The following is a 230,686-nucleotide window of genomic DNA, read 5'->3' as shown; positions in this document are numbered from 1 at the left end:
GATATCCAAAACGGCGATATGCCTACGAAGATGGACATGAAGATGAAGCACAAGATTAAACTGCTGGAAGCAATCGTGAACAGATGCGTATTTCCCTTCTTATCCGCGAGCTTGCCCCCCTGTCTTCCCAGAATGGAGGAAGCGATCGCAGCAGGAACCATCGCGAACCCGATCCAAGCGGAATCCAAGTGGTAGACGTCCGCGAACAAAATCGGAGTTAAGAAGTATAACGATATCCCGATACAATGGATAAGAAATACTAACACAAGAGCAGTCGTATATTTCGTGTTGCGGAACAATTGGGGTTGAATGAACGCTTCATGAGCCGTACGGATGCGTAAGACGAAGAGGATCAAGGCCACTGCGCCTATCATCAACAACCAGAACGTCTTGTTCGTGATGCCGAGCAGCAGGGTTGAGACGGATACCGCGAGTAGCACGCCGCCAGGCCAATCAAATGTAGTCGATTTACTTTTCGGCTCGAACTCTAAATGTTTGCGATAGATCGGAAGCAATACCAAGATGAGCAGTGAGGGAAGGAACAACCATCTCCAGTTCGCAACACTGACGAGAACTGCTGCAATCACAGGGGCGAGAGCACCACCCAGCGCGATCCCAACGGCTGTCATAGCTATAGCAGAACCCCGCTTCTCCGGCGCAAAGTATCGAATCGGTATCATCAAAGCCATCGCAGGAATAGCCGCAGCGCCTGCAGATTGCAAGCAACGTCCTAGAAGTGCGACCCAGAAGACTTGAGAGACAAGACCAATCAGCGACCCAATCGCAAATAAAGTTAATCCAAACGTCATGAGCGTCTTCAGTTGAAACCGATCAGACAGTTTCCCATACGTTACCGTGCCAAAAGCATATATGAGCGTATAGGCGGTTGTGAGCCAGCTTACTTCTGCGATTGATAATTGGAACTCCTGACTGATCTGCGGAAGTACGACATTGAACATGATGGCACTCATGGAGGAAATCATAACGGTGAACATTAACAAACGCATTAAGATGGAACCTTTCTCCTGACGCGAATCGAATGTCATAGGAATCACTCCTTGGATAATATAAAATGAATGCAAGTACACACTTGCATACTACTCGGAAAAAAAACTAGGGCGTTAAAGCCCTAGCGAATAGCCGCGTACTCTCCTCGATAAACTCTTCCAGCACATGAGTACTAAGCCAGCTGTTAAATGCACCATAATGCATCCACATGAATGATAATGCCTGTAATTCCGGATTCGTGATCATTACCTTCCCTTCATTAGACATCTCCATTAGATAGTCCGTCAGAAGTTTCTTGAGCTGCTGCGGATGTCGGTCCGCCTCTTCACTAACCCCCTCTGGAAGGCTGCTGCCGCCCTTCTGTGCAATTAAGATGAGTTTACGATTCTGGTTCATGATCTGATGATATGTTCTACCAATCAATAGAAGATCTGTATGCAAATCACCGACCAGACGATCGTGGAACAGCTTCGTCATTTCCTCCGCGTAATGATTGCGCTTCAGCGCAGCTTCCAGCAAATTCCCTTTCGTGCCGAAGTGGCGAAATACGGTCACTTCATTCACGCCTGCAACCTGAGCTATTTCCTTGGTTGATGTCCCGTCATACCCTTTCTCAGCCATTAGATCAATCGCTGCCTGGAGTATTTTATCACTTGTGCTACGATTATTCGTCATTTGATCTGCCCACCTTGAATGCAAGTACTTACTTACATTTTTATCTTATGCCATTCTTTCACAATTGTCAATAACAGGAAGAGCCCCTCTTATCATCCAAGAAGTTTTTATCGAAACGTTTGCTTTTTACCAATCCTTATGATATATTACTTACTCCTTTCATACGGAACCAATAAATCTTAGGAGGTAACTGAAAATGGAAGACACTTTTCAAAGTGCCTATCAAGACGAACTCCGTCAGCTCGAAATTGCCCAAGCGCAAATCGATGGGCAGCTGGCCAAACTACGTAATACACCGGTCTATACCGGAAGTGATTTTACGGAACAAGTGTTAGAGGACACGAGAGAGCAAAGACGTCAGCGGCTAAGTCGCGCAGAGAACGAACCGTATTTCGGACGTCTGGATTTCCAGACAGGAAATTCATCAGCCCCCTCTCCTCTCTACATTGGCAAAGTCGGTGTCAATCACGGCGAAGATCAGGAGATCGAACAGGAGAATCCGCTCGTAGTCGATTGGCGCGCGCCGATCGCCAGCCTCTTCTACTCCTTCACGGGCGGTCTTGGACCCGCATCGTATGAAGCGCCCGACGGAACCATCGAAGGCCTTGTCTATCTCAAACGAAATCTTGTCATTCGCAAAAGAATACTTCAGCGCGTTGTTGATACCTATGTCCGCGATAGCGATAATGATCAACCTGCTGTATCCGATGAATTCCTGCTCTATCGGCTGGGTGAGAACAAAGATAACCGCTTGCGTGATATCGTCTCCACCATTCAAGCCGAACAGGATCAGATCATCCGGGCAGCGAAAAATACCGCATTAATGATCCAAGGGGTAGCCGGTAGTGGAAAAACAACCGTCGCCCTGCACCGTCTTGCCTTCCTACTCTATCAATACCAAGAACAAATACGAGCAGAACGTATGATTATATTCGCACCGAACCAAATGTTCTTGAATTATATCTCAGATGTATTACCAGAACTAGGCGTCGGGAACATCCAGCAGAACACATACGCGGATTGGGCCATGAACTTGCTTGATTTAGATGCAAAGCTGCTCCCGCCATCCGATATGTGGTCGATCTGGTTCGAGTCGCTTGATAACCGGCCAGTGCTCAATGATGATGTATCTGGTCGTTACAAAGGATCGATCCGATTCCGGGATTGGATCGATCAATCCCTTGAACAACTCGGGACAATTAGCGTGCCTGAGACCGATTTTGAAGCCTGGGACGGCAAACTCCTCCCGCTTCAGACCATTCATCAATGGTTCTTTGAAGAATATAAGCATTATGCATTAGCCAAACGTAAAGAACGCGTGCTCGCGAGAATCAATCGCTGGATTGAGATGGAGCTCAAGCCGATTACGAATAAGGTGAGGCTGAAGGATTTCAAGCAAAAGTCCAGCCAACGCCTCAAGGCGTATACGAAAAAATGGCCGGAATTTAACGCCTTTGCGATTTACAAAAGTTTGTTCCAGCAGGGTAAACGAGGCGACATCTTTCCTTCTGACCGGTTCGAATCCATTCCAGCGGGTGTCGTGAAGCAGACAAATGCGACGCTCAAAAATGGCGAAATTCGCCATGAGGATCTTGCAGGATTGCTCTATATCCATGTGAAATTGCACGATATTGAGAGTAGCTCGCGATTTGACCACATCGTCATTGATGAAGCGCAGGATTTCTCACCGTTCCAAGTGGCTGTACTCGATCTATTCGTGCGGAATCATTCGTTTACCATCCTTGGAGATCTATCACAGGGCATTCACGCCTACCAAGGCATTCATGAATGGCGTGAGATGCAATCCTTATTCGAAGCCCCTGATACGGCATATTTCGCATTAACGCGCAGCTATCGATCGACGATGGAGATTATTGATTTTGCGAATGGCGTATTGAAGCATGGTGTGCAGACCGACCTGCTCGCGGAACCTGTCTTCCGCAGCGGTCATCAAGTACAAGTAAAATCCGTCGCACCTGAAGAGGAAGTCTCCTTCATTCAGAAGGCTATCGAGCAATTCCATCAATCGGAATATAATACGACGGCACTGCTCACACGCACGTTAGAAGAAGCTAAAGTACTCTACACAAAGCTCGAAACAAGCGGCGTGAACGTCAACCTGATCGATGGCAGTAAGAGTGAGTATCTGGGAGGTATTTCTGTCCTTCCCGTCTATCTATCCAAAGGGTTAGAATTCGACGCTGTACTACTCATGGATGTCGATTCGCATCACTACCGGGAAGGCGCCATGGATGCGAAGCTTCTCTACGTCGGTTGTACCCGTGCATTGCATGAGTTATGGGTCCTTTACCACGGCGAATTGACACCGTTTATTACGAACTAACATCCTTCATCATGGGAAAAGGCTGCACTATTGTCATAATCGACAATGGTGCAGCCTTTTTTTGCCGTATAGCCAATGTGTCTATTACTTAATAATCTGAGACGCAACTGCCGAAAGGTCAGAGATGTCAATTTTGCCGTCATGGTCCAAGTCATATTGCTTCACTTGCTGCCAGTCTAGGCTTGCTGTTGTCTTGCCATAATGTGCTGCGATTATCGCGAGGTCACCGATACTAACTTTTCCATCATGGTTCACGTCCGGTGAACTTGGTCCTGAAATTGGTGTGACTTGCACGTTAATAGTCGAAAGACTTGCTTCAAGCTCTTGACCATTTTCATCCGCTAACACGGTTTTGTTGACGGCTACTTTTGCCGATGCAGCTTGATCAACTGGTTTGGCCTTAAATGTCATCTCGAGCACGTCGGTATCTCCCGAGATTCCTTTGTCAGCTCCCATACTTGCAAGAATGAACCTTACTGTTCCTGGGGTTTTGGATGCATTTGGTATGAGATGAAGGTTAGATTGCAAAGACTTTGCATCCACGTATTCAAGCAAGCTCGCATCATACTGAATCGTCACATCTTCAGCATAGACGCTCTTGGTAACGCGATTAATAGCTAGCTTCACCGTGAACGGTTGCCCTTCCTCTACAGCATCCTTGCTTGCTGCTAGGGCTGTTATGTGATTCGCTTCAGGTACATTTTTCGATTTGTCGAGCTCGGTTTTGGCTTCTTTCAACTGCTGAATTGCAGCTTGAACCTCTGCCTGCGTAACGGTTCTAGTCTTAATTACAAGCTCAGCTGCGTTAATCTTCGTTGTGTACATATTCATCGCGCTTGCAGGATACTGTCCCGGATTCGTCCCGACGACAGACGTATCACTTGCCAATTGTCTGGCAGACTGAATGTCGTTATACAACGTATTCATTTCCTCGATAGACATTCGCTGCGCCAGTTCATTATAGAGCATTTGTACTTGCTCCGGATAAATCGCATAGCTGTATAATCTCGCGACGCTCACATCGCCATCTAATACATAGTTCCCGCGATTATTTGCTTCAGGATCAGCACCAATCGCAAATTGGATATCTGATTGAGCAATCGTGCCCGTCGCTGCCATCGAACCAACTTGAGTGCCATTTAGGAAGAGGAGGATTTGAGCACCGTCATAGGTCGCGACAAGATTATGAATTTTGTTCGGCTCCAATTGAACGCCTAGACGCTTATAGCTGCCGCCGATGTGTGCCCATAACTCCATTTTCCCAGTCGTTGTTGATTCAAATATCATACCGGAGCTCTGCGTATTTCCGAATACATCTTGGTTGCGCGTGGAGTTCAACTTGAATAAGGATTCTAGCGTAAATTGATTCTTCACATTCTTGATCGAGCTGCTGACCGGAATACTGAAATATTCATCGGTTGTACCGTTCATACGGGCAACATACTTCTTAAATTCAGAGCTATAGACAATCTTAGCGCTGCTGCCCGTTGTTGTCGCGTTGTTCTGTGCTGGTGAACGATCCTTCCCTGTGCCATCGATAAAGTCAATATCGATGACATCCGCAACCGGCTTCTCAATTACAGGTTTGTTCCCTGTTGTCGCCTCCACTTGAAGTGGTGCGTCGCTACGGTTGTTGAAGGAATCAATCGCTGTGACCTCAATCCGATATTTAGTCTCCGGCTGAAGTCCGCTAATATCGAACGATAGCTGCGTCGGCGCCGGATCGTCATATTGCTGGGCGAACGCGAGGAACGATTGCACCGTCCCTCCAGTTGCCACGTTAATCGCTTTCACCTCATAGGAACGAACGAACAAGTTATCTGTCGCTTGATTGAAGGTTACACGCATTTGCTTCGGACCGATGCTGGATGGATCAATCGTGGCTTTAGCCGATGCAGGAAATGAAGGCTTGATTTTGTCCCGGTCATCCGTATACGTGAATTGATTTTTCACGGCTGGATACTTGACGACCCAATCGTCCCCTGTCCAAGCATTGGTATGGAAATCTCTCCGTTTGATGTGTACTTCGTTATCAAGCACTTCAACGACAAGCCCTTGTGTGATCTCATCACTCGGATGAATACCCTGAATTTTGCCTGGCTCTAATTCTGGATAACGTACTGCAGCCGTACCGACTGCTGTGAAATCGCGTTGGTTGATAGAGCCTGGATCATCTAGAACGTAATGGGAATGTCCTGAGAATGTGATGACTTGCGGATATTTCGCAATCGTATTGTACAGCTTCGTTGCATTCTGTTTATGTCCCCATAAATCACTGCCGTAGACCGTATTCGTAATCGGTTGATGCAAGAACACGAAGATGGGTTTGTTAGGATCTGCCTCCTCTGCGAGTTTCGTATCAAGCCAATTTAGCTGAGCATCAGAGAGCGTACCATCCCGCGTACCATCCTCGCTCCCCAGAATAATGAAATGATAACCGTTGATCCACTGGTCATAATAGATGCCGCTCATACCCGTCTTGTCTTTAAAGCGCTGCTGCATCGCACCTGCTGATCCATTGATATAATCATGATTCCCAATGGTGAAGAGTGACACTGCATTCGGGACTTTCAAGTTGTTGTAATTGCTCATTAACGTGTCATATTGAGCAACCGTCCCACTGTCCGTAATATCGCCAACTGCTGCTAACGCGTCATAGTTCGGCGCAATGGCCTTCAGCTGGTTCAATACCATCTGCCATTTCGGAACATCCTTCGGTGTATGACCGATATGAATGTCACTTAGCACCGGAAAAACAAGATTCTTACCGTCTGGACGTTTCGTAGTGGTGTGGGACGCTGCTTCCGCAGCATCCCCTTGACCCACACCCACCCAAATGGTAAATAATTGAAGAACCATCGCAGCTATAAGTAACTTCGACATCACTTGTGAAATCCCGAAGCGACTCGGTTTGATGTCCATTGCCTAACTTCCTCCCCAATTCAAATTTGGCTTACTTCAGAATCAGACTCGCTACTTCTGCCAGATCAAGAATATCGATGACACCGTCTTTCTTCAGATCCATATGTTTAATCTTCTCCCAATCTGGGCTTGCTGTCGTCTTACCGTAGTTCAGCGCCATCAATGCAAGGTCACCGATCGACACTTTGCCGTCATGGTTAAAGTCGCCTGGGATGCCTTGCGGTACCGTTACAATTTGAATTTGGAAAGATGATGGTGTCGCACTAACCTCTGCTCCTGTTGCATCACCCAGCACTACATTAACCAAGCTGATGTTCGCCGTTCGATCTTGCTCCGTACTCTTTGCTCGGAACGTTATCTCCAAGACTTGTGCATCGCCTTTAATCGCTTTGCCTGGGCCTTCGCTTGCAATAATGTAATGCAATTTACCATTAATATCTGATTTTTGTAGAAGATTCAAACCATCTTTCACAGGATTTACGGCTACCACTTCAAGTGCACTTGTATCGTAAGTCAATGCAAGCTCTTGTGCATAGACGTCGGTTGTTACACCGTTTAAGCCAACGCGAACTTTAAAGTCCTTACCAGCTTGAACTGTGCTATCCCCTGTAAGGGATGTCGCAGGGCTTGTCGGAGCCGCAGGATTCACATGTACATCTGCTGTTGCTGTTTTGCCGCCAAAGCTTGCTGTGATAGCTGTATCGCCTACGGCAATCCCTTTCAGACTACCGCTAGTCAGCGTAGCAATGGTTGGCTGAGCAACTGTCCATTGGACTTGCGCGGTAACCTCTTTGCTCGATCCATCTGCATATTTCGCCGTCACTTGAACGGAAGTCGACTCATTAACTTTGACCGTATATCTCGATGCGTTCAATGCGATCGATTGAAGCTCCGCTTGGGAATCAGAAGAACGATAGACATTGAGCTCTGCTACGGAAGCGAAGTCACCGACACCTTCCGTCGCTTCGAGCTTCACAAACTTGGCTTTGACAGGGGCGAAGTTGATCTCTTTTAACAGATTGTTCCTCAGCCATTTGCCGCTTCCAACCTTCGTATAGTTCACACCATCTTCACTGACATATAAATTATAGGCCAAAATTGTACCGTTGCTCGCCTCTGGTCGCGGTAAGTAGTCGACTTTACTGATCGTATACGTACCCCCAAGCTCAATCATCAAAGATTGCGGCAGTGGATCCACGTTATACCATTTCGTGTGCCAATGCGTCTCAGAATCACCGTCGATCGCATACTTCGGATCATTCTCGCCTGCTTCGAAGCTTGTTGCCGTTGCTGTCATTTGAGACTGTGGTATTTTCACCAAATTCTCTTGTCCTTTCACGGTCACTTCGCTCGTTGCTTTGAAATTACCGTCCGTCGTTGTTACGGTAATAGTCGCCGTACCTTGACCTTTCGCTGTCACGACACCTTGCGCATCGACCATGGCAATGGAAGGATCACTGCTGCTCCATGTTACGGTCTTAATCGATGCATCTACTGGGGCAACCGTCGCTATGAGTGTTGCTGAAGCTCCTAGCACATCCATGCTAAGCGTCGGTTTATCCAAAGTAACGCCAGTTACCTTGGTAATGCCGCCAAGCGAATAGCCGAATAGCTTAAATTCCGAAATACTCGCTTTCGCTGCCGCATCTGGCAAGCCAGTAATCGTAATACGCGCGTACCTTCCGCGGCTGGCGAAGTTGTCTTTTACCACCGCACCCGCTTCCGTATTTGCTGTACGATTCGCAACTTGAATCCAATTCGATGTATTGTCTTCACGAACTTCAATTTTGTAATGATAAGCCTTCGTGCTGGATTCGAACGAGGTCTCAGAGCCTTGGATCGAATACATTTTACCGAAATCCACTGTTAACGTATGACCTGTCAGATTATCTGCTGCAGACCATCTCGTCTCCAGCTTGCCATCATTCGCATGGCTCGCAGGAAAAGCAGGATCACTGCTATCTGCCGAGATCGCTTTGCCTTCGGAAATGTTCGAGATCACAATTTCCGCTTTCGGCGCGTCATAGACATCGATTTCTGAAGCGGATGCGAAGCCTCCTACCGCCTGAACTGCCTCTAGCTTCGCGTACCGAGCTAGCGTTGGAGCGAACTTGATATATTTCTTCGCGCTATTCCGTACCCAATCCCCGCTGCTCACATTGGTGTAATTCGTTCCGTCTGTACTTAGGTACAAGTTGTATTTCGTGAATGTCCCGTTACCTGCATCCGTTCGTGGTGCGTATCGTACTTGGCTGATTTCATGGATCGATCCTAGGTCAATGACAATGGACTGAGGGAGTTTATCCGAACCATCCCATTTCGTATGCCAGACGGTACTTGAGTTACCATCAATCGCTTTGGAAGCCTCACTACCCGATTGGAAGCTTGCAGCGGTTGCTTTCATCTCCGATTTCTTAATCGGCGTAGGCGCCGGCTTGGTCGGATCACGATAGACGTTCGCTTCCGCGATTGTCGCGAATCCGTTCACACCCTTCAAGGCTTCAATCTTAACGTACTGTGCTTCCACGGTATCGAATGCAACGGTCTTCTCTTCCTTATCCTCATTCCATTGCCCGCTCGTCACCAGCGAATAATTCGTGCCATCCAAGCTGCTGTACAGCTTATATTCCGTAATGATGCCGTTTGTACCACCATATTGACGTGGAAGAACTTTGACCCGGTTAATAAAATGATTCGACCCTAGGTTCAACGTAATGGATTGTGGCAATGCAGCTGATCCCGTGAGATTTGTGCTCCAGATGGATTCACGGCTTGCATCCAGTACATTGGACGCAGGTGTCGAGCTGTCCGCATTCGAAGCCGTTGCTATGATATCTTCTTGCGGAATCCGGCTCGGATCTGTATCTTCCTGAGGGATCTCAATGACAACCGCGTCTTTCAGCGGCGTTGTATCCGCGACGAAACCTGTCGTGCGCAGTTCGAATCCTAGATTTGTCGGTAATTCTTCCGTCTTGACATACAGGATGCCGCCTTTGTCTGCTGCATCGAAGAACCAGCCGCTAGCAGCAGCATCCCATGCGGATTTGCTCGCCAATTCATTTAATGGTTTACCGCTTAACGATACGTTGCCCGGCTTATTATGCATATGAATGGTAAATTGATTTTTACGAGCTTCCAGCTTGCCCTTGTAATCACCAACTGTCGCGCCGACTTGAATGACAAGTTCGCCTGTTCCTATCTCTGGCGCAATCGATTTGATGAGAGTCTCTGCATATTTGCCCTGACGATGCTCTCTCGTCACGCCATCATCTTCATACATCTTAAAGCTGGATGTTTTGTACGGATAGATGTCATACGTAATCGGATTTGGCGGCACTTGACCGTCATAGAGCGATTCTGGATACATCGGAATAATCGCGCCCGCTTTGACTAACAACGGCAATTTGTTCAGTGGCGCTGCGTATTCATCGAGCATTTTGGAGCCGTAATGTTCTGCCCCGCTCCAATAATCAATCCATTTTCCTTTCGGCAAATAAATGCCATTACGCAACGTTGTATCGGTATATACAGGCGCAACCAAGAAGTTCTCACCCGACATGAATTGATACTGGGTTAATGTATTCTTCGTATTCGGATCATTCGGAAACTCGTACACCATACCGCGCATCAGCGGAGCTCCCGATACGTACGATTCGTGTAAATACGTATAGAAGTACGGCGTGAGACGTTGACGTAATTTCAAGTAGTCTCGGTTATAGCTCGTGTAGGGTTCGCCCCATACCCAAGGCTGTTTGTCCTTCTCAGCCCAGCCTGACATATTCATCAGGATCGGCGTGAATACTTTCCATTGCAAATCACGCACATGTGTCTTCGCGCTACCACCGAAGATGCCATCAATATCCCCTGTCGAGTAAGCCATACCGGATAAGCCTGCACCAATCATCGAAGGGATGTGGAATCGGATGAACTCCCAATCGCCAGCCTGGTCGCCTGACCAGACGGTGGAATACCGCTGTGTACCAGCCCAACCGGCAATGGACCATACATAACCGCGATCATTCGAATTGTTCTCGGTGCCTTGGTAAGCTTGCTTCGAGCCATTTAACGCAAAATCATGGCCTGAACCTACCCATGCGACGTCCAATTTGTTCAGACGCGTGCCATGAACACCGACTTCGGTAGCAATCTGATCGACACCCTGTTGTGTCCAGAGCCCTGTATAGAAGCCTAGCTCATGCAGCTTCTGTACCGTCTCCGTCAAATTGACGTAACCGCAGCCATAGCCATCATTCGGGAGAATCCACGCGCCTGGCATGTCGTTATCGCGATAAGCCTTAGCAACTTTAAGCACATCAAGGGTCGTATCCGGTGCCTTGTTATAACAATCGGCATCGCCGAGTCCCATCCCCCATCTCGGAATCAGCGACGGCTTCCCGGTTAGATCCGTATAACCATTCAGAATATCCCGCATAGTCTCCCCGTAGAAGTAATACGCATCGAACCGATTCTCATTATGTGTCAAACTTAGCGGGCTTCCAAAATCGTAGGAGCCTTCACGGAACGTATTCCGCAGCATACCGTATCCATTGGTGCTTAAGTAGAATGGAGATGGATTGGATACTGTCCCATCGCCCCATCCGCCGAAGTTATTACCAATCTTGATTGTCTTATCCCGGTGCGAGAAGTAGCCATTCTGCATCCCGCCACCATAGAAATATTCATCTGCTCCTCTAGAAAGCTTCTGCGTGGTGGAAGTTCCTGTATAGTTCAGGCTTGCTTGCTCTTCCCATACCAAGGTCGCATTGTCTGCCTTATACATCGCGAATTTCAGCGGACTCTTGTATGCGCGCAGGACAAACTTACCGCTTTTCATCTTGTAGTAGGCGCCTTCATCGGACCAAGTCACATTCGTCGGACCAAAGTCATTCTTAATTACAATCGGTTCTAGCGGCGTACCGCCGTTCTTGCCTGGCGCATCGGTAAAGCTTCCATTCACGCCTAGCCAAATCCGAACCATATCATCGCGATAGAAGATCGCTCTTACTTTGTCATTCCCGCTCGTAATCGTAAAGGTCATGTCATCGGTTTTCTCGAACTTCGTTATGTCGCCGATAGCGGCTGCATGCGACGTCTCTTGGCTCATCAGGAACATGGTAAAGGCGATCATCACCGTAAACGTGGTTAATAGTAGAAATTTAAGATTTCTCAAGATACATTTTGCCTCCTTTAGCAGATCAATCAGGTTCCATGCCAGAATCTTCTTCGGTATGCGATGAGATCATTGGGTGCAATCCATAACTATAGGCTGAATGAAGGGAAATGCTCGAGAGTATGCGTACATCAATCAAAAATGTGATTGTAAGCGGTTGCGGGGATCATTAGAAGGAATAGACATCGATTTTTAGTTTCACTGTTATCGTCATTCGGCTATTGTGTTAATCAGGCTGGGCAACAACACAGGCGCACCTTGCGCGACTTCATTCCCTCCTTTCGATTACTCAGGCATCTGTCACAATTCGAAGATACAATTTGTATCTCTTATCACTATGATAGTGGACGAAACCGTTTTTTCCTAGACAAAATTTTGACTTTTTAAATTGTTTATTTGATTTATTCTTGCAGAATAGATACATCATGTATCAAAAAGTTAGAAATGCTTGTTCAGAAGGATTGGCAACCCTTGCATCTGCATATAGTGGAATGTAGTCTTGTTGTAAAAAGTGGAACAATCTTTGATGGAGGAAGATACATATGGTTATTACGCCCCAAGTGCCGAATCTACCCTTCGAGATTCGGGATGGCGTCAAGCATTTCGAATTAATTGCAGAACCTGTAGAGCTTGAGATATTGCCTGGAATTCGTCTGCGTGGACTTGGCTATAATGGGTCGATTCCTGGACCTACGATCCTTGTCTACCCGGGAGATGAAGTACAAATTCGTGTCTCTAATCTGTTAAGTGAGGGTACGAGCGTCCATTGGCATGGTCTGGATATCCCGAATATGATGGATGGCGTGCCTTGCATTGAACCTTCTCCACTAATACCGCCGTATTACTCTTTCACCTATAAATTCACTGTCCAGAATCCGCCCGGTACCCATATGTATCACTCCCATTACAATGCGATTCCTCAAGAAATGGGTGGAATGGGTGGTGCTTTTATTATTCTGGACCCACCAGGTCATGGTCTCGCCGTAGACCGAGATTATTTCATCATGCTGCATGAGTTCCACTTGAGCGGGATGCCGAAATTCGAACTAAACCCTGGGGTGTACGATATCAATCCTTACACGGACTCGTTCAACTTCTTCACGATGAACGGACGCAGCTTCCCGCATACCGAACCACTCCCAGTGAAACACGGGGATCGCGTTCGCATTCGCCTTGGCAATCTCGGTATGAATGCGCACCCCATCCATCTTCACGGGCATCAATTCGATGTTATCGCATCGGATGGCAATCCCATCGGCTGGGAGCACCAACGGATCAAGAATACGATTAACGTAGCATCAGGCGAGACCTACGACATTATGTTTCAAGCAAATAATCCGGGGATATGGCCCTTTCATTGCCACATCCCGCATCATATGGCGAATAACTTCACGAAGCCTGCTGGGGGAATGTTTACGACGATTGTGTATGGTGGGTAATAATTGGATCCCTCTTGGAGAAATTATTATTGTACAGCGACGATGAATTGGGGGCAATCATGATCCGAAAAACTTTTATTGTTTATGTAGTCATTTTTCTACTTGTACTTAACTTGCAATCCCAAGCAATTGCTTCAAAAATTGAGCCAAAACAGGATTCAAGACAATTACAATTTCAGGATATGCTCGTCCTTTTCCTGCTACCGCATATGAATGACAAACTCAGAGAGGTGTATGCCAAAGATTTAAAAGCATCACCAGAATTGTACCCTTATTTTGTTAACGTCTCACAAGTTGAACGCGTGAATGGTTTTCGTGGGTTCGATTTTCTCATTACACTTCATGCTATCCCTACCGTAGGCCCCCATATCCCCGTCGGCGAAGATCTATTCACATTCGAGATTACACCAGGTGTTGTGGTTAAGCTTGTTAATTTCAAACACTTAAAAGGTCCTAATAAGATGGACTTCCCTCCAAATTATCAAGACCTGTTACGATAATGATTAAGGAATTTGTATAACTCTAATTCTGCGCTTCCAACCATGCACGATAGAATTCATGAACACTGCCATAACGTTCGGAACGCTCTGGTGATGCTGCCTTGCGAGCTACGTGGTATAGAGCCTCGGATGCTCTCCAATCGCGAAGCTCGCGCCCACCTTCATCCGCTAGGAACACAAACGCCGCAGCTCCCATGGTGTACACATTCGTTAGGTGGTCGATTTGACTCCCTCGTACAAATTCCTCTGGCGCCATGAAACGACTTGAGCCAAACAACCTGTCCATCTCGAGTATGAAAGGCCCCTTTGTGTAACAATCAAAATCACAGAGGTGTAGTTCATCCCGATCAAAATCATAAATCATGCCTCCATCATAAAAATCAACGGCTACATACCCTTTTTGCTCCAAATAAGCATGCACATCATAGATCGTATTCAGTGCTGCGATCACTTTCGACAGCGGCAGCTGTCTGAACCGAAAATGTGGGGATTCCGGCTGATTCCGTCCTTCTTTTCCTGGAAATGCAGGTGTACCAAGCACTTCGCCGTCGATCCATTCATAGACAAGCGCAAATCCCAGGTCCGTCGTGAACGAATTCAACAACTTCGGCATCTGGGGATGGGCCACTTCCTGGTGGATGGCTTCCGCATTTTTCATGTATCCAATAGCTTCTCGATTCTCCGAATATTTGACGAACCAATTCTGCTCAGCAGCCTGAACGCCATAGGAAATACAACCAGAATCTTGCTGGTCAAATACGGTGAAAATGTTCCCGATACTTGATAAATAAGTGACAAGATCCTTCTCGATTTTCTCTACCGTCAATAATGGACAATCCTTTACGTTCATTGCTTTCCCTCCCATGCGATTTTCACCGCCAGCTCCATACATTTATCCTGGGCAAAAAATAGCAGCCACGAACATATCACATGTCCATAGCTGCTAAGACTTTCAACCCTTATTCGCCTACTGTGTTACTAAGCAATGACCTTCTCCAAATTCGTAATCGGCAGACCCGGCACAGGCTCGAAGCCTCCAATTTCAACAAATCCTTCCGAAAGATAAAGCTGAATCGCTGGAACATTCTTGGAGCCCGTCGCGACGATGAACTTCTTGAATTGTGTATGTTCTTGCAGAACATATTGTAATAATCTTCTTCCGATCCCTTTACGGAAATGATTCGGATGTACGATTAACCGATGGATGTCGAGTGCGCCATCCTCTATTTTATATGCAATCGCACCTGCCAATTCCCCGTCTTCACGCCATCCATAGAAGGTCTCCCCGCACGACATGATGGATTCAACCGTATCCCGCAGTGCCGGTATCGCATCCGATCCGATGATTTCCGCTTCCACGCGATATGCTGGCAATTGAAGTGCTAATATTTCCTCTGCCACGGCTTGGTTGTTAAGTTGTAATTCTTGCATCATAAATAACGTCCTCCAGTCGCTTCTTACCCCAATTGATAACTTCTATTCGCTTGGAAAATGTGAACGCAGCTTGTCCGGCACGGATGTGCTCTGCCGAGTCGCCAGATCCATGATGACACAAGTGACGCGTGCGTCTGCACAGACCAATTGATCGCTATTGATGATCGTCTGATCAAAGACGTAGCTGGATCTTCCTACCTTGACGGGCTTGGTCACGACCTGCAATGCATCGTGTTCGTGACATTCACGCCGGAAGTTCATATTGATGTTCACGATTGAGGTCATGATTCCTTGGGAATGAAACGATTCCAGTGGAAAGTGAATCAACTCATACCAAGCTTTTCGTCCCCGTTCCATGAATTCAACATATCTCACATGATTAAGATGACCATTCAGATCAATATCAGATGAATGAACGGTAATATCCAACAGTGATTCCATAAGTTCCCTCCACATGAATCAGTCTAACGTATCATACCCGATGGAAATGAAACATTCAATAGACCCTACGAGAAAAAAATAAAGCGTTCCTTAATCCTCAAAAAGAGACAATTGGTACGGTGGCGGACCAGGCATTTCCGGCAAATCCATCCCCAAGGCCTCCATCAGCTGCAGAGCGTTATCGGCCGCATCCCCGCCAGAATTGTTGTTAAAGATCATCCAACAGGTTTTCGTCGATTCGAGTAAATTAATGATGTTCCCTTTCCATTCCAACAGCTCCTGCGCGTTATAGCGGTACAAATATCTGACCTCACGCCAATTGGGCTGACCACTGGAATGCCAGCCAGAAGCGTTCCGTCCATGGAAACGAACAATCGTACAGTCCTCACTCGTTGGCTCTAACACCATCGGAACCGACCCTTCACCGACCTGAGGTTCATCGCATATGGAATGAATCCAACCTTCATCACGCATAAATTGAAGGGTCTTATCCCGCGTCTCTCCTTGGAACCAGCTCTGATGCCGAAATTCCAGCGCGACCGGCAGCCCGTCCATCCAATCACGGGTTCTGCGCAGAATATCCACATGCTTCCGCTCGCAGCCGAACCAAGGTGGATACTGAAATAGTACCGCCCTCAGCTTTCCCGCCCGCAGGAGCTCCTCCGCTGATTCCCGGAATACTTGGAACATTGTTTTTGGATCTGAGAAAGGAATTTTGCCACGCGTATGTCCCGTCATGCCTTGATAGGCTTTCACGATGAATCCAAAAGTCTCGGGCGTCTGTTCGATCCATTTCAGCATCCTGTCTGGAGTAGGGATAGCATAAAATGAGCTATCCAGCTCCACGATGGGAAATCGGCTGCTGTAAATCTTCAGCTTCTCTCCCGATTTGCTGCCGCTTGGATAGATATCGTCATGGTCACCCCAGCCTGCAAGTCCGATTTGTATTCGTTGTTCTATCTCTTCACGTCGCATGATCCATCGTCTCCATTATGTCTATTGCATCCAATGTACCATTGGGCAGATAAGCTCTTCAACCCTGCACCCTGCAATAGTTAATCTGTACAAAAAAAGTCCGCTGTGATAACAGCAGACTCTTTAATAGATACGCGGTACATGCTTAATCCGAATATCCGCTTCACATGTTATATCCATTTGGGAATAGGCTTTGCGCCAATCTAACGCCTTCCATGCCGTATAACTCATTTGATTCCGAACATACTGGCCTATGCCGATCGGATCAAGCTCCAATTGCTGCAATAACTTCAACATCGCTTGGACTTCGGTCTCGAATTGTTTCTTCAGCCTTTTCTCTAGTTTGATCTGCTCGGACCCGATGTTCAGATCCACATTCGGCACATAATCATTGATTTCTCCATAAATCTGAAGCTTGATCGTTGCTCGCATATGCCGGGGATCTTGCGTCTGAACTCTAATTTTACGGAGATTCCTGATATGCTCGAGCCCTATGTTCATTTTCGAGTTTCCTTGCTTCTGATTTCCACTCGGATTTTCCAGATTTAGTTGTAGCGATGCGCCCGAGAACCCACCGCTCAGTATAAATAGATACTGGGATAACACCGGCTCTAAATGATACTTCATTTGACCGTACCGAAAAATCGCAAGCCCATCCTGTACAATTTCATCCTTCTCGATCTTAATCATCGGTACAAATGGATCCACGCCATCATCATAGAAATCTCGCATGAAGGTGTGTATATTGACCTCCTGCACGCCATAATTTTGAATAAGCCGTTCCATCGCTCTGGAGATATATTCTCTGGCGATCGGATCCTTCGTGAGACGATTGGTAAAGATATCTTCTGCTCGCCCTTTCACGATGAGCAATTTAACTCTTGCACCTATCGATGCATTATTAAAAAAGCTTTTTACGACTAATTCTATATTTTTCTTTGCTAATTTCTCGCCGAACAGAATGCTTCTTATTTGCCCGCTCCCCACATAAAAATCAGTCTGACGCGTCAAATTAATCATCGCTTCCTGGAAATTGTGAGCCGCTGCAGATAATGTTTTATTGCGATCGGTCTCCGATCTTCGCGGAATAGACACGCTCACACGGAACATATCCCCTCCTTCGGCCGCCTGATCAATCGCAACCGAATTCACGAATCCTACTTGACCTATAATATGTTGATCTTTTTTGCACCCTGCACAGAACGATAGTACCAAGACGACAAGCACCCACCGAACCTGCTTCATGGTTGCTGTACCCTCGGTTTTCTCAGACGAAGCAACAGCACTAACAGGATCGGAATGCCAAAACTCAAACAGATTTCAATGATAAACAAGATATCCATCCACCGCATCAATGTCCTTCCCAAAATTGGAACCAGCGAGATCACATAAGAGAAGATGACAATCCATGTCGCTAAAAGCTTCGATTTGCGCTTCGAATAGATTCGTTCCATACATTGAAGCGCCCCCCATAAATACATCACGACAGTAAGAATAAGCTTCGGCAAATAGAGACTGAATAAGAGAAGATCAATCCGCTCAACGAATGGCAATTGAAAATAAGAGAATAGATACACCGTCGGCGTAGTGATATTAGCTAGTTCCTGTGCATTGTAGAACCCGAATGAAACAATGGTAAGCGTTAAATAGATCGCAGTCGTATAGAGATTTCCTAAATACATCGCTTTGAACAATTTCGTTTTCGGCTGGGTTTCCAGGTTCTCAGCGCTCTGCTGTGATGCGGATGATACAAAAGGAAACAGCAGCATGCATAGCTCAAATCCAATAAAGGCGCTATAGATTTGGAAACTGTATTTCAGCGTAGAGCTCCCGCCCTGAAATATAAATGGCGTGTACCGAACGAGATCGATTTCTTGAATGCTGAATAACAAAAAAACAATGACCCATACAGTAAGACCAAAAAAGATAGTCGAGGCTTTAACGATGTTATAAATTCCTTTGGTTACCAATTGCAATGCCAGAAGAAGCATGATCCCTACCAGGATATAATTGGGTGTCATGTGCAGTATATTATCTTGAATCAACAACACGAACTCCTTCAATACGATCGCTGCGATTGCGCACCAGAGCACAACGACAATCATGTAGAACGGGATGGCAAATCCACGAGAAACGCGTGATTCAACGATATCGAACACGGATGCGCCATGGCCTGCCCGGTACAGCCAAGAGATCACAAAGATATTCAGCATCACGATCGCGGACATGAACAGGATACTGATCCACCCATTCGTTCCATATCCGGCGGCTGCGTAATTGGGGAGGTAGAACACAACGATTCCCGATTGGATGTTATAGACCAAGATCGAGATATGTATGGGATGGACCTTTTCTTGCGTCCGACGTTTATTCACGCGAGAATCGACCTCATTTTTTATTTTTTTGATAAGGGGAGCGCATGAAAGTGTATTTCCAAGTCTTCGGATAGGCAGGAGCTAGCGGATAGAGATAGGGCGTATTTAGACTCGTTAAGCCAGCAAGATGATTGACCAGGAATATGACGCTGACGAATATCCCGAAATTACCGAACAATGCGGCAAGTATGATAAAGAGAAATCGGAAGGAACGGAATGCAATTGACATCGTGTAATTCGGCAGTACCAGGGAAGCGAGTGTGGATCCTGCTATAGTGATAACCAAAATATTGCTCGTGAATCCTGCCGCGACGGATGCCTCTCCGAGGACAATACCGCCTACGATGCCAAGTGTCTGACCGATGCGGATTGGCAGCCTAATGCCAGCTTCACGTAGAAATTCGATCGTCAATTCCAGGATCAACGCTTCAATCACTGGGGGAAACGGCACTTTACTCCTGGATTCCGATAAACTAATGAGTAGTTCCTGCGGAACCATCTCATAATGGTATGTCGTAATCGCGACATATAACGCCGTTCCTAAGAGCGTGACGATCACCGCCAAATAGCGGAAAAACCGGATAATTATCGCGTAGATCCACCTCTGGCCGTAATCATCCGGCGACTCCAGGAAATCAAAGAACTGGCTTGGCGCGCTGAACGCATTCGGACTACCTTCGAGCAAACCAACAATTTTGCCTTCCAGTAGCTTCGAGATCACGACATCTGGGCGTTGGGTTATATGGAATTGCGGGAACATCGATATTTGATCGTCTTCGATGTATTGCACGAGAATGTGCGTATCCTGAATGCTGTCGGTCTGAATCTCTTCAATGCGTTGATCCAGCTCCGAGAGCCAATCCTGGTTCACATGATCTTCCAAATAAGCAATAACCATCTTGGATTTCGCCTGTGAACCGATCACATAAGACTTGAACTTCAAGGTCGGATTCTTCAACCTTCTTCGAATTAAAGATATGTTCGTATTTAGCGACTCCACGAAAGCATCGTTCGGCCCGGCAACCACCATTTCGGACGGAGATACACTGATGCTTCGGTATTCCGGCCCATATTCGCTGATGACATACGCTAGCTGCTGATAGAAAATCGCGACATGTCCATCTAGAATCTTCGCCACGATATCTTCGCCCGATTCCAATGCGACAAATTGTTCGCGCTTCATGAGGTCATTGACTTCACTCTCTTTAATGTTGCTGAGCGGCACAATAACCTCACGATACATCGCGCTATTATCGATGAGTACACTGGAATAGATGATCTCCAAGCTAATCTCAGGAAAGGTCCGATGAACAATGTCTTCGCTGTCTTCAAACATCCGTTTCGTATAGTCAAGCAGAGGCATTACCGACGGATTCTGCCCCGAAAGATCGTTCATGCCACCCCCTCCCTTTCGCTTCCTATTCCTTCACCCAAGCCATCTTCATATCCATCTGCTGAATACATTCCATTGTATCGAACGCATCATTCGCCAGCAGTGGAGATACGGGATACATATCCATGCGTGTATCCTCATGCGGTCTGAGATAGGATCTAAGATTATTGACACCGCGCAAGTTAGGATCCAGCCAAGCTTCCATTCCCTCTTCATCCAGAATTGCTGGCATGCGGGAATCGAATTCACGTACCGTCGTATTCGCATTTGTCATCAACAATGTGCAGGTTCTGACCTCTACACCTCGTGTATCCCGCCAGTTCTCATACAGCCCAGCAACGCCGAAAATTCCACGATTCTTCATGACGACCCGAATCGGGTAGCTTCTTTTACCAACTGTTCTCCAATAGTAAAATCCGTTGCACGGGATGATGCATCTTCGACGATCGATCATTTTCGGATAAGCGGGGTTCCGATGAACGGCGTCGATATCTGCATTGATCGCGTCCTTTCCCCAGAAAGGAAATAGACCCCAGCGACTTTGATCTAATCTGCGTTCGTTCCCCTCCCGCATTATGATGGCCATATCCTGTGTAGGCGCAATATTGTACCGTTTACGGTAGTAAGTTAATACGGTATCGATCTTAAAATATTCCTGTACTTCATTCAAATCGGCGCTTAACGAAAATCGTCTGCACATGGGCCACACCATCCTTTTGAAGCATATTTTTACCAATTAACCCTAAATTATTCCACAAAAAAAAGACCGCTTATGCGCTGGGAAATCCCTTGACGCACAAGCGGTAAATGGAGTTTGGATGATGTTAAAACCAATTGCAGTTCAATCGCTAGCGATTAAATACTTAGAACTTGCTTCAATTGCGTGGTGTTAAAGCCGAGGATTTTCTCCTCACCAACAACCGTTACCGGCACGGCGCGCATACCAAGGTTGAACAGTTCTTCCATGTATGCTTCGTTCGTGTCCACGTTGCGTTCTTCGAAAGCAACATTGTTCTCCTCCAGGTATTTCTTCACCTGTACACAGTGTGGACAATAGTTACGCGAGTAGACAATGACGTTGTTATCTGCCATGTTCAAATACACTCCTTTTTGATTAATTTATTAAAATAGGTGTTCAAAAATCGACTTATTAGCACCGAGAAGGTTGCTTGAAAACGAAGAAGGAGGAGCGGAGTTTAGGCAAAACCTAAATGAGCACGTGAAATGTTTCCATTGGAAACATACTACGTAAGCATATGCTCTTCGAGTTTGAATGCAAGATTCGATGTCGAGTAACCTCTCAGTATTTCATCGTGATCATAAGGTGATTTTTGAACTTCAGTGTGCTTCTAAGAAACGTTCGCATTCTAGGGCCGCCATACATCCACTGCCTGCAGCTGTGATCGCTTGACGATACTTCGTATCTTGGACATCGCCACAAGCGAAGATCCCTGGGATATTCGTCTCGGTTGTTCCCGGCTTCACGACAATATAGCCATGGTCATCCGTAGTAACTTGCCCACCTAGGAATTTCGTATTCGGCGTATGACCGATCGTCACGAATAGACCTTCCGTTTCGATAATTTCCTCTTGACCGGTCTCATTGTTACGAACTTTCAATCCTGTAACACCTTGATCCCAAGCAACCACTTCAAGCGGTGTACGGTTCAGCGACCACCGGATTTTCGGATTCTGACGCGCACGATCCTGCATAATCTTCGAGGCACGAAGCTCATCACGACGATTCACAACCTCAACTTCCGAGGCAAAACGCGTCAAGAAGTTCGCCTCTTCCATGGCAGAATCCCCGCCACCTACGACGATAATCTTCTTATTGCGGAAGAAGAATCCGTCGCAAGTCGCACAGGTGCTCACACCGCGGCCAACGTTTTCTTTTTCACCAGGAATGCCAAGATATTTCGCTGAAGCCCCTGTCGAAATAATGAGTGTCTCTGCGGAAATTTGTCCGATCCCTTCCACCGTTAACGTGAATGGACGTACGGATGTATCCACATTCGTCACCCATCCTGTACGGAACTCCGCACCGAAGCGCTCCGCTTGCTTACGCATATTGTCCATCAATTCTGGACCTTGGATACCCTCTGGAAAACCGGGGAAGTTCTCCACTTCCGTCGTGGTCGTCAACTGTCCCCCTGGTTCCGGTCCTTCGATCACGAGCGGATTCAAATTCGCACGAGCCAAATAGATAGCTGCTGTGAGTCCCGATGGTCCCGTCCCGATTACAATAGATTTATACGTTGTCATGAATACATTCCCCCTGTTATCCTCGAATTTGGATTAGAATCTTGCCGCTAATTTCACTGCTGCTTCTAGACCTTCTGCTACAATCGCTGCACTACGATCTGGGAATTGATTATGTCCTTCGATCACAAGTTTCTCAATATTTGTCACGCCGAACAAATTCATGTTATATTCCATGAACTTAAGGGCCATTTCTTCATGCATACGTGGTCCTTCCGAATATACGCCGCCGCTCGCATTTAGAAGCGCAACCTTCTTATCACCTACAAGCCCTACAGGACCTTGTGCTGTATAGCGGAATGTTTTGCCTGCTTGGTTCAAGTAGTCAATGTACGTGTGAAGTACTGCTGGGACGGACATATTCCATAGCGGGAATGCGAATACGACTTTATCTGCGGATAAGAATTGGTCTAAGTACTTGTTCACCGTAGCTGCGCCAGTTTGCTCTTCAGGAGTTGTCTCGAAGCCGTTAGCTGTTTTGAACATACCATTCATGATTGTTGCGTTGTAATATGGCATATTCTCAGCGAATAGATCTAGTTCCATAATTTCATGCGATGGATTTGCTTCTTTATAGCTCGATAAGAATGCATTGTACATTTGCACACTCACCGCTTGTTCTGCTGTACGATCATTTGCTTTTACGAATAATACCTTACTCATTGATGTAACCTCCGGTATATGTTGTTGATGTCTTGTTAACTTATGTACTTATGATAACATCAGAATGACAATCTTCCCTCAGCACATCGGATGAACTTGGACTACAAAAAAAGCCCAACAAAATGTTGGGCATTTCTACGACTTTGGTCGTAGATGGTCTTATGCTATTGGCCTGTCAAACCGTGCTTGATGGCGATAATCGCAGCCTGCGTACGTGCCGTCAATCCCAGCTTGCTCAGAATATTGCTCACGTGGGTCTTCACGGTTTTCTCGGTGATATGAAACGCGGCAGCGATCTCCTTGTTGCTCTTACCAAGCGCAATCCATTCTAATACTTCCTTCTCGCGCGGGGTAAGAACATCCAAGTTGCTATCCAATTCATCCTCTTGGACTGGTGCGGCCGGTTTCTCCACAAGATGGGACATCAGTTGTTCCGTTACGCGCGGATGCAACTGCGCCTGTCCCTGATATACACCACGAATCGCTTGAGCCAGCTCATCCGGCTGGATGTCTTTCAGTAAATAACCGTTCGCTCCTGCTTGGATGGCAGGCAGCACATGGTCATGATCTGAGAAAGATGTCAGTACAATAACCTTAATATTCGGATGTTTGACCCGAATTTGCTGTGTCGCCTCAATTCCTGTCATTCCTGGCATGAGAAGATCCATAAGGACGACATCCGGCTGCAGCGTCTCGATCTGCTCAATCGCCGATTGTCCGCTCGTTGCTTCACCTACTACTTCTATATCTGGTTGGGTCATCAGATAATACTGAAGCCCGCGTATGACGATCGCATGATCATCTACAATAAGCACTTTGATGCTCATTCGGTCCGACTCCCCTCTCACTTATGATTCGGTATCAATACCCGAATCGTCGTTCCTTCGCCTTTACGGCTATCTACTACTAATGTACCTCCGAGCGATTCAGCACGTTCGCGCATCGTCCGCATCCCGAGCGTACTGGTTCCATCGATCTTCAGCGGCGAGAATCCATCCCCTTGATCCGAAATTTCCATACAGACGAGCTGCTGCTGTTGTTTCAAATTAATCTGAACCTGCGGGTGTCCAGCATACTTCCGGGTGTTATTGAGCGCTTCTTGCCCAATGCGGAACAGCGCTTCTTCAACGCGGCTCGAGAGATCGAGCATCCCTTCGACACAATTGATCACAACGAGGCCTTGTGCCTTGCCGTATCGGTATAATCCTGTTAAGAGTCCTTGTTCTAGGCCTACCGGACGTAATTGTAAGATTAATGAGCGCATTTCGGTCAGCGCACTCTGCGTTAGATCCTGCATATCTTTCACCGCACGTTTCACCATCTCTGGCGGATTCTCGAGCATGGCCTCCATCCCGCGAGCCGTAAATTGGAGCGAGAACAACATTTGTGATACCGAATCATGCAGATCGCGCGCAAGTCGGTTCCGCTCTTCCCACTTCAGCAGATCAAGCTGTTGTTGATGGAGTCTGGCATTCTCGTATGCTAGTGTAATATGACCTGAGAGCGCTTCGAGCAGCTCCACATCGACCTCATCGAAGTTTCGGCATTGTGAGCCAGCGAAAATAACCCCTATCGGCTTATCTCGGAACTGCAGCGGTACGGCTATCGTCATACGAATGTCTTTCGATATCGCATGGTCCTTATGTTGTTCCTTCGGTTTGCGTCTCCATTGCTGCGTCTCTCCTGAGAGGAAGGCAAGTCCTGCTTCGCTCGCTTGCTTGATCGTATAGAGCTTACGTCGATGTTGGACTTTTCCGTCCTGCCATGAGGTCCGTCTGGAGAGCCCTCCATTCTCCTCCATGAAGAAGGCCGCGTAGTCACAGCCTAGTTGCTCGCCGATCCATCGTGTTACAAGATCCGGGATTTGCTCGGTAATGAGCAGCTTACCCAGGTCGCGGGCCAATTCCCCTAGCTTCGAATACAAGTCAGCTCTCTTCTGCTGCGATTGATATAATAACGTTCGCTCTACAGCGGTTCCTACCTGAAAAGCAATAGATTCCATTAACGTTAATTCTTCTTGGCTAAAATGCTCTTTACCTGCTGCCGCAACATTCAAGATCCCGAATCGCCGGTTCCCCGCCGTCAAAGGGATGGTTGCGTGATGCGTAATCCCTTCGGTATCGCCATATTTGTAAGCAACCGCCTGATCAAGCCGTTGACAATAAATCGTATTTACAGCTGCTTTCAGCTTCCCATTCCAGTACCCATCTAGACACCAGCATGACCCCGTCGTTAATAGCTTACGATCATCGGCCTCAAGCGCTTCGGGCAGCTGAAAGTTTGCAGGGCAAGAATAATAATCCGAGCAATCTTCAGCGAGAAAAATCCATCCTGCATGCATATCCGTTAATTCAACCAGTTTACGAAGAACCGAATTTAATAGAATTTCCAGATCATTGGTCTGATTAATCGTCTCTGCAATGGATTTAATGACGAGCAGCTCATGCACTTTGAATTCTTTGCTCATCTTAACCACCAAACCCGAACCCGAAGGAGAAGACGCTAAGCAACAAACCGATAACAAGTGTAAGGACTAAGATGACAACAAATGCAATAACAAGTGCTAAAATTACATTCAGAAGCGCCATCCAGCCCGAAAATTTCTGAACTTCACTGAGTGTTAGAATATAGACAACAACAGCCCAGAACGACAAGATAATTTCAATAGAAGAAAAAACAATCAGCAGCAGCTTCAAATTTGGATTCGCATCCATCATTGGTGTCACTGTCGTGAACATCTCGTGCCCGAAGATCAGCAGTTCTGGAATCCAGAGCACACCCACACAGATGAGGATAACGTTCGACCAAGCCGTTGCTGTGAGCACCTCATGAAAAGAAGCTTGCCCACCAACCCACTTGCCAGTGAATGACATAATCCAGCTAATGAGGTACAGACTAATTAATCCACCAATGAATCCAAAAATAAGACTCATGAGAATAATCGTCGCCGTTCCCATATGATCGCCCAAGCTTCGGGTTGTCGCTTGATCTAATGCGCGTAGAATACCGCTAACGCCTGCGAGTATCAGGATGTTTCTTCTGGAGTCCTTGCCGCTTAGAATGTCACGGATGACTTGTCTTGGCCGTGTCCAAATATGAAGCCAAGGATTTAGCCTTTCATTCGTCACTTCATAATCCCCCTGTAGCTTATGTATTGATTCAGCTAGAATGATGATGAATCCTTATTAATTTACCATAATCATGCCCAGAATAACATGATAGACAACAACACTCCGAATCCAAATGGACTCGGAGTGTGTAAGTGACAATCACATCATTAGAATTCAATACCTATTACAGCGGGGACGCCTTCTTCATAATAATGTTTGACCGGCTGCATTTCGCTGACTAAATCGGCAATCGCAATGATCTCTGGACGTGCTGAGCGACCGGTAATAACAACATGCATCCCAGCAGGACGGTTCTGGATCATGTCGAGCACTTCGTCAAGTGGCAATACATCATCAATTGGAAAACTGGTAATGGCAAGTGCATTGTTCAGTTCATCGAGAACCACAACATCATACAAGCCCGATTGAATCGCTTCTTTCGCCGCAGCCAGAGCTGTCTTGAACGCTTCGCGGTGCTCTTCCGGCGTCTTCGTCCAAGTAAATCCAATACCCAACTGCCGTACTTCAACACCGAGCTTCTCGAGCGCGATTTGCTCCCCGTAGGAGCGCTGTGGGCTTTTAATAAATTGAAGAATTAGGGCTTTGTAGCCACGACCTACTGCACGAACACATAGTCCAACAGCTGCTGTCGTCTTTCCTTTTCCATCCCCAGTATAAACAAGCGTAAATCCCCGTTCTATTTTCCGAGGCATGCGCATCTCCTCCTTAATCGTTCATCTAAGCCTGCTGCACCTTGAATGCACAGCACCTTGATGCATCACGTATTCAATTCTCATTCATCGTACCATTTGGTTAGAAATATTGTCCATCTTATAGCTGACTGTCATAGACTCCGTTCGAATTATGCCTCTACTCTCTGCTTCGACCTCGGGTTTCGCACCTGTATGCCAACGATCCACTTTCCATAAGGGATTCGACTTATCATGACGGTTAATAACACGGAAGTTCCTGCTGCAATCCCCATCACAATCAACATTCGCGCCGTGACGGATAGTTCCAGCAATAGGTAACGATCCACGATATAGCCTAGTCGAAGCGTGACCGCATGGGCCAGATAAGCCCCATAGGAGTACATCCCGATCCAAGTCAATAGTCGATTGATGTGAGCAGTAGATTGACGTGTGCAAATGATGGCGAGATGATACACCGCAAGAATGGAACTCATTAATAATACAGCCATTAGCGGCCTCAGCAAAAATACTTGATAGAAATTGAATTTGATCCCTTGCGATGTCTGAAAAGCCCCAACAGAGATATAGACATAATATCCGGACAATCCGATGAATACGGTCCAATAGATGAATTTATACCTCTCAAGGATTCGTTTCCATTGTTCAAAATGCAGCCCAGCTGCTGCGCCCATCACGAAATAAAAATAATAATAAAGTGCGTTCCGATCTGCATATTTGTTGAAAAGATCTGTAATTACGGGGATCGGATGCAGCTTCGTCCACTGCCCTAAATCAGACACATGTCCCATAAGAACAATATATAACACGCCTGCCAACATCAGAGCAGCGACTCCTCGCCAACCCATCAGCTTCGCGTGAAGCCAGCGAATCGCGATTCTCCATAAGGGGAACAACAGATAGAACTGCATGACCATCACGACGTACCAGAGATGATAGCTAGCTTTACCCGTGAAGCCCATTTGCAGGAACCGCCACAGATCATTCCACCCATAGGTGGAAACATAATAGATCGCAGACCATATCAAATAGGGTAGAATAATATCGCTAAAGCGTTTCTTGATAAAATCTCCATAGTTAAAATCGTCTTTATCATTGTAGAACAAGACAAGGCCCGTAATGAATACGAACACGGGCACTGCAAATTTAGCAAGCACGAGGAGAATAGTCATCATCACGCCATCCTCGAGCTGCATCTCAGGAACCGCTGCATAGTGGGCGACAGCATGCTGCATGACAACAGCAAGAAAGGCCAGCCCACGCAACGATTGAATCTCTAATATCTTCGGTTTTCGATTCATATGGACTCCTTACCAAATAACTGATAACGTATTACGGTTGAACCTTCGATGGACCAATATTGGCAACCCACTTCACGACCGCTTGCACCACTTGCGTACGTTGTTCTTCCGGTGTGATCGTAGCTAGTCCATCCCCTTTTTGAGGACCATAATCCCCGAATTGCGCATGATTTCCACCCTCGACCGTCAGGGTCTGAGTTGTCTTCGGGAGATTGGAACGATAACGGTTATAAGTATCTTGATCTAATACTTGATCATGAGAAGCAAGGATCGAGAGTACAGGCAAGGTTTGTGGTTGATCCGAATAGGCCCCTAGGAAGAATAAGCCCTTCACGTTACTTGGTTTCGACGCGGTATACCGTGCTGCGTATGTACCTCCCATGGAATGACCGCCAATAACAAAGGGCTGATCAGGGAAACGATTCATTAGAAGATTCGCACGATTCTCCCCCAATTGAGCAAGATTTAGTGGCATTCTAACGATGATCGTCCGGTACCCGAGTGTTGCAAAATCTCTTGCCAGCGGCGCGTAGCTCTCGGGCTCTACCTTTGCACCTGGAAAGAAAATAATCCCGACTTGTTGGATGGGTTCGTAAGCAGGTTCAATGGTTATTCCATAAGAATCAGTTGTGACTTTAATGGTATTATTCCCTTGCATCGCTTGAACTGCCGATGGAGCAGGCTTATACGGCCAGAGATACCAAGCTGCCGTTCCGAGCAGAAATAAGAACACAACGGACAAGGCGAGTATGATCTTCTTCGTTCTTTTTTGCATTCCATCATCCTCCTCCTATAAAGCCCTTCCAATTATCATAACAAAAGAACGCTGCCTGTGCATCTTTCAGCGGCAGGACAGCGTTCTTCTTAATCAGTATACCGTTATGAAATAGCTTGTACCGCTTGCAGCCATGCTCTAGCAATCAATCCGTTACCCGCTACCGATGGATGAACTCCATCTTCAGCCCAATACGCTGGAGGCGTCTGCGTGGAATGTTGGGCGAATATGCCATCGAGTGGAATATAAATCGCTTCAAATTCTGCTGCTAGATCACGCACAGCTTGAATCTTAGGATCCAAATCTTCGCGCCATGTTCTGCGATCCTCAGGAACCGGTAATACAAAAGGCTCACAGATGATTAACTTCGCACCGAGACGCTCTTTCGTTTGACGCAAAAGATCACGGTAGCCATCCTTGAATCGCTCAACTGATGTCGGATCATTAGAATCATATCGTCTCCATACATCATTGATCCCGATTAGGATCGATACCCAGTTCGGCTTGAGATCGATACAATCCTCCTGCCAACGGGATTGCAGGTCGACAACACGATTGCCGCTTATCCCACGATTGTAGAACTGAACACGTTGATTCGGGTAAAGTGCGTTGAACATGCCAGCTACCATGTTCGCGTACCCATTTCCCAAATCTTTCGAATTACGATAATCGCGACCGCAATCAGTCACACTATCCCCTTGAAAAAGCACCACTTCTCCTGCTTGAATCAAAGTCATTGCTAGAATCTCCTCTCTAGGTTTAGACCAAGTCCGCATACCCCGGATCCTCTGCGAATGTCTCATGGCGATGACGGCGTGCTACACCTGCCTCATAGGCAGCATGGCTTACCGCATCACGAACTTTCGCAGCAACCTCGGAATTGAATACGCTTGGAATGATATATTGTTCATTCAGTTCTTCATCCGTAACGACAGAAGCAATCGCATAGGCAGCAGCCAGCTTCATACTCTCCGTCACACGAGAAGCTCTACAATCGAGCACACCTCGGAACATGCCAGGGAAACAGAGCACGTTATTGATTTGGTTCGGATAATCAGATCTTCCCGTAGCCATGACGCGAACATAAGGCTCTGCAATTTCTGGAGATATCTCAGGCGTTGGATTCGCCATCGCGAACACGATTGGATCCGCTGCCATGTTCTTCACATCTTCAAGCTTCAGAACATTCGGTCCAGATACCCCGATAAAGACGTCTGCGCCTTGAATGACTTCACACAGCTGCCCTTGAACAAGATTCGGGTTCGTTATGGCCGCATATGCACCAAACACACTATCTTCCTCATAATCCCCTCGTACAATTGCACCCGTCTTGTCAACACCAATTACGTTCACGGCACCCGCAGCGAGTAATATTTTCGTACAAGCAATACCGGCTGCACCAATGCCACAGACAACAATTTTACACTCTTCTAACCTCTTACCGGCAATTTTCAGCGCATTGATTAGACCTGCAAGGAGGACGACAGCCGTGCCGTGCTGATCATCATGAAATACAGGGATGTCCAATTCCTCAATCAAACGTTGTTCAATTTCGAAGCAGCGCGGTGATGCGATATCCTCGAGATTGATTCCACCGAACGATGGCGCGATGGCCTTCACGATTTGAATAATCTCTTCTGTATCCTGTGTATTCAGACAGATCGGGAACGCATCCACATTCGCCATTTGCTTGAATAACATGGCTTTCCCTTCCATGACAGGCATGGCTGCTTCAGGCCCAATATTACCAAGTCCTAGAACCGCGGAACCGTCTGATACAACAGCAACCGTGTTGCGTTTGATCGTGAGCGAATGCGCTTTCAAAGGATCTTCATGAATCGCCATACAAACTCTTGCAACACCTGGTGTATATACGCGGGATAGATCCGCGCGGTTCTTAATTGGCATTTTCGGAAGCGTCTCAATCTTACCTCCCAAATGCATTAGGAAGATTTGATCAGATATATTAATAATGCGTGTGCCTCGTAGTCTTTTCAACCCTTTTTCAATCGCATTTTGCTGAGCGTCATCCCCAATTTGAATGGTGATATCTCTTGTTGTTGTCTTCTTGGTTGATTTCACAACGTCAATCGCAACGATATCCCCTCCCGCTTCTGTGATCAGCGTTGCAACTTTTCCGAACGTAACAAGTTCCTTATCCATTTCGAGACGTAAAATAATTGTTGTACTCCCACTGATTGAACTGGACATTGATCATTTCCTCCACCGGTATACGACTTGAAATCATAGACATGCTCCGATCAATAACATAACGTGAATTGTTAAATTATACAAGGGTAAATTCGTAAGATTTCATCAAACAAAATGCCTCCCTAAGGAGGCATTTCACTTCACGCATATTAAAAGCAAGTAACCACTTTATAGAGGTCTGCTCTTCGGAATAAAGTTCGCAATGACGGATTTCAATTCAGTATCTTCAACGTAATCATCGGTCTTCTCGCCCATATCGAATTTCTTCACCCGGATCGTGTAGGGATCATGTGGGACAATCGAACGAAAACTATAACTTTCCGGATCTTCCACAGTTACTTCCAAATCGATATCTTTAAACATCTGAACCAGATCATGGATCGACGGCTTCTGCCCTGGCTCCACATCAACAATCCCCCGAAGCGGACTCACTTTATCTTTGCGAACAAGTTCAAAATGCACGATGCATTCCATATGTAGTTCACCCCTATCCTTATCTATGATGTATTATAACCACAACCGAACATATCACCCTGTGATATTGATCACATTTTACTCTGAAATTGAAGGAAATGAACCGGTATGTTACCTATTGACCCTGACATTAATGTTAGGGTTTATAATCAAGTTATCATCCCGTACAACAATCATCGAAGAAAGGAGCCCTGACCATTGCAAATCGGTGAATTAGCAAAAAGCACGGGAGTCAGCATTCGATCCTTACGCTACTACGAGCAGCAGGGGCTGATCGCTGCAGATCGTCAAGAGAATGGGTACCGGACCTATAACCCGCTTATGATCGAGAAAGTAAATACGATTAAGTTCTATCTAAGCCTTGGCTTTACAACAGAACAGATCGCCAGCTTCTTGCACTGTGTCATGATGAACAAAGAATCCTTCTGCAGTCAGATTGTACCCATCTATCGCCAAAAGCTTGCAGAGATCGAAGATCAAATACAACTGTTGAGTCAGATCAGAGCAAATCTACTGGATCGCATTGAAGCGGTCACAGACGAAAATCCTAACCTATTGGAGTGTGAATCCCATGTCCATAATGACATTAAATCAAGATAACCTGAATCAAATCCTTACACCTACCGGTGTGACGCTCGTCGAATTCGGCGCTCCATGGTGCCCTCCATGTAAAGCTCTTCTCCCAATCTTGGATGAACTCGATCAAGAACTCGGTTCGAACGTATCGATTATCAAGATCAATGTCGATGATTCTCCGGAATCCAGTTCACAATATCAAATTATGTCCCTTCCTACCGTCATGATCTTCAAGGATGGAGTCCCGCAAGATAAGCTCGTAGGACTACGGCCCAAATCCGTCTATCTTGAAAAGATGAAGCAGCATATTAGCTAATTCATTATCTCTTCCAGCGTGTTGATCAATGCTTGCATTTCCTCATCTGTCCCTATACTCACCCGCAAGTATTGATCAATGCGAGGCTGGTTAAAATAACGCACCAAGATTCCTCGTTCTCTTAACGACTGGAATAAGCTGCTAGCCATATGATCAGGATGTGTAATAAATACGAAATTCGCTAGGGATTCTGGCACAAGGAACCCAAGATCTCTCAGTTTATTAACCGTCCATGTTCTTGTCGTAATGACCTTCGCATTCATCGCTGCGAAATATTCCTGATCTTTAAAAGATGCTTCAGCCCCAGCAAGAGCTAGTCGATCAAGGGTATAGGAATTGAACGAATTCTTAATTCGGTTCAACCCTTCAATTAATTCAGGGTGTCCTATCGCATACCCTACACGCAGTCCGGCGAGGGAACGTGATTTCGAGCAAGTCTGAATGACTAGAACATTAGGAAACTCATCGACAAGTTTCACCGCAGATTCCCCGCCAAAATCAATATATGCTTCATCAATCATGACGACTTGATCAGGATTATGCTCGAGAACAGAACGCAAATGCTCCACAGGAACAAACGTCGACGTGGGTGCATTCGGATTCGCGATGACAATACCGCCCTCACTGCCATAGAATCGCTCAAGCGGCAGGTTGAAATCTGCATCCAGCGGAATTCGATCTACGGTAAGTCCATATAGCTTGGCATAGACCTGATAGAAGCTGTATGTAATATCAGCGAACCGGATGGCGCTTTCCGGACTGAAGAATGCTGCAAATGCGAATCCAAGGATCTCATCCGATCCATTGCCTACGAATACTTGATTAGGCGATACAGCATAATAGTCTGCAATCGTTCGAATCAGTGCATCACTGGTTGGATCGGGATATAACCGCAAGTCATCATTTGCCACCTCTTGTATGGCATTCAAGACACGCGGTGACGGTGGATAAGGATTCTCGTTCGTATTTAATTTAATATACGTCTTATCCTTGGGCTGCTCCCCTGGCACATACGGTGTTAAAGATGTCGTCACCTGATTCCAATACTTACTCATTTCATGATCCTCCCATGGATATTGTAACTTCTTGCCCAAGGTAGCGAAGGTGCTTGTGTCATGGTATGCTGTGATAAACGTCTGTGCCAAGCCATAGCCCTGCATGTAAGGAGCGTTGATGATGACCCCTAATTCAAAGGCAGTAATTCTATTTGACGGTGTATGCAATTTCTGCAATAACAGTGTTCAATTTATTATTCGTAGAGATCGAGAAGCATACTTCTCCTTCGTCTCTCTTCAGAGCGAGACGGGTGCACAGCTACTCCGCGAACATTCTTATACCAATGACTTGAACAGTGTCGTCGTGATCGACCAAGGACGGCTGTATACGAAATCTGACGCAGCATTGCAGATCATATGGCATTTTCACGGCTTGTGGCGAATGGCTCGCATCCTTCGATGGGTGCCTCGTCTAGTAAGGGATCACGCATATGACATCATAGCCAAAAATCGATACCGTTGGTTCGGTACACGTGAGAGCTGCATGCTACCTTCACCAGAAATACGATCACGTTTCCTGGATTAGTCGATTGATTGACCTACAGCATCTTCCGGAAACCTTGAACAGCGTCCAATGCGTATCCTAAAGATGCATAGAATTGGTGCGCTTCTTTACGGTAGGCACTCGATACGAACATGATATATCCGCATTCATTTGCATTTGCTATTTTTTCGATCGCAAGCATCAATTTCTTACCTACGCCATGTCCTTGGAATCGGGAGGAAACAATGACATTCTCCACGACCATGAACGGTTTGCAGGACCCTACAAGATCATGGCATAGAATGCCCATGACCGTTCCGGCTAATACGCCATCCACTTTATAGCCAAGCAAATGGTATGCCTCATTTCCACGCATCTTCTGGTAAACAGCTTCCACCTGCGCCAAATTGCTTCCTTCACCAATTAATTCTTCATAGAGTGCTTGGAGTTCTGGTAAATCTTCTGTAACAATCGGTTGAATCATAGCCTTTTTCACTTCCATTTCAATTCTTCATCTTGTTCGGTATTGTACTATCATAACACTTCCAGAATCACCATGAAACCACAAAACCTCTAACCCACCCTTGGTTCAAGGATGAGTTAGAGGTTCAATGTGTAAAACTATTAATTAGTCGTTGCCAACTTACTTATGCGTATTGAAGCTTCATGTATTTTGTTGTCTCACAGCTTTCTTGCTCTTCTTCCGCAGCCATACCTGCCCAGCAAACTCTGCACTGCTCTTCTGTTGTACATTTCGATGCATCATCGCACATATAGCAAAATCTCATATAGTTTTGTGTCATTTCATCCGTGAAGTTCGCGTTTTTCATATTCGTCAACTCCCTTTCGTTTATGACACCACTATATCATAAGGAACTCCAATAGTTTGTGATAATATTCACATTATATATCTCTGATTGCGATATTTATGATTTTAACCTTTCGATCTCTGCTTTAAGCTGGCGAATCTCGCCAATATAATCCTCGGACTCGCTCTCCGATGGATCCATCAGCTTCTGTGTTAGCACGAGCTCCAATCGCTGCAGGCGATCTTGGTCTTCACGATTCAACCCGCCATGCGTTCGCGTATTCCGATGAGCAATAAACTCTTCGTACGTTCCATCGAACAATTGGACCTCACCCGCTTCGAGCCGACAGATTCGATTCGCCAATTGCCCAATTAGATATCGATCATGAGATACGATGACAATCGCGCCCGGATACTCTCGGAATGCTTCTTCGATCTTTTCCTGCGTCGCAATATCCAAATAATTGGTCGGCTCATCCAGTACCAGCATATGCGCATCACTAAAATATAATTTGATGAACGCAACCCTGCACCGTTCGCCCATGCTAAGGTCTTTAATCTGTTTAAATACGTCATCCCTCGAGAATAAGAAGCAGCCTAATATAGTTCTGGCATAGGTTTGCGTCATATTCGGAAGCACCAGTAAGCTGTCTAAGATCGTCATCTCTTCTTCCAGATTCTCGAGCTCTTGCGAGAAATAGCCAATCTTAAGCTGAGGATGATGCTTCACGTATCCTTCGGTAGGCGAGAGTTCGCCGATCATTACTTTTAACAGTGTAGATTTTCCTGCACCATTGGCTCCCATCACCGCAATCCGATCTGCTCGCTCGACTTGCAGCTTCAAATTCGTAAAGATCGCTTCCGAATCTGGATAAGCAAAAGCAACCTCCTCCATACGAATCAATGTATTGGATACGAGCGAATCCGCTTCGAACTGGACATGGATTTTCGAATCGTCTTTCGGCTTCTCAACACGATTCTGTTCAAGACGTTCCAGTTCCTTCTCCTTCGCATGGTAGCGCGTAATATTCTTCATTGCTCGCGCTTTGTAATATGATTTTGTAATAGCCACCTCCGTCTGCGTTCCAGCTCGACGTTCAGCGGTATTGAACCATTGCTGATAGCGCCTGATACATTCGAGCAGGGCTTCCTTCTCTTGCTCCTGCTTCTTGTAGAGTGCAGCCTGGGTCTGCAATTCAATATCCTTCTGACGACGGTAGTCCGAATACCCGCCTGCATATCTTGTACAGCCCTTCGGCGTAAGCTCCAAAATCGCGGATGCTGTCCGATCCAGAAATGTACGGTCATGCGAGACCATGAGAATCGTTCCTTTATAAGAGGAGACCCATTCCTCAAGCCATTCAAGCGTCTCGCTATCAAGATGATTCGTCGGTTCGTCAAGCAGCAGGAATCGAGGATTGGCGACCAGAATGCGCGCTAGCTGGGCTTTGGTCTTCTGACCACCGCTTAAATCGGTGTAGGGTTGATTCCATACGGCTATATGTAATCCCACACGCTGCATACATGTGTCGATGTGAACTTCAAATTCATAACCGCCCAAGGATTCAAAACTCGTATACGCTGCTTCATACATCACGAATATATCTTCATGCTGATGGTCATCGGATCCATGCTGTAGAGCAGATTGTAAATTTTCCATCGTTATTTTAGCTGCGTACCACGCCGTCATTCCTTGCTGAACGAAGTCGCGTGTCAGGACATTCGAATCGATCTCCAATTGCTGATCTAACGTCCCCCATGCTGTAACAGGGAGCATACGTTGTATGGTTCCTCCATCCAACTCCAACCTACCCAGCAAGGCTTGCAACAACGTTGTTTTGCCGACACCATTCTTGCCGAACAGCGCGACATGCTCCCCTTCCACGATTTCTAGGTTGACCTGTTCAAAAATGACTTTCCCATTATATTCTTTGGATGCTTGATTTACTTTTAAAAGTGTAGATTTCATACACATTCCTCCAATCGTCATGAACAACAAAAAAATCCACGGCCGCATCTGACCGTGGATATCGCAAACGAAATGTGTATGGGGTAAGACAAGATGAGTACACGAATAAGAGAAGCCGCCTACTCTACCTCCATGAGGTGAACAGCAACACTTCACTCGTACACATTAAATCAGTCCCCGTAAATAGACACACGTATCTCGTTCACTCTACCCTCGGCAGAGGCCGCTTGAATACCTTTATTCAAGTTAGCGACGAAAATAACGTGTAATTACTTCATTGGACTGTGTGTACCTCCGTAAATTCATAAGATGAAGACATCATAGCATGTTCAGTGAACAATCTCAAGCAATTCCTAGCTGAATAAGCCTTCGCCAATGAAAGAATTCGCATTCTTCACACCTGGCGGAACGACGAAATAACCGCCACCCACCGTCTGGGTATATTTCATCAGCTGATCCAATTGCTTCGCATTCGTTAACCGATTCTGGATCGATTCGAATTGTGTCTGAAAATTTCGGTTAAAGCAGATGAACATGAGTCCTGCATTCATTCGTCCCACCTCATCAAGCCCATCCATGAAGTTGTACCCACGGCGTAGAATGCGTTCGCGTTCGGATTGTTCCCCATTGCGCGGATTCGACAGACGAATGTGGGAATCAAGCGGTGTGACTTTACCATTCGTATCGTTCTTAAAGTTAGGCTCATCATGTTCATTGATACCGTCCATCGGGGCACCGGTAATCTTCTGCCGTCCAATTGTATCTTCCTGCGTCTTATAAGACAATTGATCCCACGTCTCGATACGCATCTGAATCCGGCGGACTACCATGTACGTCCCTCCAGCTAGCCAAGCTGGTGCATCTTTGCCGTTAAGCCATACATTATTGTTCATAAATGCATCATCGTTCAAGCGCGGGTTATTCGTACCATCCTTGAAACCGAATAGATTCCGAGGGGTACCTTCGGGCTTCGTGCCGAACTGACCTGTATGCTGCCAGCGCATATGCGCGATCCCACTCGAAGCAATCGATAGATTACGTATCGCATGGAAGCAGACCACAGGGTCGTCTGCACAAGCTTGAACAACGATATCGCCATGCGTTAATGGCTCTTTGAGTGCATCAAGATGGAAGATTGGCATTTGCCCGAACCCTTTTGGTTTTTTACTGGATAAACCGAGCTTATCGAATAAGCTCGCGCCAAATCCTATCGTAATGGTCAATTTAGCTGGGCTGAGTCCAACTTCTTCCCCTGTATCCAGCGGTGGAAACTTCGCATTTTGAGTTTCATCATTCGGCGGCTTTCCAGCTGTCATCCTTGCGATCATTTTCGTCCATGTTTTAAGTAAATCCTTGACATCATTCCGATCCTCCGAGATCAGGTCAAATGCTGTAATATTAAGAAACTGCTGTCCCGGAGTTACGATTCCAGCCTGGTGAACGCCAAAAAACGGCTCCGTATCGGGAGCTGTTCTCGGGTTTGTTGCTGTTGCGTTCGATGGGGGTTCTGGCGTCGGATCCACTACACCTTGCACACGGCTAGGCAGATCGATCATATTCCCAATGACAAGACCTGCTGCGCCAGTAACCGCCATGCCTAGAAATTTGCGTCGACTAAGTTGTTTAGACATGTATCTATCCCCTTATTGTCCTAAAGTTCCAGGAAGTTTGACCATGGGTACTGCCAAAGCTTCTAGTTTATTCTTGAGGTCCATTTGCTGTGTCTGGCTTAATTTATCATAAGGTGTATATACGCCGTTCGGTGTGAAATCATCGATCTGTTTCAGCACAGTTTTCAGGTTTTTATCAATTTTTTCTTCTAATGAAGCGTCTTTCTTCTTCAGCTCTGCGCGTAAGAGTTCAAAAATTTTCTGTGCTCCATCCACATTCGCTTTAAGAACTGGAAGCGTCGCTTGACTCCACCGTTCTTCCTCACCAGTAATTTTTTTGGACTGCGCTTCTTCCATCAATTCACCTACGCCTGTAACGAACAATGTTGGATCAATCTGCATGGCTGCAATCTCTTCACGCATTTTTTTACCGTCGTCAAGAAGGCGTTCTGCGAACTTCACCGCGCCCTTCGTCTCTTTCTTCACGAATAATAAATGTTCAATACGGTGATATCCTGTAAAGTTCTCATCTTCTTCATTCGCAAAATCATCCACACGCGCATCCATCGTACCGTCCAACTCTGCAAATAGCTCGATCACTGGTTCAATCCGCTCATAAGGAAGACGAGATTTTACGTATTGATCTTGAGCTTTCTTCAAGTCGCCGCCTTTAATCTCCTTGAGCAATGCTTCAAGTCCAGTAACCAAAGCATCGCCCTGCTCTTGCACATATTTCGCGTATTCCTTCGTCGCAGCTTGAATTTCAGCTGACTGTTCCAGAGAATCTTTATTGACCGCACCCTCACCGGACTTCAGCGTATCGCTAAGCTGCTGCAAGGCAGGTAGGAGGGAATCATTTAACGTCGTTAATACATCGTATTCGAGTTCGGTTTGTTTGCCGCCAGCAATTAATGTGTTTAGATATTTCTCTACATTCACATATTGATCAGGCAATTTGGTCTTCACGTCATTCTCGAAGGAGAGCCATTCTTCATCGATTTTCTTCGTCAGCTCTTGAACCTTTGCAGCATCTTTCGCTTCTAATGCTGACTTCAACTCGCCTGAAGTCACGATCATGCTGTCTGTTCCAGTCTGTGGATCTACCGTCGATGCTGCAATCTGGATCGCATTTTCACCGGTTTGCGTCGTTCCAGTAGTTGGTGCTTTCTCACTCGCAGCATCCTCTTTCGTACCACAAGCCGTCAATGCCGCTGCGAATAATGAGATGCATAACAAGTAGGATGCAAGTTTTAATTTTGTATTTTTCATTCTTTATGACCCTCTCTCTATTAACCTGAAATTGGTTTTATCATTTTTTTCTTTGTCTGAACACGTTGATAGATAATTACAATGATTGCAATAGCAACAATGATGAGCTGCGGGATCACACTTTGCCAAGATGGGTAGAGTGCTATGAAATGAATGCTTGGGAAAGGCGCCTCGGTCGATGGGATCGCACTCGCCAGCTGTAGACTATGAATGCCCATGCCTGTAAATTTGAGACACAAATAGAACACAATAATACTAGATACGATAAAGAACGGCCGGATTGGGAGCTTAACCCCAACGGTCAGCATGAGATACGCAACAATCGCTAATACGCCAAAGCCAATCAAAATCCCTAAAATCAAATTCTGCATGGATATCTGGTTCACCATCCCGATGAGGAACAACACTGTCTCGGTTCCCTCACGGAAGATGGCTAAGAATGAAAGTAGCCCTAAGGAGATCATCTGTCCTGTCTCCATTGCGGAACGGCTCTTCTGCTGAATATATTGCTGCCAATCCTTAATATTCGACTGCCGATGCAGCCAGTAACTCATATAGAGCAGCATGACTGCCGCGATAATCCCCGTCCAGCCGTTGATCACAAAATTGTTCTCACCAAATGCTCCGGATGAGAATACGAATTTCACAATAATTGCGAGGATCAAACTAAATAATAAACCTGCAGCAATCCCCGTCCAAATCCATGTCTTCCCTTTCTTACTCTCCGGCCCCGGACTACGCTTCACGAAGGCAAGCAATGCTCCTACGACAAGCAGCGCCTCTAGTCCTTCACGGATCGGAATCATCGCGGCATCCATCATCGTATATTCTGTCTTGGATGCTAGAGGTGTTAAGTATGTAATCATACTTGCAATCGTCTTGCCTGCACCTTCCAGATCGCCTTGTTCTAGCATCGCTTGAATCACGACAAGATCACGTTCGGAATCACTATATACTGTACCTGATTGTGCGACTACAGCCCCTTCCACACTTAACCAGGATTGTCTTGCTTTCTTAATCTCAGTTAACGCAGCATCTGAATTGGATTGATCTACAGCCTCTTTGGTCTTCTGCAGAATCACGATAAAATCAGATAATGTAATATCCTCTTGTTTAAATCCCGCTCCAGATGTATAGCCGTTCGATATATATTTGTTGTTCACGGCCTGAAGATCTGTGAGTGCCTTGGCTAAATCTTCCTTCTTGCTCTTAATGGCCGCATAATCGAATTGGCCCATTGCAGATTCAATATCCGTATAAGCCTTTGCTGAATCTGGCTTAATGTTGGTTTCGATCTCTAGCCATGTCTTGCGGAACTCTTCAAAACTCGCCTTCGCTGCCTCTAGATCGCCTTTCTCGACTTCGGATAACGCTTGGTCTAACACCTTATTCGCTTGCGCGAGTTGATCTTGACCTTTCGTTGCAGCCATAGCCGTCAAAGGACTCATCACAAGCATGACGATGAAGAGGATCGATAGGACGGGCTTCAGCGTTCTTTTCATATACCTTTCGCCTGCCTTTATCTCTATATTATCAACAAAAATAAACCGACAATGAGAATCATTATCGGAGTTTAGTGTACTGCTGCTATTTTTTTCTGTCAACCATTTTTTACTAGAATGATTCTTAAATAGAAATGATGCAATTTAATGCTGGTCAAGTTGAATCTGCATACCTGTTCTTGCTAATGTAACCTGATTCGGAAGCTCATAATTCGCTTGCAAATCTACCCCATGACCCATGTGCGTAAAATAAACACGTCGAGGCTGAATTTCTTGAAGCAGTTCCATCGCCTCGACCATATCATAGACGGATCGCGAGTGAAAATCCGCTTCCTCGTAATAGAAGTTCGTTCCCAAGATCAGGATATCTAGGTTGATGAGGAATCGCTTCTGATCCGGATCAAGGTTGATGGCATCCGAACAATACCCTACCCTCATATCCCCCTTCGTAAGACGATACGCATAGGACGTACCGTTCTTCCCATGACACATCAAATGCGGTTCGATCGTCCATCCCCCAAACAGGATACCTTCCGCTGTAATCGGGTGAAATTGCAGCTGTCTCGGCAGCCAAGGGAACTGATCACAGATCGTATCCAATACCTCTGGCGGACTATAGACATCTCCCTTCTCCCCTGTCCATCTGCAAGCATCCGCCCACTCTGGCATACCTGCGATATGGTCAAAATGCGCATGCGTAATCAAGGCCGTCTTCATGAATCGTTCTCCTAAATGCTCCATCTGTGCAACCCAATCTGGGCCACAATCAATGAGTAAATCTCCTTCACGCGTTCGCAGCATCACCGAAGATCGATATCGTCGATTGACACCTGTCGTACGCGCCTCCTGACATATTTCACAGTCACAATACACACGGGGAACCCCCATCGAATCGCCTGTACCGAGGAAGATGAGTTCGTCCATTCGCATTCATCCTTTCAAGCAATAACTCGTTTCTACTCATCCTTGTCTATTCTAGTCTAGCATGTGATTTCGCATCGGATCAATCCAAAGCCTGTCTCTATATAGCAGAAAAGCGCTCCAAGGAGCTCTCCTCCTCAGAACGCTTTTGACCCAAATGGATGAAATCAACCTACATAAGAAGGTTTCGCCGATGGTACTGACGGTGCGGCAGGCTCTTGACCGCTCGCACTGCTCCCTTGCTGCAATTGATACATCTGATAGTAACGACCTTTATGCTGCATAAGCTCCTCGTGGTTACCCTTCTCTACAATCTCCCCACGGTGCATGACCAAGATTTGATCCGCGCTGCGAATGGTCGATAATCGATGGGCAATGATGAACGTTGTACGCCCTTTTTTGACGACATCGAGTGCGGATTGAATGATCGCTTCCGTCTCCGTATCAATGTTCGCTGTAGCCTCATCCAGGATAAGAATCGCAGGATTGAACGCTAATGCGCGTGCAAAAGAAACAAGTTGGCGCTGGCCTGCGGACAATGTACTTCCTTTCTCAATGACCGGCTCATCGAAGCCCTTCGGCAAGTTCGCAAGAATACGTTCCGCACCAACATCACGAAGCGCCTTCTCAACCTGCTCCCGAGTGATTGAGGGATCATCCAGACTTACATTGCTTGCAATGGTTCCTGTGAAGAGGAATGGATCCTGGAGCACGATACCCATATGTTGACGAAGCAGCTGCTTCGGAATGTCCTGCACATTGATGCCATCAACCGTGATTGCACCTTTCTGCACATCATAGAACCGGAACAAGACATTGAGAATGGAGCTTTTTCCTGAGCCTGTGTGCCCGACAAGTGCTACCGTCTGCCCTTGTTTCGCTTCGAATGAAATATTCTTCAAGACATATTCCTCTTCTTTGTAAGCAAAGGAGACATCGTCGAACTTCACGTTTCCTTGATAACGATCCAAGGTACCCTCAGCCACATCGGTTCCCGGTTGATCCATCAGCTCGAACACGCGCTCAGCAGATACTAAGGCTTGCTCCAGCTGTGCGAGCTGGTTCACCATCCCTACGATCGGCTGGAACATCCGTCCGAGATAGTCCACGAATGCATAGATGACCCCGAAGGAGATAGCCCCGCCGATATCAAAGGATCTGCTTCCGAAATACCAGATGACGACTGCTAACGCCAAGCTGCGCAATACATTAACCAAGTTGTGCGATGTCAGAGCGTTCAAGTTCAACATTTTCGTACGATAATGGTAATGCTGTTCATTCATCTCTTCGAATTCTTGCTCCGTATCCTTCTGACGACGGAACGCCCGGATTACCGTCATTCCTTGGATCGATTCGTTGATCAATCCATTAATATCGCTCAGCTTCGAACGAATAATACGGTTATATTGCGTTGCGAATCGACGATAAACATAGATCCATAAGATCAGAATCGGAACGATGATTAGACATACGAAGGCAAGTCGCACATCCAATAAGAATAACGCTACGAAAATACCTGTAATATAGACGGTGCCTGAGAAGAAGTTCGCAAGCACATTCACGAATAGATCTTTGACTGCTTCGGTATCATTCGTGACCCTCGATACCACTTTACCCGCAGGTAATGTATCAAAATAATTGATAGGCATGCGGTGAATCTGATTATAGACGTCCATCCGCATCTTCTGAATAACGCGGTTCGCAGAAGTCTGAAGGTAGTAAATCCGTCCATATTCGAATATACAAGCGACCACTAACAAGGCCAAGTAACCGCCCATGAGCATTAAGATCCCTTTCATCTCCGGCTTGTAAAAGCCGATCAGTTCATTCACGGAAATCTTCGTCGCTGCATACGTAGTCAACTCGCCATTCCCAGACTTAATCTGAAGCTGGCCGTCAGCAAAAGTACGTTCGCCTGTCGCCTGAACCGCTTTATGAACAAAGACGAATTGTCTGCCAACCTGGAGCACGCGAACTTCCTGACCTTTCGCGTCCCCCGATTCCAAATGATCGGAACGTTTGTAATAATGCCCTTGATATTGCACCGCATCCTTACTCGACGCGTTTACTTCGACCCATGACCTCTCGATGCCGAGAATATGATTGTCAATCATCGTCTTCGCGATGAAAGGACCAGTCAACTCTGCCGCAACCGCAACTGCGAGCATGAGAAGCGCAAGAATAAACGATTTTTTATAGATAAGTGCATATTGATATAATTTCTTCATGACGTTCATGGTCTCACCACCTTACGATAAGTTAGCTTCTACTTGCTGACGGTCAAATTGTTCTTTATACCATCCACCTGCAGCAAGCAGCTCTTCATGGGTGCCTCGTTCCACGATTTCCCCGTTATCTAATACAATAATAATATCCGCATGCTGTACCGCAGAGAGACGGTGTGTCGTAATTAATGTCGTACGACCTGCACGTTCACGGCGGATATTCTGAATAATTCTCGCTTCGGTCTTCGCGTCTACCGCTGACATCGCATCATCCAGCATTAAGATCTCAGCATCTGCAATCAATGCACGAGCGATCGATACTCGCTGCTTCTGTCCACCAGAGAGAGAGACCCCTTTCTCACCAACAATGGTCTCGAGCCCATCGGCTAACGTATTCATATCCTGTAAGAAGGATGCGGATTCGAGTGCTTTCTTTACATCCTCTTCCGATGCGTCTCGACGACCGTATTTAATATTTTCACGCACCGTTCTAGAGAATAGAATTTGTTCCTGCGGCACGTAAGCAACCCATTGATTAACTTCTTCCAGCGAAATGTCGTCCAGGCGAGTACCAGATACCTTGATCTCCCCTTGCCCAATCGGGTATTCACGTAGTAATTGCTTCATGAGTGTCGTCTTCCCGCTTCCCGTCTTCCCGACGATTCCAAGCGTCTGACCTCGTTCTAATGTAAAGGACATATCTTTCAAATTATCTGTCTCCGACATTGGATATTTGAATGTCACTTGATTAAATTCAATCGTGTGAGGTACCCCTACTGTCGCCGTGCGTTCTGCATTCTCAACATCAGGTGTGTAGGACAATGTCTCATTCACACGATCGAGCGATGCTTCACCGCGCTGCATCACGTTGATCAATTCTCCAATCGCGAACATCGGCCAGATCATCATCCCAAGGTAAACGTTGAAGGAGACGAGCTCTCCTAGCGTAATCTCTTGATGGAACACGAGGTAGGCACCATAGGCCAGACCAATCATATAACTCATTCCGACGAGAATTTTGATTGTTGGTTCGAACAAGGCATCAATGCGGGCTACGTCCACATTTTTGCGGAATACATCGTCCGTCAGGTTAGCGAACCGACGTTCATCCGCCTTCTCTTGAACATAGGCGCGAATAACGCGTACACCCGAAATAGCCTCAAGCACCTGATCATTCAATGTTCCGAACGCATCTTGCGCAATGGTGAAGCGTTCATGAATCTTCTTCCCATAGATGCTCATCGCAACGGCAATGAGCGGGAGCGGCAAGATGGCTGCCAAGGTGAGCTTCCAACTGATCATAATCCCCATCGTGAATAGAATCGTCAACATGAAGAAGCTGGAGTCAACGATCGTTAAGACACCGAAGCCGACCGTCGTCGATACGGCTCCCAAATCATTCGTCGCGCGGGCCATTAAGTCGCCCGTACGGTTCTTCTCGAAAAATGTAGGCGTCATCTTCAACAAATGCTTCATGAACCGTTTGCGTAAAATCCGCTCAATAAGGAAGGAGCCTCCAAAGATTTGATACATCCATATATATCCCATAATGTAGACGAGTACCGTAATCCCAAGGAACATAAACAGAAACTCCGTTAATTTCTGCGATGTTAATGTCCCCTGCTGAATCTGATCAATCGCCTGACCCATTAAATTCGGAGGTACCATCTCGATAAAACCGAGTAAAATCAACAGGACAATCCCTACAATGTACCTTTTCCGATACATTTTGAAGAACCACCCTAATTTAAATAAAATCGAAAACATGTTTATTTCCCTACCTCTCCATTCAACTCTTCAATCGCAAGCCAAGCCTCATATAAATCGCTTAGTTCTTGCTCCACTGCCGTGTGCTCAGCGTATAGCCGCGAGAGCTCCGCAGTATCTGTTCGATACTCCTCATTCTGTAAAGCGAGTTCCAGGTTACATCGGTCTTTCTCCTTTAGCGCAATTTGTTGTTCGAGTTGAACCTTACGCCGTTCTGTCTTCCTATTCTCTGATTCGGTTGTGGCGTTACGTTCTCGGATGGGAGCATTCACCCGTTCTGTTTCGGGCTGTACCTGTACAGCCTTCTCCTTCTCTAATTGCTCCTTATATGCATCAAAATTACCCATGTAGCGCGCCACCTTCTGATTCCGTAGCGCCCATACATGTTCAGCAATTCGATTCACGAAATAACGATCATGCGAGATCGAGAGTACCGTTCCACGGAACTCTTCGAGCATCTCTTCCAAAGCTTCTCTCGAAGCGATATCCAAATGGTTCGTCGGCTCATCGAGCACCAAGAAATTCGGCGTTCGCTGCATGATTAATGCAAGCTTCAGCCGCGTCCATTCCCCACCGGATAGATTCATGACAGATTTGAAGACGGATGCGCCATAAAATAAATACTTGGCTAACATCCCTCGAGCCTCTCCCTCTTCAAGCCCCAACTCATAACGGAAGTACTCGAGCACCGTAACGTTCTGCTCCGGTGGTTCGTCTTGTGCGAGATATCCGATATCCACGCGTGAGCCAAGCCGGATCTCACCCTGGTCGGGTTGTTCAAGACCCAGAATGAGCTTCAACATCGTACTCTTGCCAGCGCCATTACCGCCAATGATCGCGATACGATCTCGATAAGCGAGGTCAAGCGAGACATCGTGGAATAACGGAAGCTGATCGTATCCTTTCGATACGTCTTTCAGACTGAGCACATCTTTACCCGATCGATCCGTTTCATTCGGCTGAAAATCAACTTTCTTTCGCTCCAGCACAGGACGCTTAATTTTGTCCATCCGATCTAATGCCTTCTGAATCGAGGCTGCGCGCTTGAAGAACTTCTCGTTATCGCCTTTATTTCCCCATTCGATATAACGTTTTATTGCCTCTTTCATCTGCTTAATCTGCTTCTGCTGATCTTTATAATCAGCGAACTGCTGCAGAAGATTTTGCTGCTTTTCTTTATGATAATCGGAGTAGTTCGTCATATATGTCGTTGCTTCTCCGTCTTCAATCTCAATAATTTGGGTCACGACCCGATCCAGAAAATAGCGATCATGCGACGCAATCAGGCAAGTGCCTGCATAGGCTATGATATATTGTTCAAGCCATTCAACTGCATCGAGATCCAAATGGTTCGTCGGTTCATCGAGCAGCAGGAAATCGGGACGTTCAATAAGGAGCTTCGCAAGTGCGACCTTCGTCTTCTCTCCACCTGAGAGATCAATAAATTTCCGATCAAAGCTCTCCGACTTGACTCCAATGCCATTTGCGACCTGCGAAATGCGCGTCTCGATTTCATAACCACCCGCTCGCTCGAATGCCTCTTGTATTTCAGCATATCGCCGAAGCAGCAATTCCATTTTTCGCTCATCGGTCGCTACTTCTTGATCACTCATCTCCACTTCAAGCTCATGTAATTTGGACTGCAATTGTATTGCTTCCCGGAAGCTCTCAAGGAGTACGTCATATACCGTGCTAACTTGGTTTTCCACTTGTATTTGCGTTAAGTATCCGATCTTCGTTCCGCGGGGTATCGCAATCGTTCCCGTATCAGGTGTATCTGTGCCGGCCAGCAGCTGCAGCAGCGTTGATTTACCAGCCCCGTTCTGTCCGACAAGTCCTACTTTCTCTCCATCATTAAATTCAAACGTTATATTAGACAGCACCTGTGTCGCGCCGTAATATTTCTCAATGTGATTGCAACTAATCATGTCAATCTTTTCCTCCTGGGCATATACGAACGTCATGTTCGTTCTCGTAATGGTGGTACACACATCACGATTCCGCCTCCGAGGCAACAAAAAAAGGGCCGTAGGGAGGAGTCCCTACAGCCCTTTAGCTATTTCGTCCGCTAAGGTTTAGGCAGGAATCGTTCCGCGTGAGTAAACTCGCTATGTGCAAAAATGGACAGACCTGTAGCGTGAATAGCTCCAACATATGCGAAGCCAGCTGTTTGTACCATCATTACGTTCTTCTTCATGTTCTGATCCATTAGATTGATATTCATCCTGCCTACACCTCCTTTTCTTAAAGTAGTATTACCATAACACACCATATTTGAGTTTTGCAAGCACATTTTCAATTATTAAACGAGAATTTAGGTTTTGGGTGACTACTATTCTATAAGACGCTAATTACTCTAAGCAAGCAAAAAAGAAAAAGACACATCCGTTAGAGACGAATATGTCTTAGCTTTAGTGATTATTATTTTCTTCTATTCTTTCTGCTCATGAGATAGACTACGAGCAATAATAGGACGACAACTGCACCAATTCCTACAGGCAGTAGCATGTTAGATGATGATGATTCATCCGCAACTTTCGTATCGTCCTTCACCGGTTCGGTGACGGAAGTAGTATCGTCCTGTGGATTAGACCCCTTGTCGGGAGTAACTTGCTCGGGTTGCTTAGCTTCTTGCTTCGTATCATCTGGCTTCGCTGTCTTGTCCTCTTGCTTCACTTCTGGCATCTTTACGGTGAACGAATAGGAGTGCTTGACGACATGTCCATCTTCGCCGAGAATTTTCCAATTCACGGTATATTCGCCATTCGGCAGCGCTTCTGGCAAGGTGCCAACCATTGATTTATCTTGCACCGTTACTTTTAACGAGTCAACTTTTTGCTTAGATGCATCGAGAATATCGAAGGAACTTAATTCACCAATTGTTGTTTTGAAGTTGAGCGTAATTTCTTTTAATTCGGTCGTAATGACTTCTTTGCTGCTAGGGGACGAATCTTTCAATCCCGTATGTGCGAAGATCGTCGTCGGTAAAATCAGGGTAAAGATGAGTGCTATGCAAAATATCATTGTTTTTTTCATTTTCGTTACTCCTTCAAGCTAAATTTCGAACCCCGAACATTATAACAGACTGTTCTGATGATTCAAATGACTCGAAGGGGCTATTGACTTACGCAGCATGTATAGGAATTAACCTTTCTACTTGCTCTTCTTCATCATTTTTTCTCATATAAATTCGCGCGCCAACCATTATCCCAACGGAATTCTCTTACATACGCATAACCGCACTCTTGATAATATTGGTTCAATCGTGGGTTGTCCAACATGCAATCGAGCCGAATCGTATGCTTACCTTGATCCTTGATGTAATCCTCTGCCCATTGCAACAGCTGCCGTCCAATCCCAAAGCCAGCATGGCGTCTGCTAACGGCAAATCGATGGATATAACCTGCGTCGTCATGATCAAGTTCCTTCCAAATGGCATCCGACCAGCAGATGAGGCAGGTGCCTACGACCTCACCATTCCTCCTTGCTAGAAACAGCTCGTATCCTTTCTCGAAGCAGTCTCGCACTTGATTGACATCGAAATGATTAGGGTCCCATTGATCTATGCCTTTGGATATGAGCCATTTGGCGGAACCGATCCATAAGTCAAAGATGAGATCACTCTCGTCGATTGTGGCCTTGCTGACATCGAGGCTCATCATTTGATTCATAACTTCACCTCAGAAGTTAATTCTCTTCTGACCTTAGTGGTTCGCACCTTCAATTGCTTAATGAGAACATAAATGATTACGATAGGCACGAAGTTAATTCCTATGAGAGTAACATTACTATCCAACTGAATATAGAAATTAAACTCACTGAATAAACCAATCTTGGTCTTAAACACGGTATCTATCCCTTGCATCCATTGGACTGTGAATTGAGATCCAGCGATAAAAGTATATGTAACCCCTTGAAATACAAACTGAGGAAATTGAAAAGCCTGAACGATCATAGATAAAGAATAACCGCTTTTCATATCTTGTAAGAGCAGAAAGCCAGCTAGACAAGACATAAGGTACAGCGCCACAAAGATCAAGGAAATAATCGTAACCACTAGATTATTCAACTCACTTAAACGTAGCAAAAGTCCAAATGTTATAAGTATCCCTACGATCCCGCCAATTATTTCGTACCAACCAATTATTTTGCGAATGGTTCCTGCTCGATTTACATGACGTATCTTCTCACCTTTAAGACGAATAGATCCATTACGATATTGTAATGCACAGGAATAACAGTGACCGGGATGTTCAGCATCATGGCATTTGTCACAGAGATGAATATGACATAAATGGCATTGAACCGATGCCTCAATTTCAGGATGATAATAACAATTCAAAAGAACGACCCTTTCTAAATACAGAAATGTTATACTCTTTCAATTTTATCCTAATGGGAAATATTGGTCTATATAAAAATAGTATGAAATAGAAAAAGGTGCCCTAATCTATAGGAACACCCTTCTTTAAACCTACTAATTCATAATTTTCCTAGCAACAAGAACAAGATCATTCAGGTCAATCAAATGATTGTTGTCGATGTCAGAGCGTCTGACCTGCTCCCAGTCTGGGCTGCTTATCGACTTGCCGTAATGAACTGCAATCATCGCAAGATCACCAATACTCACTTTGCCGTCCCCATTCACGTCTTCTGGAATTCCAGCAACAACCTGGATCACGATAGACGAATCCTCGGCTTCATATTCACGTCCATTGGCATCTGCTAACCTACTAGAAATCAAATTCATTGTTCCAGAAGCAGTCTCTGCTCGTTGTTTCGCTCTAAATTCGACTTCAATGGCATCTACATCACCAATGACGGAATGATCTGCTCCTTCACTTACAAGTATGAATCGGATTTGACCCGGCTTTTTGGAATCTATCGAGATCAGATTCACCCCTGCAACTAACGATTTAGCCTGAACAAATTCATAGAGTTCAATATCGTAGCTCAAAGTGTAGTCTTGGGCAAGAATTGCATTCTTAATATTCTCCATGCCTATCCTTACCTGAAAATTTTGGTTCGACTGAACAGTTGTTGGCCCTGTTAATGTAACCTTCACCTCCGAGTTCACGGAGTTGTCAAAGGACTGAACGGCTGCGTCCAAATCCTTCATCGCCTGTGCGACTAGTTCTTCCGATGCCGAAGGATTGTCTGCGACGACCTGAGCCCGATCGATTGCTTGCTGTAGAAGTGCTTTGGAGCCTATCGAATATTGGCCGTTCTGTGTTCCTTCGGTTGCAGCGTTAAGCTTATCTCGCGCATTCCATATTGCGGATGTAAGAGCAGCTTGATCCACTTTTGCGATCGTGATGGTTCGTGGTATCGCAGCAATCGTATCTTGTGCTTTGATTACTTTTATATCATCGATAAAATTCCGGTTGAACACCGTCCCACCCCAGAAAGAACCGAACACGATCGTATTAAATTGCTTCGGCAGCGTCGTATTCGTCGCAATCCATGAGCCATCAATGTACAATTTGATGTCTGTATTGGAGCTATAATCCCATTTGAATTCATGCCAACCTGTAGATCGTGGAATGGATGAATTGGACCAAGTTGATCCGAAACGATAATTATAGAATGCATTGTTATTATACACACCGATCATGGCGCGGCTTGCATCGGTTCCGTTCGAGATGGAACCAACGAGCTGCATCGACGAGGCTTGAATCGTTGCATCATCATAGAACATCATGGTGATTATCCCATTCTGACTCGTATCGAATATTTTCTTCCGCGTCCCTTGGCCGATATACTCCGCACTCTGATTCCCTGTCCAAGACATATCGTTCGAGAGCGTTAAGCCTTTATTGGCTGTATCCCATACCGTATCACCAAACCCGGACTCATCCGTCCCGTCTTCAAAATCGATCGAATAGGTTACCGCATCACGCAAAGTGACCTGAGCCGTTACAGAGATTTCCTTCGCTGATCCTGGTGATTCCTTCATGGTTAGAACTCCCGTACGATCATCAATCGTTGCGAAGCTAGCCGTGGTATTGTAATCCACAGCTACAAATCTAGGATCCTGTGTGAAATCGATCAAACGCTTATCACTCATCTCACCTTCAAGCTTAAGATTTACCGTTGATCCTACAGCTGCGTCAATACTGGGCACGGATGACCCTACACGGATCTGCTGCAGTTCTGGGCGGCTAGGTGTAACTTTCACCGTATAACTCTCTGTTTTGGTAACACCATCCATGGTGAGCGAAGCATGGATGGACACATCGCCGCTCTTGAGCGCTGTGAGCTCCATCGTGTCCTGATTCAAAGACGCAACAGTATTGTCAGATAACGTTATATGGGTCTGAGCATTATGCGTTGGCAGTATAGCACCGCTCGCCGATCTTGCTTCCAAATGAATCGTTGTTGACTCACCTGGACTTAATACGGATGGTGCTGCTTTAACCGTGACCGTACTTAGCGGAGGCATGGCTATACCCCAGGCATTGATCTTGTCTGGTACCGAGACTGGCGAGAGAGTCAAATCAGGAAGTTCATTTCCGGTATAGAGGATGACCCACTCCCCTTTTTTCAAATCCACTTCTACTACACCATTCCCGAGATCCGTAACATGAAAATTGCGATTCCCATGTGCTTTCACAGCTCCTGCGAGCCCTGTTCTCACCTTCAATGGCTCACCAGCCAAGCTCTGGATCCGCACGAACTGCGTTGCCCCGTTCTGCCGTTTGGCAGAGATTTGAAAACCGCCATCAGCAAGCATCTGATGAAATTGCGAATCCTTCCATGTGCTTGGTACACTTGGGAAAATTCGCAGCACACCATTGTAGGATTGCAGCAGCATCTCTTGCAATACGCGATTAAAGAAAATCGGTGTCTCAATGACCGGACTTGATTCCGTGTACATCGTATTCGGATGAACTTGTGTATTCACGAACGTATCCAAATAGGATAACGCTGCATTACCTTCACCCTTCATCGATTTGAACGCTGCTCCCGCAAGATAGGAATAGCCACGGAATGATGCCGATTTGCCGAGCCAATAATCAACGGATTGATCAATTAAAGCACCATCGGAAGCATTGTCATAGGTATACTCGAGCAGCGGGTAAATCATCATTAAATGCGACCAATGCCGGTGGGAGGAGGTTAAGTTGACTCCTTTTCCGATCATAAAACCGTTCTTCGCATCAATCGGATATGGCACTAAATTCGACAAGATTTCCTGTGCTTTCTCAGCCGCCGGGTCATTTGCCTGCAATCGGTCGTTTGCTTCAACGATGGCCCCGCATAGCCATTTCAATAATGACAACGTATAGTTGGAATCTGCTACACTGTCGGTATATTCCGGTGATGCCGTCCCTGGAAGATGGTATTTGCCATCTGATTGTTTAACCCCAAGAATATGTATGAAGTAATTAAGATTTCCTTTCATCAACGGGAACAATTGATCTCTTAACAAAGCTTCATCCATCGTCATTCGATACTGCGACCAAATATTAAACAACGCCCAAGTCAGATTTCCCGCTTCCGTAAGTACTAGACTTTTCATGGTCAAACTGCTCATTCGACCGATTGCGTAAGAATCCGCATGATAAGGGCCCGTATTCGCTGCTAACATACTTCGGTTATCATACAATGCATCCACCAAAGGCCCGGCCAATTCAAGATGATTCGACGCATACAAAGGCGCATAAGTAAGCTGCGTATTGAGATTCCACCATATGCCCGGCCAAGTGGTTGGTGCGAACCAAGGTCCCATCAAATCGATCATCGGCTTATCGGCACGTGTCGCGGAAGCTAGTTTGTATAGCTGAATCCAATAGAAGCTCTCTTTCTTGGCATCCGGTATGGAGATAAAGCTCTTCGGATAAAAGTCATGCCACCAAGACTGATGGGATTCACGCAAGCCGTCAATCCCCGCGGCAGAAGCTCGATTAACGGCATCAATGGCTTCTTGCTTCGCGGTTGTACCTGGGTAGGAGAAGCCTTCACTGATATAGATAATCTGACGATTGGCATCGAGATGATCGAATTTCCAAGCCGTCGCATATTGTCCTTCGCCTAATCCATCCGTATGATACTTCACGTCCTCTGGCATCGATTGGACGCTGACTTGAACGTCGCCGACGGTCTCTTGGGTCTGTGCCGGATAAGCGATTAAATCCGCAGGCGGATTGTTCGTTCGGGTCGATTTGGAAGGGTCTGGCTTCCACACCCAAGAGAAATTGCGCTCATTCCCTGTTTTCGTCACATCCAGCACAATGACGTTCTCTGAGGCGTGGGTGAAGCTGTTGATTGTCAGGCTCCCTTGATCTGTCGTAATGGTGCCGCTTGCCTCTGCATCCCATAAACTTAGCCGCATATTCCCCCGAGGATTCCCGCCAACATAACCAAGTTCAAAATGCCCGTTAGGCAGACGCGCTTCCGAGTATAAATCGCCATAGAGCATGTCGTAGCTTTTGCGGTGATCAAATACATCCGTCCGACTCACTTCGAAATTCAGCGTTTTCCCAGCTTGCTGCCAGAACATCGTGCCAAGGAGACCATTTCCGAGAAACACGCCCTCCTTCCAACTCGACGGGAGTATATCCCATTTCATATCACTTCTCGCTAAATAAGATGACCAATCGATTGAAGCATTCACATCTTGTACCCCCTCTGCTGCGTTTACGGACTTGATTCCCCAAGGGATGGAGACAATGACAAGAAGCCAACTCAGAAGAACAAATGAAGCTTTTTTCATTCCGTTACCTCCTTTTCTCAGCTCAAACCTGCTCAAGACAACGCTTTCAGAGCTAATTCGATCGCACTCCCCTCCTGTATAATGAAGCCATTATAAGAGAGATCATGTCCGTAAAAAATAGATTATTTTCCTATAATAGTTGAAAAATATCTGGTTATACAAGCATAATGATTGCTTGATTTTATAAGGTCAAAACCTTACACAAACCGGTCAAAATTGTACCATTACAACTGCATCCAAGGCGATTTTCTTTCCCATCCCAATGGGCAAAAAGAAATACCACCTTCCCGTTGCAATCACGAGTTGGTGGTATTTAATCAGCCTATTTAATTCAGTTCCTGCATATGTTCCTCGAGCAGCTTCCGCTTCATATCCCATGTTGCAAGACTTAGGTCCACATGATAGACGTGCGGATTCATTTTCCGCAAATACTGAGGCCAGAATAGTTGTAGCTGTTCTTTGTGATACGTACGAACCTCCTCCAGACTTGGCAGCTCGTATTCCAACTCTCCTGCTACGAAGATCGGTATTAGCATGACCTGTGTCACATAGTCCTGGACATGCCGATGTAGATAGGGATGCAGTGGATCGAACAACTTAATTCGAGTCCCTTGCTTCACTTCATCTTCCTCGCTTAAGCAGATATAGTCTGCGAGCGCTTTGCCTCGATTCGGATCAATGATGCGATAGACATCTTTTTTGCCCGGCGTCGTAACTTTTTCCGGGTTCCCAGAAATTTTGATCGTTGGATGATATTCACCGTTGCGCTCTAAGGCAACGATTTTGTATACACCGCCGAGTGCTGGCTGGTCAGCTGCTGTAATCAGCTGTGTACCAACCCCCCAGATGTCGACTTGCGCACCTTGCGCCTTCAGATCCGAGATCGTGTTCTCATCGAGATCATTCGATGCGACGATCAACACATCCGTTAATCCCGCTTCATCAAGCATTTCACGCGCATGAATGGATAGGTAGGCAATATCGCCACTATCAAGTCGAATGGATTGCAGACGTTTTCCTTTTTCAGCTAATTTCTTTCCGAGCTCAATGGCATGAGGGACACCGCTTTTCAACGTATCATACGTATCCACGAGCAGACTGACCTGATTCGGCAGTGCCTTCGCGAATTTCTCGAACGCCTCCTCTTCGGTGTCGAAGCTCTGAACCCAAGCGTGTGCATGCGTCCCTTTCGTAGGAATACCAAATTGCTGCCCTGCGAGCATGTTCGACGTTGCATCGAATCCGCCGATAAATGCTGCTCGCGCACCCCATACGGCTGCGTCGGCTTCTTGTGCTCTTCTAGTACCGAATTCAAGCAAAATATCCTTGTCAACAACCTGTCGAATTCGTGCTGCCTTCGTCGCAATCAATGTCTGGAAATTCATGAAATTCAGCATCGCCGTCTCGATTAATTGCGCTTCGAACAATCGAGCTTCGACACGGATCAATGGCTCATTCGGAAATACGAGCGTTCCTTCCTTGACCGCGTGTAAATTGCCTGTAAACCGCAGTTGTCGAAGTTCATCCAAAAAACGCGGATCATACTGTTCTTCCTGCTCCGCCAAGTATTGAATCGCCTCTTCATTGAAATGAAGCTGCTTAATGTAATCAACAATTCGTTCAAGCCCCGCAAATACGGCAAAACCATTCCCGAAGGGGAGCTTGCGGAAGTAAGCGTCGAACACAGCCATTTGGTTATGCGTCCCGTTCACCCAGTGGGCATACATCATATTGATCTGGTATTTATCAGTATGCAAAGCCATCGCTTCAGCGTTCATTCTGTTCATCTCCTCATGTGCACGATGCTTATACGACCTGTGCTCCTAAAGTGTTAGCGAAATGTCCTAGCGCCCATTGATGGCCTTGCGCATTAAAACTCGCGACGGCATCTTGATGGACGATAATACGAAATCCTTTGTTGTATGCATCTACAGCTGTATGCAAGACGCAAATATCTGTACATACGCCAATCAAATGGAGCTCTTCAATCCCTCTCGCACGTAGTTGAATCTCGAGATCCGTACCGCAAAACGCACTATAACGCGTTTTATCCATCCAATAAATTTGGTCTTGACGCGATTGGTACAATCCCTGTAGACCACCATATAAATTGCGACCTTCAGTACCGCGAATATTATGGGGTGGAAATAGCTTGAATTCGGGATGGTTCACATCCTGCTCTTCATGCAAATCCACGGCCATCACGACGAAATCCCCTTGATCTACGAATTCTTCGGTTAGGGCTAGAACCCGAGGTTCAATCTCTATTCCGGGCTCGCCTACAGGTAGCCTTCCGTTCACGAAATCAATCGTATAATCAATGACAATCAGTGCTCTCATAGTTCATCACTCCTCATGGCATTATGTATAGATCGACACTTCTGGTACATAATCAGTAAATCGATACAACTGTGCAGGCCGTTGTGAGTATTGATTGGAATACAGCTTCTCACCCGATTTATCACAAGCCACTTGAATGATCCCTTTACGACTCTGGGTCGAAGTGATTTTCCGAATAAAATTCGTTTCTTTGAATTCCGGAACAACGGTCTGAATCACCTGGTACAGCTCGCTTAGCGTGAACAATTCCGGTAAAAATTCCTTGGCAATCGTCGTTACAAGCATCTGTTGTTGAATATTGCGATAAGCATCTGCTATAATCTCACGGTGGTCAAAAGCTAACTCTAACTTGTGCAGCGCTTCCGTTACCGTGAATAATTTCACATCTTCGGCGTCGTCTTGGGCTTTGCGCTTCTCCAGCCACTTCTCGTTCACAAGTGCGAAGAAGGCATGTGAGATCATCCATCCTCTTGGGTCGCGCCCTGGCTTGCTGTAGACGTTCAAATAATCTAAATGGACATCCGCTACGCCTGTCTCTTCCATCAGTTCACGACGCGCTGTCTCAAATAACGTCTCGGATTCTTTGCCAAAACCGCCGGGTAGAGCCCAGCTCCCAGCGAACGGCCATCGCTTGCGCTGAATAAGCAACACCATCAATTCACGATATGGCAGCGATTTCTTCGCCGTCTGCTTCTCTGTTTGTGTAATCGTAAAAATCACGATATCTGCCGGAGCACCGTCTGGTGTCCGATATTTCCCCACATTATATGCCTGGTTCTCTGTCGAATCCATCGATCTCGCCCCGATTTATTATTGTATTTTTGATATTATTATTATGACATATTAAGCGTGAATGTCAATCATTCGTTCTATTGTATCACAAAAAAAATAAGCCTCGCATAATCGCTTAGCTTATCTTTCTTCGATTTCCAGCTTCTATACGGATTTCTTCGCTTTGAACATCTCACCGATCGCGCCGATACTGCCCAGCGTCTCAACTGCACTTGCCGGGATAAATATTTTATTCGCAGCGCCGTTCGAAATATCTGTAAGAGCTTCAAACGAGCGATAAGCGAGAATATTCTCATTCAACCCTGCCGAAGCAATGAGCTCAATCCGTGTCTTCTCAGCCTCTGCGACGGCTTGGATCGCCTTGGCGCGACCAAGTGCTTCAAGCTCTTGTGCCTGCCGCATGCCCTCCGCTTCGCGAATACGCGCCTCTTTGTCTCCCTCTGCCTTCAAAATCTTACTCTGTTTATCCCCTTCAGCGCGTAATATCATATCCTGCTTCGCCGCCTCGGCTTCAAGCACAATGGCACGTTTATTCCGCTCTGCCTTCATCTGCTTATCCATCGATTCCTGGATATCAAGCGGCGGCTTAATGTCAATGACCTCAACGCGCTCAATTCGCACGCCCCACTTCTCCGTCGCTTCATCGAGCGCAATGCGGATTTCAGTCGATATTTTCTCCCGGCCTGACAACGTCTCGTCTAGCTCTAGCTTCCCAATAATTTGACGCATCGTTGCCGTTGAAATATTGCGAACACCATAGACATAATCAGAAATACCGTACGTTGCATGCTCAGGTCCGACCACCTGATAGAATATAATCGTATCGATCTGTACCTGTACATTATCCTTCGTAATCACCGTCTGTGGCGGAACATTCGCTTGTTGGATACGCAAGTCATGATACGTACGAACATGATCAATTATCGGGATAAGAATATTAATTCCAGGCGTTAACAGTCGATTGAATTTACCCAGCCGTTCCACGACCCCAACACGCTGCTGCGGCACAATCTTCACCGTAAGTGCGATAAAGACAACGACAACCAATAGAATTACAATCGTAATAACCCATTCCATACTAGACATCGCCTCCCCAAGGTTCTACTTCTAGAATCGTACTACGACGGTGCAACACCCTGACTTCTGCATCACGACTAAGGGTTTTATTCGCCGTTGCACTCCAATATTCATTTTCTACTTTCACAATCCCCATTTGACCAAGCTCAATCGGCTCCGTCACAATCCCTTTCTTCCCAACCAATTGATCCACAGCATCCTGGAACCCACGAGATTTGCGAAGTTTGTGTGTCAGAGGCTTCGTGAAGATTGTAAGCAGAACAGCGACTACAGCAGCGATGATCACTTGAAATAGAAGCGATGATTCCGGTACTGCCAGCGCTACAATCAATCCAGCTAGCGCGCCGATCGCGAGCCATAACATGTAAAAAGTGAAAGACATCATTTCAGCGATTAGCAGAACAGCCGCAATGATTAACCAGACAACCCACACATCCATCTCCTGTCCACTCCCTTCTGTCATTCTTCCATATATACGTCGCTTCAGCGGAAAATATCATGGAATGCTCAATTTACTTCGAAGTTTTTCGCATTGATCACAAAAAAGACATCCAAACCGTCCCCGGTCAGAATGCCTTTTCCCAAAAATTGATCCTAGTTATAAAAATTAGAGCTTCATTGCACCGCTATCTTGCTGCGCGTCATTCGTTCTAGATTGCCACTTCGCTGCACGCTTTCGCATAGCCGATGTTGCCCATTCATACAGGATGCGGACCAACACACTCGTTGCAACAAGTAAGATGGACATCGCTGATGCAGGCGCGATATCTCCCGCATCATCCATATTCACGATCATAACCGAAGCTAGCTTCAAATCCGGCGCGTATAGGAAGACAACTGCCGAGATCGTCACCATAGAGTTGATGAAGAAGTAGATCCCCATCTCCATCATTGCAGGAAGCGTAATCGGAATCGTCACGCGGAACAAGGTGCGATAGAACGGAACACCCATCGAATCCGACGCCTTCTCGAACTCGGAATCCAGCTTCTTCAATGCCGTTGTTGCTGTAATGAAGGAAACGGAGAAGAAATGGACAATGTTAACGAGAACAAGAATCCAGATGGAGCCATACAAGCCGTGCATTGGATTCGATCGATCATTGAAGAAGAAGATGTAAGCAAGACCCAGCACCAACCCGGGTAGAGCTAATGGAAGGATCGCTAGAAAATAACTGATCTGGCGCACAAACTTCCAATGATTGATCTTCTCAATCGCATAAGCCGTCAAATAAGTCACAAATGTTCCGATGACCGCCGTCAATGCCGCCACTCTAATACTGTTCCAGAAAGGCTCCCAACCGGTTCCCCCTGCAACCTTTGTAAAGTCAAAGTGGTCTAAGGTGAGCGATAAATTATATGGCCAGAGCTTCGCAAAAGCGCCGAATATTACCGTTAGTAATAAGACGAGAATCGCACCGGAGATGATCGCGCAATAAATCGTGTAAAGCCGGTCGCGCCATACGCGAGGCACCAATCGATACGGGGCAGCCTTGGCACTGACCGCATTTTTCTGTTTACGATCTAAGTAGCGATCTACAAGAAACGCGAGGCATGCAGGAACGATGAGAACAAGTCCGACAGTAGCCCCCATCGTCATGTTCTGCTGTCCAATGACATACTTGTACATATCAGTGGCGAGCACGTTGTATTGTCCTCCTACAATTTTTGGCGCCCCGAAGTCGGTAAATGCTAGCGTGAAACAGACGAAGAAGGCACTGATAAGTCCGTATTTGGTCCCTGGAAGCGTGACCGTCCAAAACTTCCGCATCGGATTCGCACCGAGCATCTCTGCGGCTTCATATAACCGATAATCTGACATCGATAATGCAACCACTAGAATCAAAAAGGCTTGCGGGAACGTATACACCACTTCCGAGATAATGATCCCTACAGGCCCATAGAGATGAATATCGATACCAAATGGCAGATGCCCGAAAAATCCTGTCGTGATAAACCCTTGATTCCCGAACATAAAGGTCAGCGCAAGCCCGAAGAACATCGAAGGAGCAAATAACGGCAGCATCGCAGTGTATCGGAAAAATGTCTTCCCTCTCATCGGTGTGCGCACAATGCCATAAGCATACACAAATGCTAAGCCAACCGAGATGATTGTACTAATTATCGAGACATACATCGTATGTCCTAACGATTGAAGTAATGCAGGTGATTTCATATAATTGAGCAAATTGGATACCCCGATCCATTGCCCTTGTTCATTCATGAATGCTTTCTCAAATAAACTGCCGAGCGGAAGCAGAATACTGAATCCGAGTAGAATCACAATAAGAAGTAATAGCAGTCGCTGTAAAATCTCATTCCACTTCACGTATAATCCCCCTACGCACGCACCAGTATCGGTTTCTCTGTCTCAAATGTAATGATCCGTTCTTTAGGAAGACTAAAAGGAATGATTTGCTCCTTCATGAGCTGAAGCCCTTTAGACTGTTCGGTAGAGATATCGATCATCACGAAGCGCGGGTTTGCGAGACGCTCATCGTCCATCCATTGTAAAGTGACACGATAGAAGGAGCCGCGAAATTCGATATTTTGTATTTTGCCATACTGCAATGCTCCACCTTCATCATCTGCAAATGCTCCAAGATGAATATGCTCCGGACGAATCGCTGAAGCCTGTTGATCTTGTGGATGAAGCTCACGCGTCGAATCGTCCTTCATGAAATTGATCGCGCCAATAAAATCAGCAACAAAAGGACTATTCGGCTGTTCATAGACTTCCTGTGGTGTCCCAATCTGCACAATCTCAGCATTATTCATGACAACAATCTTGTCCGCCATCGTAAGCGCTTCTTCTTGATCGTGCGTTACCATAATGGTCGTCATACCACACTTCTCATGAAGGTTACGAATCTCACGGCGCAGCTTGTCGCGAACTTTTGCATCCAGTGCTGACAATGGTTCATCCAACAGCAGTACATCGGGTGCCATCGCAAGTGCGCGGGCAAGAGCAATCCGCTGCTGCTGACCGCCGGAGCATTGGCCCGGATAATGACCTGCCAGCGCAGTCAGATTTACTAGATCGAGAACCTCTTCCACCCGCTTCTTGATATCCGCTTTCGATAGCTTTTTCGTGTACAAGCCATACGCGATATTCTCATAAGCGGTGAGATTCGGGAATAGTGCATACGATTGGAACATCATCGCGAAATTCCGTTGCCCTGCTGGCATTCTTGTAATATTTTTTCCCGCGAGCGTAATCGAACCTCCCGTTGCGGTCTCGAGTCCTGCGATGATCCGCAGTAAGGTCGTCTTTCCGCATCCACTCGGTCCGAGCAAACACACAAATTCATGATTTTCAATATGCAAATCAATGCCTTTAAGCGAAGTAAATGATCCAAATTTTTTATGGATTTGCGCTAGTTGTAAATAAGGTTGCATCGTGTATCCTCCATAACTCAAATATGTTAGCAAGTTAACTATAGGCAACAATTGTTAACATCATGTCAATGATTTATAAAGATTTTGTAGATGCAAACACTTGGAAAATGAGGATTAATGAGAAAAACTTCTATCGATGTATTCTCGAAGATGAGTGACCGCATTCAGCGGTTGTTTTTATCGCCAATCAAAAAGAAGTTTTCGCTACATTTGCGAAAACTTATACTTTCTGATGTGGTTAAAAAAAGAGCTGCAACTTACGCTTGTAGCGTAGGAAGCAGCTCTTCTTGTTTAATCACCGCATTTGGATGCGGGTACGTCTTTACCTTCTTCAACAACCAGCTTCTCCGATACGGTATCACGGATTGCGGTCATAATCATTTGCAGCAAGTAATTCAGATCGCTCTGGCTCTGTTGGAACTCTGCTACGATTGGGATATTATCGAGTTCTTCTTGAAGATCATCGATTTCCTTCTCGATCTTGCTGACCATCGAATTATTCTGGAATTTCTCGAATGCGACAATTTCTTTCTGCTTCTTCTTCATGGAAGCAATCAACAGCTGGATTCGATCGTTAGTATTGATCGTCTTTTCTGCTTGTTGATACATCTTCACTTCTTCGGAGGTGTAGATCAAGTCTGCAAGCTCCTTGGCCTTCGACATAATATCGTCACGTACGATGAGATCTCGTACTTCAAATTTAGGAATCTGATTCTCTTCATGCGAATGATCGTGATGATCATGGCTCATCGTTATCTCTCCATTCTTTCCCAATAAATCTGGACATGAGACTATTTTACATAGGGACTTGCTCGGTGACAAGTTCTCCTTTCATAAACCATGTGAACGAATCGGTAACTTTTACATGTACGAAGGTCTCGATCAGGTCTTTCGATCCTTCAAAATGAATCAATTTATTCGTACGTGTACGTCCCGATAACATATTGGCGTTGTTCTTACTCTCCCCCTCCACTAACACTTCTACAACCTGCCCGACCATTTGGTCATGAATCTGACGACTAGACTGCTTAATCGAGTCATTTAAGCGCTGCAAGCGCTCCTTTTTCACGTCCATTGGCACATTGTCCTCCATCGAGGCTGCAGGTGTTCCTACGCGTGGAGAATAAATGAAGGTATAGGCCGAATCATATCCAACTTCCTTCACAAGCGAAAGCGTGTCTTCGAACTGCTCATCCGTCTCACCAGGGAACCCAACGATGATATCTGTGGTAAGAACCACATCCGGTATCGCTTGTTTGATCTTACGAACCAACTCCAAGTATTGCTCTCTCGTATACTTGCGGCTCATGATCTTGAGCATTTGGGTGCTGCCGGATTGCACCGGAAGGTGAATATGCTCAACCAAGTTGCCACGCTTCGCTAATACTTCAATCAGATGGTCGTCAAAATCGCGCGGATGGGATGTCATGAATCGAATGCGAGGAATATCAATTTTGTTCATATCATCCATCAAGTTCGCAAAGGTATATTGGATATCTGTAAAATCTTTGCCATACGCGTTAACATTCTGTCCAAGAAGGGTAATCTCTTTAAAACCCTGTCTTGCAAGATCCCGTACCTCCGCGATGACATCCTCAGGCATGCGACTGCGTTCTTTTCCGCGAGTGAAGGGCACGATACAATATGTACAGAACTTGTCACAGCCATACATGATGTTAACCCATGCACGCATTCCTTCCCGCTTCTTCGGTAAGTTCTCGATTATGTCGCCTTCCTTGGACCATACCTCGACGACCATTTCCTTGCTAAATAATGCATCTTGGATTAGGTAAGGCAAGCGATGTATGTTATGGGTTCCGAAGATCATATCGACGAAGCCGTGCTTCGACATAATCCGATGTACGACCGATTCTTCTTGCGACATGCAACCGCATACACCAAGTAATAATCCCGGTTTCTCCGTCTTCAAGTGCTTCAGATGACCTAATTCTCCGAATACTTTATCTTCTGCATTTTCGCGAATCGCACACGTATTCAGTAGAATAACATCCGCGAGCTTACGATCTTCTGTACTCTGGTAGCCCATTTCTTCGAGCATACCTTTCATCGTCTCGGTATCATGTTCATTCATTTGGCAGCCGAATGTATAGATAATATAATGTTTGCCTTTACCGAGGTCCTTCAGTTCATCTGGAATTCCCGTATCATAGTGAACTTGAATATCTTCTTTACCTCTTCGTTTCTCTTCACTATGATTCGGTGCAGAATTAATCGATATTTCACGTCCGTTGATGCGGTACGTGGTTTTACCCTCTTCTTGTTTAACCACTTTGGCTGTCGTAAAGTCAAAATATTTCGCATAGTCTTTGGATTTGTTATTCTGCTCAGTCAAATTCGATCCACTTCCCTCTATACTGAAATCATCATTGTCATCTCATAAATCCAATTTTTAATTATATCATGCAAGTATAGAAAAATCACCTGCATCGCAACCGAAACAGGTGATTGGGTTTATCTTAATGCTATTTTCAAGAGAGGAATCCTCCCTAACTATTCATCACGATCGGAAATTGCACAGTCACACATACGCCCCGCTCTATCCCTGGCTCTATTGTAATTTCACCATGATATGCATTAACGAGGCGTCTAGCAATCGATAGTCCGAGACCTACGCCGCCGCTCTCTCTCGATCTTGCTTTATCCACGCGATAGAAGCGGTCGAAGACATGCGGAATATCCTCTTCCGGGATCCCAATCCCTTGGTCTATTACTTGAATCTTTACCCGGTTGTATTGGACTTGTCCAATAATGTGTATTTCCTTGATCCGCTCTGAATATTTCATCGCATTATCCAACAATATTAGCAAAATCTGTTCAAAATGAAATGGAGCGATCTTAATCTCAATATGGTGCAAACTGCTAAGATCCTGAACGAATCGAAACTCATGATGAATAACGGAGACTCGATTGGCAACGTTCTGAATGAGCTCCATGATTTCAATCGGATCCGCCGCTTGATCCTTCACAGCATCGGCTCGTGTTAAATCGATCAATTCCTGCACGATCCCTTTCAGACGCACCACCTCTTGCAGAGACACATGTAGAGATTCATTCAATATTTCGGGATCTTCCTTCCCCCATCGATTTAAGAGGGATAGATGCCCTTCAAGGATTGCGATTGGCGTCTTCAGTTCATGGGATGCGTCCTCAACAAACTGTTTTTGCTGCAGGAAGGAAGCTTCTAGATCATCCATCATCGCATTAAACACCATAGACAAATCCGATATTTCATCCTTCGACTCCGTCGTCGCAACCCGTTCCTGCATGCCATTCCGTTTAATTCTGCGCATCGTCTTCGCCATGGATTGTACGGGCTTTAATAATTGACGCGAGAGGATCCATCCGCCTAAAATGCTCATTAATATGGCGACAATAACGCCGATCAATGTAGTAATCAGGATTTGCCTGCCTAGCGCATCGAATGCTTCTAGACTGTTGATGATTTCTATCGTTCCTCGGAACTGACTCGTAATAATCGGACTGCGAAAGATGATGAAATGATCATCGCCCTGGGTGACATATTTGAGCTCCGGAGCATCAACCATCTGCGGAATGATCCAATTCTCATTCACGCCATCGGATACGACGACAATTGATTTTCCCTGTTCATTCACGATACGAATCAGCTGATCTGTCTCGCTTAATTTCTCCATAAACCGGCGGCTGGCCAGAAAATCTGCTGGCGTCGATACCCGCTTCTCCTCCAAATACATCCGGAGCTGACTCATATCTTTACGGATACTCTGCTCTGACTGGCGTACAAGCCATTGATTCATCACAAAATAATGAACCGCAGCGTAAATGATGAACAAAATAAACAGCACACCGGCTGACCATACAGTTAGTTTCCATCGTAGAGGTAATTTAGAGAGATACTGTCTCCACTGTCTCCATTCACTCATGAGCGCATCACATATCCTGTTCCTCTGACCGTATGAATAATATTCTCTTCACCCATACTTTTTAATTTTATACGCAAATATCGCACATAGACATCAACAACGTTAGTCTCCACTTCCGAGTCGTATCCCCATACCGAATCGAGCAACACTTCTCGCGTCAGAACGCGATTAATATTCTGCATAAAAATCACGAGCAAATCGTATTCTCTCTTGGTAAGTTCAAGCTGTTGTCCTTCAATCTGAACCTCATGCGCATCCAGATCCACCTTGAGGTTATGGAATGTTAGAACGGTACTTGACGTCCCTCTAAGATCTTCAACACGTCGTATAAGAGAACGAATCCTTGCTAACAATTCTTCAATCGCGAATGGCTTAGGAATATAATCATCCGCACCGAGATCCAGACCACTTACCCGATCCGTAATACCATCCCTTGCAGTAATCATAATGATCGGCGTTGATTTCACCTGCCGTATTTGACGGCATACCTCCATACCATTCAGTCCTGGGAGCATCACATCGAGTAATATGACGTCCCAGTCCTTGCTCAACGCTTGCTCTAACCCCGTTCTACCATCGTAACTAATATGGACGTCGAAGGACTCATGCTTGAGCTCCAACTCGATAAATCGCGCCAAATGACGTTCATCTTCGACCACGAGTACCTTTCTCATCGACCCCATTCCTCTCTGCTGTGTTTATTACATTTCCCGACTATGCTTCTTCGGGAGGATCTTATTCTCCATTTTCTCATACAGCCTGATGCACGCTTGTAATTGTTGATTGGCGAATTTCCAGTTATGGCATACCTTATGTACGCCCCACGCCGTTACCATCCCTAGACATGCACCCGCAAGAATATCTGTCGGATAATGTACACCTGTCCATACGCGGGAAATCGCGATTAACGCTGCGAACAGAAGCCACACTTTCCCTTCTCTCCTGCGAACAATATAGAAGGTCATCGCAATGGCAAAAGCAGCCGTCGCATGATCACTTGGAAACGATGCATTCACCGCATGAGGAATCAATTGATTGACTGCATGCGCAACAAACGGACGATCCCGATAAAAGAAATTTGCGATTAGCGCGCTAGTCCCGAATCCAACAGCCGTTGCGATCAATGATTGAATGGCCATCATTCGATTGGTATTGGTTCGTGTGAACCAATACAGAATAATGCCTATAATCATGATATATTCTGCACGCTCGGCAAAAAATCGCATCACCACATTTAGAAAAGTTTCTTTCCCTGCAAAATCATTTAACCATTGAAACACTTGATAATCAATATTTGCAATCATTTCATTCCACCCTTTCTGTTAAGCTATTGTAAAAGAGAAAGATGAAAATGAGATGAGAAAGCATAAATAATTATCCAGTTTATCTATACATGAGAAAAACTTCTATCGAAGTATTCTCGAAGAAGTGCGACCGCGTTCAACGGTTGTTTTTATCGCCAATCAGAAAGAAGTTTTCGCTACATTTGTGAAAACTTATACTTTCTTATGTGGTAAAAAAGAGAGTGCCTTCGCACTCTCTTCATACTGGTCATCTATATTAATCAATAATTTCTGCAGTATCACCTGTTTTGGCACCAGCTGCATTCGCTTCATCCGTATCAATGTGCATGTCTAATGCGAATTGATCCGATACACGTGCAATGACATGTTCAAGAACAAGACCACGTTCTCCACCAAGACGAACTTTTAACTGCTGCTTATCTTGAATGCCCCATTTCTCAGCATCCGATGTATGGAAATGGATGTGACGCGCTGCAACGATGACACCGTCGCTTGTCTCAACTTCACCAGCTGGTCCTTTAATAACCATACCTGGCGTTCCTTCTGTGTCACCAGACTCACGTACAGGCGCTTTAATACCAATAGCGAAGGCATCTGTACGAGAAATTTCTAATTGTGTTGCTTTCCGTGCAGGACCTAGAATACGGACCTTGCCGAAGGCGCCTTTCGGACCAACGACTTCAACCGTCTCGTTCGCTGCGAACTGACCTGGTTGAGATAATGGTTTGAATTCTGTTAATTGATAGCCCTTACCGAACAATTGCTCGATATGCTCTTGGGATAAGTGAATATGACGTGCTGATACACCGACTGGCACTTCTTTTTTCATGTTTTTCCACCTCTTTAGTTTTCTCTCTAAGTTGTTACCCTATTTCAGAAGCATACCCATTATACACCCTTGTCTCAAAAAATCAAAAGACGTACGGCACAATCCGTACGTCTTTCATAGAATTATTTGAATTCTGCCACAAGTTTGCTGAAATCCGCTTCCGAAATTTGGATATCTTGGTTCGAAATACCTTCTTGATGGAATCCAACAACCATGTCTTCGTAAGATTTTCTTGATTTGTCTTGATAGATCAATCCGGTTAACATACCGCCAGTCTCCATCAATTTCGTCATCGCTTGGATACGGTTCGAAGGATCATACTCCGGAATGCTCTCAAGGTTGACGATATTCTCTTTGAACCAGTCATACGTATTGATTTTATTGAAGGTTACGCATGGGCTGAATACGTTAATTAACGAGAAGCCTTCATGCTTCATTCCTTCTTCGATCAATGTCGTCAATTGCTTCAAATCGCTAGAGAACGATTGAGCGACGAATGTAGCTCCAGCAGAGAGAGCAATTTCAAGCGGTGACAAGGTAGATTCGATCGAACCATCCGGTGTACTCTTCGTCTTGAACCCTTCCGCACTTCTTGGAGAAGTCTGACCTTTCGTCAAACCATAGATTTGATTATCCATAACGATGTAAGTGATGTTAATGTTACGACGAATCGCGTGAACCGTGTGACCCATACCAATCGCAAATCCGTCACCATCACCGCCGGAAGCAATAACGGTAAGTTCACGATTTGCCATCTTCACGCCTTGCGCAATTGGAAGCGCACGACCATGGATCCCGTGAAGTCCATAAGCGTTAATATATCCTGAAATCCGTCCGGAACATCCGATACCGGAGACAACCGCTAAGTTCTCTGGTTCAAGACCGACATTCGCTGCTGCTCTTTGAATAGCCGCTTGGATTGAGAAATCGCCGCAACCTGGGCACCAGTTCGGTTTAACACTGTTTCGAAACTCTTTAAAAGTTGCCATCGTTACACCAACTCCTTACATGCATTGTAGACAATCGAAGGCAGGAATGGATTACCATCGTATTTCAAGACACTTTCGATTTTGTCCGCATGACCAACATTCAATTTAATTTGCGAAGCAAGTTGTGCTGTAGCATTATTCTCTAGAACGATGATTTTCTTCGCCTTCTCAGCATACGGAGCGAATTGTTCTGTAGGGAATGGGTATAACAAGCGAACAGTAATATGGTTCGTTGTCAGACCTTGCTCTTCCAGTCTTACTCTTGCTTCATCTACTGTGCCGCCCGTTGAGCTCATACTTACGATCAGCAAGTCTGGCTCTTCGTGTGGTGCATCCACATGAATTGGGTTCGTCACTTTAATATTGTCCATTTTACCAAGACGCTTATCCATCATCTTCTTACGATTAACTGCACTCTCTGATGGGCGTCCTGTCTCATCATGTTCTACGCCTGTTACGTGGTGAATACCGTATTTCTCACCTGGCAAGATACGAGGTGAAATACCGTCTTCTGTGAACTCATAACGTTTGAACAATTGATTCGGTTCAAGTTCAGGTGCATTTCGAACCAAGTTACCCCGGTCAATCACAATTTTGTTATAGTCAAGCTCATCACAGGACTGTTTACCTAGTGAGAGCTGCAAGTCTGTTATTACGATAACTGGGCATTGGTATTTCTCAGCCAAGTTGAATGCTTCGATCATATCGTAGAAACACTCTTCGATGGAGCTTGGAGCAAGAACGATCTTTGGAATTTCACCGTGTGTACCATAGATCATCGCATTAATATCACTTTGCTCTTGCTTCGTCGGAAGACCTGTACTTGGACCTCCACGTTGTGTATCGATGATAACGACAGGCGTCTCCGTCATTCCTGCAAGGCCAATCGCTTCCATCATCAAGGAAAGTCCAGGACCTGCAGATGCAGTCATCGAACGCGCTCCTGCGAAGTTAGCGCCAATCGCCATCGTAATCGCTGCGATCTCATCTTCTGTCTGAATCACCGTACCGCCGAATTTTGGAAGCTTCTTAATGAGATATTCCATCACTTCGGAAGCTGGTGTGATTGGGTAGGCTGGCATGAAGCGGCATCCTGCTGCTAGGGCACCGAGTGCCATCGCATCGTTACCGATCATGAACAGTTTCTGTTCGCCGTCAGCTGGTTGAAGCTTGAACTCTTCAAGCGGGCCACCTGCAAGCTCTAATACGAACTCAGATCCACGACGTACCGCTTCGACGTTCTTCTCGACCACTGCAGCACCTTTACGGCCGAACTCTTCTTCTACTGCTTTATTAAATACTTCTAACGGAAGTCCGAGCAATGCCCAGGACGCACCAGAAGCAACCATATTCTTCATTAGGGATGTACCTAGTTCATCTGCAATCGCAGTGATCGGTACTGGGAATAATTTTGCGTTAATACCTTCAGGAAGCGTTGGATTGAATTTCGCATCTGCAACAACGACGCCGCCAGGTCTCAATTCATGTGCATTTAAGTCAATACTTTCTTGGTCAAAAGCAACGAGTATATCCAGATCATCCGAAATTGCACGAATCGGTTTCGTACTGATTCTAATCTTATTGTTCGTGTGTCCACCTTTAATCCGGGAAGAAAAATGACGGTATCCATATAAGTAATATCCTAGTCGATTTAATGCTGTGGAGAAAATACGGTCTGTACTCTCTACGCCTTCCCCTTGTTGTCCCCCGATTTTCCAAGACAATTGACTAATCAAGCTCGCCCACTCCTTTAGTTGTGACTCGCGTTAGAATGATAAGTGCCAAAATTCCCTAAAATGTGACATAGAAAATTTTTTCTTTTCAATGAGTCAACTAAATTTTATGGCTAGAACTAGTAAAAAGCAAGCGTTTTCGGCGGAAACTTAGATAGCACTTTTCGATTGAAATCATATCAATAATAGATGATAGAATCAGTCTTTCTTTCACTTTGGCAAAGCACCACTCAGAAAAATGGAAGCGTTTTTATAGAGGAATCCATTTACTAAATCCTCTGGATAGCGCTGCAGCAAGGCATTCCGCAGATTTTCATATTTTCCTGAATGTTCTAAATTGGTAATAAATCGATCGATGCCGTCGAAGTCTGATCCGAGCATAATCGTCTTACTTCCTCCTAAACTGCAGATATGTTCAATATGCTTCAGGAGGTCATGGATCGCTACAGGTGCATTTGCTTGTACAAATGGCGGAAAGAAATTCATCCCGATCCGTCCTCCCCTTGTGACCATGTACTTTATCTGCTCGTCTGTCAGGTTCCTCGGATGGCTGCATACCGCTCTGGCATTGGAATGAGAGGCAATATACTTACTCGCGGTGCGCGCATGCAGCTCCCAAAATCCAGCTTCCGACAAATGAGATACGTCCATGATCAGGCCAAGCTCATCGCAGCGCTCAATTAGCTTCCTTCCCTTCAGTGTAAAGCCTCCATTACGCGGTTCCAAGATGCCATCAGCAGCCCAATTCGCGTAATTCCATGTAAACCCCACTAAGCGAACACCCAATTGGAAGCATAAATCTACATACGTCAGATCGCCTTCCAATCCATCGACGCCTTCTAATGACAGCAATGCTCCTATTTGATCCGTTTGTTCCAGTTGATTCCAATCATTCTGGCATCGAATCCATCTCATCTCGCGATGATTTAGGATGCGACGCTGAAACACATCTATACTATGTAAAATATGCTCGAATCGAGGTTTTCCGAGATGTTCTGACAAATAGATAGCAAAACATTGCGCCTTGACTTGTCCCTGCTGGAGACGTTCGAGACTCACATCGAGTGACTCATCATCAGTAAATGAAATGACCGGGTTCTGAAGCATCTTGCTAATGACATCACAATGCATATCCACGATCTGGTATCTTCTCATCAGGACGCATCCCCTCTCACTCTATTCCATGTGTACAACTTGGCAAGCGGTATAAACGCAAAAAAACCTGTCTACGACGTAAACAGGCTCCATTCATGATGTTATATTTATCTTGGCTCGACAATCAACTTAATTGCCGTCCGATCTTCACCATCAATCACAATGTCGGTAAATGCAGGAATACAAATCAAGTCCACTCCGCTAGGCGCTACAAATCCTCTGGCAATCGCTACAGCTTTAATCGCTTGATTCAATGCACCAGCACCAATCGCTTGCAATTCGGCCGCTCCACGCTCACGTAGGACGCCTGCCAGTGCACCTGCTACGGAGTTTGGATTGGATTTTGCTGAAACTTTTAATACTTCCATGATAAGTACCTCCTCGGGAATGATGAATGGATTCCACTATTACTCATATTCGTGAGATGCGGAATAAATTCCTCCTTTTTCCACAAAGAAGTTCCTTCAATCATGCGAGGTTAGCCGTTAGTTCATAACCCACTCGTCTTCGTATCGGCGAATCTTCTCTATCCGTGTCGCACGCCCCGTAGATTCATCAATTTCAACGTAAACCGCATGGAACATCCATTTGCCTTCATCGACAGTAAATCGGACAGGGAGCTGTGTTTTGAACTTGTGAAGCACCGCCTCGCGATTCACGCCGAGGACACCCTCCTTCGACCCAACCATGCCCACATCAGTAATGTATGCCGTTCCCTCAGGAAGAATCATATCATCATTTGTCTGTACATGAGTATGTGTCCCGACCATGACGGACACGCGTCCATCAAGATACCATCCCATTGCAATTTTCTCCGATGTCGTCTCGGCATGAAAATCAAAAAAGACACATGATTTCTTCTTCACCTGATCTAGAATCTCATCGGCTTTCTTAAAAGGACAATCAATCGGCGGCAAAAAGGTTCTGCCCTGCATATTGATCACGGTTAGCTCTTTGCCGTTCGCCTTCACCGTCATCCAGCCTCTGCCCGGTGTACCTTCGGGATAATTAGCTGGTCGAATGATACGCTGATCATCATCTATAAATTCGAAAATTTCCTTGTTATCCCACGTATGGTTTCCCATCGTAAGACCATGAATGCCCATATCATAAAATTCTCTTGCGATTGCGCCTGTAATGCCTTTACCGCCAGCAGCATTCTCACCATTGGCAATAATAATATGTGGATTATATTTATCTTTCAGCTGCGGGAGCATATATTTTAATGCTTTTCTACCTGTATTCCCAACGATGTCTCCAATGAATAATACTTTAATGTCATTCTCCTCCTCATTACCTAGCCATAAAAGAAAACGAAAAGTGGCCTAAGTAAATCAGCCACTTTTCATTATGGTCATTATTTAGCGTATTCAACCGCGCGTGTCTCGCGAATAACCGTAACTTTAATATGTCCCGGATAATCGAGTTCGCTCTCGATTGTCTTCGTAATATCACGTGCTAAGCGGAATGCTTCCGTATCGTCAATCTTATCCGGTGCAACCATGACACGGACTTCACGGCCTGCCTGGATCGCATAGGACTTCTCAACACCTTCGAACGATTCGGAAATCTCTTCGAGCTTCTCAAGTCGTTTGATGTAGGTCTCAAGCGTCTCTCTACGCGCACCTGGACGAGCAGCTGACAACGCATCTGCGGCACCGACTAACATTGCGATAACCGATGTTGCTTCGCAATCGCCATGGTGGGATGCGATACTATTAATTACCACAGGATGTTCTTTGTATTTCTTCGCTAACTCCACGCCGATTTCAACATGAGATCCTTCCACTTCATGATCTAGCGCTTTACCAATATCATGCAGCAATCCAGCACGTTTCGCCAACGTGATATCTTCGCCGAGTTCTCCTGCCATCAAACCCGTGAGATAAGCCACTTCCATCGAGTGCTTGAGCACATTCTGGCCATAGCTCGTCCGGAATTTCAGACGGCCTAGGATCTTAATCAGATCTGGATGCAATCCATGTACGCCAACCTCGAATGTCGCCTGCTCACCGTATTCACGGATACGCTCGTCGACTTCTTTACGCGATTTCTCGACCATCTCTTCGATGCGAGCTGGATGGATACGTCCATCGGCAACCAGCTTCTCAAGCGATGTACGAGCGATCTCGCGGCGAATTGGATCGAATCCTGACAGAATGACTGCTTCTGGCGTATCGTCGATAATCAAGTCGATACCTGTCAGCGTCTCAAGTGCACGAATATTACGGCCTTCACGACCGATAATACGGCCTTTCATCTCTTCGTTAGGCAAGGTGACAACAGATACCGTCGTCTCTGCAACATGATCTGCTGCACAACGTTGGACCGCAAGGGTAATAATCTCACGTGCCTTCTTATCTGCTTCCTCTTTGGCTTGTTGCTCAATTTCTTTAATCATTTGTGCTGACTCATGGCGAACTTCTTGTTCAACATTCGTAAGGATGATTTGACGTGCATCTTCCATCGTAAGGTTGGAAATGCGCTCAAGTTCAGCCATTTGATTTTTATAGATCACATTAATCTGCTCTTGCGTTTCATCGATTCGTTTCTCTTTGCTTGCCACTTGCTCTTCTTTGCGTTCTAGTGATTCTAATTTTTTATCCAGCGACTCTTCTTTTTGCAGCACTCGACGTTCTAGACGTTGAATTTCATTTCTGCGTTCACGAATGTCTTTATCAGCTTCAGCGCGGACTTTAAAGACCTCGTCTTTAGCTTCCAACACTGTCTCTTTCTTAAGCGCTTCTGCTTCTTTCTTCGCATTCTCAATAATCTGCTCAGCAGCGTGTTCAGCGCTTGAAATTTTAGCTTCAGCAAGAGATTTCCGAATAAAATATCCAACCCCAAAACCAATGACCAAAGCGGCTACAACGAGAACGATTGCGAGAATAGGGTTCATGATCTATTTCACCTCCTCGTTGTTTCTCCAAGACAATGCCTGGGCTTATTCGGTTTTCAATCCGTTTCACTTACATATTCATCGGTTTCAACTGTATAGCGAGTAAACCTCTTACGCTACACATACCTTATCTTCTTCCCTAGGAACAAGATAAGCGAGTCAATGATTGGCGAAATTAATCAGTTTGAATCAACTTTTTGGAAGGAAAAATTGATTCAGAATTCGTATAATACATTTTCATTTTAGTATTTGTAAAAAGAAGTTGTCAAGCAATTGACATGAATCCTTGTACTTATGTGAGCAAATCATAAAAATAGCACGATATTCCAACCAAAATTCATACAATTGCATCCAGTTCAATCGCATTAATCATAAAAATCTTCCTCAAAAGTTTCTTCATCATAGCCATTACTCTCGTCATCCTCTTGCTGCTCCATGATCCGCTGAACAGCATTCCTTATCACATGGGATGGGAATCCACGACGCATGAGAAATGCAACAACTTTTCTTTTGCGCTCATAGCGCTCCCCTTTTGTACTCTGCCATTTACGAAGTCCCACGCGATAGGCGCTCTCTTGCTCATCCTCGGTGTTCAGTTCCTCCATAGCTTGTGCAATATCGGATTTATCGATTCCCTTCTGCTGCAGCTCATGCTTAATCATAAGTCTTCCTTTCTTATGATTGCGAACCCGCTGATCCGTCCATTGCTTCGCATAAAGATTATCATCAATTAAGCGCTCGTCCATGAGACGCAGAATGACCCGTTCGATCAACTCCGCATCAAAACCCTTCTGTGTTAACTGCTGCTGTATTTCATGGCTTGTACGTGGTTTGCGTCCTAAATATCGAATGGACTGCACATAGGCTTGCTGTAGCTCGTCTGCCACCATGATAGGAAGGAGTTCTTCATGATCGATGGTTGAACCTTTGAGCAGTCGATACTTCACCATAACATCTTCATGGACCGTGAAAGCTTGTTCCTCATTCACAAAAATTTGATATCGACGCTTCTGCCTGGGCACGAGCTCTACAGCCGTTATTATTAGCTCAACACCAGATGCTGGCGACCACTTCTGTTCCTGCTCCGCTTTTTCTTTACCGTTGAGCATGTTTCATCTCCTCCCTTCCTCACTAAATCACTTGGATTGTTCATTTATCGCTTTCTATAAAAGATGCCCCCTTCACGAAGGGGGCAAATACTTATTCTAGCTCGAAATCTTCCTCTTCCTCTTCATCATTCGATGTAATCGGAACCGTAGTCGAGAGCTGACTTGCTTCACGGATCTTATTCTCAATCACTTTGGAAATCTCAACATTCTCCTTGAGATATTGCTTCGCATTCTCACGACCTTGACCTAAACGCTCATTCTCATAGGAGTACCATGCACCGCTTTTATTCACGATATCTAGTTCCGTTCCAATATCGATAATACTTCCTTCACGAGAAATTCCTTCGCCATACATAATATCGATATCCGCTTGTTTGAACGGAGGTGCGACTTTATTCTTCACGACCTTAATCCGTGTACGGTTACCGACCATGTCATTGCCTTGCTTAATTGTCTCGACACGTCTTACATCCAGACGAACCGTGGAGTAGAACTTCAAAGCACGTCCACCCGGTGTTGTCTCTGGATTACCGAACATTACGCCAACTTTCTCACGCAGCTGGTTGATGAAGATCGCAATCGTCTTCGATTTGCTGATCGCACCAGACAATTTACGAAGTGCTTGGGACATCAAACGTGCTTGTAGACCGACGTGTGAGTCACCCATATCGCCTTCGATCTCTGCTTTCGGTACAAGTGCAGCGACGGAGTCAATAACGATAATATCGACTGCACCACTTCGTACGAGGGCTTCTGCGATTTCAAGCGCTTGCTCCCCTGTATCCGGCTGAGACAAGAGCAATTCATCAATATTAACACCTAGCTTGCTCGCATACAACGGATCAAGAGCATGCTCGGCATCGATAAAGGCAGCTTGTCCACCTTGCTTCTGAGCTTCAGCAATGGCGTGCAATGCGACCGTCGTCTTACCTGATGATTCCGGTCCATAAACTTCAATAACTCTTCCGCGTGGAAACCCACCGATTCCAAGTGCAATATCTAATGCTAAAGATCCGCTCGGTACAACCTCCACTTGCATGTGTGTGGATTCACCGAGTTTCATGATCGAACCTTTACCAAATTGTTTCTCAATATTCCGTAAAGCCATTTCTAACGCAGCGCGACGATCTGACAATGAACTCACTTCCTTTTTCATTTATAGTATCATGATAACTTGTTTTTGTTCCTTTGCCAAGCATTTTTTCGAACATACATTCGTTTTTTTCGTCACGCAGGGGTGGGCGATTCGGAAAATAGCGCGAAAAACCGCAGCAAAGTTACACTTCGCTACGGTTCTTCCGTTAACATTGTTCTTATTATACAAGGTGTACATGTAAATATCAAGAACTTCCACAGGAATATTCCATTTGTTTCATCATGACCTACCTGAATCTTCGCCATAAATGGTACAACACGGTCTTCACAGAACGCAGACGAATAATCTCCCGGCCGCCATGGAGCTGTAACTTCATAACCTCTGTTGGCTTGCCCTTCTGTGCTATGGCGACATAGACAAGTCCTGCAGGCTTCCGCTCTGACATTCCTGGTCCCGCTACACCCGTAATTCCGATACCAAAATCAGAATTCGTCAATTGACGGACTTGATCCGCTAGCATCTCTGCAACTTCACTGCTAACTGCCCCCGGCGCATCGGGGCCTTCCAGCAATGTCACCGGCACGTTCAACAACTGCTGCTTCAGTGCATTGGAGTAACAGACGACACCCCCGTTGAACATCTGCGAGCTCCCTGGAATCGCGGTAATCATCTCTGATAACAGACCACCCGTGCAGCTCTCAGCTGCGCCGAGTGTAAGCCCCAAGGTTTGCATACGCTCGACAATGATCTTCTCAATTGGCACATCCTCGGTAGCATAGAGATGATCGGACAGCCGGTTTTGGATCTCAGACTCCACTTCCTGCAGCTTCGCATTCGCCTCGTCAGCAGATGCGGCTTTGGTGGATACACGGATCGTCACTTCGCCTTCTTTCGCATAAGGCGCAATCGTCGTATCCTGTTGCCTTTCGATCAAATCGAGCAATTGTGCTTCCAGCGATGATTCGCCAATTCCGGCGAATTTCAGCATACGGGAATATAGCGGCTGTTCACTCGTTAAAGTGTACTCAATCAGCCAGCGTTTCGCCTCATGCTCGAACATCGGCTTCATTTCCTTCGGCGGACCAGGAAGAAGAATGTAGAACGTACCGTCATGCTTCAGCGCATTCCCGACCGCAAGACCCGTTGCATTGGCAAGAGGTGTGCTCCCTTCAATGGTAAGGGCCTGTCTCCGATTGCTCTCCACCATGTGAGCGCCTCGACTGCTAAAGAACTGCTCTATCGCATCCATAGAAGGCTGATGGATAGATAATGTTCGACCAAGAAGACCCGCAAGGGCATCCTTCGTCAAATCATCCTGGGTAGGACCAATTCCTCCAGTGAATAACACGAGATCTGCTCGTTCACGCGCAATTTCAATCGCACGCTGCAATCGCCCAAGGTTATCGCCAACAACCGTCTGATAGTATGTATCAATCCCAAGTGCCGCCAATTCCTGTGATAGATACTGTGCATTCGTATTCACAATTTGACCTAACAGCAATTCAGTACCAACGGCAATAATTTCTGCTTTCATAAATCGTTCCCCCTTCAAGCCTATGCTTATATAATGAGCAAAAAACAATAGGCGTCGCCTATTGTTTTTTATCTGTAAAATGAAGTACATTTTTATTTTTCACAAAATAATCAACACCCGAGTACACCGTTACAAGCGCTGCAACCCATAGCATAACCTCATCAAATCGGAAACCGATGAACTCAAATGGAAAATTGTTAAGCAGCATCAAAATGATCGCAGTAATCTGCGCTGCGGTCTTAATTTTCCCCCATTTACTCGCAGCAACGACCGCCCCCTCAAGGAGCGCAATCTGGCGTAGGCCTGTTACAGCGAATTCCCGGCTAATGATGACAATCGCAATCCATGCATCGCATTTTCCCATATCAACAAGAGAGATAAGAACGGCAGCAACGAGCAACTTGTCCGCTAGCGGATCAAGAAGTTTGCCTAAGTTTGTAACCATCTTCCTGCTGCGGGCAATATAGCCGTCCAGACCGTCTGTACTCGCCGCAATAATGAAAATCAAGGCAGCGATGATCTGGTTATAGGTAATCTGAAAACTCTCGACATGAATAGCCGGGAAATAATCCGTCTTCACCAGCAAGAAAAACATCATGATCGGTACGAGAAAAATACGAATTAAGGTAATACGATTGGCGAGATTCAAGAGACACCCTCCCCAGACAAGTCAAACTCAAAAGCATGTGTAATACGAACTTTGGCGATTTCACCTATGCCGACTTTACAATCTGTAATGAACACTTCACCGTCGATTTCTGGTGCATCGTATTGTGAACGGCCTACATAGACATCATTACGGCCTTCGTAGCGTTCTACAAGGACATCAAGAACTTGGCCTATATGCTTACCGCTGACTTCATTCGAAATTTGACGTTGGATCTCCATCAGCGTATTCGCACGGAACTCCTTCACCTCTTCATCGAGATGATCCGGTAGGCGAGTCGCTGGTGTCCCTTCTTCACTCGAATACGTGAATACACCTAGGCGATCGAATTTAATATCTTTAACAAACTCACATAGATTCTCGAAATCTTGATCCGTTTCCCCCGGGAAACCAACGATCAACGATGTACGAAGCGATACATTTGGAATGCGTGCACGAATCTTCGCGACCAATTCTCTCGTATCACGCTGTCTTCCTGGTCTGCGCATCCGCTTGAGCACAGCGTCTTCACTATGCTGCAATGGCATATCTATATATTTGCAAATTTTAGGGTTGTCTGCAATCGCATCAATGAGCTCATCCGTGAAGAAGCCTGGATAAGCATAGTGTAGTCGAACCCACTCAATCCCCGGTACTTCACTAATCCGGTTCATCAAAGTTGGTAGCATAAATTGATCATACAAATCCGTTCCATAGTTTGTCGAGTCTTGCGCAATCAAGCTGACTTCTTTGACGCCTTGTGCTGCTAGCTCTTCCACTTCAGCAATAATCGATTCCATCGAACGACTGCGGAATTTACCGCGCATGATTGGAATACTGCAGAAAGTACAAGCATTGTCGCATCCTTCCGCGATTTTCACATATGTTGTAAACCGAGGTGTCGATACTTTGCGCGGGAGCTTCTGCTCATAGTTGAACACCGGATTTCCGACAAGAATTGGCTTACTTCCACGAAGCGCCTCATCCACAATATCATTGATTTTATCAAAATCTCCGGTTCCTACGATCCCGTCAATCTCAGGCATTTCATCCATTAATTGTTCTTTGTATCGTTGTGTTAGGCAGCCCGATACGATGAGCGCCTTCAAATTCGCCGTCTCCTTGAGCTCTGCCAAATCCAAAATCGTATTCACCGATTCTTCCTTGGCTGCATCAATAAACCCGCATGTATTGACAATAATAACGGTCGCATCCTCTTTATCTTCGACCAACGAATAGCCCCGTTCATGAATAAGACCTGACATAATCTCGGAATCCACGAGATTCTTCTCACAGCCTAGGGTTACGATCTTAATCTTCTCAGTCATTTGTTATGCATCCCCCATACCTATGCGCAATAAGTCTGTTTATATCTAACTTAGTATAATACAACCCCAATTCGGTGTCAAAATTGTAACAACCTCGGCACGGGACGTATCCCATGATCGAGGTTGTTCATTTACAATTATTTGAAGTTTGTGAATTGCAAATCAATCGGCAGATCGGCCTTACGCAACATTTGCATAACCGCTTGCAGATCATCCTTGTTCTTGCCTGTAACTCGAACTTGATCTCCTTGAATTTGACTCTTCACTTTCAGTTTGGAATCTCGGATTAAGATATTAATTTTCTTCGCATTATCTTGATCAATTCCTGATTTCAACTTAATTTTCTGTTTGACTGTGCCTGCAGAAGCTGGCTCAATCTTGCCGTATTCAAGGTTTTTTAGTGCTAGCCCGCGCTTTGTCATTTTCGACTTCAGAATGTCGATAACATTCTCAAGCTTAAAGTCATCATCGGAAATGATGACAAGCTCTTCTTTCTCGAGCTTCAGGCTGCTCTTGCTGCCTTTGAAATCAAACCGCGTTGCAATTTCCTTCTCGGCTTGATTCAACGCATTGCTCATTTCTTGCATATCGAACTTCGATACAATATCAAATGAATTCTCAGAACTCATCGAATCACTCCCTTTAAGTCATCCGCTACCTATTCACCGGTTGTCGTAGATGTATCCGTTGTTGTTGTCGTATCCGGCGCTTTCACTTCCGGCTGTAATACAAAACGTTCTGCTCTAGCAACATTTCCGTCGTCAATCGGTACACCACCGACTTTAATCTCCATGTGGTTCGCATTGCCCAGACGAATATACAAGCCTTCACCAAGCTCGAAGGTTTGTGTTGTGCCATCCAACAGATTAGCGTTGAATAACTCCTCGCCTTTGTATACTTTTTTGTACACGTTCAACCAGCTATTCGCACCGGACGCTGTAATCTCGACTTTAATCGGCTCAGTCGATGTCGTCTGAACTTTAATCCGGTTCGCTTTCCCAATTTTGCCGCTAGGCACGATTGTCGGTGCGACGTTCTCAGGTACCTCTGGGGTAACATCAGGTGTCGTCTCCGGCGTTGTTGTCTGAGGGTTTGTCTCAGTTCCGGTTCCCTTGTTCTCTTCTTTGGTTGGTGGTTTCTTCTCATTTGTGATCTGCGTGCCGGTATCTACTTTATCTGTATTCGGGCTCGCCTTGTGGATATAGAAGAAATAAATGACCACAGCGATTAAAATTAAGAACAACCACATGAGCACCGCTGAAATCCATTTGCCAGCGCGATCTTGACGCTGACGCTCTGAACGACGACGCTTCTGTATAATAGGCTCCACAGATGCCGACTCAGATACAGGCTCTGGGATATCACTTTTGTATAATTGGACTATCTCATCAGAATCGAGGCCAAGGGTTTCGGCATATGTTTTGACAAAAGCACGGACATAAAAGCTGCCTGGCAATACTTTGTAATCACCGTCTTCAATGGCCTCTAAGTAACGCTTCCGAATTTTGGTCAACTCTTGAATATCATCTAGCGACATCCCTTTCTCGAGTCGTGCGTTTCTTAATAGGTCTCCTAAATTCGACACATCCTCACCTCCGCAATTGAAATGTTATTATCATCATGTATGGATGAATGCTTTAGTCTATAAGTAATTAAAAATCATTATAATTGACTGTAAATGTCTCATACGTAATTTCTTCTTCCGGTGTATTCCGCAGTTCAATAATATAGTCGAAATCTTGCGGACCGTACGATGTCTCACGCATGAATATATCAGGATGTTCGATGACTTTGGTGCTAGGCATCTTCATAATGTTCTCAAGTAAATGGTAATGCTTCTCATTCGAGCGAATCGTACTCACAATCCCATCGATAATGAATACATTGTTCGGGTTCATTTCTTCCTCGGATAATTGACTGCGGACGGTCTGACGGAGCAACGTAGACGATACGAAAGTCCAATGCTTCATCGCACATACGCTGCCTGCAATAATGGATTCTGTCTTCCCCACGCGAGGCATACCCCGCAATCCAATAACTTGGTGCCCTTCTCGTTTAAAGATCTCACCTAGGAAATCTACCAATAAACCGAGCTCGTCCCGAGTGAAACGGAACGTCTTATGATCATCCGAATCTCTTTCAATATACCTGCCATGACGAACAGCAAGAATATCAACCAACTTCGGTGTACGAAGTGCTGTGACGGTGATATTGTCAACTTTTTTGAGCATTTGGCCCATTAAGTTAATTTTCTCGTTATCATTGGTCTGAAGGAGCATCCCGCGAGTTTTTCCTTCCACACCATTAATCGTTAATATATTGACCTCGAGCATACCGAGTAATGACGCGATATCTCCTAGGAGGCCAGGCCTATTTTTATGTATTTTGTACTCCATGTACCATTGTTGGTATTCCACGCCCGACACACTCCCCATACTAAGTCATATCATAGATTATTGGATCGTCAAAATGTTAGTAATTATCAAATTTTGTATGATTACCGCGATTTTTCACAATCAAATTTAATCATATATAAAATCAGATGGAAAGGCAAGCGCAACCCACCAAAACATTATAAGAAAGTCCCCACGAGTGGGGACTTTCTTACTTTTGGCCTATATCCGCTATTAACCTTTTTCGACAAGTTTCACCATTAGACGTGCGATAGTTTTACGATCATCATCAGATCCAACAGCCCATAATTCTTTCAAAGCGCGTTCCGGACCATTCTTCGGATCCACTTTCTCATCCAGGAAATCACCGATTTCATAAGCGAGCTTCGCAATCGTGTCTTCACCTAATCCGACAGCCTTCGCTTGAGAAACGCGATCTCCAAGGAATTTTTTCCAATTATCGTAATTGCCGAGCACTGACATCTGTTTCACTCCTTATTCATCATAATACAGATGTTAATGTGCGCAATTCGACTGATAAATATTCCTTGATTTACGTATGCCATCCGCCATTTGGACTGATGACTTGCCCGGTGATATAACTTGACTCCGGCAATGCTAGAAAGTAAACAAGCGATGCGATTTCTTCCGGCTGTCCTAGCCGACCGACCGGAATCTCGTCTTCCAGCATCAACTTCTCTTCATCGTCCAGATTGTTCAGCATCATCGTATCAATGGCTCCTGGCGCAACCGCGTTAACGGTAACTCCGGACGGTGCAAGTTCTTTGGCGAGCGCTTTGGTAAAAGCGTTCATGCCACCTTTGGTCGTGGAATAGACCACTTCACATGAAGCTCCAGACAACCCCCAGATGGAGGATACATTGATAATTCGCCCATATTTTTGCGCGATCATATGTGGCATACAGAGCTGTGTGCAGAGGAACATCCCTTTAAGATTAATGGACATCATCTCATCCCACTGCTCTTCTGTCACATCAGACAATAATCCATAATGCGCAATGCCCGCATTGTTAACGAGAATATCCGGCATCAGACCGTGACTATCCAACTTCTCAATCATACGCTGAAGCTGCTCTTTGGAACGCAAATCTGCCGTCACAGTCAAGACTTTTACGCCATACTTCATACAGTTCCTTGCGACTTCATTTGCTTGCTCATGCGCCTGTAAGTAATGAATAACGACATTCATTCCCACTGACGCAAATCGCTCCGCTATCGCTGCGCCAATCCCGCGGCTTCCCCCGGTAATGAGTACGTTCGTTTCCCCTAATGATTTCATTCCTAATTCTCACTCTCATCCCAAATTTAAGCTTAAGCCTGCGCCGGACTCTCAACAATCGAAATCGCAAGCTGTTCCCAATCAAAATGTTCCCGAAGTCTTGCATTCACCTCATCGAGAGTAATGGATTCATACACTGGCAGAACAGCGAATAAATCACTCTCGCGGAACTTATAATTCGTAAACTCATTAGCGATCGATTCGGGCGAATTCAGCATTCTTAAGTAATTGCCGACTTTCTTCTTGCGCGCCCGCTCGAAGTGAGCCTCATCAAATCCCGTCTTCTTCATTTCTTCCACTGCGGTTCGAATACGCTCAATTAACTGATCAGGATCCCGCGTATCCCCTCCAATAATCGAGAAGGCATAATTTTTCCCTGTATTGAACTCAAAACCAAATCCGTCTGAGATCAGATCATCGTCATAGAGTTTCTGATACAACGGTGTACTGGAGCCGAGCATAATATCTAACATTAATTTCGTAATTAGGTCGCGACGCAATTGCTCTTCACCTAATTCAAGAATCTTCTTCTCCTTCAGCCCAAAAAGGCACTTCGGCAGTGATACCGGCAATTGAGAGGTCTTACGCTGTTGATAAACCGCTGTAGGCTCATCCGCGAACAATCGATTGATCTCCCCCTGCTCACCATAGTTCTTCTTGGCTTGATTCTCACGAATCAGGGACATCACTTTCTCAGCATCTACACCACCAACGACGAATAGCAGCATATTTGATGGATGGTAGAAGGTGTTGTAGCAGGTATACAACGTTTCTTTGGTAATCGTGCTAATGGATTCAACGGTGCCTGCAATATCAATATGGACAGGATGGACGCCATACATCGCCTCAATCACACCAAAGTACACACGCCAATCCGGGTTATCCTGATACATTTTAATTTCTTGCCCGATAATCCCTTTTTCCTTCTCAACATTCTCATCTGTAAAATAAGGATTCTGCACGAAGTTCACGAGGGTCTCAATATTCGCCTCAATCTGCTCTGTCGCGGAGAAAAGATATACGGTACGATCGAAACTCGTAAAGGCATTAGCTGAAGCCCCTTGGGTGGCAAACGTCGCGAAAATATCCCCTGTCGGCTCTTCGAACATTTTGTGTTCTAAAAAATGAGCCACGCCATCCGGGACTTGGTGATCTTCTCCACCAACAACTCGGAAGTGATTATCGATGGAACCATAACGTGTCGAAAAGGTGGCATACGTCTTCTGAAATCCTCCCTTAGGCAGAACATAGACGTCGAGACCGTTCGGCATTTTCTCATAGTACAATGTTTCTTGAAGTTCTGGGTGTTGAATCGTTTGCATCGATTATTCCCCCTTCCGATCGCGTAGATAGTAGATCGTATCTAATTGGAATGTCTGCGCCGCGCGCTTAATATCCTCGATGGTAACTTGCTCCACTTGCTTCAGCAATTCCGCTGCTGTGCGACTCTTGCCGGACAGTTGACGATTAAAATCATATCCGATCATCTCGAAGGCGGAATCCCCAAGCTCTCTAACGTGGTTCGAGATCATCGCTTTGGTCTGCGACAGCTCTAGATCACTAATATTGCCGGCCTGCATGCTATCGAGCTGCTTCTTAATGATATCAACGGCTTTCTCATAATTCTCAATCTCGATTCCCGATTGAAGCGTACAGATTCCTTTGTGCCCATCAAATCGAGATGAAGCATAATAAGCAAGGCTTTCTTTTTCCCGAACATTAACGAACAGCTTCGAATGCGGATATCCGCCCAAAATGCCATTATACATCAGCGCTGCTGCGTACTGATCATCACTGTACGTAATTGAAGTTCGAAGACCCATATTCAATTTCCCTTGTCCAACATCTAGCTTCTCTACAATCGTCTGTACATCACGAGAAACGCGTGCAGACGGTGTCATGTGATAGGTGGTTTCATTTGTACGTTGTAGCTGGAAATGCTGCTCTACGAGCCGCTGAACTTCGTCTAAAGATGTATCTCCAACAACATAAAGGTCCATACTCGCGGATTGCAACCAATGTTCATAATGCTCCAACAGTCCTTCAGAAGAGATGCCATCGATGGCTTTACGCTCTCCTAACGGATGCAATCGATAGGGCTCGTTCTTGCACATTTCTTCGATACAACGTTCAGCGGCATAGCGAATTTTATCGTTCACGATGGCTTCAAGCCGCTTACGAAGCGTCTCCTTCTCAGCGTCTATATATCGGTTGCGGTATTCAGGCTGCTTGAGTGCCGGTTTCGTCAGAACCTCGCCAAGAAACGCAAAGGATTGCTGCAGCAGCGAATCTTCAGCGGCCACAAAGGCATCATTAATGACATCCATCCGAAATTGAACAATCTGATAATCTCCACGCTTAAATACATCGAACCCAAATCCAGCGCCGTACATATCATCCAGATGCTCGCGGAATTGGAGTGTCTCTGGATACGACTCAGTACCTCTACGCATCACAAATGGGGTAAGAGCTACCTTCGTTACCGAAGATTCCTCAAGGGGAACACCAATATAAAGTGAAATCGCGAATGTCTTAAATCGTTTGGTGGGAAGTACATGAATGCGCATTTGGTGCACGCGACCCTGCTCAAAACTTGTCATGATCAAAGCATGTCTCCTTTTCATCAACCCTATTTTTAAAGTCAATCTATTCGAATCAATTCCATTCTATACCAATCGAAAATAAAGAAGCAACCTTACGGGTGCAAGGTTACTTCTTCATTCGCCATTACATACAGAATATATGTTTCCCAATCGTCTTCACCTGAGGACGTGTCCAGATCCATTTGGAGGTTGCTGTCTCCGGATTGAAGTAATACAGGCATCCACCGCTTGGATCCCAACCATTAATGGCATCCTGAACAGCTTTGCGCGCTTTTTCATTCGGCTCAAGCCAGATTTGGCCGTCTGCAACCGCGGTGAATGCGCCAGGTTGGAAAATGACACCGGAGGGGGTGTTCGGGAAACTTGGTGACTTCACGCGATTGAGAATAACCGCAGCAACAGCAACTTGTCCTTCATAAGGCTCCCCCCGAGATTCTCCAAAAACGGCATTCGCCATTATTTTGAGATCATTGCTCGAGAAACCCAGATTATTATTCGACGTGGTTGAATCTTTCTTCGGCGGCTTCGCACCGGATTGTGTGTTGTCTGCGGCAGATGGGACCCAACTCTTCGTTGCGTTCCATAGCTTGACCTTGGTCTTACCGCCAACAACGCCATCTACCGGCATACCGAATTCAGATTGAAACCATTTGACGGACTTCAATGTCGTACTGCCAAATTGCCCATCAATCTTACCGTAATAAAATCCGAGAAACTTGAGTCGTCCTTGCAATTCGTTCACATCGGCGCCTGTTGATCCAACCTTAAGGATTGCACTGCTGAAGGTCTCCTTCGTCGTTAGTAACGAGGCTTTCAAGTGATATGTACCGAATAGTAGCAGCAAGATCCCTGCTGTAATCCAAACAATGCGTCTTTTCATCGAATAAGCTCTACCTTTCTCATGTGAGTTGTACAGGAATGGTAAACTTATTATGAGAAAAGTAGCGTTTGATTATTCACTATATCGATTTACGAACTTATTCGATTTTGCTCCCATGCTTCCATCGTGAGGAGAACCTCTCTTGGCTTACTGCCTTCATACGGTCCAACGACACCTCTGGCCTCCATCGAGTCGATTAATCTCGCTGCCCGAGTATACCCAATTCGCATCCGGCGCTGCAAGAGAGATACGGAAGCTTGCTTCGCTTCAAGTATGATCTGTACGGCTTGATCGTAGAGTTCATCTAACATCTCATCCGGCTGATCATTCGATTCCTCGACTTCAGGAACAAGCTCTTCATTGTATTCAGCCTGACCTTGGTTACGGCAGTATTCAACAACAGCTTCAACTTCCTCATCGGATAAAAATGCCCCTTGTACACGAACAGGCTTAGAAGATCCCATCGGCAAGAAAAGCATGTCTCCTCGGCCTAACAGCTTCTCGGCACCTACCATGTCCAAGATGGTTCGTGAATCCACTTGTGAAGATACACCAAAGGCGATACGTGATGGAATATTCGCCTTAATCACACCTGTAATGACATCGACAGATGGACGTTGTGTTGCAATAATTAGGTGAATACCCGCAGCACGTGCCATTTGTGCAAGTCTACAAATGGCATCCTCTACATCATTAGCCGCAACCATCATCAAATCTGCAAGCTCGTCCACAATGACTACAATAAATGGCAATACGGCGGCTGGGTTGCTATCCATCAGCTTATTATAACCTTCAATATTCCGTGTACCTGACTTGGAAAATAACTCGTAACGTTTCTCCATCTCAACAACGATCTTCTTGAGTGAGAGTGAAGCGCGTTTGGGATCTGTTACGACTGGAGCAAGAAGGTGTGGAATGCCATTGTAGACATTCAATTCGACCATCTTAGGGTCAATCATTAGAAATTTCACTTCATCCGGCTTCGCTTTATAGAGAATACTCGTAATAATCCCGTTAATACATACCGACTTCCCTGAACCTGTCGCACCTGCAACGAGAAGATGCGGCATTCGGGCTAGGTTACCGATAATGGTCTGTCCAGAAATATCACGTCCAAATGCTATCGATAATTTAGAGGCCGCATCCGAGAAAATTTGTGTTTCCATGACCTCGCGCATCGTCACAATGGATACTTCCGAATTCGGTACTTCGATACCAATCGCAGATTTCCCTGGGATCGGCGCCTCCATTCGAATATCTTTGGCAGCGAGCGCCAAGGCGATATCATCGGTTAGACTTACGATTCGGCTTACTTTCACACCAATATCAGGTTGAATCTCATAACGGGTTACAGCCGGTCCACGCACCACCTCTAACACCTTGGTCCGTACACCGAAGCTCTCGAGCGTTGCCTCTAGCTTTCTTGCCGTCTGCATAAAGTCAGGTTGGTCCCCATTCTTCCCGCTTCCATGAGGTTTGCTGAGCAATCGGAACGATGGCAGCTGATACGGCTTCGGAGGTGGTGTAACAACCGCGGGTACTGCAGAGCCCATATCTGGTGAGTCTGTAGCATCAGGATTGTTAGATGTTTCATTGCTAGCCGTAGAGCCTGCGTTTGTCGTGTCAGAGCGTACTCCTTGATCCAACGTATTGGATGATTCTACTTCATCTAGCGTGTGATCTGTTGTATGTAGTTGAGCTTGTGACGTCGTCACGGATTGTTCCGCAAAATGCTCTTGATCTCCTTCATCTTCCGTTATTGGAATCGATGTTTCTTGAAAATCACGGAAAATGGGAGCTTGTGGCGAAGGAGCTTCCGATTTCGCCTCCGTTGACTCATTCCAATAGGCTTCCTCATGTTTCTCCTCTACCTCATCTAGGCGCACAACCTTAGACGGAGATGATACAAGAATCCCGCGATCCATAAATTCATCCTCATCCAAATCATCTTCGTGACGTGATCCAGCTGGTCCCGTCTTACCGCCGAACAATTGAAAGAATAGCGGCATCGTACGACGCTTCAATGGTTCTGATGACTTCTCACTGCTGTTAGAATCTTCATATTCGTAATCATCTTCTTCGTCATCATCATTTAAATCATGCAGAGGCGCTTTCTTCGAGCGAAGCTGCATCGCTGACTTGACTGACTTTTTCTTGGTCCGTCTCGCCGTTCTGATCTTCATCCGGATTAATTCCTGGAACCGCATGACTCGACTTCGAATGAGCTTCATCAAATCAACGTAAGACATGTTCGCTGTTAACATAATTCCAATTCCGAACAGTACGATCATTAATAATTTGGCACCAAGTGCACCGAATAACCAGAAGAGTACCGCATAACTAAAAGCGCCGACATATCCTCCGCTAATTTGCTTCTGATAAATCGACCCATTCTGTGTAAGTCCCGGACTTAACAATTCCGTCTTCATATCACTATGTATTTGAGCTATAATTCGGCTTGCGGTCACATCAACGGTTGGCGTAAGCTTATGATCAATAGTCCAAATGGTGCTCATTAGCGCCATCGCAATCACAATAATAAGCAGACCCGATCTTCTAGCAGACCATCCAAGCGGCCATTTCCGTTTGACCATCACATATAGTCCAACATACACCCCAACGAGGGGGAGAACAAAATAAAACTTACCAAGCACGAGTCCAAACATCTTTGTCAATGAGCGGCCGACCGTTGCTTCCCCTGCTAATGCAATGACTGAAAGCGTTATCCAAATGATGCCGTAAATTTCGTATTTTAGGCTCGAACTGAACAAGTTTTTCTTCTTTTTTCTTCGCGCCAAACCGGTCACCCCCAGAATTTCATTATAGCATATATCTGGGGATGTTCCTATCCTGTTCCTATCGCGTGTCCCAATTAGTTCTTGGAGGAATTGCTGGATGATACTGGATGAGTTGACCGGGGGCATAGGCTGGATTTAGATATGCTTGAAGAGGGCATCTTAGCAGGCGAACAATGGTCCCTGAAGTTGCATTTAGTGGCGCAACTTGCATAAGAACCCCATCGATTTCAATCTCCATATCGGCTTGTCGAGGTTGGTCCACGCCACTTAGAACGAGCTCAATTGGCATGTTGGTATATATGGTCATTGTATCGGCGATCTCCCCTCACTGGACATGGCTTGACGCTTCGCTTCAATCAATTGATTCAATTTCTGAATCGCTTCACCAACGCCGCCAATCGCATCAATCAGTCCATACTTCACCGCATCAGGCCCGACAACAGAGGTCCCAATATCGCGATTGAGTTCTCCCGTCTTAAACATTAATTCCTTGAATTTCTCTTCTTTAATTCTTGAATGTGAGGTGACGAACCGAACCACCCGTTCTTGCATTTTGTCCAAGTACTCAAAGGTCTGCGGAACACCAATAACAAGCCCATTTAAGCGAATAGGATGAATCGTCATTGTTGCCGACTCTGCAATAATGGAATAGTTGGAGGAGACGGCGATGGGAACGCCAATACTATGCCCTCCGCCTAAGACGACGGTTACTGTCGGCTTTGATAGGGATGCGATCATCTCCGCAATGGCAAGCCCTGCCTCCACGTCCCCGCCAACGGTATTTAAGACGATTAAGACCCCTTCAATGGAGCGACTTTGTTCTGCAGCGACGATTTGTGGGATCACATGTTCATACTTCGTCGTTTTATTCTGCGGCGGTAGGACCAAGTGGCCTTCAATCTGGCCGATAATCGACATGCAAAAAATATTGTCTTCCGCACTTGGTGTTGTCATTTGACCCAATTGGTTAATCGTCTGTACAGCTGGGGGGGCTTGATTATTCGTGTTTGGTGCTTCTGCGGGTTGTCCCGGCTCCTGCGTATTTGAAAACCCTGAGTCGTTCATATAAGTCATGATCTGCATCATCCTTCCTAGACTGTGATCGCATCCCATAGTATGGTGCAGTATCCATCATTCAATACAAAAGATCTGACGAACACCTCTAGAGAAGAAAGAACTGTTTGTGGCGAAAGCATACATTCCTAAATAAAAAAGAGCCGCAATCGCGGCTCTTCTCGAACATGCTAATATTATACTTCCATGATGATCGGCAAAATCATCGGTCTACGACGTGTTTGCTCATATAGGAAACGACCAAGCGCATCTTTGACATTCGTCTTCAATGACGCCCATTCGTTAACATTCTCATTCATCAATTTATGAAGTGTATTCGTTACAATACGGTTCGCTTCATCCAAAAGCCCTTCGGATTCACGCACATAGACAAATCCTCTAGAGATAATATCTGGTCCGGATAGGATCGTTCCGTCTTGCTTGCTTAGCGTAACAACAACGACGAGGATACCATCCTGCGAGAGTAACTTCCGATCTCTCAGTACGATATTACCAACGTCACCTACACCTAATCCGTCAATAAGAACATTGCCTGAAGGTACTTTACCCGCTTTACGAGCAGTACCGCCTTGAATTTCAATGGTCTCACCAATATCAACGATGAAGATATTCTCGCTCTCAATACCTACTTGCTCCCCGAGCAATGCATGTTGGCGAAGCATACGATATTCACCGTGAATAGGAATGAAGTATTTCGGCTTAATCAAATTCAACATCAGTTTCAATTCTTCTTGGCTACCGTGACCTGATACGTGAACACCTGTTGTCGATCCGCCATAGATAACGTGAGCGCCAAGTCGGAACAATTCGTCTACAGTTCGTCCAACATATTTCTCGTTACCTGGAATTGGCGTTGCTGCGATGATTACTGTATCGCCTGGCAAAATATCAATCTTACGATGCGTATTCCGCGCCATCCGCGTCAGAGCTGACATCGGCTCGCCTTGGCTGCCTGTTGATAAAATAACAACACGATCGGCTGCCATTTTGTTCACTTCTTCCGGCTCAATCAACATACCATCTGGGATATGCAAGTAGCCTAATTCCGAAGCAATCGTGACGACATTGACCATACTGCGACCAATAACCGTTAACTTCCGGTTCGTTGCAACAGCGGCATCAATAACTTGTTGTACACGATGAATATTCGATGCAAATGTCGCAACGACGACACGCTGCTGTGCTTTGCGGAAAATGTCCTCCAGGTTCTTCCCTACATTGCTCTCCGAAGGTGTGAATCCTGGACGTTCTGCATTTGTACTATCCGATAAGAGGGCAATAACACCCTTCTGACCGATTTCTGCCATACGATGTAAATCTGCATATTGACCATTGACTGGGGTATGATCAAATTTGAAGTCACCTGTATGTACAACTGTGCCTTCCGGTGTCTCAAGGCATACGCCGACTGAATCTGGAATACTATGATTCGTACGGAAGAAGCTTGCTTGAATGCTGCCCATTTGAACGATAGAATCTGCATTGATCAGGATTCGCTTCGTTTCACCTAACAGGTTCGCTTCTTTTAGTTTGCTCTCAATTAGACCAAGTGTGAGTTTAGTACCATAAATCGGTACATTTAAATGCTTCAATACATACGGCAATCCACCAATATGGTCTTCATGACCGTGAGTTACAAGAATCCCGCGTACTTTATCGCGGTTCTCTGTTAAGTAAGAGATATCTGGAATAACAATGTCAATTCCGAGCATATCTTCCTCAGGGAACTTTAAGCCGGCATCTACGACAACAATATCATTACCATATTGTACGACGTACATGTTCTTGCCAATTTCACCAACGCCCCCAAGCGCAAAAATCGTTATTTTCTCCGTGTTGTTCTTTTTCGACAAGTGAATCTAACCCTCCTATAATTATCCGCAGGAAATTAACCCTTCGGAACAACTTTCATAATCATCCGAAGATCATCCGATAACATATTCTCTTATCCGGACAAAATCCAAAAGTAAAACTTTCTAAAGAAAACGATTCCGTTGCCCATAATGGACGATATAAGCGTTTTCTAAAAAATACCGCACCCAGTCACTTTTTATCATTATACATGATTAATTTAGGAAAACACAAGTCACACATTCTTCACCCTATTCTCCCCGAAATAGAAAAACCGATGCGATAAGGCTCGCATCGGCTTGGTTGTGCACTTTATGATGTTAATTATTCAGTAAATTTTGAAGAAATAAAGCCTCCGCTTCGGAAGGTGCTACGAGCGGTAAACGAACGCCGCCAACGGATAGCCCACGAAGTCCTAACGCATATTTCACAGCAACAGGATTCGGGCATTCAAAAAGACCCTTGAACATCGGGAAACTCTGCTGATGAAGTTCAGCCGCGTGCTTAACATCTCCTTGCAAATAAGCCTCGATCATCGATTTCATCGTTGAACCGATAATATGGCTAGAGACACTCACAATACCGTACCCACCGATAGCTAACGTCGCCAGCGTCATCGAATCATCGCCGGAATAGACCTTGAAATGGGCTGGCGCTGCCGTAGCAATGACTGTTAATTGTTCGAGGTTCGCACAATCCTTGGTACCGACGATGTTCGGGATTTGTGCAAGCCTTAGCGTCGTCTCGACACTAAGATTAATTACACTGCGTCCTGGAATGTTATAGAGAAGCACCGGTAACTTGGTCGCTTCCGCCATAGCTTTGAAATGCTGGTACAATCCTTCTTGACTAGGCTTGTTGTAGTAAGGCGTCACGGCAAGAATGCCGTCAACCCCCGCCTCTTCAGCAAGTTTCGTAAGATGCACAGAATGACGCGTATCATTGCTGCCGGTTCCCGCAATAATCTTGGCGCGCCCATTCGATTGCTTCACAGCAAATCGAAATAACGCAAGTTTCTCCTCGTCAGATAACGTTGGAGATTCTCCCGTTGTACCACAAACCACGAGACTGTCACTGCGTTGTTCTTCAATCAAATAATCGATTAATTTAGCGGTCTGGCCCCAATCGATTTCCTGCTGCTTGTCGAATGGGGTTACCATCGCTGTAATAAGTCTGCCAAAGTCCACGTTGTCCCCTCCTTATCCCTTATAGAGGTTGTTCAAAAAGTCATCATTTGATCACGAAGTCATTCAAGAAGCATTATCGACATCGAATCTTGCGATCACCTTCGAAGTCCGGTACTCATTTAGGTTTTGCCTAAACTCCGATCCTCCTTCTTCAGGTTCTCGCAACCTTCTCGATGCTGAAATGCCAACTTTTTGAACACGTACTTATAGTAAAAATCTTTATAAGAGGTTATTGATAAACGTGCTATAAGTGCAGTTCGAATTTCGTGTGTAATGCTCTTAATGCTCGAACCATATCTTCATTTCGAACAAGTACCCAAATCGTCGTATTGGAGTCGGCAGATTGCAGAATTTGTATCTCTTGTTCCGTGAGAGCCTCGACAATATGTGCCATGATTCCCGGAACACCATTCATGCCGCCGCCAATGACAGATACTTTCGCACAGCCCGATAAAGTCTTTGGTTCGAAGCCCATCTCATATAATACAGATATCGCACGTTCTGATGCATCATCAAATACCGTATATACTGCACCTGAAGGCGTTACGTTAATGAAATCTACACTAATACGGTGCTGCGCCATCGCTTTAAATACTTGAAGTTGAAGGTCGATCGGTCCCCCGTGCGACTCCACTGTAATTTGTGTGACATTCGCCACATAAGCAATGCCTGTCACAAAACGATCCACGATTCCATGCGAATGATCGTTGAAGCTGTCCGGATGCGTAACAAGGGTTCCCTCTTCTTCAGAGAACGTCGAACGTACGCGAACAGGAACTTGTGCTTGCATAGCAATTTCAACAGCACGCGGATGAATAACTTTAGCCCCATGATGCGCCATATTACAAATCTCGGCATAACTAACGATAGTAAGCGGCTTCGCATCTTCCACAAGACGTGGATCAGCCGTTAGAATGCCATTCACATCGGTATAAATATCGACGATTTCTGCATGCAGTGCGGCTCCCAATGCTGTGGCTGATGTATCACTGCCTCCGCGTCCAAGCGTTGTGAAATCACCTGATTCCGTCTGCCCCTGGAAGCCTGTCACAATGACAACCTTGTTCTCCTTCAGCAGTTCGAGCACCCGGTTCGGACGCACTTCTAGGATGCGAGCATTCCCAAATTGAGAATCCGTCACAAATCCAGCTTGAGATCCTGTTAATGCAACAGCAGGAATCTCTTGCTCATTAAGTATACTGCACAACGTTGCTGCAGAGATAATCTCTCCGCAGCTCATGAGAAGATCCTTCTCCCGTGCTGGCAGCATGTTTCCATTTTGATGTATCCAGTCTAAAAGGGTATCCGTTGCATACGGATCCCCTTTTCTACCCATCGCCGATACAACGACAACTAGGTGATAGCCCTGTGCCAGTTCACGACGTATATGACGAATAACATGTTCCCTTGCTAGAGACGATGATAAGGAAGTGCCTCCGAATTTTTGTACTAAGATGCGCATTGCAATTCCCCCAAATCCATTCAAGACAGTTGATAACACAGTATATGTGGCTTATTGTTCGATGGCGATAAATTCTGCGATTTGAACCGCATTCCACGCCGCACCCTTCATCAGGTTGTCAGAGACAATCCACATATTTAATCCACGTGTATGGCCAAGATCACGGCGCAAACGGCCAACGAACACGTCCGGTTTACCTGCTGCTTCGGTTGCTAACGGATATTGTTGATTCGCAGGGTCATCCACGAGTGTAATGCCAGGCGCATTCTCCATTAGTTTTCTTACGTCTTCCAATTCATACTCATTCTTAAGCTCAACGTAAACCGATTCAGAATGGCCGTATACGACTGGAACCCGTACACAAGTTGCCGTTACTTCAATGGACTCGTCGTCCATGATCTTCTTCGTCTCACGAACCATTTTCATTTCTTCCAATGTATATCCATTGTCTTGGAATTTATCAATTTGCGGAATGACATTGAATGCGATCTGATGCTTCACTGGCAAAGCGCCGACTGGCAGGATCTGAGGTTCAACCTCACGTCCAGCAAGAACCTCGCTCGATTGACGAACCATCTCATCAATAGCGCGTGCACCCGCTCCGGATACCGCTTGATATGTCGACACGATAATGCGCGAAATCCCATAACGATCTTGTAATGGCTTCAGTGCTGCAACCATTTGAATGGTAGAACAGTTCGGATTCGCAATAATTCCTTTATGTTCATTAATAGCATCGATATTAACTTCAGGTACAACAAGCGGAGTATCTGGGTCCATACGGAATGCATTGGTATTATCAATACAGATTGCGCCACGCTCTACTGCTGCTGGTGCAAGCGCCTTACTTACATCACCACCTGCGCTGAATAGAGCAATTTCTACGCCTTCAAAACTCTCAGGCTTCGCTTCTTCTACAACAATTTCTTGCCCTTTAAATGTAACCTTCGTTCCTGCTGAACGAGCAGAAGATAACAATTTCAATTGATTAATGGGGAAATTTCTCTTCTCAAGCAGTCCAATAATTTGTTCCCCTACAGCTCCTGTTGCGCCTACGACAGCAACGTTAAATAATTTCTGATTCGACATCTGGCAGCTCTCCCCTTAGCAATATCTATTAACTTATTACGGTCTGATAAACCGTATCTGCTAACTTATACATAGTTAAAGCGTTCAATAATCATTGGTTGCAGCTGTCTACCCTCGATCGCGGCTTCACAAGCCTCTACAATCAAATCCATTCTAGCAACGAGAGAATTAGGCTTCTGCTGTGGATTATCTTGACCGAACGGCACAAAATAGATGTTCTTCGCATTGATAAGCTTCGCGATATTCGCTGCATTCAGTCCGAGTCCATCATTCGTTGAAATTGCAAGTACAACCGGCTTCTGATTCCGCATTTGAGCCTTAGCTGCCATCAACACAGCGCTGTCCGTCTGCGCATTTGCTAGTTTGCTCGTTGTATTCCCAGTACATGGCGCAATAACAACAACATCCAGCAGCTTCGATGGTCCAAGCGGTTCAGCCTCAACAATTGTAGAAATAATATCATTACCCGTAATATCTTTCAACTGTTTTTGCCAATTTTCCGATGTGCCAAAACGGGTGTCTGTCGTCATAATTGTATTCGTTACAATTGGAACGACCTTCGCACCCAAGTCTATAAATCTCTGAATTTGCGGCATCACTTCCGCAAATGTACAATGTGATCCACTTAAAGCATAGCCTACCGTTTTCCCATGCCAATTCATGCTTGATTCCCCCGTTCTTGCACCTGTTCCGTAATCAACTGATTCAGAATGCCTGCCATAATACGTCCAGCTGTCTTAGGGGCTACAATACCGGGTAAACCGGGTGCTAACAATGCCTTGACACCGCGCTTCTCTGCGAAGCGAAAATCCGTGCCGCCAGGGCTTGAAGCAAGGTCAATAATGACCGCCCGATTGGGAATATTCGCAATAATTTGTGCTGTGACTATCATAGTCGGAATCGTATTAAAAAGCAAGTCAATGTTGGCGACCTGAGCCGCTAGATCCTTGATATAGAAGGGCTCAAAGCCAAGCTCGAATGCTCTCGCAAAGTGCTCGCTCCTGCGAACTCCCATCTTTACTTTTGCCCCTAGAGCCTGTAACGACCTCGCCATCGTTAACCCTGTTCTCCCTAGTCCTAAGACGATGCACTGCGAACCATGAATCGTAATATCCGTGTTCTGGATCGCCATCATCAGGGCACCTTCAGCTGTTGGGATCGAATTATAAATGGCAACATCATCACGATCAAATAACTCTACGAGCTTAATCTGATGTTTCGCACATAATTCTCGCAAGTAAGGCTTCGCCATCCCTGTATAGACACAGCTTGATTTTGGCAGCAGCGCAACTTGTTTTTCCGTAAGCTTCAGCTCTTCCGAAGTAAATATCGCATTAATAATTCCTCGATCATCTGTACCAACAGCAGGCAGTATAAGCGCATCTGTCGTCTCGAATAATGAGTCGTTAAGCCCTGACCTTACCACACCGTGAAATGAGTTTTGTAATTGATCAAAACCAACGATTGTGACGGAAGCGTCGAGCTCTGCCAGCTGGCGGATGATTTCTAATTGCCGCGCATCACCGCCAATTAAGACAACTTGAACGCCTGTAAGCATTTTGCTGTTCACTCCTTAGACACCACTGATATATAAAATATAGTATGCCTGTGCCTAGAAAGGGTGCACATTAAATAACGCGACAAATAATGCTTTGACTTCGATGTGATTAAGGTACTCTGCGAGGGATCCCGAACATTAAAAAAGCCGATCTCTCTGTATGAGAGAAATCGGCATCTTGTCTTATTTCGTACCTGTATGACCAAATCCACCCGCTCCGCGAACGGTATCGGATAAAGACTCAACCTTCAGTAGACGGACTTGCGGAACTTCCTGAATCACCATTTGAGCAATTCGTTCATGCCGTTCAATCGTGAATGGTTCTTGACCTAGGTTGGCCAAGAGAACCTTCACTTCTCCCCGATAATCGGCATCAATTGTACCTGGCGAATTCAGGCATGTAATGCCATGTTTGTAAGCTAAGCCGCTACGTGGACGAATCTGCGCTTCGAGCTGTGCCGGCATCGCCATAGCAAAGCCTGTAGGCACAAGCACACGCTGCCCTGGTGCGATCACAAGAGGCTCAGTCACGGCTGCATATAAGTCAAATCCCGCTGCAAGCTCCGACATCTTCGTGGGTAAGGATACATCTTCATTTCCTGGGAGCTGTTTAATTTCTACATCATAAATCAATTTTTTTCCCTCCGTAACATCATCAAGCATATTCGATTACTTCTTTAATTGACGGTTGATTTGGTTCAACGCCTTATCCGAATTACCTACCATCGCAACGGCGAACGGCACAGCGACCATCTGGTGAAGCAGCGACTCAATATCTTGGAACGTAACCGCTTCAATTCGTTCAATCATTTCATCCAGTGTAAAATGACGTCCTAACATCAATTCGTTTTTGCCTAGACGATTCATTCGACTTGACGTACTCTCTAGACTAAGAATCAGACTTCCTTTCAACTGTTCCTTGCCTTTGGAGAATTCCGATTCCGTCAGCCCTTGAGCTACAACTTCGTTCATGACTTCCATCGTTAAATCCAAGACTTCCTTCGTTTGCTTCGGTGCTGTACCTGCATAAATCGTGAACAAACCTGTATCCACATAGGAGCTGTGATAGGAATAAACCGAGTAAGCCAATCCCCGCTTCTCCCGAATTTCTTGGAATAGTCGTGAGCTCATTCCGCCGCCAATCGCATTATTCAGAATAACCATTCCGTATAATCGCGGATCCGAACTGGAGCAACCTGGCATGGAGAGACAAATATGGTTCTGTTCTGTTTTCTTCTTATGATAGATCACTTGTCCGTCAAAATCCGGCGCTTCGAGCTGCTGTTCCTTCCCATGGACAGTAAAGTGACCGAAATGCTTCTCTAGGAGCGCGAGTGTCTGATCGTTAATGTTGCCCGCAACACTGATTACGGTATTCTCGATCGTATAATGCTCTTGCATATATTGACGAAGGTCATCGGAAGTCATCGCTCTAAGCCGCTCTTCTGTCCCAAGTATCGAGTAGGATAATGGATGATCTCCTAGAGCAGCACGCGATACGGAATCATGAACCATATCATCAGGCGTATCTTCATACATCGCAATTTCTTCTAGAATCACGTTCTTCTCTTTGTCCATGTCCTCCGTATCAAATTTCGAAGCGAAGAACATGTCTGCGAGGACATCTACCGCGATCGGTAAATGTTCATCGAGGACTTTAGCATAATAGCATGTATATTCCTTCGATGTAAATGCATTAACATTGCCTCCAATGGCATCGAATGTCTCTGCAATTTCCTTCGCGGTGTACCGATCTGTCCCTTTGAAGAGCATATGTTCTATAAAATGCGAAATCCCGTTGTTCGCCACTTGCTCGTTCCGGGAACCAGTTCGAACCCAGATGCCGAAGGAAACTGAACGGAAGGTCGGAATTTGCTCCATAACGACGCGGAGGCCGTTGCTTAATGTTGTTTTAATCATGTATATCCTCCTCAAAGTTTTGTCACAAAATCTTAGAATAATTTCAAAATATAAATAGCCCCTAAAGCGGGAGAATGAAGTCTCGGAAGAGTTTACGTCCGCCTTTGGGAGCCCTTTTCACCCCTCTCATCCAATCATAAGAAAAGGGCGGACAAGAGCGGCTGGAGAGAATTCATCTCACGTGAACCCGGGCATTTATGTTTTGGTATTTCTAATTTTGCCGAACAAAACTGACTCCTCTAATCGTACCAAAAATATTACCGTCCCTCAACCTTCGCATTCTTCACTCTGGTGGTCGATACCATCTCATCGATCGTACCTAACGTGTATCCTCGTTGCTTAATGACACGTATCATCCCTTTAAGCGCGCCACTCGACGATGCTGTCGGATGCATTAGGATGAGTGAACCCGCTTCAACCTTTCGGCTAATCTTCTCGACCACGGAACTCGGTGTTGGCTTCTTCCAATCAACCGTATCCAGTGTCCATAACACGGTTTTTAATTTGAGACTGTGCGCAATGCGAACTGTCTCCGCATCAAAATCACCGGATGGCGGTGCAAACCACTTATTCTCGACGCCAAGCTTTTCCTTAAGCAGCTTCTGCGTCTTCGCAATTTCTTGCGTCGCCTCATATTCATTTAACTTACTCATATCCTTGTGCGAATAAGCATGATTCTCGAGTTGATGTCCGCGCCGCTGAATCTCCTTCGCCATATCGACATGCGAATCGAGCCACTTCCCATCGAAGAAAAAAGTCGCTTTCACCTGTTCAGCGTCTAATGTATCTAGCATTGGCCCAATAAACTCATCGCCCCAAGCAACGTTAATCATTAACGATACCATCGGTTTCTCCGGGTTACCCCGATACATCGGATTTGCTGGCAAGTCATCCAAACTCTTCGTTGGCGTCAATTCCTTGTATACAAACTTAATTGGATCGCCTTCGGTGGATGCATGATTTAATTGATAGGTCTTCTCGACATCTACTTCAATCCCATTATATCCGGGAATCAGCTTCCATACTCGATCAATTCGAGGCTCTATTGGTGGTACGCGACGTTGATCGGCTTCTTGCAATATCCGTTTCATGAGTGCATCGGAAGCGTCGGTTTTGAACCATTCAAAAGCGTTCGTCGTAGGCTGCGTGCCTCTCCATACGGCGATCGTCTCCCGATACCCCGTCCATTCTGCAAGTAGCAGAAAAATGATGAAGCTGCTTATGATCATAAATAGTTTCTTGCGCATCATCGACAATTCGTCCCCTCGACTAATTTGTCCTAATCTATGAGTTAGCAAGGGGGAATATGTCCAATTAGACAAAAAAAGAAACAGATCATCTCTGTCTCTTCGTTGTTATAAAAATTTGTTTAAGCTTGTTCTGCAGCTTCTGCCGTTAAAATGGCTTTACGGGACAAGTTGACACGACCTTGTTGATCAATTTCAGTGACTTTAACAGTAATTGTGTCACCAATTGCAATGACATCCTCAACTTTCGCAACGCGCTCTGTGGAAAGCTGTGAAATGTGCACAAGGCCATCTTTGCCAGGAAGAATTTCTACGAATGCACCGAACTTCTCAATCCGTTTGACCGTTCCTAGATAGATTTCGCCGACAACCACTTCTCTTACAATGCCTTCAATGATCGAACGAGCTTTCTCGTTCATTTCTGCATTGGATGAAGCGATAAATACGCGACCGTCTTGTTCAATATCAATTTTTACGCCAGTCTCTTCAATGATCTTATTGATGATCTTACCACCCGCACCAATCACATCACGAATCTTATCTGGGTTGATATGCATCGTCATAATTTTCGGTGCATATGGCGACAAGCTTTCTTTCGGTTGACCAATAACCTCTAACATTTTAGATAAGATATGCATACGTCCTTCTCTTGCTTGTTTTAGCGCATCCGCAAGAATTTGACGATCAATTCCATCAATTTTGATGTCCATTTGAATCGCAGTTACGCCTTGAGCTGTTCCTGCAACTTTAAAGTCCATATCACCGAGGTGGTCTTCCATACCTTGAATATCAGAAAGAATAGATACATGCTCCCCATCTTTAATGAGACCCATTGCAATACCAGCTACTGGTGCTTTGATCGGGACCCCAGCATCCATCATTGCAAGTGTACTCGCACAAATACTCGCTTGCGAAGTCGAACCATTGGATTCGATAACTTCCGATACAAGACGAATCGTGTATGGGAATTCAACCTCAGAAGGAATAACTTTGGACAACGCACGCTCACCTAGGGCACCATGACCAATCTCACGACGACCTGGAGGACGAAGAGGTCTTGCTTCCCCAACGCTGAATGGTGGGAAGTTGTAATGATGCATGAATCGTTTGGTCTCTTCTAAACCGATACCATCCAAAATTTGAACATCGCCCAATGCACCAAGTGTACATACACTTAATGCCTGTGTCTGTCCACGTGTGAACAATCCTGTTCCATGTGTACGTGGAAGAATATTGATATCACAAGAAATTGGACGGATTTCTTCCAATTTACGACCATCTGGTCTTACTTTATCATGTGTAATCAAACGGCGAACTTCTTCTTTAACGATGTCATGAAGAATTTCCTTCACATCATCCATAAGCTCGTCCTGTTCAATATATTGTCCTTCAAAATGTGCGATTGCCTCAGCACTAATCGCATCAATCGCATCTTGACGCGCATGTTTCTCCGCAATTTTAACGGCTTCCACAAGGCGTTCTTGAGCAAATGCACGAACTTCTGCATTGACAGTCTCATTGACCGTATGCAATTTTACTGCCATTTTCTCTTTACCAGCTTGCGCGACGAAATCATTAATTACAGCAACGATTTTCTTGATTTCATCATGTCCGAACATGATTGCTTCAAGCATAACTTCTTCAGCTACTTCATTCGCTTCCGCCTCAACCATCATGATCGCATCCTTCGTGCCTGCTACCACGACATGAAGATCACTCTTCTCTTCTTCGGCTACCGTTGGGTTAATGATGAACTGACCGTCAACACGACCAACAATAACGCCACCAATCGGGCCGTTAAATGGAACATCAGAAATACTGAGCGAAGCAGATGTACCGATCATCGCAGCAATCTCAGGAGAGCAATCTTGATCCACACTCATCACGAGATTTACGATTTGTACATCATTACGGAATCCTTCTGGGAATAACGGACGAATCGGCCGATCCGTTAGACGACTGGATAGAATTGCTTTTTCACTTGGTCTTCCTTCACGTTTAATGAATCCGCCTGGAATTTTACCAACCGCATACAGACGCTCTTCATAATTGACCGTTAACGGAAAAAAGTCCAAATCTTTAGGTTCGGACGAAGCTGTGACTGTACATAGAACGACAGTGTCACCGTATTGTACTTTAACCGCAGCATTTGCTTGCTTGGCCAGGACACCCGTTTCAAGAATCAACGATCTTCCGCCCAACTGCATTTCAACACGTTTTAACATGAAACCCCTCCTTATTTCTTTCATCATTTTGTATGTATTACTATTATTATTTCCTTTTTTATAAAAAGCAACCCGGTTGCACCCGCACGGCATCGAAGCGCATGCGGTGAACAACCAGGCTGCAGTTTGTCGTATATTAGCGACGAAGTCCTAGCTTTTCGATTAAAGCACTGTAACGTCTAACATCCTTGTTTTTCAAATAAGCAAGAAGTTTACGACGTTGACCTACCATTTTCAAAAGACCGCGACGTGAGTGGTGATCTTTCTTATGCGTACGCAAGTGGTCTGTCAAGTTCTTAATGTTTTCTGTTAGGACAGCAACTTGCACCTCAGGGCTACCTGTATCAGTTGCATGTTTTTTGTGTTCCTCAATCAGTTGCGTTTTGCGTTCTTGAGTTAAAGCCATCCTATTCACCTCCTTCAATATAATCGCCATTAGCCTCGTCAACGATGGTGAGACGTATAACCAAGCTAAGGTTAATGATGTTGTCCGATTAGACAACAACGTTATTCAGTATATCACACTCGATATAGGAATGTAAATGTCTACTTTGAAGCTAGAATCGCTCTCGCCGCATCTGCGTCACGATGAATCTGTGCGATTAATTCTTGGACCGAGCTAAAGCGCTGCTCCGGGCGAATATATTCGATAAATTCAATACGAATTTGTTCCCCATAGATATCCTCGTTGAAATCGAACAAATGCGCTTCAAGCGTCTGCTTCATCCCATCTTTATGGAAGGTTGGCTTGACTCCGATATTCATGACGCCATCATACTTCTTCTCAGAAAGATAGACCTGAATAGCATATACCCCATTGCATGGAATTAAGTACGCATCGGTTGGGTCAACATTGGCCGTCGGATATCCAATCGTGTTGCCCCGACCTTCACCTGCAATGACGGTTCCATGAACGATATAAGGTCGACCAAGGAGTCTATTAGCTTCCTCCACTTCGCCCTCACTTAAGTGCTTGCGAATTAATGTACTGCTCACCTTCAGACCCGATAGCAACCAAGGCTGAATCACATCGACAGTCATCTGACCTTTGCCAAGCTCCCGTAACATTTCTGGATTTCCCTCGCCCTTATAGCCAAAAGCATAGTCAAATCCTACCACAGCATGCTTGACTTCAAGTGCAGTAAGGAATTCTTCAACAAAAGTTGTCGGAGATATATGAGAAAAGGCCTCATCAAAACGCACAACAAATAGCTGATCTACACCTAGGCGTGCCATGACTTCAAGCTTCTCACTTAGCGGCGTGATATAATTACTGTGCTTTTCTTTGCGCAATACTTCACGCGGCTTTGGGTGAAATGTCATGACCGAAGCAGGAATGCCATGTGCTCTAGCATAAGCGACGGCTCCACCAATCACCTGTTGATGTCCAAGATGAACGCCATCGAAATAACCAAGGGCCATCGCTTGCGGTCTACGGAATTGTTCCATTTGCTCTGGTGTGAGCGGATAAGATATTGTAATTTTTTTCACGTTAATCAACACCTGCAATTCTCATCATCAGAATTTGCTACAATGCAAGCCATTTACGGTAAGAACACTTTGACCGGTCTTATGAATGTCTCATCTGGCTTTCTCTCGAAGATACCATAAAATTGTCCTTCTGGCGAGTACAAACGAATACATCCAGGTACATCCACTACCGGAGATACCGCTATGCCGGATAATTTCTGGCCTTGAACAGCTTGATATGCTTTATCCGCAGCAATGGTGTGCGCGGGTAAATGGGATACCGATACATCCATCGGAATGAGATGCTCTTGCAGACTACCTTGCTGTTTGTATTCCGCAATTTGTTCGAGCGTAAGACCATGTTCTCTCGTCATATTGGCAGACATCGTTCGCACAAGCGAAGCCATTGTTGCCGGTACACCTAATGCTTTCCCTATATCGACACATAGCGTGCGAATATAAGTACCTTTGGAACATAGGACGCGGAAGTGAACTTCTGGCTCAGATCCTTGAAGCTGAACCTGCAGCACCTCAATCTTGTAGATCGTGACCTCTCTCGATTTACGCTCCACGACTTTACCTTCACGAGCAAGCTCGTATAATCGCTTCCCATCCACCTTTACTGCTGAATACATCGGCGGAACCTGCTCAATCGTACCGACGAACGATTGAATGACTTCTTGGACCTGCTCCTCTGTTACTTCAACCGGGTCCAGACGCTCGATAACTTCTCCCGTCAAGTCTTCGGTGTCTGTCGCGATCCCAAGGCGGAGAACGGCTTCATACTCCTTAGGAAGTTCTTGAAGATATTCAACTAATCTCGTAGCTCGTCCTAAGCACAACGGCAATACACCTGTCACTGCAGGATCTAAGGTGCCCGTATGGCCAATTCGCTTCATACGAATCAGCCCACGCACCTTCGCAACGACATCATGCGATGTCCAGCCTGCCGGCTTCAATACGGGTAAAATTCCATCAAGATCTATCATAATTGCTGCCTCACTCGTTCCACAACTTGATTTATCACATCATTCAAATTCCCTTCGATTCTGCATCCTGCCGCACGTACATGACCGCCACCGCCAAAAGATTGAGCGATTTCAGCTACGTTCACATGCTCATTCGAACGAAGGCTAACTTTGACTGCTACATCGCTTACTTGCTTGAACATAATCCCAACATCCACGCCTTCAATGTTACGCGGGTAATTCACCAAACCTTCTAGATCCTCATTTACAGCACCCGTCTCCGACATATCTTCTGGTGTCACATAAATATAGCCCACACGATTACCATCGGTAAAAGTCAATCTGGATAACGCTTTCGTTAAGAGGAGCATTTGTGCCATCGACATCTTCTCTAGCAAATGATCGGCAAGCTGATGTCCATTCACACCATACGTTAAAAGCAGAGATACAATCTCCATAACACGAGGTGTTGTATTCGCATAGCGGAACCCACCTGTATCCGTTAGAATCCCGGTATACAATGCCGTAGCAATCTGGGCATCCCACACAATACCGAATTGATTCATAAGATCGAATAGGATTTCTGCTGTTGCTGCAGCATCTGCCTTGATCAAATTCACCGTACCAAAGCTGTCATTGGTCGGATGATGATCAATATTCAAGAGGACTCGATCTTCTGTAAAGAGCTGCTGTACTTTACCGGTTCTTGAGAAATCTGCGCAATCTACACAAATAACCGTGCTAAAAGTACGGTTTGGTGGTGCAAGTGTATAATTATGTATTTCATTCGCGGACCACAAGAAGTCTAGACGGCTTGGAATAGCCCCTTCATTGATCATCGTGAATTTCTTACCCAGTTGTGACAATAACCAACCGATCGCGACGGTTGAACTGGCAGCATCACCGTCCGGTTGGACATGTGATACTACCAGAAAATCGTCATGATGATTGATGAAGTTGTATGCAGCTTGAAGCTCTTCTGCATACAACGAATCGTTAGAATTCAACTTCATCATTTTACTCTCCATCTTGAATTTCACCGAGGATCTTTTCAATTCGACTACCGTACTCAATTGAGGAATCGAATTTAAAGATTAACACCGGGGTGTGACGAAGACGGACTCTTTTCCCTAATTCAGATCGAAGATATCCATTAGCTTTCGCCAACGCTTTTAACGTATTTGATTTTTGTTCATCATCGCCAAGTACACTCAGGTATACTGTAGCTTGCGATAAATCATTTGTAACTTCAACCCCTGTCACGGTTACGAAACCGATCCGGGGGTCTTTCAACTCCGATTGGATCATTTGGCTGAGTTCCTTTTTCAGTTGCTCGCCAACACGTCCTACACGAATTTTAGCCATGGGTGTGTCACCTCTCTACTTACGCTCTACCGTTTCCATGACAAAGGCTTCGATAATATCTCCCTCTTTAATGTCATTGAAGCGTTCAATGGTAATACCGCACTCGTAGCCTTGCGCTACCTCTTTAGCATCATCTTTGAAGCGTTTCAAGGAATCGATTTTGCCTTCGAATATTACAATACCTTCGCGAATGACGCGAACTTCTGCCGAACGAATGATCTTACCGGATGTAACCATACAACCTGCGATCGACATTTTGTTGATTTTGAAAATATTACGTGCTTCGGCATGACCAACCACGTTCTCACGATATTCAGGATCAAGCATCCCTTTCATCGCTTGTTCGATCTCTTCAATCACGCTATAGATAACGCGGTGCAGACGAACATCAACTTTCTCTTGATCTGCAGTAAGCTTAGCTTGGTTATCAGGTCGAACGTTAAACCCGATGACGATTGCATTCGAAGCGGCTGCCAGAATAATATCGGATTCAGTAAGCGCACCTACACCGCTGTGGATGATCTTAACACGAACGCCTTCAACTTCGATCTTCGCCAAGGAACCTTTCAATGCTTCAACCGAACCTTGAACGTCCCCTTTGATAATCACGTTGAGGTCTTTGATCTCGCCGTCTTTGATGTGCTTGAACAGATCATCCAACGTAACACGTGTATTCGCATTAAGTTCGGATTGACGATGTGTAATTGCACGACGGTCAGCAATAGCACGTGCTTTGCGCTCATCTTCAAAGCCCATGAACGGATCGCCTGCAAGTGGAACTTCTGTCAGACCCGTAATCTCAACCGGAGTTGATGGACCTGCTTCTTTCAGGCGACGACCTTTGTCATTCACCATTGCACGGACACGACCGAAGCAGTTCCCTGCAACAAATGCATCCCCAACGCGTAGTGTACCATGTTGAACAAGGATACGAGCTACTGGACCGCGGCCTTTATCCAGCTCAGCCTCGATAACCGTACCACGAGCACGTTTATCCGGATTTGCTTTGTATTCGTTCACTTCAGCTACGAGAAGAATCATCTCGAGCAAGCCTTCCAAGTTCGTACGCTGCTTCGCAGACAAGTTAACGAAAATGGTGTCGCCGCCCCACTCTTCTGGAACCAACTCATAATTTGTAAGCTCTTGTTTCACTTTGTCTGGATCTGCGCCTGGCTTATCGATTTTGTTCACCGCTACGATAATCGGTACATTCGCTGCCTTCGCATGGTTGATCGCTTCAACCGTCTGTGGCATAACACCGTCGTCTGCTGCAACTACGATAATTGTAATATCTGTTACTTCAGCACCACGTGCACGCATCGTTGTAAACGCTTCGTGACCTGGTGTATCGAGGAACGTAATCTTCTTACCGTTAATTTCAACTTGGTACGCACCAATATGCTGCGTGATTCCGCCAGCTTCACCGCTTGTTACATTCGTCGAACGAATTGCATCAAGCAATGTTGTTTTACCATGGTCAACGTGACCCATGATCGTAACGACAGGAGGACGTGTTTTCAAATCAGCTTCATCATCTACTTCTTCTACATTTTCAAAACGGTCTTCCTCAACAGGGATCTTGATCTCAACTTCGACCTTGAACTCTGTAGCAAGCAATTGAATCGTATCCAGATCAAGCTCTTGGTTAATGGTAGCCATAACACCCAAGAAAATTAATTTTTTGATGACTTCAGAAGCATCCTTGTGAAGCAATTTAGCGGTTTCCCCAACCGTCATATTGCCGCGTACAATAATTTTCTTCGGTGTATTGTCGATCTTCTCACGTTTTTCTTGAACTTGCTGCTGGCCTCTACCGCGTTGGTTTCTTCCTCCACGGTTATTATAGCCACCTTGATTTCCTTTGAAGCTGCTGACTTTGTTATCATCGAAGCGCTTTTGATTAGGCTTCGTTTTCTTTGGTGCTGTTGCTGGTTTAGTTACTGACACGAATTCCTCTCCCTCATCCACTTGTTTGCCAGAGTTTCCATTGAATTTATTGGGAGCTTGTGCCTGATTCCCATGATTTTGTGGTCTCGTAGCTTGTGAATTATTACTATTTCCTTGGAATGCTGGTCTACCTTGGCCTGGTCGTTGCCCGGAGTTTGCTTTTCCATTGCTTGTTCCGTTAGGGTTCCCCATTGTTCTGCGCTGATCCTGATTTTTTGAATTGTTATTCGTTTGAAAATTCCCCTGCTTCTCAGGTTGGCGAGGCTTATTTTGATCACGTCCATCACGCGATGGGTTTGTTGACTGTCCATCACGATGACGACTCGGTTGTTGCTGTTGGCCAGCTGGTTTGGATTGTGTAGCTGTCCCTCCATCCCGCTGTCCTTGTGGCTTCACATGGCTCGGTTTCGCAGAGACCGTCGCCATTTCGTTAGCCTTAGACGCTGGTGTACTCGCAGTATTCACTTGCGATCCTGCAGCAGGCGGGTTCGATGGCGCACTCACTTGACCTTTGTCAGTGCTCGAACGTTTCGCTGCTGCATTCGCCTTAATATCCCGGAAGAATTGTTCCACACGGCCCACGGTATCATTCTCCATCACGCTCATATGGTTGTTCACAGGGATATCGAGCCGTTTCATGATCGTAATAATTTCTTTGCTGCTCATATTTAAAGACTTAGCATATTCATATACTCTTAATTTATCTTTATTATCTTTGTTCAATATACTCCACCTCCGACAATATCAACATTTCCTTACTGATCATTCGATAAAAACCTGGGTCTGTCACTGCTAGAACGACGCGTTCGGCTTTACCGATACATTCTCCCAAAGTTCCCCGATCGAAACCGATCGCAAGCGGCACGTTGTACGTATGACATTTGTCGCGAAATTTCTTCTTGGTGTTCTCTGAAGCGTCGCCTGCGACAATAACGAGATGAGCTTGACCCGCACGGACAGCCTTGAGCACGATTTCATCACCCGTGATCAACTTCCCTGCACGCATTGCAAGTCCCAAGTGGGACTTTACTTTACTCATCTTCATCCTCCGCCCGCTCTTTATTCGCAATGAATTCATCTTCAACGCGTATAAAGTCCTGCTCCAGTTGGTTGTATATTTCAGGCTGTACCTGATGCTTCAATGCACGATCTAGCGCCTTGCTCTTATGAGCCAGCTTGAAACAGGACAGCTTACCACATAAATAAGCGCCGCGTCCTGCTTTTTTGCCAGTCAAATCAATTAACACTTCATCTTGCGGCGTTTTCACCACACGAATCAGTTCTTTTTTGGGCATCATTTGCTGACAAGCAACACATTTTCGCAGCGGTACTTTTCTAGGTCTCATACGATCCCCTCCCCCGTCGCGTAATCAATTAGTCGATCGATACGGAATCCTGATGCATCGTCTCGCCTGTTCTCTCGCGTCCGTATTCTTCTTCCGCTTGTGTCTCGCTCTTAATATCGATCTTCCAGCCCGTAAGCTTCGCTGCAAGACGAGCGTTCTGACCTTTAATACCAATCGCAAGGGACAATTGATAATCCGGTACGATGACACGCGCCATTTTCTCTTGTTCGAATACTTGAACCTCTAAGACTTTGGATGGACTAAGTGAGTTCGCTACATATTCGTCAACGCGGTCGGACCAGCAGACGATATCGATCTTCTCGCCTTTCAGCTCGTTCACGATCGTCTGAACACGAACCCCTTTCGGCCCTACGCAGGATCCTACTGGATCAACTTCCTCATTGCGCGAATATACTGCGATCTTGGAACGGAAGCCAGCTTCACGAGCCACGGAACGAATCTCAACAACACCATCAAAAATCTCAGGCACTTCGAGCTCGAACAAACGTTTGAGCAGACCCGGATGTGTACGGGAGAGCAGAATTTGCGGTCCCTTTGTTGTATTCTCAACCTTCGTGATGTACGCTTTGACGCGATCCCCTTGCTTGAACTTTTCATTAGGCATCAACTCATTTAACGGCAAAGCCGCTTCAATTTTGCCTAAGTCAATATAGACATTACGTAAATCTTGACGTTGAACGATACCTGTAACGATATCTTCTTCCTTCTCAATATACGCATTATAGATCAAGCCGCGTTCTGCTTCACGAATGCGTTGTGTCACAACCTGCTTGGCAGTCTGTGCAGCAATACGTCCGAAATCACGTGGTGTTACTTCGATCTCTGCGATATCCCCCATTTGGAAGTTCGGGTTAATCTCACGTGCCGCATAGAGGGAAATCTCCATCCGAGGATCAAGAATCTCTTCCACAACGGTCTTTCTCGCGTATACTTTGATCACGCCATTATGGCGGTTCATGTCAACGCGAACATTTTGTGCCGTGTTAAAGTTGCGTTTATAACTTGAAATTAAAGCGGCCTCGATTGCCTCAAACAAAATATCCTTGCTAATCCCTTTTTCGCGCTCAATTTCATGAAGCGCTTCAATAAAATCCATACTCATTGCGGAATAGCTCCCCCTTTCAATCCTTCACCCTTATTCATCATCAATTGGTTAGAACAGAATACTTAATCTTGCACTAGCAACCTTCGCGTAAGGAATCGTCTTCTTCGACTTTCTCCCTTTCGTGATCGCTTCAATGACCATTTCTTCTCCATCAAAGGAAAGTAACACACCTTCAAATTCCTTCGTGCCGTCAATCTGCTCATATGTAGTCACATACACGTTTTTGTTTATTGCTTTGTGAACATCCTCTGGCTTTTTGAGCGGTCGTTCAGCGCCTGGCGATGAAACCTCTAAGAAGTATGCTTCTGGAATTGGATCATTCGCATCTAGCTGATTGCTTATGAATTCACTAATAAGGCCGCAATCTTCAATATCGATCCCGCCTTCCTTATCCACGAACACGCGCAAAAAGTAGCTGCTACCTTCCTTCACATATTCGACATCAACGAGTTCGAACCCATTTTCATCCAAATATGGCTGAATCATTTCTTCCACAACCGATTTAATCTTCGGTGTACTCAAGATGTTACCCCCTTGTTTCTTCCCTGTAACCTTACGATTTAAGACTCACTATCTGAAAAGCTATATACCAAAAGGTAAAGAGTGGGTTTCCCCACTCTTCTTCGCGACAGTTATATCATCATCATTACCAAAAAATTATAACATACGCATAACGCAATGACAAGTAGCGTCAGCAGTCGAGAACCGAAGCAATCTCTAGAATAACGACAATTGGTTGCTCTCTGGCAGCCCTCGGAAGCAGCCCATTTGTCCCAGAACCTCAACAATGGTCTTACTTGCCTTGGAACGCATTTGGAAGTCTTCAATCGATAGATATTCACCTTGATCTTTTGCCGCAGCAATACTGCGGGCTGCATTCTCCCCAATCCCTTGAATCGCTGCAAACGGAGGTATCAAGCTATTTCCATCCACGATAAATTTCGTTGCATCCGAACGATAGAGATCGATCGGTTTGAACGTAAAGCCCCGTGCAGTCATCTCAAGAGACATCTCCAGTATCGACAAGCTGTTCTTCTCTTTCGGTGTCGCTTGGAAGCCTTTCGCTTCAATCTCAACGATCATCCTCTGGATCGCGTCATATCCTTGACATAATACATCTAGATCAAAATCTGCACCACGTACAGAGAAATACGTTGCGTAGAATGCAATCGGATGGTAAATCTTATAGTAAGCACAGCGGACGGCCGAAATAACATATGCTGCCGCATGGGCTTTCGGGAACATGTATTGGATTTTGAGGCAAGAATCAATGTACCACTGCGGCACTTTGCAATTCTTCATCTCTTGAATCCATTCATCGGAAAGTCCTTTCCCTTTACGAACGTTCTCCGTAATTTTGAAGGCAAGCCCCGCATCCATACCTGCTTTATAAATTAAGAACAACATAATCTCGTCACGACAACCGATAACCGTCTTGATCGTACAGATTCCACTCTTAATCAGATCTTGTGCATTCCCAAGCCATACGCCCGTTCCGTGAGAAAGTCCCGAAATTTGCAGCAAATCGGCAAAGGTAGCTGGTTTCGCTTCAATTAACATCTGGCGAACGAATTTCGTCCCCATTTCAGGAATACCATACGTCGCAACCGGGGTACGAATCTCATCCGGTCTTACACCGATTGCATCCGTAGAATTGAATAAGCTCATAACCTTCGGATCATTCATTGGGATGGATGTTGGATCAACACCCGTTAAGTCTTGGAGCATCCGCATCATCGTCGGATCATCGTGCCCCAGAATATCAAGTTTCAGCAAGTTCGCTTCGAACGCATGGTAATCGAAATGGGTGGTTTTCCAATCTGCATTAACGTCATCTGCCGGGAATTGAACCGGCGTTACATCTTCAACATCGATATAATCCGGTACAACCACGATCCCGCCGGGATGCTGCCCGGTACTTCGCTTCACGCCAGTACATCCCGAAGCTAGTCGATTCAGCTCAGCACCGCGCCACTTCTTATGTTGATCTTCTTCATACTTCTTCGCAAATCCGAACGCCGTCTTATCCGCAACCGTACCGATCGTCCCCGCCCGGAATACACATTTCTCACCGAACATTTCTTTCGTGAAATTATGGGCAACTGGCTGATAATCCCCAGAGAAGTTCAAATCAATATCGGGAACTTTATCGCCTTTAAATCCTAAGAACGTCTCAAATGGAATATCTTGACCTTCGCCTTTCAGTGGCTCGCCACAGTTCGGGCAGAATTTGTCCGGAAGATCGAACCCGCTCGGTACACTACCATCCGTGAACCATTCGCTGTGCTTACAATTTGAATTGCGACACAAATAATGCGGAGGTAATGGATTAACCTCGGAGATTCCTAGGAAGGTAGCAACGATAGAAGAACCAACGGATCCCCGTGAACCGACCAGATAACCGTCTTGGTTCGATTTCTTCACAAGCCGCGCAGAGATCAAGTAGTTCGCAGAGAATCCAAATTTGATAATCGGAATAAGTTCTTTTTCAAGCCGCTGTATAATAATATCATTCAATTCATCGCCATACAGGTCTCTAGCAGTCTGATAACATGTGCTGCGAATCTCTTCATCCGCACCGTCGATATTCGGCGTGAACAATTTGTCCGGGAACAATTTAATTTCTTCGAACCGATCTGCTAACGCGTTGGTATTCGTCACGACCACTTCGTAAGCTTTTTCTTTCCCTAAAAATGCGAATTCCTCCAGCATCTCATCCGTCGTTCGCAAATGTGCATCCGGCTTACGAATATCTTTGAGCGGGCTGAATCCGGTAATCCCATGAATGGCGATATCCCGATAAATTTTGTCCCGAGGATTCAAATAATGCACATTCCCTGTCGCAACAACCGGCTTGTCCAGCTTCATGCCTATTCTACAGATGGTCTGAATGGCCTGTTCAATATGAGCCGGACTGCCGACCAATCCTTTTTCAACGAGATGCATGTACATCGTGAGCGGTTGAATCTCAAGAATATCATAGAATTCAGCGATCTCTTCCGCCTCTTCAATTGTCTTGTTGAGTACCGTCTCGAACAATTCGCCCTTCTCGCATCCCGAAATGACGATTAGCCCTTCACGGTGTGCAGTAAGTTTACTACGCGGAATGCATGCGACGCGCTTGAAATTTTCCGTATGAGATAAGGAGACCAATTTGTATAAATTCTTCTTGCCAACGTCATTTACCGCATAGATTCCACAATGGAAAGGGCGCACGTTGGATAGATCTTTACCGACATAATCGTTCAGCCGATCCAGCATCGTAATGTTCTTCTGCTCGGCAGCATCTTGTAAGAGTCCAAATAGAATACCGCCCAATGCAATGGAGTCATCAATCGCTCGGTGATGATTTTCTAGAGAAACTTTATATTTAGCCGCTAATGTGTTTAGTCGGTGATTTTTCAACGTTGGGTGAATCAATCTTGCTAACTCAAGTGTATCAAGAACCGGATTCGTTATTGGAGGGATTTCGAGCTGTCTTAGCGCGCGCTGCAAGAATCCCATATCAAACCGTGCATTATGGGCAACCAGAATCGAGTCACCTACGAATTCTACAAATTCTCGAACGACGGGATCGAGTTCCGGAGCATCCCTCACCATTTCATCGGTAATGTTCGTGAGCTGTGTAATATTGTATGGGATCTTCTCATGTGGATTGATAAACTTGGCGAACCGGCCAACCTCACGTCCTTCACACATCTTAACCCCGGCAAGCTCAATAATCTTATTATTCGTTACCGACAGTCCCGTGGTCTCGACGTCAAACACAATATATGTCGCATTCTTCAGTTCAATCGGCTGTGGCTCCAGAACAATATCAACGCCATCGTTGACGACATTCGCTTCTAAGCCATAAATCATCTTAATGCCGTTTTTCTTCGCTGCTTTATCCGCCTCTGGATAACACTGCACATTCGCATGGTCTGTAACTGCGATAGCTTTATGTCCCCATTTGGCAGCCGTCTTGATATATTGATCGATTGAAGTGACCGCATCCATCGTACTCATCGTGGAATGCAAATGGAACTCAACGCGTTTTTCCTTCGCATTATCCATTCGATCCGGCGGAGCTTTAACCTCCATAAGGTCAGAAGGGATCATAACCAGCTCAGGTATCTGCATAAAGCGGTCATATTCCACTTTACCTCGTGCACGCACCCATTTGCCATTCGCGAGTAAGTTCATGATCTTGACATCTTCTTTGTTCTTCGCAAACATCTTCATTTGCAAGGAATCCGTGAAATCTGTCAAGTAATACGTGAACAGCGTACTACCATTACGAAGTTCCTTCACTTCAAGCCCGAATATTGCACCTTGAATCGTAACCTTCTTCTCTTCATCTTGAATTTGTTCCAACGGAACAGGTTGTTCTTTGATCTCATAACCCACTTGCAACTTCAAATCTTCAGCACTACCGCTGTCACTCTCGACTTCTTGTTCAATGCTTGTCATCATCTGCTGAATAACTTCACGTTCCTGGACAACCAGCTTCTGTTGGAATTCTTCATACACTTCCGCATTGAACTCCCCAGCCTGGAGCTTAACACGTACTGTGCGATTGAAATATTGCTCATAGAATCGTGCGATTGCATCGTCAATACTGCGTTTACGCGCTAATTCCAGTGAGGTTGTATCATTTAAAGTAACGAGCACATTCGATTGTTCAGCCTGTATATCTGCTTTACTCATAAACCCTTGAACTGAAGCGACTTCTCGTTGAACCCACTCCAGGAATAGTCCCCAATATTCTTCGACGATCTCACCTGTCGTCACCGCATCCGAATATTCAAGAATGAGTTTGATCTTGGCAATGTGAGACATTCGTTCACGCACTTGCACACCAAAGGTACGATAAGCGGGTGAAGGTAAGATCGACTCACGACGAATATATATGGTCCATTCTCGATTCGTACGGCTCGTCTCCACACGATCGATGTAACCCTCTGTAAAATAAGCATCGATCATGCTGCCAGGAATTTCAGCTTGATTGAGAAGTACCTCGAACCGTTTTCTTTTCTCCCCCAAATTTCCCATGATGTTCCCCCTACAAAATCGAAAAGCTTCTGCAAAAGAGGTATCGACGAATCATCGAGATCTTCGTAAGAAGCTTTTCAACTTAATTAAATAATATTAGTAAGCGCGAGCGAATACGACAGTATGTTCCGCTTTCTCTCCACAGCATAGGCATGTAGTTTTCTGCTCTTGCGGTTCAAACGGAATATTACGGCTTGTCGCACCTGTCTCTTCTTTGACCTGCGACTCACATGCAGCCGATCCACACCAACCTGCAAGATAGAATCCACGCTGATCTTCCATCGAAGCTTTCAATTCATCAAGTGTATCCACCGATTTGAAGTGATCTTCACGGAACTGCTTCGCACGATTGAACATTTCTTGGTGAATATCTTCAAGCATGCCTTTCACTTCAGCAACAAGGTTATCTTGCTGCACGACACGTTTCTCCCCTGTAATACGCGATACAAGAACAGCTACACCGTTCTCCATGTCACGAGGCCCAAGTTCAAGACGAAGCGGCACACCGCGCATCTCATATTCATTGAATTTCCAGCCAGGACTCACATCCGAACGATCATCGACACGAACGCGTACGCCTGCTTTCTTCAGTTCTTGGAATAGCTCGTCGGTACGTCCAATCACTTGCTCACGCGTCTTCGGTGGGCCGATAGGAACCATGATCACTTGCGTTGGTGCAACCTTCGGTGGCAACGCAAGACCGCGATCGTCACCGTGAACCATGATCATCGATCCGATGAGACGTGTACTCACACCCCATGAAGTAGTATGGACATACTCCAGATTGTTCTCTCTGCTGAGGTATTTAATATCAAATGCAACGGCAAATTTCGTGCCAAGATAATGGGATGTTCCTGCTTGTACTGCACGTCCGTCTTTCATCATTGCCTCGATCGAATACGTATCGACAGCACCGGCGAAACGCTCAGAAGGCGTCTTCGCTCCCATAATAACCGGGATTGCTAAGTAGTTCTCAACGAAATCACGATAGATTTCAAGCATTTGCATTGTCTCTTGACGAGCTTCTTCCTCTGTCTCATGTGCCGTATGGCCTTCTTGCCATAAGAACTCACTCGTACGAAGGAATGGCAACGTACGTTTCTCCCAACGAACAACGTTCGCCCATTGGTTAATTAATACCGGCAAATCACGGTAGGATTGAATCCATTTCGAATACATATGTCCGATCATGGTCTCTGAAGTAGGACGTATCGCAAGACGCTCTTCTAGTTTCTCGCCACCTGCTTCGGTTACCCAAGGAAGCTCCGGATTGAAGCCCTCAACGTGCTCCTTCTCCTTCTGGAAGAAGCTCTCCGGAATGAACATTGGGAAGTATGCATTACGATGACCTGTTTCCTTGAAACGGCGGTTCAACTCTTCCTGCATGTGTTCCCAAATTTCGAAGCCATCTGGTTTGAATACAATACATCCACGAACTGGAGAGTAATCCATTAAATCAGCTTTCTTGATGACATCAATATACCAGCGCGAGAAATCCTCTTGCTGTGGTGTAATTTCTGTTACGAACTGCTTCTCTTTCGACATACGAATCTAAATGCCTCCCATGAAATGCTATAGCTCATTATGATTATTATTGTTCAATTCGACAAAACTTGTCGATTATCCTTTCACTAGCCGTAAAATATCATTATACGTGACAGCCAGCATCAACAACATTAACATGGCGAATCCAATGATATGCACCATGCTCTCTCGATTCGGATCAACCTTGCGGCCTCGGATCGCCTCAACCCCGATAAAGACAAGTCGACTACCATCGAGTGCCGGGATTGGGAGCAAGTTAAAGATCCCGAGATACAAGCTGAGTATTCCAGCCCATGACGTTAATTGATCAATCCCTTGTTTCGCAATTTGACCCGTAACTTCGAAAGTACGAACAGGTCCACCTAGATCATCCAATTTGAACTGACCAAAGATCAGCATTCGGAATCCATCGAATATGCGAATGGTTGTATTCTTCATAGCAATACCCGAATACTTAATTGTCTCCACAAATGATGCAGAACGCATTGGAGTAACAGGTACGATTCCGACCTTGCCGCCTTCCTGCCCTTCGATGAGTTCTGGCGTTACGTCAATACTTTTCGTTGCACCGTCACGCGTGATCTTCCAATGCATGACTTTATCCGTCGATTTACCAATCATCTCAATCATCTTGGTAGAATCAGCACCGATGTCTACACCATTAATCGTCTCGATAATATCCCCCGGTTTAAGTCCTGCACGATCCGCGGGTTTACCCTCCGTAATTTGTCCAATTGTGAGATGCTTCGGATTCTCTTCTGGCACACCAGCCATCATAATATACGCCGCGAACAAAACAAAGGCAAGAAAGAAGTTCATTAAAGGTCCGGCAAATATAGCCATTGCACGCTGACCTACCGTTTTACTTCCAAATTGGCGATTATAAGGTGCAATCTGGGTTTCTTGCCCTTTGGTCACCATCATGGCCTGTGGATGAACCGCAAGTGTCTGGATATCACCATCCACATCCAACTTCACGAATAGGTGCTCTTCAAGATCGATTTCCTCAACCGTACCACGCACCACATTTTTACGTTGATCCAATTGGTCTAGATAAAGGTTTGTTACTTGATCTTGATTCAATCGCACCGCTATGGTCTGACCTGGCTGAATCTGAACCAGCTCAGGATCCTCACCTGCCATCCGTACGAATCCACCCAACGGAAGAAGTCGCAACGTATACCGTGTCTCATTCTTCTTAAAGGAGAACAGCTTTGGTCCAAATCCAATTGCAAATTCACGAACGAGAATACCGGCGCGTTTCGCAAAATAGAAATGCCCCCACTCATGAATCGTCACGAGGACGAAAAAGACTAATACCGTTAAAAAAATGATCTGAACCATTTCCAACTGACAGCATCCTCCCTTCACTCACTTATGTCCATATAAATTATCAATATTCTCTATTTCGCTTCACGAGAATGCTTTGGCATAAGTTTTTTTAAGCGTATATTCCTAGGATAACCCAAAAGGGATGTTCAATGCCAATTGTCGTGTCAATCGATCTGTCTCTTGAATTTGTTCTAACGTAGGCATAGAAATCTGGTGGTGCTTGTCAAGGGCAGATGCGATAACATCTTCAATGTGAAGAAAGGAAATTTCACCCCGTAAAAATCGTGCAACAGCTACTTCATTCGCCGCATTGAAAACCGTTGGTGCTATACCCCCTATTTTACCACACTCAAACGCCATTCTTAAACAAGGATAACGGTCATAATCCATCTCACGGAAATGCAGCTTCCCGATCCGAGCTAGATCAAGCGAAGCAGCCGGTGAAGCGATCCGTTCAGGATATGTAAGTGCGTATTGAATCGGGACACGCATGTCGGGATTACCCATCTGCGCGATGATACTGCTGTCGTTAAATTCAACAAAGGAGTGAATAATACTCTCCGGATGAATGAGCACATCAATCTGCTCGTAAGGTAAATCGAACAGCCAGTGCGCCTCAATCACTTCAAGTCCCTTGTTCACCATCGTCGCTGAATCAATGGTAATCTTCGCTCCCATCGACCAATTCGGATGATTCAGTGCTTCTTCAACGGTCACACCTTGAAGCTGTTCCCGAGTGCGATCGCGGAAGGAGCCGCCTGATGCCGTAATCGTAATTTTCTTGATATTCTCCATCGATTCTCCGTTCAAACATTGAAAAATCGCCGAGTGTTCACTATCAATAGGCAGCATCGTCACGCCATATTCACGAATCATGGAGGTTACGATGTGTCCTGCGGTAACCAGTGTTTCTTTATTCGCCAGACCAATGTTCTTCCCTGCTCGAATCGCAGCTAAAGTCGAGGGCAATCCCTGACTCCCTACTAATGCTGTAACGACAAAATCAGCATCGGTTCGTGAAGCAACTTCTATAAGTCCTTCATCCCCGTAATATACTTCGATATCGGCGGGAATCTGCAGCTTCAGTTGATCCGCAAGCTCTTTGGTCGCAATCGATACTTTACGTGGTTTAAATCGATGGATTTGCTCTATAAATAAAGCAGCATTCGTCCCTGCTGCCAATCCTTCAACTTTAAATTGATCGGGGTAATGGGAAATGACGTCCAATGTTTGAGTACCAATTGAACCTGTCGAACCCAATATTGCTATTTTTCTCACGATCGTCCCTCTCCCTTATGCGTGCGGCAACAGCATCAGCAGTTGCACGAACGGAAACACAATCAACCAGCTGTCACAGCGATCCAATACGCCGCCATGCCCCGGTAGAAAATTCCCGCTATCTTTAATTCCGTGAACGCGTTTATATGCCGATTGGATCAAGTCGCCTAATTGACCAACGACAGCGGCAACTATCCCGATCCCAACAGCTTTACCAAATGGAAGCAAATCCGGTGCGTACCAAGCAAATAACAGTGCAATGACAACGGAGATGACAACGCCGCCAAAGGCGCCTTCAATCGTCTTATTCGGGCTAATAGAAGGCCACAGCTTGGTTCTCCCGAATGCACGTCCTGTAAAATAAGCCCCTGAATCGGAGGCCCAAATACAGCCAAACAATAAGAATGTCCAGAACAATCCATGATCATCTGGTGTGTACCGTGTTGTAATCATCGCTTGAAATCCGACACCTACATATACTGTGCCAAGAAACATCACTGCGATTCGATTAATATCAATTCGATTCTTGGATAATACGGTTATTGTTAAGAAAAGAAACATGAGAAGCCACATCCACATCGGTTCGACACTGACGTCAAACCCTTCCCATGGGAATACGAAATAAATAACACCTGCGAAACCGAGCAGGGAGGTGATGTTCCACCAATGAAAGTGGTTCATTCGGGCAAATTCATAATAGCCGATTAAGGATAACACGATTAGAAGTCCTTGGTACCAAGGTCCACCGATCACAGTGCAGGCAAGAAATGCTGACCCTGCAATTATCCCGGTAATGATGCGTTGCTTCAATGATATCCACTCCTACGAAGTTATACTAGACCGCCATATCTGCGTGTTCTCCGTTGGTATTCAGCGATTGCTTCATACAAATGTTCTTCCGTAAACGCAGGCCAATATACATCTGTGAACCAGAATTCGCTATAAGCCAACTGCCACAGCATAAAATTACTTAAACGGAGTTCCCCGCTCGTCCGAATGAGAAGATCTGGATTCGGTAAATGATTCGATAATAAGTGCTGTTCAATATCAGACTCCATAATATCTTCAGGGCGTAATTCACCATTTAACACACGTTGCCCGATCTCGCGAACACTCTCCACAATCTCTCTTCGACCGCCATAGTTCAAAGCAAAATTTAGAATAAGTCCCGTATTGTTCTTCGTTTGACGTTCTGCTTCCTCGATAGCTTTGAGCGTATGTGATGGCAAATCTTCTTTATGCCCCATCATTCGAACCTGAACATTCTTCTCAATCAGCTCCGCTAGTTCAATGGATAGGAACTCCTCAGGAAGCTTCATGAGAAAGTCTACTTCGTCTTTAGGCCGCTTCCAATTTTCCGTTGAAAAAGCATACATCGTAAGACATTTAACGCCAAGCTCATCAGCGGCAATCGTGACCTTCTTCACAGCTTTCATCCCATTGTGATGCCCGGCAATCCGCGGTAACCCACGATTTTTGGCCCAGCGGCCGTTCCCGTCCATAATTATCGCGATATGCTCAGGAATATTATCTTTTGATAAATTGAATGACGTTTGACCCTTGGGTCTCTCATCCAACCATTTCTGGAATCGCTTAATCATTCCATTTCCTCCAACCTAGATGATGAGAACTACACACAAGTAGAAAAAAGACAACAAACCCCACCGTTCGGAGGGGCAGCAGGCCTTACATTATACTTCCATGATTTCTTTCTCTTTTGATGCGGTTACTTTATCAACTTCACCAATATATTTATCCGTTGTTTTCTGAACGTCTTCTTGGTGGCGACGAGATTCATCTTCCGAAATGTCTGATTTCTCGAGTTTTTTAATCTCATCATTCGCATCACGACGAATATTACGAATGGCTACTTTCGCGTCCTCTCCGAACTTCTTCGTCGATTTCACGAGTTCCACACGACGCTCTTCTGTCAACATAGGAATCGATAGACGAATTTGAGTTCCGTCATTTGCTGGTGTCAATCCCAAGTCTGACTTTAAGATTGCTTTCTCAATTGCGCCTAATGAGGTTTTATCCCAAGGCTGAATCATAAGGGTACGAGAATCTGGTGTATTCACGTTAGCAAGCTGATTCACTGGGGTTGGAGCACCATAATATTCAACTTGGATACGATCCAGCATCGATGACGACGCACGACCCGCACGTAACGTTGCAAGATCGCGTTTCAAGGATTCAATTGCTTTCCCCATACGTTCTTCTGCATTTTTTTTGATTGATTGTGGCATTAGTCTACACTCCCTTTTACAATCGTTCCGATCTTCTCACCTTGTACAACACGTTTGATATTGCCCTTCTCCGTAATTGCAAAGACGACAAGTGGAATATTGTTATCCATGCACAATGAAGAAGCTGTTGAGTCCATCACGCCAAGATTACGATTTAACACTTCTAGATAAGTCAATTGATCGAACTTCTCTGCAGTCTCATCTTTGAATGGATCTGCCGTGTAGACACCGTCTACTTTATTCTTCGCCATTAGAATGACATCTGCTTCAATCTCAGCCGCACGAAGTGCTGCAGTTGTATCGGTCGAGAAGAATGGATTTCCCGTACCTGCTGCGAAAATAACAACTCTGCCTTTCTCCAAGTGGCGAATCGCACGTCTACGGATATAAGGCTCGGCAATTTGCTGCATTGCAATAGAAGTCTGAACGCGTGTTGGGACATCAATTTGCTCTAGCGCGTCTTGCAAGGCAAGGGAATTCATTACTGTAGCAAGCATACCCATGTAGTCAGCTGTTGCACGGTCAATTCCTTTTTCGCTGCCTGCGATTCCGCGCCAAATGTTGCCTCCGCCGCATACAATTGCAACTTCAACGCCAAGTTCAACGACTTCCTTTACTTGTTCAGCAATGGAATTAATAACATCAGACTCGATACCAAAGCCATTTTGGCCGGAAAGAGACTCACCACTTACTTTTAAGACGACTCGTTTATATACTGGTTGTTTCAATGATTTACCCTCCACTTTCGGATGATTCGTCCATCCCTATTGCAGTTCAAAACACAAGCTTTCGTTCTATGTAGTTAAAAAAGAAGGAACACAGCGTGTTCCAACCTTTTAACTATGAATGATTAAATTGTATAGATAAGTAAGCGTTAGCTTACATTTTTGCTTGAGCCATAACTTCTTCAACGAAGTTATCCACTTTTTTCTCCATGCCTTCGCCAAGCTCGTAACGAACGAAACGACGAACGGAGATGTTCTCACCGATTGTGCTGATTTTTTCTTTCAACAATGTTTCGATTGTTTTGTCTGGATCTTTAACGAAAGATTGCTCCATCAAGCAGAACTCTTCATAGTATTTGTTGATACGGCCTTCAACCATTTTATCAACGATTTTCTCTGGTTTACCTTCGTTAAGTGCTTGTGCACGAAGGATTTCTTTTTCTTTCTCAAGATCTTCCATAGGAACTTCTTCACGACGAACATAACGAGGGCTCATAGCCGCGATGTGCATTGCGATATCACGAGCAAGTTCTTTAAATTGATCTGTTTTACCAACGAAGTCAGTTTCACAGTTGATTTCCACAAGAACACCAATACGACCACCTGCATGGATGTAAGCTTCACATACGCCTTCAGTTGCAATACGTCCGGATTTGTTTGCTGCAGCAGCCAAACCTTTTTCACGCAAAATTTCAATTGCTTTTGTTACATCTCCGTTAGACTCGTCAAGCGCTTTTTTACAATCAAGCATACCTGCGCCTGTTTTTTCACGAAGTTCTTTTACCATGCTAGCCGTAACTGCCATTGTATATTCCCTCCAAAGTTAAATTCGTCATTTCATTTGACGATCAATTTGTTGTCTCAAAAAAAGGGCGGCGAGAGGTTTCACACCTACCAACCACCCTTTTCATTTAATTATCATTTAATTAAGCTTGTGTGTCTTCGCCTTGGTTTGCTTCGATCATCGCATCAGCCATTTTCGCAGTCAACAATTTAACTGCACGGATCGCATCATCGTTACCAGGGATAACGTAGTCGATCTCGTCTGGATCACAGTTCGTATCAACGATACCAACGATTGGGATACCCAATTTACGAGCTTCTGCTACTGCAATACGCTCTTTACGTGGATCGATAACGAACAACGCGCTTGGCAAACCTTTCATGTTCTTGATTCCGCCTAGGAATTTCTCAAGACGATCTTTCTCTTTACGAAGCAAGATAACTTCTTTCTTCGGAAGAACTTCGAAAGTGCCGTCCTCTTCCCATCTTTCCAACGTTTTCAAACGATCGATACGTTTTTGGATTGTTTGGAAGTTAGTTAACGTCCCACCCAACCAACGTTGGTTGATAAAGAAGTTGCCACAACGTTCAGCTTCTTCTTTAACAGAATCTTGAGCTTGTTTCTTCGTTCCTACGAATAGGATCGTGCCGCCTTCTTCAGCAACCGATTTAACGAAGTTGTAAGCTTCCTCAACCTTTTTCACCGTTTTTTGCAAATCGATGATGTAAATTCCGTTTCTTTCAGTGAAGATATAACGATCCATTTTCGGGTTCCAACGACGAGTCTGGTGACCGAAGTGTACCCCAGCTTCTAGTAGCTGTTTCATGGAGATTACTGCCATCTTCACACACCTCCTAATATGGTTTTTATTTTATCCGCCGCTAATCTCATCTTTCGACAAGACTTCTACAATAGAAGCACCCTTATCGAAATTAAATAGCGTGTGTTTTTAACACCGTCATTTACTATATCACATGTCATATTTCGATGCAAGCATGATCTACGGAAAAACTCGCTTTTTCGACTAAGGCCTCGTCGTGATGGTCTTCGCGATCTCTGCAAACGTCTGATCAGCTGACAGTTCGTATGTTCCTGTACGGATTTTGCTGTTAATGCCATGCTTCTTCCCATATGCGACAAATTTCGCAGAAGAATCGACGATGCCTAATTCCTCGAGCTTGTCGCTCACTTTAACGAGAGACATACCAGCTACAATCTTAAATGTCTTCTTAGGCGCTTCCGTTTTCTCCTCATTAGAGGATGCGGATATGGCATTATCTTTTGTTTGTTTTTGCTCTACCGATGGTAACGAGGCACGCCATTCCGCTTCCTTCGTTTTAAATAAATCATTCAACTGATTGACTGTATATACTTTCGAATCAGCACTCACAAGACGCATATTCAGTTTCTCTGCTGCTCCTTCAAGCTGTTCAACTGTATATGAGCTTAGGTCGCTTCGGGTATTCTTTGGCTGTTCAGGATTTGCAGCGAGCATGAGCTGAAGGAGTACACTTCCAAGAATCAGACCACTCCCCAATCCTAATAGAAAATTACGTTTATTAATCACGACTCGCCTCCTGCTTCGACAGCTGAAGGATGAGTTGGATTTCACCGCGAGGGAGCCCCGTTTTCTTCGAAATCATATCCATGGACTTCCCATCTTCGTACAGTGTAAATATGTCAGCATAGCGTCCTTTAATCGATGCATCTTCCATAGAAAGTTCGGGTTCGGGATCACGCTGCGTTTCCACAACGGGAACGGCGCTGGGCACGGTGGGATCCACGATGAACTGCGGCTCTACTGCGACGGCTACGTGTTCATTCACCATCGTATGCTGCACCTGCTGCAGTTCGAGCTGCTGACAACGATGCTCCAGCTGTTCAATACGATGTCCTAGCACATTCTGCTGAAGGACGAAGTCTTGTTTCATCTGCGTGACCAGTTGAACGAGTTCTTTATTATCTTGATCAATCTCGTCCATGAAATGTTCCAGTGTCTCTTCCACTTCCCGTACGATCACACTCTGATTGCCGGTTTGCTCTTTGCGCTGTCTTGGGATCATGAATGCATAAAAAATAGCCGCAGCACCAATGATGACAACGTACCACAGGGGGTCAAGATTCAATCAAATCACCTTTATTCCATCAAATTATAGAGTTAGATCAATGCGGTGTCCTTTATAAGGATGAATAGGGACCTCAGTGTCTTGTTCTGAGCTCCCTTCTAACGGCTTACGCTTATGCTTATTACGTTCTGATGACTGCTTGTGACGTCGTTCTTCTTCATGTATAGGTAATTGTACAGTCTCATCTACTTGTGTGTTCTTCGATCGAAGCTGTTCTGTCTGACGGGTCGCTTGTTCTGCAAGCAACGTCTGATCAACGAACGGTTTATGTAACGTCTGATGATGTACTGAAGATGCATCCTGCGATCTTGGAATTGACATTTGCATTTCGATAGGTCTAACCATAGCAAACCCTCCGATTCTCAGAATTCATAGAAGACGTCATCAGCCATTTCTTATTATACGTAAGGACTCATCGACACATCGCCTTCCACAAGTCGAAAGCTAATCCGCTCAACAGGATCTTTCATGAACCGCGTATACCGTCCAATAACGATCTTAGTGCCGCCATAGATGGTCTTCATCACATCTACACGTGCCGTGTTCGTATCTTCAAGAGTCTTCTCAATTTCAAGAATCCGTTCACGAGTTTCGGCCTGTTCTTGCTTGTTTTGTTTTTTTGTTGACGTTAATTTGACACGCATCGCAAGACGATCAGGCGACAATTGCCCTGATGAAGCAAGCTGATCTAGCAGTGAGAGCGCTTTATCTGTCTTATCTAAGCTTTCAATTAATGCACGCAGCTGAACGCGAAGCTCAAGCAGCTCATTACGCAACTCAGGCAATACACCCACCTCAATCACCGTTGCCGTGGACATCGTGTTACCGATAGTTCGTGCAGTAACACGTTCTCCCGCTTGAATCAAGCCTCCTACGACTAGCCCTTTCGTGCCTGCACAAATTACGTTTTTTCCAGCACGTATCGTGGAGTGCATAATGCTCTGCGAGACAATGACATCATTACCTGCAAAAACATTTCCGTCTTGAATGAACGAACTCTTCACATTGACACGTGCACGTACCGAACCTTTATTACCTGCGATAATACCACCCGTGATTTCGATCGAACCTTCAGCTTCTAATTCGGCGCCCTCAACACCACCGATGACGCGGATATCCCCTGAAGCTCTTATACGAAATCCACTTAATACATTTCCACGGATAACAACGGTTCCGATGAAATCGATATTACCAATATTATAATCCACATCCCCATTCACTTCGTAGACTGGAAATACATTCACTTTATCCTTATCGGTCTTGGCAATCAGTCCATCGATCGCAGCATACATGGCTCTCTGCTCCGCATCGACAACGACATTCTTTCCGATTTTGAATCGAACCTCCTTGCCCTTTTTAGGTGGAATTTCCTCGCCTGTTACGGTCATTCCGGGTGTTCCCTCTGTAGGCAATACGCGCTCTGCGATAAGCTGACCTTTCTGAACGTTATTCAATTGAACAACTTCCCGATAATCAACGGATCCGTCTTCAAGTTCCATCGGTTTCTTTTCTTGTTTGATAAGTTTTGTGGAATAATTGATATATCCGTCTATCCCTGTAGTTGGTAATGTTCCCATGGCGATAACCGTATAATTGTTCTGGAATGCTCTAGGTGTCTGGGCGATCTGTTGCAAAATATTCTTTTGAATGCCATGATGGATGCGGTTCTCTCTCAGATATGCCTCAAGTTGATCTGATGTAAAAGTGCTATTGTCAAAATGTTCATTGATCTGCAAATAGGCCTCGATTTTGTTCTCTGATAAAGAAATGTCCATGAATTCGTTCAATCGGACTTCCTTTGCCATAAACGTTACACCCTCCTCTATCCATCACCTAGTTATATAGAAGTTGACTTTTATACTTATCCAGTGAACCGCGCAACCTCAATATCGCCTTAGAATGCAATTGAGAGATACGTGAGGGTGAGAGCGACATGACTTCCGCAATTTCACTTAGAGATAGATCCTCATAATAGAAAAGCGAGACAACCGTTCGCTCTTTCTCCGTTAATTTCTCAATGCCTTTGACCAAGGATTCTTTCAAGAAAAACTCATTTACTTTGTAGTCCGGATTTTTCGCCTTCTCATCAATGAGCAGAGATAGTCGTGTCTCGGATTCTTCGTCTCGGATCGGATCTTCTAGCGAGCAGACACTCGTAACCGCAACGTCCTGCAGCATCTGTTGAAAATCTTTTTCGGACACTTCCAGGTACTCGCTCATCTCAGCATCTGTTACAGAACGTAAATAACGCTGCTCCAGGTGTTGATAGGCCTCTTCAATCTTCTTCGACTTCTCACGAACGGAGCGAGGCACCCAATCTCCTTGACGCAGTCCGTCGAGTATCGCCCCGCGAACACGCCATGAGGCGTACGTCTCGAACTGTAATCCCCGTTTGTAATCGAACTTCTCAATGGCATCAATTAGTCCTACGACACCATTACTAGCAAGATCATCTTTACTCACATTCTTAGGTAAGCCGATGGCAAGTCGATTCGAAACATAATCAACGATCGATAGATACTGCTCTATCAATTGTTTCTTTGCTTCAATCTGTCCGCGCTCTCTCCAGCTTTCCCAGAGGTCATAGTTCGATAAATGAGAGATTTTATTTTCTAACATTTACATTTCGCCCTCCTTAATCTTCTGTCAGGTGACGAATTACCTTTGCCATTTGTTCAGGATCTTGATCACTTACCTTCACAATCTTAGGGGGATTCAAAGGCACGAATCCTTCCTGAACGGCTTTTTGTTCTTTCGGTGTTGGTCTTAGCAAATCGTGCAGCTCTTCAGTCTCATCTGGGATGACTAGATCAAGCTGTCCACCAACCGAATCATCCGAATCCTGAACAGTGGATGATTCCACAACCTCTTTGCTGGCAAGAAGTTGAAAAAGAATGGCTCTTAAGATAAAAGTAATAACAAACCAGATCAGAAAAGCATATACACTACGTACAAGACTTGTCGTTAACAAGTTGTTCTGAACGGATAGCAAAAATGTAAACGCAAACCCTGCAATGCCAAACCCAAGATTCCAACGAATATTCCCTGACATCTTCATATTTCCTTCACACCCATTTGAACACTTCGAATATGTAATATTCCTGTCTGACAATTCATTTCAATCGTTCTACCGAAATTTCCACCCGTATCTTCTGCAAGAAGAGGAAGCGATAGCTTCATCAACATTTCTTTGCAGTTCTCAACATTCCGCGGTCCAATCCGCATCGTATCCGACATGGAGTTAAAAGCGAACATTTGGGCACCTCCAGCCATCTTCGCCACCATCCGTCTACGCTGCCCCCCAAGCTTCTCCATCTTCTCCAGCAATACAGGGATCGCCGTATCCGCATATTTCATCAGATTCAATTGACCTTCACGCGCTGTATCTGATGAGGGAAGCATGACATGGGCCAATCCGGCAATATGCGCAATCGAATCGTATAATGTTAATCCCACACAAGAGCCAAGCCCTGTCGTTCGAATAATGCCACTTCCATGGACGACGTTCAAATCCGCCATCCCTACTTTCACGATTTGCAAGTCTTCTATCATTCGTAAGGTACTCCCAATGCACGAAATATTTTCGCAAAAGACGATGGGTCAGGAATAAGAAAAAACTGTCCTTCCACTTCCTCGTCTCCCTCTAAGAAGGTCGTGTCTATTAGAAGTGCGCCATCGCCCATTTGACCGAATTGCATCAATCCAAAACTTAAAATTGCACCCGCCATATCTATTGCTAGAGCTGGCACGGTTGGGGTCATATACAACCCCGTAAAATCTGCTAATGATGATAGATAGGAACCCGCTAGAATATTGCCAATCTCGGACAGTGCGGATATTTCCATTTCCGTATAGTCATCATCCGAAATGACTTCAATTCCGGACAAGGAACGGAGTAATTTTTTGGAGGCATGCGGCTTCAAAATGAAAAATAGATTACCTGGAGCATCGCCCTCTACACGGAGGAACGTCGCGATAACAAGCTGCTCAGGGCCACCGACCTGTTCCGCAATCTCATCAAAAGGCAGCATTCGTACAGCTGGAACCGCCATGTCAATCGGTTTATCAACCAACCGAGATAACGCAGTCGCTGCATGTCCGGCACCAATATTTCCGACTTCTCTCAGAACATCAACATTGATTTCTGCTAAATTCCGAAAAATGTCCACTACTTATTCTCCCATATCTTCAAGTTGAATAATCTCTTGTTTGTTAAGCACTTCAGGTAGATTCAACATGATCAACAGTCGATCGTTGCCGATCTTAGCTACACCGCGCAAATATTTTGCTTTGATTCCGCCAACCACTTCAGGAGGGGATTCAATCAGATCTGTGTTTAGATCGATTACATCATTTGCTGTGTCTACGATAAAGCCGACTTCCATGTCATTCACATTGACGATGATGATACGTGTATGTTCCGTATGAGCTGTCTCAGGCAGACCGAAGCGACCTCGTAAATCAATCACAGGAACGACGACACCGCGTAAATTGATAACCCCTTTTACGAAGTGATATGTCTTGGGAACGCGTGTAATAGGAGTCAAACGCTCAATTGTCTTGACGCTATCCACTTCGACACCATATTCTTCTGTACCGAGTGCAAATACGATAACTTTAATATCTTCTCCCATGGGTAGAACCTCCTTTATCTATTTCCCTCTATTTCACTAGTGCATTTGGATCAATGATAAGTGCAACTTGGCCGTCTCCGAGAATTGTAGCTCCAGAAATGCCGTAGATATTCGTTAAATATTTGCCTAACGTCTTGATGACAATCTCACTCTGACCAATGAAATCATCGACCATGAATGCCGCAAGACGCTCGCCTTTACGAATCACAATCACATCGGAAGTATCTTTTTCTACTTCACTCGACTTCGGACAATCGAATACATCTGCTAATGATACAATTGGAATGACAGATTCACGATAATCAATCATTGTCGATCCATGAACATGTCTAATATTTTTGTGTTCGACGATCATCGTCTCCACGATTGAAGACAATGGTAGAGCGTATTTCTCTTCGCCCACACGAACGAGCATCGCAGCGATAATAGATAGGGTTAGAGGTAATTGAACAGAGAACTTCGAACCCGAGCCCCAATTAGAGTCTACCGTTACATTGCCGCCTAGTGAGAGAATTTTCGATTTAACAACATCGAGTCCTACACCACGACCAGAAATGTCCGATACTTTATCCGCTGTACTGAATCCAGGTGCGAATAGCAATTGATAGACTTGCTCATCCGTCATCGCATTCGCTTCATCCGCACGAACAACGCCATTCTTAATCGCCGTTTTCAATACTTTCTCACGATTAATCCCTTTGCCGTCATCTTGAATCTCAATAAAGACGCTATTACCACTGTGGAATGCACGAAGCTCAAGTGTGCCGGTATCTGACTTACCAGCTTCTAAACGCTCCGCAATCGACTCAATTCCGTGATCTACTGCATTACGCAGCAAGTGAACAAGTGGATCCCCTATCTCTTCAATCACTGTACGGTCTAACTCGGTATCCGCTCCCGTGATTACGAGATCAACCTTCTTGTCGAGCGATTTCGCCAAGTCGCGAATCATCCGTGGGAAGCGGTTGAATACCGTATCAATCGGAACCATGCGCAGTTTCAGAACGATGTTCTGAAGATCACCGCTTACACGCGCCATATGCTCGACGGTCTCCGTCAAGTCTTGACTCTTGAGATCGCTAGCAAGCTGCTCAAGTCGGACTCGATCGATTAATAATTCGCTAAATAGATTCATTAATACATCAAGACGATCGATATCTACACGTATCGTTCTTGATCCACCATTCGAAGAGCTAGAGCTTCCCGTTGAAGCTGTCGGTTTGGATGGCGCTGATGGACGGACAGACACTGCTTCCTTAGCTGCTTGCACCACTGGAGCCGCTGTTGCTGCTGTTTCCCTAACAGCTTGAAGAATTTGTGAAGTTGCTTCGTTGACTTGCTCATCTTCCTGGCTGATTTGAATCAATGACTCTTCATCAACTGGAAGAATATGTACTCGTTCAATCTCGGATATACTCGAAATTAACTGGTAAAGCGATTCTTGATCGATCTTGGATATGTAATACACAGAGAAGCTGCGATCAAATTGTTCTTGCTCGATATCTTGAACAGATGGATTCGACTTAACGACTTCTCCATTCTCTTCAAGGGCATTAAACACCATGTAGGCTCTTACACCCTTCAGAACACAATCTTCCCGAATCACGACATCGAGATAGAACACAGGAAGTCCCGTATTGATCGATTGCTCTAATACTGCATATTGATATTCATCAAGGCGGAATTCTGTCGTCGTATTCTGAGCCCCTGAGATTTGTGCCTCATTCGAAGCCCCTGCTTGTCCATAATCTCCGCGTACGATCGATTGTAGTGCAGCGACGATGTGGGATACATCCGCTTTCCCTTCACCGCCTTGCGTAATATCTTGTACCATCGTCTCGAGTGCATCTAAACTTTTGAATAGCGTATCGAAGATAAATTCATTCATCTTCAGCTCATTGTTACGCACCAAATCGAGCACGTTCTCCATTTGATGCGTTAGTGACGCGAGGTCGTTAAATCCCATCGTCGCGGACATGCCTTTTAATGTGTGTGCAGACCGGAATATGACTTGTACGATGCTGATATCATCTGGGTTGTTCTCAAGTTGCATCATATTGTCGTTCAACGATTGCAAATGATCGGTTGACTCGTCAATAAACATTGATAAATATTGATTCATTTCCATTACAAGCACCCCCCTCAGTGAAATCACAATTCCATTTTACTTGACGACTTGCAGCAATTTTGGAGCCATTTCTTGAATCGGCAAAATATGTTTAACACAACCTAGCTCGATCGCAGATCTCGGCATCCCATAGACAACACAAGATTCTTCATTCTCAGCAAAAGTTGACTGAACCCCATGTTCCGTGAGTGCATTCATCGCTCGAGCGCCATCACTGCCCATACCCGTGAGTAATACGACATGCTTCTCTAGTTCTTTTAACGGAATCAATGATTCGAACAAGATATCTACGGATGGACGATGTCCATTTCTAAGATCCTGCTTGTTAAGCTCAACAACATACGTCCCTTTGATTTCGCGTCTGATGGTCATATGCCAGCCGCCAGGCGCGATATATGCCGTGCCTGGTTCAAGACGATCACCATTCTCTGCCTCGACAACACGAATTTGACAAAAGGAGTTCAGCCGTTGCGCTAGTGACTTCGTGAAATTCGCTGGCATATGCTGCACAATCACAATTGGCGCTGGAAAATCTTCTGGAATCCCAGTCAGAAGCTCCTTAAGCGCCCGAGGTCCTCCTGTCGAAGAGCCTACCGCGACCAATTGATTGAAGGTTGTTCGCCTTGGTTGTCTAACTTTCGGCTCAGGAACTTCAATTGAAGGAACAGGTGTTAGGGTAGCAGCCGACTCACGAATCACTTCTGCCGTATGTAATTGGCGGTCCGAATTTGGCTTCTTCGGCTTTATAGGTTCCTGCTTCTTAGGCAGTATTCCAGGCGTTCGATATTGTAGTTCTGAACGTTCCTGAATGACAGGTTTCCGAACATAATCGATAGATGCCGGCTTTATTGGAACCGTTGGTGTATCCGCAGCTGCTGGTGTTACAGAGATGTCCGGTACCATTGGAGCAGCAGGCACGGTTGGCTGAGACTCGGGAAATGGTGCTATTTTGATAGGCCACTTTTTCATATTGGAGCTAATAGCTGCGCGCAACCTCTGGTGCAGATGCTCCGAAACAACATGAATATCACAAGAGATCGTCCCCGATGGCTTCTGAATAAAGTCAAATGCCCCTATCTCCAACGCGAGAATTGTTTCTCTTGCACCTTTCTCCGTAAAACTGGACAACATGATGGCTGGGGTCGGATGATCTTCCATTATGACCTTTAGCGCTTCCAAGCCGTTCATGACCGGCATTTCAATGTCCATCGTGATGACATCTGGATTTAATGATTTAACCTTCTCAACAGCTTCTTGCCCGTTCTTCGCCGTGTCCACAACTTCGAATTGTGTATCCGATGTAACCATATCGGAAATATATTTACGCATAAATGCGGAATCATCAATAACCAATACTTTGAAGACTTGCATCTGCCTCACTTCCTTTGAAAAGGATTATTTCATAAATTTCAGCATTCTAGATAGAAATCCTTTTACTCCGCTTTCCGAAGGCATTCGTTGCGGTTGACTTGATTTATTTAGGTAAGCTTCAGCTAATTGTTCAATACTTCGACTAGATGTACTCTGCGGAAATGCAATCGTAAAAGGTACTTGCTTCTTCACCGCATTTGAGACATTCGGATCATCCATCACATACCCTAGGGTTGGGATTTTCAAATCTAGAAACTGTTCTGACACTAAATTAATTTTATTCGATGTCTGGATGCCTTCCTGAAGGTCCGACACCCGATTAACAACTAAACGAAAAGCTACCTTGTTATTCATTCGATGTACGATTTTAATCAACGCATAAGCATCGGTAATCGATGTTGGTTCTGGTGTTGTTACAACAATGGTCTCTTCGGCAGAAAGAATGAAATTCAATGTTTCTTTGGATAACCCTGCCCCTGTATCGAACAGAATGATGTCATATTCTCCAGAGATGGAATGAACCTGTTCCGTGAAATACAACAATTCTTCCTCTGGAAGTGTAAGTAGTTCTTGGAACCCCGATCCCCCCGCAATAAAATGAAGATCATTGGGACCTTTGAGAATAACCTCCCAGATCGTCTTCTCTCTTTTTAATAGATGGTAAAGGTTAACCCTCGAATTCACACCCATCAAGACATCGATATTCGCCATACCGAGATCAGCATCAAACACAAGCACTTTCTGTCCGAGCGATTGTAATGCAAGCGCAAAGTTCAACGTAAAATTCGACTTCCCCACGCCGCCTTTACCACTCGTTACCGTAACAATTCGTGTATCGTGGTGGGAGTCTTGTATTTTATTGTGACGATTGACAAGATTCCTTAACGCTTGTGCTTGATCATACATTCACTTCTTCTCCTAAAATAAGTTGAATGAGCCGCTCGGGTTGAAGTAGTCGAATATCTTCGGGCACATTCTGCCCATCGGTTATATATGACAATTTCAAATGATAGTCATGGATAACGTTGAGAATTGAACCATGGGTACCTGTCTCATCCAGCTTCGTGAAGATCACCTTATCCAATTGATATTTCTGAAAATGCTCTACGATCTTCGACATGTCCCGATATTTCGAGGTCATGCTGAGTACCAGGTACGTCTCGCTTGAATCTAATGGCTTCAACAAACTATTCAGCTCAGAGACAAGAAGTTCATTGCGGAAATTACGGCCAGCCGTATCCATAAAAATCAAATCACAATGCTCAAGCGACTTCATTGCTCGCATGAGATCAGCTGGCGAGTTCACAACTTCTAATGGTATATTGAGAATTGTCGCATACGTACGTAACTGCTCAACTGCGGCAATCCGATATGTATCTGAAGTAATAAACCCAACCTTTCGCCCATGACGGAATAATTGATCCGCTGCAAGCTTCGCTATAGTTGTTGTCTTCCCTACGCCTGTAGGACCAGCGACATAGATGACACGTGTATGGCTCTGTATGCCTTCCGGTTCAACGGAAGCAATATTCTGTCTGAGCAGCTCTCGCACAAAATCCGCAAAATGTTCAGCTGAGCCTTCCTGAGCCTCGAGGGCAAGTATTTGCTTATACTGATCTAGCCACGAATCTATCACATGTGGTGCAATCTCTTGCTCTCGAAGTGATGCAATAACCGATTCATAAATTTCATCTTCATTAATACCCATAGACTGCTTCGATAATTTCGCAATCGATTCTTTCACCTGACGCAATTCATCAAAGATCAATTCTTCGCGAACCGGTTGTACCTGATTTGTCTTCACACTGCTGATGATATGGCTCCGATCAGGCGCCTGTGGTGGTTCAGCTTGAATGATCGTTCGTGCTGGAGGCGCAATTGCTTGCTCTGATGCGACGGATGTTCCGATATCCTGATTCTGAGCTGAGCGATAGGCCGATGCCACGTGCTTATTCGATGCAGTGGATGCAGCCGCAATCAACGTAGCAACTGCACCTTCATCCACTGCTTTTTGCTGTGTCGTTAGGGCGTGAACTTGGCGAGTATCCGTCGATTTCGCAGATGGTGCTGGAGCCTTATCGACTGCCGCAACCACCTCGATACGCTTCTTACGGAACATCCCGAGGAATCCGCCGATATATAGGTCTTTCGTACTTAAAATGACGGCATCATTCCCTAGTTCTGCCCGAATTTGCTGCATCGCTGTCGGCATGGTCTCTACGATATAACGTTTTACTCTCATAAGTTCACCACCCCTACACTTTGAATTTCGACATTCGGTTCTAATTCACTATAAGATAATACGGGAATATCCTGCATCATTCGTTCTATCACTTGACGCAAATACATTCGAATCGTTGGTGATGTCAATACGACCGGTTGATGACCTGATTGGATTAATCGCTGTACTTGTTCCGTTATCTTCTGGAACACAACTTGCGTTGAATTCGGATCTAACGCCAAATAGCTGCCTTGGTCAGAAGACTGTACACTCTCGGCAATTTTCTTCTCTAATGCAGGACCCACTGTGATAACTCGTAGTGTCTCGCCTTGTGATGTAAATTGCTGTGTAATTTGTCTGGAAAGGGATTGACGCACGTATTCCGTTAATACTTCAGGATCTTTCGAATACGCCCCATAGTCAGCAAGCGTCTCAAAGATGGTCACAAGGTCTCTAATCGAAATTTTCTCACGAAGTAACTTCGCCAGTACCTTCTGTACTTCACCAACTGTGAGTATGTTCGGGATCAGCTCGTCGACAAGAACCGGATAAGATTCCTTGACGTTGTCTACTAGGGCTTTCGTCTCTTGTCTACCTAGCAACTCATGTGCGTGCTTCTTAATAATCTCCGTAAGATGCGTCGCAACGACGGAAGGTGGATCAACCACGGTATAACCCGCCAATTCGGCACGTTCCTTCGTAGGCTCATCGATCCATAGCGCAGGTAGGCCAAAAGCCGGTTCCGTTGTGTCAATCCCTGTTATTGAGTCATCATCATACCCAGGACTCATGGCCAAGTAATGATTAATTAATAATTCACCGCCAGCCACTGTATTTCCTTTAATTTTTATGACGTATTCGTTCGGTTTTAGTTGAATATTGTCGCGAATTCGGATAACAGGGACCACAAGTCCTAGTTCTAAAGCACATTGACGCCTGATCATAATGATACGATCGAGTAAGTCTCCACCCTGTTGCGTATCTGCTAACGGAATCAGACCATACCCAAATTCGAATTCAATCGGATCAACTTGCAGTAAGTTAATCACACTTTCAGGACTCCGTACTTCTTCAATCTGCTGCTCTTCCACTTGAAGCTCTTCTTCCGCTTGCTTCTTATCCATCGTCTTCTGCATCTTCCGCGCAGCGAACAATAATAGAGCTCCGAATGGCAGCGTAGCCCATGGGCCGATCGGTGTAAACAATCCAAGGATCGTAATCGTACCGACGACAATATAGATTAGCTTCGGATAAGCAAACACCTGCGCACTAAGATCTTGTGCCAAGTTACCATCCGATGCCGCACGCGTCACGATTAGACCTGCTGCTGTTGAGATCAGCAATGCTGGGATCTGGCTCACCAAGCCATCCCCAATCGATAGAATCGTATATCGGCTAAGGGCTTCACCAAAAGGCATACCATGAACAGCCATACCGATAATAAATCCGCCGATTAAGTTGATGATTAGAATGATAATCGATGCAATGGCATCCCCTTTGACGAATTTACTCGCCCCGTCCATTGCACCGTAGAAATCTGCTTCCTTCTCAATCTTCGAGCGCCGTTCCTTTGCTTGCTGCTCATTGATGAGTCCTGCGTTCAAATCCGCATCAATACTCATCTGCTTCCCTGGCATCGCATCGAGGGTAAAACGTGCTGCTACCTCAGCTACCCGTTCAGAACCCTTCGTAATAACGATAAATTGAACGACAACCAAGATGAGGAAAACAACAAAACCAACCGCTATTTCACCTTGCGCAACCCATTGGCCGAAGGTCGCGACAACATGTCCAGCTTCACCATGCGTCAAGATCAACTTCGTTGTCGAGATATTAAGGGCTAATCGGAATAACGTCGTGATGAGCAATAAAGCTGGGAAAATCGAGAACTGTAATGCTTCCTTAGAATTCATCGCTATAAGAAGAATCATTAACGCCGTCGAGATGTTAATGATCAATAATACGTCCAACAGCCATGAAGGGATGGGCAGGACCATCATAAGCACGATACCAATAATGCCTGCGAGAACAGTAATATCTCTTATTTTCATGATTCGCTACCTCCCTTTCTACCGAGATTTGACTCTGCCTTTTAACTTGTAGACATATGCCAATACTTCTGCTACCGCTTGGAACAGATCTGCAGGGATGGAATCTCCGATCTCCGTCCGCGCATATAGAGCACGCGCAAGCGGTTTGTTCTCCATCGTAACGATGTTGTGTTCTTTGGCTAATTCCTTAATTTTTAGAGCGACGTAATCTTGCCCCTTTGCGATAATTTGTGGCGCTTGCATCATTGTGGCGTCATATTTAATGGCGACAGCAAAGTGCGTTGGATTCGTAATAATCACATCCGCTTTGGGCACTTCCTGCATCATACGTGATAAGGCCATGCGGCGTTGACGTTCACGAATCTTTCCTTTTATCAACGGATCCCCTTCCATTTTTTTATATTCATCTTTAATATCTTGCTTGGACATGCGAAGACTCTTCTCATGTTCATAACGTTGGTACAGATAATCAAGACCTGCGAGTACAAGCAATACGGCAGCGATCTTGATCCCAAGACCTAGTGTTACTTTCGCTGCAAAAGTGAAAATGTGTTCAATCGATTGATGCGAGAGCTGCAAAATTTCTGCTTTCTGTCCGATAATGGATGTATACACGAGAAGGCCAATCACAGTTAGCTTAATAATCGACTTCATAAATTCTACGAGCGATCGCATCGAGAAAATGTTCTTGAACCCATTGATCGGATTGATCTTACTCAGCTTCACCTTAATCGGATCTCCCGTAAATAAGAACCCCACTTGCAAATAATTCGCTAAGAGTCCAAGTAAAATTGCAATAATGAATATGGGCGCCATGAAAATTAATATTTTCAAAGCCATTTGTCCAAAAAATTGCAATATGGTCTCCTGGGTGAACGAAATATTCATATGATGCAGCAGTGGCTCTGTAAAGAGATTCATTAATCGTTCTTTGAAGAATCCACCAAGCATGAGCAGACACATAAATGCGCCTAACAAGACAGAAGCCCCTGACAGATCCGAACTTTTCGCGACTTGACCTTTTTGTCTAGATTCCTGCCGTTTTTTCGGTGTCGCTTTCTCCGTTTTTTCCTGTGAAAAAAGTTGAAGGTCCAGTTGATACCGCAAGTTCACCGTTACCCCTCCTCTTTTCACGTTGCAGCACCTGAATGACCCATCAATTGAATTAACTGTTCTATGGAATCGAACATCGTACCAAAAAGCTGTTGAAATAAATAAGCAAGACCTGGGATCACGAGTAGTAGAATCGCTAAGCCCACAATAATTTTGAGCGGAATCCCGATGACGAATACGTTAAATTGCGGAGCTGTCCGCGCAAGAAATCCAAGTCCTACATCCGTTAAGAACAAGGCAACCACGATCGGGGCTGCAAGTTGGAATGCGAGCAGAAAAGTATTCGCAAATGTCGTGACAAGGAATGTTGAGATACTCCCATCATATATTCGCTGGAACACGTCATTTGATAATGGCATCCATTCATAGCTCTTAAACATCGCATCGAGCATATAATGATGGCCGTTCATGATCAGGAATAATAGAATAGCAACGGCATATTTGAAGCCCCCCATAATGGGAGAAGATTGGCCGGATAACGGATCAATCACATTCGCCATCGCGAACCCGATCTGCATATCTATAAAGCTCGCTGCTGTATTAATAACTGACATGAACAAAACCGCGCAATAACCAATGAGTAATCCAACAAGCACTTCTCTCATAACAAGCAATATGTAGTGGGTATCGAAGGGTACCCTCTGGCTTAAGCCATAACTTAAGTAAATAATCAATGCTACGAAAAATGACAAACCAATCTTAAACTGATTCGGCACATTTCGAGATGAAAAGACAGGAGCAGCTACAAAAAACGCTGAAATCCGACAAAAAATTAGCAAAAAAACAGGGAGAGCCTCTTGTATAAAATCCATTCGCTCACGCCTACCCGATAAATTGATTTAAATTGTCAAGAATATTGGTCGTGAAATCAATCATGGTTGTTAAGAGCCATGGTCCAAAAATGAGAAGGGCCAGCATTACCGCAACGATTTTAGGAACAAAAGCGAGTGTCTGCTCTTGAATCTGCGTCGTCGCCTGAAAAATACTAATGATAAGTCCAACGAGCAATCCCAGCACAAGCATTGGCGCACTAACCTTCAAGACAGTATATACTGCTTGACCAGCAAGCCCGATAATAAAATCCGTGGTCACTTGCGTCCTCCTTCTATCTGTCCTGATCCGTTATGTGCCAAAGCTTGTTAACAATGACTTCACAACAAGATACCAACCATCGACCAGTATAAACAGTAATATTTTGAATGGTAATGAGATCATGACCGGCGGAAGCATCATCATCCCCATGGCCATAAGCGTACTCGCCACGACCATATCAATAACAAGAAACGGAATGAAGATCATAAAACCCATCTGCATCGCAGTCTTCAGCTCACTTATTGCGAACGCAGGTACGAGTACTGAAATTGGAATGTCTTCATAGCTCTTTGGCTTCTCCGTCTTTGTGTATTTCATAAAAAGCAATAAATCCTTCTCCCTTGTCTGCTTGAACATGAACTTCTTCATCGGAATTGCGGCCTTTTCTAGTGCCTGCGTCTGAGAAATTTGGGCATTTAGATAGGGTTGCAAGGCAACTTTGTTCACTTCAGATATTGTAGGAGACATCACGAATAGCGTCATGAATAACGCTAAACCTATTAATACTTGATTGGGAGGCATCTGCTGAGTCCCAAGGGAGGTTCGTACGAACCCGAGTACGATCACAATGCGTGTAAAGCTCGTCATAAGAAGCAATATCGCAGGTGCCACACTTAATATCGTGATAATCAGCAATAAAGATAACGAGCTCGTACCGGGCTTTTCACCACCATCGCCAATTTGAAAATGTATATTGGGAATAGGGTCTGCCGCAAATGCAGATTGTACAACCATCAGCGATGCCAAGAACAATACAACGGTTAAGCATACCAATACTTTTTTGTTCATTTGTCCATCAACCGATCTGAATTATTTTCGTCCTGAAGCAATTCCTCTACCTTCTGCTTCCGGCTTGTCACTCGGTTTAACTTGCTCTGGAACACTTCATGAAAGGAGGTATTCAGTTCCTCCTGCGAGATAGGCGCCGAATCCTCCGATTTACGAAGTTTCTTCATCAAGTTCGAGATAAAGGGCGCGATTTCTTGCCCCTGTTTGGATTGATTCTGCTCAAAAGAAGCTAGAATAACCGCAACCTCATCAGGATCCGATACTTTATCGATGAGACGTATATCTTCGCCAACACCGATAATGTAGATCGAATCCCCGATCTCAACCACTTGCATCGATTTGTTCTGCGCAAGCCCGATCGCCCCAAGCGTACGAATCGCTTGGTTTCGGCTCCAGTTGCGATTTTTCTGTCCTAGGAATCGAATGACAAACACGATTAGAAAGATAATGATTACGAGAACGATGAGCACCCAGACGATATTCATCACTGCGCCAGAGTAGCTCATATTATTATTTGTGTCTGAATCTACTGCTAGGAACGAAATCATTCGAATTAGGATCCTAACGTCTTCTTAATCGCTTCAATAACCCGATCAGCTTGGAACGGTTTCACGATAAAGTCTTTAGCTCCTGCTTGAATCGCATCGATAACCATCGCTTGTTGTCCCATCGCGGAGCACATGATTACTTTTGCTGAACCATCCAATTTCTTAATTTCTTTCAATGCAGAGATGCCGTCCATTTCAGGCATCGTAATATCCATCGTTACCAAATCTGGTTTGAATTCTTTAAACTTCTCAATTGCTTGTGCACCATCTTGTGCTTCACCTACGACTTCATACCCATTCTTCGTCAGAATATCACGAATCATCATTCTCATAAAAGCTGCATCATCTACGACTAAAATACGGTTTGACATGTTAAAAAATCCTCCCTAGAGCTATTGTAGTTTTTGAATACGATCCCATTGGCTTACGATATCTGTGACACGAACCCCAAAATTCTCATCGATTACGACAACTTCACCTTTGGCAATTAACTTGTTGTTCACCAATATATCGACAGGTTCCCCTGCGAGCTTGTCCAATTCAATAATCGATCCTTGCGATAATTCGAGAATTTCCTTAATTTGCTTCTGGGTTCTACCTAATTCTACAGTCACTTTCAGCGGAATGTCTAATAATAAATTTAGATTAGTTTCCTCTGTCTGTAAATAAGGAGTATTCTGAAAACTAGCAAATTGAACTTGCTGCACATTTCGATTCGCAGCATTACCAATCATCGAAGGTTGACCCATCGGCCCACCATAACCTGGTTGTTGATAACCTTGTGGTTGTGCATACATCGGCTGCCCATGCATTTGCTGCTGAGCCATCATCGGTTGCTGCGCATGTGGTTGTTCCGCATAAGGCATCGTAGGATCGACGGCACTAAAGCCTGCACTCGGATCCACAAACATTGGTGCAGCTGGTTCACTCGCGACCACAGGCTCATTCACAACCGGTGCTGGCGCTTCTGGTTCAGCGGCATCACCCAATAGCGATGCAACTAACTCCTTGGCAAAAGAAATAGAGAGAAGCTGCATGATCGTCGAATCAATCAAATCTCCGATAATTAAGCGGAACGAAACTTTAACCAGATAGTCTTCCGTAGGTAGCTTCTGGAGCCCTCTACCACTCTCAATATTGAGAATATCAATACCAGGAGGCGAGATATTTACAAACCGATTAAAGATCGTCGACATCGACGTTGCAGAGGATCCCATCATTTGATTCATGGCTTCTTGTACAGCACTGATATGAATCTCATTCAGTTCTTCATCCTCAGTAATCTGCCCGTCTCCACCAAGCATCAAATTCGCAATGACCTGTGCGTCTCTCGTATGAATCACCAATGAATTAATGCCTTCAAACCCATCTACATATGTCACATGTACTGCGACATGCGGTTTAGGGAATTCACTGCTGAAATTCTCACGTGAAATAATGGACACTTGTGGGGTCGTAATGTCGACTTTTTTCCCAAGAAGTGTGGACAGCGCCGTTGCTGCACTTCCAAACGTAATATTTCCAATTTCCCCAAGAGCATCTTGTTCCAGTGCGGTTAAATAATCATTGATGGAAATTTCAGACTTCGAACCCTCATCTGTATTAGATGCTGAGGATTGATTCAGTAGAGCATCAATTTCCTCTTGAGATAAATAGTCTTTACTCGTCAAATTCTTCAACCCCTTCGCTCACAATTTCATCAATTTGAATCGCCACGCGATCTTTAACAACACCAGGACTGCCGAGAAATTTCAATTTCTCTCCGACGCGGATCGATAGGCCATCTTCAACTTTTTTCTCTAACGTTATAACATCACCCACCGATAAACTTAAAAATTCGCGTATGGAGATTTGTGAATTACCCAACTCAGCAATTAACGGTAATCTCGCTTTATTCACCCGTTGTCGCAGTACCTCGACTTCTTCAGGAACTCTCGATTTCTTCTGAGAGACGAACCAATGATGTACCGACAATCTAGGCATAATCGGTTCAATAACAACGTGTGGGATACATAGATTGATCATCCCTGTCGTATCACCAATTTTGGTGCTTAACGAGATTAACGCAATCGTCTCATTCGGTGAAACAATTTGCATAAATTGCGGGTTTGTCTCAAGTGCTTCGAGTCGCGGTGCAATGTCGATGACCGTCTTCCAAGCTTCTTGAAGACTATCAAATGCTCTGCTGAAAATCCGTTCCATGACCATTGTCTCGATCTCTGTCAAGGCAGTTATTTTGGAAGGAGCCACGCCGGTGCCGCCGAGTAAACGATCAACCATCGCAAAAGCTACGTTAGGGTGAACCTCAAGAACCATTCGACCTTCAAGCGGCTCTGCTTCAAAAATGTTTAATATCGTCATTTTTGGAATTGATCGGATAAATTCGTCATACGGCAATTGTTCGACCTGCACGACGCTAATTTGCACAAAAGTACGTAATTGCGCTGAAAAATACGTCGTCAAATACCGAGCAAAGTTCTCGTGTATTCGCGTCAAACTTCGAATGTGATCCTTGGAGAAACGAACTGCTCTCTTAAAATCGTAAGATCTAATTTTCTTCTGCGATTCTTCTTTCTTCAGTTCCTCTGCATCCATCTCGCCAGAAGATAGTGCCGCAAGCAAGGCATCGATCTCATTTTGTGACAATACATCAACCAATCGTTTCACCCCCTTAAAGGAATCATTCTATCGCCAAATTAAATGGACGTCATAATAAAATCAGTAATCGCCACATTCATCAACTTCCCGCTAGGCATTGCACTGTTGATTAGATTGGTCAGCTTCGCACAGAGTTGATCTTTACCTTTCGCGCCATTAAGTTCTGTCGGTTGCATATCCGCCAGCGTTTTAATGATGATCGGTTTAATATTGATATCTTTGATCTTATCGAATTCCTCTTTCGTCTTCTTACTATCAAGTTGGAAAGAGAAGCCCATCATCACGACATAGCCTGCATCAGCCAAGTTTGTCTTGATATCCGTAATCTGAGAAGACACCTCAACGATTTGGTCCGCTGTCAATTGTTTCGTTTCCACTTGACTTATTGCACTGTCCACTTTCGAACCTTTGGAATCGTTAGACCAGTAATTATACAAGAGAAATGCTGCAACAATAATTAGTGTAATGGCAAGTAGGACGGTAATTAGCCATGGCAACATTCTTTTCATGATTGTCCCTCCGTTTGCTGAAACTTGATGGTCGCGCCTTGCACGCCAATACTGCTTAGGTAATCTTTCATCAAACGAATGATATCAACTGACTTCTCCAGTACGATGATTTTCTTACCTGTAACGAGCGTAACATATGTATCGGGTGATTCTTCGACACTCTCTATTAGTAAAGCATTAATCCATACCTGGGAACCGTTGAGTCGCGTAAGTGAGATCATGGCTACCCTCCTATGAGATGTGGAGGGGAAAATCCCCTCCGTTACTTAATCATCCGATCTTATCGTTTTAAGTTAACAACTTCTTGCAGAACTTCGTCAGAAGTTGTAATGATACGAGAGTTCGCTTGGAAACCGCGCTGTGCAACGATCATTTCCGTAAACTCGCCAGTCAATTCAACGTTAGACATTTCTAATTGACCCGAAATAACGGCTCCCGTTCCAAACTCAGTGCTGTTCGCATCGACGACTTCGAGCGCGCCATCCGGATTCGCATTCCCCGTCATCCGATACAAGTTGCCACCGATCTTCTCTAGACCTTCAGGGTTGACCACTTTAACGATACCAATTTTCGGTCCTTGTTCGATTGTTCCATCATTCTTTGCTAGCATCAGTGTTCCATCTTGGGCAACCGTAAGTCCTGTCACCGTATCATCCAAGGAATCAATGATATCTCCGCCGGAAGCTACGACTCTCATCCCATCACCTGTTACAATGTTGCGATCGGCATCGATATGGAAATTCCCTGCGCGAGTCAAGAATGGCGTCGTCTGACCTTCCAATTGAACTGCAAAAAATCCATCGCCATCAATCCGCAAATCCAATGGTTGGTTCGTGGTCATTGCACTACCACCGAGATGAATCGTATCAATCGAACCTACAGTAACGCCAAGTCCGATTTGCTTCGGGTTAATCCCGCCTTGAGCAGTACCATTTGGAGCTGTAGCGCCTCCAACCGTCTGGCTCATAATATCTTTAAACATAACACGGCCAGCTTTGAATCCAACCGTATTCACGTTCGCAATGTTGTTGCCGATGACATCAAGCTTTGTCTGAAAGCCGCGCATACCTGAAACACCAGAATACATCGATCTTAGCATGAATAGATATCCTCCTCATTCTAATCGTTTGTCATACAGAGATTGCTTCGGTCGATCCGCAATCTTAGGCCTCCTTATTAGGTCCAGCCTTTTTTATGTAAGTACTATTGCACTATCAATTTGTGTGAACACATGCTCTTTCATCGATGATTGATCCATTGCGGTCACAACCATGCGATTCTTAATGTTCACGATCAATGCTGTATCTGGCAAAAGCACGAGAGATTCTTTCGCACCCTTTGCTGCAGCCTTATCAATAGCTGTCTCTAGCTTTGATAGCTGCTCCGGGCCCATTTGAATTCCTCTTTGACGTAAGCGCATTTCCGCATGTTGACTGAACCTTACAAAGTTACTTTGCAGTATCTCTTCAAAGCTTGTATCATTTGCGTTCGATAGACGCTCTGACTTTGGTCTTACCCCAGCGGGTGAAATCTTACCCGTGTATAGCTGGCCTACGGTCATACGATCCGTCATGATCCGCTAGCCTCTGGTGGATTCGAAGGTTTATCCGACTCAGGATTTTTGCTGTTCTCTTCCTTCACCGGTTCATCAGGTTTCGGCTGTTCAGCTATCGGTTGTTCAGGTTTTGGTTGATCAGGCTTCAATTCATCCTTAGGAGGCACCTTGTCAGCAGGGTTCTCAATCTTCTCAACCTTGCTAAGAAGAATTTCATCGGTCCCAACTTTGGCGTATTGAATCCCATCACGGATAATAATCGATTCTACAATTCCTGATTTGGTCTCCGCCTTATCCCCTTCAGTTTTCCAACTGATCTGCTTACCGATCAACCCTGATGAAGAGCCTAGGGATTGCTGCATCGATGTAAGCAGCTTATTAATGTTCATTAATTGCTCGACCGAGGAGAACTGCGCCATCTGAGCGATCATCTCACGGTCGTTAAGCGGCTGTGTCGGATCTTGATTCGTCATTTGCGTAATCAAGATTTTGAAGAAATCATCCTTCCCGAGCGATTTCTGTTCCTTCTTCGCTGCTGCAGCCACATTCGTTGGGCTATAGTTCGGCCACATATTTGAAGTTGAGACTCGATCATTTGCCATTGCTTTCACCTACTCTCTTTCTACACCGTTGCATGGAAGGAACTGCCTCGACTTAACCCATTCAGGCGGATGTTTTGTTCCTCTTGCATATTTGATTGCAATTGACTGATTGAACCATCCTCTTGCCCTGCTGCCTGATTCTTCGTCTGCTGATCTCCCTGCCCTTGTCCACGATTCGATTGACGTCCATCATGGAACATTTGAGAATGCAGGTTCTGGTTCTGTGTGACTTCGAGCTTCTCAACTTGCAGACCTTGGGATTGCAGCGCTGTACGAAGTTGAGCCATTTGCATGTCTAACATATCCTTGGCTGCTGCATGTTCCGTCATAAATTGCGCAACAATATGGCCGTTCTGAACCGAAATTCGAATATCTACTTGACCGAGATGCTCAGGGAATAGAATAATCTTCGCTTCTGATAATCCATTCAGCTTCACAATATCCAGCTGCTTAATGAACTGGCTCATCTCAGGAGCAAAGTTCTGTGCTTGTATCACAGGCGCTGCTGGTCGAAGAACCGTCGTATCATGCGCGCGAAGTGCCATTTGACCGGCAGTAACGATTGGTGATACATCCTTATCGTTATCTAGAGTCAGCCATGGCTGATCATCTGACGAAGCTAAGGATGAATGCGTCTGATTGGACGTATTCTGTTGTAACGACGAATTATTCTCGTTAGTTACTTTCACAGCATTTCCCACAAGTGGTGTCGGTTGCACGGCACGATCAGCGTTAAGATCCATCGTTCTGACAACATTTGAATCCGAATTTACCGCGTTCCCTTTGTTCAGAATCGCTTGCAATGTTTGGATCAACTGTGCAGCTTGACCCGCTGCATTAGATTGCTTCGTCACTTGTGTGCCCGATTGCTCTGTCATATCACCTAACATCGATTGCAAGGTTTGCATGAATTCAGCGCCCATCGACTTGTTCATCACAGGTGGTGGTTGTAACTCTGCTGTGCCCACTTCCTTAACAAGGGTTGCAAGCTGCATCAGCCTATCTTGAACCGCAAAACGCAATGTTCCAGGGTCTGCAGCCAAGTCGGATTCTGCGAGTTTATTCACTGGTTCCTGCACGCTCACTTGAGGGCTGACAAGTGCTGCCAAAAGCTCATCTGCCATCTTGATCCAATCTTGCAATTGGCCCAATAGATCAGGATTGTTCTCAATATTCCCGTCTGCTTCCTGCAGTGAAGCGATTAGCGCTTCAATCAACTGATCTGTACTGATTTCTCCTGTAGAATCCGTTGCTAATGCACTTTTAATCAAGGTTTGTACATTTACCGTTGCAGTATTGCCTGTTCCACTTGCTGCTTCTTGACCGTTCATAGATTGACCCAGCACTTGCCCGAAGGTATTACCCGATTTATCCGTGCCAGCCGCATTCTTAGTCGCCGAAGCATTCGAAGATTTCGCACTGATCGAAGCTGATGTAGATTGAATCATCATTTCCATCTTTTTCACCTCCTTTCAAGCACGAACACTTACTTGGCTGGCATGATTTTGGATAATAGCTTTGCAGCGATTGCTGCAGTATCTTTATTATCTTTAGTGTTATTATCTGTCATGGCCGTTAAGATTTGCGATCTAGTCGAATCATCGATCGATTTGAGGATGAGCAACGCCTTCTCCTCACTAATCTTCGCCGTTTCTAGAATGAGAGAAGCTGCACTTTTAGGTGTCATGTTGCGGAACGTCTGGATCAACTGCGTATTGTCCAGCTTATCTTTGGCCTTATTTTTCTCATCATTCTTAAGCTTGTTCAACCGGGCTTGCACAGCTGCGATTGCCAAGTTCTCTGTTGACTGCGCATCTTTCAATAGAATCGATGCATCGGCTGCGGCTTTCGGCGTCATTTTCTCCAAAATTCTCACACGATCATTCGGCTTCATCGCTTGAAGCACCAGCACTTGCTCGTCCAATGTCAAGCTTTCCATTACTGGTGCCGCTTTGGATGGCTGCATCTTGGCATACATATTCGCAAGACCCGTAATTTGAGCTTGATATTCTTGATCTGTCTGTTTTTTCTCTTCGAAGTCTTGTTTCGTCTGCTGAACATTCTCTTTAAGGGTCAGAATTTCTTGATCCTTTTGATCAATTAATGATGTCGATTTCTTCAGTTCTGCGTCTTTTGCAGCTAATAACTGATTTAATTCTTCAACTTTTTTCTCTAGATTGTTATTCTTTGCCTTCGCATCGGTACCCACTTTGGCCGTCCCAGAAGACGGCTCAGGCACCCACTGATTAACAATCGGGATTTTCTGCGCAACTTCAAGAATCGTATTACGGACCGGGAAATTGAACAATGCGAGCAATACGAATAACAACACAATTGTAAAAATGATAGGTGTCACAAAAAACAAAAACCGTTCAAATCCACTGTATGAACTTTTCTCGATATCCGCTTCTTTCAAACCGATCTCTCCTTCTCGAATCAACGATCTCTAAGAACCCATAATGAGATCGTTCAAGCGTTAACGAGCCGATAAGGAAAAGCGCACGGTCGCCATTTCATCAAGCTCATTTTGCTCGCGAAGCTGCATTTCATAACGATACCGTTCTTTGGCTCTTTCTCTCGCTTGTTGCCACACTTGCTCATCCTTCATTTTGTCTGTCAAATGCAATTGATTACGTTCGACATCGGTCTTCGCCACTTGCACATCCTTCAATTGATTACGAATCGATTGTTCGATCCGACTGAGATAGGATTGCATCGATTGTAAACTCGACACACAACACGCTATTGTCGCTTCCTGAATCGAATCTAGTGCACTCTCTTTCTCAGCTTCCAATTGATGAAGTACAGACGTAACCTGTTGCAGCTTGCCAATCGATGCAGAGAGCACCCATTCTGCTTGCGTCTTTTCACTTCCCTTTAGATCAACCACTTTTTGAAAAGGGTAATGAAACCGTACTGCCATTTTCAGCACTCCTTACCTCAATTTCATCGAAACTACGCGCATCGATCAATTAACTCCGAATTGCATGATTAATTGTTCATGCGCATCCTGATAAGTTACTTTCTCATCGACTTTCTGCTTCGTAAAATTCCAAATTGCATCAATATATTCGAGCGACATATCGATTTGAGCATTTGAACCTCGCTGATAGGCACCAATATTAATTAAATCTTCCGATTCTTTATAGATAGCAAGTAGACGTTTCAAATTCTCCGCTGCAGTCGTATGTTCGGAATCGACAATATCCTTCATCACCCGACTAATACTCGCCATCACATCGATCGCTGGGAAGTGACCTTTATGTGCTATGGAACGATTCAACACGATATGACCGTCCAGAATACCCCGAACCGCATCAGCGATTGGTTCATTCATATCATCACCGTCAACGAGTACCGTGTAGAACGCTGTTATCGATCCTGTAGGTCCCGTTCCCGCACGCTCTAGCAATTTCGGAAGACTCGCGAAAACCGATGGTGTATATCCGCGCGTTGCTGGTGGCTCACCAATCGCAAGACCAACCTCACGCATCGCCATCGCATAACGCGTCACGGAGTCCATCATCAGCATGACATTTAATCCACGATCACGGAAATATTCGGCTATTGTCGTTGCAATCAACGCACCTTTGATTCGAATTAATGCAGGTTGATCCGACGTCGCAACAATGACAACAGAACGAGCAAGCCCTTCGGGTCCAAGGTCACGTTCAATAAAATCAAGTACCTCTCTGCCCCGCTCACCGATCAATGCGATAACATTCACATCTGCTGATGTATTCCGTGCCACCATACCGAGCAATGTACTCTTACCTACCCCTGACCCGGCAAAAATACCTACACGCTGACCTTTTCCCATCGTAAGCAATCCATCTATTGCACGTACTCCCGTTCCAATAGGTTCAGCAACACGCGGTCGCTTAAGCGGATTCGACGGAACATTGTGTGTCGAATAATGTGCCATACGACTTGGCAGATGTGATTGGTCAAGCGGTTGTCCAAGACCATCGAGAACCTTCCCGAGCAGTTCAGATCCAACTTGAACCGTTAGCGGTTTCCCTGTACCAACCACGTCACATCCTGGTCCAATGGAGTGAAGTTCACCCAGCGGCATAAGAATAACTTTATTATCACGGAATCCTACAACTTCAGCTTTTAGTGGCTGTGCTGCCTTCGTAGGGTAGATGTAACAGACTTCACCGATGCTCGCATCCGGTCCTTCCGATTCAACAGTTAGCCCGATAACCTGTGTTACCTTCCCATTCACGCGAATGGGATCAATATGTTTCAAATGTTCTATGTATCTGTCTGCATTAAGCATGATCATCCTCCTGGGAGCGATCATCTTGATGCAGTGCAATTTGCAGCAAATGTTTCTTAATCTCAGCAAGCTGTGTATCAATTCGTGCATCAATACTTCCGTAAGAAGAACGAATCACACAACCCCAATCCGTTACTGAAGAATCCGGGAGGATTTGAAGTTCCGCTTGGGAATCAATTGAGAGAATCATTTCCTCTCGCGCCGCTTGAACGAATGCCAAATGCTCTGGCGCTACGCAAAGCGTGATCATCCCTTGTTCTCTCTTCCGTGTTAACTGCTTACGAATCAATTCAACGGCGTACTCTTGCTCCATCGATAGATGCTTATCTACGATTTTCTCTGCGATCGAGCAGCTTAGGTTCACAAGAAACGGTTCAGCCTCTTGAATGATTTGATCTTTGGCCAGATATGCTTGCTCTAGAATCGCTTTAGCTTCTGCCAGCATTTGCTCCACTTGTTGGCGTGTAGCCTCTTGTGCCTGCTCGATGCCTTCCTGATATCCTCGCTCAAAACCATCCAGCTTCGATATTTCAATGAGCTGTTCGTCTTCTTGTCGACGCTCTTGCCACCACAGATCGGCTTCTGCTCTCGCAGCCTCTACTATGCGCTCGGCTTCCTCCGATGCATGTCGCACTTCTTCTTCAGCGACGACAGCTGCTTCATCCATAATTTGTTTGCGAATCCTCGCGTATTCCGCTTCTCTCTTCGCGTGAACTTCGCTCTCATCTACGATATTCATCTCCGCTGAGAGACCTGTCATATATTGAACCTTCTCAATATATTTGGGATCTTTCACCGCGACATATTGAGACGATTTAATCAAATTAGACAATGATATCATCTCCTCCGCCGCGAGCAATAATAATCTCACCGGCTTCTTCCAGACGACGAATCGTTGCTACGATGCGGGTCTGAGCTTCCTCAACATCACGCAATCGCACAGGTCCCATAAATTCCATTTCTTCCTTGAATGTATCTGCCATCCGTTTGGACATATTCCGGAAAATAACATCACGTACTTCTTCGCTCGCCACTTTAAGCGCAAGCTGTAAGTCGGAATTCTCAATATCGCGAATAATCCGTTGAATCGCACGATTATCCACATTAACAATATCTTCAAAGACGAACATCCGTTTCTTAATTTCTTCAGCAAGCTCTGGATCTTGAATTTCCAAGGAATCCAAAATCGTTCTCTCCGTACCACGGTCAACCCCGTTAAGGATTTGTACGATCGACTCGATACCGCCTGCATTTGTATAATCCTGCGTAACCGTCGAAGATAATTTCTGTTCAAGGACACGTTCAACCTGACTAATTACTTCAGGTGATGTGCTGTCCATAATCGCAACGCGTCTTGCAACTTCAGCTTGCTTCTCCTGCGGCAATGAGGAGAGAATAACTGCAGCCTGTTCGAATTGCAAATACGATAATACTAGTGCAATCGTCTGAGCGTTCTCATTTTGAAGGAAGTTCAAGATTTGTGCCGGATCTGCCTTACGAGCGAAGTCAAACGGACGAACTTGCAAGGTTGCCGTCAATCGATTAATAACTTCAATCGCTTTCTGTGACCCAAGCGCTTTCTCTAGGATCTCCTTCGCATAGGTAATACCGCCTTGCGTAATATATTCTTGAGCGAGACAAATCTGATGGAATTCCGCTAGAATGGATTCCTTTTCCGTGTTATCCACTTTGCGCATGTTCGCAATCTCTAGTGTAAGTTGTTCGATTTCATCTTCTCTTAAATGTTTAAATATTTGCGCCGATACTTCCGGACCGAGAGAAATGAGCAGAATCGCCGCCTTCTGACGTCCTGTTAACACTTGATAGCCTTGATTCTGATTTCTTGCCACCTATGTCACCTCGATTCATCTGCTAACCAAGAACGTAACAAGTTAACAAACTCATCTGGTTTTTTCTTGGCAAGGGTTTCTAATTGTTTGCGAACTTGATTTTCGTTCGTTACATTCTCAAAATCAATTGAAGGGAATTCCAAAGCTGGTTCGAGTGGAATATCTTCGAATGCTTCCTGTTGCTTCTTCTTACGTCGATACACCATAAATCCGATTCCAGCGAGCAATGCTAGTGCAAGTACCCCTCCACCAATCCATAATGTGTTGGTTAAGGTAGCTTTTTCCGATGCTGCGGCTGTTGAACCAAAATTTTGTGCAACAACTGAAACTTTTTTGGCTAGTACTTCGTCTGAATAATCAAGACCTGAATCTGCGAGCTTTGAGCGTACAAAATTGACAAGCACCGTCTCGATTTCTTTCTTTTTCTCTGGCGTAAATGAAGCAAGATCACCATTTGGTGGTTCAATCGCAACATTGACACTCAAATCTTTGACTGAGAACGGACTAGATTGAATTTGGTTCGTGATACGATTCACATCATAGTTGGTCGTTTTGGAGCTTTCTTCCGAATTGGACTGGCCGCTATTGTCACTGCCAGGGTATCCTGGAATTTCTTGCGCTCCTGTCCCAGCAACACCACCAGCCTGACTGTCTTTACCGCTGTAGGTTTTCTGAGATTCTTGAACACTAATTTCTATCCCTTTGATCTCGTCTTTATTCACAGGTTCGACAAGTTTCTGTTCCGAGTTTTTCTTATCGAAATTAATGGATGCGCCAACGAGTACTTCAATTTTATCTGGAGAATACCAGCGTCCTAAAAATTGTTTAACACTTGAACGAACATCGTTCTCGAATTTCTTACGAATTTGCATCTGCTCTTCGATCGCACTTGACATCGTTGCATTACCGTTCTTCAAGGAAGACATTAACTCGCCTTCATCACTTGTCACCGTAATGTTATCTAGTGCTAGATTCGGAATCGCAGTCTTAATGAGATTGAAGTAGGAATCTACTGTTTCCTGGCTAGGTCGATATCCAGGTTTGAATTTAAGATTCACAGAGGCTGAAGCAGCTTCTTGCTCTTCCATACCTGCAAAGACGCTTTCACGTGGTAAATTCACAACCACTTTTGAATCACTAACACCCTGCATCCGATTCAATAATTGCTGAATTTCGCCATTAAGTGCATTTTTATATTTCACATCGAATTCACGATCGGTTGAACCAAACGTTGACGAGCTATCCGTAAAAGCACCGAAGCCTAACGATCCGTTCTTCACGATGCCTTGCGATGCTATATCAACTCTTACTTTGGAAGCTGATGCGCTTGGAACCGAAATCGACTTGCCATCAGCACTTAGTTTATAAGGAACACCGCTCGCATCCAAATTCTGCATCACTGCTGCAGCATCGACTTCATTCAAATCTCTAAAAGCTGTCTCGTACTCAACCTTCGAGAATTGATACGACAACAGGACAATGACGACGAGCAGAATGCCGATTACTGATAAAAACAATACTTTTTGCTTTTTCCCGAATTGACCCCAGAATTGAGTCACTTTATCTCGATACTGGACGAACTTCTCGTTCACACCGTCACCCCATCCGAAACTTTGCTAAATATGTATCTCTAATTAGATTTGCGTACGCATGATATCTTGATAAGCTTCGATCACTTTATTGCGAATTTGTGTCGTCAGCTGAAGACTTAGCGTCGCCTGTTCGGATGCGATCATCAATTGATCAACATTCACTTGGCCTAAAATAAACTTATCGCTCATTTTTTGTACATTCTTCTCTTGTGCATCCACTTGATTCAACGCATCACCTAAAAAATCACTAAATTGTTTGGTGACTTCTGCTGGTGTTGCTGTATTCTGAGCGATGTTCGTTGTCAGCTTCGGCGTTACGCCTGCCAACAAGGTATTCTGTATCATCATTTCCCCCCCGTTCGATAGGTGTATTGTTATTTACCAATCTCAAGTGCTTTCATAAACATCGACTTCGAAGCATTTAGTGCCGTTACATTCGACTCATATGCCCTTGTCGCAGAAATCATATCCACCATTTCCTTTAGCACATCAACGTTAGGCATGCTTACATAACCATTTGAATCTGCATCAGGATGCGTTGGATTATAGACTTGCTTGAATGGCGCCTGATCTTCTTTGATTTGAGTAATCTTCACACCCCTTCCGAGATCTGGCTCTCCGAGCTCAGTTTGAAGTGCATTCGCGAAACTTTTCTCTTGGTATGGCTGCATCACAACCATCTTCCGACGATAAGGTTCGAATTTCCCATCAACATACCTGCCACGCGTTGTCTCTGCATTCGCAATGTTGGAACTGACAACATCCATTCGCAGACGCTGAGCGGTCAATGCAGAAGCACTAATATTAAAACTATTACTAATGTTCAAGCGCATTATCTCCCTTCGAGTACGACGCGTTTCATTTTAATATCGTGATTTAGTTGTTGAATGAGGGCATTATACTTCAATTGGTTCTGGGCTAGCTGTGACATTTCTTTATCCATGTCTACATTGTTGAGATTATTGTTATACACCGTAGTCTCATCTGTAGTCACTTGAGGTGATACCATCGAACCTGATTTGGGCCCGATATAGAAATGCCGGGAATCTGTACGATTGCCGATCAGTGAAGATGAATTTCGATCCATTTCCTGTTCCAACATGCTTTCGAAGGAGACGTCAGATCTCTTGAAATTCGGCGTATCTGCATTGGCAATGTTGTTTGCAATGACTTTCTGGCGTAAATTCGAGGTGTCGATCGCGCCTTGTAAGCGTTCATAGCTTGCGCCACTAAGCAAATTCACAATTTTCCCCACTTTCATTTTAAATTAGTAATAATAAAATTCTACAAAAATCCTGAATATCCTCCTTAATTCGACAATATTTTAATGATTATTTGTCGTGTAATAAAAAATATGCAGAAATTTGTATACTGCCAGTATATCATTATATTCTTTGAGATTACCTTTTTTCACAATAAGCAAAAAGCCCTATCTTTCATCGAAAGATAGGACTCTTGTCATTCTATATAGAGCTTTAAAAACACTTAACAATTTAACGGGTAATATGGCTTATAAATTGATCATTTACAATTTTAATATACGTTCCTTTCATCCCGAGCGAGCGAGTCTCAATGACGCCAGCACCTTCGAGTTTGCGCAGCGCATTGACGATAACAGAGCGGGTAATTCCTGCGCGGTCCGCAACTTTGGATGCTACGAGCAGTCCTTCACTACCTGTTAATTCATGGACGATATGTTCGACCGCATCCAACTCACTATAGGTAAGAGAGTTGACCGCAGATAGAACCGAAGACTTATTGCGGCTCTCCACTTCGTGCTCATCTGCACGGTCTCGACTGATTTCCATTCCTACAATAGCAGAACCATATTCCGCCAAAATCAGATCATCATCCTTCAATAGGGCTTTAGGACTCGTTAGTACAATAGTACCAATTCTTTCCCCACGACCAATAATCGGTACGACTGTGACAATCGAATGGGAGAAAAATGCCGAAATTCGATTTAATATTTCTTGATTCTGCGTTCCTGCATCGGTGTTCCATGCCGTTTCACCAAAAGAAAGAAGAAATTGATTCATTTCCTTTGAGAAACGAACTTCATTCGCTGTCTGCTCCAGAGCTTGTAACTCCGTCTCATCCATGACCCCATATCCTAATACTTTGCCTTTTTGGCTCACGACATAGATATTGGCCTGAATGGCATCTCGCAGGATCTCCGACATTTCACGGAAATTGACAGCCTTGCCATCTGCACGCTGCAGCAGTTTGTTCAAAGCACGTGTGTTGGCGAGTAGTGTCACCTTCGTAACCTCCTAGTTCAACTTAAGGATCACAGAATATATTGACTGAGATCACGATTCTGCGCGATATCCCCTAATTTCTCACGGACATACTCTGGGGTAATCGTCATCTTGTCTAGAGTCAATTCTGGCGCCTCGAATGACAAATCCTCTAATAATTTCTCTAAGATCGTATGCAATCTGCGTGCACCAATATTCTCTGTATTCTGATTCACGGTTGCAGCAATGTGTGCAATCTCGCGAATGGCTTCCGTCGAGAATTCAATCTCAATATCTTCTGTGCGAAGAAGATCTGCGTATTGCTTCGTTAATGCATTTTTCGGCTCTGTTAAGATGGATACAAAATCATCTAAGGACAGGCTATTAAGCTCAACCCGAATCGGGAATCGACCTTGAAGCTCTGGGATCAGATCCGATGGCTTCGCAATATGGAACGCTCCAGCAGCAATAAATAAAATATAGTCCGTCTTCACTTGACCGTATTTGGTCATGATCGTCGAACCTTCAACGATCGGGAGTATATCACGTTGTACGCCCTCTCTAGATACATCTGGACCCGATCCTCTGCCCGAACTAGCAACTTTATCAATCTCATCTATAAAGATAATGCCGGATTGCTCAGCGCGTCTGATGGACTCTTGCGTAACATCGTCCATATCGACCAATTTCCCAGCTTCTTCCTGTATCAGCACTTTCCGTGCTTCTTTAATCGTTAACTTCCGACGTTTTGTTCGTTTGGGCATCAGGTTCCCGAACATTTCCTGCATGTTCATACCCATCTGCTCATTCCCTTGGCCAGCGAACATATCCATCATATTCGGTGCAGCATCTTCGACGTCAATCTCAATTGTATCATTCTCCAGCTTCCCAGAAAGTAGATTAAATCGCACCTGACGACGGCGCTCTGTAAGATTCGAATCTTGCGGTTCTGCCTCTTCCTGTTGTGTATTCCCGCCATTATTGCCAAACAGCATTTCGAATGGATTCTTCTGATTCTTGTTCTTCGCTGCTGAAGGAGCGAGGATTTGAACAATTCGTTCATTAGCCATTTCTTCCGCCTTGTCCTTCACATGTTCCATTCGTTCTGATTTCACCATACGAATGGAGGTCTCGATCAAGTCGCGAACCATCGATTCCACATCGCGGCCTACATAGCCCACTTCCGTAAATTTCGTCGCTTCTACTTTGACGAATGGAGCTTGAACTAGCTTCGCGAGTCTGCGAGCGATTTCCGTCTTACCAACCCCTGTAGGACCAATCATCAAAATATTCTTCGGAACAATCTCATCACGAACTGATTCATCGAGTAGACTGCGGCGATAACGATTACGCAGTGCTACAGCGACCGATTTCTTCGCATTCTTCTGGCCGACGATATACTTATCTAGCTCCGCAACGATCTGACGCGGTGTTAGCGATTGATTACTCATCTACATCCCTCCATCACAATTTCTCAAATTTCTTCGACGATAATATTCCCGTTGGTATATACGCAGATCTCAGAAGCAATTTGAAGTGACGCCTTGGCCATTTCTTTCGCTTCCATCTCTGGCGCATGGCGTTGCAATGCCCGAGCTGCTGAGAGAGCAAAGGAACCCCCTGAACCAATCGCCAGGATGCCATCATCTGGTTCGATAATCTCACCATTCCCCGAGATTAATAACAATCCACTATGATCCATTACGATCATCATGGCCTCAAGTTTCCGAAGAACGCGATCTGAGCGCCATTCTTTGGCAAGCTCGACAGCGGAACGTTGCAGATTTCCATGATGTTCTTCCAGTTTGCCTTCGAATTTCTCAAATAACGTAATGGCATCTGCGACTGAACCCGCAAATCCTGCTACAACCTGCCCTCGATATAAACGACGAACTTTCTTCGCATGCTGCTTCATAACCATACTATTTCCGAACGTCACTTGTCCGTCCCCTGCAATAGCGCCTTTACCTTGATGTCGAACTGCACATATCGTTGTCGCGTGAAATGCCATTTCCATGAGGCAATCCCCCTCCTAAAATAACCCCACAACGTGAGGATTTGGCTTCGAAGTCGATACAGGTACTTTGTGTGGACCCCAAAACCACCAAAAGCCTTTTCCTAAACAAAGAAACAGCTATGAGCAGCTGCTTCTTTAAGTGTCATCAATCTCAATATATTAAGTATAAATGAGTTGGTGCTCTTGTGCAAAATTACGGACCGTATCAAGTGCTCTCGTCGCGATCATTTCATTTTTTTCCTTTTTATTACGAATACGTTTCTCCAGTGGAGGAACAAGTCCGAAATTCGCATTCATCGGTTGGAAATGCGCAGGATCCGCATTCGTAATATAATGCGCCATACTTCCGAGCGTGGATTCATGTGGGAAAACAAGGCATTCCTGCTGCTTCGCAAATCGCGCTGCATTGAGCCCTGCAATCAGTCCCGAAGCCGCAGACTCCACATAGCCCTCTACGCCTGTCATTTGCCCTGCGAAAAAGAGATTATCCCGTCCTTTTAACTGATAGGTCGGTCTGAGCAATTTAGGCGAGTTTACGAACGTATTCCGGTGCATTACACCATATCGAACAAATTCTGCATTCTCTAGACCAGGAATAAGCGAGAACACCCGCTTCTGTTCGCCCCACTTCAAATGCGTCTGGAAGCCAACCATGTTATACAGTGTGCCTGCTGCGTTATCTTGACGAAGCTGAACGACTGCATAAGGGAGTTGTCCGGTGTGTGGGTTGACTAGACCTACTGGCTTCATCGGACCGAACAATGCCGTCTGCTTCCCGCGCTTCATCATGACTTCAATTGGCATACAACCTTCAAAATATATCTCTTTCTCGAACTCTTTGAGCGCTGCTGTCTCTGCAGAAATGAGTGCATCGTAGAAGACGTTGAATTCCTCTTCCGTCATTGGGCAATTGAGATAAGCAGCTTCACCTTTGTCATAACGAGAAGCGAGGTATACCTTGTTCATATCAATCGAATCTTTCTCGATGATCGGAGCTGCTGCATCATAGAAGTAGAAGTATTCTTCACCCAGCAAATTTTTAATTTGCGCAGAGAGGCTCGGTGATGTCAGTGGTCCTGTTGCAATGACAGTAATCCCGTCTTGAGGAATCTCTTGCACTTCTTCGTTGCGCACTTCAATAAGCGGGTGCTCACGAAGCGTATTTGTGATTTCATCCCCAAAGCCGTCACGATCCACAGCTAACGCTCCACCAGCAGGCACGGCATTACGATCAGCTGCGCCAATAATAAGTGAGTTCAACATGCGCATTTCTTCTTTAATGACACCTACCGCATTACTCAATCCATTCGCACGAAGAGAATTACTACATACGAGTTCTGCAAATTTATCGGTGTGATGCGCTGGTGTTTTCTGTACTGGGCGCATTTCATATAACGTAACCGGCACACCTTGACTTGCGATCTGCCATGCTGCTTCACTGCCTGCTAATCCTGCTCCGATGACGGTGACTCTTTGTTGTTCTGACAATGTTGGTTCCTCCTTGAGGTGGTGAGGGCTTCCCCCATTCCCCCTTATACAATTTATTTAAGTTTCTTTTTTTAATGCTTAAAAAACTTTTCCATCCCCCTACATCCCCCTTACTAAGGGGGACCCGAGGGCTCGCCCTCTGGACACCCGAAAATGGGCTAAGAAGCAACTGTATACGATTCTATCCTTATCCACAAATGAGCGCTTTCGCCGAAACAGTCCCTTAAATAAGGGACTGTGCGGCACGCTTTACGTATATGGTTGTGAGCTACTCGCTCAAAAGATTAGATTAATCTTGATCCTCTTGATCTTGTACTTCTTCGCTGAAGTCGCATGATGTACATTGGTGCTTAACCCCTTGCTTCGTACGCTTCTCAATCATCAGCTTGCCGCAGTTTGGACAAGGTTTGGAGATTGGTTTATCCCACGATACGAAGTCGCACTCTGGGTATCTCGTACAGCCGTAGAATATACGGCCTTTTTTGCTGCGGCGCTCTACGATCTGGCCTTCGTGGCATGTCGGACACGCAACGCCCGTTTCCTTCACGATCGGCTTCGTGTTACGGCAGTCCGGGAAGCCTGAGCATGCCAGGAATTTACCGAAGCGCCCCATTTTATACACAAAATGTTTACCGCACTTCTCGCAAATCTCATCGGAGACTTCATCAACGATTTCGATTTCCTTCATTTCCTCTTCGGCAACTTCAAGGCGTTTCTCGAATGACTTGTAGAACTCCGCAAGTACTGCTACCCATTCTCCCTCACCATCTTCAACATGGTCGAGATCTTCTTCCATATGTGCCGTAAATTCAACATCGAGTATTTCCGGGAAGAACTGCTCCATTTGCTCAATGACAAGTTCGCCAAGCTCTGTCGGGACGAATTTCTTCTCCTCAACAGCGACGTAACCGCGTTTCTGTATCGTTTCTAGCGTTGGAGCATAAGTACTTGGTCTTCCGATGCCGAGTTCCTCCAGCGTCTTGACCAATCGAGCCTCCGTATAACGTGGCGGCGGCTGTGTAAAATGCTGCTTCGGTTCGATATCCTTCTTCGTTAAGGCGTCGCCTTGTGCTAACGCTGGTAGCAGCTTATCTTCGCCGTCCGTTGAACCGTCATCGTTACCTTCCACATAAACCTGCATGAAGCCTTTGAAGCGCACCTTGGATCCAACAGCACGGAATGTTGTACGCCCTGCTGTGATGTCCACCGTCATCGTATCGAGAATCGCCGATGTCATTTGGCTTGCTACAAAGCGTTCCCAGATCAATTTATATAGACGGTACTGATCGCGGCTCATAAACGATTTAATCTCATCCGGCTCACGAAGCGCTGATGTTGGACGAATCGCTTCATGCGCATCTTGTGCATTTGCAGACGATTTCTTCGTATATTGTCTTGGTGTCTCCGGCGCGAAATCGCTTCCGTATTTATCCACAATAAGAGCTTTTGCTTCTTCCTGCGCAATAACGGAAATTCGAGTGGAATCCGTACGCATATAAGTAATTAAACCCACGGTGCCTTCTTTACCCAGATCAACACCTTCGTACAGCTGCTGTGCGACGGACATCGTCTTTGCTGCACGGAAGTTAAGCTTACGTGCTGCTTCTTGCTGCAATGAACTCGTAATGAACGGTGGCGAAGGATGACGTTGTCTCTCCCGCTCTTTCACTTCCGATACCGTAAATTTCTGCTTCGCTATCGCATCCAGAATCTCTTTCATTTCCGCTTCATTATGCAATTCATGCTTCACGCCATCTAATGAATGGAATTTCGCATCAAATTCATTTTTGCCAATTGCGAGCTTCGCTTGAATCGTCCAATATTCCTCAGGAACGAATGCATCAATCTCATTTTCACGATCAATAATGATCTTGACGGCAACGGACTGTACCCGGCCAGCGGATAATCCTTTTTTGACTTTCTTCCATAATAAGGGGCTGATCTTATAACCAACGAGTCGGTCTAGGATACGGCGTGCTTGCTGTGCATTCACCAAATCCATATTGATTTGACGAGGTGTCTTGAATGCGTCCTTGACCGCTTGCTTCGTAATCTCGTTGAATACTACGCGGCAGCTCTCACCTTCTTCTATATCTAGAACATTCGCTAAATGCCATGCAATCGCTTCCCCTTCGCGATCCGGGTCAGCTGCGAGGTAGACTTTCTTTACTTTTTTGCGCGCATCCTTCAGTTCCTTCAGAACAGAGCCTTTACCACGAATGGTTATATATTTTGGATTGAAATCATTTTCAACTTCAACCCCGATTTGACTTTTCGGCAAATCCCGGACATGCCCCATAGACGCTTTCACGATATACTTACTGCCTAGATATTTACCAATTGTTTTTGCTTTTGCAGGTGATTCCACAATGACTAGTGAATCCGCCATAGGCTCATCCTCCTCTCCATCTCATCCAAACTTTACATTATTTGTATTTCTGTTATGAATTCGCTATATACACGGAACCCGGTAGTTGACTTATTACCTTTTTTATTAGTAAAGATAACAGAACTGAATGCAAATGTCCAAAATTACTTTCACTTTTTTCCAGAAGTGTGTCAAAAGTAATCGGCTCCGGTTCGATTAAACGATATATGGTTTCCTCCTGTGTTGTCAATGCCGGCATCGAATAAGGTTCAAAAATAACCGTAGATCGAGCACTCGTCTGCACGAAGGGAAACTCTTCTGTAATATCATTAGCGGTGACAACAATCTTCGCACCTTGACGTAATAAGTTCAGCGTTCCTTGGCTTTTCGGCGATGTTATAGGACCCGGAACGGCGAATACTTCCCGTGAAGCCTCAAGCGCAGCATCCGCTGTTATTAGCGAGCCACTCTTCACATCTGCCTCCACAACAAGCGTACCCAAACTTAGGCCCGCAATAATGCGATTACGTAGCGGGAATAGCCCTGGGTGTGACTTTTTCCCTATCGGGTACTCTGATACAACCAGTCCATTTGCAATAATCTCCTCGTGCAAAGAACGATTCTCAGGTGGATATATCGTATGAATTCCAGTCCCAAGTACGGCTATCGTATTGCCTTTGGCCTGCAGCGCACCACGATGACAACAGCTATCGATCCCTCTTGCTAGACCGCTGACGATGGTAAATCCTGCGTCGCATAAATCAACAGCCAGCAAATCCGCAACTTTCTTCCCGTAGGCCGTTGGAACGCGTGTACCCACCATACCAATTGAAGGTTCCTTTAGTAGGGCTAGATTGCCCATCGTATACAGTACCCAAGGGGGTGCTGGCGTCTCCCGGAGCAGTTCAGGGTATTCAGGATCCAAAATCGTAACGATGTCGATGTGACGCTGATTATAACGGTCTACAACTTGTTCGATTCTCTGCGGTGTAACGTGTTCCTTCATATAAATAGCTCGTTCTACTGGAATTCCCATTGCAACGAGATCCATCTTATCTAAAGTAAACAATTCACGGAACGATTGCAAATTTTCATGCAAAGTATAAATCGTCCTTGACCCAATACCCTCTAACTGGTGCAATCCTATTAATATGAGACGATCTTCTATCATCTATCCCAAACTCCTTCCTCATTGTGCATAAAATAATACACCTTTGCAAGCCCAATACTTGCGAAGACAAAAAAAGCAACCCCTCCACACACCGCGAAGACGGATGTAGAAAGGTTGCTTACCTCACTCAGGTATAACTTATTTAATTAGACATTATTTTGTTAGGCACTTCTCGAGCAGGCCACGTTCTTCAAGTACAGCCACAAGTGTCGATCCCATTTCGGAAGGTGTTGGTGCAACACGAATACCGCAAGATTCAAGCTTCGCAATTTTCTCCGCAGCTGTTCCTTTACCACCGGAAATAATCGCACCCGCATGACCCATACGTTTACCTTCTGGTGCTGTAGCCCCGCCGATAAAGCCAACGACTGGCTTCGTCATGTTCTCTTGAATCCATTCCGCTGCTTCCTCTTCTGCTGTTCCGCCGATCTCACCGATCATAATAACAGCTTGCGTGTCTGGATCTTCGTTGAACAATCGAAGAATATCGATGAACTCCGAACCTTTCACAGGGTCGCCGCCGATACCGACAGCCGAAGATTGACCGATACCGCGCGTCGTCAATTGATGAACCGCTTCATAAGTCAGTGTTCCGCTACGGGATACGACGCCAACATGGCCTTTCGTATGAATATATCCAGGCATAATACCGATTTTGCACTCATCCGGCGTAATGACGCCCGGGCAGTTCGGTCCGATTAGGATCGTCTTCTTGCCTTCCATGTAACGCTTCACTTTGACCATATCCAGTACAGGAATGCCTTCGGTAATACAGATGACGAGCTCCAGCTCAGCATCTACTGCTTCCATAATCGCATCAGCAGCGAATGCCGGTGGCACATAAATAACACTTGCTGTTGCGCCTGTTCCAGCAACCGCTTCAACAACCGTATTGAACATTGGCAATGTCACGACAGAACCGTTCTCAAGTTCGAAGTCGACGTTCATGCCGCCTTTACCCGAAGCAACCCCGCCTACCATTTGAGTTCCGTATTCCAAGCCGCCTTTGGTATGGAACATCCCTGTTTTCCCTGTCATGTTCTGTGTAATGACTTTTGTATTCTTATTGATCAAAATACTCATGGATTATTCACATCCTCTTCTATATTAAACAGCTTCAACGAGCTTCACGATTTTCTGAGCGCCATCCGCCATCGAATCCGCGGATACAATGTTCAAACCGGATTCATTCAAAATGCGTTTACCGATCTCAACGTTCGTACCTTCAAGACGCACGACAAGTGGACGATCGAGGCCAATTTCCTTCGCAGCAGCAACGACGCCATCAGCGATGACATCACAGCGCATGATACCGCCGAAAATATTAACGAAAATTCCTTTCACATTCTCATCGGAAAGGATGATTTTGAAGGCTTCAGTAACCTTCTCTTTGGTCGCACCGCCCCCTACATCAAGGAAGTTCGCAGGGTCGCCGCCATAATATTTGATAATGTCCATTGTCGCCATCGCAAGTCCGGCACCGTTAACCATACATCCAATGTTGCCATCTAAGGCAATGTAGCTAAGGTCGAATTTCGACGCTTCAATTTCCTTCTGATCTTCTTCATCCAAATCGCGAAGCGCTTGAATGTCTTTGTGACGGTACAATGCGTTCGAATCAAAGTTGAGCTTCGCATCGAGCGCCATAACCTGGCCATCACCAGTCACGACAAGCGGATTGATCTCGGCAATCGAGCAGTCCTTTTCGACAAATGCGGTATATAGAGCCATCATGAATTGAGCCGCTTTGTTCACAAGCTCAGTAGGAATGTTAATGGCATACGCCAATTTACGAGCTTGGAATGCTTGCAATCCAATTGCTGGATCGATGACTTCTTTAATAATTTTCTCTGGCGAATGAGCAGCAACTTCTTCAATCTCCATGCCGCCTTCTTCGGATACCATCATAACAACGCGACCTGTTCCGCGATCTACAACAACGCCAACGTAATATTCTTTCTTAATATCGCAGCCTTGCTCGATCAGCAAGCGCTTAACTTCTTTACCTTCTGGACCTGTCTGATGGGTAACGAGAACTTTACCAAGAATTTGCTCAGCATATGTCCGCACTTCATCCAGATTTTTAGCTACTTTAACACCGCCCGCTTTACCGCGGCCACCAGCATGAATCTGTGCTTTTACCACGACAACAGGGGTACCTAATGACTCCGCCGCTTCAACTGCTTCATCTACAGAAAACGCAACCTTCCCTTGGGGAACGGCAACTCCATACTGTCTCAGGACTTCTTTTCCTTGATACTCATGGATATTCATTCTAGAATCCTCCTTAAACTTTTGCGAACTAAACTGAACCTTCACGGACACTCTCGCTCTCACAATCTACGAAATGGCAGATTATACAAGCCGAATCCATTGTAACACTTTTTTAAAACGCTTACCTTAGTTTTCTATGAACAATATACATTTCTTTGATATAAGAATCATCACTTTTTGAGATTAATTGGATAATTATGGATCTTACAAAACTCGAAGATTGGCACGATTTGTGAAATGAATTTTGGAAGGAAAGAAATATTTCGTAGAATAAACGCTCATAATAGGAAATAAAAAGGAATTTTGTCACATGAAATATGCACGGGAAGTTAACGACACTTTCGCACATTTGTGCTATTATTGCATTATCATCCCACATACAACATCATCCGACAGGTTACTATGAAATTTATAACAAAAGGAAGACGTTGACGATGCTCGAGAAACTTGCAATCAAATGGGGTACATATGTCTACGAACATAGTAAATATAACCCGATTTCATTAAAAAAAACGATATTTCAACTTCATGTTTTCTTTACGAACGCATCTGTCCTTTTAACTGGCTTCATCATGTCACTCCTCCTACATCATGTCGAATCATTTTTAGTATTTTATTTTGGTTTTATGATTCTTCGCATGTTGAGCGGGAGCCTTTGGCATCTGAATGACAGCACGGCATGTTATATCGTCTCCAGTATTTTGTTGATCGTGTTGCCTATGTTTGATTACTCCGAATATATGAACCAAATTTCATATCTTTCATTCGTTATCCTTGCTATTCTAGCACCTATTCTAAAATTGAAATCCACAATGCGTAGTAAATTAACCCTTAAAATCATTGCCCTGCTATGCGTTATGATTAATCTTTATTATTTCAAATCATCAACTCTATCAATGGCCTTTTTAATACAATCAATGACACTTATCCCACTAACTAAAAAAGGACTGAACAAGCTATGGCGGCAATAATATTGCCTTATATTTTTTCCATGGTTGATTTTGCATCGATATTTATATTTATTGTCTGCATTTTTAACCTACCTCTTAAGAATAGAAGTACGGTCATAAAAATAGTAGTATCTACTGCTGTACTTGCCATCGTCTCGCATTTCATTATCTATCTTGACTATCAAAAATACTCATTATGGATATTGATACCGTCCGTTGTACTCATTATGAGGTTCGTGTTTAAACAAAATAAAACCTACTCCATATGGATCAGTGTAACGGGATATATTTTCGTGCTATCGATTCAGTTGCTTATCATCTATGGATTGCTCTTTACAAAAGCTATTGCACCAGAAGATGCAACACCTTATACATATAGTGCCTATTTAATCCAACTTGCTACCTTTATAATCATTTGTGTGATCTCTTATATCGTTCATAAGCTTGGTGATGCGATGACTTTCGATTTCGATAACCTTTTTGGGCAGAAGATTAATTTTAAATCCCCTGTGCGATATATCGTCACTTCCATCGCGATCTTATTGTTCATTTCATTGACGTTTCCTAACTTCTATGGTGAAGACCTGGATATGAATTTCTATATTAGTATCACATCTTCTCTGCTTTGTTTCTTCATATTAATTGTCATGTCGCTGCAACGCAACAAAGAAGAAAATGAAAGAAGAAGTCACAACACCTAGAACTACTCTTCTCTATAAGTTGACCTATAGGAAGGAGGTGATTGAATGAAAAAACAAACATTATTCGCATCTCTGACTATGCTGATACTTGCTGCTTTTACTCCAATTGTTGATTTTGTTTCTACGAGTTGTATTGGGCCATTGTATGACTTTGAATCTCCTAAAGAGTAACAACAGAATAAATAAAAAAACGAACCTTAATACCGATTAAGGTTCGTTTTCTTTATATTCACTGCATTCGTTTTCTTGCTAATTCGCACCAGAACATATAGATTAATCAAGAAAGTGACTAAAAACAGATTCCATAGGCTTGGTATTGAAGCAAGACCTAGATAGAAGGAATAGGGAAAAACCCAAATTAATGAAATCATCAATAAAATACGTTGTTTGCTTAACCAAAATAGTATACCAGATAAGGCTGGCAATAATAACAACGTTACGCAGATCCACTTGGTCGAGACGGAAACAGCACCATCATATGGATTCAAAAACATGAATATTAAAGTTAGCAGAATGACAAGAATGAATGATCCCATTCCCCAGCATGTTAATCGTTGATTATACATGTAATCAGTCACCTCTCTTTATACTCACTGAAGATCGGGAACCATGATATAGGAAATATTGTAACACATCGCTAGAGTCTTTCGCCAATTTTTTACTTTTATCCCGTCTTCTATCTATAACCTCAATTAATATAGTGGATTGACAGTTTTTATAGGTTTTGATTAGAATAAGTTGAATCCATTTATAAATTACAGTCCAATTTTGGAAATAAGGAAGCACCTTTTTCCGCGAATTTCGCGTGGAAAGGGTGTTTTTGTGTTATGTACGGAAAAATTAACAGTGCCTGTGTTTACGGTGTAGACGGAAGAATCATTCATGTTGAAGTGGATATTAGCAACGGCATACCCCATATGTCGATCGTCGGACTACCAGATTCAGCCATACGTGAATCGATTGATCGCGTAAGAGCAGCTATCAAGAATTGCGGCTTCTCGTTCCCATTAGCGCGCATAACAGTCAATCTAGCGCCTGCAGATCTACGTAAGGAAGGCTCTGCCTTCGATCTAGCGATTGCACTGGGCATTCTGACGACCAGCGAGCAGCTTCGAATCGATTCGGTTGATCAATTTCTTATGATTGGAGAGTTATCGCTGAACGGCGAGGTCAGGCCAGTCCCCGGCGTACTCTCGATGATCGAACATGCGAAGCGCTGCGGCATTCGTCAAGTGATCATTGCTGCTGATAATGCATTGGAAGCATCCATGATTGAGGATATGGACATCTATGCCATTCATCATCTAAGAGAGCTCTATCAAGATCCTCAATCAACAGGCTCCCTAGATCTTACGAATCTTCTCTATCACCCTGCCAGTCATCCCGCTCCTACGCTCTTTGCCAATACAAATAATGCGATTCTCGAAGATTATTCGGATGTCATCGGTCATCATCAGATTAAGCGAGCCCTTATCATTGCAGCAGCCGGGATGCACAACATTCTATTAGTTGGGCCTCCAGGTACGGGAAAAACGATGTTAATTCGCAGGCTCCCTACGATTCTCCCGCCACTTCTAGAAAACGAGGCCCTCGAGGTGACCAAAATCTATAGTGTCGCTGGAAAACTAAGTGATGACCACGGCGGACTCATTCGGAAAAGACCGTTCCGCGCGCCTCATCACACGATCTCAGCAGGCGGCCTGATTGGCGGCGGATCGATCCCAAAACCAGGCGAAGTCAGTCTCGCTCATAAAGGCGTGCTCTTCCTCGATGAGCTGCCGGAATTTACACGAAATGTACTCGAGGTGCTGCGTCAGCCGCTTGAAGAGCGAGCGGTAACGATAAGTCGAACAAGGGCGGTCTATAAGTATCCTTCGCATCTCCTGCTAGCCGCTTCAATGAATCCGTGTCCTTGTGGATACTGGGGAGCTGAGACTTCAAGACAACGCTGCACATGCAGCCTGAACAAAATAACTGCCTATCGTTCCCGCATCTCAGGACCTCTACTGGACAGAATAGATCTACAGGTCGAAGTACCACGGGTGCTGAATCATCGACAGGATGAGAATCCGATGTCTTCCGCTCAAATGCTCGAGCAAGTTCTAGCTGCCCAAGCGGTTCAATTACATCGATATCGAAATCTACCGATTGCGTGGAATAGTGAACTGAGCGGGTCTTATTTTCGAAAATATACGAAACCGACGCGTGAGGCGGATCAGCTGCTAGAGCACACCTATGAAGCGCTAGGGCTAAGTCTAAGGGCCAATGATCGTATCTTGAAGCTCGCTCGAACCATAGCCGATCTGGAAGGCAAAGAACAAATTGATGTGGCACATATTGCAGAGGCGATTCAATATCGCAATTTGGATCGAAATATTGAGGGTGCAGCGTCTATTTGAATACCGCTCTTATCATATTTCGGTAGCATTCACACGAATCGCTGATCATACCGATATTAGATAAGTAACGCGATTTTGAGGAGGCTAACAACGATGAACATCTCTACCTTATCCACAGTGATGAAACAGAACAGTTTATCTCAGGCTGTTGGTATCAGATTGCTTAAGATGTCCAATGATCAAGCGACCCAGAACGGCCAGAACATCGTTAAAATGATGGAGCAAAGCGTTCAACCGAATTTAGGCGGCAATCTGGATCTGAAGGTGTAGGATTCAGAATATAAGGATTGAACATTCTTATATGAGAAAAAAAGGCAGCACTCGTGTGCTGCCTTTTCTCATCACTATAACATTTACTTCCCACTTTCTCGCACGGTACTCTGATTCATTTTCGCGAGCGCGGTATCACCGATTAGACCAATTCGCCAGATGGCGATCCCTTTGAGGTCATATCGTTTTGCTAAGCCAATCTTACTAGAAATCGATTGATCATTTTCACTGCCCATCGAGATACCGAGCAACAACTTGTCCTTCGAAGTCTCCTGTAATGCAAGCTTGATCGCCTCATCGACGCGCTTCAGCGGCTCTGGCTCCTTCTCCCCTTCATACGCATAGGCCATAATAATCAGTTGATCTGCGATTTTCCCCATCGCCTTATAATCATAGCCCTTATAGGAGCTATTCAAAGGATGCAGTGCTAAACTAAGCTTAAGATTTGCCGGACCCGCTTGCTCAGCAAGCTGCTTCACGAATTTCGTATAGCTCTGCTTGGCTTGCTCCCGATCTCCTGTCAATCCTAAGCCTTCGAAGTCCAATGTAATACCACCAAAGCCTTTATCCTGAGCCAACGTTACAATATCCGTGATCGCTTTCTCACGAAGCTGTTCATCTTCAATCATTTTCGTAAGCTCACCGCCTCGGTCTCCAGCGAATACCATCAGACTTGGCTTCACACCTGCCGATACTGCGTTTGTCACGATCGATTCTGGACTCACATCTCCAGAAGCTTTGGGCCAATAGAAGTCTTTGCCGGAAGTTGTCACGGTGCCGTCTTCTTGAATTCGTGCCCAACCGAAGGCAACACCATCAAATTCATTCACATAAGAACGTTCCGCAAAGGATGAGATCGCATAGAAACCCAATCGATATAAGGATTGCTGCGGAGATGTAATCAAAACTTGCTTGGCCCCCGCATCCCAAGCGACTTCTGCTCCAAATTGTTTGCTGAAGAAGCTAAGTGGCACCATCACTGTACCTTTCAACTGAACCGGAGCTATCGGTATGCTCACTGCGCTCCCGTTCACGATGGCTTGCTTCTTATTCAGAGTTAGAATCACTGTCGTTGCTTCAGACACGCCTTGACTTCTAGCCGTAATCGTCTGCGCCTTCGCATTCCATTCCACTGAAATGTTCAAAGCTTCAGCAATACTGCGAAATGGCACCATCGTACTGCCCTGAATTACCGTGGGCGCAGCCGAGAATGGCAGCTCGTAACCATCAAGCAGAATGCGCGTCTCGGTGGATGCTGCACTTACATGTGTTGCAGGGAATCCTACGAATAACATGGATAGACTTAGAAATAATAGAATTGCACGACGAATAGACTTGCGATTGAACAATGAAATCTCCCCTCTCTCTTATATATTTTACATTATTTTACTACTAGATGGAACTCTATCGTTCTCTCGTAAGCACAAATGATAAAGAGTCATCTCGTCCAGATCTCAAAGAACTGTGATAGGATGACTCTTCTTCAAATTACATTATTGCGAAGTCCGGACATGCTGCAAGAACCACGCATACAGTTCGGGATTCCGATAGGTCTCTGTCCAAGAGTCATGGTCCACACCCGGATAGATCGTAAATTTCACCGAGGAACCCATGGATTCGAGTGCATGTACGATCATTTTGGATTCCTGTATCGGAACCACGCTGTCTTGATCTCCGTGAAACGTCCATATCGGCAATGACTTCAATCCTTCAGGGTTACGTCCTGGTACAAGCCCGCCGCAGACTGGCGCAACAGCCGCAAACGTATCGGGATAGTTCAATGCCAAATCCCATGAGCCATAGCCGCCCATACTATAACCTGTCAAATAAATCCGGTCTTGATCTACAGGATATTGTTCTACAATCTCAGCGAGCAGAGCCATCAATGCATCATTCTCTAGCGGCCAGAACGAACCTGCCGGGCACTGAGGACAGACCACAATAAACGGAAGCTCTTCGCCTGCTTCCAGATTGTTCGGTATCCCGTATTTCTTGACCAGTTCTATATCTGAACCGCGTTGATTGATGCCGTGCAGGAAATAAATCATTGGCCATTTCTTCTCAGCATTTGGATTAAAGTCAGTCGGCAAGTAGACAACATATTGAAGTTCTAGTGTCTTAACGATTTCCTTATGTAGTGCAGCCACTGTTTGTTTCATCTCATATCCCTTCTCTCCTCGAATCCTTTAGAAAGCTTCATGCCAATGCTTCAATTCTGGATCGTTATCTCCTTGAAAATGAACGGTAATGACATCGAACCGAACTGCATTCGCTGATAATCGCTGTTGGTAGAGAAATACCTCTGCCGTCCCACGCACCTGCCGCTGCTTCCGGGCATCAATGGACTCTATCGCCGTCCCATAACGCGATGTATTCGAACGGCTTCGTACCTCGACGAATACGATAACCCCTTCATCTCGAAAAATAAGATCAATCTCCCCGCTGCGACACCGCCAATTCCGTGCCATGAAAAGATATCCTTGTGCGCGAAGATACTGTTCTGCTAATTTCTCTGCTTCTGCACCGAGTGCTCTACGATTCATGACTCTTGCCTACGATCTGCATTTTGATCTGTTCGATAGACGAAGCTGAGAATTTCTGCAACAAGCTGGTACAGCTCCGCAGGAATTTGTTGATCAACATCTAGCTTCGAGAGCACCTCGACAAGCGACGGATCTTCTTGAATGGCGACGCCACTTTCTTTGGCTTTATCAAGAATGGCTTGGGCGAGATGGCCTCGTCCCTTGGCAATGATCTTAGGCGCTTCTGCAAGACCTGGCTCATACTTTAGCGCAACGGCTTTCTTGAAGTGGACGCCTTCGGGCAAAGATTCTTGCTTCGGGTTCACCCGGTTCATACGAGAAGATCCACTCCTTTATAGGCTGATGGTGTATAGGCCGCAGCCGGATGATCTCCCAGTACAGCCGCCGATTTCGATGGTTCTTGCTGTACTGGAACAGGAGCCGTCTGTAACGAAATTAATTGATATCCGATATGCGAGAGCGCAGTCTCCATTTCTGAACGTCGCTCTTGGACCATAGGACCGAGCCACTCTTGATCATTGAGCAGCTTCAGCGACACGATATGATCGACGACATTCACATCAGCAATCGTTCGGCCTAAGGCCCGTAAGTTCAAATCAAACCAGAGGTGACAATTCCCCGCATCCAGATCGCCTCGTTTACCTTTGCGCGTCTGGATATGTACCGTTGCCGTCTCTTCGCCTTCGGTATTCTTGAGTGGTATAAATAGACTCACGTGAGCAAAGGGAGCACTCCGATCATTCGATAACATTAATTGCTGACCTGTAATTTGGTTAATGAGCTGCTGCGCTGTATCCTTCATCGCAGGTGGCACATCCTCGGATTGTATAAGTTGTAAAAGGACCAGTTTGAGATTCTCGGGCGACGTCTGTGCTGCCCCCGAAGCATGTGGTAATGGCACAACATTCAACGGAAGCTCAGCTGTTGACCTTACCAATTTCGCGAGCTCCTGTGCTTGCTGTGTACCCGATCCCAGATTAGCATTTTGGATAGGTACAGCGGGGTCATGTCCCTTCGTCGCTGTTCCTTGGGGTAACGTTGATGCTTCCAACGACTTCCACGTTGTCTGCTCATGCTCTACGCCAAGCAGTTTCAGCACACGACCAATCCATGGTTCTTGCATGGCCTTCTGTGGCAGAGCATCTCCTTCGGTTGATACAGACACGACTGAAGCTGAATTCGCTGTAGCATTCTGCTGCTCTTGCAAAGCAGCGCCTTGCAACGATGCTGCAGGTGTTGCCGATGCCGCCGAATGCTGCGGTGCTATACGCATGGCGGATTGCGGCCCTTGCGGTGATGCCGGCAGTGGCGCTGCTTCGCTATGCGCCGCGGCGGGCACGGTCCGCGCAGCCCCCGGCTCAGCCGGGGCTGCCGGGGCCCGCATGGCCGCAGCAGCTTCGCTCGCTGCGGCTCCGCCCAGTGAGCCTTGCGAAGCTGGCGCACCCAAACCCTGCGCTGCTGCGCTCGGGGCATTCGCCCGTGGCGCAGCTTGCGCCAGAGCTGGCGCGGCGGCTGTGCCGGCCGCGATAGGCGCCCCCGCCGCGGGCTGCGCAGCCGCGGCAAGCTCTTGCAGCACCGCTGCTGCCTGCGTCAGCAGCAGCGGTGCTGTGCCTGCGCGCGCGCCGCCAAGCGAAGCTGGCGCTTGCGCGGGGGCAGTGGCCCCGCCTGCCATAGGCGGCGGGGCTGGGCTCGCGCCGCGCGGTGCCTGCGGCGCGGCGGGCTGCTGCTCCAGCGCGTCCGCGAGCTGGAGCTGGAGCGTGGCAAGCAGCTGCGTAAGCGGCTTGCCGAACAACACTTGATGCAGCGCCTTCACCGTCTCTTGCGTCAGCGGGAGACCTCGTTTGAAAGCAAGCGAAGAAGCCTGCATCCAATCTTCTTGCGAGATTCCTTGCGGAATCTGCGCCATAACAGCACGCATCTGCTCCGCCGTTTCCTTCATGATGGGCACACCATTTTGCTGCATCAACTGTACGAGCTCGCGTGCCCACTTCTGATCCGGCAAGCCAACGGATTTAAGTACATCCCCAATCGATTGCTCGGCGATCGGCACACCTGGTGAGGATTGCAAAGGCTTAAGTACGACTAGCCCATTCTCGGTCTCTGGCTGCACCTGGAGCATGGTTGTCTGTCCCGGTGCTAGAGGTGTTTCCAATTTGGCCTTCACCTGCGTACCGTTTATATTCATTACCGCTTCTTGACCATCCTCTGACACTTCCGTAACGACGCCACGAACGACTTGACCCGGCTTTAATTCTACTTGCTTCGCATCCCCCGGTTTCACATCCCCGAGCAGACCGCGAACCATTTGTCCGATATTCATTCCTATATCCCTCCTCGTCCCTCTCTTCTTAAGCGACGGCATTCGAGAGTCATCTCTATTCTATTTATCGGTCGAATCGCTCCAGATCATGACGATACGAAAGCGACCATTTAGAACAAAACAGGCTGTTCTAATTCAGCCAAAATATTACGAATGAACGACTTACGATGCATCGGTGTCGGTCCAAGTGTCGCAATTTTCTCCCGATGAAGCTTCGTCCCATATCCTTTATGGATCGCAATTCCATACTCGGGATACATCGCATCCCATTCCTCCACACAAAGACGATCACGTGTTACTTTTGCCAAAATCGAAGCCGCCGCGATCGACTGACTTCGTGCGTCCCCTTTCACAAGCGCGAGCTGAGGGAGGTCGCAATCCACCTTTTCTGCATCAACTAACAGGAAATCCGGCGCTACAGATAGCTGCTCTACCGCTTGCTTCATCGCAAGTCTTGCTGCTTGTTTAATATTGATCCGATCCACCGTCTCCGCATCAATCCTTACGATGGCATAGGCAACAGCTTGCTCGATAATCACATCATAGAGTGTGTTGCGTTTCTTCTCCGTTAACTTCTTCGAATCATTGATCCCTTCAATTTCAAGACCTTCTTCTAAGATCACCGCCGCTGCAACGACATCTCCGAACATGCACCCTCGTCCGACTTCATCAATTCCAGCAATCCTTTTATAGTTCTGCGCTGCATATTCACGCTCGAATTCTAGCATATCCACTTCTTCCATACGAACTACACCTCTTAACTCTCTCAACCTTAATAACCCACGTGCTATGTACCCATCCACGTTTCTCTATTTTAACACAGAAAGAGCGCCCTAAGAAGATGACCTGTACCGTCCTATAGCGGTGATCTTCTATTTAAGGCACTCCACTTTACGAGACTACGGTTTATATTCGTTCACGATGAGCTGGTCTAAATGAAGCTTCACGACGCGCCACATTTCATCCGGATCATGTCGCTCTGCATTCGTAATGCTATGAATGACAAGACCATCCACTAGGGCATGCAATCGACGTGTCTCCAGCTCAGCATCGATTCCTTCATTCGTTAAATTCAACTGAATGAGTACATTAATCATCCGACGAAACCCGTCATATAGTGATTCATGCACCTCCAGACTAAGGGCTCTGAAGGTAGGATCGACCATCGCTCGTCCGGTAAACGAAATCCAGACCTCCGATTCGGCAAGCCGTTCTTCGTCAAGCGGCATAATCTCCCCAATGACCAATTCGATATCGTGGCGAGGATCGCCGTTAAACGGTAACTTAGCAATACGTTGATTGACGCGATCGGAGACCATTCGCATCGAAAATGCGAGCAGCTCGGACTGTGTCACGAAATAATGCCGCAGTGAACCGAGGGACATCCCCGCTTCATCCGCAACACTGCGCACAGTTACTCCTTCCAAACCTTCACGGCGTATGACACGCCAAGCTGCTTCTCCGAGTTGTTCCCGACGTTTATCATGATTTACGATTTTAGGCATGTATTCATTGTATCACCATTGTTTTTTTAATACAATCGTGCTAAAATAACGACGAGTAAATAATACAATTGTATTAAAAAGAATTCGGACGCGTTCCTTTCTTACAAGGCAACCGTTACTGTGTAAAGGAGATCAATCATGATTACTGCATTCATTATTGGCTGTGAAATTGGATTCTGGGTATTTGTCATTGCGGGACTCTTCTGCCGCTACATCTTGAAACGCAAAAAACTAGGGGCAGGGCTGTTGCTCATGACACCTGTCGTCGACCTTGCCCTGCTAATCGCGACATTGTTAGATTTACGATCAGGCGCTGTCGCCACCTTCGCCCACGGCATCGCAGCCGTATACATTGGCGTCTCGATTGCATATGGCCACCGGATGATTCGCTGGGCTGACGAACGGTTCGCATACCGATTCGCGAATGGTCCTGCACCTGTGAAAAAACCGAAAACGGGTACAGCCCATGCACGCCATGAGCGTATCGGCTGGCTGCTTCATCTCCTTGCATGGTTGATTGGCTGTGCTATACTCTATGGCATTATCCTCGTTGTTGACGATAAGACCCATACGGAAGCGCTATTCAATATCGTACGCGGTTGGTCACTCATTCTGGGCATCGATTTCCTGGTCAGTTTCAGCTACACCTTGTTCCCACGGGGCTCCAAAGAAACGATGTAATGACAAAATAAAGCCATAAAACACAAAAAAACCGTGCTCTTTGTGATTCCTATCCAATAGGGAGAACTTCACAAATTGCACGGTTTTATTTTTATCAATCCATATAGGTTTACAGCATAAACGACAACGGGACTTCCAGCGAGAAACGTCCCATTTTGCCCGCGCGTAGTTCGCGTAGAATGACACCAGATGCTTTCTCGAGATCAACGCGTCCACCGCTCATAATACAACCACGTTTACGTCCGATCTCTTCCATCACCTGAACGATTTCGTCAGGAACATCCAGATCTTCGGGTTTCTTCGTTAGTTCGAATCGCTCTTGCAACGTATCCCAATAGTACTGCGTCATGTATTTTATCGCGAAAAAGGCAACGTCTTCGATATTAATGACTTGCTCTTTGATCGCACCCGTAACGGCTAGTCGATAGCCAACTTCCTGATCCTCGAACTTCGGCCATAGAATTCCCGGTGTATCCAGCAGTTCCATTTCCGTTCCGATCTTAATCCACTGCTGTCCCTTCGTGACGCCTGGGCGATCTCCGGTTGCTGCAATGTTGCGGCCTGCAAGTCTATTGATTAATGTCGATTTTCCTACATTCGGTATTCCGACGATCAATCCGCGAATCGCACGCGGCTTCATGCCTCGATTGAGTTGTTTCTGAATTTTATCATGAAATAGCACCTTCGCTTGCGCAGGAATGTCCTGCACACGAGTCCCGTTCGACGCATCGATCGGAAATGCTGTAATGCCTTCATTTTTGAAGTATGTTACCCATTTCTCTGTCACCGCCGGGTCCGCCAGATCAGCTTTATTCAGCACGATCATTCTTGGCTTCCCTTGCAAAATCTCATCAATCATCGGATTGCGGCTTGACAGCGGTAGACGAGCATCGAGCAGTTCTATCACTACATCGATCAGTTTCAGTTTTTCCTGGATCTCACGACGTGCTCTCGTCATATGTCCAGGGAACCATTGTATCGTCACCGTCTCTCACCACCCTTACTCAAAATTCACGTCTAGTGATTTACTATTGTAATATCCTTGTACGGCCAGAATACAACTTCTGCACGCCCTACCACTTCTTTTAAATCAATATATCCAATCATTCGGCTATCCGTACTGTTACGGCGGTTATCACCCATGGCGAAGATATGGCCTTCTGGGACCTTCTCTTCTGTCACGTCAGCATTAGGGAAATCACGCAGATTGTTGTATTGTTCCCCTTTGCTATGGTACTCATCCAAGACGCCTTGAATGTACGGCTCGCTAATTTTCTTGCCGTTGACATAGACATCATCGCCTTGAACCTTCACCGTATCACCTGCGACAGCAACGACACGTTTAATGTAATCACGCTTCTCTTGCGGAACATGAAATACAACGACTTCACCCGGCTTTGGCGCACGGAAATCGTATAAGAACTTATTCACAATGACTCGCTCACCTGTATGAAAATTCGGCTGCATCGATGGCCCGTCTACCATGAAGGGAGCAAATACGAACCAACGTATGACTACGACTAAGACGACAGCAATAGCAATGGCCTTTGCCCATTCCACTGCTTCACTTTTCAGTTTGCTTGTGCCAGGCTGTTCTTGTGGTTCATTTGGTTCTGTCTCATGAGAATCCGTTTGATTCGTCATCGCTTTCCCTCCTTATATTACATTCCCTATTTCAAAGCGTATTCATACCGCTATACATGCGAAAGGAGCTTGTAGTAACAAGCCCCTTGGTCTTACATTAACGAATCTCTTTAATTCTCGCTGCTTTACCGCGTAGTTCACGAAGATAATAAAGCTTCGCACGACGCACTTTACCACGGCGAGCCACTTCGAGTTTATCGATTTTTGGGGAATGAAGCGGGAAAGTTCTTTCCACACCTACACCGTAAGAAATTTTACGAACTGTAAAAGTCTCACTGATTCCGCCTCCACGACGTTTAATCACAACACCTTCGAAAAGCTGGATACGCTCACGGGTTCCCTCGATAACTTTAACGTGTACTTTTAAAGTGTCTCCAGGACGAAAGCTTGGCAAGTCTTTACGAAGTTGTTCTTGAGTAATCGCTTGTACGATATTCATCTATGACTCCCTCCTTCCACTCAGGTGTTCATACGTCTCAGGGAGCTGCTGCTCCGCCTCATCGTTCGTAGAGGACCACCGAATTAACACAAATGATATTGTATCATGTTTAGCAATCGAACACAAGTGATTTCTTTAGCTTCCATTATCCCATTCATCATGCTCTACTGCCTGTACGACAGAACGATCCGACCTCTCTAGTTTGTCATGAATCGCTTGCAGCAGCTTGACGATTTCGGCGAGTCCGATAAATGCCAGCCCGATCATGGCACCGTAAGCCCACCATTTGAATAATACCATCACCGCAGCAAGTGCAAACCCATTATGCCCACTTGCAATCGCGAGGAAAAACCCCATGAGCAGTGAAATTCCAATAACTACAAATCCGAATCCTAGCAATATACGGCTCACTATATTCTGTCGCAAATTGCCCCCGCCTCTCCTTACTTGATCCAACTGATTCTAGTATAGTGCGGTATATCCGGAAACACAAAGTGAATCGCCCAAAAATTGCATACATCCTTCGATAGGGATAGGCGCCTGCTTCCTCTAATGCTATAATTAGCCAGTACATCGACTGTCCAGCAAAGGTAGGATGACTATGAGAAGCATACCACGCCCTTCCTTGCGAAGAGGCATCTTGAAATTCGACCGCGTATCGTTAAAATTATCGATCATTATCCTCGTCTTCATTATGGCCATCTCCTCATTTACAGGAATTTTTATCTACTATCAGACGAAAGAAATCATTATTCAAGATGTCCAGAATTCACTCACAGCTGAGAGCGCATCTATTGCCGAGAAAGTCAACGCATTATTCGAGAAATTCGGCGCTACTGTGGAACATATGACAACAGATCCTTCGACGATCCGACTGCTAAAGACGGCGAAATCCCACTTAGAAGTCACCCAGAATCCGGATTATCGAGACGTCATGATCTCCTTGAATGCAACTGCAGCCATCGACGACCGATTATCGCTCGTATGGATTGCCAGCGAGAAAGGGAACTTCTTTGTGGGGAGCGGCGGGCGAATATCTCGTCCGAGCTTCGAGATTAACTCTCGTGGATGGTATGCCGAGGCCTCGGCATCCGATGAGACAACATACAGCCAGCCTTATCTCGATGCATTTACAGGCAGATGGGTCGTAAGTGTCGCCCATCGCATTCAAGATCAAGGAACAACCATTGGTTACGTTGCCGTCGACATTCTACTCGATACGTTCCCGGAGATTATGAAGCCTTACCATAAAGGCAATGTCGGGTATCATTTTCTGGTTGATGCTGACAGAGAAATCATCTATTATCCTGGTTTTACATATACGCTGGATCGCAAATTTCCAGATGCGAGTCCCGGGCTTCAAGCCATTCTTACGAAGATGATGGAGCAGCAAACTGGTGTAGAATCTATTCAGACATTGAAGCAAGAGGAATATATCAGCTATGCGCCAATTCCGCTAACGAAGTGGTCGGTTGCAGTCAGTACGCCAACGGACCTATCTTTACAAGAATTGAACAATTATTCCCGGTCATTATTTTTCTATTTCACGCTTTGCATTCTAGTTACCGTTATCGTTACCTATTTACTGCTCGCTTATTATTTGCAGAGATTTCCTTTTCTTACGAACATTACGCAGAAATTCATAACCGGTGAAGCGATTATTAATCAGAATGATTATGCCATCATCGTTGTTGACTCTCAGTTCCGAATTACTTATTTCAGCAAGACCGCTGAGAAAATGCTGGGCTACACATCCAAGGAAGTCGTCAACAAGGAAAGCATTATGCTGCTGCAGGATCAAGATACGATCGCACGGACAGCCGCAACACTGTCTGCTCAACTCGGAAGAACCATTCCGCCAGACACAACGGTATTTCAAGCGGTATTCGAAGAAAATCATCAGACATCGTATGATACAGAATCCCTCTACGTACATAAGAATGGCACACGCATTCCGATCTCCGTGAATGTCAATAAAATGCTGGATCATAACGGGAATATCATCGGTTATATTCGTATTTGCCGAGACATATCAGAGCAAAAGCGGGATCAAGTCGAGTTGATGGATGCTAAGAAAGCCGCTGAGGCGGCGAATCAAGCCAAAAGCGCGTTCCTCGCAATGATGAGCCATGAACTTCGGACGCCCCTGAATGGAATCATTGGCTTGACGCAATTGATTCAGAAGACGGGAATGACACCGATCCAACAGGATTATTTGCGCAAAATATTAGCTTCTTCCCAGACCTTGCTTCGCATCATTAATGAGATATTGGACTTCTCCAAGATTGAGGCTGGAAAAATTGAAGTCGAAGAGACGAAAATCAATCTCTATGGGATGTTCGACAAGCTCTCGGAGACGAGCAGTATGCTCCAAGCCAAAAAAGATCTGGTCCTCCTCATGGATTTACCAAATGATTGGCCAGCTTATGTATTAGGAGACCCCCTGCGACTCGAACAAGTCCTGCTAAATCTGATCAGCAATGCGATTAAATTCACGAATTATGGGATGGTCTGTATACGGGCTGAGAATATAAGGCGCACAGCAGAGTCGATCGAGATCAAATTTTCGATTATCGATACCGGGATTGGCATTTCTGAGGAGCAGCAGCGCTACTTATTTGAACCTTTCTCTCAGGCTGACAACTCGACAAGTCGCAAATACGGCGGGACGGGACTTGGGCTTGTGATTTCCAAAAAATTAGTGGATATCATGCAGGGAGATTTACAACTACACAGTGAGTTTAGGGTAGGCAGCACCTTCTCCTTCACCATACCCCTACGTCTTGCACAAGATGCGAATGTTGCACTGCTACCCCCAGTCGACACCATCGTAAGGCGGGAAGTGCTGCTCGTATCAGATAAGACAGCGCTGAACAGTCATATACAATCGATGCTCCATACTTTGGGTCACGAAGTGTATTCCTGTCTATCTTGGAAGGAAGCGACGAATTGGCTTGAAATGCAAGATCATCATGCAGACATTGTTATTCTTGATATGGATGCTGCGGACATGTACGGTGAAGAGACATGGGTTCGAATGCAAAAGCTAGCGCGCTGCCTAGGCGTTCTCACACTCCTCATGACCACTACGCCAGGAAGAGAAGCCGTCTTCTCGCTGCCGGATCAGCTTCGCCCCGATGCCGTCCTGTTGAAGCCGGTTCAGATTTTCAAGCTTCATCACATTCTCAGCAGCTTAGTTGACAATACCAGATATGAAATCAACGAGATCACTGCCTATAAGGAGAGCGCTGCTGGATCCAGTCGGCCTTATCGTATTTTACTAGCCGAAGATCATGAGATTAACCAACAAATTGCGGTGGAGTTACTAGAAAGCCGTGGATATTCTGTTGGCGTAGCGGAGAATGGACGTCAGGTGTTGATGCTGCTCGAACCCTTAGAATGGGATCTCATTCTGATGGATATCCATATGCCGGAGATGGATGGATTGGAAGCAACCAAACGAATACGTAGTAACCCCGTTTATCAGCAACTGCCGATCATCGCGATGTCTGCGAATATCATTCAGAAGGATCGTGAGCAATATTTTGCAGCAGGGATGAACGACATGATTCAGAAGCCGATCGATGTCGATCAGATGTTCCAGACATTAGACAAATGGCTTGGTTCAGGTTTACGAATCGGTTCAGAAGCAATGAAGGAAGAAGATGTCAACCTTGATCGCAATCATCCGTATCAAATTCTTGAGGATCATGGGATTATTGTCGAACAAGCGATTCATCGATTAAATGGGAAGGTGCACATATTGAACCGAATGCTAACCACCTTCCATCAGGAATACAAACTCTTTATTGATCATTTCATGGATATGATTGAACAGGAAGATCATGACACAGCAAGGCGCATGATTCATACGTTGAAGGGTACCGCGGGGAATTTATCTGCACAGCATTTATATGAAGCAGCGAACCAGGTTGAACAATGGTTGAAGGATGATAAGCCCAAGGACGATACTACATTTGATCAAATGTTACAAGATTTAACCTATCAATTAACTCGCATATTGCATGCGATCGAACTATTTATTGCACGAACAACACTGTAGATCATCATACAGTGTTGTTCGTGTTCTTATTCAACGTTAAATTTATAACCTACCCCCCATACCGTCTTAATAAATCTAGGTTCTTTCGGATTGCCTTCAATCTTCTTCCTAAGGTTCGCAATATGTACGTCAATTGCTCGATCTGTCACGAAAGAATCGAACCCTCGCAGTGCATTAATCAACTCTTCCCTCGTATATACCTTTCCTTGATTGGCACAGAATAGCTTCATAATTTCGAATTCTGAGAACGTTGTCTCAATATAACGGTGATTCACATATAAAGATCTTCGTTCCGGATCCAAAGATATTAAACTCTCTACAGAATCCGTCATATTCCTCAAGTCACCACGATCCGCCATCGACTGTTCGAGCAAATGCATGCGCCGAATATTCGCATTAATCCTTGCCGTGAGTTCTCGCATACTAAACGGTTTACTTAGGAAATCATCCGCACCTGCTTGTAAAGCATTAATTCGATCAGCGACCTCCATCTTAAGCGATACGACAATGATTGGCGCGAGTGATACTTCACGCAACTTACTGCATAATTCAATTCCATTGATGTCCGGAAGAACTAAATCCAATAGAATGATGTCCGGTCGGAACAACTCTAATTCGAGCATGCCATCTAATCCCGTATCCACTCTTTTTACGGCGTAGCCCTCTTCCGATAAGTACATCGTTAGCATCTCACCAATCATATTATCGTCCTCGATAATAAGTACTTTATCCATAAGAAGATCACCCTTAATGACATTTTTTTACAAAAATGCGTATTATTCTTAACACATATCTCATAATTGTTTTAAATTTTTATTAAATTGTACCCCCAATATACTATATTTCGACAACAGCGTCTATGATAAGGATTTTGTTAGGAAACTGTTAGGAGCTGTATTAACAACTTCATAACACTGGAGTGGTATAAAGCGCTTACATATTTCTATAAAATCGAAAAAAATAACCCCGAGCATGAATCAAAATTCAGGCTCAAGGTTTATGGCACGTACCACCACTTATTCTGTTAATTTAAAGCTTGCTACCATATCATTCAATTCTTCTGCTAACCGCGCTAGCTCTTGACTGGAGCTGGCTGTCTGTTCAGCTGCAGCTGCAGATTCATGACTGACAACAGAGATGCTCTCAATGGAGTTCATCATTTCTTGCGATTGTGCAGCTTGCTCCTCACTCGCTGCAGCAATTTCCGTTACCTGTCTCGCCATACCTACCACTTGATCTAGGATGGCATTAAAGGTCTGTCCTGTTTGTTCCGTCAATGAAACGGCGCCATTCACGGCGTGGACACTTTGTCCCATATTGTGCTGCATATCTTTGATGATTCCTGCGATTCGTTTCGTCGCTTCGCTGCTTCGTTCCGCCAGCTTCCGAACTTCATCCGCAACGACCGAGAATCCTCTACCTTGCTCTCCTGCTCTCGCAGCTTCTATCGCAGCATTCAATGCGAGCAAGTTTGTCTGTTCAGCGATTTCATCAATGACTTCAATGATTTCCCCGATTTGCTCCGAATCATTCTGCAAGCGTGTCATTTGATCGGAGAGGCTGTTCATCGCATAGACCGAATCTTGTACATCTCGTCCGCCTTTCTCCGCTTTATCTTGTGTTGAATCCGAAAGTTCTGCAGCCATCTCTGCATTTTGAGCCACAACATTTATCGCCATCGTATGCTCTCGGAACAACTCCGTAACCGCATTAACCGTAGATGATTGCTGCACACCGCCCGCTGCGATTTCCTCTGTAGTGGCCGATATTTCTTGAGACGCTGCGGCAACATTCTGAGATGACATAATAATACGTCCAACAAGATCACGCAGCCGCTCAATCATCGTGTTCGTCGATGTTGTCAAATGTTCGACCTCATCTTTCGTCCGCATTTTAAATTGCAGCGGTTTCATCGATAAATTTCCTTTTGCGATCATATCCAATTGCTGTGCGATCATATTCAGTGGTCTTGAGATATGTCTTGATAGATAGAAAATAATAATGACGCCAACAACTATCGTAATTGCAAAAGCGATGATTAGATTCGTCGCAATACTCGATGCGCCGCTATTGAAGCTGGACATGTAAGAACCGGAGGAGATGATCCATCCCCAGTGCGGCGCTTTTTCAGAATAGACGATTTTCTGTGCGATCTCCTCGGAGTTCGGTAAGTTATAGTCAAAATAGGTATATCCACCACCTGCCAACGCTTTGTTCACCTGCTCGCGAACGAAGAAATCTCCATTGCGATCGGCGGAATCCCACATATTTTTCCCTTCCATACTTGGGTGCCCAATGGCAGTTCCCTTCTCATCAAGAATAAAGAGATAACCCGATTCGCCAAGATCAAATTTGTTCGTAATTGGACGGGTGCCGTTCGCTTGCTTGGGTCCCAGAATTCTAGTCTTTACTTGCTCTTGGGCTTGCTCCAGCGTAATTTGTCCTTTCTCAACACCTAAGTTCAGCACATCGATCAATTCAGACACCATATGCGCGTTATTTTTCAGATTGACCATGCCCACTTCATCAAGATGATGTTTCGCATTATTGTAAGCGGTTAGTCCGGTAAAGAATGTTGGTACCGTGAGTAAGATGACGGACACAATAATTAATTTGGCACTAATTTTAAATTTCATGATCTATGACCCCTTCGATCGAATTAAGACTATCTCATTGTTTCTGTAATCATATCATCGAGATGTAACCACGTAACTAATTGACCTTTATTGCTGTATACGCCTACGATCCCTGAAGATGCATTTCTTGGTCCCTGGATATCTTCTACACGTGTCTCTTCATCTAACGTGGTCACTTCCATCACTTGATCGATGAGAATTCCTACTGTACCTCGACTCGAATCCATCACAATAATGCGTGCTTTGCTCGATTCATGGCGCTGCAGTCCTAAGAACCGGTGAAGATCATACAACGGCAAATACTCCCCGCGAAGTGAGAACATCCCCTGAACAAAAGGAGACGAGTGCAGAATGCTTTCAATGTCAGGCACCTGAATAATTTCTCGAACATCATGAACCGAAATACCAAAGTGATGTTGAGCAAGCCGGAAGATCGTCACCTCTGCTGCTCTATTTTTCATGCCTAACGTCTGTTCGCTCGTCGTCATCATGATCTTGCTGCCTTCCTCGTTCACAAGCGCATGAACATCCAGTACAAGCGCAATACCTCCGTCCCCGGTAATCGTCGAACCCGAGATATAAGGAACCTCGCCCACATATGTTCCTAATGATTTCATAACAATTTCACGGTTTCCGAGTGTCCGGTCTACCGCAATGCATACTTGCTTATCTCCGAAGGAGACGATGATGACAGTCGTACGCCGCGCTTGCGTTCTGACTTGGGTTCCGCTAGCAACTCGAAGCTTCTGATCCAGTCGAATGAAAGGATAGACATTCCCTCGAATGAAGCAAATCTCCCGACCATGTGCGATCTTAATCTCATTCGGTTGAAGCGCGACAATCTCTACAACGTTCATCAAGGGGATTGCATACATGCGTTCGTCCAGCTCCACCATAAGCGCACGGATAATGGCTAAGGTAAGAGGAAGACGGATCGTAATGCTGGTCCCCATTCCGACAGTCGAATGGATATCAATCAGACCGTTGAGCTTCTCAATATGTGCGCGTACAATATCCATCCCTACGCCGCGCCCAGATAAATCGGTTACTTGCTCTGCCGTTGATAAACCTGATCTGAATATCAAATGCTGCAGTTCATTCTCCGTCATCCGTTCCGCCTCATGCTCCGTGATGATCCCTTTACGGATCGCGGACGATTTGACTTTAATAGGGTCAATCCCTTTACCGTCATCGGTAACGGAAATCATGATCTGATTATCCTGATGCGCCGCTTTTAATACAAGAGTTCCTGCTCGCGGTTTGCCGCAATGTACGCGTTCTTCTGGGGACTCAATGCCATGATCGGCCGCATTACGCAAAATATGTATGAGTGGATCACTAATCTCTTCAATTAACTTCCGATCGAGTTCTGTCTCTTTGCCTTCCATAACAAATTCAATTTCTTTGCTCGTGGCTTGTGCCATATCACGTACCATACGCGGAAACCGATTGAATAAATGTTCAATCGGAAGCATTCGTGTCTTCATCATGCCTTCTTGCAGGTCGCTAATGATCAGACCGAAATGATTGGCAATATCGCTTAACGTTGCTAAATCGCTATCCTCCCGCTGCTGCTTCTGCATCATCCGGGAAGTGACCTCATGCAGCCTTGTATTATCAATAATCAATTCCCCAACAAGATTGAGAAGCTGTTCTAATCGATCTACATCGACGCGAACGGTCTGGCTTCGACGTACTTGTGGTTGATCACCAGTTCCTGATGTATCTGACTTCCCTATCTGTTCGTTTGATGAGAGATTGCGAGATGCATCTTCTTCATTCACATATTGATCCAAGTTGTTGAGGTGAATCGATTCTATATGTATGACTTCAATCTGAGAGATTTCGCTTAACCGCTCCTCGAGCAGCTGCTGAGACTCCTTCGTAACAACAACGAGAATAAATTCGCCGAGGAATTTACTCTCATCTTCAATGTCTGTAACGGGCGGGAAGGCAGCAATCACTTCACTACTCTCTTGCAGCGCTTGATATACGAGCAGCGCTCTGACCGATTTCATTACCGCATCCGAGCGAACCCGGCAGTAGATGGAATAAACTTCATGTTGATTACGCATCGCTTGAATCGCCACATTTCGCTGAAACCGATTCAGTTCAACGACAAGCTCAGATAATCCTAGATCCCCTGCCATAACAGCTGGATCGTAAGCTAGCTTACTCTCGGTCGAATTCTGCTGGGTAATTTGCTCTAGCAAGACGAGTAGAGGATCAATATCCACCGTATCTTGCTGCCCTTCGAGCAGCGAGTGCCGTAATAATTTCAAATAGTCTGTCGCATGAAATAAGACGCTTGTCAGCGCAGAATCCACGACCAATTGACGATTACGAATGAGATCAAAAACATTTTCCATCCCATGTGTTAAATTTTTCAGGGCATCAAATCCCATCGCTGCCGAAGATCCCTTTAAGGTATGCGCAGCTCGAAATAAAGTCTGAATAATCGTGACCTTTCCGCCCTGCGCTTCCAATTTCAGCAACTGTTCTTCCATGATTTGAATTTGTTCATCCAATTCATCCATAAAAACACTCATATATTCGCTTAAATGAGAAGGTATTGACATCACTTAACTCCTCGACAACATAATTTCCTTACATTTTATTTACAATATTTGATCCATACTAATAATATTAATTAATACACCTTGCACATTGGCCACATGATTTGCATGCCGACCATCATGGTGCTGTTCTCCATAAGGAAGTGGCTCGATTTGGGAGTAAGAAGTGACCTGTATGACTTGATCAGCCACAATGCCGACCATAGATTGTTCATAGTTCACGATGATGATCCGATTCATTTTCGTATCCGGTACTTTTGGCATACCTAAGTAGCTGTGAATATTGACAATCGGTATAACATTTCCCCGAAGATTAATGACGCCGAGCAGAGAAGTTGGGGTGTTCGGTATTTCGATGATAGGCTGCATCTTAATAATCTCGTGGATCTCCTGAATCGGAAGCGCAAACCGATCATTCCCAAGCCCAATCTCAACGTATTGATTGGATGTCTGCTGCATTGCCATTCACATCACCTCGGACACCTTTTGCAACTTCCAAATATAACTTCGTTCCGTCATTATATTGGAAAATGGCAACCTCACTACCTAGGTCTATAGACACGATTCGACGCCAACGTTTACGGAACATAAAATCATATTTCAACTCGTTCACTTTCCGTCTCAAAGCTTGAATATCTGCATTCGCATGATATGGAAATACGGGTATGCTCTTTTGATAGAACTGTAACACCATCGCTTTCACACTACTCACTCCATCCCAATAATTTCCTTCATCATACTTGATTCGAATTAGAGGATTATAAGTTAAGTATTAGAATACTGTTTAATATTTTCATAGAATGCTAACTCACTTAAACGAATTAGCGCATATATGTAAAAAAAAAACACCTTCCAGATAAAAAAATGGAAGATGCTTCATGGGACATACGATTTATGCGTTAGGACCTATCATATCAACTCCCTAGGAATAAGGAGCAAATAAGCTGCTGTAAATAACGATGATTATTAGATTACTTTTCAATTGTAAGATTCTTCTCAGCCATCACCGACAGCTGCTGGGCATTCTGATTGATCTGCTGTACTGTTGCAGTCAATTCTTGAATAGAAGTGACTTGATGGTTGATATAATCGTTAATTCCTTGAAACGCTTGCTCTAAATTGCGAATCGCTATCTGCATATTCTTCGTAATGTCATCAATCTGGAACGCATTCTGCTTCGAATAGGTCGCTAATTTGCGGATTTCGTCCGCGACAACCCCGAAACCACGTCCCGTATCACCTGCGCGGGCAGCTTCTATCGCTGCGTTCAAACCTAATAGATGGCTCTGGTCTGAGACTTCCTTAACAACACTCGATATGTTCCCAATCTGTTGTGCGCCAGAGCTTACATCTTTCATATGGTTAGAAACATCCACTAGCCGGTTAGCCAACTCCATAACAGAGTTCGTGATTGAGGAGAAAGAAGCAGCGGTTTCTTCCACGGTAGCAGACAAATCTTCAGCAACATGAAAGAGCGCATTTGCCTTCTCTAAGCTAGAGCCAACACCGACTCCACCGATGACTTCACCGTGCTGATTATGTATAGGGATAACTCGCGAAGCAAATGGAACACCGAACAATTCCTTCGGAACGATGCCGGATATTTCTTTATCATTGCGAATGGCTTCTGTTAGAATATCTCCTTCCAGCAGCGGCTCTTCAGGCTTGAGATTCAGTGAGAACGTCTTAGCTGGAACAGAGATCATCAGTTTCTCCGTGTTGTATACACTAACGGAAATATCGTCATGCATTATTCTATTCAAGTATGGCGCTACTTTCGCGAATGCTTCTATTAATTCGGTGTCATTTTTTCTGTCCGTTACAACGTTCTCCATCATTACCTCAGTCCTATCCTCACTAGATTCGATGCTTAAAAAATGATCATTTAGCATTTTGATTATTATAGTAATACATGATAATAATGTAAAGTTAATTTACATATCATATCTTTTCAATGATTTATCAATATAGCGACAAGCTACATGTCCTCAGGATGAGTTAAGGCGTATTCCGTATACATTTGACCATCGGTTTATATACAATATCAATCTTCTCCGACTGATAACTCGGTCCGTAATAGGCAGCATCAACCACCGCACAGGTCAGTGCAGTCGTCATTAGTGTACGTTCCATCGGAAACGGTGGCACACCTGACATGATCAAGTACTCAATCTTCTTGGTCAAATGTTCGAAATGCACAAAGGGACGATCTAACCCGCTGTTGAAGAGAACAGCAGCCGTTTCACCTTGTTTCGTGCGGAAGCACGCTGCCCATTGTTCAACAAGCTTATTAAACTGAACCACATAACCCTTTGGACCATCTACATATTGGACAACCATGAGCATAGGATTGGAATCAAGTTCGCGCGGGTGAACGTTAGGAAGATCCGGGTAAGTGTCAAGCGCCTGCAGCAATAAATCCTCCGGCCATTCCTTGCGATCCATGCACTCCCATACTTCAGGTCCCTGCATGAATTGTACGGAATGTACGCCGCATTCTCCGCATTCTCTTTGCTCAGCAAGCGATTGCAGAACTTCTAGAGCATGAAATCCATAGGCTTCAACTAACGGCGAATGACTGACGACCAATATTTCGGCTGCGGATTGGAGCTTGTGAGGATTTAGTGGTGGAACCGTTTCAGAAAATGGAATAGATGAGCCCCCCATAAACGGTATCCCCCGACTTTTCAATTGCGTGTACATCCAAACAGCATCCTGATAATCATAGGATAGATGCTTATCTGAAAATATTGGCACGACCAATTGAAGCTCATCCAACGCAGCAAGCGTTTCTTCGAGCATGCGCCGTCTCGGATACATCATCTGCCCCTTCTCATTGTATGGATAGGCTCCATGTTCACCGATAATGACGACTCCATCGATTGGGCCTGTTCCCTGCTGATTACGAATCGCTTCCCGAATCGTCGGATAGATTGGAATTCCCAATCTGGCGGCCGCTTCTCTGCTCATATCATTTACGGGTACTTGATCGGTGTAGATCGATACGACCTCAATCTGCGGTTGATATGCAAAATCGCCCAGCAATCGTCCTAGAATGACGTCGGCATGCGAATTATAGCGGTATTCCGTTACAATAGCAGCGATTCGCTTGTGATTCGGATTACTCTCTAAGCTAATCTCGGTCATCTGCTCTGCTCTCCTTTGTTCATAGCTTGAACCGTATGAACCAACCAGTTCGACAAGCTGGCAATAATCGTGTCCAGATAGAGTCTGCCTCTTTCCGCAGTAGCAGTATGTGCGGAATCCGTGTAGCCGTCATAGCCTGTCAGCTCACCATGCCTACCGATAAAGGCGCCTGGAGGTCCTGAGTTGATCCATTCACGGCTTATATGCTCATCTCCGATTCGATCGGCTCTAACCAGCTCTGGCCGAATTGCTAGGATCGCTGACGTCTCGAATCCGCCCGCATGCCCAGGCACCATCCCAACTTCACCCGCGTTGATTGCGCGCAGCGCTTCGCCTGCAACACTCCAATAGGAAGCGGATGCCGTCCAGATCGGATGAGCGACCGCAAGATCATTGACCGTCTGCGTCATGATCGGATCATTGCCGCCATGCGCGTTCACGAAGATGATCTTGCTGAAGCCGTCCAGTACTAAGCTCTCTCCGATATCCTTCAATACTCGCAAATAGGTGGTGGATGAGAACGAGATGGTACCGCCAAATGACAAGTGATGCTGTGAGCAGCCGATTGGAAGCACCGGCGTGATTAGGATAGGTACTTCAAGAGCAGCCTGTTCACCTGCACGATGAATGATATGTTCGCAGATCAGGCTGTCCGTATACACGGGAAGATGCGGTCCATGCTGCTCTGTCGCCGCAAGCGGGACCACTACTGCACAGCCTTGACCCGCACGCTCTGCAATTTCTTCGCGGGTGCATAAATGCATCAAATAGTTCATCATAGATGGAATCCTCCGTCTACTGTAAATAATGCTCCTGTCGTATAGGAAGAAGCATCCGATAGCAAGAAGCAGGACATTTCATTGATTTCATCCGCGCTGGCACTGCGTCCGAGCATCGCATTGTCCATCATCGCTGCCTTAGCTTGTTCTGACTGAGCTGCCAAGCTCTCTGTTGATCCAAAATCACCAGGAACGAGTACATTAGCCCGGATTCCATATTGGGCATAATCAAGCGCGAGTACTTTAGTAAATTGGTTAATGCCTGCTTTGCCAGCGCCATAAGCTAGACAGCCCTTCGAAGGTATTTGTCCGAGGATGGATGAAGTATTCACGATCGAGCCGCCGCCTGACTTGATCATTAATGGCAGCGCATATTTGTTCACGACAAATGTGCTTGTCAGCGTTCCGCGAATTGTAGCTTCCCATTCCGCCAACGTAAGCTCCAATACGGGCTTCCATACATTCGTATGAACCGTATGATAAGTGCCATCCAATCTTCCGTAGGCGCTTTCAATCTCATTTATGATAGAGATCATGTCGCTTTCTTCGCATACATCCGCTTGCATGAAGCGGAATTTCTGCTCTCCATAGTGATACAGCAGCTGCTGTGTGGCAGGATAAGCATCCATCGGGATGCGATCACACGCGTACACGATCGCGCCTCTATCCAAAAACATCTTAATCGCAGATCGTCCTAAAGTTCCTAAGCCTCCTGTGATCAATATGACCTTGTTATCCAGCACATTCATCGATCTCACCTTTTCTCATAGGTTATGTAGCATAGACACGGATCTCATATAATGATGCAGATGTATCGCCATTCGTTGCGAGCACCGTTATTCGTACGCGATCCGTCTGAACAGGCTGTTCCAGTCGAATCGTGGCTTTGCGCTGATAATTGCCAGCCAGACTGCCGATCTCTAACCATTGACCTTGAATAAATGCTTCCGCTCTCACATCTCGCGGACACTCCGGATCGCGGTAGAAGGCTGGATAGGAGCGATAATCGCGAAGAATATATCCTGGGAAAGTCAACTCAATGCTTCTCGCTTGAACGGGTTCGGACCAGGAAAGCCCGACCCACTGCGGCAGAGACTGCGCCGGGTCCGAGCGCCATTGATTGGTGCTGAGATAAGGCCTATTAACACCGCTTAACACCTGATCGGCGCTATAGCAGGCTTGTTCTGGTAAGATGCGGAAGCTCATGGTCAGTCCGTTGCCGTACTTGCGCATAAATCCGTTCAGAAGATCATAAGCGCTGACATGACCAGGAACGACCTTGTCGGCAGCGTGCCAGCAAACGAGTGGATTAGCCAGCAGATCCAATCGAATGTATTGACCTTTCAGCCGTGATACATCTAGGTCCGTCTTCCAATCGATCCATTGCTTATTGCCGAGATCGACTGCCAGCGTCGCAATCGCAAGCGCTTCCCCCGGCTCAGTGCGATAATCCCATATATGCTCGACCGCATATAAGCGAGCTTCGACAGTCTGCACCGTGTCAGATAAGTTGCTCAAGCATAACGATAGCATGTCAATGCGGTCAGCGCCGACAGCGATCCATTGTCCTCGCCGACTAGCTAAGGTTTCATTGATTCTCGATTCAACTTGAAGTGAAGGCTCTGCGCCCGACAGCTTAGCCTCGCTGCTCGCATATACGGAAGCCAATCTCGCGAGATCGTCTGGATCCTCGTTATGCGTATTTAATAGAAAGCACCCGTCACGCAGCAAGGCCTGTTGAACTTCACGTGCAGCAAGCTCTGGCACCTTTCTTACCGGCATACCAGTCTGAATCGCGATTGCGGCAGCCGTTCCCGCAGCCTGCCCCATTAGAGCTGTTGTGCCTTGAACCCTTACAGTACCTAGAGCGGCGTGCGTCACGCTGACATTCCGTCCGGCCATCATGACATTGTTCATCCCCTTAGCAATCAATATGCGAAGCGGAATACCGTATGGGCCGACATAGGTCGTAGCTCCGTAGCTATTGTCGTGCCCTTCGGAAGTCGTTCTCTCACTAACTGAAGCCAGCAATCCGCCTGGTTCATGCAGATCGATGAACCAGCCACCATAGGCAATCTCATCAGGAAACACCGTTTTCTGCTGCGGATCATGCTCCGTCATCCAGTATTCGCCGACAATGCGTCGGCTCTCGCGTTTTCCTGGTACTTGCCCGATCCAATCAAGCGCATAGTTCGCCGATATAGCTCTGAACTCGCTGTCACCATTCTTGATCCAATCCCATATTCCCATTACATGTCTTGTCAGTTCATGCCGAAGCTTTTCATTGTCATAAATCGTGTGCCAAGGGACCGATAATTCGATCCACCAAAAGCCGCTCTTCGTATCACCCGGCCAACGCCCATGCTTGTAGAAGAAATCGGGATCCTCATACTTTACCGCCCAATCAGGCGCTGTGAATGGAACAGGACGTCCCATATCCTTTGCTTTGAAATGAATGGAATTGCCCATAACCGCGCTGCTTGCCTGTAAAGGAGCGTGCGGCTCATTGTATTCATCTCGTCCTTCCGTGCCCATGCGCCACTCACAGCCAGCAAATGCCGCAACAATGCCATCGCCCGTACAGTCGATAAATGTATTGGCTCGTAAGACGAGTTCAGTCTCCGCATGATTGACCTGTGCGACAACCGCCTCTATCGTCAATTCATCTTTCATTAGCACACCTTTTACCGCGGTGTTCAGCCGAAAGCTCAAATTCGACGTTGCCATAACCATCTCGTACTGTACCAAATCCCAGACACTGTTGATCCAGCCATTATCGCCTGTCGGGTCCTCATGGTTGCGCGCTCGCTCCTCAATGAGCAGTTCGGAAATAATGCCTGTTTCCTTCGCATAGGCATGAGAGCTTGCAACTCCTTGCGGCGGCACACGAATCTCTGAAGAACTGTTACCACCGAATACAGGACGATCCTGAACAAGGCATACCTTTGCGCCATGTCGTGCGGCAGCAACAGCCGCGCATAATCCAGCAAGACCGCCGCCGCAAACGACGATATCATAGGTCTCCTCTACCCTGCGATAAGCGGATCGAATCATCTCATTTGTGTTCACCCTACTCAACTCCTAAGTTCAATTAGGACCTGCTCCCTGAACCCGAACTCCAGTAAATCGCACTACGCTTCCATATGCTTCGCCTGAAGCAATGTGCAGAGAATCATCGTCAGGAGAATATGCGATGCAGGATATAAAATGAATGTTCGCCCACTCCGCATTAATTGTAGACAGCTCATTGTTATCTTTCACGACGCGAGGTCTTCCCAGATCAACAAAGCCGCTATCACGCTCATAATGAAAGATATGCCCTGCATCTCGAATACCCCCATACACGCCTACAACTTCATGATCATTCAACTTGATGAAGTTCCGAAGCTGTCCGCTGGAGTAGAGTCTGCCGTAGGAGCACCGCCTTCTTAAATCCGGTGACAGCGTGAACAGCATACCGTCGTATGTACCTGCTACGACCGTTCCATCCGCTAATACTGCACCGCCTGTAATCGACGCCTTGAACGATCTTCCTCGAATGGATGAAGATTTCATCTCCAGCTGTTCTGTACACATGGTATCCATATCATAGAGCAGAATGTCATCATTGCTTCCAGATAGCAGCAGGCTGCGTTCATTCAGTGGTATAACGTATGAATCTTCCGTTTGCAGCGCAATATTTTTCAACGTTCGAAGATTACAGCCGATGCTGCTATCCATGAATTCAATAAGATGAAGTGCTTTATCATGACTGCTAGCTAGGATTTCCCCAGACTCGAGGAGAATCAGCAGCTTTACAAGCTCGATTTCCGCTGGCAGCTGAATGTAATTCGTACAGCTTCCTGACTGTAGATCGACGATCAAGATATGACGATCGCTCGTCAGGACAGCAACCGACCGATTTTTCATGTCGATACATGAAACCGGTGCTCCATTGCTATACACAGTGGTTATGTGAGGAGAGCCGCCGTCAGCATAGTCGGATTCAGACAGGAATACCCCGTCTTGCCCACTAATACAGTACACCTTCCCATTGAAAGCATGCACATGGCTGACTGCTGTATCCCGCCAATCCATATGCTGATGCAGCGGCAGCGTTCGAGTCTTCTTCGCGACAATATGCATATAAGCGGGCAAGCCGACACCATTGTAGCTAGGTTCATAATAGGGTCTAAGCGGGGCGGATGGCGCATCAGGTCCAGGCGGCAGCAGCTTATTCATATCAACAGCGAGAATATAAGGTGAAAATTCACCGCATACATCCACCATATGAAGCCAGCCTTCTCGATCAAAGATCATTTCGCAAATGTATTGTGAATCCTTGCCGTTTGGCGTAATTAATCCTAGATTCTCTGGCTTTCCTCCGTTCAGAATGTCCCATCTGACCAAGCGGATCGGGCTATAGCCATCATTCGTCTTTAAGCCGTAATACAGAACAAATTGATCATCTGCAGCCAATCCTCCGATACCATACGGTTCCACCGGGATCTGCTCCGGCAAGTGGATATGGCCATGTCGTGTTACCTCTAGCGTTTCTGTGTGAATCTCTATCATTTCTCCATCCATATTATCAACCATAAACATACTGCCGCGGGGTGAATGAAGGCCAAATATAAATTGTCTTCGATGTCTATGGCCATGCGGAGAATGAAAGTTGACTTTCAGATCGGTCACCGTCTCCGTTTCAGGGTCGAACCTCCATATCCCCCCTGTGTAAGAGCTTCCATAAAAGCGTCCTTTATCATCCTTCAGCAAGCGACAGGAGGAGAACTCGGATACTTTACCGTAATCCTTCACTTCATTCGTATGTAGATCCAATCGGTACAGATGACCTCTCATATAGCCCATAAAATAATAGAATCGTGGATCATTGCCAAGCATGCCGCCATAGATGCTCTCTCTAGGAACAGGAATCCCTTTGATCTCCACTTCATTCGTATCGGGATTCACGATCATGAGAATCGAACCGGGATAACCTTCCCATGGATGCTCATAATACTGCTCGAACATCCACTGCTTATGCCCTGGCGCTGGGGCTGTATTATGTGTCGCCATGATTAATCTCCCATCAGGAAGAAAATCAATGCTTGTATGGATCTTACTCGGGGGCATCTGCTCTGCATCTACGATCCAAGCCTTCTCAACATCGACAATCAGTCTAAGCTCGCCGGTTATTGGGTAATACTCGTACAGCAAGGCCGTTAACGGCTTTTCATTCTCCCCGCACACACTAACATAGAAACGATCATCGGGAGAACGTACAAAGTCCCATACCGCATTATGTCCTTTTTCATTAGGCAGCTGTACAAAACGCGTAACATGCTCTGGAATCGCAGCAAGCAGATTAGAAGTCATCTATTCCCCTCCAATATAGCTATCTTTAAGAAAATTCTATCTTTACTGTTATATATAGTCAATTGATTTTTTCATATATGCTTATCTTTTTCTTATCTGTGAAAATAATGCTCTCACAAAAAACGACCGCTCTCAGCCAGGACTGATCACGATCGTTTTTAGATGATAACTTAGTTTTGCAAATACATACGATTACTTATCTCATTACAGGCCTTCGAAATACAAAGATGGGCATTCTCCCACAACAAATCGGTAATGCGAATTTCCGGAATCGACACACTGACCGAAGCAACCACATGACCTTCCAAATCGATAATGGGTCCGGCAATGCAATGAACTCCCTCAATCGACTCCCCATAATTGTAGGCGATATTCTCCTCACGTACTTTAATAAGCTCAGCCTTCAAAGCTGTGACACTCGAAACCGTCTTGATTGTGTAGGTCAACAATTGCTCATTAGGGTATAATGAGTCAATTTCTTCGTCTGACATACGCGATAATAATATCTTCCCAGAAGCAGATGCATGTAGGGGCAGCACGGAACCTAAGTTGTTATTAAAGCGCATTGGCTGAGCAATTTGTTTCTCCGCAATGTACACATTATTGTCTCCACTGCGAATACTCAGGAACACAGTCTCATTCAATATTTCAGCAATCTTGGTTGCTGATCTGTAGAATTCCTTCGTTAAATCCGTATTGAGGCGATGCTTCACTCGAATCTCAAAAATTTTATTGCCCAGTTGAAAGTTCTTTCCTGAACTGTCTGTCTCCAGATAACCTCGACTCAGCATATTTTGTAATATTTGATAGGTACTGCTGGAGGGCATATTTAACGACTTTGCAATTTCAGTTAGCGTAAAGGAATCCTTCTCTTCCGTAAATAATTCAAAAATATCCAGCACACGGTCAGCAGATTTAACTCTTGGTGATGATTGTTCCATATGGAATCCTTCCTCTTTCACATTAGTTACTTCCTATGTCATCCATATTTTATCAGTAAATACATACTTCCGCTATATGGTAATGGGTATATACACGGTCGCTCATTCTATGAAAGTCATATATCCAAAGTAATCCGGTTTGTGAAAATCGATTGCTTTCGTAGGTGACCACGCCAAGTACTCTTTAGCTCCATCCTTCTGCTCATCGATGCGATATAGATTTACTCTCCACTGCTTCCCAGTTGCGATAGAGTTCGAGAATGCATGATGCGGGATCATGATTTCATATTCATAAAGATACTTCGAATCCTCCAACCGATACACGCTTGTAATCAAGTCTTCAATATTCCAGGCAATGTCCAGCTTGATATGTCCAGCTAGATCATTCTCAATGACCGCGTCAAATACAACCAGCATTGGGCTAAGCTCAAGCTCGATATATCGTCTTCCATCGCCTGCTTCATCAATAAAGATCTCTACGACATCTTCATTATATATCGGATCGTCGCGATTCGTATAATTTGCAACGATATGATCATCCTGACAGCGGAATAAAAAACAAACATATGCCTCCGTCCAGCATGCCTTCGCTGTTGTTGACATCCGGGCAGATGCGCCGGACGCCGTCTCAACAAGTACAACTTCCTCTATCTCATCCCAAGGGATCATACGCTGTTGATCAAGACGAAGCTCTACTCTTTTGCACGAATAATGATAAATCTCCTCTTGCATTCGTTACCTCCGCTTATTCATTCAATTGACTCAGAACATGGTCAACGACTTGAAGAGTATGGTTGATATCGGCTTGTGTGTGCACAGTTGAGATGTACCATAATCCGTTCATTCGCAGCAGCACACCTTCGCCAAGCATAAGTTCGGCAAATCGGGCATACATCCCTGCATCTCTCGTGTTAAACGTATCAAAATCATTGACTGTATCTGCATCTATGAACATCATATGTAGTACAGGCCCTACTTGGTTGACGATCCCTTTCATACCGTGCCTCTCTAGACTGCTGCGTATCCCATCCGCCAAAGTGACGAAAAGCTCTTCCATCATCTCGAAGGCTGCGCCATGATCCCTAGCCAGTTCCTGAATGGTCACAAGGGCTGCTGATGTCGCGATGCAGTTCCCGTTCAATGTTCCGAGATGACTTACTCTTCCGTCATCGATTAGTTTCATAACCTGTGCGTTTCCCGCAACAGCACTGATCGCAATACCTCCGCCCAAAGCTTTGCCGATCGTAATTAGATCCGGGTTGATGCCGAGTCTTCCATGTGCTCCTCCTATACCGAGACGGAAGCCTGTAATGACCTCATCAAGGATCAGTACGATGCCCAGCTCTTCAGTTAATTGGCGCATATGCTCCAGGTAGCCTGGCTTCGGCATCAAACAGCCCGAATTGCACATGATCGGCTCAGAGATTACTGCGGCAATCTCACCGGCATGCGACCGCAGCGTTGTTTCCAGCGCATCTGGGTCGTTCCATGGCAGCAAGATCATATCTTCCAAGCTATTGTAACTCTGCCCCATCGTTCCTGGGAGAACAGATCCTGACCCGAGCTTATCTCCGGTTTGTACAATGCCTGCGCCAGGGAATGAAGTATAAATAGAGTCAGACCAACCATGATAGTGGCCGTGGAAACGCACGATTTTACATTTACCCGTGTATGCGCGCGCCAATCGAAGCGCCAGCATGACTGCTTCTGTTCCTGAGCCGCTGAAGGCTACTTTATCTGCGCACGGAAGGATTTCGACTAATTGTTTGGCGAGCTTGATCTCTCCATCATGCTGCAATCCGTAAGTAAAGCCATTGCTCATAGCTGCAGTAATGGCGGTAGTCAAGCTTTCATGCGCATGCCCTAAGATGAGCGGCCCGTAAGCCAACATATAGTCGATGTATTCATTGCCATCGATATCACGGAGCCTAGCTCCTTGTGCAGATTCCGCATAGATCGGAACCGGCTTCATGGATGCCCGAAGCGAACTGGCCACTCCCCCGGCTACATAAGATTGTGCTTGAGCATATTTATCGATTGATGCTTTGAAAGTTGACATTGTGCCATGCCTCCTTTTTGAATTACCGTTACAGATCGAAAGGAAATACGGGCCGGCTTAGATGGTTGTATGTCAGAGCAAATAAATCTGAACCGCAGCAGCCTGGCGAATCTACGGGAATGATTGACTTACATATGGAGCCAAAGGCGGTCTTCCAGGCGATCGCCGCTTTCACCACGATCACATGATAGTCTTGTGCGCGAATCCCGATGGAGCTTAAGTGACCCGGATCCCATGGCGGCGTTCTGAGCTCTGTTAATACCACGGTCAGCTTATCGACTTCAATGACAGCAGTCTTTCCCATCGATGCCCGCTGACCCGTCATATACTCACCGATATGGGTGTACTCTCCGTCTCCTAAGAGCCGAACTCTGCCGGATACCTCGACAGGCAGCCCATGAAGCGCATCGCTCTTACCGCCGATGCGTTCGTGAAATTGTCCGCCTATACCTAGACGATGGGCAGCTCGAACAGCAGCTTCATCGCGGATGACAATCAGGCTCTTCTTCGGTGGATTGATCAACTGGGCGAGGACATGCGTAGCGTCAGCGGGAGCACCGCCACCTACATTGTCTGAACCTTCTACAAGAATGACTGGTCCTGCCAGCTTAGCGAATGCCATTGCAGCAGCTGCTTGCGGATCAAGAGCTTCAAACCTAAATCGCTCTCTTCGATCCCAGAACATCCGGCTTAATTGCTCAGCATAGTAATCCGATAGCTCCTGATCTCCATCTGTTGTCACGACGACAGAGACACCCGCTTCCGGCACATCACTATAAGGGAAGCCTCCGGCTATCGTAACATTAAGCACGGAATCCTCTCGTTCAATCAAGGATGCCCGCTTCATAATTTCTTGCATGGGACCCGGCTCTTCCGTCATCATCATCTGTGGAACGACAAGCATATTCGGCCGAGAGCATGTACGTACAGGTGTAATCTCCCCTCGGATCATACGAACGAGCAGTTGAACTGTCTCTACAGCTCGTTCATACACATCGACATGCGGGTACGTATCGTAACCTACTAGGATGTCTGACAGCTCAACCATATCCACACTAATATTAGCGTGGAGGTCCAGCGTACACGCAATGGGATGCCGCTTGCCTACTTTCGCTCGAATACGACGGAGCAGTTCTCCTTCCAAGTCCGAGATTCCTTCTGCAACCATGGCTCCGTGAAGGATCACGAGGAGGCCGTCGGCATTTTCATTTACTGAATCCACCACTCGCTGCATTAATGCTTCAGCCGTTTCCGCCGTTATCATTCCACTTGGCGTCGCCGATGTATAGAATCCGGCTGACAATTCCAATCCATATGCTGAGGTTACGTCGATCACGCCCCCCATAGATGTTCGTGTACCTGTATAACGTGACAGGAATGCATCATTACCCTGCACCCATTCGGATTGAAATTCATGTAAGTCCGTTCTACCGGGAGCAAATGTATTGGTTTCATGGACCAGCCCAACCACCGCAATGTTCATAACAGATCCTCCTATCAGCGAAATGACATCGAAGCAAGAATCATTGCTGGCGGTAAACTTTATAGCTTAACTCCTCGCAAGAGCGCGTAATCCAGCTGTGGACTCTCTCCCACACCACTTCTGTAATGCGCAGTGCTGGAATCGATATGCTGATCGAAGCCGCAATGCGATCTTCAGCATCCAAGACGGCGCCAGCTACACAATGGACGCCATCCACCGTCTCACCCAAGTTATAGCCGAATCCTGCTCGTTTCACCTTTTCGAGCTCAGTAATCAAGTCCTCGAAGCTGGATATCGTCTTCTCCGTCGTTTGTTCCAATTGATCGGACGGATACAATATACGGAGCTCTTCCATTGTCATATCTGACAGCATAATTTTACCTGATGCTGTCGCATGCAGCGGCAGCGTCGTTCCGACGTTCGGATTAAAACGCAGCGCTTGCGTGCTTGCTTTTTCTCCGATGTATAGAAGTTGATCGCCCGCTTTAATCGCTAAGCTGACCGTTTCGTTAAGATCATCCACGATCTTTTGCGCAATTTGGCTGAACTCTCCCGTTAAACTCGTACTCCGCATATAGCCTGAGCGAATCGTGAACAGTTTGTAGCCAATGCGAAACTGCTTTCCGTGTCGATCGGTCTCTAGATATCCGCGGTTCAGCATATTTTGCAGGATCAAGTAGGTGCTGCTCGGAGGCATATTCAATTCTTTAGATATCTCGGTCAGATTGTATGAATCCTTCTGTCCTGTAAATAATTCGAGGATATCTAATACACGGTCTGCTGATTTTACCTTTGGAGATTGTGCAACCATAATCATTCCTGCCCTTCATTCTGTATTTATCAACTAGTCAACCATTCCTGTACGTTCTATGCCTTCTGTGAACCATCGCTGTGCAATCAGATACACGACCAATGGCGGTACGATGATTAAGAATGCCGCCGCCATCTTGGGTCCCTCTGATATCGGGTCTTTTCCAACAGCCGTGCTGTAATTGATGGCCCAGTTCCCCATTAACTCGGTTTCAAATGAGCTTAATCGCAACGACAGCGGAATAAAGTCTTTGCTTAGGAACATCGACGGCTCGTAGTACATGTTCCAATACCATATGAATGAAAACAGGAATACAACGAGACAAGCCGAACTCGCAAGCGGCAGCATTATTCGGAAGAACAATCGAAACACAGAAGCGCCATCCATCTTGGCCGCCTCTTCCAACGCCTTAGGCTGAGATAAGAAGAATTGGCGGAAGATGATAATAAATAGAGCACCGCGCATTCCCTGACCAAAAAGTGCAGGGATGAGAAATACAAGTGGCGAATTCAGCAGGCCCAGCTTGCTGTATACCATATACAGCGGAACTAGCGTAATTTGCGGCGGAACGAGAAAAGTGACCAGAATGAGAAAGAAAAATAGATTCTTGCCTGGGAACTTTAATCTCGCCAACGCATAGCCGGTAATCGCGCAGGAAAACACCTGCAAGATCGATCCGACGAAAGCGATGATCAGCGTATTCATGAATGCTTCGGGATAACGAAGCCCAATCCAGCCGTCTATATAATTTTTAATGTGAATCGTACGCGGGATAACGCCTACGGTTGGATCAATCAGGTCAGGAACACTCTTCATGCTGGTCGAGACCATATAAATGAGGGGTTTCAGATACAAGAAGGCGATGACGGTCAGCAGTGCGAGAATAATACATTTGGCAAGTAGGCCGTCATTCACATTTTGGCCTAGGACGAGCTTCTTTGCCTTTTGTGTCTGCCTGCTCGTTAAGAATTGTGACACTTCCAGCCGCATCTGCCGGTAGCTCTCAGCCAGCTTCATCGTATCCCCCCATTTCCTTTTGTCGCCCTATAGGTAATACCTAGCACAATGCCTAGCAACAGCAATATGATGCCGAAATACAGCCATGCCATTGCGCTCGCATAACCGTAGCCTGTACTCGGTTCAAACATATTTCGTCCGACAATTTCCATGACAGGGTTGAACGGAAATGTAAACAAGTCAACAATGGTAAAGATGGCGTTGAGCCCGATAAAAGGAACCATGCCTGGAAAAGTAATCTTCCAGAAGCTTTCCCACGGCGAAGCCCCGTCTACACGAATCGCTTCATATAACGACTTTGGAATCGTCTGAAAGCCAGCAATAAAGATCAGGATTTGTACACCGGAATACCATAGAATGATAACTGCTTTGCTAAGTACATTAATGATCGTTGTCGCGAGTCCGCCATAGAAGAATTGTTCCACGAACGCGTTAATATTGTATTCCTTCATAAATGGCAGCTCTCCGGCGCCTTGCACGAACAGCTCCATCAGCACCTGTCCGGTTGCAAATATAACAGGAAGAAAGAATATAGCGCGCATAAGCCCGCGACCGGGAAACTTCTGGTTCAGCATTAACGCGACGAAAAATGAAAATACGAGGATAAGCGGGATAATCGCGATCATTTCTTGAAAATAACTGATCAATATGATCGGATATGCATTATTTACGACCAGCATTTGTCTATAATTTTCCAAGCCGACCCACTTGTATTGAAAGCCATCGCTCGTAATCAATATTTTGTTGAAGCTGTTATACAACGACGAACCGATCGGGAAAGCGACGAATAAGACAAATCCGATGAGCCAAGGGAGCATAAACAAGTATCCGACGCCATACTCTTTCCAGCGGAATTGTAAATAGCTTCTCCGGCGCTCCTTGATTGAGTTCATCTTACTCCCCCCCCTTTGGTCACTTTGAATTGTTTCGTGTTGTAGTCCACCGTGACCTGTGTTCCACCCTCGTAGGTCGTCCTGTAAACGTGATCAGATAACTTTTCATGATTGATCATAGACTGATTGTAAACCGAAGCCAGTTGATTGAACTGGTTGTATTCATCAACAAGCCGCTCCTTCCATACGGCAAACTCGCTGCTGTATACATATCCATAATCCGTACCTTTCAGCACCCTGCTTGGCAAATACGTTAATTTGAAAGATGGAATGGCCCCATATTCAATGGCTCTTAGAAAGTCATCCTCATAGGACTCTCGCAAATTCGCGGGAGAAGTCGAATACGGAACCGAGCCGTGAATAACCATCGGGTAGAATGGCACCGTCTCATCAACCATGAAATCATAGCTTGGAGAGGAAGTAATATCCTCGACATAATCGGAATGACTTAGCGCGTAATCATGGCCTCGATGAACGCTCACCGAGCCAAGCTGATTCTTTGTGTATTTCAGCAGCTCTTCATAATAATAAGCTGTGTCGGCTCTGGTCAACGGCGCTGTCGTCTGATAGTCGCTATAGACAAGATTGCCCGGCCCGTCAGCGTAGAGTATTCCATTAACGCCAATATCCTTCAGTGCATCGATAACTTCCTTTTGCTTGCGGATCGCCAGAGTCGGATTCACAATGAACCGCGTTTTCATGCTGCCAAATATGCTTTCATTCCCCGTCATGCCGAACTTTTCTTGAAGCACCGTCGTATCCAGGCTGCGGACACCGTCCGACTTCATCTTGAAACTGGAATAGTCCTCATCCTTCCACCCGATGAAGTCTTCGAACAGCACGTGAATCCCGTTCTCATTCATCTTCTTGATAAAGTTCTTTGCGGCTTGAGACCCGCCTAACTCCGATACAATAGGCAGACGTTGATCCGAATACATGCGTCCGCTGTCTTGCCAGCCCTCATACAACACGTTGATGTTGGAAATGCCCTGCTGCATAAGCTCATCAATCATCATGCCAGCCTGCTCGAATGTCGTCGCTGATTCGTAACCGTATCCACCGAATCTTGCTGTGGTTCCCCCACCGACAATGGCTAGCTGGAGCGGAACTTCATTCGTCGCCTGCATAGCTTCGCCAAGCAAGCCGTTCTCCATCATATATCTGCGGTATGTCTTCGCCATACCCACATAATTCGCATCCTTGCCGGACAGAAATCGGAATAACACACGATGATCCGACTTCATCCGTTCCTTTTGAATGGTGTTCACGACTTCGCTCGTTAACCCGCTGACCCTCCGTCCGAACTCGTTCCGATACTTGAAACTGGCACTCAGCGAGTGGTAGGATCCTACAATTCCGGACGGAAGGGCTTTAATGGTCGTTGCAAACTTTCCTTCCTCGACAATCGCCGTAAAGGCTTGATCACCGCGAACTAAGCCGTATACGGGGTAGCTGATCGCCTCCCGCTTCACCGATAACATGTTGCGATCTTTCAGGTTCGATGGATCATCACCGTAAATGGCGAATTCATAACCTTTGACGACCTCTGGGCGTTCATAATCGTAATGAATGAGTCCTCCTGGACCATCTGGTACGAACAGATATCCGTCCTCTTCTGTTCCCGATACAGCTCCGAAGAATGGAAGAATATCTAAGGAATACATCTTGAATTCGCCCGCTTCCTTGATCCCTTCGTCTGGTACCGCCACTTCAAGACCATGATCCGTTAATTGATACTGAATGACGAACGATAGCCCTTCTTTCTCATAGAAATAGGTAACCTGAATGCCGGCTTCCATTCGGATATAGCTAGCCTTCAACTTTGTGTCGAGCGCATTCGTTAAAATCTTTCTCGTATCCCCCTCGGATACATATTCCATCACAAATGGAGATTGAAGATTCTCAAGCAATGTGCCCTTGACCGTTTCTTTTGCTATGCTTTCCTGAGCTGGATTGCTTCTCCACAAATAACCGTTCGCCTTGTTAAGCACAGCAATTTGACTCGTCTTCGGATCTAGCAGCAGTGTGTACCGTTCATTATCCGCTGCCTTCGCAAAGCCATTAGATTGCACATCGTGTGGTATCCACGCTTCGGTTTGCAGAACCTTCAATGGCATAGGTGCCGGAGCTACAATATTCATTTCCGCAAGCTTAGGTAACCGATCCCATTTCGCAATGATTACAATCATCGCAATCATGAGGATGGCTGCCGCGAGCCCTATTAAGAACCTCAGCGTTATGCTGTTCGGCCATATTCGTTTAGCCACATTAGCCACTGAAGGTCACCTCCCGGTACAGCTGCTTGATAAAGTCAAGCAAGTTTATTGTCAGCCCCGCCATGATCGTGAAGAAAATCCAAATCACGGCTACTGTAAACAGCGTAATCACAACAATCTTCAACGTCTCCATAAAGTCGAAGTTATGGATAACCTGCGTCATAATAAAGAACAGCACGATCATCCATATCCACATCACTTGCTTCATCAGATCAACCACAATCATTTCCTCAGTAACAATGATATTCGTAAGAACAATGATCGGAATTGTCATGACGATATAGGGTATGAGCGCATACGTACTTGCTTGGAATACTTCTCGAAACCGGCCTTCTCCACCCTTAATTGTGCTTACAAGATAGTTAGCGACGACCCATGTAGCCCACGGAACAATCATGATTCCAATTGAGAGCTTAATATTGATCCTGGATAGATCGAATGGGTTGACGACAAAGCCGGATGCGAACAGTGAAAGGATATGTACACCTGCTGCCATCAATAAAATGAGTATCACGACGAGCCAGGAAATATTGCGTTCCTTAAGCCGATAGAAGCCTTCATAAGGGTGTACGATCAAGTAGAAAGCATCCTTCACCTCCGCGCCGTATCGCTGCAATCGATTCGGCCATGTTCGAGAACGAGCATATTGACGCCATTTGCGAATGGCATAGCGTATAGCCAACACCAGAATAATGACAAGCGCCAGTGCAAGTATAAAATGTCTCTGCAGCCAATCATAACGGACATTCCAGAAAGCATCGGAATAGCCGAGAGCATCCTGAGATTTCTTAAAGTTGGCAATCGCTTCAGCATGATCGCCACTCTGCAGAGCAGCTTTGCCTAAGCCGTTATATGCAATATTCAGCATTCCGTTCTCACGAATCACTTCTTCCCAGTAAGGCTTGCTGGCTACGTAATCACCTTCATAATCCAGCTTCGTCGCTGTTAGAAACGTATCGCCAAAACTGGTACGGCTGAAAACTTGAATCATATTTAATGCAGCATCTGCTACCCATAGCTGCTTGCTGCTGTTGACGGCTATACTGGTTGGAAAGCTTGTAATGCCGAGCTGACGCGCATTTTTATTGCCTTGACTGAAGTTAACTAGCGTAGTCCCGTTCGGTTCATGAATACTGATCATACCGAACTCACGGTCCATACCGTACATGAACCCGTCATGATCGATAGCGACATCAACTAATTGATCTTCCCACAAGTCTTTGTTCTTGAACGCATCAGCGCCGCCGGCATTCAGCTTCTTGATCTGTCCATCGTCTTTACCTACCGTGGTTGTCAGAATAAAGTGATCCGAAGTAGCCGTAGCATTAACGATTGGATTCGGACGCTTCGCTGCCTCTTTGTCTAATTGTTCCTTGGAGAGGATCATGCGCTTAAATCGATCCATCCAGGAAAGCGTAGTCTTATTCGCTCCGAAGAACCCCGTAAACTCTCCCTTGGCATTCATGCGAAACAGACCTTGATACGTATCCTTCACCACGATATACATGACGCCGCGTTGATCGACGACTAACTTGGTCGGAAGAAAATGATACTCTTTAAACAGCAGATGAGATTCAGGTTTCGCGAATACTTGCGCTTCTTTCCCGTCTGCGTTGTACTTCACGATCGTTTGATCTCCCGTATTTGCTGCGTATATCGTGCCATCATCAGCGACAAACACCCCTTCAGGTTGATTCAATTTGCCTAAGCCATCCTGATCACCGATGCTGCGGATATATTCGCCGGTTGGATCAAGCTCTATGATTCGATTATTGCCTGTATCCGCGATATACACGTAATCATTGCTTGCAATAAAAATATCCGAAGGTCCAGAAAGCTGCGTTCCTATGCTGTTACCGTCAATTACTCTATCAGGCGTATACAAGGGCTGCGTCATGATCGCTTGACCTGTTTGAACATCGATGAAAAAGGTATCAGATGGGATTTGTGCAGCTGCAATCATCGGGTAGAGCAAGCACATCAAGCATAAAGACAACATGATTTTTATTTTAAGTTTCATTTTGCCACCCTCCCCATCTTATTTCACGCCTGAATGCAGCATCGTTTGGATCATTTTCCGTTGAAACAACAGGAAGAGGATCAGGTTCGGCACAAACATGAGCAGACCTACAGCTGCGGATATACTAACAGCTGCAACACCCGGGACGTTCGAAGTAAAGGCTGTCACATAATAGGCCATCGTCTTCATTGTCTCGTTCGTGATGTAATTCATTGAAGTTTCGGTGTCCAAGAAGACGGCTTGAAACGTAATAATACATACCGTTGCTACTGCAGGAGCCGTAAGAGGAATAATAATTCGTGTGAACACCGTCATATCCGTTGCCCCGTCCAGCTTGGCTGATTCCACTAAGGCATCCGGAATCTGATCAATGAACTGCTTCATGAGAAACACGGCTACAGGAGCGGCGATGAAAGGCAAAATGTGCGCAAAATAAGTGTCAGTGAGCTTCAAGCCGCTCATCATAAGGTAGCGCGGAATCATGACTGTTTCTGGTACAAACATGAGTGAAATCATAATAAGTGCCATGATTAGTCTTTTAAAATGAAACCGATGCTTCGACAGCACATAGCCGGCCATCGTGCTGACCAACACAACCGCTACGAGCGTAATACCGGAAATGAGTAGGCTATTGAACAAATACCGGGAAAACGGAACGACTCCTGCTGCGGTATGCAGCAGCAATTGTTCGAAATTACGCATCGTCGGATGCTGTACGAAAATCGTCGGCGGGAACAAGAACAGTTCATTTAATGGCTTAAACGCATTGTTGAACAAGAAAATGATCGGCAGCAGCATGAATACAGCGATGCAGCTTAAGAAGACGATAAGAACTACACGGGATAAGGTCATTTGCTTGCGAATCTTGCGTATCACCTATTCGTCCTCCTTCGTTCTGAATAAGGCATAGCTAAGCTTCATCAATCCATAGCTCAGAATCAGCAGAACAACAGATAAAGCTGAGGCATAACCCCACTCAAATCGTAGAAATGCATAATCATCAATGTGATTCGTGATCAAATGGCCTCCATATTGCGGTGTAATCGTTTGTCCTGTCAGCTGCGTGGATATAGCGCCTGCCTTCAACGTACCAACGATCGCCATCACAGCGCTGAACAGCATCTGAGGTTTCATCGATGGAATCGTAATATAATAAACCTCCTGCAGACTGCTCTTAATGCCATCAATTCTGCCCGCTTCATACAGCTCGGTATTGACGGTTTGCAAGCCTCCTAGCATGGCCAAGAAGCCTACTCCCATACTGGTCCACAGCGAGACGATGATCATGACCCACATTAAATACTTAGGATCCTGCAGCCAAAGATGCGGCGTATCAATAAACCCGATTTTCATTAGAAAATTGTTCAGATACCCAACCTGATCACCACTGAAGGTGGCAATCCATATGACCGATAGAGCAACACCCCCGACCATGGATGGAGCATACAGAGCAAGTGTAAACACATCGCGTATTCGGCTTGGCAGCTGATGGATCAACCACGCAAATAGGAAGGAAAGAATATAGCCGCCAGGCCCGACGATCACCGCGAACTTTAACGTATTGGGCAGCGTGTATTTCATGAATGTCGTATCTTGTGTCAGAAGGTTTATAAAATTGTTGAAGCCGATAAATCGCGGAAATTCAATGCCGTTAAAGCTCGTGAAGCTGAGAAATGCCGCAATGAATACCGGAATCAGGATAAAGCACAGGAAACAAAGCATGAAGGGCATGAGAAACAAATACGACATGCGGCTCTGCCAGCATTCTTTCGCAAACTGTCTGATGCGTTGGTTATATCGCGGTGATGTTGGCTTCACTCTATCCATTTCGGATACACCATCTTGAGGCAATGGTGCTAATGGTGCTGTATTCATGGCCTACTCTCCCTTCTATACGGCTGATCGTATGGGGTAATGGACAGATCATCTTTATGTGTCGTGCCGAATTCAAGCTGTTTACGAGTCATCTCTCTATCTAAGGATTTCTGCGCTTTTTCCAATGCTTCTTTAGGAGGCTTGCCGTTCAGTACAACCTCGTTCCACGCAAAGTCCATTTCACGCGGTAATAAATAATATCCTGGTACAAACGGCATGTTCTTGGCCCATGCCAGCTGCTCATTCAACATCGACAGGTCTTCTTCCGGCCAAGTCACCGATTGCATCGCAGCAAGATTAGCCGTTTGCCACCGATATTCGATACCGGCGAACGATTCGATGTCACTCGCATAGCGGCTTTGCGTCTCATCCGATGTCCACCACGCCAGGAACTTCCACGCCTCTTCTTGTTTATCGCTTTGCTTCATCATGAATGCCGAGGTCGTTCCGAGCGAAGTCCAGCGTGAGATCGTGCCGTCTGGCTGCTTTGCTCCCGGGATCGGCAGCATCTTCCAGTGTCCCGCAAGCTCGGGCGCCGCCACAGTCAACTGAATATAGGTACTGATATCATCGACTCCAATGGGTATGTCTCCAGAGCGAAAGTGATTAAAGAACACCGGCACATCTCTTGGCAGGTTGTACTTCGTATACCAATCCGTCCATTGCTTAAATGCGGCTAAACTGGCGGATGACGCAAGATCGGGCTTTAAACCATCTGAAGTATACAACTCTACTCCTTGCTGATTAAATGCTGTGATAAAATCAGGCTTTTGCGGCATAAACGGCCTGTTAATAAGCGGCAGCTTCGGATACATAAACGTCATCCCGTGCTCCTGCAGGGTCGGCAATAGGGTCAGTACATCATCCCACGTATCCGGCGGCAGAAGTCCAAGCTCCTCAAAAAGATCCGTCCGATAAAACATCATGTTCATATTCTGCGTTTCGGGCAATCCATAAGTTCCCCCATCAAATGTGTAGGAGCGCATAACACCAGGGTTAAACCTGGACTTCACATCTTCAAAGCCGGGAAATTGGGACAGATCCTGCGCTGCTCCGCGCATAGCAAAATCTATCGGTGTCTCCATCCCTACGCCAAGCGCAATATCTGGTTGTGTACCTGCCGCACTGCTCATCAAAAGCACCTTCTGGTCAGGCATCAGATTAAGGTTCACTTTGATTCCAGTCTTAGGTGTAAAGTCCTGCTCGATCATGAATTGGAGCAAATCGTAGTAGTCGCGACCCCGCTGTACCCATATCGTTAGTGCTTTGTCGTCTTGAGGTTCGTTGGTGTCGTAACGTTGCACGAATGTGCGGAAGAAGTTCGTCATCGTATACGCGGTCTTATCCCATGCATTCGGTAGTCGCAATCCCGGGGCTGCCTTAGGGCTGCGGACGACTAGATAATCTAATTGAATCTTTTGTCTCTCGATCGGTTTGATCCAAGTATTGATACTAGATTTCATGTCCGAAAAAACGGTTATGTTATTCGGTATATCGTTCACATCATCGATCAATTCTTCAAGCTGGTTCATGGATGCACTAAGCGCTGTTGTCGAATCCGTTAACGCTTGATTCAAAAAATTCATATAATCGCGAACGGTCCGCATGTCCGAGAGCAGCGACTGCAGCTTGGATTTCATCTCCGGGTCATATCGGTCCATCTCCCAGACCCGGCTCTCATCCATGTTCTGCGCAGAACCGAAGCCGTAATTACCTGACACCGTTCGAATATCCCATTCTATGTCTGTCATTCTTTCATTCAATGCATATAAGGCTAGAATTGCAGGACGAATGAGCGAGGTATCTGCCGTCATGCTTAGTCTGTGGGTCCCTTCTGTTAAATAAAATTGATAAGCATTCCCGACCGCATCAGACAGCGGTTTGATCTTCAACTCGGTATTCGGTTCGAACTTATAATGCAGCATCTCTTGAAAAGGTACTTTGCCATCTATTTTTATCGTACGATAAACACTGGAATGTCCATTGTAGCCTTGAAAATATTTCGTATCGATGGCATAGCGTCCCGCTTGCGGAACGGTTATCTCCCATTCGAGTGTATCGCCCGCGTCTTTCCATGTATCTCCGCCAATCGCGTTATAGACTAATCGTCCTTTCGGGTCCGGTTGAACGAACGGCTCGGAAACGCTAAGGGTTCGAATGCTGACAGATGATTTCTGTTTGAACTGCTCCGCCTCTATAATTTGAAACCAATCTTCCTGCGCTCCGCTAGCATCGTTCTGAGCTGCATATTCGGTATAACTCGGTATGAGTTGTGGCGCTGACAATGTCAGTGAATAGATCGATACAGGTTCCTTGACACCGACCATGCGGATCGTGTGAGTCCCCTTCTTGAGAGCCCATCGCAATGGTTCCGCCGAAACTGAATAATCTGAGACTCGAGTTGAGCTCCATGCCAACACCTCTGCTTGAACAGGGCGAATTTCATTGCCAATTGCGTTGCGTTCGTACGGATATTGACTGTCATGCCACGTTCGATCTAGTTTAATTCGCTCCGCCTCAGTAAATGGATATTTCCCATCGATCTGAATTCCGCGAATGATTGGCGAGAAGCTTCCCTTTATCGGCAAGTAATCGATGGTCAGATCATACAAGCCGTCCTCAGGAGCATTGAATTGCCACTCCAGCCAACCACTCTGGTCGTTCCAATCAACCACGATTGCATTTTTATCCGGATCATGGCGAGCTTTGATATTGGATTGTTCCGCTGAAGCTGAAAAATCCTTTGCCAGCAAGACCGTTTCGGCTTGGTGTTCTGGTATCGGCTTGAACTTGTGATATTCATCGCTGGTCTGCCATTGAATATAGGACATTTGCTTGCTCTCTGAAGTGCTTAATATGTTATTAAGCGCTTCCATCTTGATTGCCGGAAATACCTCGGTTTTCTCTGACAATGATCGCCATACAAAAAAGAGAACAATACAACTTAGAAATATTCCTAATGTGTTAAGCCATCTGCTTCTTCTTAATTTCGTCATCAACGATCCCCCCGAACTGCCAAGGATACCCCGCTTTCACAATCGAACAGATGGGCCTTATCCATGTGGATCACCAGCTTTACGGTCTCGCCTATTTGAATCGGGGTATGAGGTTCCGCACGGGATATGACAGTATCTTTACCAATCGTTGCAAATAGGAACGTATTGGAACCCATCGGCTCAATCATATCGATGATTGCTGATGCTTGCCATTCCGGGTAGGCTTCAAGAGCCCAGCCTTCGCAAGCGACGTATTCCGGCCGGATCCCCAGAATCACCTCTCGTATTTTTCTGTTGGCTGCCTTGATGTGCGGTATGTAGGAGTCATGTATTTTCAACTTCAATCTTTTATTTTCGAAGAAATATTCGCCGTCGTGGGTTGCAATCGTTCCTTGAAGAAAGTTCATCTGAGGGGTGCCGATAAATCCAGCTACAAAGAGGTTGTCTGGGGAGTCATACAATCGCTGTGGTGGGGCTACTTGCTCAATGTTTCCGTCCTTCATAACGACAATTCTCGTACCCATTGTCATCGCTTCTGTCTGATCATGCGTCACATACACCATCGTGGTGTTCAACTGTTTATGCAGCTTGCTGATTTCCATTCGCGTCTGCGTTCTAAGCTTGGCATCCAAATTCGAGAGCGGCTCATCCATCAAAAATACTTTCGGTTCTCTGACAAGCGCCCGTCCTAGTGCCACCCTCTGCTTCTGTCCGCCAGACAATTGATTCGGCTTTTTGGTTAAATATGCCGATATTTCAAGCATCCTTGCTGCCCGATTCACTCGTAGTTCAATATCATGCTTTGCAACCTTATGCAGCTGCAATCCCAAAGCCATATTTTCGTAGACGGTCAGGTTCGGATATAACGCATAATTCTGAAATACCATGGCAATATCGCGATCTTTAGGAGATACATAATTCATGAATTTTCCATCTATATAAATGTCTCCTTTCGATACGTCCTCCAAGCCTGCCAACATTCGCAGCGTCGTTGACTTACCGCATCCGGAAGGCCCAACCATAACGAGAAATTCCCCATCTTCAATGGTCAAGTGAAAATCATGAACAGAAGGATTACTTTCACCTTTATAGTATTTATATACGTGGTTGAACTCTACGCTCCCCATAAATCGATACCCCCATGAACTGAGAAATATTAACAAATCCCATATTTAGGAACATCATAGCAAATAAAATGACTATCGTAAATATAAAATCATTTCATGTACATGAATTTAACATTATTTTTTTAGCATACGTGAAAAAAGTTTGTTGACATGAAAAACTATCATGATAAAATCGTCTCAAGAACTTCTTCCATGTTATCCCACCTGATGAATAATATAGTTGCCGCATCCAAGACAGCAAATAACGCAGAAGGAGGAGGATTAGAGCTCTTAGGACTTAGCATTCGTCCATGATGTTTAGGCATCCCAGAGGGAAACAGAATCCAGTGCTTTGCATGTACTTGAATCTATTTCATATCTTAGGGGGAATTCGAATGAAGTCACGTCATATCAAGCTGCGGAGTTCATTACTGGTCATACTTACTTTTTTTCTCGTCTTAACAGCATGTTCCGGCGGAGGCAATTCCGCAACGGATACACCAAAAGATCCACCTGCTCAAACGGGTGAAAAGCAGTCAGACCCTGCTCCTACCTCTACGCCTGAACCCGAGAAGAAAGATCCCGTGACCTTGAAGCTGCACACTTGGTTTGTAGGTCCTAACCAAGCATTGTTTGACAAATTCCACGAGATGTATCCATGGATCACCATTGAGCCGATTACAAAGATTAACGGAGGAATCATTAAAAACATTGTCGCTGGTGAAGAATCTGATCTCGTATTCCTGGACAACGGCTTAGTTGAATGGATGAGCGGCGACCTATTGGAAGACTTGAAGCCTTATGTAGAGAAGGATGAACGAATTAAGAACGCAGCTACGGTTCCAGGATTTTTGGAAGCGTTTCAAACAGGCGGCAAGCAATATACAATCCCATACTCCGATATCCCGATGTGGGTCGTTGTTAACAAAGATTTGCTAATGAAATCCGGTCAGGAAATGCCTTCGAACGATTGGACTTACGATCAATTCCTCGAAATGGCTAAGAAAGCAACGAACCCAAGCGCCAACGAATGGGGCGGAATCGGCTTAAGTGGCGACTTATCTCAAATTATGCCGATAGCAAATGGCAACGCTGCCAACTATCGTCTCATGAATGAGGATATGACGCAAAGTGTAGCAAATTCGCCTGGTGTACTAGCCGATTTGAAGTGGGTTCAAGAGTTAACAACCAAATGGCATATCCAGCCTACACAAGAAGAAGCCAAATCATTAGGCTTTGATCAGGATGGAGCGTTCTATAAGGGCAATTTCTTATTTATGATCGGAGCAGACTGGTACTTGCCAGGCTTGAAAGAGAACGCTAAATTCGAGTGGGATGTTCTCCCAATGCCGAAAGGAAAGGTTACGCAAGCTACTGTTCATCAAGCTGGAGCGATTGCCATTCCGAAAGGATCCAAGCATAAAGAAGAGGCCTTTATGTATATCAGTTTCTTGTTCAGTGAAGAAGCGCAGAAGACCATGATCGAGAATGGTTCCGGCGCATTTGTAAGAACTCCGGCATTAGACAGCTATTATGATCAAGTCGAGATGTGGAAAGGTAAAAACGTTGAAGCCATCAAGATGAACGGGAATATGCCTGTATTCTCAAGAGACCCTGCGATTACGGAGTTCAGTTACTTAATGGATGGTGTTCTCGGAAGAATTCAAACCAAACTAGCAAAAGGCGGAGACTTTAACGAGATTATCCCATTCGTTGAAAAATATAATACAAATGCAGCTGCAGCCCGCAAAGCTCTAGGGTGGTAAGTTCCTACGTCAAATAGAAGCATCAAGAGAGTTTGAGGCTGTTGAGCATATATCAACGGCCTCCTCTTCTCTTTTATAGCTCGTCGCTATTATCGATTTATCATTGGAGAGGAACATGCGTAGTGAACGAAAATATACCGAAATACGGAACAGATGCGCCCCCTTTTTCAAACACTTCACAATCCGAAACATTGCTATTTGTATCAGGTCAAGCCGGTTTGGATCCTGAAACGGGTGAAATTTTGTCTGATGATCTTGAAGGCCAAACCATTGCGACGATACGTAACATCGAACGAATCCTAACGCAATCAGGCTTGAATTTGGAAAATATCGTTAAAGTCAATGTCTTCTTAACCGACCGCAATCATTATGAGCCATTTAATCAAATCTACGCTAGACTGCTCCCCCAGCCATTTCCTGCGCGTACTCTCATATATTGTGAATTGAATTTTAACCTACTCGTTGAGATTGATGTAATTGCCATGCTCAAAAAGGACAATTAACCGCGACGAAAAATATGGTTTATGGGAGGGACTAGATGATGCGAAAGCGCCTTTTCGTGGCTGCTATCACGGTCTGTTTGCTGCTAATGGTATGGACGGGATTACCGCATAAGGTTCAAGCATCTAGTGAAAATGGGTCGAGAAGCGAACTTTCCACGCAAGTCAACAAACTCAATTCGTTGATCACAACGACAAGCCGTGTGCCATTGAAGCAATTTCTAGAAAGCGTGCGCGATCAAGCGAATGCCGTGTTGGAAACTTCGGAGATATCCTATGCGCAGGGCCTAACAACGGATAAAGCATTGAAATACGCTTTAAAGCTGGTGAAGGATACGAATCCCAGCGGTTCTACTGAACTCTGGGCTAACTCCCCCTTTATCGTGTATTCGGTAAAGGCGCTTAGTCCGGAAATGCGGCTCCCTGATAACCTCCCTGCGGACGGTAAAGTAAGCGACCAGCTTAAGATTGTCTCCGCGCAAGGTGAATTCGAAGCCGCTTCGTTCGTGCTCGCTCCATTAAGCGATGTAAGCTCTGTTACCTTTAAAGTTTATGACCTTCAAGGGAGCAGCGGCAGCACAATCCCAGCAAGCGCTATAGACATGCACGTAGTGAAGACATGGTATCAAGGCGGAACCGCTTGGCAGAGTTATTTCTTTGATGATTCCAAGGACGTCCTTGTGCCCGAACTTCTACTGCACGATGAGAATCTGATCAATCTGGACGATGGGCAAAAGAAAAATTTCCTACGTGTCGATTATCCGACAGGGTCTCAATATGTAAATATATCTGGGAGCCCTCCTCAATTTTTCAATCGATGGACACAACCGGTTGAGGATAGCCCGGTATTGCTGCCGATCGCTCTGAAGCAAGGCCAGTCAAAACAGATGTGGGTTACGACGAAAGTGCCTAGCGGTACGCCTGAAGGAGTATACACAGGAAGGATTGGTATAACGGCAAACGGAGCCCCTGCTGGGCAATTGACGCTCAAGATCAACGTGCTGCCATTTGAGCTGCCGGATCCGAAAACCAATTATGACCTGAACAAGGATTTCTACGTCATGATGATGCATGGCTCCACGATGAAGAATGAATTAAAAGGAAATGGAGGAAATACACAGCTTGCAGAGCAGACGCTGCTGAACCACTATCGCAACTTGGTGGAGCATAATGTTGTGAACCTGCCGCCACATTCACCATATGACGTTGATCGACCACAGAACTTCCTTCGTCAAATAGAACTGATGAAGCAAGCCGGTGTTCACTTGAATCCGTTCTTTGGCGCAGGTCCTGCGTTCACGTCGAATGAATACTATAGCATATGGAACAGTTATTTAATTGCGAAGAACGCCTATGAAGCGAATCCGACGGATGCGAATAGAGCTGCGATGGAGAGCAAGTACAACGCATATTTGGCAACGCTTGAACCTGCGAAGGATTACATACGACAGACGTTTGATGCCGTCTCCGCTGCAGTCGGCCATACAAACATCTACTTTGACGGGTGGGATGAAGCAGAATGGAATCGATTGCTGTGGCAGCAGCCTCTCTGGAATTACATCAAGGAGGATGTGGGTGCGAAAGTGTTCGCGACAGGGAATGCAACCCACCTGGAGTTGCCGACAACGGAGGAATTCATAGACTGGGCTGGAGAGCCGACTCGTGAGAAGGCGAATGCTTGGCATGCCCTGGGCAGCGATAAACTAATAACGAACTACGCTCATCCGCATTCAGGACCGGAGAACCCAGATATGATGCGTCAGCGTCACGGCATGTGGCTGTATAAAGCGAATTACGATGCAACCTACAACTATATCTGGTATTTCGAGAGCGATATCGTCAGCGCATGGAGTGAGTACATTGATGCTACGTTCCGCGGATTCAACTTCGTGTACCCGACGAAAACGGATGTAATCGATACGCTGGCATGGGAAGGCTTCCGCGAAGGCATCGACGATATCCGTTATGCAACCAAACTCAAGCTGGTCGCACAAGATGCGCTTGCTTCAGGCGATGCAGCTCGCATCGCAGCAGCATCTAAGGCCTTGACTTGGCTGGAAAAGACCGATGAACGTTCGACCAACTCGGATCTCATTCGGTCCGAAATGATCCAGCACATCATGAAGATGCTCAACCTAGCCCATGCGGAATAAGGAGGAGATATCCTTGGCGAATAGAACGTTACGATGCTTGCTGATGCTGATGCTCATGTTATTACCCATTTTCTCATGCTTGCCAAATGTGGCTGCGGCGCAGGATGTAAATAGGCTAGCATACCACGTGAAATATACGACTGGACATTTGGCTACACCATCGGACTGGTATAACAGCAGTTTCTTCAACAATCCAGATTATAAAGAAAATCGGTTTGTCCAATATTGGGTGGAAAATCCGATACCGCCCGGCGGTACTCGCGATACCGGATTCTATATCGTGTACAATGAGGATGGAATTTATATTTTTTTCCAATCTAACGAGCCTGAAAGGGAAACAAACGGCGTATTGAAGAACAGTTCCATTGAATTCTTCTTGCAGACTGGGCTAGACGGTGTTCCCTACCATCAGATGATTGTGCCTACGAATGATAGCCCCATCGAGTATTACGAATGGCAGACGGAGAATCGCAATAATCGTCCGCTTAATGGCAACGTCACCGTAACGAATGAAGAAATCCCAACCGGATGGGGGACTGTCGTTATGATTCCATGGGAGACCTACTATGATGATGTACCGCTGAACGGCGAAGACTGGATGTTCAGCATGATTCGTTGGGCCCCCTCCGGCTTCTCTCCCACTTGGGGAGGACATGTGCACCAAGTCGGAAGATTCAACACACTCGACTTCCAAGCACCGACTGAAGAACAGCGAATAGCTATCCAGAAAAATATCATTCGTAAAGCTTGGAACAAATTTAACGAGACAGCTTCTCAGCTGGACACAACCTGGCTTAATGGCGATTCTGATGATGATAACTTCTATCATCGTTACCTTCAACCATTAATTGCTCAGGGTCGAGCGAACGGCAGCAATATCCCGAATTTAGACCATATGAATGCAGCAGAAATTGATGTGTTATATCAGCATGTAAATAGTTGGTTTGAACTGCGTTATGATGCTGAGGATCTGAGAGAATCGTATATCCAAGGCTTGCTGTTCCGTGAGAATGAGCCACCAACAGTAACCAATGCAACATATACCACTTTGGTGAATACACCGGTCAGCGGCATCGTTGTGGGAACAGATCCGGATGGAGATCCATTAACCTATTCTTTAGGCGCCGCTCCTGCTCACGGTGCGGTTAACGTGAGCGCCGATGGCAATTGGACGTATACACCGAATCAAAACTATACGGGCAGAGATCAATTCCAGGTTATCGTCACCGATCTAGCTGGAGATACGGCGACCTCGACGATCGATTTGACGATCACGTCAGGCCCCATGACGACGGTTGCCCTGGACCCGCCATCGCCAAATGGAAGCAATGGATGGTATACTTCGGACGTCACTGTAACAATGGCAACCTACAGCGATTCGATTGGCGTGAACAGAACAGAATATCGCATCAATAACGGTGATTGGTTGGTATACAGTGCTCCGTTCACCATTGCTGAGGAAGGTGTCCATGTTGTGGAATACCGTGGTATAGATAACGCTGGTAATGTTGAGAAACCGCAATCAATCCAGCTCAAAATCGATAAAACCCCTCCAACGATAGCATTAACCTTAGACAAAACAGTTTTGTCGCCACCAAATCATAAAATGGTGCCTATCGAGGTGACTATAACGAATAGTGATCAATTTTCAGGGATCTCCTCTTTCGAGCTGACCTCGATCACGAGCAATGAGGACGATAATAACTTGGGTGATGGAAACACGAGCAACGATATTCAAGATGCTGCGTACGGAACGCCTGACACTTCGTTTAAGCTGCGCGCAGAACGATCAGGTCGCGGAACTGGCCGTGTATATACAGTAACGTATACGGTATTTGATCATGCGGGACTGAGCTCATCGGTCAGCGCAACGGTAACGGTACCAAAAGGCAACTAAATTCTTGAAGAACGAATAACAGCAGAAAAATCGTGATATGTGCCTACGAATGTCGCAGAATCGACTGATAAATCGTCAATTCTGCGACATTCTTTTTTTTCGAAGCTGCAATAAAAAAACACCTTCCAGACTAGAAGCTGAAAGGTGTATCATCGAATAATATTTGATTTTCGCGTTAAGCCTGTTCATTTAATATGTCTTGTAGCCATTTCTTTTCTTTCTTATTTAACTCCACATGCTCAAGCAGATCAGGCCGCCGCTCTAACGTCCGGCGCAACGATTGCTGCTTACGCCACGCTTCCACATTCGCATGATGACCGGATAACAAAATATCCGGTACCTTCATACCGCGAAAATCGGCAGGCCGCGTATAATGCGGATATTCCAGAAGCCCTGTGCTGAAGGAATCTGTAACGGCTGACGTCTCATTTCCTAGGACGCCTGGGAGCAGCCGCGCCACGCTATCGATAATCGTCATCGCCGGCAGCTCACCGCCGGTTAAGACATAATCACCTACAGACAGCTCGTCAGTCACCAGATATTCACGTATCCGCTCGTCATAGCCTTCGTAATGTCCGCAAATAAAGATGAGATGCTCTTCCTTGGCAAGCTCTTCGGCCTTTGCCTGTGTATAGCGTTCCCCTTGCGGGCACATTAGAATGACACGCGGTTTCGGGGCATCTTCTTCGATCAAGGACTCTACTGCCGAGAAAATCGGCTCAGCCTTGAGAACCATCCCGCCACCGCCACCGTAAGGGTAGTCATCGACCGTATTATGTTTATTGTTGGCGTGCTCGCGGAAGTTGTGTGCGCGAAGCTTCACGATTCCTTTCTCCTGGGCTTTTCCTAAAATACTGCTATTGAAAACCCCTTCGAACATCTCCGGGAATAAGGTAAGGACATCCATTCGCATACTATATTAACCCTTCCATCACGTGAACCTTAATGATCTTCTCCTGAACATTGATATCCAGAATGACATCGTCAATAACCGGCAGCAGAACATCATCGCCTTTTTTGCGCTTCACAACCCACACATCATTCGCACCAGGACTCAGAATTTCATGAATCACGCCAAGTTCTTCACCTTCGTCTGTCATGACCTGACATCCGATGATATCGCTGTAATAGTATTCATCTTCATCCAGTGCTCTACGCTCGGAATCTGCAATTTTCAGCAGCCATCCTTTGTACTTCTCGACATCGTTGATATTGCCGTATCCCGCGAATTTCAATACATATACATTCTTCTGCAACCTGGAGCTTTCTACAACGACTGGGATTAGTTGCAGCGTCTCTGGGTGCTGGAAGAACAGCTTGCTTTTCGGTTGAAAACGCTCATCGGGAAAGTCGGTCTGTGGCACGATTTTAAGTTCGCCACGAATCCCATGTGTATTGACAATTTTACCTACAGTATATAATTGTTCCGACATAAGAACCTCCTAGAATATATCTTGATCTATGTAAAAGGCTGCTCTTATCATGTGCAACCTCATCGTTCGGTATGAAAAAGAGGCTGGGATATTCATCCCAACCCCTTCTCTGATCACTTAAGATACGATGTCAACGGTTACCCGTTTACTGACTTTCACTGCTGCAGATGTTACAACCGTACGAAGCGCTTTGGCGATCCGTCCTTGTTTACCAATGACCTTCCCAACATCGTCAGGATTAACGGTTAATTCATAGACAATGACATGCTCTTTCTCCACAACTTCAACGTGAACATCCTCCGGATGGTCGACTAAAGCCTTAGCAATAACTTTTACTAAATCTTCCATACGATTCCCTCCGAATCAACAGCTTATTTCGATTGCTTAAGCTCATGGAACTTAGTCATTACGCCCGCCTTGCTAAGCAAGTTGCGAACAGTATCGGAAGCTTGAGCGCCTGTTTGAAGCCATTTTAGTGCTTTTTCTTCATCGATGTTCACAACTGCTGGTTGAGCAACTGGGTTGTAGAAACCGATTTCCTCGATAAAACGACCATCACGAGGAGAACGAGAGTCAGAAACAACAACACGATAAGAAGGAGCTTTATGAGCACCCATGCGTTTTAGACGAATACGAACTGCCACGAAATTCACCTCCCTCAATTAATTAACAAGTCTATATTGAACCATTAACGAAATGGTCTCATACCGCCTTTTCCGGCTTGCTTCTTTAAGTTCTTCATCATTTTGGCGCCTTTACCGCCGCCGCCCATCATATCGGAGAACTGCTTCATCATACGACGCATATCATCGAATTGCTTAATCAATCGGTTGACATCGGTTAATGTCGACCCACTGCCTGCTGCAATCCGCTTACGACGGCTATGATTGATCAAATCCGGCTCATTCCGCTCTCTCGCGGTCATCGAATGCACAATCGCTTCGATACGGCCCATTTGCTTCTCGTCGACTTTGATGTCTTTCATTTGTTTCACTTTGCCCATACCTGGAATCATATCAAGAATCTGATCCAGAGGACCCATCTTCTTCACTTGCTGCATTTGCTCCAAGAAATCGTCGAACGTAAAGGATGCATCGCGCATTTTCCGTTCCATTTCTTTCGCTTTCTCTGCATCAATGTTGGATTGAGCTTTCTCGATCAGGGATAACATATCCCCCATGCCGAGAATACGGGAAGCCATACGTTCCGGATGGAATGGCTCGAGTGCATCAATCTTCTCACCTAGTGCCGCAAACTTGATCGGGCAGCCTGTTACAGCCTTAACCGAAATCGCCGCACCACCGCGAGTATCGCCATCAAGCTTCGTCAGAACGACACCTGTAAGTTCAAGTTGCTTATTAAAGCTATCTGCGACGTTAACCGCATCTTGACCTGTCATCGCATCGACGACGAGCAAGACTTCGTCCGGCTTCACTGTGGCATGAATTTGCTTCAACTCTTCCATCAGCTGCTCATCGATATGCAAGCGACCCGCCGTATCGATAATCAGATAATCATGTCCATTGTCCTTCGCATGTTGGAGAGCTTGACGCGCAATCTCAACCGGGCTTGTCTGATCTCCAAGCGTGAAGACAGGAACCTTAATCTGTTCGCCGAGCACCTGCAACTGCTTGATCGCTGCGGGACGATAAATATCGCCTGCCACCAATAGCGGCTTGTGGTTCTGCTTCAGGAGCAACTTCGCCAACTTACCGCTGGTCGTCGTCTTACCGGCCCCTTGCAGACCCGCCATCATAATGACGGTCGGCGGTTTGTTCGACTTCGCGAGCTTCGCATTCGTTCCGCCCATAAGATCCGTTAACTCTTTGTTAACGATGTCGATAATGACCATGCCTGGCGTGAAGCTCTTCTCTACTTCTTGACCTAGGGCACGCTCTTTGACTTTCGCGATAAAGTCCTTCACGACCTTAAAGTTCACGTCCGCTTCCAGAAGTGCGAGTCGAACTTCGCGCATCGCTTCGTTCACATCTTCTTCGCTTACTTTCCCTTTGCCTCGCAGCTTACTAAACACGCTGGAAAGCCGATTCGTTAATCCTTCAAATGCCAATCTCCGTCACCTCCGTCCTTGATTTATCATGCGTCCATGTTCTGTAAATTCTCAAGTGTTAGTCTCGCCTGTTCTTGATGTTCCTGAGGTATATATTTAAGTACTTCGCTTAATTGTTCCATATAAGTATGACGCATTTCGTATTTGCGCACAAGTCCAAGCTTCACTTCGTAATTCTCGAGAACTTGTTCCGCCCGTTTGATGTGCTCATATACAGCCTGCCGGCTTATACTAAATTCCGCAGCGATCTCTCCAAGTGAGAAATCATCATGAAAATAACATTTCAGGAATGTCTGCTGTTTCTCCGTTAGCAGCGGCTCATAAAAGGCAAACAGTAGATTCACCCGATTCGTCTTGTCGAGCATATTCTCCTCTTTCACGCCTTCAGCCACTCCCTCCGTCAAGGAAAAGTCCTTTACAGCAAGTCAACATGACTTATCTTACCCAAAATAAAAGAAGATGTCAAGGCATAAACCTTAACATCTTCAGAAAATTATCTAATCGGCAAAACATAGAGCAAAATCGCGAAGAAATGCGCCGCAGATCCTGCGAGTACGAACAGATGCCAGATCGCATGGTGATACGGAAAGCCGCGCCATACATAGAAGATCGTTCCTAGCGTATATAAGATCCCACCTACGATAAGAAGGACAATCCCTCCGGTAGGCAGTGTCTCGACCAAAGGATTCCAAGCGAGAACAATTAACCAGCCCATCGCGATATAGAACAACGTAGAAAGGAACAGGAATTTCTTTGTAAAGAAGGCCTTAAATACTACACCTGAAATCGCAATGCCCCATATAATCCCGAACAACGTCCAGCCTAAGCTTCCTCGTACAATGACGAACAAAAACGGTGTATAGGTTCCTGCAATGAACAAGTAAATCGAGGCATGATCGAAAATCTCGAACAGATCCTTGACCTTACCCTCCGGAAAACTATGCACGAGTGTCGACGAAGCATAGAGCAGCATCATCGTGATGCCGTAGATCGTAAAGCTCACGACATGCCACGCGGTACCAAAGAGGCTTGAGAAAGCGATTAATAGCGCTAAAGCCGCAATACTTAGAAATGCTCCGATCCCGTGCGTAATGGCATTCGCTACTTCTTCCCGTCTGGAATACGTGTAAGTATCTGCCATACTGCACTTCCTTTCTAAAGTGGATGTTCAAAAATTAGCCTTATGATCACGAAGTATAATCGAGATGTATAATCGGCATCGAATCTTGCATTCAACCTCGAAGTCCGGTGCTCATTTAGGTTTTGCCTAAACTCCGCTCCTCCTTCTTCAGTTTCATACAACCTTCTTGGTGCTGATAAGGCAACTTTTTGAACTTCGATGAGATAATTATGGTTCAATATACGCCAAATGGGCGAGTAGTGACAGTGAGATACTTAACCCTGCTGCTCTTCTTCCGCACCTTCGGCTGCTTCCGCCTCTTGTATAAGACCAGCGAACAGCGCATGGACGAATTGCTCTGAGTCGAATTCTTGCAGATCGTCCATCTTCTCTCCGAGACCAATATATTTCACAGGCAGATTCAGTTCTTGACGGATCGCAATCACGATCCCACCTTTGGCTGTTCCATCGAGCTTCGTCAGAACAAGACCTGTCACGCCGCTCTTCTCACCGAACAGCTTCGCTTGGCTAAGCGCATTCTGACCTGTTGTCGCATCGAGTACCATCAAAACTTCGTGCGGCGCACCAGGAATTTCACGCTGAATAACACGATAAATTTTATTCAATTCATCCATGAGGTTGGATTTGTTCTGCAGACGACCCGCCGTATCACAGAGCAATACGTCAACATTACGCTGTTTCGCGGCTTGAACCGCATCGAACATGACCGCCGCAGGGTCAGCACCGGATTGCTGCTTGATCACATCCACGCCCACGCGCTGCCCCCATACCTCAAGCTGTTCAATCGCACCCGCACGGAATGTATCGCCTGCTGCGAGAAGTACTTTCTTGCCTTGCTGCTTGAAGCGATGCGCGAGCTTACCGATTGTCGTCGTTTTCCCTACACCATTAACACCCACGAACAGAATAACAGTAATCCCGTCCGGATTCATCTTGATACTAACATTCTCATCGCTGCGTAGAAGCCCAATCAGCTTCTCCGAGAGAACAGGCTGCAATTCCGCAGCATCTTCAATTTTACGTTGACGCACTTCGCGACGCAGGTCATCAATCAATTTCATAACCGTATTCACGCCTACATCCGCACCAATAAGAATTTCTTCTAGCTCTTCATAGAATTCTTCGTCGATTTTCTTACGACGTGTAATGAGGTCCTGTACTTTCTCCACAAGCGCTGTACGCGTCTTGCTTAAGCCGTCCTTGAACACATTGGTAACCGCTTCGGTTTTCTTAGAAATGCTCTCTTTTAACTTTTTAAAAA

At 45.5% G+C, this 230,686-nt stretch carries 210 protein-coding genes (2 of these 210 only partly in view); 17 read left to right on the top strand and 193 right to left on the bottom strand.

Annotated elements, in window-relative coordinates:
* Together C558_RS0119535 and C558_RS0119530 are read right to left on the bottom strand one after the other, a co-directional pair.
* Nucleotides 1–1,046, bottom strand: the 5' portion of a protein-coding gene (locus C558_RS0119535; protein WP_018757983.1) for an MFS transporter. Its footprint begins 346 nt before the window's first position; 1,046 of the gene's 1,392 nt are visible here — the first part of the coding sequence; it begins with the start codon at nt 1,044–1,046; its stop codon lies off the left edge, out of view.
* A gap of 67 nt (nt 1,047–1,113) precedes the next feature.
* Nucleotides 1,114–1,683, bottom strand: coding sequence for a TetR/AcrR family transcriptional regulator (locus C558_RS0119530; RefSeq protein ID WP_018757982.1), 570 nt, complete (start codon nt 1,681–1,683; stop codon nt 1,114–1,116).
* Nucleotides 1,684–1,879: 196 nt separating this feature from the next.
* Between C558_RS0119530 and C558_RS0119525 the strand changes: the two genes are divergently transcribed.
* Nucleotides 1,880–4,027 carry a HelD family protein gene (locus C558_RS0119525; RefSeq protein ID WP_018757981.1) on the top strand — a complete coding sequence of 716 codons (2,148 nt, stop codon included), beginning with the start codon at nt 1,880–1,882 and terminating at the stop codon, nt 4,025–4,027.
* Between the two features lie 84 nt (nt 4,028–4,111).
* Here C558_RS0119525 and C558_RS31440 read toward each other — a convergent pair whose 3' ends face one another.
* Together C558_RS31440 and C558_RS32680 are read right to left on the bottom strand one after the other, a co-directional pair.
* The gene (locus C558_RS31440; RefSeq protein WP_018757980.1) at nt 4,112–6,949 is read right to left on the bottom strand and encodes a cohesin domain-containing protein; all 2,838 of its coding nucleotides are present in this window, start codon (nt 6,947–6,949) and stop codon (nt 4,112–4,114) included.
* Nucleotides 6,950–6,980: 31 nt separating this feature from the next.
* Nucleotides 6,981–12,119 carry a discoidin domain-containing protein gene (locus C558_RS32680; protein WP_018757979.1) on the bottom strand — a complete coding sequence of 1,713 codons (5,139 nt, stop codon included), beginning with the start codon at nt 12,117–12,119 and terminating at the stop codon, nt 6,981–6,983.
* Nucleotides 12,120–12,661: 542 nt separating this feature from the next.
* Here C558_RS32680 and C558_RS0119510 point away from each other — a divergent pair.
* Nucleotides 12,662–13,558 (top strand): multicopper oxidase family protein, encoded by an 897-nt coding sequence (locus C558_RS0119510; RefSeq protein ID WP_018757978.1) that lies wholly within the window; start codon nt 12,662–12,664, stop codon nt 13,556–13,558.
* Nucleotides 13,559–13,572: 14 nt separating this feature from the next.
* A complete protein-coding gene (locus tag C558_RS0119505) occupies nt 13,573–14,058 on the top strand; it encodes a DUF3888 domain-containing protein (protein ID WP_245583837.1) in 486 nt (161 codons plus the stop codon).
* A 22-nt stretch (nt 14,059–14,080) separates the two neighbouring features.
* Here the strand turns inward: C558_RS0119505 and C558_RS31425 are convergent, their stop codons facing one another.
* From C558_RS31425 to C558_RS0119405, 20 genes are all read right to left on the bottom strand, one after another.
* Nucleotides 14,081–14,908 (bottom strand): serine/threonine-protein kinase, encoded by an 828-nt coding sequence (locus C558_RS31425; RefSeq protein WP_018757976.1) that lies wholly within the window; start codon nt 14,906–14,908, stop codon nt 14,081–14,083.
* 128 nt (nt 14,909–15,036) lie between these two features.
* Nucleotides 15,037–15,492 carry a GNAT family N-acetyltransferase gene (locus C558_RS0119495; protein ID WP_018757975.1) on the bottom strand — a complete coding sequence of 152 codons (456 nt, stop codon included), beginning with the start codon at nt 15,490–15,492 and terminating at the stop codon, nt 15,037–15,039.
* A gap of 42 nt (nt 15,493–15,534) precedes the next feature.
* Entirely contained in the window at nt 15,535–15,933 is a 399-nt protein-coding gene (locus C558_RS0119490; RefSeq protein ID WP_018757974.1) for an acyl-CoA thioesterase, read from the bottom strand.
* Between the two features lie 90 nt (nt 15,934–16,023).
* On the bottom strand, nt 16,024–16,908 hold the full coding sequence (locus C558_RS0119485) for a DUF72 domain-containing protein (RefSeq protein ID WP_018757973.1): 885 nt from the start codon (nt 16,906–16,908) through the stop codon (nt 16,024–16,026).
* Nucleotides 16,909–17,031: 123 nt separating this feature from the next.
* Nucleotides 17,032–18,153: a Ger(x)C family spore germination protein gene (locus C558_RS0119480; RefSeq protein WP_018757972.1), complete on the bottom strand. Its 1,122-nt coding sequence runs from the start codon at nt 18,151–18,153 to the stop codon at nt 17,032–17,034.
* A complete protein-coding gene (locus C558_RS0119475; RefSeq protein WP_018757971.1) occupies nt 18,150–19,283 on the bottom strand; it encodes a GerAB/ArcD/ProY family transporter in 1,134 nt (377 codons plus the stop codon). The genes C558_RS0119480 and C558_RS0119475 overlap by 4 nt, the downstream gene beginning before the upstream one ends.
* 13 nt (nt 19,284–19,296) lie before the next feature.
* Nucleotides 19,297–20,679 (bottom strand): spore germination protein, encoded by a 1,383-nt coding sequence (locus C558_RS0119470; protein WP_018757970.1) that lies wholly within the window; start codon nt 20,677–20,679, stop codon nt 19,297–19,299.
* A gap of 22 nt (nt 20,680–20,701) precedes the next feature.
* Complete coding sequence (locus C558_RS0119465) at nt 20,702–21,376, bottom strand: SOS response-associated peptidase (protein WP_018757969.1); 675 nt, start codon at nt 21,374–21,376, stop codon at nt 20,702–20,704.
* Between the two features lie 155 nt (nt 21,377–21,531).
* Nucleotides 21,532–21,768, bottom strand: coding sequence for a glutaredoxin family protein (locus C558_RS0119460; RefSeq protein ID WP_018757968.1), 237 nt, complete (start codon nt 21,766–21,768; stop codon nt 21,532–21,534).
* Nucleotides 21,769–22,014: 246 nt separating this feature from the next.
* Complete coding sequence (trxB, locus tag C558_RS0119455; RefSeq protein WP_018757967.1) at nt 22,015–22,941, bottom strand: thioredoxin-disulfide reductase; 927 nt, start codon at nt 22,939–22,941, stop codon at nt 22,015–22,017.
* Nucleotides 22,942–22,974: 33 nt separating this feature from the next.
* On the bottom strand, nt 22,975–23,601 hold the full coding sequence (locus C558_RS0119450; protein WP_018757966.1) for an FMN-dependent NADH-azoreductase: 627 nt from the start codon (nt 23,599–23,601) through the stop codon (nt 22,975–22,977).
* Nucleotides 23,602–23,765: 164 nt separating this feature from the next.
* Complete coding sequence (locus tag C558_RS0119445) at nt 23,766–24,428, bottom strand: response regulator (RefSeq protein WP_018757965.1); 663 nt, start codon at nt 24,426–24,428, stop codon at nt 23,766–23,768.
* A gap of 17 nt (nt 24,429–24,445) precedes the next feature.
* Entirely contained in the window at nt 24,446–26,068 is a 1,623-nt protein-coding gene (locus C558_RS0119440) for a GAF domain-containing sensor histidine kinase (protein WP_018757964.1), read from the bottom strand.
* Between the two features lies 1 nt (nt 26,069).
* Entirely contained in the window at nt 26,070–26,729 is a 660-nt protein-coding gene (locus tag C558_RS0119435; protein ID WP_018757963.1) for a Yip1 family protein, read from the bottom strand.
* Nucleotides 26,730–26,878: 149 nt separating this feature from the next.
* Nucleotides 26,879–27,424, bottom strand: a complete 546-nt coding sequence (cobO, locus tag C558_RS0119430; RefSeq protein WP_018757962.1) for a cob(I)yrinic acid a,c-diamide adenosyltransferase — start codon at nt 27,422–27,424, stop codon at nt 26,879–26,881.
* Between the two features lie 149 nt (nt 27,425–27,573).
* A complete protein-coding gene (locus C558_RS0119425) occupies nt 27,574–28,722 on the bottom strand; it encodes an acyltransferase (protein ID WP_018757961.1) in 1,149 nt (382 codons plus the stop codon).
* Between the two features lie 31 nt (nt 28,723–28,753).
* Nucleotides 28,754–29,497 carry an alpha/beta fold hydrolase gene (locus C558_RS0119420; protein ID WP_018757960.1) on the bottom strand — a complete coding sequence of 248 codons (744 nt, stop codon included), beginning with the start codon at nt 29,495–29,497 and terminating at the stop codon, nt 28,754–28,756.
* A gap of 104 nt (nt 29,498–29,601) precedes the next feature.
* Nucleotides 29,602–30,234 (bottom strand): SGNH/GDSL hydrolase family protein, encoded by a 633-nt coding sequence (locus tag C558_RS0119415; RefSeq protein ID WP_018757959.1) that lies wholly within the window; start codon nt 30,232–30,234, stop codon nt 29,602–29,604.
* Between the two features lie 22 nt (nt 30,235–30,256).
* The gene (locus tag C558_RS0119410; RefSeq protein WP_018757958.1) at nt 30,257–31,708 is read right to left on the bottom strand and encodes an NAD-dependent malic enzyme; all 1,452 of its coding nucleotides are present in this window, start codon (nt 31,706–31,708) and stop codon (nt 30,257–30,259) included.
* A gap of 168 nt (nt 31,709–31,876) precedes the next feature.
* On the bottom strand, nt 31,877–32,182 hold the full coding sequence (locus tag C558_RS0119405; protein WP_018757957.1) for a hypothetical protein: 306 nt from the start codon (nt 32,180–32,182) through the stop codon (nt 31,877–31,879).
* Between the two features lie 198 nt (nt 32,183–32,380).
* On the opposite strand from C558_RS0119405, the gene C558_RS0119400 reads away from it, so the two are divergent.
* Together C558_RS0119400 and C558_RS0119395 are read left to right on the top strand one after the other, a co-directional pair.
* Nucleotides 32,381–32,782, top strand: a complete 402-nt coding sequence (locus C558_RS0119400) for a MerR family transcriptional regulator (RefSeq protein ID WP_018757956.1) — start codon at nt 32,381–32,383, stop codon at nt 32,780–32,782.
* A complete protein-coding gene (locus C558_RS0119395; RefSeq protein WP_018757955.1) occupies nt 32,754–33,074 on the top strand; it encodes a thioredoxin family protein in 321 nt (106 codons plus the stop codon). The genes C558_RS0119400 and C558_RS0119395 overlap by 29 nt, the downstream gene beginning before the upstream one ends.
* Here C558_RS0119395 and hisC read toward each other — a convergent pair.
* Complete coding sequence (hisC, locus tag C558_RS0119390) at nt 33,071–34,129, bottom strand: histidinol-phosphate transaminase (protein ID WP_018757954.1); 1,059 nt, start codon at nt 34,127–34,129, stop codon at nt 33,071–33,073. The genes C558_RS0119395 and hisC overlap by 4 nt on opposite strands.
* Before the next feature lie 121 nt (nt 34,130–34,250).
* Between hisC and C558_RS0119385 the strand changes: the two genes are divergently transcribed.
* Entirely contained in the window at nt 34,251–34,655 is a 405-nt protein-coding gene (locus C558_RS0119385; RefSeq protein WP_018757953.1) for a thiol-disulfide oxidoreductase DCC family protein, read from the top strand.
* Between the two features lie 13 nt (nt 34,656–34,668).
* Here the strand turns inward: C558_RS0119385 and C558_RS0119380 are convergent, their stop codons facing one another.
* From C558_RS0119380 to sucC, 125 genes are all read right to left on the bottom strand, one after another.
* Nucleotides 34,669–35,097, bottom strand: a complete 429-nt coding sequence (locus C558_RS0119380) for a GNAT family N-acetyltransferase (protein ID WP_156826194.1) — start codon at nt 35,095–35,097, stop codon at nt 34,669–34,671.
* A gap of 163 nt (nt 35,098–35,260) precedes the next feature.
* Nucleotides 35,261–35,443: a hypothetical protein gene (locus C558_RS0119375; RefSeq protein WP_018757951.1), complete on the bottom strand. Its 183-nt coding sequence runs from the start codon at nt 35,441–35,443 to the stop codon at nt 35,261–35,263.
* Nucleotides 35,444–35,539: 96 nt separating this feature from the next.
* The gene (gene abc-f, locus C558_RS0119370; RefSeq protein WP_018757950.1) at nt 35,540–37,390 is read right to left on the bottom strand and encodes a ribosomal protection-like ABC-F family protein; all 1,851 of its coding nucleotides are present in this window, start codon (nt 37,388–37,390) and stop codon (nt 35,540–35,542) included.
* 353 nt (nt 37,391–37,743) lie between these two features.
* Nucleotides 37,744–39,021 (bottom strand): iron uptake transporter deferrochelatase/peroxidase subunit, encoded by a 1,278-nt coding sequence (efeB, locus tag C558_RS0119365; RefSeq protein WP_018757949.1) that lies wholly within the window; start codon nt 39,019–39,021, stop codon nt 37,744–37,746.
* A 12-nt stretch (nt 39,022–39,033) separates the two neighbouring features.
* Nucleotides 39,034–40,269, bottom strand: coding sequence for an EfeM/EfeO family lipoprotein (locus tag C558_RS0119360; RefSeq protein ID WP_018757948.1), 1,236 nt, complete (start codon nt 40,267–40,269; stop codon nt 39,034–39,036).
* A 20-nt stretch (nt 40,270–40,289) separates the two neighbouring features.
* Entirely contained in the window at nt 40,290–41,771 is a 1,482-nt protein-coding gene (locus C558_RS0119355; protein ID WP_018757947.1) for an FTR1 family iron permease, read from the bottom strand.
* Between the two features lie 144 nt (nt 41,772–41,915).
* Entirely contained in the window at nt 41,916–42,695 is a 780-nt protein-coding gene (locus C558_RS0119350) for an MBL fold metallo-hydrolase (RefSeq protein WP_018757946.1), read from the bottom strand.
* A 164-nt stretch (nt 42,696–42,859) separates the two neighbouring features.
* Nucleotides 42,860–44,929 carry an ABC transporter ATP-binding protein gene (locus tag C558_RS31420; protein WP_018757945.1) on the bottom strand — a complete coding sequence of 690 codons (2,070 nt, stop codon included), beginning with the start codon at nt 44,927–44,929 and terminating at the stop codon, nt 42,860–42,862.
* 12 nt (nt 44,930–44,941) lie between these two features.
* On the bottom strand, nt 44,942–46,684 hold the full coding sequence (locus tag C558_RS0119340; protein WP_026264015.1) for an ABC transporter ATP-binding protein: 1,743 nt from the start codon (nt 46,682–46,684) through the stop codon (nt 44,942–44,944).
* Between the two features lie 2 nt (nt 46,685–46,686).
* Nucleotides 46,687–48,612 (bottom strand): ribosomal protection-like ABC-F family protein, encoded by a 1,926-nt coding sequence (abc-f, locus tag C558_RS0119335; protein ID WP_018757943.1) that lies wholly within the window; start codon nt 48,610–48,612, stop codon nt 46,687–46,689.
* A 140-nt stretch (nt 48,613–48,752) separates the two neighbouring features.
* On the bottom strand, nt 48,753–48,908 hold the full coding sequence (locus C558_RS33895) for a hypothetical protein (RefSeq protein WP_018757942.1): 156 nt from the start codon (nt 48,906–48,908) through the stop codon (nt 48,753–48,755).
* A 197-nt stretch (nt 48,909–49,105) separates the two neighbouring features.
* Nucleotides 49,106–49,720 carry a copper resistance CopC family protein gene (locus tag C558_RS32675; RefSeq protein WP_018757941.1) on the bottom strand — a complete coding sequence of 205 codons (615 nt, stop codon included), beginning with the start codon at nt 49,718–49,720 and terminating at the stop codon, nt 49,106–49,108.
* A gap of 134 nt (nt 49,721–49,854) precedes the next feature.
* The gene (locus C558_RS0119320; protein ID WP_018757940.1) at nt 49,855–50,355 is read right to left on the bottom strand and encodes a GNAT family N-acetyltransferase; all 501 of its coding nucleotides are present in this window, start codon (nt 50,353–50,355) and stop codon (nt 49,855–49,857) included.
* A complete protein-coding gene (locus tag C558_RS0119315) occupies nt 50,352–51,026 on the bottom strand; it encodes a B-box zinc finger protein (protein WP_018757939.1) in 675 nt (224 codons plus the stop codon). Before C558_RS0119315 ends, C558_RS0119320 begins: the two co-directional genes overlap by 4 nt.
* 135 nt (nt 51,027–51,161) lie before the next feature.
* Complete coding sequence (locus C558_RS32670; protein ID WP_018757938.1) at nt 51,162–55,400, bottom strand: glycosyl hydrolase family 95 catalytic domain-containing protein; 4,239 nt, start codon at nt 55,398–55,400, stop codon at nt 51,162–51,164.
* Between the two features lie 326 nt (nt 55,401–55,726).
* On the bottom strand, nt 55,727–57,178 hold the full coding sequence (locus tag C558_RS0119305; protein ID WP_018757937.1) for a nicotinate phosphoribosyltransferase: 1,452 nt from the start codon (nt 57,176–57,178) through the stop codon (nt 55,727–55,729).
* A 28-nt stretch (nt 57,179–57,206) separates the two neighbouring features.
* A complete protein-coding gene (locus C558_RS0119300; protein WP_018757936.1) occupies nt 57,207–57,740 on the bottom strand; it encodes a cysteine hydrolase family protein in 534 nt (177 codons plus the stop codon).
* A gap of 21 nt (nt 57,741–57,761) precedes the next feature.
* Nucleotides 57,762–58,532 (bottom strand): NUDIX domain-containing protein, encoded by a 771-nt coding sequence (locus C558_RS0119295; protein ID WP_018757935.1) that lies wholly within the window; start codon nt 58,530–58,532, stop codon nt 57,762–57,764.
* 144 nt (nt 58,533–58,676) lie between these two features.
* Nucleotides 58,677–59,609, bottom strand: a complete 933-nt coding sequence (locus C558_RS0119290; protein ID WP_018757934.1) for an SPFH domain-containing protein — start codon at nt 59,607–59,609, stop codon at nt 58,677–58,679.
* 1 nt (nt 59,610) lies between these two features.
* Nucleotides 59,611–60,048, bottom strand: coding sequence for an NfeD family protein (locus C558_RS0119285; protein ID WP_018757933.1), 438 nt, complete (start codon nt 60,046–60,048; stop codon nt 59,611–59,613).
* A 168-nt stretch (nt 60,049–60,216) separates the two neighbouring features.
* Nucleotides 60,217–61,935 carry a putative 2-aminoethylphosphonate ABC transporter permease subunit gene (locus C558_RS31405; protein ID WP_018757932.1) on the bottom strand — a complete coding sequence of 573 codons (1,719 nt, stop codon included), beginning with the start codon at nt 61,933–61,935 and terminating at the stop codon, nt 60,217–60,219.
* An 11-nt stretch (nt 61,936–61,946) separates the two neighbouring features.
* Nucleotides 61,947–63,005: an ABC transporter ATP-binding protein gene (locus C558_RS0119275; protein WP_018757931.1), complete on the bottom strand. Its 1,059-nt coding sequence runs from the start codon at nt 63,003–63,005 to the stop codon at nt 61,947–61,949.
* A 291-nt stretch (nt 63,006–63,296) separates the two neighbouring features.
* On the bottom strand, nt 63,297–63,755 hold the full coding sequence (locus C558_RS0119270; protein WP_018757930.1) for a YlbF/YmcA family competence regulator: 459 nt from the start codon (nt 63,753–63,755) through the stop codon (nt 63,297–63,299).
* Between the two features lie 46 nt (nt 63,756–63,801).
* Nucleotides 63,802–65,358 (bottom strand): tRNA (N6-isopentenyl adenosine(37)-C2)-methylthiotransferase MiaB, encoded by a 1,557-nt coding sequence (gene miaB, locus C558_RS0119265; RefSeq protein WP_018757929.1) that lies wholly within the window; start codon nt 65,356–65,358, stop codon nt 63,802–63,804.
* Between the two features lie 154 nt (nt 65,359–65,512).
* Complete coding sequence (locus C558_RS0119260) at nt 65,513–66,928, bottom strand: HAMP domain-containing sensor histidine kinase (protein ID WP_018757928.1); 1,416 nt, start codon at nt 66,926–66,928, stop codon at nt 65,513–65,515.
* Nucleotides 66,925–67,602, bottom strand: coding sequence for a response regulator transcription factor (locus tag C558_RS0119255; RefSeq protein ID WP_018757927.1), 678 nt, complete (start codon nt 67,600–67,602; stop codon nt 66,925–66,927). Before C558_RS0119255 ends, C558_RS0119260 begins: the two co-directional genes overlap by 4 nt.
* Before the next feature lie 27 nt (nt 67,603–67,629).
* A complete protein-coding gene (locus C558_RS0119250) occupies nt 67,630–68,232 on the bottom strand; it encodes an undecaprenyl-diphosphatase (protein WP_018757926.1) in 603 nt (200 codons plus the stop codon).
* A gap of 256 nt (nt 68,233–68,488) precedes the next feature.
* Nucleotides 68,489–69,061 (bottom strand): phosphate propanoyltransferase, encoded by a 573-nt coding sequence (gene pduL / locus C558_RS0119245; protein ID WP_018757925.1) that lies wholly within the window; start codon nt 69,059–69,061, stop codon nt 68,489–68,491.
* Nucleotides 69,062–69,183: 122 nt separating this feature from the next.
* Nucleotides 69,184–70,050 carry a 2-oxoacid:ferredoxin oxidoreductase subunit beta gene (locus tag C558_RS0119240; RefSeq protein WP_018757924.1) on the bottom strand — a complete coding sequence of 289 codons (867 nt, stop codon included), beginning with the start codon at nt 70,048–70,050 and terminating at the stop codon, nt 69,184–69,186.
* Between the two features lie 2 nt (nt 70,051–70,052).
* Entirely contained in the window at nt 70,053–71,786 is a 1,734-nt protein-coding gene (locus C558_RS0119235) for a 2-oxoacid:acceptor oxidoreductase subunit alpha (RefSeq protein WP_018757923.1), read from the bottom strand.
* A 207-nt stretch (nt 71,787–71,993) separates the two neighbouring features.
* Entirely contained in the window at nt 71,994–72,938 is a 945-nt protein-coding gene (locus C558_RS0119230; RefSeq protein ID WP_018757922.1) for a dipeptidase, read from the bottom strand.
* Between the two features lie 107 nt (nt 72,939–73,045).
* The gene (locus C558_RS0119225; protein WP_006286829.1) at nt 73,046–73,306 is read right to left on the bottom strand and encodes a stage V sporulation protein S; all 261 of its coding nucleotides are present in this window, start codon (nt 73,304–73,306) and stop codon (nt 73,046–73,048) included.
* Nucleotides 73,307–73,423: 117 nt separating this feature from the next.
* Nucleotides 73,424–74,215, bottom strand: a complete 792-nt coding sequence (locus C558_RS0119220; RefSeq protein ID WP_026264014.1) for a TIGR00282 family metallophosphoesterase — start codon at nt 74,213–74,215, stop codon at nt 73,424–73,426.
* A gap of 80 nt (nt 74,216–74,295) precedes the next feature.
* The gene (gene rny / locus C558_RS0119215; protein ID WP_018757920.1) at nt 74,296–75,837 is read right to left on the bottom strand and encodes a ribonuclease Y; all 1,542 of its coding nucleotides are present in this window, start codon (nt 75,835–75,837) and stop codon (nt 74,296–74,298) included.
* A gap of 365 nt (nt 75,838–76,202) precedes the next feature.
* Nucleotides 76,203–76,946 (bottom strand): regulatory protein RecX, encoded by a 744-nt coding sequence (locus tag C558_RS0119210; RefSeq protein WP_018757919.1) that lies wholly within the window; start codon nt 76,944–76,946, stop codon nt 76,203–76,205.
* A gap of 91 nt (nt 76,947–77,037) precedes the next feature.
* A complete protein-coding gene (gene recA / locus C558_RS0119205; protein ID WP_018757918.1) occupies nt 77,038–78,081 on the bottom strand; it encodes a recombinase RecA in 1,044 nt (347 codons plus the stop codon).
* Between the two features lie 247 nt (nt 78,082–78,328).
* Entirely contained in the window at nt 78,329–79,576 is a 1,248-nt protein-coding gene (locus C558_RS0119200) for a competence/damage-inducible protein A (protein ID WP_018757917.1), read from the bottom strand.
* Nucleotides 79,577–79,634: 58 nt separating this feature from the next.
* A complete protein-coding gene (pgsA, locus tag C558_RS0119195; RefSeq protein ID WP_018757916.1) occupies nt 79,635–80,225 on the bottom strand; it encodes a CDP-diacylglycerol--glycerol-3-phosphate 3-phosphatidyltransferase in 591 nt (196 codons plus the stop codon).
* On the bottom strand, nt 80,222–81,550 hold the full coding sequence (rimO, locus tag C558_RS0119190) for a 30S ribosomal protein S12 methylthiotransferase RimO (RefSeq protein ID WP_018757915.1): 1,329 nt from the start codon (nt 81,548–81,550) through the stop codon (nt 80,222–80,224). The genes pgsA and rimO overlap by 4 nt, the downstream gene beginning before the upstream one ends.
* 137 nt (nt 81,551–81,687) lie before the next feature.
* Nucleotides 81,688–82,179 carry a YajQ family cyclic di-GMP-binding protein gene (locus C558_RS0119185; RefSeq protein ID WP_018757914.1) on the bottom strand — a complete coding sequence of 164 codons (492 nt, stop codon included), beginning with the start codon at nt 82,177–82,179 and terminating at the stop codon, nt 81,688–81,690.
* Nucleotides 82,180–82,208: 29 nt separating this feature from the next.
* Nucleotides 82,209–83,135, bottom strand: a complete 927-nt coding sequence (locus C558_RS0119180) for a helix-turn-helix domain-containing protein (protein ID WP_018757913.1) — start codon at nt 83,133–83,135, stop codon at nt 82,209–82,211.
* Nucleotides 83,136–83,202: 67 nt separating this feature from the next.
* Nucleotides 83,203–83,967 (bottom strand): DUF3388 domain-containing protein, encoded by a 765-nt coding sequence (locus tag C558_RS0119175; RefSeq protein ID WP_026264013.1) that lies wholly within the window; start codon nt 83,965–83,967, stop codon nt 83,203–83,205.
* A gap of 210 nt (nt 83,968–84,177) precedes the next feature.
* Nucleotides 84,178–84,426 (bottom strand): DUF3243 domain-containing protein, encoded by a 249-nt coding sequence (locus tag C558_RS0119170; RefSeq protein WP_018757911.1) that lies wholly within the window; start codon nt 84,424–84,426, stop codon nt 84,178–84,180.
* A 70-nt stretch (nt 84,427–84,496) separates the two neighbouring features.
* Nucleotides 84,497–85,243, bottom strand: a complete 747-nt coding sequence (gene ymfI, locus C558_RS0119165) for an elongation factor P 5-aminopentanone reductase (protein WP_018757910.1) — start codon at nt 85,241–85,243, stop codon at nt 84,497–84,499.
* A gap of 32 nt (nt 85,244–85,275) precedes the next feature.
* A complete protein-coding gene (yfmH, locus tag C558_RS0119160) occupies nt 85,276–86,565 on the bottom strand; it encodes an EF-P 5-aminopentanol modification-associated protein YfmH (protein WP_018757909.1) in 1,290 nt (429 codons plus the stop codon).
* 3 nt (nt 86,566–86,568) lie between these two features.
* Nucleotides 86,569–87,849 carry an EF-P 5-aminopentanol modification-associated protein YfmF gene (gene yfmF, locus C558_RS0119155; protein WP_211220785.1) on the bottom strand — a complete coding sequence of 427 codons (1,281 nt, stop codon included), beginning with the start codon at nt 87,847–87,849 and terminating at the stop codon, nt 86,569–86,571.
* A 121-nt stretch (nt 87,850–87,970) separates the two neighbouring features.
* Complete coding sequence (gene sleB, locus C558_RS0119150; protein WP_018757907.1) at nt 87,971–88,726, bottom strand: spore cortex-lytic enzyme; 756 nt, start codon at nt 88,724–88,726, stop codon at nt 87,971–87,973.
* A gap of 89 nt (nt 88,727–88,815) precedes the next feature.
* Nucleotides 88,816–91,524 carry an FtsK/SpoIIIE family DNA translocase gene (locus tag C558_RS0119145; RefSeq protein ID WP_018757906.1) on the bottom strand — a complete coding sequence of 903 codons (2,709 nt, stop codon included), beginning with the start codon at nt 91,522–91,524 and terminating at the stop codon, nt 88,816–88,818.
* Between the two features lie 58 nt (nt 91,525–91,582).
* On the bottom strand, nt 91,583–91,813 hold the full coding sequence (locus C558_RS0119140; RefSeq protein ID WP_342662350.1) for a YlzJ-like family protein: 231 nt from the start codon (nt 91,811–91,813) through the stop codon (nt 91,583–91,585).
* A 14-nt stretch (nt 91,814–91,827) separates the two neighbouring features.
* Nucleotides 91,828–92,598 (bottom strand): ClpP family protease, encoded by a 771-nt coding sequence (locus C558_RS0119135; RefSeq protein WP_018757904.1) that lies wholly within the window; start codon nt 92,596–92,598, stop codon nt 91,828–91,830.
* Nucleotides 92,599–92,774: 176 nt separating this feature from the next.
* Nucleotides 92,775–94,451: a ribonuclease J gene (locus tag C558_RS0119130; RefSeq protein WP_018757903.1), complete on the bottom strand. Its 1,677-nt coding sequence runs from the start codon at nt 94,449–94,451 to the stop codon at nt 92,775–92,777.
* Nucleotides 94,452–94,769: 318 nt separating this feature from the next.
* Entirely contained in the window at nt 94,770–95,636 is an 867-nt protein-coding gene (dapA, locus tag C558_RS0119125; RefSeq protein ID WP_018757902.1) for a 4-hydroxy-tetrahydrodipicolinate synthase, read from the bottom strand.
* A 244-nt stretch (nt 95,637–95,880) separates the two neighbouring features.
* Entirely contained in the window at nt 95,881–97,098 is a 1,218-nt protein-coding gene (gene dapG, locus C558_RS0119120) for an aspartate kinase (RefSeq protein ID WP_018757901.1), read from the bottom strand.
* A 51-nt stretch (nt 97,099–97,149) separates the two neighbouring features.
* The gene (locus tag C558_RS0119115; protein WP_018757900.1) at nt 97,150–98,187 is read right to left on the bottom strand and encodes an aspartate-semialdehyde dehydrogenase; all 1,038 of its coding nucleotides are present in this window, start codon (nt 98,185–98,187) and stop codon (nt 97,150–97,152) included.
* A 65-nt stretch (nt 98,188–98,252) separates the two neighbouring features.
* A complete protein-coding gene (locus tag C558_RS0119110; protein WP_018757899.1) occupies nt 98,253–98,849 on the bottom strand; it encodes a dipicolinate synthase subunit B in 597 nt (198 codons plus the stop codon).
* Nucleotides 98,846–99,745, bottom strand: coding sequence for a dipicolinate synthase subunit DpsA (dpsA, locus tag C558_RS0119105; protein WP_018757898.1), 900 nt, complete (start codon nt 99,743–99,745; stop codon nt 98,846–98,848). Before dpsA ends, C558_RS0119110 begins: the two co-directional genes overlap by 4 nt.
* Before the next feature lie 183 nt (nt 99,746–99,928).
* On the bottom strand, nt 99,929–100,408 hold the full coding sequence (gene dut / locus C558_RS0119100) for a dUTP diphosphatase (protein WP_018757897.1): 480 nt from the start codon (nt 100,406–100,408) through the stop codon (nt 99,929–99,931).
* A gap of 6 nt (nt 100,409–100,414) precedes the next feature.
* Nucleotides 100,415–101,665: a M16 family metallopeptidase gene (locus C558_RS0119095; protein WP_018757896.1), complete on the bottom strand. Its 1,251-nt coding sequence runs from the start codon at nt 101,663–101,665 to the stop codon at nt 100,415–100,417.
* Between the two features lie 257 nt (nt 101,666–101,922).
* On the bottom strand, nt 101,923–102,915 hold the full coding sequence (locus tag C558_RS0119090; protein WP_018757895.1) for a polysaccharide deacetylase family protein: 993 nt from the start codon (nt 102,913–102,915) through the stop codon (nt 101,923–101,925).
* Between the two features lie 119 nt (nt 102,916–103,034).
* A complete protein-coding gene (gene pnp, locus C558_RS0119085) occupies nt 103,035–105,137 on the bottom strand; it encodes a polyribonucleotide nucleotidyltransferase (protein WP_018757894.1) in 2,103 nt (700 codons plus the stop codon).
* A 136-nt stretch (nt 105,138–105,273) separates the two neighbouring features.
* Complete coding sequence (gene rpsO / locus C558_RS0119080; protein ID WP_018757893.1) at nt 105,274–105,543, bottom strand: 30S ribosomal protein S15; 270 nt, start codon at nt 105,541–105,543, stop codon at nt 105,274–105,276.
* 140 nt (nt 105,544–105,683) lie between these two features.
* Nucleotides 105,684–106,628: a bifunctional riboflavin kinase/FAD synthetase gene (locus C558_RS0119075; protein ID WP_026264009.1), complete on the bottom strand. Its 945-nt coding sequence runs from the start codon at nt 106,626–106,628 to the stop codon at nt 105,684–105,686.
* 53 nt (nt 106,629–106,681) lie between these two features.
* Nucleotides 106,682–107,596 (bottom strand): tRNA pseudouridine(55) synthase TruB, encoded by a 915-nt coding sequence (truB, locus tag C558_RS0119070; protein ID WP_018757891.1) that lies wholly within the window; start codon nt 107,594–107,596, stop codon nt 106,682–106,684.
* Entirely contained in the window at nt 107,593–108,588 is a 996-nt protein-coding gene (locus C558_RS0119065; protein ID WP_018757890.1) for a DHH family phosphoesterase, read from the bottom strand. The genes truB and C558_RS0119065 overlap by 4 nt, the downstream gene beginning before the upstream one ends.
* 4 nt (nt 108,589–108,592) lie before the next feature.
* Entirely contained in the window at nt 108,593–108,940 is a 348-nt protein-coding gene (rbfA, locus tag C558_RS0119060; protein ID WP_018757889.1) for a 30S ribosome-binding factor RbfA, read from the bottom strand.
* 15 nt (nt 108,941–108,955) lie between these two features.
* On the bottom strand, nt 108,956–111,553 hold the full coding sequence (infB, locus tag C558_RS0119055; RefSeq protein ID WP_051106897.1) for a translation initiation factor IF-2: 2,598 nt from the start codon (nt 111,551–111,553) through the stop codon (nt 108,956–108,958).
* 43 nt (nt 111,554–111,596) lie between these two features.
* Nucleotides 111,597–111,926, bottom strand: coding sequence for a L7Ae/L30e/S12e/Gadd45 family ribosomal protein (locus C558_RS0119050; protein ID WP_018757887.1), 330 nt, complete (start codon nt 111,924–111,926; stop codon nt 111,597–111,599).
* Entirely contained in the window at nt 111,919–112,233 is a 315-nt protein-coding gene (gene rnpM, locus C558_RS0119045) for an RNase P modulator RnpM (protein WP_018757886.1), read from the bottom strand. The genes C558_RS0119050 and rnpM overlap by 8 nt, the downstream gene beginning before the upstream one ends.
* A gap of 28 nt (nt 112,234–112,261) precedes the next feature.
* Complete coding sequence (nusA, locus tag C558_RS0119040; protein ID WP_018757885.1) at nt 112,262–113,356, bottom strand: transcription termination factor NusA; 1,095 nt, start codon at nt 113,354–113,356, stop codon at nt 112,262–112,264.
* Between the two features lie 51 nt (nt 113,357–113,407).
* The gene (gene rimP, locus C558_RS0119035) at nt 113,408–113,881 is read right to left on the bottom strand and encodes a ribosome maturation factor RimP (protein ID WP_018757884.1); all 474 of its coding nucleotides are present in this window, start codon (nt 113,879–113,881) and stop codon (nt 113,408–113,410) included.
* Nucleotides 113,882–114,076: 195 nt separating this feature from the next.
* On the bottom strand, nt 114,077–118,393 hold the full coding sequence (locus C558_RS0119030; protein WP_018757883.1) for a PolC-type DNA polymerase III: 4,317 nt from the start codon (nt 118,391–118,393) through the stop codon (nt 114,077–114,079).
* A gap of 96 nt (nt 118,394–118,489) precedes the next feature.
* Nucleotides 118,490–119,938 (bottom strand): proline--tRNA ligase, encoded by a 1,449-nt coding sequence (gene proS, locus C558_RS0119025; RefSeq protein ID WP_018757882.1) that lies wholly within the window; start codon nt 119,936–119,938, stop codon nt 118,490–118,492.
* A gap of 75 nt (nt 119,939–120,013) precedes the next feature.
* Entirely contained in the window at nt 120,014–121,288 is a 1,275-nt protein-coding gene (rseP, locus tag C558_RS0119020) for an RIP metalloprotease RseP (protein ID WP_018757881.1), read from the bottom strand.
* Nucleotides 121,289–121,393: 105 nt separating this feature from the next.
* Entirely contained in the window at nt 121,394–122,548 is a 1,155-nt protein-coding gene (locus tag C558_RS0119015) for a 1-deoxy-D-xylulose-5-phosphate reductoisomerase (protein ID WP_018757880.1), read from the bottom strand.
* Nucleotides 122,549–122,563: 15 nt separating this feature from the next.
* Nucleotides 122,564–123,358, bottom strand: coding sequence for a phosphatidate cytidylyltransferase (locus C558_RS0119010; protein ID WP_018757879.1), 795 nt, complete (start codon nt 123,356–123,358; stop codon nt 122,564–122,566).
* 20 nt (nt 123,359–123,378) lie between these two features.
* Entirely contained in the window at nt 123,379–124,149 is a 771-nt protein-coding gene (locus tag C558_RS0119005; RefSeq protein ID WP_018757878.1) for an undecaprenyl pyrophosphate synthase, read from the bottom strand.
* A 90-nt stretch (nt 124,150–124,239) separates the two neighbouring features.
* Nucleotides 124,240–124,794 carry a ribosome recycling factor gene (frr, locus tag C558_RS0119000; RefSeq protein WP_018757877.1) on the bottom strand — a complete coding sequence of 185 codons (555 nt, stop codon included), beginning with the start codon at nt 124,792–124,794 and terminating at the stop codon, nt 124,240–124,242.
* A complete protein-coding gene (gene pyrH, locus C558_RS0118995) occupies nt 124,794–125,522 on the bottom strand; it encodes a UMP kinase (RefSeq protein WP_018757876.1) in 729 nt (242 codons plus the stop codon). The genes frr and pyrH overlap by 1 nt, the downstream gene beginning before the upstream one ends.
* Before the next feature lie 151 nt (nt 125,523–125,673).
* Nucleotides 125,674–126,324 carry a translation elongation factor Ts gene (gene tsf, locus C558_RS0118990; RefSeq protein ID WP_018757875.1) on the bottom strand — a complete coding sequence of 217 codons (651 nt, stop codon included), beginning with the start codon at nt 126,322–126,324 and terminating at the stop codon, nt 125,674–125,676.
* 121 nt (nt 126,325–126,445) lie between these two features.
* Entirely contained in the window at nt 126,446–127,144 is a 699-nt protein-coding gene (rpsB, locus tag C558_RS0118985; RefSeq protein ID WP_018757874.1) for a 30S ribosomal protein S2, read from the bottom strand.
* A gap of 183 nt (nt 127,145–127,327) precedes the next feature.
* Nucleotides 127,328–127,870, bottom strand: a complete 543-nt coding sequence (locus C558_RS0118980; RefSeq protein ID WP_018757873.1) for an MltG/YceG/YrrL family protein — start codon at nt 127,868–127,870, stop codon at nt 127,328–127,330.
* On the bottom strand, nt 127,863–128,429 hold the full coding sequence (locus C558_RS0118975; protein WP_018757872.1) for a hypothetical protein: 567 nt from the start codon (nt 128,427–128,429) through the stop codon (nt 127,863–127,865). Before C558_RS0118975 ends, C558_RS0118980 begins: the two co-directional genes overlap by 8 nt.
* A gap of 24 nt (nt 128,430–128,453) precedes the next feature.
* Nucleotides 128,454–128,774 carry a hypothetical protein gene (locus C558_RS0118970; protein WP_018757871.1) on the bottom strand — a complete coding sequence of 107 codons (321 nt, stop codon included), beginning with the start codon at nt 128,772–128,774 and terminating at the stop codon, nt 128,454–128,456.
* A 53-nt stretch (nt 128,775–128,827) separates the two neighbouring features.
* Nucleotides 128,828–130,234, bottom strand: a complete 1,407-nt coding sequence (locus tag C558_RS0118965; protein WP_018757870.1) for a flagellar assembly protein A — start codon at nt 130,232–130,234, stop codon at nt 128,828–128,830.
* A 28-nt stretch (nt 130,235–130,262) separates the two neighbouring features.
* Nucleotides 130,263–131,048, bottom strand: a complete 786-nt coding sequence (locus tag C558_RS0118960) for a FliA/WhiG family RNA polymerase sigma factor (protein WP_018757869.1) — start codon at nt 131,046–131,048, stop codon at nt 130,263–130,265.
* Nucleotides 131,049–131,064: 16 nt separating this feature from the next.
* The gene (locus C558_RS0118955) at nt 131,065–131,481 is read right to left on the bottom strand and encodes a hypothetical protein (protein ID WP_026264008.1); all 417 of its coding nucleotides are present in this window, start codon (nt 131,479–131,481) and stop codon (nt 131,065–131,067) included.
* 2 nt (nt 131,482–131,483) lie between these two features.
* The gene (locus C558_RS0118950; protein WP_018757867.1) at nt 131,484–131,981 is read right to left on the bottom strand and encodes a chemotaxis protein CheD; all 498 of its coding nucleotides are present in this window, start codon (nt 131,979–131,981) and stop codon (nt 131,484–131,486) included.
* A complete protein-coding gene (locus C558_RS0118945) occupies nt 131,978–132,598 on the bottom strand; it encodes a chemotaxis protein CheC (protein WP_018757866.1) in 621 nt (206 codons plus the stop codon). The genes C558_RS0118950 and C558_RS0118945 overlap by 4 nt, the downstream gene beginning before the upstream one ends.
* Nucleotides 132,599–132,601: 3 nt before the next feature.
* Complete coding sequence (locus C558_RS0118940; RefSeq protein WP_018757865.1) at nt 132,602–133,063, bottom strand: chemotaxis protein CheW; 462 nt, start codon at nt 133,061–133,063, stop codon at nt 132,602–132,604.
* 28 nt (nt 133,064–133,091) lie between these two features.
* Nucleotides 133,092–135,191: a chemotaxis protein CheA gene (locus C558_RS0118935; RefSeq protein WP_018757864.1), complete on the bottom strand. Its 2,100-nt coding sequence runs from the start codon at nt 135,189–135,191 to the stop codon at nt 133,092–133,094.
* Between the two features lie 36 nt (nt 135,192–135,227).
* Complete coding sequence (locus tag C558_RS0118930; protein WP_018757863.1) at nt 135,228–136,562, bottom strand: protein-glutamate methylesterase/protein-glutamine glutaminase; 1,335 nt, start codon at nt 136,560–136,562, stop codon at nt 135,228–135,230.
* 24 nt (nt 136,563–136,586) lie between these two features.
* Nucleotides 136,587–137,468 carry a MinD/ParA family protein gene (locus C558_RS0118925; protein WP_018757862.1) on the bottom strand — a complete coding sequence of 294 codons (882 nt, stop codon included), beginning with the start codon at nt 137,466–137,468 and terminating at the stop codon, nt 136,587–136,589.
* The gene (gene flhF / locus C558_RS0118920) at nt 137,461–138,804 is read right to left on the bottom strand and encodes a flagellar biosynthesis GTPase FlhF (RefSeq protein WP_018757861.1); all 1,344 of its coding nucleotides are present in this window, start codon (nt 138,802–138,804) and stop codon (nt 137,461–137,463) included. Before flhF ends, C558_RS0118925 begins: the two co-directional genes overlap by 8 nt.
* Nucleotides 138,801–140,834 (bottom strand): flagellar biosynthesis protein FlhA, encoded by a 2,034-nt coding sequence (flhA, locus tag C558_RS0118915; protein WP_018757860.1) that lies wholly within the window; start codon nt 140,832–140,834, stop codon nt 138,801–138,803. The genes flhF and flhA overlap by 4 nt, the downstream gene beginning before the upstream one ends.
* A gap of 18 nt (nt 140,835–140,852) precedes the next feature.
* On the bottom strand, nt 140,853–141,947 hold the full coding sequence (flhB, locus tag C558_RS0118910; protein ID WP_018757859.1) for a flagellar biosynthesis protein FlhB: 1,095 nt from the start codon (nt 141,945–141,947) through the stop codon (nt 140,853–140,855).
* A gap of 17 nt (nt 141,948–141,964) precedes the next feature.
* Entirely contained in the window at nt 141,965–142,759 is a 795-nt protein-coding gene (fliR, locus tag C558_RS0118905; protein ID WP_026264006.1) for a flagellar biosynthetic protein FliR, read from the bottom strand.
* Between the two features lie 10 nt (nt 142,760–142,769).
* A complete protein-coding gene (gene fliQ, locus C558_RS0118900) occupies nt 142,770–143,039 on the bottom strand; it encodes a flagellar biosynthesis protein FliQ (RefSeq protein ID WP_018757857.1) in 270 nt (89 codons plus the stop codon).
* A 30-nt stretch (nt 143,040–143,069) separates the two neighbouring features.
* Nucleotides 143,070–143,828, bottom strand: a complete 759-nt coding sequence (fliP, locus tag C558_RS0118895; protein WP_018757856.1) for a flagellar type III secretion system pore protein FliP — start codon at nt 143,826–143,828, stop codon at nt 143,070–143,072.
* Entirely contained in the window at nt 143,825–144,376 is a 552-nt protein-coding gene (locus tag C558_RS0118890) for a flagellar biosynthetic protein FliO (protein WP_018757855.1), read from the bottom strand. The genes fliP and C558_RS0118890 overlap by 4 nt, the downstream gene beginning before the upstream one ends.
* A 5-nt stretch (nt 144,377–144,381) precedes the next feature.
* The gene (locus tag C558_RS0118885) at nt 144,382–144,747 is read right to left on the bottom strand and encodes a response regulator (protein ID WP_018757854.1); all 366 of its coding nucleotides are present in this window, start codon (nt 144,745–144,747) and stop codon (nt 144,382–144,384) included.
* 21 nt (nt 144,748–144,768) lie between these two features.
* Nucleotides 144,769–146,046 carry a flagellar motor switch phosphatase FliY gene (fliY, locus tag C558_RS0118880; protein ID WP_018757853.1) on the bottom strand — a complete coding sequence of 426 codons (1,278 nt, stop codon included), beginning with the start codon at nt 146,044–146,046 and terminating at the stop codon, nt 144,769–144,771.
* Entirely contained in the window at nt 146,036–147,034 is a 999-nt protein-coding gene (gene fliM, locus C558_RS0118875; RefSeq protein ID WP_018757852.1) for a flagellar motor switch protein FliM, read from the bottom strand. Before fliM ends, fliY begins: the two co-directional genes overlap by 11 nt.
* Nucleotides 147,035–147,072: 38 nt before the next feature.
* Nucleotides 147,073–147,543 (bottom strand): flagellar basal body-associated FliL family protein, encoded by a 471-nt coding sequence (locus C558_RS0118870; protein ID WP_018757851.1) that lies wholly within the window; start codon nt 147,541–147,543, stop codon nt 147,073–147,075.
* The gene (locus C558_RS0118865) at nt 147,540–147,764 is read right to left on the bottom strand and encodes a flagellar FlbD family protein (RefSeq protein ID WP_018757850.1); all 225 of its coding nucleotides are present in this window, start codon (nt 147,762–147,764) and stop codon (nt 147,540–147,542) included. The genes C558_RS0118870 and C558_RS0118865 overlap by 4 nt, the downstream gene beginning before the upstream one ends.
* A gap of 59 nt (nt 147,765–147,823) precedes the next feature.
* Nucleotides 147,824–148,630 carry a flagellar hook-basal body complex protein gene (locus tag C558_RS0118860; protein WP_425413955.1) on the bottom strand — a complete coding sequence of 269 codons (807 nt, stop codon included), beginning with the start codon at nt 148,628–148,630 and terminating at the stop codon, nt 147,824–147,826.
* Nucleotides 148,631–148,735: 105 nt separating this feature from the next.
* Nucleotides 148,736–149,116, bottom strand: coding sequence for a TIGR02530 family flagellar biosynthesis protein (locus C558_RS0118855; protein ID WP_018757848.1), 381 nt, complete (start codon nt 149,114–149,116; stop codon nt 148,736–148,738).
* Complete coding sequence (locus C558_RS31400; RefSeq protein ID WP_018757847.1) at nt 149,113–149,700, bottom strand: flagellar hook capping FlgD N-terminal domain-containing protein; 588 nt, start codon at nt 149,698–149,700, stop codon at nt 149,113–149,115. Before C558_RS31400 ends, C558_RS0118855 begins: the two co-directional genes overlap by 4 nt.
* Nucleotides 149,701–149,720: 20 nt before the next feature.
* The gene (locus C558_RS32665) at nt 149,721–151,157 is read right to left on the bottom strand and encodes a flagellar hook-length control protein FliK (protein WP_018757846.1); all 1,437 of its coding nucleotides are present in this window, start codon (nt 151,155–151,157) and stop codon (nt 149,721–149,723) included.
* Nucleotides 151,158–151,186: 29 nt separating this feature from the next.
* Nucleotides 151,187–152,116: a MotE family protein gene (locus C558_RS0118840; protein WP_018757845.1), complete on the bottom strand. Its 930-nt coding sequence runs from the start codon at nt 152,114–152,116 to the stop codon at nt 151,187–151,189.
* A gap of 60 nt (nt 152,117–152,176) precedes the next feature.
* Nucleotides 152,177–152,623: a flagellar export protein FliJ gene (gene fliJ, locus C558_RS0118835; protein WP_018757844.1), complete on the bottom strand. Its 447-nt coding sequence runs from the start codon at nt 152,621–152,623 to the stop codon at nt 152,177–152,179.
* Nucleotides 152,624–152,668: 45 nt separating this feature from the next.
* A complete protein-coding gene (gene fliI, locus C558_RS0118830) occupies nt 152,669–153,988 on the bottom strand; it encodes a flagellar protein export ATPase FliI (RefSeq protein ID WP_026264005.1) in 1,320 nt (439 codons plus the stop codon).
* Nucleotides 153,975–154,814, bottom strand: a complete 840-nt coding sequence (locus C558_RS0118825) for a FliH/SctL family protein (RefSeq protein WP_018757842.1) — start codon at nt 154,812–154,814, stop codon at nt 153,975–153,977. Before C558_RS0118825 ends, fliI begins: the two co-directional genes overlap by 14 nt.
* On the bottom strand, nt 154,807–155,832 hold the full coding sequence (gene fliG / locus C558_RS0118820; RefSeq protein ID WP_018757841.1) for a flagellar motor switch protein FliG: 1,026 nt from the start codon (nt 155,830–155,832) through the stop codon (nt 154,807–154,809). The genes C558_RS0118825 and fliG overlap by 8 nt, the downstream gene beginning before the upstream one ends.
* 5 nt (nt 155,833–155,837) lie before the next feature.
* Nucleotides 155,838–157,424 carry a flagellar basal-body MS-ring/collar protein FliF gene (gene fliF, locus C558_RS0118815; RefSeq protein ID WP_018757840.1) on the bottom strand — a complete coding sequence of 529 codons (1,587 nt, stop codon included), beginning with the start codon at nt 157,422–157,424 and terminating at the stop codon, nt 155,838–155,840.
* A 42-nt stretch (nt 157,425–157,466) separates the two neighbouring features.
* Nucleotides 157,467–157,769: a flagellar hook-basal body complex protein FliE gene (fliE, locus tag C558_RS0118810; protein ID WP_018757839.1), complete on the bottom strand. Its 303-nt coding sequence runs from the start codon at nt 157,767–157,769 to the stop codon at nt 157,467–157,469.
* A gap of 29 nt (nt 157,770–157,798) precedes the next feature.
* Nucleotides 157,799–158,251 carry a flagellar basal body rod protein FlgC gene (flgC, locus tag C558_RS0118805; RefSeq protein ID WP_026264004.1) on the bottom strand — a complete coding sequence of 151 codons (453 nt, stop codon included), beginning with the start codon at nt 158,249–158,251 and terminating at the stop codon, nt 157,799–157,801.
* 5 nt (nt 158,252–158,256) lie between these two features.
* A complete protein-coding gene (flgB, locus tag C558_RS0118800) occupies nt 158,257–158,667 on the bottom strand; it encodes a flagellar basal body rod protein FlgB (RefSeq protein ID WP_026264003.1) in 411 nt (136 codons plus the stop codon).
* 250 nt (nt 158,668–158,917) lie between these two features.
* Entirely contained in the window at nt 158,918–159,685 is a 768-nt protein-coding gene (codY, locus tag C558_RS0118795; protein ID WP_018757836.1) for a GTP-sensing pleiotropic transcriptional regulator CodY, read from the bottom strand.
* 29 nt (nt 159,686–159,714) lie between these two features.
* Nucleotides 159,715–161,115, bottom strand: a complete 1,401-nt coding sequence (hslU, locus tag C558_RS0118790) for an ATP-dependent protease ATPase subunit HslU (RefSeq protein ID WP_018757835.1) — start codon at nt 161,113–161,115, stop codon at nt 159,715–159,717.
* 23 nt (nt 161,116–161,138) lie between these two features.
* Nucleotides 161,139–161,681 (bottom strand): ATP-dependent protease subunit HslV, encoded by a 543-nt coding sequence (gene hslV, locus C558_RS0118785; RefSeq protein WP_018757834.1) that lies wholly within the window; start codon nt 161,679–161,681, stop codon nt 161,139–161,141.
* Nucleotides 161,682–161,840: 159 nt separating this feature from the next.
* On the bottom strand, nt 161,841–163,169 hold the full coding sequence (trmFO, locus tag C558_RS0118780; protein ID WP_018757833.1) for an FADH(2)-oxidizing methylenetetrahydrofolate--tRNA-(uracil(54)-C(5))-methyltransferase TrmFO: 1,329 nt from the start codon (nt 163,167–163,169) through the stop codon (nt 161,841–161,843).
* 289 nt (nt 163,170–163,458) lie between these two features.
* The gene (topA, locus tag C558_RS0118775) at nt 163,459–165,558 is read right to left on the bottom strand and encodes a type I DNA topoisomerase (RefSeq protein WP_018757832.1); all 2,100 of its coding nucleotides are present in this window, start codon (nt 165,556–165,558) and stop codon (nt 163,459–163,461) included.
* 52 nt (nt 165,559–165,610) lie between these two features.
* Complete coding sequence (gene dprA, locus C558_RS0118770; RefSeq protein ID WP_018757831.1) at nt 165,611–166,708, bottom strand: DNA-processing protein DprA; 1,098 nt, start codon at nt 166,706–166,708, stop codon at nt 165,611–165,613.
* Between the two features lie 153 nt (nt 166,709–166,861).
* A complete protein-coding gene (sucD, locus tag C558_RS0118765; protein WP_018757830.1) occupies nt 166,862–167,791 on the bottom strand; it encodes a succinate--CoA ligase subunit alpha in 930 nt (309 codons plus the stop codon).
* 24 nt (nt 167,792–167,815) lie between these two features.
* The gene (gene sucC / locus C558_RS0118760; protein ID WP_018757829.1) at nt 167,816–168,982 is read right to left on the bottom strand and encodes an ADP-forming succinate--CoA ligase subunit beta; all 1,167 of its coding nucleotides are present in this window, start codon (nt 168,980–168,982) and stop codon (nt 167,816–167,818) included.
* A gap of 317 nt (nt 168,983–169,299) precedes the next feature.
* On the opposite strand from sucC, the gene C558_RS35220 reads away from it, so the two are divergent.
* The 5 genes from C558_RS35220 (at nt 169,300) to C558_RS33260 (ending at nt 173,302) form a co-directional block, all read left to right on the top strand.
* Complete coding sequence (locus C558_RS35220; protein WP_083927216.1) at nt 169,300–169,953, top strand: accessory gene regulator B family protein; 654 nt, start codon at nt 169,300–169,302, stop codon at nt 169,951–169,953.
* A 215-nt stretch (nt 169,954–170,168) separates the two neighbouring features.
* The gene (locus tag C558_RS0118750; protein ID WP_018757827.1) at nt 170,169–170,633 is read left to right on the top strand and encodes a hypothetical protein; all 465 of its coding nucleotides are present in this window, start codon (nt 170,169–170,171) and stop codon (nt 170,631–170,633) included.
* A gap of 45 nt (nt 170,634–170,678) precedes the next feature.
* Complete coding sequence (locus tag C558_RS34980) at nt 170,679–170,804, top strand: hypothetical protein (RefSeq protein ID WP_018757826.1); 126 nt, start codon at nt 170,679–170,681, stop codon at nt 170,802–170,804.
* Nucleotides 170,805–171,460: 656 nt separating this feature from the next.
* Entirely contained in the window at nt 171,461–173,032 is a 1,572-nt protein-coding gene (locus C558_RS0118735; protein ID WP_018757824.1) for a YifB family Mg chelatase-like AAA ATPase, read from the top strand.
* 93 nt (nt 173,033–173,125) lie between these two features.
* Nucleotides 173,126–173,302, top strand: coding sequence for a YjfB family protein (locus C558_RS33260; RefSeq protein WP_018757823.1), 177 nt, complete (start codon nt 173,126–173,128; stop codon nt 173,300–173,302).
* A gap of 83 nt (nt 173,303–173,385) precedes the next feature.
* Here the strand turns inward: C558_RS33260 and C558_RS0118725 are convergent, their stop codons facing one another.
* The 7 genes from C558_RS0118725 to C558_RS0118695 form a co-directional block, all read right to left on the bottom strand.
* Complete coding sequence (locus C558_RS0118725; protein ID WP_018757822.1) at nt 173,386–174,651, bottom strand: stalk domain-containing protein; 1,266 nt, start codon at nt 174,649–174,651, stop codon at nt 173,386–173,388.
* Nucleotides 174,652–174,795: 144 nt separating this feature from the next.
* Entirely contained in the window at nt 174,796–175,461 is a 666-nt protein-coding gene (locus tag C558_RS0118720) for a carboxylesterase family protein (protein WP_018757821.1), read from the bottom strand.
* A gap of 27 nt (nt 175,462–175,488) precedes the next feature.
* Entirely contained in the window at nt 175,489–175,845 is a 357-nt protein-coding gene (locus tag C558_RS0118715) for a YraN family protein (protein ID WP_018757820.1), read from the bottom strand.
* Nucleotides 175,842–176,159, bottom strand: coding sequence for an EscU/YscU/HrcU family type III secretion system export apparatus switch protein (locus C558_RS0118710; protein ID WP_018757819.1), 318 nt, complete (start codon nt 176,157–176,159; stop codon nt 175,842–175,844). The genes C558_RS0118715 and C558_RS0118710 overlap by 4 nt, the downstream gene beginning before the upstream one ends.
* A complete protein-coding gene (locus C558_RS0118705) occupies nt 176,156–178,165 on the bottom strand; it encodes a hypothetical protein (RefSeq protein ID WP_018757818.1) in 2,010 nt (669 codons plus the stop codon). Before C558_RS0118705 ends, C558_RS0118710 begins: the two co-directional genes overlap by 4 nt.
* Before the next feature lie 110 nt (nt 178,166–178,275).
* The gene (locus C558_RS31390) at nt 178,276–178,908 is read right to left on the bottom strand and encodes a ribonuclease HII (protein ID WP_018757817.1); all 633 of its coding nucleotides are present in this window, start codon (nt 178,906–178,908) and stop codon (nt 178,276–178,278) included.
* Between the two features lie 156 nt (nt 178,909–179,064).
* Entirely contained in the window at nt 179,065–179,670 is a 606-nt protein-coding gene (locus C558_RS0118695) for a TetR/AcrR family transcriptional regulator (protein ID WP_018757816.1), read from the bottom strand.
* A gap of 138 nt (nt 179,671–179,808) precedes the next feature.
* Between C558_RS0118695 and C558_RS0118690 the strand changes: the two genes are divergently transcribed.
* Nucleotides 179,809–180,351 carry a hypothetical protein gene (locus C558_RS0118690; protein ID WP_018757815.1) on the top strand — a complete coding sequence of 181 codons (543 nt, stop codon included), beginning with the start codon at nt 179,809–179,811 and terminating at the stop codon, nt 180,349–180,351.
* 109 nt (nt 180,352–180,460) lie between these two features.
* On the opposite strand, the gene ylqF is transcribed toward C558_RS0118690, so the two are convergent.
* From ylqF to C558_RS0118670, 4 genes are all read right to left on the bottom strand, one after another.
* Nucleotides 180,461–181,336, bottom strand: a complete 876-nt coding sequence (gene ylqF, locus C558_RS0118685; protein WP_018757814.1) for a ribosome biogenesis GTPase YlqF — start codon at nt 181,334–181,336, stop codon at nt 180,461–180,463.
* 32 nt (nt 181,337–181,368) lie between these two features.
* Nucleotides 181,369–181,995 carry a signal peptidase I gene (gene lepB / locus C558_RS0118680; protein WP_018757813.1) on the bottom strand — a complete coding sequence of 209 codons (627 nt, stop codon included), beginning with the start codon at nt 181,993–181,995 and terminating at the stop codon, nt 181,369–181,371.
* A 97-nt stretch (nt 181,996–182,092) separates the two neighbouring features.
* Nucleotides 182,093–182,434, bottom strand: coding sequence for a 50S ribosomal protein L19 (gene rplS / locus C558_RS0118675; RefSeq protein WP_018757812.1), 342 nt, complete (start codon nt 182,432–182,434; stop codon nt 182,093–182,095).
* Between the two features lie 135 nt (nt 182,435–182,569).
* The gene (locus C558_RS0118670) at nt 182,570–182,845 is read right to left on the bottom strand and encodes a hypothetical protein (protein ID WP_169445395.1); all 276 of its coding nucleotides are present in this window, start codon (nt 182,843–182,845) and stop codon (nt 182,570–182,572) included.
* Nucleotides 182,846–183,059: 214 nt separating this feature from the next.
* On the opposite strand from C558_RS0118670, the gene C558_RS32660 reads away from it, so the two are divergent.
* Nucleotides 183,060–186,497, top strand: coding sequence for a response regulator (locus C558_RS32660; RefSeq protein ID WP_211220783.1), 3,438 nt, complete (start codon nt 183,060–183,062; stop codon nt 186,495–186,497).
* Between the two features lie 26 nt (nt 186,498–186,523).
* On the opposite strand, the gene C558_RS0118660 is transcribed toward C558_RS32660, so the two are convergent.
* The 24 genes from C558_RS0118660 to C558_RS0118545 form a co-directional block, all read right to left on the bottom strand.
* Nucleotides 186,524–187,231 (bottom strand): response regulator transcription factor, encoded by a 708-nt coding sequence (locus C558_RS0118660; RefSeq protein WP_018757809.1) that lies wholly within the window; start codon nt 187,229–187,231, stop codon nt 186,524–186,526.
* A 282-nt stretch (nt 187,232–187,513) separates the two neighbouring features.
* Complete coding sequence (locus C558_RS0118655) at nt 187,514–189,133, bottom strand: methyl-accepting chemotaxis protein (RefSeq protein WP_018757808.1); 1,620 nt, start codon at nt 189,131–189,133, stop codon at nt 187,514–187,516.
* 29 nt (nt 189,134–189,162) lie between these two features.
* The gene (locus C558_RS31380; RefSeq protein WP_018757807.1) at nt 189,163–191,712 is read right to left on the bottom strand and encodes a chemotaxis protein CheW; all 2,550 of its coding nucleotides are present in this window, start codon (nt 191,710–191,712) and stop codon (nt 189,163–189,165) included.
* A gap of 39 nt (nt 191,713–191,751) precedes the next feature.
* Entirely contained in the window at nt 191,752–192,168 is a 417-nt protein-coding gene (locus tag C558_RS0118645) for a chemotaxis protein CheW (RefSeq protein WP_018757806.1), read from the bottom strand.
* Nucleotides 192,140–192,421, bottom strand: a complete 282-nt coding sequence (locus C558_RS31375) for a hypothetical protein (protein ID WP_245583834.1) — start codon at nt 192,419–192,421, stop codon at nt 192,140–192,142. The genes C558_RS0118645 and C558_RS31375 overlap by 29 nt, the downstream gene beginning before the upstream one ends.
* A 259-nt stretch (nt 192,422–192,680) precedes the next feature.
* Nucleotides 192,681–193,544 carry a methyl-accepting chemotaxis protein gene (locus C558_RS0118635; protein ID WP_026264000.1) on the bottom strand — a complete coding sequence of 288 codons (864 nt, stop codon included), beginning with the start codon at nt 193,542–193,544 and terminating at the stop codon, nt 192,681–192,683.
* A 163-nt stretch (nt 193,545–193,707) separates the two neighbouring features.
* Nucleotides 193,708–194,856 (bottom strand): hypothetical protein, encoded by a 1,149-nt coding sequence (locus C558_RS31370; protein ID WP_018757803.1) that lies wholly within the window; start codon nt 194,854–194,856, stop codon nt 193,708–193,710.
* Nucleotides 194,853–195,635: a creatininase family protein gene (locus tag C558_RS0118625; protein WP_018757802.1), complete on the bottom strand. Its 783-nt coding sequence runs from the start codon at nt 195,633–195,635 to the stop codon at nt 194,853–194,855. Before C558_RS0118625 ends, C558_RS31370 begins: the two co-directional genes overlap by 4 nt.
* On the bottom strand, nt 195,632–196,384 hold the full coding sequence (locus C558_RS0118620; RefSeq protein ID WP_018757801.1) for an SDR family NAD(P)-dependent oxidoreductase: 753 nt from the start codon (nt 196,382–196,384) through the stop codon (nt 195,632–195,634). Before C558_RS0118620 ends, C558_RS0118625 begins: the two co-directional genes overlap by 4 nt.
* A 22-nt stretch (nt 196,385–196,406) precedes the next feature.
* Nucleotides 196,407–198,704, bottom strand: a complete 2,298-nt coding sequence (locus C558_RS0118615) for an FAD-dependent oxidoreductase (RefSeq protein WP_018757800.1) — start codon at nt 198,702–198,704, stop codon at nt 196,407–196,409.
* A gap of 18 nt (nt 198,705–198,722) precedes the next feature.
* A complete protein-coding gene (locus tag C558_RS0118610; RefSeq protein ID WP_018757799.1) occupies nt 198,723–200,990 on the bottom strand; it encodes a PQQ-binding-like beta-propeller repeat protein in 2,268 nt (755 codons plus the stop codon).
* Nucleotides 200,991–201,160: 170 nt separating this feature from the next.
* The gene (locus tag C558_RS0118605; protein WP_156826189.1) at nt 201,161–201,931 is read right to left on the bottom strand and encodes an IclR family transcriptional regulator; all 771 of its coding nucleotides are present in this window, start codon (nt 201,929–201,931) and stop codon (nt 201,161–201,163) included.
* Between the two features lie 102 nt (nt 201,932–202,033).
* Entirely contained in the window at nt 202,034–202,663 is a 630-nt protein-coding gene (locus tag C558_RS0118600) for a carbohydrate-binding family 9-like protein (protein ID WP_018757797.1), read from the bottom strand.
* A gap of 13 nt (nt 202,664–202,676) precedes the next feature.
* On the bottom strand, nt 202,677–203,990 hold the full coding sequence (locus tag C558_RS0118595; RefSeq protein ID WP_018757796.1) for an aspartate aminotransferase family protein: 1,314 nt from the start codon (nt 203,988–203,990) through the stop codon (nt 202,677–202,679).
* 28 nt (nt 203,991–204,018) lie between these two features.
* Nucleotides 204,019–205,473: a M81 family metallopeptidase gene (locus C558_RS0118590; protein ID WP_018757795.1), complete on the bottom strand. Its 1,455-nt coding sequence runs from the start codon at nt 205,471–205,473 to the stop codon at nt 204,019–204,021.
* Nucleotides 205,474–205,513: 40 nt separating this feature from the next.
* Entirely contained in the window at nt 205,514–206,284 is a 771-nt protein-coding gene (locus tag C558_RS0118585; RefSeq protein WP_245583833.1) for an IclR family transcriptional regulator, read from the bottom strand.
* A gap of 33 nt (nt 206,285–206,317) precedes the next feature.
* Nucleotides 206,318–207,301, bottom strand: a complete 984-nt coding sequence (locus C558_RS0118580) for a carbohydrate ABC transporter permease (protein WP_018757793.1) — start codon at nt 207,299–207,301, stop codon at nt 206,318–206,320.
* Nucleotides 207,298–208,194, bottom strand: a complete 897-nt coding sequence (locus C558_RS0118575; RefSeq protein WP_018757792.1) for a carbohydrate ABC transporter permease — start codon at nt 208,192–208,194, stop codon at nt 207,298–207,300. Before C558_RS0118575 ends, C558_RS0118580 begins: the two co-directional genes overlap by 4 nt.
* Nucleotides 208,191–210,470, bottom strand: coding sequence for a DUF5696 domain-containing protein (locus tag C558_RS0118570; RefSeq protein ID WP_018757791.1), 2,280 nt, complete (start codon nt 210,468–210,470; stop codon nt 208,191–208,193). The genes C558_RS0118575 and C558_RS0118570 overlap by 4 nt, the downstream gene beginning before the upstream one ends.
* On the bottom strand, nt 210,463–212,490 hold the full coding sequence (locus C558_RS0118565) for a YIP1 family protein (protein WP_018757790.1): 2,028 nt from the start codon (nt 212,488–212,490) through the stop codon (nt 210,463–210,465). The genes C558_RS0118570 and C558_RS0118565 overlap by 8 nt, the downstream gene beginning before the upstream one ends.
* An 18-nt stretch (nt 212,491–212,508) precedes the next feature.
* The gene (locus C558_RS0118560) at nt 212,509–213,366 is read right to left on the bottom strand and encodes a carbohydrate ABC transporter permease (RefSeq protein WP_018757789.1); all 858 of its coding nucleotides are present in this window, start codon (nt 213,364–213,366) and stop codon (nt 212,509–212,511) included.
* Entirely contained in the window at nt 213,367–214,365 is a 999-nt protein-coding gene (locus tag C558_RS0118555; RefSeq protein ID WP_018757788.1) for a carbohydrate ABC transporter permease, read from the bottom strand.
* Entirely contained in the window at nt 214,362–217,361 is a 3,000-nt protein-coding gene (locus tag C558_RS0118550) for an extracellular solute-binding protein (protein ID WP_018757787.1), read from the bottom strand. The genes C558_RS0118555 and C558_RS0118550 overlap by 4 nt, the downstream gene beginning before the upstream one ends.
* Nucleotides 217,361–218,488: an ABC transporter ATP-binding protein gene (locus tag C558_RS0118545; RefSeq protein ID WP_018757786.1), complete on the bottom strand. Its 1,128-nt coding sequence runs from the start codon at nt 218,486–218,488 to the stop codon at nt 217,361–217,363. Before C558_RS0118545 ends, C558_RS0118550 begins: the two co-directional genes overlap by 1 nt.
* Nucleotides 218,489–218,862: 374 nt before the next feature.
* Between C558_RS0118545 and C558_RS0118540 the strand changes: the two genes are divergently transcribed.
* The 4 genes from C558_RS0118540 (at nt 218,863) to C558_RS0118525 (ending at nt 224,783) form a co-directional block, all read left to right on the top strand.
* Nucleotides 218,863–220,233 carry an extracellular solute-binding protein gene (locus C558_RS0118540; protein ID WP_018757785.1) on the top strand — a complete coding sequence of 457 codons (1,371 nt, stop codon included), beginning with the start codon at nt 218,863–218,865 and terminating at the stop codon, nt 220,231–220,233.
* 122 nt (nt 220,234–220,355) lie between these two features.
* Complete coding sequence (locus tag C558_RS0118535) at nt 220,356–220,736, top strand: RidA family protein (protein WP_018757784.1); 381 nt, start codon at nt 220,356–220,358, stop codon at nt 220,734–220,736.
* Nucleotides 220,737–220,771: 35 nt separating this feature from the next.
* Nucleotides 220,772–222,886 carry a hypothetical protein gene (locus C558_RS0118530; RefSeq protein WP_018757783.1) on the top strand — a complete coding sequence of 705 codons (2,115 nt, stop codon included), beginning with the start codon at nt 220,772–220,774 and terminating at the stop codon, nt 222,884–222,886.
* Between the two features lie 13 nt (nt 222,887–222,899).
* Complete coding sequence (locus tag C558_RS0118525; RefSeq protein WP_018757782.1) at nt 222,900–224,783, top strand: Ig-like domain-containing protein; 1,884 nt, start codon at nt 222,900–222,902, stop codon at nt 224,781–224,783.
* A gap of 175 nt (nt 224,784–224,958) precedes the next feature.
* Here the strand turns inward: C558_RS0118525 and trmD are convergent, their stop codons facing one another.
* From trmD to ftsY, 8 genes are all read right to left on the bottom strand, one after another.
* The gene (gene trmD / locus C558_RS0118520; RefSeq protein WP_018757781.1) at nt 224,959–225,696 is read right to left on the bottom strand and encodes a tRNA (guanosine(37)-N1)-methyltransferase TrmD; all 738 of its coding nucleotides are present in this window, start codon (nt 225,694–225,696) and stop codon (nt 224,959–224,961) included.
* Nucleotide 225,697: 1 nt separating this feature from the next.
* Nucleotides 225,698–226,216 carry a ribosome maturation factor RimM gene (rimM, locus tag C558_RS0118515; RefSeq protein WP_018757780.1) on the bottom strand — a complete coding sequence of 173 codons (519 nt, stop codon included), beginning with the start codon at nt 226,214–226,216 and terminating at the stop codon, nt 225,698–225,700.
* A gap of 117 nt (nt 226,217–226,333) precedes the next feature.
* Nucleotides 226,334–226,564, bottom strand: coding sequence for a KH domain-containing protein (locus C558_RS0118510; RefSeq protein WP_018757779.1), 231 nt, complete (start codon nt 226,562–226,564; stop codon nt 226,334–226,336).
* Between the two features lie 23 nt (nt 226,565–226,587).
* Complete coding sequence (rpsP, locus tag C558_RS0118505; protein ID WP_018757778.1) at nt 226,588–226,860, bottom strand: 30S ribosomal protein S16; 273 nt, start codon at nt 226,858–226,860, stop codon at nt 226,588–226,590.
* A gap of 44 nt (nt 226,861–226,904) precedes the next feature.
* Complete coding sequence (gene ffh, locus C558_RS0118500) at nt 226,905–228,284, bottom strand: signal recognition particle protein (protein ID WP_018757777.1); 1,380 nt, start codon at nt 228,282–228,284, stop codon at nt 226,905–226,907.
* Nucleotides 228,285–228,310: 26 nt separating this feature from the next.
* Nucleotides 228,311–228,664, bottom strand: a complete 354-nt coding sequence (gene ylxM, locus C558_RS0118495) for a YlxM family DNA-binding protein (protein ID WP_026263997.1) — start codon at nt 228,662–228,664, stop codon at nt 228,311–228,313.
* A 113-nt stretch (nt 228,665–228,777) separates the two neighbouring features.
* Nucleotides 228,778–229,425, bottom strand: a complete 648-nt coding sequence (gene trhA, locus C558_RS0118490) for a PAQR family membrane homeostasis protein TrhA (RefSeq protein WP_018757775.1) — start codon at nt 229,423–229,425, stop codon at nt 228,778–228,780.
* Nucleotides 229,426–229,679: 254 nt separating this feature from the next.
* A protein-coding gene (ftsY, locus tag C558_RS0118485; RefSeq protein ID WP_018757774.1) for a signal recognition particle-docking protein FtsY crosses the window boundary here: on the bottom strand, nt 229,680–230,686 show its 3' portion. Its footprint extends 7 nt past the window's final position; 1,007 of the gene's 1,014 nt are visible here — the last part of the coding sequence; its start codon lies beyond the right edge, outside the window; it ends in the stop codon at nt 229,680–229,682.

The organism is Paenibacillus terrigena DSM 21567 (assembly GCF_000374845.1).
Taxonomy (GTDB): domain Bacteria; phylum Bacillota; class Bacilli; order Paenibacillales; family Paenibacillaceae; genus Paenibacillus_K; species Paenibacillus_K terrigena.
The sequence above is the reverse complement of the archived record's forward strand: the minus strand, read 5'-3'. Positions and strand labels throughout refer to the sequence as shown.

What these genes read in the sequence shown, in the direction of transcription:
- hisC (WP_018757954.1), bottom strand. Translation starts at nt 34,129, where the DNA reads ATGAGTAAGTATTGGAATCAGGTGACGACATCTTTAACACCGTATGTG.
- rimM (WP_018757780.1), bottom strand. Translation starts at nt 226,216, where the DNA reads ATGTCGGAACAATTATATACTGTAGGTAAAATTGTCAATACACATGGG.
- dut (WP_018757897.1), bottom strand. Translation starts at nt 100,408, where the DNA reads ATGCTTGATGATGTTACGGAGGGAAAAAAATTGATTTATGATGTAGAA.
- C558_RS0118940 (WP_018757865.1), bottom strand. Translation starts at nt 133,063, where the DNA reads ATGGGAGAAGATATTAAAGTTATCGTATTTGCACTCGGTACAGAAGAA.
- C558_RS0119465 (WP_018757969.1), bottom strand. Translation starts at nt 21,376, where the DNA reads ATGTGCAGACGATTTTCGTTAAGCGCCGATTTGAATGAAGTACAGGAA.
- C558_RS0118865 (WP_018757850.1), bottom strand. Translation starts at nt 147,764, where the DNA reads ATGATCTCACTTACGCGACTCAACGGTTCCCAGGTATGGATTAATGCT.
- C558_RS0119225 (WP_006286829.1), bottom strand. Translation starts at nt 73,306, where the DNA reads ATGGAAGTATTAAAAGTTTCAGCAAAATCCAATCCAAACTCCGTAGCA.
- C558_RS0119185 (WP_018757914.1), bottom strand. Translation starts at nt 82,179, where the DNA reads ATGAGTTCTGAGAATTCATTTGATATTGTATCGAAGTTCGATATGCAA.
- C558_RS0119450 (WP_018757966.1), bottom strand. Translation starts at nt 23,601, where the DNA reads ATGAGTAAGGTATTATTCGTAAAAGCAAATGATCGTACAGCAGAACAA.
- C558_RS31400 (WP_018757847.1), bottom strand. Translation starts at nt 149,700, where the DNA reads ATGGCAAATGATCGAGTCTCAACTTCAAATATGTGGCCGAACTATAGC.
- C558_RS0118540 (WP_018757785.1), top strand. Translation starts at nt 218,863, where the DNA reads ATGAAGTCACGTCATATCAAGCTGCGGAGTTCATTACTGGTCATACTT.
- rbfA (WP_018757889.1), bottom strand. Translation starts at nt 108,940, where the DNA reads ATGGCTAAAATTCGTGTAGGACGTGTTGGCGAGCAACTGAAAAAGGAA.
- C558_RS0119135 (WP_018757904.1), bottom strand. Translation starts at nt 92,598, where the DNA reads ATGACTTATATGAACGACTCAGGGTTTTCAAATACGCAGGAGCCGGGA.
- rny (WP_018757920.1), bottom strand. Translation starts at nt 75,837, where the DNA reads ATGAACCCTATTCTCGCAATCGTTCTCGTTGTAGCCGCTTTGGTCATT.
- sleB (WP_018757907.1), bottom strand. Translation starts at nt 88,726, where the DNA reads ATGAAAAGACGCATTGTTTGGATTACAGCAGGGATCTTGCTGCTACTA.
- C558_RS0119470 (WP_018757970.1), bottom strand. Translation starts at nt 20,679, where the DNA reads ATGAACGATCTTTCGGGGCAGAATCCGTCGGTAATGCCTCTGCTTGAC.
- C558_RS0118965 (WP_018757870.1), bottom strand. Translation starts at nt 130,234, where the DNA reads ATGGCAAAGGAAGTCCGATTGAACGAATTCATGGACATTTCTTTATCA.
- C558_RS0118935 (WP_018757864.1), bottom strand. Translation starts at nt 135,191, where the DNA reads ATGGAAATGAATCAATATTTATCAATGTTTATTGACGAGTCAACCGAT.
- C558_RS0119340 (WP_026264015.1), bottom strand. Translation starts at nt 46,684, where the DNA reads ATGTTTTCGATTTTATTTAAATTAGGGTGGTTCTTCAAAATGTATCGG.
- C558_RS0119200 (WP_018757917.1), bottom strand. Translation starts at nt 79,576, where the DNA reads ATGAAAGCAGAAATTATTGCCGTTGGTACTGAATTGCTGTTAGGTCAA.
- C558_RS0118580 (WP_018757793.1), bottom strand. Translation starts at nt 207,301, where the DNA reads ATGAAGCTGGCTGAGAGCTACCGGCAGATGCGGCTGGAAGTGTCACAA.
- C558_RS0118590 (WP_018757795.1), bottom strand. Translation starts at nt 205,473, where the DNA reads ATGAACATTGCGGTGGTTGGGCTGGTCCATGAAACCAATACATTTGCT.
- C558_RS0118715 (WP_018757820.1), bottom strand. Translation starts at nt 175,845, where the DNA reads ATGAATCGTAGAGCACTCGGTGCAGAAGCAGAGAAATTAGCAGAACAG.
- C558_RS0119240 (WP_018757924.1), bottom strand. Translation starts at nt 70,050, where the DNA reads ATGGCAACTTTTAAAGAGTTTCGAAACAGTGTTAAACCGAACTGGTGC.
- C558_RS0118870 (WP_018757851.1), bottom strand. Translation starts at nt 147,543, where the DNA reads ATGAAAAGAATGTTGCCATGGCTAATTACCGTCCTACTTGCCATTACA.
- C558_RS0119295 (WP_018757935.1), bottom strand. Translation starts at nt 58,532, where the DNA reads ATGGATTCGACAGAGAACCAGGCATATAATGTGGGGAAATATCGGACA.
- C558_RS0119285 (WP_018757933.1), bottom strand. Translation starts at nt 60,048, where the DNA reads ATGGATGTGTGGGTTGTCTGGTTAATCATTGCGGCTGTTCTGCTAATC.
- pnp (WP_018757894.1), bottom strand. Translation starts at nt 105,137, where the DNA reads ATGTTAAAACGTGTTGAAATGCAGTTGGGCGGAAGATCGTTGATTCTT.
- sucD (WP_018757830.1), bottom strand. Translation starts at nt 167,791, where the DNA reads ATGAGTATTTTGATCAATAAGAATACAAAAGTCATTACACAGAACATG.
- C558_RS0118890 (WP_018757855.1), bottom strand. Translation starts at nt 144,376, where the DNA reads ATGATTTCGTTCCTAGCAGTAGATTCAGACACAAATAATAATATGAGC.
- C558_RS0119005 (WP_018757878.1), bottom strand. Translation starts at nt 124,149, where the DNA reads ATGATTAAGCGATTCCAGAAATGGTTGGATGAGAGACCCAAGGGTCAA.
- C558_RS0119375 (WP_018757951.1), bottom strand. Translation starts at nt 35,443, where the DNA reads ATGAAAAACGCGAACTTCACGGATGAAATGACACAAAACTATATGAGA.
- pduL (WP_018757925.1), bottom strand. Translation starts at nt 69,061, where the DNA reads ATGAAAAAAGAAGTGCCAGTCGGTGTATCAGCACGTCATATTCACTTA.
- C558_RS0119350 (WP_018757946.1), bottom strand. Translation starts at nt 42,695, where the DNA reads ATGGACGAACTCATCTTCCTCGGTACAGGCGATTCGATGGGGGTTCCC.
- C558_RS0118545 (WP_018757786.1), bottom strand. Translation starts at nt 218,488, where the DNA reads ATGGGGAGCGTAGAGTTCAACCACGTATATAAATACTATAAAGGTGAA.
- hslV (WP_018757834.1), bottom strand. Translation starts at nt 161,681, where the DNA reads ATGGAAATGGCATTTCACGCGACAACGATATGTGCAGTTCGACATCAA.
- C558_RS33260 (WP_018757823.1), top strand. Translation starts at nt 173,126, where the DNA reads ATGAACATCTCTACCTTATCCACAGTGATGAAACAGAACAGTTTATCT.
- C558_RS0118955 (WP_026264008.1), bottom strand. Translation starts at nt 131,481, where the DNA reads ATGTCAGGGAATATTCGTTGGAATCTTGGGTTTGGCATTGCAGGGTTT.
- C558_RS0119380 (WP_156826194.1), bottom strand. Translation starts at nt 35,097, where the DNA reads ATGATTCAACCGATTGTTACAGAAGATTTACCAGAACTCCAAGCACTC.
- C558_RS0119425 (WP_018757961.1), bottom strand. Translation starts at nt 28,722, where the DNA reads ATGAATCGAAAACCGAAGATATTAGAGATTCAATCGTTGCGTGGGCTG.
- lepB (WP_018757813.1), bottom strand. Translation starts at nt 181,995, where the DNA reads ATGACGAATCAAACGGATTCTCATGAGACAGAACCAAATGAACCACAA.
- C558_RS0119385 (WP_018757953.1), top strand. Translation starts at nt 34,251, where the DNA reads ATGACCCCTAATTCAAAGGCAGTAATTCTATTTGACGGTGTATGCAAT.
- C558_RS0119065 (WP_018757890.1), bottom strand. Translation starts at nt 108,588, where the DNA reads ATGAAGTTGAATTCTAACGATTCGTTGTATGCAGAAGAGCTTCAAGCT.
- C558_RS0119490 (WP_018757974.1), bottom strand. Translation starts at nt 15,933, where the DNA reads ATGGAATCACTGTTGGATATTACCGTTCATTCATCTGATATTGATCTG.
- fliR (WP_026264006.1), bottom strand. Translation starts at nt 142,759, where the DNA reads ATGGATTTTATACAAGAGGCTCTCCCTGTTTTTTTGCTAATTTTTTGT.
- C558_RS0119110 (WP_018757899.1), bottom strand. Translation starts at nt 98,849, where the DNA reads ATGAATTGGCATGGGAAAACGGTAGGCTATGCTTTAAGTGGATCACAT.
- C558_RS0118635 (WP_026264000.1), bottom strand. Translation starts at nt 193,544, where the DNA reads ATGGAGAACGTTGTAACGGACAGAAAAAATGACACCGAATTAATAGAA.
- fliI (WP_026264005.1), bottom strand. Translation starts at nt 153,988, where the DNA reads ATGATCATGCTTAATGCAGACAGATACATAGAACATTTGAAACATATT.
- fliP (WP_018757856.1), bottom strand. Translation starts at nt 143,828, where the DNA reads ATGAACAAAAAAGTATTGGTATGCTTAACCGTTGTATTGTTCTTGGCA.
- C558_RS0119050 (WP_018757887.1), bottom strand. Translation starts at nt 111,926, where the DNA reads ATGAGTAAAGTAAAGTCCCACTTGGGACTTGCAATGCGTGCAGGGAAG.
- trhA (WP_018757775.1), bottom strand. Translation starts at nt 229,425, where the DNA reads ATGGCAGATACTTACACGTATTCCAGACGGGAAGAAGTAGCGAATGCC.
- C558_RS0118690 (WP_018757815.1), top strand. Translation starts at nt 179,809, where the DNA reads ATGATTACTGCATTCATTATTGGCTGTGAAATTGGATTCTGGGTATTT.
- C558_RS0119410 (WP_018757958.1), bottom strand. Translation starts at nt 31,708, where the DNA reads ATGTCCAGTTCAATCAGTGGGAGTACAACAATTATTTTACGTCTCGAA.
- C558_RS0118705 (WP_018757818.1), bottom strand. Translation starts at nt 178,165, where the DNA reads ATGAATATCGGACAAATGGTTCGCGGTCTGCTCGGGGATGTGAAACCG.
- C558_RS0118660 (WP_018757809.1), bottom strand. Translation starts at nt 187,231, where the DNA reads ATGGATAAAGTACTTATTATCGAGGACGATAATATGATTGGTGAGATG.
- trmD (WP_018757781.1), bottom strand. Translation starts at nt 225,696, where the DNA reads ATGCGAATGGATGTCCTTACCTTATTCCCGGAGATGTTCGAAGGGGTT.
- C558_RS0119260 (WP_018757928.1), bottom strand. Translation starts at nt 66,928, where the DNA reads ATGAGTGAATGGAGACAGTGGAGACAGTATCTCTCTAAATTACCTCTA.
- C558_RS0118585 (WP_245583833.1), bottom strand. Translation starts at nt 206,284, where the DNA reads ATGGTTGCACAATCTCCAAAGGTAAAATCAGCAGACCGTGTATTAGAT.
- frr (WP_018757877.1), bottom strand. Translation starts at nt 124,794, where the DNA reads ATGCCACAATCAATCAAAAAAAATGCAGAAGAACGTATGGGGAAAGCA.
- C558_RS32675 (WP_018757941.1), bottom strand. Translation starts at nt 49,720, where the DNA reads ATGAAAAAAACAATGATATTTTGCATAGCACTCATCTTTACCCTGATT.
- ymfI (WP_018757910.1), bottom strand. Translation starts at nt 85,243, where the DNA reads ATGAAATCATTAGGGGAAACGAACGTACTCATTACCGGGGGAAGCCGC.
- C558_RS0118970 (WP_018757871.1), bottom strand. Translation starts at nt 128,774, where the DNA reads ATGGTTAGACCTATCGAAATGCAAATGTCAATTCCAAGATCGCAGGAT.
- C558_RS0118735 (WP_018757824.1), top strand. Translation starts at nt 171,461, where the DNA reads ATGTACGGAAAAATTAACAGTGCCTGTGTTTACGGTGTAGACGGAAGA.
- C558_RS0119030 (WP_018757883.1), bottom strand. Translation starts at nt 118,393, where the DNA reads ATGGGAAATTTGGGGGAGAAAAGAAAACGGTTCGAGGTACTTCTCAAT.
- C558_RS0118720 (WP_018757821.1), bottom strand. Translation starts at nt 175,461, where the DNA reads ATGAAACAAACAGTGGCTGCACTACATAAGGAAATCGTTAAGACACTA.
- C558_RS0119355 (WP_018757947.1), bottom strand. Translation starts at nt 41,771, where the DNA reads ATGAAAAGAACGCTGAAGCCCGTCCTATCGATCCTCTTCATCGTCATG.
- infB (WP_051106897.1), bottom strand. Translation starts at nt 111,553, where the DNA reads ATGAGCAGCAAAGAAATTATTACGATCATGAAACGGCTCGATATCCCT.
- C558_RS0118855 (WP_018757848.1), bottom strand. Translation starts at nt 149,116, where the DNA reads ATGACGGATCGTATGACCGTAGGCCAGCTATACACGGGTAAGATTTCA.
- C558_RS0118555 (WP_018757788.1), bottom strand. Translation starts at nt 214,365, where the DNA reads ATGAATACAGCACCATTAGCACCATTGCCTCAAGATGGTGTATCCGAA.
- C558_RS0119255 (WP_018757927.1), bottom strand. Translation starts at nt 67,602, where the DNA reads ATGAGAAAGGTACTCGTGGTCGAAGATGAACGTCATTTGGCGCGATTT.
- C558_RS31420 (WP_018757945.1), bottom strand. Translation starts at nt 44,929, where the DNA reads ATGAACGTCATGAAGAAATTATATCAATATGCACTTATCTATAAAAAA.
- C558_RS0119395 (WP_018757955.1), top strand. Translation starts at nt 32,754, where the DNA reads ATGTCCATAATGACATTAAATCAAGATAACCTGAATCAAATCCTTACA.
- C558_RS33895 (WP_018757942.1), bottom strand. Translation starts at nt 48,908, where the DNA reads ATGAATATCAATCTAATGGATCAGAACATGAAGAAGAACGTAATGATG.
- truB (WP_018757891.1), bottom strand. Translation starts at nt 107,596, where the DNA reads ATGATAGATCTTGATGGAATTTTACCCGTATTGAAGCCGGCAGGCTGG.
- C558_RS0118860 (WP_425413955.1), bottom strand. Translation starts at nt 148,630, where the DNA reads ATGTATTCTGGTGTTTCAGGTATGCGCGGCTTTCAGACAAAGCTTGAT.
- C558_RS0119305 (WP_018757937.1), bottom strand. Translation starts at nt 57,178, where the DNA reads ATGAACGCTGAAGCGATGGCTTTGCATACTGATAAATACCAGATCAAT.
- C558_RS0118930 (WP_018757863.1), bottom strand. Translation starts at nt 136,562, where the DNA reads ATGCAAGTCTTCAAAGTATTGGTTATTGATGATTCCGCATTTATGCGT.
- C558_RS31440 (WP_018757980.1), bottom strand. Translation starts at nt 6,949, where the DNA reads ATGGACATCAAACCGAGTCGCTTCGGGATTTCACAAGTGATGTCGAAG.
- topA (WP_018757832.1), bottom strand. Translation starts at nt 165,558, where the DNA reads ATGGCGGATTCACTAGTCATTGTGGAATCACCTGCAAAAGCAAAAACA.
- sucC (WP_018757829.1), bottom strand. Translation starts at nt 168,982, where the DNA reads ATGAATATCCATGAGTATCAAGGAAAAGAAGTCCTGAGACAGTATGGA.
- C558_RS34980 (WP_018757826.1), top strand. Translation starts at nt 170,679, where the DNA reads ATGAAAAAACAAACATTATTCGCATCTCTGACTATGCTGATACTTGCT.
- C558_RS0119495 (WP_018757975.1), bottom strand. Translation starts at nt 15,492, where the DNA reads ATGATGCAAGAATTACAACTTAACAACCAAGCCGTGGCAGAGGAAATA.
- C558_RS0119210 (WP_018757919.1), bottom strand. Translation starts at nt 76,946, where the DNA reads ATGCTCAACGGTAAAGAAAAAGCGGAGCAGGAACAGAAGTGGTCGCCA.
- C558_RS0119170 (WP_018757911.1), bottom strand. Translation starts at nt 84,426, where the DNA reads ATGTCAGTGCTCGGCAATTACGATAATTGGAAAAAATTCCTTGGAGAT.
- C558_RS0119460 (WP_018757968.1), bottom strand. Translation starts at nt 21,768, where the DNA reads ATGGCAGATAACAACGTCATTGTCTACTCGCGTAACTATTGTCCACAC.
- dpsA (WP_018757898.1), bottom strand. Translation starts at nt 99,745, where the DNA reads ATGCTTACAGGCGTTCAAGTTGTCTTAATTGGCGGTGATGCGCGGCAA.
- C558_RS0119405 (WP_018757957.1), bottom strand. Translation starts at nt 32,182, where the DNA reads ATGGAATGCATCGTGCATTTTGAACTTGTTCGCAAAGATAAAGTGAGT.
- proS (WP_018757882.1), bottom strand. Translation starts at nt 119,938, where the DNA reads ATGTCGAAAGAGAAGCAGTTCGTAACAGAAATTACACCACAGCAAGAG.
- C558_RS35220 (WP_083927216.1), top strand. Translation starts at nt 169,300, where the DNA reads ATGCACGGGAAGTTAACGACACTTTCGCACATTTGTGCTATTATTGCA.
- C558_RS0119275 (WP_018757931.1), bottom strand. Translation starts at nt 63,005, where the DNA reads ATGCAACCTTATTTACAACTAGCGCAAATCCATAAAAAATTTGGATCA.
- C558_RS0119320 (WP_018757940.1), bottom strand. Translation starts at nt 50,355, where the DNA reads ATGAATCAAATGATGAGCCTCGATGTCAGCAAGGCCACAATCGACGAG.
- C558_RS0118625 (WP_018757802.1), bottom strand. Translation starts at nt 195,635, where the DNA reads ATGATGAACTATTTGATGCATTTATGCACCCGCGAAGAAATTGCAGAG.
- trxB (WP_018757967.1), bottom strand. Translation starts at nt 22,941, where the DNA reads ATGACAACGTATAAATCTATTGTAATCGGGACGGGACCATCGGGACTC.
- C558_RS0119230 (WP_018757922.1), bottom strand. Translation starts at nt 72,938, where the DNA reads ATGAGAAGATACCAGATCGTGGATATGCATTGTGATGTCATTAGCAAG.
- nusA (WP_018757885.1), bottom strand. Translation starts at nt 113,356, where the DNA reads ATGAGTATGGATTTTATTGAAGCGCTTCATGAAATTGAGCGCGAAAAA.
- flhF (WP_018757861.1), bottom strand. Translation starts at nt 138,804, where the DNA reads ATGAGAGTAAAACGTTATATCGTAGAGACCATGCCGACAGCGATGCAG.
- C558_RS0119525 (WP_018757981.1), top strand. Translation starts at nt 1,880, where the DNA reads ATGGAAGACACTTTTCAAAGTGCCTATCAAGACGAACTCCGTCAGCTC.
- C558_RS31370 (WP_018757803.1), bottom strand. Translation starts at nt 194,856, where the DNA reads ATGACCGAGATTAGCTTAGAGAGTAATCCGAATCACAAGCGAATCGCT.
- C558_RS0119290 (WP_018757934.1), bottom strand. Translation starts at nt 59,609, where the DNA reads ATGGAATGGGTTATTACGATTGTAATTCTATTGGTTGTCGTTGTCTTT.
- C558_RS32665 (WP_018757846.1), bottom strand. Translation starts at nt 151,157, where the DNA reads ATGGAAATGATGATTCAATCTACATCAGCTTCGATCAGTGCGAAATCT.
- rpsB (WP_018757874.1), bottom strand. Translation starts at nt 127,144, where the DNA reads ATGGCAGTAATCTCCATGAAACAGCTACTAGAAGCTGGGGTACACTTC.
- C558_RS0118695 (WP_018757816.1), bottom strand. Translation starts at nt 179,670, where the DNA reads ATGCCTAAAATCGTAAATCATGATAAACGTCGGGAACAACTCGGAGAA.
- C558_RS0119300 (WP_018757936.1), bottom strand. Translation starts at nt 57,740, where the DNA reads ATGAGAGCACTGATTGTCATTGATTATACGATTGATTTCGTGAACGGA.
- abc-f (WP_018757950.1), bottom strand. Translation starts at nt 37,390, where the DNA reads ATGAAATCTACACTTTTAAAAGTAAATCAAGCATCCAAAGAATATAAT.
- C558_RS0118710 (WP_018757819.1), bottom strand. Translation starts at nt 176,159, where the DNA reads ATGAACCGGGTGAACCCGAAGCAAGAATCTTTGCCCGAAGGCGTCCAC.
- C558_RS0119510 (WP_018757978.1), top strand. Translation starts at nt 12,662, where the DNA reads ATGGTTATTACGCCCCAAGTGCCGAATCTACCCTTCGAGATTCGGGAT.
- C558_RS0118950 (WP_018757867.1), bottom strand. Translation starts at nt 131,981, where the DNA reads ATGATAGAAGACTTGCAAATCGTGAAAGTAGGGATGGCGGATTTGAAC.
- C558_RS0118655 (WP_018757808.1), bottom strand. Translation starts at nt 189,133, where the DNA reads ATGAAATTTAAAATTAGTGCCAAATTAATTATTGTGTCCGTCATCTTA.
- C558_RS0119090 (WP_018757895.1), bottom strand. Translation starts at nt 102,915, where the DNA reads ATGATGCGCAAGAAACTATTTATGATCATAAGCAGCTTCATCATTTTT.
- dapG (WP_018757901.1), bottom strand. Translation starts at nt 97,098, where the DNA reads ATGCGCATCTTAGTACAAAAATTCGGAGGCACTTCCTTATCATCGTCT.
- C558_RS0119530 (WP_018757982.1), bottom strand. Translation starts at nt 1,683, where the DNA reads ATGACGAATAATCGTAGCACAAGTGATAAAATACTCCAGGCAGCGATT.
- C558_RS0118610 (WP_018757799.1), bottom strand. Translation starts at nt 200,990, where the DNA reads ATGACTTCTAATCTGCTTGCTGCGATTCCAGAGCATGTTACGCGTTTT.
- C558_RS32670 (WP_018757938.1), bottom strand. Translation starts at nt 55,400, where the DNA reads ATGAAAAAAGCTTCATTTGTTCTTCTGAGTTGGCTTCTTGTCATTGTC.
- C558_RS0119445 (WP_018757965.1), bottom strand. Translation starts at nt 24,428, where the DNA reads ATGAGCATCAAAGTGCTTATTGTAGATGATCATGCGATCGTCATACGC.
- C558_RS0118885 (WP_018757854.1), bottom strand. Translation starts at nt 144,747, where the DNA reads ATGTCAAACCGTATTTTAGTCGTAGATGATGCAGCTTTTATGAGAATG.
- C558_RS0118595 (WP_018757796.1), bottom strand. Translation starts at nt 203,990, where the DNA reads ATGTCAACTTTCAAAGCATCAATCGATAAATATGCTCAAGCACAATCT.
- C558_RS0119480 (WP_018757972.1), bottom strand. Translation starts at nt 18,153, where the DNA reads ATGAAGCAGGTTCGGTGGGTGCTTGTCGTCTTGGTACTATCGTTCTGT.
- rpsO (WP_018757893.1), bottom strand. Translation starts at nt 105,543, where the DNA reads ATGGCTTTAACTCAAGAACGCAAAACGCAACTGATTGAGGAACACAAA.
- C558_RS0119270 (WP_018757930.1), bottom strand. Translation starts at nt 63,755, where the DNA reads ATGAGCCATGATCATCACGATCATTCGCATGAAGAGAATCAGATTCCT.
- rnpM (WP_018757886.1), bottom strand. Translation starts at nt 112,233, where the DNA reads ATGAGACCTAGAAAAGTACCGCTGCGAAAATGTGTTGCTTGTCAGCAA.
- C558_RS0119415 (WP_018757959.1), bottom strand. Translation starts at nt 30,234, where the DNA reads ATGACTTTGATTCAAGCAGGAGAAGTGGTGCTTTTTCAAGGGGATAGT.
- dprA (WP_018757831.1), bottom strand. Translation starts at nt 166,708, where the DNA reads ATGATAGAAGATCGTCTCATATTAATAGGATTGCACCAGTTAGAGGGT.
- C558_RS0119250 (WP_018757926.1), bottom strand. Translation starts at nt 68,232, where the DNA reads ATGATTGCAAATATTGATTATCAAGTGTTTCAATGGTTAAATGATTTT.
- C558_RS0119440 (WP_018757964.1), bottom strand. Translation starts at nt 26,068, where the DNA reads ATGAGCAAAGAATTCAAAGTGCATGAGCTGCTCGTCATTAAATCCATT.
- C558_RS0118960 (WP_018757869.1), bottom strand. Translation starts at nt 131,048, where the DNA reads ATGTTAGAAAATAAAATCTCTCATTTATCGAACTATGACCTCTGGGAA.
- C558_RS0118510 (WP_018757779.1), bottom strand. Translation starts at nt 226,564, where the DNA reads ATGGAAGATTTAGTAAAAGTTATTGCTAAGGCTTTAGTCGACCATCCG.
- C558_RS31380 (WP_018757807.1), bottom strand. Translation starts at nt 191,712, where the DNA reads ATGTCAATACCTTCTCATTTAAGCGAATATATGAGTGTTTTTATGGAT.
- C558_RS31390 (WP_018757817.1), bottom strand. Translation starts at nt 178,908, where the DNA reads ATGGAAGAAGTGGATATGCTAGAATTCGAGCGTGAATATGCAGCGCAG.
- fliE (WP_018757839.1), bottom strand. Translation starts at nt 157,769, where the DNA reads ATGATACAGAATACCTTGTTGGCAGGCGTAACGCCGAAGCTGACAACG.
- hslU (WP_018757835.1), bottom strand. Translation starts at nt 161,115, where the DNA reads ATGAGTAATCAATCGCTAACACCGCGTCAGATCGTTGCGGAGCTAGAT.
- abc-f (WP_018757943.1), bottom strand. Translation starts at nt 48,612, where the DNA reads ATGATTAGTTGCAATCACATTGAGAAATATTACGGCGCGACACAGGTG.
- C558_RS0118620 (WP_018757801.1), bottom strand. Translation starts at nt 196,384, where the DNA reads ATGAATGTGCTGGATAACAAGGTCATATTGATCACAGGAGGCTTAGGA.
- efeB (WP_018757949.1), bottom strand. Translation starts at nt 39,021, where the DNA reads ATGTCTAAACAACTTAGTCGACGCAAATTTCTAGGCATGGCGGTTACT.
- C558_RS0119420 (WP_018757960.1), bottom strand. Translation starts at nt 29,497, where the DNA reads ATGCAAAAAAGAACGAAGAAGATCATACTCGCCTTGTCCGTTGTGTTC.
- tsf (WP_018757875.1), bottom strand. Translation starts at nt 126,324, where the DNA reads ATGGCAGTTACGGCTAGCATGGTAAAAGAACTTCGTGAAAAAACAGGC.
- C558_RS0119485 (WP_018757973.1), bottom strand. Translation starts at nt 16,908, where the DNA reads ATGCGACGTGAAGAGATAGAACAACGAATACAAATCGGACTTGCAGGC.
- C558_RS0118530 (WP_018757783.1), top strand. Translation starts at nt 220,772, where the DNA reads ATGATGCGAAAGCGCCTTTTCGTGGCTGCTATCACGGTCTGTTTGCTG.
- flhA (WP_018757860.1), bottom strand. Translation starts at nt 140,834, where the DNA reads ATGAAAATAAGAGATATTACTGTTCTCGCAGGCATTATTGGTATCGTG.
- C558_RS0118925 (WP_018757862.1), bottom strand. Translation starts at nt 137,468, where the DNA reads ATGTATGATCAAGCACAAGCGTTAAGGAATCTTGTCAATCGTCACAAT.
- C558_RS0118645 (WP_018757806.1), bottom strand. Translation starts at nt 192,168, where the DNA reads ATGCAGCAGACATCCAATCAATACGTTGAGATTGGGCTTGGGAATGAT.
- C558_RS31425 (WP_018757976.1), bottom strand. Translation starts at nt 14,908, where the DNA reads ATGAACGTAAAGGATTGTCCATTATTGACGGTAGAGAAAATCGAGAAG.
- fliJ (WP_018757844.1), bottom strand. Translation starts at nt 152,623, where the DNA reads ATGGCAGTACGGTTTCATTACCCTTTTCAAAAAGTGGTTGATCTAAAG.
- rplS (WP_018757812.1), bottom strand. Translation starts at nt 182,434, where the DNA reads ATGAATATCGTACAAGCGATTACTCAAGAACAACTTCGTAAAGACTTG.
- cobO (WP_018757962.1), bottom strand. Translation starts at nt 27,424, where the DNA reads ATGCCTCGGAAAATAGAACGGGGATTTACGCTTGTTTATACTGGGGAT.
- C558_RS0118550 (WP_018757787.1), bottom strand. Translation starts at nt 217,361, where the DNA reads ATGACGAAATTAAGAAGAAGCAGATGGCTTAACACATTAGGAATATTT.
- C558_RS0118575 (WP_018757792.1), bottom strand. Translation starts at nt 208,194, where the DNA reads ATGAACTCAATCAAGGAGCGCCGGAGAAGCTATTTACAATTCCGCTGG.
- rimO (WP_018757915.1), bottom strand. Translation starts at nt 81,550, where the DNA reads ATGACTGAGAAGATTAAGATCGTAACCCTAGGCTGTGAGAAGAATCTC.
- C558_RS0118565 (WP_018757790.1), bottom strand. Translation starts at nt 212,490, where the DNA reads ATGAAACTTAAAATAAAAATCATGTTGTCTTTATGCTTGATGTGCTTG.
- C558_RS0119140 (WP_342662350.1), bottom strand. Translation starts at nt 91,813, where the DNA reads ATGCCAATTGAGCTCGTTCTAAGTGGCGTGGACCAACCTCGACAAGCC.
- C558_RS0119360 (WP_018757948.1), bottom strand. Translation starts at nt 40,269, where the DNA reads ATGAAAAATACAAAATTAAAACTTGCATCCTACTTGTTATGCATCTCA.
- C558_RS0118605 (WP_156826189.1), bottom strand. Translation starts at nt 201,931, where the DNA reads ATGGAACAATCATCACCAAGAGTTAAATCTGCTGACCGTGTGCTGGAT.
- yfmH (WP_018757909.1), bottom strand. Translation starts at nt 86,565, where the DNA reads ATGCAAACGATTCAACACCCAGAACTTCAAGAAACATTGTACTATGAG.
- C558_RS0119115 (WP_018757900.1), bottom strand. Translation starts at nt 98,187, where the DNA reads ATGTCGAATCAGAAATTATTTAACGTTGCTGTCGTAGGCGCAACAGGA.
- C558_RS0118600 (WP_018757797.1), bottom strand. Translation starts at nt 202,663, where the DNA reads ATGCAAGAGGAGATTTATCATTATTCGTGCAAAAGAGTAGAGCTTCGT.
- C558_RS0119095 (WP_018757896.1), bottom strand. Translation starts at nt 101,665, where the DNA reads ATGATTAAAACAACATTAAGCAACGGCCTCCGCGTCGTTATGGAGCAA.